The 202,743-nt window shown below is 39.5% G+C and carries 179 protein-coding genes, 7 tRNA genes, 1 other RNA gene and 14 pseudogenes; 87 read left to right on the forward strand and 114 right to left on the reverse strand.

Features of this window, described 5'->3' with window-relative positions; translation table 11 throughout:
- Both QT76_RS01055 and QT76_RS01060 read right to left on the reverse strand, forming a co-directional pair.
- The coding region (locus tag QT76_RS01055) for a CAAX amino protease (RefSeq protein ID WP_033616227.1) at positions 1-755 on the reverse strand (755 nt) is incomplete at its 3' end.
- Between the two features lie 86 nt (positions 756-841).
- The gene (locus tag QT76_RS01060; protein ID WP_033616228.1) at positions 842-3,292 is read right to left on the reverse strand and encodes a type I restriction-modification system subunit M; all 2,451 of its coding nucleotides are present in this window, start codon (positions 3,290-3,292) and stop codon (positions 842-844) included.
- Positions 3,293-3,360: 68 nt separating this feature from the next.
- Between QT76_RS01060 and QT76_RS01065 the strand changes: the two genes are divergently transcribed.
- Both QT76_RS01065 and QT76_RS01070 read left to right on the forward strand, forming a co-directional pair.
- Positions 3,361-6,324, forward strand: a complete 2,964-nt coding sequence (locus tag QT76_RS01065) for a type I restriction endonuclease subunit R (protein WP_033616229.1) — start codon at positions 3,361-3,363, stop codon at positions 6,322-6,324.
- Complete coding sequence (locus tag QT76_RS01070; protein WP_033616230.1) at positions 6,324-7,031, forward strand: YgjP family zinc-dependent metalloprotease; 708 nt, start codon at positions 6,324-6,326, stop codon at positions 7,029-7,031. The genes QT76_RS01065 and QT76_RS01070 overlap by 1 nt, the downstream gene beginning before the upstream one ends.
- A 90-nt stretch (positions 7,032-7,121) precedes the next feature.
- Here QT76_RS01070 and QT76_RS01075 read toward each other — a convergent pair whose 3' ends face one another.
- Entirely contained in the window at positions 7,122-9,647 is a 2,526-nt protein-coding gene (locus QT76_RS01075) for a TonB-dependent receptor family protein (protein WP_033616231.1), read from the reverse strand.
- Positions 9,648-10,165: 518 nt separating this feature from the next.
- A complete protein-coding gene (gene rocF / locus QT76_RS01080; RefSeq protein WP_033616234.1) occupies positions 10,166-11,134 on the reverse strand; it encodes an arginase in 969 nt (322 codons plus the stop codon).
- 204 nt (positions 11,135-11,338) lie between these two features.
- On the opposite strand from rocF, the gene QT76_RS01085 reads away from it, so the two are divergent.
- Both QT76_RS01085 and QT76_RS01090 read left to right on the forward strand, forming a co-directional pair.
- Positions 11,339-12,481, forward strand: a complete 1,143-nt coding sequence (locus QT76_RS01085; RefSeq protein ID WP_033616235.1) for an alanine dehydrogenase — start codon at positions 11,339-11,341, stop codon at positions 12,479-12,481.
- Positions 12,482-12,598: 117 nt separating this feature from the next.
- Positions 12,599-14,326, forward strand: a complete 1,728-nt coding sequence (locus QT76_RS01090) for a DUF262 domain-containing protein (protein WP_033616236.1) — start codon at positions 12,599-12,601, stop codon at positions 14,324-14,326.
- A gap of 10 nt (positions 14,327-14,336) precedes the next feature.
- Here the strand turns inward: QT76_RS01090 and QT76_RS01095 are convergent, their stop codons facing one another.
- The gene (locus QT76_RS01095; protein WP_033616238.1) at positions 14,337-15,065 is read right to left on the reverse strand and encodes an outer membrane protein; all 729 of its coding nucleotides are present in this window, start codon (positions 15,063-15,065) and stop codon (positions 14,337-14,339) included.
- A gap of 153 nt (positions 15,066-15,218) precedes the next feature.
- On the opposite strand from QT76_RS01095, the gene QT76_RS01100 reads away from it, so the two are divergent.
- From QT76_RS01100 to hcpG, 5 genes are all read left to right on the forward strand, one after another.
- Positions 15,219-16,103, forward strand: coding sequence for an NAD(+)/NADH kinase (locus QT76_RS01100; RefSeq protein WP_162971620.1), 885 nt, complete (start codon positions 15,219-15,221; stop codon positions 16,101-16,103).
- A 20-nt stretch (positions 16,104-16,123) separates the two neighbouring features.
- The gene (locus tag QT76_RS01105) at positions 16,124-17,698 is read left to right on the forward strand and encodes a DNA repair protein RecN (protein WP_033616239.1); all 1,575 of its coding nucleotides are present in this window, start codon (positions 16,124-16,126) and stop codon (positions 17,696-17,698) included.
- Positions 17,695-19,002, forward strand: a complete 1,308-nt coding sequence (locus QT76_RS01110) for an NFACT family protein (RefSeq protein ID WP_033616240.1) — start codon at positions 17,695-17,697, stop codon at positions 19,000-19,002. Before QT76_RS01105 ends, QT76_RS01110 begins: the two co-directional genes overlap by 4 nt.
- A gap of 19 nt (positions 19,003-19,021) precedes the next feature.
- A complete protein-coding gene (locus QT76_RS01115; protein WP_000539101.1) occupies positions 19,022-19,318 on the forward strand; it encodes a hypothetical protein in 297 nt (98 codons plus the stop codon).
- A gap of 137 nt (positions 19,319-19,455) precedes the next feature.
- Positions 19,456-20,433 (forward strand): Sel1-like repeat protein HcpG, encoded by a 978-nt coding sequence (hcpG, locus tag QT76_RS01120; RefSeq protein WP_033616241.1) that lies wholly within the window; start codon positions 19,456-19,458, stop codon positions 20,431-20,433.
- Positions 20,434-20,472: 39 nt separating this feature from the next.
- Here hcpG and QT76_RS01125 read toward each other — a convergent pair whose 3' ends face one another.
- Positions 20,473-21,336, reverse strand: a complete 864-nt coding sequence (locus QT76_RS01125) for a 3'-5' exonuclease (RefSeq protein WP_033616243.1) — start codon at positions 21,334-21,336, stop codon at positions 20,473-20,475.
- Positions 21,314-21,967, reverse strand: a complete 654-nt coding sequence (gene rpe / locus QT76_RS01130; protein WP_033616244.1) for a ribulose-phosphate 3-epimerase — start codon at positions 21,965-21,967, stop codon at positions 21,314-21,316. Before rpe ends, QT76_RS01125 begins: the two co-directional genes overlap by 23 nt.
- Positions 21,968-22,037: 70 nt before the next feature.
- Between rpe and QT76_RS01135 the strand changes: the two genes are divergently transcribed.
- Genes QT76_RS01135 through QT76_RS01150 form a run of 4 tightly spaced genes read left to right on the forward strand, consistent with a single transcriptional unit; the run spans position 22,038 to position 24,746 of the window.
- Positions 22,038-22,910 carry a class 1 fructose-bisphosphatase gene (locus tag QT76_RS01135; RefSeq protein ID WP_033616247.1) on the forward strand — a complete coding sequence of 291 codons (873 nt, stop codon included), beginning with the start codon at positions 22,038-22,040 and terminating at the stop codon, positions 22,908-22,910.
- Positions 22,910-23,113, forward strand: coding sequence for a hypothetical protein (locus QT76_RS01140; RefSeq protein WP_001912263.1), 204 nt, complete (start codon positions 22,910-22,912; stop codon positions 23,111-23,113). The genes QT76_RS01135 and QT76_RS01140 overlap by 1 nt, the downstream gene beginning before the upstream one ends.
- Before the next feature lie 12 nt (positions 23,114-23,125).
- Positions 23,126-24,022 carry a type II methylase gene (locus tag QT76_RS08320; RefSeq protein ID WP_033616248.1) on the forward strand — a complete coding sequence of 299 codons (897 nt, stop codon included), beginning with the start codon at positions 23,126-23,128 and terminating at the stop codon, positions 24,020-24,022.
- On the forward strand, positions 24,015-24,746 hold the full coding sequence (locus QT76_RS01150) for a hypothetical protein (RefSeq protein WP_033616249.1): 732 nt from the start codon (positions 24,015-24,017) through the stop codon (positions 24,744-24,746). The genes QT76_RS08320 and QT76_RS01150 overlap by 8 nt, the downstream gene beginning before the upstream one ends.
- Positions 24,747-24,865: 119 nt before the next feature.
- Here QT76_RS01150 and QT76_RS01155 read toward each other — a convergent pair whose 3' ends face one another.
- The 16 genes from QT76_RS01155 to QT76_RS01230 form a co-directional block, all read right to left on the reverse strand.
- Positions 24,866-25,723 carry a cytochrome c1 gene (locus tag QT76_RS01155; protein ID WP_033616251.1) on the reverse strand — a complete coding sequence of 286 codons (858 nt, stop codon included), beginning with the start codon at positions 25,721-25,723 and terminating at the stop codon, positions 24,866-24,868.
- Complete coding sequence (locus tag QT76_RS01160; RefSeq protein WP_033616252.1) at positions 25,720-26,958, reverse strand: cytochrome b; 1,239 nt, start codon at positions 26,956-26,958, stop codon at positions 25,720-25,722. Before QT76_RS01160 ends, QT76_RS01155 begins: the two co-directional genes overlap by 4 nt.
- Before the next feature lie 10 nt (positions 26,959-26,968).
- Positions 26,969-27,472 carry a ubiquinol-cytochrome c reductase iron-sulfur subunit gene (locus QT76_RS01165; protein WP_000763654.1) on the reverse strand — a complete coding sequence of 168 codons (504 nt, stop codon included), beginning with the start codon at positions 27,470-27,472 and terminating at the stop codon, positions 26,969-26,971.
- Between the two features lie 123 nt (positions 27,473-27,595).
- On the reverse strand, positions 27,596-30,595 hold the full coding sequence (mfd, locus tag QT76_RS01170; RefSeq protein WP_033616253.1) for a transcription-repair coupling factor: 3,000 nt from the start codon (positions 30,593-30,595) through the stop codon (positions 27,596-27,598).
- 3 nt (positions 30,596-30,598) lie between these two features.
- Positions 30,599-30,901, reverse strand: a complete 303-nt coding sequence (locus QT76_RS01175) for a polymer-forming cytoskeletal protein (protein WP_000557865.1) — start codon at positions 30,899-30,901, stop codon at positions 30,599-30,601.
- A gap of 26 nt (positions 30,902-30,927) precedes the next feature.
- Positions 30,928-31,863: a peptidoglycan DD-metalloendopeptidase Csd1 gene (gene csd1, locus QT76_RS01180; RefSeq protein WP_033616255.1), complete on the reverse strand. Its 936-nt coding sequence runs from the start codon at positions 31,861-31,863 to the stop codon at positions 30,928-30,930.
- A gap of 8 nt (positions 31,864-31,871) precedes the next feature.
- Entirely contained in the window at positions 31,872-32,798 is a 927-nt protein-coding gene (gene csd2, locus QT76_RS01185) for a M23B family cell shape-determining DD-metalloendopeptidase Csd2 (RefSeq protein WP_033616256.1), read from the reverse strand.
- Positions 32,798-33,973 (reverse strand): bifunctional folylpolyglutamate synthase/dihydrofolate synthase, encoded by a 1,176-nt coding sequence (locus QT76_RS01190; protein WP_033616257.1) that lies wholly within the window; start codon positions 33,971-33,973, stop codon positions 32,798-32,800. The genes csd2 and QT76_RS01190 overlap by 1 nt, the downstream gene beginning before the upstream one ends.
- Complete coding sequence (lptE, locus tag QT76_RS01195; RefSeq protein ID WP_050578739.1) at positions 33,963-34,508, reverse strand: LPS assembly lipoprotein LptE; 546 nt, start codon at positions 34,506-34,508, stop codon at positions 33,963-33,965. Before lptE ends, QT76_RS01190 begins: the two co-directional genes overlap by 11 nt.
- Entirely contained in the window at positions 34,471-36,891 is a 2,421-nt protein-coding gene (leuS, locus tag QT76_RS01200; RefSeq protein WP_033616258.1) for a leucine--tRNA ligase, read from the reverse strand. The genes lptE and leuS overlap by 38 nt, the downstream gene beginning before the upstream one ends.
- A gap of 10 nt (positions 36,892-36,901) precedes the next feature.
- The gene (locus QT76_RS01205; protein ID WP_000383778.1) at positions 36,902-37,240 is read right to left on the reverse strand and encodes a DUF6394 family protein; all 339 of its coding nucleotides are present in this window, start codon (positions 37,238-37,240) and stop codon (positions 36,902-36,904) included.
- 9 nt (positions 37,241-37,249) lie between these two features.
- Positions 37,250-38,221 carry a protein translocase subunit SecF gene (gene secF / locus QT76_RS01210; RefSeq protein WP_033616259.1) on the reverse strand — a complete coding sequence of 324 codons (972 nt, stop codon included), beginning with the start codon at positions 38,219-38,221 and terminating at the stop codon, positions 37,250-37,252.
- 8 nt (positions 38,222-38,229) lie between these two features.
- A complete protein-coding gene (gene secD / locus QT76_RS01215) occupies positions 38,230-39,807 on the reverse strand; it encodes a protein translocase subunit SecD (RefSeq protein WP_033616260.1) in 1,578 nt (525 codons plus the stop codon).
- Positions 39,804-40,187, reverse strand: coding sequence for a preprotein translocase subunit YajC (yajC, locus tag QT76_RS01220; RefSeq protein WP_033616261.1), 384 nt, complete (start codon positions 40,185-40,187; stop codon positions 39,804-39,806). The genes secD and yajC overlap by 4 nt, the downstream gene beginning before the upstream one ends.
- Positions 40,188-40,234: 47 nt before the next feature.
- Positions 40,235-41,551 (reverse strand): sodium/proton antiporter NhaA, encoded by a 1,317-nt coding sequence (nhaA, locus tag QT76_RS01225; RefSeq protein ID WP_033616262.1) that lies wholly within the window; start codon positions 41,549-41,551, stop codon positions 40,235-40,237.
- Positions 41,552-41,574: 23 nt separating this feature from the next.
- The gene (locus QT76_RS01230) at positions 41,575-44,415 is read right to left on the reverse strand and encodes a RecB-like helicase (protein WP_033616263.1); all 2,841 of its coding nucleotides are present in this window, start codon (positions 44,413-44,415) and stop codon (positions 41,575-41,577) included.
- 251 nt (positions 44,416-44,666) lie between these two features.
- Here QT76_RS01230 and rpsB point away from each other — a divergent pair, with 251 nt between their 5' ends.
- Together rpsB and tsf are read left to right on the forward strand one after the other, a co-directional pair.
- A complete protein-coding gene (rpsB, locus tag QT76_RS01235) occupies positions 44,667-45,461 on the forward strand; it encodes a 30S ribosomal protein S2 (RefSeq protein WP_000258276.1) in 795 nt (264 codons plus the stop codon).
- Complete coding sequence (gene tsf, locus QT76_RS01240) at positions 45,461-46,528, forward strand: translation elongation factor Ts (protein WP_033616264.1); 1,068 nt, start codon at positions 45,461-45,463, stop codon at positions 46,526-46,528. Before rpsB ends, tsf begins: the two co-directional genes overlap by 1 nt.
- 55 nt (positions 46,529-46,583) lie before the next feature.
- On the opposite strand, the pseudogene QT76_RS08745 reads toward tsf, so the two are convergent.
- The 6 genes and pseudogenes from QT76_RS08745 to flgB all read right to left on the reverse strand — a co-directional run.
- Positions 46,584-46,649 (reverse strand): annotated as a pseudogene (locus QT76_RS08745) (AAA family ATPase); the annotation flags it as partial.
- Between the two features lie 326 nt (positions 46,650-46,975).
- On the reverse strand, positions 46,976-48,823 hold the full coding sequence (locus tag QT76_RS01245) for a peptidoglycan D,D-transpeptidase FtsI family protein (RefSeq protein ID WP_033616265.1): 1,848 nt from the start codon (positions 48,821-48,823) through the stop codon (positions 46,976-46,978).
- Between the two features lie 6 nt (positions 48,824-48,829).
- The gene (locus QT76_RS08325) at positions 48,830-48,955 is read right to left on the reverse strand and encodes a transcriptional regulator (protein ID WP_080242385.1); all 126 of its coding nucleotides are present in this window, start codon (positions 48,953-48,955) and stop codon (positions 48,830-48,832) included.
- 23 nt (positions 48,956-48,978) lie between these two features.
- Complete coding sequence (gene fliE, locus QT76_RS01250) at positions 48,979-49,308, reverse strand: flagellar hook-basal body complex protein FliE (RefSeq protein WP_001147916.1); 330 nt, start codon at positions 49,306-49,308, stop codon at positions 48,979-48,981.
- A gap of 127 nt (positions 49,309-49,435) precedes the next feature.
- Positions 49,436-49,921, reverse strand: a complete 486-nt coding sequence (flgC, locus tag QT76_RS01255; RefSeq protein WP_000480093.1) for a flagellar basal body rod protein FlgC — start codon at positions 49,919-49,921, stop codon at positions 49,436-49,438.
- A 12-nt stretch (positions 49,922-49,933) separates the two neighbouring features.
- Positions 49,934-50,440, reverse strand: coding sequence for a flagellar basal body rod protein FlgB (gene flgB / locus QT76_RS01260; RefSeq protein WP_162971622.1), 507 nt, complete (start codon positions 50,438-50,440; stop codon positions 49,934-49,936).
- Positions 50,441-50,572: 132 nt separating this feature from the next.
- On the opposite strand from flgB, the gene QT76_RS01265 reads away from it, so the two are divergent.
- Positions 50,573-51,739, forward strand: coding sequence for an FtsW/RodA/SpoVE family cell cycle protein (locus tag QT76_RS01265; RefSeq protein ID WP_033616266.1), 1,167 nt, complete (start codon positions 50,573-50,575; stop codon positions 51,737-51,739).
- 24 nt (positions 51,740-51,763) lie between these two features.
- Here QT76_RS01265 and QT76_RS01270 read toward each other — a convergent pair whose 3' ends face one another.
- Entirely contained in the window at positions 51,764-52,771 is a 1,008-nt protein-coding gene (locus tag QT76_RS01270) for an ABC transporter substrate-binding protein (RefSeq protein ID WP_033616267.1), read from the reverse strand.
- A gap of 199 nt (positions 52,772-52,970) precedes the next feature.
- Positions 52,971-53,972, reverse strand: coding sequence for an ABC transporter substrate-binding protein (locus tag QT76_RS01275; RefSeq protein WP_033616268.1), 1,002 nt, complete (start codon positions 53,970-53,972; stop codon positions 52,971-52,973).
- 239 nt (positions 53,973-54,211) lie between these two features.
- On the opposite strand from QT76_RS01275, the gene QT76_RS01280 reads away from it, so the two are divergent.
- Positions 54,212-54,808, forward strand: a complete 597-nt coding sequence (locus QT76_RS01280) for a peroxiredoxin (RefSeq protein ID WP_000961662.1) — start codon at positions 54,212-54,214, stop codon at positions 54,806-54,808.
- Between the two features lie 145 nt (positions 54,809-54,953).
- Positions 54,954-55,769, forward strand: coding sequence for a MetQ/NlpA family ABC transporter substrate-binding protein (locus QT76_RS01285; RefSeq protein WP_033616269.1), 816 nt, complete (start codon positions 54,954-54,956; stop codon positions 55,767-55,769).
- 481 nt (positions 55,770-56,250) lie between these two features.
- On the opposite strand, the gene mrdA is transcribed toward QT76_RS01285, so the two are convergent.
- From mrdA to QT76_RS01330, 9 genes are all read right to left on the reverse strand, one after another.
- Positions 56,251-58,017 (reverse strand): penicillin-binding protein 2, encoded by a 1,767-nt coding sequence (mrdA, locus tag QT76_RS01290; protein WP_033616270.1) that lies wholly within the window; start codon positions 58,015-58,017, stop codon positions 56,251-56,253.
- The gene (locus tag QT76_RS01295) at positions 57,998-58,441 is read right to left on the reverse strand and encodes a hypothetical protein (RefSeq protein WP_033616271.1); all 444 of its coding nucleotides are present in this window, start codon (positions 58,439-58,441) and stop codon (positions 57,998-58,000) included. The genes mrdA and QT76_RS01295 overlap by 20 nt, the downstream gene beginning before the upstream one ends.
- Before the next feature lie 12 nt (positions 58,442-58,453).
- A complete protein-coding gene (gene yihA / locus QT76_RS01300; protein ID WP_033616272.1) occupies positions 58,454-59,080 on the reverse strand; it encodes a ribosome biogenesis GTP-binding protein YihA/YsxC in 627 nt (208 codons plus the stop codon).
- Positions 59,077-59,628, reverse strand: coding sequence for a lipopolysaccharide transport periplasmic protein LptA (gene lptA / locus QT76_RS01305; RefSeq protein ID WP_033616273.1), 552 nt, complete (start codon positions 59,626-59,628; stop codon positions 59,077-59,079). Before lptA ends, yihA begins: the two co-directional genes overlap by 4 nt.
- Positions 59,628-60,221 carry a hypothetical protein gene (locus tag QT76_RS01310; RefSeq protein WP_000831024.1) on the reverse strand — a complete coding sequence of 198 codons (594 nt, stop codon included), beginning with the start codon at positions 60,219-60,221 and terminating at the stop codon, positions 59,628-59,630. Before QT76_RS01310 ends, lptA begins: the two co-directional genes overlap by 1 nt.
- Positions 60,196-60,690 carry a KdsC family phosphatase gene (locus tag QT76_RS01315; RefSeq protein ID WP_033616274.1) on the reverse strand — a complete coding sequence of 165 codons (495 nt, stop codon included), beginning with the start codon at positions 60,688-60,690 and terminating at the stop codon, positions 60,196-60,198. Before QT76_RS01315 ends, QT76_RS01310 begins: the two co-directional genes overlap by 26 nt.
- Positions 60,687-61,631, reverse strand: coding sequence for a septal ring lytic transglycosylase RlpA family protein (locus QT76_RS01320; protein ID WP_000521855.1), 945 nt, complete (start codon positions 61,629-61,631; stop codon positions 60,687-60,689). Before QT76_RS01320 ends, QT76_RS01315 begins: the two co-directional genes overlap by 4 nt.
- Positions 61,631-62,749 (reverse strand): lytic transglycosylase domain-containing protein, encoded by a 1,119-nt coding sequence (locus QT76_RS01325; protein ID WP_033616275.1) that lies wholly within the window; start codon positions 62,747-62,749, stop codon positions 61,631-61,633. The genes QT76_RS01320 and QT76_RS01325 overlap by 1 nt, the downstream gene beginning before the upstream one ends.
- 83 nt (positions 62,750-62,832) lie before the next feature.
- Positions 62,833-63,597: a TatD family hydrolase gene (locus QT76_RS01330; RefSeq protein WP_033616276.1), complete on the reverse strand. Its 765-nt coding sequence runs from the start codon at positions 63,595-63,597 to the stop codon at positions 62,833-62,835.
- A gap of 74 nt (positions 63,598-63,671) precedes the next feature.
- Here QT76_RS01330 and ribE point away from each other — a divergent pair, with 74 nt between their 5' ends.
- The 4 genes from ribE to QT76_RS01350 are packed head-to-tail and all read left to right on the forward strand — an operon-like array spanning position 63,672 to position 66,219.
- On the forward strand, positions 63,672-64,292 hold the full coding sequence (ribE, locus tag QT76_RS01335) for a riboflavin synthase (RefSeq protein ID WP_033616277.1): 621 nt from the start codon (positions 63,672-63,674) through the stop codon (positions 64,290-64,292).
- Positions 64,293-64,565: a FlhB-like flagellar biosynthesis protein gene (locus QT76_RS01340; protein WP_001044054.1), complete on the forward strand. Its 273-nt coding sequence runs from the start codon at positions 64,293-64,295 to the stop codon at positions 64,563-64,565.
- 21 nt (positions 64,566-64,586) lie between these two features.
- Positions 64,587-65,570 carry a methionine ABC transporter ATP-binding protein gene (locus QT76_RS01345; protein ID WP_033616278.1) on the forward strand — a complete coding sequence of 328 codons (984 nt, stop codon included), beginning with the start codon at positions 64,587-64,589 and terminating at the stop codon, positions 65,568-65,570.
- A 1-nt stretch (position 65,571) separates the two neighbouring features.
- Positions 65,572-66,219: a methionine ABC transporter permease gene (locus tag QT76_RS01350; RefSeq protein ID WP_033616279.1), complete on the forward strand. Its 648-nt coding sequence runs from the start codon at positions 65,572-65,574 to the stop codon at positions 66,217-66,219.
- A 31-nt stretch (positions 66,220-66,250) separates the two neighbouring features.
- Here QT76_RS01350 and QT76_RS01355 read toward each other — a convergent pair whose 3' ends face one another.
- From QT76_RS01355 to wecA, 4 genes are read right to left on the reverse strand one after another with little or no spacing between them, the layout of a single operon-like run.
- Positions 66,251-67,369, reverse strand: coding sequence for a glycosyltransferase family 8 protein (locus tag QT76_RS01355; RefSeq protein WP_033616280.1), 1,119 nt, complete (start codon positions 67,367-67,369; stop codon positions 66,251-66,253).
- 48 nt (positions 67,370-67,417) lie between these two features.
- The gene (locus tag QT76_RS01360; RefSeq protein WP_033616281.1) at positions 67,418-67,846 is read right to left on the reverse strand and encodes a hypothetical protein; all 429 of its coding nucleotides are present in this window, start codon (positions 67,844-67,846) and stop codon (positions 67,418-67,420) included.
- A gap of 9 nt (positions 67,847-67,855) precedes the next feature.
- Complete coding sequence (lpxF, locus tag QT76_RS01365; protein WP_033616282.1) at positions 67,856-68,452, reverse strand: lipid A 4'-phosphatase; 597 nt, start codon at positions 68,450-68,452, stop codon at positions 67,856-67,858.
- A complete protein-coding gene (gene wecA / locus QT76_RS01370; protein ID WP_033616283.1) occupies positions 68,452-69,459 on the reverse strand; it encodes an undecaprenylphosphate N-acetylglucosaminyl transferase WecA in 1,008 nt (335 codons plus the stop codon). Before wecA ends, lpxF begins: the two co-directional genes overlap by 1 nt.
- A 140-nt stretch (positions 69,460-69,599) precedes the next feature.
- Here wecA and pdxJ point away from each other — a divergent pair, with 140 nt between their 5' ends.
- From pdxJ to flgG, 4 genes are all read left to right on the forward strand, one after another.
- Positions 69,600-70,388 (forward strand): pyridoxine 5'-phosphate synthase, encoded by a 789-nt coding sequence (gene pdxJ, locus QT76_RS01375; RefSeq protein ID WP_033616284.1) that lies wholly within the window; start codon positions 69,600-69,602, stop codon positions 70,386-70,388.
- Between the two features lies 1 nt (position 70,389).
- Positions 70,390-71,313, forward strand: coding sequence for a 4-hydroxythreonine-4-phosphate dehydrogenase (gene pdxA / locus QT76_RS01380; RefSeq protein ID WP_033616285.1), 924 nt, complete (start codon positions 70,390-70,392; stop codon positions 71,311-71,313).
- A 63-nt stretch (positions 71,314-71,376) separates the two neighbouring features.
- Complete coding sequence (tsaD, locus tag QT76_RS01385; protein ID WP_033616286.1) at positions 71,377-72,399, forward strand: tRNA (adenosine(37)-N6)-threonylcarbamoyltransferase complex transferase subunit TsaD; 1,023 nt, start codon at positions 71,377-71,379, stop codon at positions 72,397-72,399.
- 180 nt (positions 72,400-72,579) lie between these two features.
- Positions 72,580-73,368 (forward strand): flagellar basal-body rod protein FlgG, encoded by a 789-nt coding sequence (gene flgG, locus QT76_RS01390; RefSeq protein WP_000946437.1) that lies wholly within the window; start codon positions 72,580-72,582, stop codon positions 73,366-73,368.
- Between the two features lie 98 nt (positions 73,369-73,466).
- Here flgG and QT76_RS08495 read toward each other — a convergent pair.
- From QT76_RS08495 to QT76_RS01430, 8 genes and pseudogenes are all read right to left on the reverse strand, one after another.
- Positions 73,467-74,346: pseudogene (locus tag QT76_RS08495) on the reverse strand (YaaW family protein).
- A gap of 368 nt (positions 74,347-74,714) precedes the next feature.
- Positions 74,715-74,855 (reverse strand): hypothetical protein, encoded by a 141-nt coding sequence (locus QT76_RS08330; RefSeq protein ID WP_000071308.1) that lies wholly within the window; start codon positions 74,853-74,855, stop codon positions 74,715-74,717.
- Positions 74,856-74,938: 83 nt separating this feature from the next.
- Entirely contained in the window at positions 74,939-75,700 is a 762-nt protein-coding gene (locus QT76_RS01405) for a YaaW family protein (protein WP_000323697.1), read from the reverse strand.
- Positions 75,701-75,959: 259 nt separating this feature from the next.
- A complete protein-coding gene (locus QT76_RS01410; RefSeq protein ID WP_195741857.1) occupies positions 75,960-76,679 on the reverse strand; it encodes a YaaW family protein in 720 nt (239 codons plus the stop codon).
- Positions 76,680-76,809: 130 nt separating this feature from the next.
- On the reverse strand, positions 76,810-77,226 hold the full coding sequence (gene nusB / locus QT76_RS01415; protein ID WP_000235739.1) for a transcription antitermination factor NusB: 417 nt from the start codon (positions 77,224-77,226) through the stop codon (positions 76,810-76,812).
- 1 nt (position 77,227) lies between these two features.
- A complete protein-coding gene (ribH, locus tag QT76_RS01420; protein ID WP_033616288.1) occupies positions 77,228-77,698 on the reverse strand; it encodes a 6,7-dimethyl-8-ribityllumazine synthase in 471 nt (156 codons plus the stop codon).
- Positions 77,699-77,707: 9 nt separating this feature from the next.
- Positions 77,708-78,538 carry a 3-deoxy-8-phosphooctulonate synthase gene (kdsA, locus tag QT76_RS01425; protein ID WP_033616289.1) on the reverse strand — a complete coding sequence of 277 codons (831 nt, stop codon included), beginning with the start codon at positions 78,536-78,538 and terminating at the stop codon, positions 77,708-77,710.
- Positions 78,525-79,190: a carbonic anhydrase gene (locus QT76_RS01430; protein ID WP_033616290.1), complete on the reverse strand. Its 666-nt coding sequence runs from the start codon at positions 79,188-79,190 to the stop codon at positions 78,525-78,527. Before QT76_RS01430 ends, kdsA begins: the two co-directional genes overlap by 14 nt.
- Before the next feature lie 121 nt (positions 79,191-79,311).
- Between QT76_RS01430 and pyrF the strand changes: the two genes are divergently transcribed.
- Both pyrF and panC read left to right on the forward strand, forming a co-directional pair.
- Complete coding sequence (gene pyrF / locus QT76_RS01435; protein WP_033616291.1) at positions 79,312-79,995, forward strand: orotidine-5'-phosphate decarboxylase; 684 nt, start codon at positions 79,312-79,314, stop codon at positions 79,993-79,995.
- Positions 79,996-80,826: a pantoate--beta-alanine ligase gene (gene panC / locus QT76_RS01440; RefSeq protein WP_033616292.1), complete on the forward strand. Its 831-nt coding sequence runs from the start codon at positions 79,996-79,998 to the stop codon at positions 80,824-80,826.
- A gap of 13 nt (positions 80,827-80,839) precedes the next feature.
- Here the strand turns inward: panC and QT76_RS01445 are convergent.
- The 9 genes and pseudogenes from QT76_RS01445 to groES form a co-directional block, all read right to left on the reverse strand.
- A tRNA-Glu gene (locus tag QT76_RS01445) sits at positions 80,840-80,915 on the reverse strand.
- A 59-nt stretch (positions 80,916-80,974) separates the two neighbouring features.
- Positions 80,975-81,051 (reverse strand) — tRNA-Asp (locus tag QT76_RS01450).
- A gap of 50 nt (positions 81,052-81,101) precedes the next feature.
- Positions 81,102-81,177: transfer RNA gene (locus QT76_RS01455), tRNA-Val, on the reverse strand.
- 42 nt (positions 81,178-81,219) lie between these two features.
- Positions 81,220-81,294, reverse strand: a tRNA-Glu gene (locus tag QT76_RS01460).
- Positions 81,295-81,306: 12 nt separating this feature from the next.
- A tRNA-Lys gene (locus QT76_RS01465) sits at positions 81,307-81,382 on the reverse strand.
- Positions 81,383-81,563 (reverse strand): annotated as a pseudogene (locus QT76_RS08635) (hypothetical protein).
- 328 nt (positions 81,564-81,891) lie between these two features.
- Positions 81,892-83,908: pseudogene (hopZ, locus tag QT76_RS01480) on the reverse strand (Hop family adhesin HopZ).
- A gap of 331 nt (positions 83,909-84,239) precedes the next feature.
- A complete protein-coding gene (gene groL / locus QT76_RS01485; RefSeq protein ID WP_001040280.1) occupies positions 84,240-85,880 on the reverse strand; it encodes a chaperonin GroEL in 1,641 nt (546 codons plus the stop codon).
- Positions 85,881-85,906: 26 nt separating this feature from the next.
- Positions 85,907-86,263: a co-chaperone GroES gene (groES, locus tag QT76_RS01490; RefSeq protein WP_000671934.1), complete on the reverse strand. Its 357-nt coding sequence runs from the start codon at positions 86,261-86,263 to the stop codon at positions 85,907-85,909.
- A gap of 286 nt (positions 86,264-86,549) precedes the next feature.
- Between groES and dnaG the strand changes: the two genes are divergently transcribed.
- The 6 genes from dnaG to QT76_RS01520 all read left to right on the forward strand — a co-directional run bounded on the left by dnaG (position 86,550) and on the right by QT76_RS01520 (position 93,247).
- The gene (dnaG, locus tag QT76_RS01495) at positions 86,550-88,229 is read left to right on the forward strand and encodes a DNA primase (protein WP_033616295.1); all 1,680 of its coding nucleotides are present in this window, start codon (positions 86,550-86,552) and stop codon (positions 88,227-88,229) included.
- A complete protein-coding gene (locus tag QT76_RS01500) occupies positions 88,226-89,278 on the forward strand; it encodes an MnmA/TRMU family protein (protein ID WP_033616297.1) in 1,053 nt (350 codons plus the stop codon). Before dnaG ends, QT76_RS01500 begins: the two co-directional genes overlap by 4 nt.
- 87 nt (positions 89,279-89,365) lie before the next feature.
- On the forward strand, positions 89,366-90,193 hold the full coding sequence (locus tag QT76_RS01505; protein WP_033616298.1) for a DUF5718 family protein: 828 nt from the start codon (positions 89,366-89,368) through the stop codon (positions 90,191-90,193).
- Positions 90,194-90,337: 144 nt separating this feature from the next.
- On the forward strand, positions 90,338-90,619 hold the full coding sequence (locus QT76_RS01510; RefSeq protein ID WP_001272690.1) for a TrbC/VirB2 family protein: 282 nt from the start codon (positions 90,338-90,340) through the stop codon (positions 90,617-90,619).
- Positions 90,619-90,882, forward strand: coding sequence for a hypothetical protein (locus QT76_RS01515; RefSeq protein WP_000584956.1), 264 nt, complete (start codon positions 90,619-90,621; stop codon positions 90,880-90,882). The genes QT76_RS01510 and QT76_RS01515 overlap by 1 nt, the downstream gene beginning before the upstream one ends.
- Position 90,883: 1 nt before the next feature.
- The gene (locus QT76_RS01520; protein ID WP_033616299.1) at positions 90,884-93,247 is read left to right on the forward strand and encodes a VirB4 family type IV secretion/conjugal transfer ATPase; all 2,364 of its coding nucleotides are present in this window, start codon (positions 90,884-90,886) and stop codon (positions 93,245-93,247) included.
- Between the two features lie 30 nt (positions 93,248-93,277).
- Here the strand turns inward: QT76_RS01520 and ffs are convergent.
- Positions 93,278-93,375: signal recognition particle sRNA small type (gene ffs / locus QT76_RS07920), an RNA gene on the reverse strand.
- A gap of 173 nt (positions 93,376-93,548) precedes the next feature.
- Between ffs and QT76_RS01525 the strand changes: the two genes are divergently transcribed.
- From QT76_RS01525 to nspC, 3 genes are all read left to right on the forward strand, one after another.
- Positions 93,549-94,889, forward strand: a complete 1,341-nt coding sequence (locus QT76_RS01525; RefSeq protein ID WP_033616300.1) for a COG3014 family protein — start codon at positions 93,549-93,551, stop codon at positions 94,887-94,889.
- A 106-nt stretch (positions 94,890-94,995) separates the two neighbouring features.
- A complete protein-coding gene (gene cheV1, locus QT76_RS01530; RefSeq protein WP_033616301.1) occupies positions 94,996-95,961 on the forward strand; it encodes a chemotaxis protein CheV1 in 966 nt (321 codons plus the stop codon).
- A complete protein-coding gene (gene nspC, locus QT76_RS01535) occupies positions 95,958-97,175 on the forward strand; it encodes a carboxynorspermidine decarboxylase (RefSeq protein WP_033616302.1) in 1,218 nt (405 codons plus the stop codon). Before cheV1 ends, nspC begins: the two co-directional genes overlap by 4 nt.
- Positions 97,176-97,184: 9 nt before the next feature.
- Here the strand turns inward: nspC and lpxE are convergent, their stop codons facing one another.
- The 4 genes from lpxE to QT76_RS01565 form a co-directional block, all read right to left on the reverse strand.
- A complete protein-coding gene (gene lpxE, locus QT76_RS01540; protein WP_229303877.1) occupies positions 97,185-97,718 on the reverse strand; it encodes a lipid A 1-phosphatase LpxE in 534 nt (177 codons plus the stop codon).
- Positions 97,719-97,767: 49 nt separating this feature from the next.
- The gene (eptA, locus tag QT76_RS01545; protein ID WP_033616305.1) at positions 97,768-99,339 is read right to left on the reverse strand and encodes a phosphoethanolamine--lipid A transferase EptA; all 1,572 of its coding nucleotides are present in this window, start codon (positions 99,337-99,339) and stop codon (positions 97,768-97,770) included.
- A 609-nt stretch (positions 99,340-99,948) separates the two neighbouring features.
- Positions 99,949-102,060: a SabA family sialic acid-binding adhesin gene (locus tag QT76_RS01560; RefSeq protein ID WP_033616306.1), complete on the reverse strand. Its 2,112-nt coding sequence runs from the start codon at positions 102,058-102,060 to the stop codon at positions 99,949-99,951.
- A 445-nt stretch (positions 102,061-102,505) separates the two neighbouring features.
- Positions 102,506-103,786 carry a citrate synthase gene (locus tag QT76_RS01565; protein ID WP_033616307.1) on the reverse strand — a complete coding sequence of 427 codons (1,281 nt, stop codon included), beginning with the start codon at positions 103,784-103,786 and terminating at the stop codon, positions 102,506-102,508.
- 197 nt (positions 103,787-103,983) lie between these two features.
- Between QT76_RS01565 and icd the strand changes: the two genes are divergently transcribed.
- Both icd and QT76_RS01575 read left to right on the forward strand, forming a co-directional pair.
- Positions 103,984-105,261, forward strand: coding sequence for an isocitrate dehydrogenase (NADP(+)) (gene icd, locus QT76_RS01570; protein ID WP_000323973.1), 1,278 nt, complete (start codon positions 103,984-103,986; stop codon positions 105,259-105,261).
- A gap of 72 nt (positions 105,262-105,333) precedes the next feature.
- Positions 105,334-105,861: a DUF1523 family protein gene (locus tag QT76_RS01575; protein WP_033616308.1), complete on the forward strand. Its 528-nt coding sequence runs from the start codon at positions 105,334-105,336 to the stop codon at positions 105,859-105,861.
- Here QT76_RS01575 and bioD read toward each other — a convergent pair.
- Together bioD and QT76_RS01585 are read right to left on the reverse strand one after the other, a co-directional pair.
- Positions 105,838-106,494, reverse strand: a complete 657-nt coding sequence (gene bioD / locus QT76_RS01580; protein ID WP_033616309.1) for a dethiobiotin synthase — start codon at positions 106,492-106,494, stop codon at positions 105,838-105,840. The two genes, QT76_RS01575 and bioD, sit on opposite strands and share 24 nt — an antisense overlap.
- A 3-nt stretch (positions 106,495-106,497) precedes the next feature.
- Positions 106,498-108,210, reverse strand: coding sequence for a hypothetical protein (locus QT76_RS01585; RefSeq protein ID WP_033616385.1), 1,713 nt, complete (start codon positions 108,208-108,210; stop codon positions 106,498-106,500).
- Between the two features lie 106 nt (positions 108,211-108,316).
- Between QT76_RS01585 and QT76_RS01590 the strand changes: the two genes are divergently transcribed.
- The 14 genes and pseudogenes from QT76_RS01590 to QT76_RS01655 all read left to right on the forward strand — a co-directional run bounded on the left by QT76_RS01590 (position 108,317) and on the right by QT76_RS01655 (position 120,553).
- Positions 108,317-108,730, forward strand: a complete 414-nt coding sequence (locus QT76_RS01590; protein ID WP_001023012.1) for a universal stress protein — start codon at positions 108,317-108,319, stop codon at positions 108,728-108,730.
- Positions 108,731-108,744: 14 nt separating this feature from the next.
- The gene (locus tag QT76_RS01595) at positions 108,745-109,020 is read left to right on the forward strand and encodes an ATP-dependent Clp protease adaptor ClpS (RefSeq protein WP_000784903.1); all 276 of its coding nucleotides are present in this window, start codon (positions 108,745-108,747) and stop codon (positions 109,018-109,020) included.
- Positions 109,020-111,245: an AAA family ATPase gene (locus QT76_RS01600; protein ID WP_033616310.1), complete on the forward strand. Its 2,226-nt coding sequence runs from the start codon at positions 109,020-109,022 to the stop codon at positions 111,243-111,245. Before QT76_RS01595 ends, QT76_RS01600 begins: the two co-directional genes overlap by 1 nt.
- Complete coding sequence (gene panD / locus QT76_RS01605; RefSeq protein ID WP_033616311.1) at positions 111,235-111,588, forward strand: aspartate 1-decarboxylase; 354 nt, start codon at positions 111,235-111,237, stop codon at positions 111,586-111,588. The genes QT76_RS01600 and panD overlap by 11 nt, the downstream gene beginning before the upstream one ends.
- A gap of 2 nt (positions 111,589-111,590) precedes the next feature.
- Positions 111,591-111,893, forward strand: a complete 303-nt coding sequence (locus QT76_RS01610) for a YbaB/EbfC family nucleoid-associated protein (RefSeq protein ID WP_000347926.1) — start codon at positions 111,591-111,593, stop codon at positions 111,891-111,893.
- The gene (locus tag QT76_RS01615; RefSeq protein WP_033616312.1) at positions 111,893-112,888 is read left to right on the forward strand and encodes a PDZ domain-containing protein; all 996 of its coding nucleotides are present in this window, start codon (positions 111,893-111,895) and stop codon (positions 112,886-112,888) included. The genes QT76_RS01610 and QT76_RS01615 overlap by 1 nt, the downstream gene beginning before the upstream one ends.
- 7 nt (positions 112,889-112,895) lie before the next feature.
- Positions 112,896-113,952: pseudogene (locus QT76_RS01620) on the forward strand (type IV secretion system protein).
- A gap of 15 nt (positions 113,953-113,967) precedes the next feature.
- Positions 113,968-114,081 (forward strand): hypothetical protein, encoded by a 114-nt coding sequence (locus QT76_RS01625; RefSeq protein ID WP_001217877.1) that lies wholly within the window; start codon positions 113,968-113,970, stop codon positions 114,079-114,081.
- A complete protein-coding gene (locus QT76_RS01630) occupies positions 114,078-114,821 on the forward strand; it encodes a VirB8 family type IV secretion system protein (protein ID WP_033616313.1) in 744 nt (247 codons plus the stop codon). The genes QT76_RS01625 and QT76_RS01630 overlap by 4 nt, the downstream gene beginning before the upstream one ends.
- A complete protein-coding gene (locus QT76_RS01635; protein WP_033616314.1) occupies positions 114,821-115,831 on the forward strand; it encodes a TrbG/VirB9 family P-type conjugative transfer protein in 1,011 nt (336 codons plus the stop codon). The genes QT76_RS01630 and QT76_RS01635 overlap by 1 nt, the downstream gene beginning before the upstream one ends.
- A complete protein-coding gene (locus tag QT76_RS01640) occupies positions 115,824-116,960 on the forward strand; it encodes a DNA type IV secretion system protein ComB10 (protein ID WP_033616315.1) in 1,137 nt (378 codons plus the stop codon). The genes QT76_RS01635 and QT76_RS01640 overlap by 8 nt, the downstream gene beginning before the upstream one ends.
- A 69-nt stretch (positions 116,961-117,029) precedes the next feature.
- The gene (locus tag QT76_RS01645; protein WP_033616316.1) at positions 117,030-118,442 is read left to right on the forward strand and encodes a mannose-1-phosphate guanylyltransferase/mannose-6-phosphate isomerase; all 1,413 of its coding nucleotides are present in this window, start codon (positions 117,030-117,032) and stop codon (positions 118,440-118,442) included.
- Between the two features lie 40 nt (positions 118,443-118,482).
- Positions 118,483-119,628, forward strand: a complete 1,146-nt coding sequence (gene gmd / locus QT76_RS01650; protein ID WP_033616317.1) for a GDP-mannose 4,6-dehydratase — start codon at positions 118,483-118,485, stop codon at positions 119,626-119,628.
- Complete coding sequence (locus QT76_RS01655) at positions 119,621-120,553, forward strand: GDP-L-fucose synthase family protein (RefSeq protein WP_033616318.1); 933 nt, start codon at positions 119,621-119,623, stop codon at positions 120,551-120,553. The genes gmd and QT76_RS01655 overlap by 8 nt, the downstream gene beginning before the upstream one ends.
- Positions 120,554-120,864: 311 nt before the next feature.
- Here the strand turns inward: QT76_RS01655 and hypE are convergent, their stop codons facing one another.
- From hypE to QT76_RS01690, 7 genes are read right to left on the reverse strand one after another with little or no spacing between them, the layout of a single operon-like run.
- Positions 120,865-121,863, reverse strand: a complete 999-nt coding sequence (gene hypE, locus QT76_RS01660; RefSeq protein ID WP_033616319.1) for a hydrogenase expression/formation protein HypE — start codon at positions 121,861-121,863, stop codon at positions 120,865-120,867.
- Between the two features lie 2 nt (positions 121,864-121,865).
- Positions 121,866-124,118 carry a carbamoyltransferase HypF gene (hypF, locus tag QT76_RS01665; protein ID WP_033616320.1) on the reverse strand — a complete coding sequence of 751 codons (2,253 nt, stop codon included), beginning with the start codon at positions 124,116-124,118 and terminating at the stop codon, positions 121,866-121,868.
- Positions 124,115-125,107 (reverse strand): agmatine deiminase family protein, encoded by a 993-nt coding sequence (locus tag QT76_RS01670; protein ID WP_033616321.1) that lies wholly within the window; start codon positions 125,105-125,107, stop codon positions 124,115-124,117. The genes hypF and QT76_RS01670 overlap by 4 nt, the downstream gene beginning before the upstream one ends.
- A gap of 51 nt (positions 125,108-125,158) precedes the next feature.
- Positions 125,159-125,857: a DNA-methyltransferase gene (locus tag QT76_RS01675; RefSeq protein ID WP_033616322.1), complete on the reverse strand. Its 699-nt coding sequence runs from the start codon at positions 125,855-125,857 to the stop codon at positions 125,159-125,161.
- Complete coding sequence (locus QT76_RS01680; protein WP_033616323.1) at positions 125,854-127,299, reverse strand: DNA cytosine methyltransferase; 1,446 nt, start codon at positions 127,297-127,299, stop codon at positions 125,854-125,856. Before QT76_RS01680 ends, QT76_RS01675 begins: the two co-directional genes overlap by 4 nt.
- 35 nt (positions 127,300-127,334) lie before the next feature.
- Positions 127,335-128,825, reverse strand: coding sequence for a sodium/proline symporter PutP (putP, locus tag QT76_RS01685; RefSeq protein ID WP_033616324.1), 1,491 nt, complete (start codon positions 128,823-128,825; stop codon positions 127,335-127,337).
- Between the two features lie 26 nt (positions 128,826-128,851).
- Positions 128,852-132,409 (reverse strand): bifunctional proline dehydrogenase/L-glutamate gamma-semialdehyde dehydrogenase, encoded by a 3,558-nt coding sequence (locus QT76_RS01690; RefSeq protein ID WP_033616326.1) that lies wholly within the window; start codon positions 132,407-132,409, stop codon positions 128,852-128,854.
- 319 nt (positions 132,410-132,728) lie between these two features.
- Between QT76_RS01690 and QT76_RS01695 the strand changes: the two genes are divergently transcribed.
- From QT76_RS01695 to QT76_RS01740, 11 genes and pseudogenes are all read left to right on the forward strand, one after another.
- Complete coding sequence (locus QT76_RS01695) at positions 132,729-132,938, forward strand: hypothetical protein (RefSeq protein ID WP_000848998.1); 210 nt, start codon at positions 132,729-132,731, stop codon at positions 132,936-132,938.
- Between the two features lie 311 nt (positions 132,939-133,249).
- Positions 133,250-134,059 carry a hypothetical protein gene (locus QT76_RS01700; RefSeq protein WP_080242392.1) on the forward strand — a complete coding sequence of 270 codons (810 nt, stop codon included), beginning with the start codon at positions 133,250-133,252 and terminating at the stop codon, positions 134,057-134,059.
- A complete protein-coding gene (locus QT76_RS01705; protein ID WP_033616329.1) occupies positions 134,060-134,701 on the forward strand; it encodes a hypothetical protein in 642 nt (213 codons plus the stop codon).
- A gap of 34 nt (positions 134,702-134,735) precedes the next feature.
- Complete coding sequence (locus QT76_RS01710; protein WP_033616331.1) at positions 134,736-137,156, forward strand: acetate and sugar kinases/Hsc70/actin family protein; 2,421 nt, start codon at positions 134,736-134,738, stop codon at positions 137,154-137,156.
- Positions 137,153-137,721: pseudogene (locus tag QT76_RS01715) on the forward strand (hypothetical protein). Before QT76_RS01710 ends, QT76_RS01715 begins: the two are co-directional and overlap by 4 nt.
- Before the next feature lie 15 nt (positions 137,722-137,736).
- Positions 137,737-137,997 carry an ESAT-6/WXG100 family protein gene (locus tag QT76_RS01720; protein ID WP_033616332.1) on the forward strand — a complete coding sequence of 87 codons (261 nt, stop codon included), beginning with the start codon at positions 137,737-137,739 and terminating at the stop codon, positions 137,995-137,997.
- Between the two features lie 9 nt (positions 137,998-138,006).
- Entirely contained in the window at positions 138,007-139,233 is a 1,227-nt protein-coding gene (locus QT76_RS01725; RefSeq protein ID WP_411326918.1) for a 5-amino-6-(5-phosphoribosylamino)uracil reductase, read from the forward strand.
- A complete protein-coding gene (locus tag QT76_RS08700; RefSeq protein ID WP_411326919.1) occupies positions 139,191-139,487 on the forward strand; it encodes an HNH endonuclease in 297 nt (98 codons plus the stop codon). The genes QT76_RS01725 and QT76_RS08700 overlap by 43 nt, the downstream gene beginning before the upstream one ends.
- Entirely contained in the window at positions 139,457-139,882 is a 426-nt protein-coding gene (locus QT76_RS01730; protein ID WP_033616333.1) for an SMI1/KNR4 family protein, read from the forward strand. Before QT76_RS08700 ends, QT76_RS01730 begins: the two co-directional genes overlap by 31 nt.
- 1 nt (position 139,883) lies before the next feature.
- Positions 139,884-140,240: a hypothetical protein gene (locus QT76_RS01735; RefSeq protein ID WP_033616334.1), complete on the forward strand. Its 357-nt coding sequence runs from the start codon at positions 139,884-139,886 to the stop codon at positions 140,238-140,240.
- Positions 140,233-142,662 carry an FtsK/SpoIIIE domain-containing protein gene (locus tag QT76_RS01740; RefSeq protein ID WP_033616335.1) on the forward strand — a complete coding sequence of 810 codons (2,430 nt, stop codon included), beginning with the start codon at positions 140,233-140,235 and terminating at the stop codon, positions 142,660-142,662. The genes QT76_RS01735 and QT76_RS01740 overlap by 8 nt, the downstream gene beginning before the upstream one ends.
- A 77-nt stretch (positions 142,663-142,739) precedes the next feature.
- On the opposite strand, the gene QT76_RS01745 is transcribed toward QT76_RS01740, so the two are convergent.
- The 10 genes from QT76_RS01745 to glmM form a co-directional block, all read right to left on the reverse strand.
- A complete protein-coding gene (locus QT76_RS01745; protein ID WP_033616336.1) occupies positions 142,740-143,537 on the reverse strand; it encodes an urease accessory protein UreD in 798 nt (265 codons plus the stop codon).
- A complete protein-coding gene (gene ureG, locus QT76_RS01750; RefSeq protein WP_000238762.1) occupies positions 143,537-144,136 on the reverse strand; it encodes an urease accessory protein UreG in 600 nt (199 codons plus the stop codon). Before ureG ends, QT76_RS01745 begins: the two co-directional genes overlap by 1 nt.
- 28 nt (positions 144,137-144,164) lie before the next feature.
- Complete coding sequence (locus QT76_RS01755) at positions 144,165-144,929, reverse strand: urease accessory protein UreF (RefSeq protein ID WP_050578744.1); 765 nt, start codon at positions 144,927-144,929, stop codon at positions 144,165-144,167.
- Between the two features lie 27 nt (positions 144,930-144,956).
- Positions 144,957-145,469, reverse strand: a complete 513-nt coding sequence (gene ureE / locus QT76_RS01760) for an urease accessory protein UreE (protein WP_000583100.1) — start codon at positions 145,467-145,469, stop codon at positions 144,957-144,959.
- A gap of 1 nt (position 145,470) precedes the next feature.
- A complete protein-coding gene (gene ureI / locus QT76_RS01765) occupies positions 145,471-146,058 on the reverse strand; it encodes an acid-activated urea channel protein UreI (protein ID WP_000901267.1) in 588 nt (195 codons plus the stop codon).
- Between the two features lie 193 nt (positions 146,059-146,251).
- Positions 146,252-147,961 (reverse strand): urease subunit beta, encoded by a 1,710-nt coding sequence (ureB, locus tag QT76_RS01770; protein ID WP_033616337.1) that lies wholly within the window; start codon positions 147,959-147,961, stop codon positions 146,252-146,254.
- A 3-nt stretch (positions 147,962-147,964) separates the two neighbouring features.
- The gene (gene ureA, locus QT76_RS01775; protein ID WP_000779233.1) at positions 147,965-148,681 is read right to left on the reverse strand and encodes an urease subunit alpha; all 717 of its coding nucleotides are present in this window, start codon (positions 148,679-148,681) and stop codon (positions 147,965-147,967) included.
- A gap of 249 nt (positions 148,682-148,930) precedes the next feature.
- Positions 148,931-149,006: transfer RNA gene (locus QT76_RS01780), tRNA-Val, on the reverse strand.
- A gap of 18 nt (positions 149,007-149,024) precedes the next feature.
- Positions 149,025-149,498 carry a signal peptidase II gene (lspA, locus tag QT76_RS01785; protein ID WP_033616338.1) on the reverse strand — a complete coding sequence of 158 codons (474 nt, stop codon included), beginning with the start codon at positions 149,496-149,498 and terminating at the stop codon, positions 149,025-149,027.
- Complete coding sequence (gene glmM / locus QT76_RS01790) at positions 149,492-150,829, reverse strand: phosphoglucosamine mutase (protein WP_033616339.1); 1,338 nt, start codon at positions 150,827-150,829, stop codon at positions 149,492-149,494. The genes lspA and glmM overlap by 7 nt, the downstream gene beginning before the upstream one ends.
- A gap of 89 nt (positions 150,830-150,918) precedes the next feature.
- Between glmM and rpsT the strand changes: the two genes are divergently transcribed.
- The 6 genes from rpsT to QT76_RS08595 all read left to right on the forward strand — a co-directional run bounded on the left by rpsT (position 150,919) and on the right by QT76_RS08595 (position 156,709).
- Positions 150,919-151,188, forward strand: a complete 270-nt coding sequence (gene rpsT / locus QT76_RS01795; RefSeq protein WP_001273632.1) for a 30S ribosomal protein S20 — start codon at positions 150,919-150,921, stop codon at positions 151,186-151,188.
- 125 nt (positions 151,189-151,313) lie between these two features.
- Positions 151,314-152,372, forward strand: coding sequence for a peptide chain release factor 1 (gene prfA / locus QT76_RS01800; RefSeq protein WP_033616340.1), 1,059 nt, complete (start codon positions 151,314-151,316; stop codon positions 152,370-152,372).
- A gap of 431 nt (positions 152,373-152,803) precedes the next feature.
- A complete protein-coding gene (locus QT76_RS01805) occupies positions 152,804-153,061 on the forward strand; it encodes a hypothetical protein (protein WP_033616341.1) in 258 nt (85 codons plus the stop codon).
- 10 nt (positions 153,062-153,071) lie between these two features.
- Positions 153,072-154,475 carry an outer membrane protein gene (locus QT76_RS01810; protein ID WP_033616342.1) on the forward strand — a complete coding sequence of 468 codons (1,404 nt, stop codon included), beginning with the start codon at positions 153,072-153,074 and terminating at the stop codon, positions 154,473-154,475.
- A gap of 246 nt (positions 154,476-154,721) precedes the next feature.
- Positions 154,722-156,482: a hypothetical protein gene (locus QT76_RS01815; RefSeq protein WP_033616343.1), complete on the forward strand. Its 1,761-nt coding sequence runs from the start codon at positions 154,722-154,724 to the stop codon at positions 156,480-156,482.
- Positions 156,483-156,583: 101 nt separating this feature from the next.
- Entirely contained in the window at positions 156,584-156,709 is a 126-nt protein-coding gene (locus QT76_RS08595; protein ID WP_001875994.1) for a hypothetical protein, read from the forward strand.
- Positions 156,710-156,883: 174 nt separating this feature from the next.
- On the opposite strand, the gene tlpC is transcribed toward QT76_RS08595, so the two are convergent.
- The 9 genes and pseudogenes from tlpC to fabD all read right to left on the reverse strand — a co-directional run bounded on the left by tlpC (position 156,884) and on the right by fabD (position 167,085).
- Complete coding sequence (tlpC, locus tag QT76_RS01820; RefSeq protein WP_033616344.1) at positions 156,884-158,905, reverse strand: methyl-accepting chemotaxis protein TlpC; 2,022 nt, start codon at positions 158,903-158,905, stop codon at positions 156,884-156,886.
- A 149-nt stretch (positions 158,906-159,054) separates the two neighbouring features.
- Positions 159,055-159,444, reverse strand: a complete 390-nt coding sequence (gene rpsI, locus QT76_RS01825) for a 30S ribosomal protein S9 (RefSeq protein WP_001227269.1) — start codon at positions 159,442-159,444, stop codon at positions 159,055-159,057.
- Positions 159,441-159,866, reverse strand: a complete 426-nt coding sequence (gene rplM, locus QT76_RS01830) for a 50S ribosomal protein L13 (RefSeq protein ID WP_000167675.1) — start codon at positions 159,864-159,866, stop codon at positions 159,441-159,443. Before rplM ends, rpsI begins: the two co-directional genes overlap by 4 nt.
- Positions 159,867-160,219: 353 nt before the next feature.
- Positions 160,220-160,408, reverse strand: coding sequence for a DUF5408 family protein (locus tag QT76_RS01835; protein ID WP_001178798.1), 189 nt, complete (start codon positions 160,406-160,408; stop codon positions 160,220-160,222).
- A 6-nt stretch (positions 160,409-160,414) separates the two neighbouring features.
- Complete coding sequence (locus QT76_RS01840; RefSeq protein WP_033616345.1) at positions 160,415-161,767, reverse strand: FAD-dependent oxidoreductase; 1,353 nt, start codon at positions 161,765-161,767, stop codon at positions 160,415-160,417.
- Between the two features lie 53 nt (positions 161,768-161,820).
- Positions 161,821-163,193: pseudogene (locus tag QT76_RS01845) on the reverse strand (SH3 domain-containing C40 family peptidase).
- Positions 163,194-163,212: 19 nt separating this feature from the next.
- A complete protein-coding gene (gene rpoD / locus QT76_RS01850; RefSeq protein ID WP_195741858.1) occupies positions 163,213-165,282 on the reverse strand; it encodes an RNA polymerase sigma factor RpoD in 2,070 nt (689 codons plus the stop codon).
- Positions 165,283-165,449: 167 nt separating this feature from the next.
- A complete protein-coding gene (locus QT76_RS01855) occupies positions 165,450-166,145 on the reverse strand; it encodes a 5'-methylthioadenosine/adenosylhomocysteine nucleosidase (RefSeq protein WP_033616347.1) in 696 nt (231 codons plus the stop codon).
- A 10-nt stretch (positions 166,146-166,155) separates the two neighbouring features.
- The gene (gene fabD, locus QT76_RS01860) at positions 166,156-167,085 is read right to left on the reverse strand and encodes an ACP S-malonyltransferase (protein WP_033616348.1); all 930 of its coding nucleotides are present in this window, start codon (positions 167,083-167,085) and stop codon (positions 166,156-166,158) included.
- 130 nt (positions 167,086-167,215) lie between these two features.
- Here fabD and QT76_RS01865 point away from each other — a divergent pair.
- From QT76_RS01865 to QT76_RS01875, 3 genes are all read left to right on the forward strand, one after another.
- A tRNA-Ser gene (locus QT76_RS01865) sits at positions 167,216-167,307 on the forward strand.
- A gap of 206 nt (positions 167,308-167,513) precedes the next feature.
- A complete protein-coding gene (locus QT76_RS01870) occupies positions 167,514-168,347 on the forward strand; it encodes a type II restriction endonuclease (protein ID WP_033616349.1) in 834 nt (277 codons plus the stop codon).
- Positions 168,341-169,195: a DNA-methyltransferase gene (locus QT76_RS01875; RefSeq protein ID WP_033616350.1), complete on the forward strand. Its 855-nt coding sequence runs from the start codon at positions 168,341-168,343 to the stop codon at positions 169,193-169,195. The genes QT76_RS01870 and QT76_RS01875 overlap by 7 nt, the downstream gene beginning before the upstream one ends.
- On the opposite strand, the gene futC1 is transcribed toward QT76_RS01875, so the two are convergent.
- From futC1 to QT76_RS01890, 3 genes are all read right to left on the reverse strand, one after another.
- A complete protein-coding gene (gene futC1 / locus QT76_RS01880; RefSeq protein ID WP_033616387.1) occupies positions 169,192-169,632 on the reverse strand; it encodes an alpha-(1,2)-fucosyltransferase FutC1 in 441 nt (146 codons plus the stop codon). The genes QT76_RS01875 and futC1 overlap by 4 nt on opposite strands.
- Positions 169,633-169,667: 35 nt before the next feature.
- On the reverse strand, positions 169,668-170,087 hold the full coding sequence (locus QT76_RS01885; protein WP_033616351.1) for an O-fucosyltransferase family protein: 420 nt from the start codon (positions 170,085-170,087) through the stop codon (positions 169,668-169,670).
- Between the two features lie 99 nt (positions 170,088-170,186).
- A complete protein-coding gene (locus QT76_RS01890; protein ID WP_001125843.1) occupies positions 170,187-170,717 on the reverse strand; it encodes a hypothetical protein in 531 nt (176 codons plus the stop codon).
- A gap of 72 nt (positions 170,718-170,789) precedes the next feature.
- Here QT76_RS01890 and QT76_RS01895 point away from each other — a divergent pair, with 72 nt between their 5' ends.
- Positions 170,790-171,734: a D-2-hydroxyacid dehydrogenase gene (locus QT76_RS01895; protein WP_033616352.1), complete on the forward strand. Its 945-nt coding sequence runs from the start codon at positions 170,790-170,792 to the stop codon at positions 171,732-171,734.
- A 17-nt stretch (positions 171,735-171,751) separates the two neighbouring features.
- On the opposite strand, the gene QT76_RS08335 is transcribed toward QT76_RS01895, so the two are convergent.
- The 3 genes from QT76_RS08335 to thrC form a co-directional block, all read right to left on the reverse strand.
- Positions 171,752-171,889, reverse strand: a complete 138-nt coding sequence (locus tag QT76_RS08335; RefSeq protein ID WP_162971626.1) for a hypothetical protein — start codon at positions 171,887-171,889, stop codon at positions 171,752-171,754.
- Positions 171,890-172,109: 220 nt separating this feature from the next.
- Entirely contained in the window at positions 172,110-172,823 is a 714-nt protein-coding gene (locus QT76_RS01900) for a hypothetical protein (RefSeq protein WP_033616353.1), read from the reverse strand.
- Positions 172,824-172,927: 104 nt separating this feature from the next.
- Positions 172,928-174,382: a threonine synthase gene (thrC, locus tag QT76_RS01905; protein ID WP_033616354.1), complete on the reverse strand. Its 1,455-nt coding sequence runs from the start codon at positions 174,380-174,382 to the stop codon at positions 172,928-172,930.
- Positions 174,383-174,583: 201 nt separating this feature from the next.
- Between thrC and QT76_RS01910 the strand changes: the two genes are divergently transcribed.
- The 3 genes from QT76_RS01910 to QT76_RS01920 all read left to right on the forward strand — a co-directional run bounded on the left by QT76_RS01910 (position 174,584) and on the right by QT76_RS01920 (position 178,689).
- Entirely contained in the window at positions 174,584-176,611 is a 2,028-nt protein-coding gene (locus QT76_RS01910; protein ID WP_033616355.1) for a methyl-accepting chemotaxis protein, read from the forward strand.
- A complete protein-coding gene (locus QT76_RS01915) occupies positions 176,611-177,717 on the forward strand; it encodes an epoxyqueuosine reductase QueH (protein ID WP_033616356.1) in 1,107 nt (368 codons plus the stop codon). The genes QT76_RS01910 and QT76_RS01915 overlap by 1 nt, the downstream gene beginning before the upstream one ends.
- A gap of 210 nt (positions 177,718-177,927) precedes the next feature.
- Entirely contained in the window at positions 177,928-178,689 is a 762-nt protein-coding gene (locus QT76_RS01920) for an outer membrane beta-barrel protein (RefSeq protein ID WP_033616357.1), read from the forward strand.
- On the opposite strand, the gene QT76_RS01925 is transcribed toward QT76_RS01920, so the two are convergent.
- From QT76_RS01925 to QT76_RS01950, 6 genes are all read right to left on the reverse strand, one after another.
- Positions 178,686-179,450, reverse strand: a complete 765-nt coding sequence (locus tag QT76_RS01925; protein ID WP_033616358.1) for a glycosyltransferase family 2 protein — start codon at positions 179,448-179,450, stop codon at positions 178,686-178,688. The genes QT76_RS01920 and QT76_RS01925 overlap by 4 nt on opposite strands.
- Before the next feature lie 31 nt (positions 179,451-179,481).
- A complete protein-coding gene (gene tlpB / locus QT76_RS01930; RefSeq protein ID WP_033616359.1) occupies positions 179,482-181,179 on the reverse strand; it encodes a methyl-accepting chemotaxis protein TlpB in 1,698 nt (565 codons plus the stop codon).
- Positions 181,180-181,387: 208 nt separating this feature from the next.
- Positions 181,388-183,088, reverse strand: a complete 1,701-nt coding sequence (locus QT76_RS01935) for a bifunctional metallophosphatase/5'-nucleotidase (protein ID WP_324286861.1) — start codon at positions 183,086-183,088, stop codon at positions 181,388-181,390.
- Between the two features lie 185 nt (positions 183,089-183,273).
- Positions 183,274-183,732 carry an S-ribosylhomocysteine lyase gene (locus QT76_RS01940; RefSeq protein WP_033616361.1) on the reverse strand — a complete coding sequence of 153 codons (459 nt, stop codon included), beginning with the start codon at positions 183,730-183,732 and terminating at the stop codon, positions 183,274-183,276.
- A gap of 39 nt (positions 183,733-183,771) precedes the next feature.
- Positions 183,772-184,914 (reverse strand): cystathionine gamma-synthase, encoded by a 1,143-nt coding sequence (locus QT76_RS01945; RefSeq protein ID WP_033616362.1) that lies wholly within the window; start codon positions 184,912-184,914, stop codon positions 183,772-183,774.
- Positions 184,915-184,940: 26 nt separating this feature from the next.
- On the reverse strand, positions 184,941-185,858 hold the full coding sequence (locus QT76_RS01950; protein WP_033616363.1) for an O-acetylserine-dependent cystathionine beta-synthase: 918 nt from the start codon (positions 185,856-185,858) through the stop codon (positions 184,941-184,943).
- A gap of 118 nt (positions 185,859-185,976) precedes the next feature.
- On the opposite strand from QT76_RS01950, the gene QT76_RS01955 reads away from it, so the two are divergent.
- Positions 185,977-186,573: a hypothetical protein gene (locus QT76_RS01955; RefSeq protein WP_033616364.1), complete on the forward strand. Its 597-nt coding sequence runs from the start codon at positions 185,977-185,979 to the stop codon at positions 186,571-186,573.
- Positions 186,574-186,814: 241 nt separating this feature from the next.
- Here QT76_RS01955 and dnaK read toward each other — a convergent pair whose 3' ends face one another.
- The 3 genes and pseudogenes from dnaK to QT76_RS01970 all read right to left on the reverse strand — a co-directional run bounded on the left by dnaK (position 186,815) and on the right by QT76_RS01970 (position 190,114).
- Entirely contained in the window at positions 186,815-188,677 is a 1,863-nt protein-coding gene (gene dnaK, locus QT76_RS01960; RefSeq protein WP_033616365.1) for a molecular chaperone DnaK, read from the reverse strand.
- A 30-nt stretch (positions 188,678-188,707) separates the two neighbouring features.
- Positions 188,708-189,283, reverse strand: coding sequence for a nucleotide exchange factor GrpE (gene grpE, locus QT76_RS01965; RefSeq protein ID WP_033616366.1), 576 nt, complete (start codon positions 189,281-189,283; stop codon positions 188,708-188,710).
- Positions 189,283-190,114, reverse strand: a pseudogene (locus QT76_RS01970) (HrcA family transcriptional regulator). The gene grpE and the pseudogene QT76_RS01970 overlap by 1 nt, the downstream one beginning before the upstream one ends.
- Positions 190,115-190,324: 210 nt before the next feature.
- Between QT76_RS01970 and QT76_RS01975 the strand changes: the two are divergent.
- Entirely contained in the window at positions 190,325-190,963 is a 639-nt protein-coding gene (locus tag QT76_RS01975) for a class II aldolase and adducin N-terminal domain-containing protein (protein ID WP_033616368.1), read from the forward strand.
- Between the two features lie 20 nt (positions 190,964-190,983).
- The gene (locus QT76_RS01980; RefSeq protein WP_033616369.1) at positions 190,984-191,280 is read left to right on the forward strand and encodes a hypothetical protein; all 297 of its coding nucleotides are present in this window, start codon (positions 190,984-190,986) and stop codon (positions 191,278-191,280) included.
- 25 nt (positions 191,281-191,305) lie between these two features.
- On the opposite strand, the gene QT76_RS01985 is transcribed toward QT76_RS01980, so the two are convergent.
- A complete protein-coding gene (locus QT76_RS01985) occupies positions 191,306-193,189 on the reverse strand; it encodes a motility associated factor glycosyltransferase family protein (RefSeq protein WP_033616370.1) in 1,884 nt (627 codons plus the stop codon).
- Positions 193,190-193,249: 60 nt separating this feature from the next.
- On the reverse strand, positions 193,250-194,794 hold the full coding sequence (locus tag QT76_RS01990; protein WP_033616371.1) for a flagellin B: 1,545 nt from the start codon (positions 194,792-194,794) through the stop codon (positions 193,250-193,252).
- A gap of 166 nt (positions 194,795-194,960) precedes the next feature.
- Here QT76_RS01990 and topA point away from each other — a divergent pair, with 166 nt between their 5' ends.
- Both topA and QT76_RS02000 read left to right on the forward strand, forming a co-directional pair.
- Positions 194,961-197,171 carry a type I DNA topoisomerase gene (gene topA, locus QT76_RS01995; protein ID WP_033616372.1) on the forward strand — a complete coding sequence of 737 codons (2,211 nt, stop codon included), beginning with the start codon at positions 194,961-194,963 and terminating at the stop codon, positions 197,169-197,171.
- Entirely contained in the window at positions 197,164-198,090 is a 927-nt protein-coding gene (locus QT76_RS02000) for a radical SAM protein (protein ID WP_033616374.1), read from the forward strand. Before topA ends, QT76_RS02000 begins: the two co-directional genes overlap by 8 nt.
- A 137-nt stretch (positions 198,091-198,227) precedes the next feature.
- Here the strand turns inward: QT76_RS02000 and QT76_RS07930 are convergent.
- Positions 198,228-198,446, reverse strand: a pseudogene (locus QT76_RS07930) (DUF874 family protein); the annotation flags it as partial.
- Here QT76_RS07930 and QT76_RS02005 point away from each other — a divergent pair.
- Together QT76_RS02005 and QT76_RS02010 are read left to right on the forward strand one after the other, a co-directional pair.
- Positions 198,443-198,871 (forward strand): annotated as a pseudogene (locus QT76_RS02005) (hypothetical protein); the annotation flags it as partial. The pseudogenes QT76_RS07930 and QT76_RS02005 overlap by 4 nt on opposite strands.
- The gene (locus QT76_RS02010; protein ID WP_033616375.1) at positions 198,872-200,620 is read left to right on the forward strand and encodes a type IV secretory system conjugative DNA transfer family protein; all 1,749 of its coding nucleotides are present in this window, start codon (positions 198,872-198,874) and stop codon (positions 200,618-200,620) included.
- Positions 200,621-200,862: 242 nt separating this feature from the next.
- On the opposite strand, the pseudogene QT76_RS07935 reads toward QT76_RS02010, so the two are convergent.
- Positions 200,863-201,145, reverse strand: a pseudogene (locus QT76_RS07935) (type II toxin-antitoxin system RelE/ParE family toxin).
- Positions 201,138-201,452, reverse strand: coding sequence for a hypothetical protein (locus QT76_RS02020; RefSeq protein WP_000065294.1), 315 nt, complete (start codon positions 201,450-201,452; stop codon positions 201,138-201,140). Before QT76_RS02020 ends, QT76_RS07935 begins: the two are co-directional and overlap by 8 nt.
- 296 nt (positions 201,453-201,748) lie before the next feature.
- Between QT76_RS02020 and QT76_RS02025 the strand changes: the two are divergent.
- The 3 pseudogenes from QT76_RS02025 to QT76_RS02035 form a co-directional block, all read left to right on the forward strand.
- Positions 201,749-201,931, forward strand: a pseudogene (locus tag QT76_RS02025) (relaxase/mobilization nuclease domain-containing protein); the annotation flags it as partial.
- Positions 201,916-202,449 (forward strand): annotated as a pseudogene (locus QT76_RS02030) (hypothetical protein); the annotation flags it as partial. The pseudogenes QT76_RS02025 and QT76_RS02030, both read left to right, overlap by 16 nt.
- Positions 202,449-202,743 (forward strand): annotated as a pseudogene (locus QT76_RS02035) (hypothetical protein); the annotation flags it as partial. The pseudogenes QT76_RS02030 and QT76_RS02035, both read left to right, overlap by 1 nt.

Below are 202,743 nucleotides of genomic sequence, written 5' to 3' on the forward strand. Positions count from 1 at the left end.
TGAATGGTTTTAAAAAAGATAACACGCTCTATTTTTAGGGTGTTATCAAAAGCGTTTTTAGGGTTAAAATCCAGCCTTAATAGTAAAATCTCAATGTTTTTAACTAGCGAACTTGTTTTGATTTTAGAAGGGTTGTTGTGGAATAAGTCATTCCTGGCTTTTCGTATCAAGCTGAAAGCCTTTAAAAAATGATCCCAAGTGCCATAGATTGGCAAGACATGTTCGTTGTGTGTTTTGCGGTCTGCGAATAAGAGTTTAAAATCGCTCCAATACATTTTAATAATGGTTTCTAAAGCGCCAAGAGTGAATAAATTTAAAATTTGAAAGCCATTGTATCCTTTTAGACTTTCTAAATGGTGGGTGTTTTTTAAGCGTTCAATCTTATGGTTAAGCTTTTTAGATAAAAACCAATCGTCAATATCCTTGCTGCTGCGTTTTTGAGCCAAAATAACCGCCATTTTAGAGCGCAAAGCCGTTTCAAAAAAATGTATCCATAAAAAAAGCATGTGGTGCGTTTTAATCCGTTTGTTGTAAAAATGCATTAAAAAATCAAAAAGGTTATTGATTTCATTTTCTTTATTGGGGTATTTTTGTAACACGATACCCAATTCCTTACTAGCGCCTATGAGATAGTCATAGTGTAACACGCTAATAGATTTTTTTAATTGATCTAAACCCTTATTTTTGAAAGCAAGGGGGTTTTTTAGGGCTAGATGCTTTAAAATACGATGAAAAATTTCATTTTCAAGTTCCATTAAATTTCCTGTGCTATAATCTCTTCTAGTTTGGAGGTCTCATAGCGAGGATACGCTAGTCAAAAGGCACTCCAAACTTTTTAATATCAAACGACAATCCCCAAATCTTTCAAATGCTCTAAAACTTTTGATTCGCTCTCTTTGACTCCTTTGTCTAGTTCTAACAAGCTGTTAGAGTAAGTTTGAATGATTTCATTAAGGGCGCTAGTCAAAGCGTTGATGCGTTTTAAAATCTTGTTTTCTAGGGCGTTTTTTAGGCTGTTAAGCCATTTGTCTTTGATGATGAGATCCTTAATTTCATTGATTTCAAGGTTTTTATACTGGTGGAACGCTTTTAATTCCAGCTCCTCATAAGCTTTATTTTTCATTTTTAGCGCCTTGTTTTTAGCCTCTAGCAACTCTAAAGCGGTTTTTAGGATTTGTTTATCTTCTAAATCGGTGGCGTTTTTTAGCTCTTTTTTCAAAACGCTTTCATTGATTTTCAACTCATAAAAAAGCCCCTCTTCGTTAGAATGCTCTTCTATAAATTCATCTAAAAGGGCCTCTTTTTCATTAAGGGCGTTTTCTAATCCTTCTAATTCTTTTGTTTCTTTTTCAAAAAAGCGTTGTTTGATCAAGTTTTTAGGGATTAGATCGCTTTTATAGTAGGTTTTTTGAACGATAAAATCCGGCTCCTCTAAATAATTGGCTTTTTTGTTTTTGTCTTTTAGGGGGGTTAATTTCCTTAATTCTTTAGCGCTTTCAAAGCCATTGAATGAAAGAAGGAACCAATCGTCTTGCAAGACTTCGTTGTAGTAATCTTTGAAGAGCTGATACACGCCGTATTTGTCTAAAATTCCCACTTTTTCAAATTCGTATAAAACCTTTGAACAAACGCTCTCTATGAGGGTTTTTGGGTTAAAACCTGGCTCTAAATGGTTAAAAGTTTCAAATAGATTCAATCGGTCAAAAGCGCTCAAAACAGAAGCGTGGAAGGTTTGGAATTCTGAGCTTTGGGTGATTAATTCTTTAATGTTTTCGCATTCTGTTTTTAAAGCGTAATAACCCTCTTTATCGCTCTTTTTAAAAAGCGTGTTTTTAAGCTCTTTAAACACTTGAAAATAAGGGTCGTAGGCTTCAATCTCGTTTTTGGGCAAATAACTGGCCTTGTGGCTGTTGATTAAAGCGAACAAGTCTTTTTCCAATTCTTGCTTGGCGGCAATGTAGCGCGGGATATTCAAGTTATAGTCGTTAGCGCTGATTTCTTCTAGGCTCACCATTTTGGAATAATAAGGGATTTCTTTGTAAGCGTTAAAAGTGTCTATCATTTTTTGGACATCTTGATCCCTTAAGCGGTTTTTATTGCCGTCTTTTTTAAAATCCTTGCTCGCATCGATCACAAAAACGCCCTTTCTGGCATGCGCGTTTTCTTTGTCTAAAACGATCACGCATGCAGGAATGGAAGTGCCATAAAAAAGATTAGGGGCTAGGCCTATCACGCCTTTAATATAGCCTTTTAGTAAAAGATTTTTTCTAATTGCACCCTCAGCGTTCCCCCTAAATAGCACCCCATGAGGCAAAATCACTGCCCCTTTGCCTGTGTTTTTTAAGGATTTGATGATGTGGAGCAAAAAAGCGAAATCGCCATTTTTTTCAGGGGGCGTGCCGTCTTCAAAACGGTTGAAGCTATCGTTAATGACTTGCTTGCTTTTAGGGTCTATGCTTAGCCCATCAGTCCAGTTTTTCAAGCTAAAAGGAGGGTTAGCCACGACATAGTCAAAGGTTTGGAGCATGCCATTTTTAATAAAAAGGGGGTTAGAAAGGGTGCTAGAACCCCCTTTAGCAATATCAGCATCAGCGCTATGGTGTAAAATCATATTCATTCTACAAAGGGCTGTGGTGGAAATGTCTTTTTCTTGACCATAGATAGTTAACCCTTTTTCACCGGCCAAACTAGAAGCTTTTAATAATAACGAACCGCTCCCGCAAGTGGGATCGTAGATGCTTTTATCCTGTCTGGTGTTTTCATCAATGCCAAGCAAAAGGGACAATAAAAGCGAAACTTCGCTAGGGGTGTAAAACTGCCCTTTGGATTTACCGGACTCGCTAGCAAAATGGCGCATTAAATATTCGTAAGCGTCGCCCAATAAATCATCGTCTAAAGCCCCATGCGCGCCCAAACTTAAATCGGCAAAGATTTTAACCAAATTAGAAAGGGTGTCCATCATCGCCTTACCCTCTCCTAGCTTAGTGTTATCGTTAAAATCCACGCTGTCAATCACGCCCTTTAAATCGTTTCGCTCTGCGATCTTGGCGATGATTTTATTGAGCTTGTCGCCTATTTCCTTATCGCCCTCTAAAGCGAGGATGTCTTCATAAAAACACCCTTGTGGCACTTCTATTTCGCTATCCATATTGTTTTTGGCTTTATCGCTGATGTATTTTAAAAAAAGCAGGTTCAAAACATAGTTTTTATACTCGCTTGCATCCATTCCGCCCCTTAAGCTATCCGCCCCAGCCCATAAAGAGCTATACAATTCGCTTTTTTTGATCGCCATTTAACCGCCCTATTTTGTTTTTAGGATTATAATATAAAGCGGTAAAAAGCGTTCTTAAGGGGTTTATGATGAAAACAGAAAGAGAAGTTCAAAATCAAGTCATAGAAACTTTTAAAGCAATGGGCTATGCGTATTTAGGGGATTTAACAAAGAGCGATAATGAAAACATCAATAAAGAAAGCCTAAAAGCATGGCTAATTAAAAATCAAAAAATCAGTGATGAAAGGTGGCATAAAATTGAGCAGAAAATCCATAACGCTTTAAAAAACGATTTATACGAAGCGAATCAAACATTTTACGAGCTTTTAATTTATGGCGTGAAAACTAAAATAAGCCAGAATGAAAACACTCAAACGACTTATCTCATTGATTGGAAAGACATTTCTCAAAATGAATTTAGCGTGGCTGAAGAAGTGAGCGTTAAAGGGCCAAACATGAAGCGGCCGGACATCGTGCTTTATGTTAATGGGATCGCTTTAGGGGTGCTAGAATTGAAAAAATCTAGCGTGAGCGTGGAAAGCGGTATCAGGCAAAATTTAGACAACCAAAAGAAGGAATTTATTAGAGATTTTTTTAAAACGATCCAGTTGGTTATGGCGGGCAATGAAAGTCAAGGGTTAAGATATGGCGTCATAGAAACTAAAGAAAAATACTACCTTCCTTGGAAAGAAGAGGGCGTTCAAAAAAATTTGTTTGAGACGATTGAATGCTTTTTAAAAAAAGAAAGGTTTTTAGAATTTATCCATGATTTTTTGATTTTTGATAAGGGGCAAAAGAAATGCGCCAGATTCCACCAGTATTTTGCAATTAAAAAAACGCAAGAATTTATCAAAAGAAAAGAAGGGGGGATTATCTGGCACACGCAAGGCAGCGGTAAGAGCTTGACTATGGTGTGGCTTGCTAGATGGCTAAGAAGAAATATCCAACAAGCAAGGATTTTAATCGTTACGGACAGGAGGGAATTAGACGCTCAAATTCAAGGCGTGTTTAAGGGAATAGGCAAGAATCTTTATCGCGCAGACAGCAAGAAGGATTTGTTGAGCGTGCTGTTTGAAAATAAGGAATTTTTGGTTAGCTCGATTGTCCATAAATTTGATGACAACGACTTAAAACAACCTGTTTTAAAGGAATGGGTTGTTTTAGTGGATGAATGCCACAGAACCCAAGGCGGTAAATTGCATAAAGCCATGAAAAGCTTGCTCCCTAATGCGATTTTTATCGCCTTTAGCGGCACGCCTTTATTGAAGCAAGAGAAAAAGACAAGCCAGGAAGTGTTTGGGAATTATATCCATTGCTATAAATTTAATGAAGCCGTTAGCGATAGGGTGGTGTTAGATTTAAACTATGAAGCCAGAAGCGTGAATCAATATGTCAGCGACCCTGTAAAGCTAGACGAATATTTTGAATTGAAAACCCAAGGCTTGAATGAGGCGGCTAAAACAGAGCTTAAAAAGAAATGGGTTAATTTGCAAAAGGTTTTTTCCACTAAAGACAGATTAGCTCGCATTGTGCAAGATATTGTATTGGATATGGCAAAACTCCCACGATTAAGGAGTGAAAAGGGGAATGCCATGCTGGTGGCTGAAAGCGTGTATAACGCATGCCGGTATTTTGAACTCTTTTTAGAAACAGAATTAAAGGATAAGGTGGCTGTGATCACAAGCTATGAACCCAATATCGCCGATCTTAAAGATTGCGGGAGTAATGAGAGCGAAGAGAGTTACAAATACCGTGCTTATTGTAAAATGCTGCAAAACTTTTTTAATGAAAAAGATGAGAAAAAAGCCCTTAATAAAATTAAAGAGTTTGAAGAAAAAGTTAAAGAGCGTTTTATTAATGAGCCTAATAGAATGAAACTATTGATCGTGGTGGATAAGCTATTGACCGGCTTTGATGCGCCAAGCCTCACTTATTTATACATGGATAAGAAAATGCAAGATCATGGGCTTTTTCAAGCGGTGTGCAGGGTGAATAGACTAGATAGCGAAGATAAGGATTTTGGCTGTATCATAGACTATAAGGATTTGTTTGATAGCTTACAAGAAGCGCACAGCGATTACACCAATAAAGCGTTTGAAAACTATGAAAGAGAAGACATTCAAGGGCTTATCTCTGACAAATCCCAAAAGATTAAGAAAAAATTAGAAGAAACTAGAGATCAGTTAAAATCGCTTTGTGAAAGCGTGAAAGAGCCAAAAGATGAAATGGATTATATCGCTTATTTTTGCGGGAACGATTTAGAAAAAAACGCTCAAAAAAGGCGGTTGTTTTACCAGCTTGTTGGCGCGTTTTTAAGAATGTTTGTGGAATTGAATAACTTAGAAAAGCCCATTCATTCTAAAGAAGAGACGCAACAAATCAAACAAGAAGCGGAATTTTACAGGCATTTACAAAAGGTGGTTGGCTTGAGTAGTGGGGATAGCGTGGATTTAAAAAGCTATAGCGAAGACATGCGCCGGATCTTAGACGCTTACATTAAAACCACGGATAGCGAGGTGTTATTCCAAATAGAAGATCAAGGGCTGTGCGAAGTTTTAGCCCAAATGGATATTGATGATTTCAATAAGGCGTTATCTCAAGTATTTAAAAATGAAAGCTCTATGGCAGAAAGCATCGCTAACAACACTAAAAAACGCATTATAGAAAAAGAAGCGAGCGATCCTAAGTATTACGAAAAATTATCTTCGCTTTTAAACGATTTGATTCTCCAGTTTAGAGAAAAGAAATTAACCTATTTAGAATACTTGCAACAAATCCACGACTTAGCCAAAAAAGTTATTGATAAAGAAGATAGAAATTACCCTAAAAAGATCAACACTAACGCTTTAAAAACCCTCTATGATAATTTAGATGAAAATGAAGCCTTAGCCCTAAAAATAGACGCATGCATAAGGGATAATAAAAAAGATGGTTGGGTGGGGCATAATCAAAAAGAAAAAAACCTTAAAATCGCTTTAAGAAAAATCATAAACGATGAGATTTTGCTAGAAAACGTCTTTAATTTAGCCAAACACATAAAGGAGTATCACTAATGAACGCTTATTGTTTGACTTTAAATAATACCAACATCGCTATAGAAAAAAAGGATATTAAGCATTTACACATTAGCGTTTGCCCGCCTGATGGCTCTGTGCATGTGTCTTGCCCTCTAGCTCTAAATGATGAGAGCCTTAGGCTTTCTTTGATTAAAAGACTCCCTTGGATAAAAGAACAGCAACAAAATTTTTTAAACCAAAACAGACAGAGCCAAAGGGAAATGCTAGAGAGAGAAAGCCATTATCTTTTTGGGAAACGCTATTTGTTAAGGATTGAACACACTATAAAAAAACACTTCGTCCTCCAAAGCCCTAAATATTTAATCTTGCATGTCCAGAAAAAAACAAGCTCAGAAAACCGCTTAAAAGTGTTAGAAAACTACTATAGACAAGTTTTAAGAGAAAAAATACAAACCTATATCAACCAATACGAAAAGATTTTAAACGAGAGCATACAAAGCTTTAAGATCCAAAAAATGAAACGGATATGGGGGAGTTGCAATATTGCTAAACGCACCTTACTTTTTAATTTGGAATTGGCTAAAGCGCCTAGAAAGGGCATTGAATATGTGGTTGTGCATGAATTATTGCATTTAAAAGCGCGCCACCATAACGAATATTTTAGGGATTTGCTGAGTTTGTATTTGCCTAATTGGCAAAGGGCTAAGGCCAGCCTCAAAGAAACTTATTTGGAGCGTTCTTAAATAAAGATTTCATCATTTCAATAAAACCGCTAAGCGGCTAATTTGAGCGGCTCATCATAGCACAATAACCCCCCCCCTTTTTTAAAGCCTTTAGAAAGTGTAGTTCAAATACGCTGTAACCGATCTTCCAGGTGCGGGTTGCAAGCCTGCAGGGCTAGAGCCAATCCCTGTAAAATAATACTTCATGTTGAAGATGTTATTGATTTGCAAGCTTCCTGTAACTCTGTGTCGTCCGTTTTCCCAGAAAATTTGGCTCACTTGGATATTCCACACCCAATACCAAGGCAAGAGCCCTTCATGCTGGGTCATACACCAAGCTTCGCATTGATAACCGCTATTAAGAACGCTTTCATAGTTGTTCCCCCCACTATAATATTGCATCCCATAATAACCTCCTGCTGCGCTGTTGCTAATCCCGCTATAAGCGCGGCTGTAAAAATAGCTAGAAATACCAATGGTGGTTTTACGCCAATTGTAGCGAGCGTCAAAAATGAACTGGAAAGGGCTTACAAAAGGGAAATGCTTGTTATAGCTAGTCCCTTTTAGCACATCCCCGTTCAAGTCTGTTAAGGGGCCATGGCTAGTTACACGAGTGTCAATGTAGTTGAAAGCGGCATGGAATTGCAACCCTCTAATAGGCCTGTAATACAATTCCAGCTCCACGCCTTGAGAATAGCCATTAATGGGGCGCACATTACCTTTCATGGGCCCGCTCGTATAGACTGAATACTGCCCGGTGGCAAAATCGCGTGCCCAAATCCTAAAGTAGTCCGCATTGAAGCTGAATTTATCTTTATAGGTGTAGCGCGCTCCTGCTTCCACCGTGTCAAAGTGTTGGGTGAAATACTCCGCTCCTCCATAGCTCAAAACGTCTAATTGAGGCGGGACGAAAGAGCGTTGGTAGTTAAAGTAAGTAAGCACATTGTGATCGCCTTGCACAGGGATAAAGCCAATGTTGGTTGAGGGCATCCAATTGTTCATGTGCTTGATTTTTCTTAAATCCTTCTCAGGGATTTGCATCCAGTTAGCCGCATTTTCGTTGTTGTATTGCACAAAAGCGTAGCGCAAACCAGGCACGATGAAAAAGCGCCCGTCCCAAGCTTCAATGCGATCGCTCAAATAAACTGCTGTGTAATTGTTACGCCAGTTATTCCAGTTTCTATAAACGCCATGCTTGATGTGGGGTTTCCAACCGCTCATCACATTAGCGCCCTCACACAAGAATCCTGCCCCCTCACCGCTCGTTTTGGTGGTGCATTCATTGGTGTTTAAGTATTGGCGCTGTAAAAAAGTGGTGGTCATGAAACGCAAGCCCATGATAAAGGTTTGCTTGACTTTCCCGGTATTGACGATCAGATTCACTTTAGGCTCAAAAGCGTTGTTAATGGAGCGCACAGGGTTTTCTACTTCTGCCCAACCATTGTAGTTAGTGGCATAATAAGGCACAGCCAAGTTATACCCTGCCGGAAGTCCTGCCGCCCTGCATGCCGCTTCGCTAAAGCAAGTAACCATGTTAGCGCTATTGTAGCTAGAGCTCACTTGAAAGTCCCTAGTCATCAACTGCCCATAGTAGGTGAAGCTAAAAGTCCCGCCCACTCTGTCTAAATCCCCGAAGCGGTTTTCATACACAGCCCCAAAGCGTTGTGAGCGCCCGCCTTTTTGGTTTAAGGGGCGCAAATTAGCGAAGCGGTTTATTTTGTAATCTTGCTCGCTGAGTGATCCCGGTTGGGCGATAGCAAAATCGTAGTATTGGTAATAGGCTTTAATCCCATTGCTTTCATTGATGTCATAGACCCCATCTAGCCAATAGTTTGAAATATTAGAGGGGCTATTGTCCCTAAAGCCTTGTCCTCTAACCCAGTTAGCTTGCGCTTGGATACCCACATGCTTATTGATCATCCCTCCACTCCTCACATAAGTGTTATAGAGAAGGTTATTGCCTAAAGACTTAATAAAAGAAGGATCACCGGTTTTATCAGGGGGAGCGGCAAACCCAGCGTTTCTAGCCTTAGCCCAATAAGTGATCCTTTCAGCCGCTTGGTTTTCCCATTGAGTAGGGATAGGCTTAGTGATGATATTGACAATACCCCCATAAGTGTTAGGCCCATACTGCACGCTGCCTCCACCCTTAATCACGTCAATGCGATCAATGGCTTGAAAGGTAACAGGGAAAATGTCTAGCTCAATGTGAGCGTAGGGGGCCATATAGACAGGAATACCATTGACTAACATCAGCGTCGCATCGCTATGCCCTGAACCCCCAGCTCCAAAGCCACGGATTTGGATAGTGGGCATAGCCCCCACACCTGTCGCATTCCTAATTTGCAGACCGGGGACATTCTGTAAAGCTTCTTCAATGCTTTGGTTAGCTTGTTGGGTGAGCGCTTTGTTAGAGATCACCGTGCGACTTCCTGTGTATTTTTTCACTTCTTCATCTTGCCAACTCTTAGGCGCAGTAATCCCGCTATAACCCAAATTGACCTGCCCAGAATAATCGGATCTATCCTTTTTCCCGGCAGTAGAAACCTTGCCCAAAGTGTAGTCTTTTTCCTTAGCAAACAAAGACTCTTGGCAAATCAAGCTGGCAGTTAAAGCCAACAGAACTTTTTTATGCAACGCAAACTCCTTGTATTTTGGATTAAAAAATGGTTTAAATTTTTCAAGTAAAATCACACTGATAACGAACGCCTATTAAGTAATAAAAACAAAAAAACTTAATAATGCACGGAATTTTATCATAAAAATTCTTAAAATTTTATTAATCCCATGAAAATCTTTTTTTTTTTTTGATTTCGCTTAGTTTTAGTAGAAAATACCCATTTTTGACACACAGATAGCTTGCATGCGTTCTCAAAACGCACAAGACATTTTTTGACGCTCAAAGTGGTTTAATTTTCCATCTAAACACTGCCCCTTATAGAACAAAACATAAGCTGATAATCTAGGCCTAAGCTTTAAATGATCTCAAAAGCGTTTGCCCTAAATTATTACTTTTTTATGTTTGTGTATATTATAATTTTTAGTCTTAAAATTCTTGATCAAAAGCATTTTACTCTCATTCTTTCTTAGCACCTCTTGTTGTTGGTTTCATTTTTCAACTTTTTCAACTTCCTATCGCTTTATTTGAAAAGCGATCAGTAACTCATTGCAAAAGATCGCCTCTCATCTTTAATTTTACAGCGATTGATGATGAGATCTAAGATCTCTAAAACCTGCTTTTCTTCTTCGTTATTGTGTTTGACGCTCACCGTGGGGTTGTATTCGGTTACCTCAAGCGCTCCTAATCGGTCTTTAAAATTTTCTAAAAGCAAGCCCAGTAATTGCTTTAATTCATCAAAACTCAACCCGTTATTTTCACGCACGCCGGTAGAGGTGAAAAGCTTGCCATCCATAATGTCTAAATCCAAGCTAAGGTAAATAATATCCACCGCTTTTAACAATTCTTTGGTTTTTTGAACCACTTCTTGCATGTTTTCTCTTATCGCGCCCACGCTAAATAAAGGGATTTGTAATTCCTTAATCACATCTCTTTCGCTCTGTTCGGTGCTTCTTACCCCAAAATACACCAAACATTTAGGATCAATTTCTAACCCTCCCTTTTCTAGCCCCAAAGAGCAAAGCTTTTGCCATGCCTTTTCTTCGCTCTCGCTCATGCGATTAAACCCGCTATGGATACGATTTAAAACCATGCCTAAAGGCATGCCGTGGATGTGCTTTGTATCGCTGTCATAAGCCGTGTGGATATCCGCATGCGCGTCTAAATACAAAATCCCTATTTTTTTGTCTTTATGAACGCTCCTAAAGGCTTGGAAAATCCCAAACATGTTCGCATGCTCTGAGCTTAAAATCAAAGGGAATTCTTTTTTCTCAAACACTTCTTTCATGCAAGGGATCAGATTTTCTTTACAAAAAAGGTAGTAATCTTCAAAATTCTTAGCGTATCTAAACTCTTTATAAAGCACGCACCGCTCTTGAATGATCGTTTGCATGCCTTTAATCACATCGCCATGCGTCGCACTTAAAGCCTCTCTCAAACGCCTAACCCCTTTATCGGTGCCTCTTTTTGACGCTCCTAACTCCGCTTCTAATCCTACTAAAATCATTTTATAACTCCTTTAAACCCCCTCTAATGATCTCTATTCTAAACCAAAATTAACAACCAATTATTAATTAAGAAAATGAATAATAAATAGAACAATTTCATTGTGTAAAAGAGTAAAACCATTCAAATTTTTGACAGAAAAACACTCAAATAGTCTTATTGAGCGAATATAATCATAACTGACACTACTATTTAAAGGATTAACATGACTATTGGGCTAGTCAAAGAAAGCATGGATTTGGAATCTCGAGTGGCTTTAGTACCTGATGATGTGGCGCTAATCACGCAAAAGGGCGTGGGGGTTTTAGTGGAAAATAATGCCGGCGCTAATAGCGGTTATAGTAACGAAGCGTATGAGAGCGTGGGGGCTAAAATCGTGGATTCTAAAACGGCGTGGGGGCAGGATTTGGTGGTCAAATGCAAAGAGCCTTTAGAGCATGAATACCCTTTGTTGAAAGAAAAAGCCACGTTGTTTAGTTATTTGGATCTAGCGTATCAAAAAAGCTTGTGCGAAATGTTTATAGATAAAAAAATCACTTCCATTTGCACTGAAACCATTGCTGGGCCTAAAAACGACTACCCTATTTTAGCACCTATGAGCGTGGTGGCTGGGAGGTTGGCCGCGCATTTAGTCCAGCATTATTTATTGGCTTTAGAGCATGTTAAAGGGTTTATGGGTAAGGGGGTCATGCTAGGGGGGTTATCGGGTGCACAAAGGGCTAAAATTGTCGTAGTTGGAGGCGGTGTGGTTGGCATGGAGAGTGCAAAAGTCTTAAGCCAAATGGGGGCTAAAGTAACGATTTTAGAATTAGACTACGCTAAATTGCAAAACCACCCCTATTATCATTTGTATGATTTAGAAGTTTTAAGCGTGAATGAAGCCAATATCATTCAAGCCTTAAATGGAGCGGTGGGGCTAGTGGGAGCGGTGTTAGTTACAGCGAGCCAAACCCCTAAAGTGATCTTAAGAAGGCATTTAAAACGCATGCAAAAACAAGGGGTAGTCATTGATGTGGCTTGTGATTTAGGGGGGTGCATAGAGACCATACACCAGACAAGCCATTCTAACCCGGTGTATGTGGAAGAGGATTTGTTGCATTATGGCGTGCCGAACATGCCAGGGATTGCCGCTAAAACAAGCTCTGTGGCTTATAGCCATGCGAGCGTGCCGTATTTGTTGTATTATTTAGAGCATGGCTTGAAGGGTTTTTTAAAAGCCAACACTAAGATCGTGGCGAACACGCTTGGAGGCTTGAGCGCTTATAACGGCTATATCACCCAAGAAGGCATCGCTAAAGCGTTCAATCTGGCGTTCAAATCGCCTTTAGAGATTTTAAAGGAGCTTTGAAGCGAGCTTTAAAAAGAGCATGGCGATAAACCATGCGTCTTAATGTGTAGAAATATTTCAAAAAAAAAAAACACTTTTTAATGTTATAATCTACCCCAAACAATATAAGGGGTTTTTATGGCAAACGAAAGCATTAAAGGCGAAGCTCATCAATTAGGAGATATTTTAGCTACAGAATTTAAGGCTTATTACCAAATCCCTATCTACCAACGCCCTTATCAATGGACAGAAAAAAACTGCGAAAAGCTTTTAGACGATTTGTTTTTTAATTATGAAGATGACAGAGAAAGCGATTATTTTTGCGGCTCATTAGTATTAGTCAAATCCGATCCCAATTCCAAAACCGAAACCTATGATATTGTAGATGGCCAGCAACGCTTAAGCACTTTCATTCTGCTCGCAAAAGTTTTAGCCACTCTCTATTCTGAGCGTTTAACCGAAGAGAGCAAAGACTATTTGCAAGAAAGCTTGATTACTAAGTATGGGAAAAAAGATCGGTTGAATTTTAACGCTATGGGGTTTAATTCTAAAAAAGATTTTCAATACGCTTTAACTTCTTTCAATGATGCCCCTATAAGCAACACTAAGAACAATTACTTAAAAAATGCGATTTGTTTAAAAAACTATCTTAGGAAAAAAGAGATTGAAGACATTAACGATTTCATTGAGTGGCTGTATTTTAAGGTCGTCTTTATCACCATCACTTGCCCTGATGCAGACAAGGCGTTAAGGATTTTTAATGTTTTAAACGCTAGGGGTTTGCCTTTGAATGCGACAGATATTTTTAAGGGGGAATTGTTAAAAAAACTCACCGAAGAAAAAGAACAAGAAGAGCTTGCGACCCGTTGGGAGAATTTGTATCAAAAATACTTGGATAATGGTTTCGACATGGAGACATTGTTCAGTCAATATTTGGTATATCTTGAATCAAAAACTTCTAAAGAAAAAATGGAAAAAAGACTCGTTACTTGGTTTAAAAATCTTAATAAAACCCCCTTAGAGTACCTTAAGGGCGTAGAGGATTTTTACAACGCTTATTGTAAGGTATTGGAAATGCAAGACCGCCATGCCTACTTGCTCTCGTATAAAGACGATGATTATTTGCGCGTTATTTTGTGCACTAGCATATTGCACCATTATAGCGATCAAGATATAAAGGCTTTAAAGGAGTTGCTAGTCAAGTTTTATTACCAAGATTGGGTTGCAGGGCAGGCAAAAACCACACGCAGCCAAACTTGTTGCAACATCATTAATGCCCTAAAAGAAAAGAAAAGCGTAAGATACATCGCTTCTATTGTTGTAAAAAAATATTTAGATGATAAAAATATCACGCAACGCTTTAGGGACAACCTACAAGACAGCAGATTGTATGAAAAATTCTACTTCGCTGGTAAATCTGGTAAAAGAAATTCATGGGTCAAGCCCATTCTTATTTTAGTCAATTACTTCATGAGCGATGACGCCAACCCTACCTATATTAAAATGGATGACGATTTGCATGTTGAACGCATTTTGCCCCAAAACCCCGATCCTTCAAGCCAATGGGTGAAAGACTTTAGCGAAGAAGAAAGAGAGTTATACACGCATTCTTTAGCCAACCTCACGCTTTTAGGGGGCAAGAAAAACACCAAAGCTTTAAGCCAAGCTTTAAACCAAGATTTCAAAGAGAAAAAAGAAATCTATATGGGGAAAACTATCATGCTAGACAATAAGAAAACTTTCAGGGTGATGACTTGTTATAAGATGACCATAGATGTTGCACAATACACAGAATGGACGCCCAAAAGCTTAGAAAAAAGAAAAGAAGAGTTGATTCAAATCATTGAGAGCGTTCTAACGCTCTAGGGAAGCGCCCCTAGAAAGTGAACACGTAATTCACATACCATGAATACACGCGCCTAAACCCTATATCCAAATTTTTTGCAGTGATGTAGGGGTTTTTCTTTAGCATGGGGAATTTCACGCCAGCTTCAATGCTAGAATGCTTTAAGATCCTCAAGCGAGCCCCCACATTGAATAAAAATTGGAAAGAAGTGGCTTTTTTGCTCACCAAAGCTTGCTCCACTAAAATGCCCTCAAAGCTTGGCGTCGCCATAAGCCATGAATTACCGGCTAATTGCACCCCACCAAAAGCCCCCAAACTCATGATGCCGTTATTAATGACATTGACCATCACATCCATAGCCCCTCCATAAGTGAGCATGTTTGGCTCAAAGGTTTTGGGATCGGCGAGACTCGTTAAACGATTGATTTCTTGTTTCCCAAGAATTCGACCCGCCAATTGCGCCGCTTCGCTGTTATAGTTAGGGTTTTTAAGCCTAATAGAATTAGCGTGGGCGTAGTCAAAAAACCCATAAAGGCGTAAGCCAAAGTATTTCCCAAAGAAAAACTGATACCCTAAAAGCGCATCAAAGCCCTTGATGGTAGCATTAGCGACTTGTTTGTGAGAATTAATATCCGCATGCATTTGGGCTTGTCCTTGCAAATAACCAGCCCCTAAAAAAACGCCATTACCATCCATGCCAGATACCGCATTCATAGAGATAATAAGGGCTAACAAAGATTGAGAAAAAAATTTTTTCATGGATAATTCCTTAACATAGTGCTTAATTCTTAAAAAGAATACCCAAAAAACAATTAAAAAAGTTTAAAAAATGAAACATTGATCAAAATAAAAACTTTTAAGAGTTTCACATAAGATGATAAAAAAGCAATTAAAACCCCCTTTTTTAAAATTTTGTTTCAAGCTTTAAGCTACAATATACGCATGAAAGATTCACTTCAAACTATCGGCGTGTTTGTGCGGCCCACTCATCATCAAAACGCTCTTTTTAAAGAGCTAGAGCAGGCTAAAGAATGGGTTTTAAAGCTTTTAGAAGATGAGGGGTTTGAAAGCTTTATGATTGATAGCCTTGATGGAGCAAAAGATGAACGATTGATAGAAAAAGCTTACGCGTTTTTATGTTTAGGGGGCGATGGCACGATTTTAGGTGCCTTAAGAATGACGCATGCTTACAACAAGCCATGTTTTGGGGTTAGAATTGGGAATTTAGGGTTTTTGAGTGCGGTTGAATTGAACGGCTTGAAAGATTTCTTACAAGATCTTAAGCAAGATAGAATCAAATTGGAAGAGCATCTGGCTTTAGAGGGCCGTATTGGAAAAACCTCTTTTTATGCGATCAATGAAATCGTGATCGCTAAAAAAAAGGCTTTAGGGGTTTTAGACATCAAAGCTTATGCAGGCCATACGCCCTTTAACACCTATAAAGGCGATGGGCTTATCATTGCCACACCCTTAGGCTCAACCGCTTATAATTTGAGTGCTCATGGGCCGATTGTGCATGCCTTAAGCCAAAGCTATATTTTAACGCCCTTGTGCGATTTTTCTTTAACGCAACGCCCTTTAGTGTTAGGGGCGGAATTTTGCTTGAGTTTTTGCGCTCATGAGGACGCTCTTGTGGTTATTGATGGGCAAGCCACCTACGATTTGAAAGCCAACCAACCCCTATACATTCAAAAAAGCCCCACCACCACCAAGCTCTTACAAAAAAATTCAAGGGATTATTTTAAAGTGCTTAAAGAAAAGCTATTATGGGGGGAAAGCCCTAGCAAAAAAAGATAAAAAATAAAAGGGTAAAAAACATGCGAGATTTCAATAACGCTCAAATCACACGCTTAAAAGTGCGTCAAAACGCTGTTTTTGAAAAGCTGGATTTGGAGTTTAAAGACGGCTTGAGCGCGATTAGTGGGGCTAGTGGGGTGGGCAAAAGCGTCCTTATTGCGAGCCTTTTAGGGGCGTTTGGGCTTAAAGAGAGCAACGCTTCAAACATTGAAGTGGAATTGATCGCGCCTTTTTTAGACACGGAAGAATACGGCATTTTTAGAGAAGATGAGCATGAACCCTTAGTCATCAGCGTGATTAAAAAAGAAAAAACGCGCTATTTTTTAAACCAAACAAGCCTGTCTAAAAACACGCTCAAAGCGTTATTAAAGGGGCTTATTAAACGCCTATCCAACGATAGATTCAGCCAGAATGAACTCAACGATATTTTAATGCTCTCCTTACTAGATGGCTATATCCAAAATAAAAATAAGGCGTTTAGCCCCCTTTTAGACGCGCTTGAAGAAAAATTCACCCATTTAGAGAAGCTAGAAAAAGAAAGGCGATCGTTAGAGGATAAAAAGCGTTTTCAAAAGGATTTAGAGGAGCGTTTGAATTTTGAAAAAATGAAATTAGAGAGGCTGGATTTAAAAGAAGACGAATACGAACGCCTTTTGGAGCAAAAAAAATTGCTTTCTAGTAAGGAGAAATTGAACGACAAGATCGCCCTGGCGTTAGACGTGCTAGAAAATACCCACAAAATCACGCATGCTTTAGAGAGCGTGGGCCATAGCGCTGAATTTTTAAAAAGCGCTTTATTAGAGGCAGGCGCTTTGTTAGAAAAAGAGCAGGCTAAATTAGAAGAGTGCGAACATTTGGATATTGAAAAGGTGTTAGAAAAACTTGGCATGCTAAGCGGGATCATTAAGGATTACGGGAGCATTGCGCATGCTAAAGAACGCTTAGGGCATGTTAAAAACGAACTGCATAACTTAAAAGAGATTGACCATCATTGCGAAACTTACCACAAAGAAATAGAGCGATTGAAAGCCGAATGCTTGAAATTGTGCGAAGAAATAGGCGGCTTTAGAAAAGAGTATTTAGCCGGTTTTAACGCTCTTTTAAGCGTTAAGGCTAAAGATTTGCTCCTAAAAAGCCCTAGTTTGGTTTTAGAAGAAGCCCCCATGAGCGAAAAAGGTGCTCAAAAACTCGTTTTAAATTTGCAAAATTCCCAATTAGAAACCTTAAGCTCTGGGGAATACAGCCGTTTGAGGCTGGCGTTCATGCTTTTAGAAATGGAATTTTTAAAGGATTTTAAAGGCGTGTTGGTGTTAGATGAGATGGATTCCAACTTGAGCGGTGAAGAGAGTTTGGCGGTCTCTAAAGCCCTTGAAACCTTGAGCAGCCATTCGCAAATCTTTGCCATTTCGCACCAAGTCCATATCCCAGCCGTTGCTAAAAACCATATTTTGGTGTTTAAAGAAAACCACAAAAGCCTTGCAAAAACCCTTAATAACGAAGAGAGGGTTTTAGAAATCGCGCGCATGATAGGGGGGAGCGAAAATATTGAGAGTGCGATTTCTTTTGCTAAAGAAAAATTAAAGGCGCAAGAATGAAATTTTTTCTTTTAAAGAAATTCAGCGAATTTTTAAATGCTCAAACGCATTTCAACCTCAAACGCTTGAACGCGTCTGGTTTTTTATTAGAAACTTTTTCTAAAGAAAAACACGCCTTTGTTGTGGATTTGAATGCGCCTTATATCGGTTTGTCCAAAAAACCCCCAGAGAGCGTTTTAAAAAACACTTTAGCGTTAGATTTTTGTTTGAATAAATTCACTAAAAACGCCAAAATTTTACAAGCAAACGTCATTGATAACGATCGGATTTTAGAAATCACAGGCGCTAAAGATTTAGCTTATAAGAGTGAAACTTTTATTTTGCGTTTAGAAATGATCCCTAAAAAAGCCAATCTCATGATTTTAGATCAAGAAAAATGTGTGATAGAGGCCTTTCGTTTTAATGACAGGGTCGCTAAAAACGATATTTTAGGGGCATTGCCTCCTAATACATACGAGCATCAAGAAGAGGATTTGGATTTTAAGGATTTATTAGAAATATTAGAAAAAGATTTTTTATTTTACCAACACAAAGAATTGGAACACAAAAAAAATCAAATCATCAAGCGATTAAACGCCCAAAAAGAACGCTTGAAAGAAAAATTAGAAAAACTAGAAGATCCTAAAAATTTACAGCTAGAAGCGAAAGAATTGCAAACTCAAGCCTCATTGTTGCTCACTTACCAGCATTTAATCCATAAGCATGAAAGTCGCGTGGTTTTAAAGGATTTTGAAGATAAGGAGTGTGCGATTGAAATTGATAAGAGCATGCCCTTAAACGCTTTTATCAACAAAAAATTCACTCTCAGCAAAAAAAAGAAACAAAAATCGCAATTCTTGTATTTAGAAGAAGAGAATCTAAAAGAAAAAATCGCTTTTAAAGAAAATCAAATCAACTATGTTAAAGGAGCGCAAGAAGAAAGCGTTTTAGAAATGTTTATGCCCTTTAAAAATTCTAAAATCAAACGCCCGATGAATGGGTATGAAGTGCTGTATTATAAGGATTTTAAAATCGGTTTAGGGAAAAACCAAAAAGAAAATATCAAGCTCTTACAAGACGCAAGGGCGAATGATTTGTGGATGCATGTGCGAGATATTCCTGGATCGCATTTGATCGTTTTTTGCCAAAAGAATACGCCCAAAGATGAGATCATTATGGAATTAGCCAAAATGTTGATTAAAATGCAAAAAGATGCGTTTAATAGTTACGAAATTGACTACACGCAACGAAAATTTGTCAAAATCATCAAAGGAGCTAATGTCATTTACTCAAAATACCGAACTATTAGTCTAAAGGACACTTAAACATTCTAAGGAGGTTAGCATGGGTGTTTCAGCTTTAGGCAATGTAACTTATATCAACCAAAACGCTCCTTTAAATTCTGCTATCCAACAGGGTGCAAGAAGTGATATGCTGGATTTAGCGCAAAGCTTTCAAAGTAAGCTTGAATTAGCCCAAGAGACAAGAGCGTTAGAAAACATGCAAGCTATTAGCGATAAGGACCCTAAAGAAGGCTCCAAAAACCGCTATCCAAACAGCCGAAGGGCTAAGGCGTTTGGCTTGGAAGAAGAAGAAATTGAATTGTGGCATGAAGAACATTTGCTGGATATTGTGGGGTAGGGTGTCGCAAATAACCCCTATCCTTTCATGAGTTTAAAATAAAATAATCAAGTCCCCATTTTTTAAATGTTAAAAGATTTTAGCTATCAATATCAATCACAATAGAATCTTATATTTTTAACAAAAGGGAATGCGTCATGTCAAGGGGTGTCAAAAAAGCGGTTTTTAGGGTTTTGTGTTTGGGAGCGTTGTGTTTAGGGGGGTTAATGGCAGAGCCAAACCCTAAAGAGCTTATATTTTCAGGTATCACTATTTACACGGATAAAGATTTCACTAGGGCTAAGGAATACTTTGAAAAAGCTTGTAGATTAAACGATGCTGATGGTTGTGCGATCTTAAGAGAGGCTTATTCTAAAGTCATCCTAAAAGGAAGTGCAAGGGAAAGCATTGAAAAAGCTCTTGAACACACCGCTACTGCTAAAGCTTGCAAATCAAACGATGCTGAAAAATGCAAGGACTTAGCAGAGTTTTATTTTAATGCAAACGATCTTAAAAATGCTTTAGAATATTACTCTAAATCTTGTAAGTTAAATAATGTTGAAGGGTGTATGCTGTCAGCAACTTTTTATAACGATATGATAAAGGGTTTGAAAAAAGATAAAAAAGATCTAGAATATTATTCTAAAGCTTGCGAGTTAAACTATGGCGATGGCTGTGCGATTTTAGGGGATATTTATCATAATGGTGAAGGCGTAACACAAAATTTTAAAAAAGCTTTCAAATATTACTCTAAAGCTTGCGAGTTGAATAATGGTGAAGGGTGTTCTAAATTAGGAGGGGATTATTTTCTTGGTGAAAGCGTAACGCAAGATCTTAAAAAAGCTTTTGGATATTACTCTAAAGCTTGCGAATTAAACGAAGCTCTAACATGCACGCTTGTAGGAGAGTTTTATCGTGATGGTGAAGGCGTAACAAAGGATCTTAAAAAAGCTTTTGAATATTCTGCCAAAGCTTGTGAATTGAACGATGCTAAAGGGTGTTACGCTCTAGCAGCGTTTTATAATGAGGGTAAAGGCGTAGCAAAGGATGAAAAGCAAACGACAGAAAACCTTGAAAAGAGTTGCAAGCTAGGATTAAAAGAAGCATGCGACATTCTCAAAGAACAAAAACAATAAAATCCTAGCCCTAACCAAGCCCCATTAAACAGCGTTCGTTTAACTGGTTGCTTTTATGATATTTAACAAACCCTTTGTCCTTTCAAAAAGAGAAAATGGCGGTGGAGTCTCTTGGTATTTGGATCTTGGGGGTCTTTTGATGAGAGTGTTAGCGCATTTGGAAAAATCAATCAAATCCATTGTTGTTTTGATGTAACTAGGCAAGTTTAACAGGCATATTTCAAAGAGTTTATAGCTCGCTAAAGCGTCTGCGTAGGCTCTATGGCTGACTTCTATACCAAACCCTAAAAGCTCTTTTAAAAAGCTCAAAGAATAACGCATGGACAAAATGGCTCGTTTGGATAAATCCAAAGTGCAAAGCTTTAAATTCAATAAGGGGCAATGCAATTTTTCTACAAAATAACGCCCTAAAAAGTTGTAATCAAAATTAGCGTTGTGGGCCACAAACACGCTATTGCCTAAAAAAAGCCTCAATTCTTGCAAAGCTTCATGCGCGCTTGGGGCGTTTAGGGTGTCTTCATAAGTGATGCCTGTAAGATCAGAAATATAATCAGGCACGCTTTTGACTTTCACAAGGGTTTCAAAACGATTAATGATTTTCCCACCGCTCACTTGCACGGCCCCGATTTCTAAAATCTCATGCTTTATGGGGCAAGATCCGGTGGTCTCTAGATCAATAAAGGAAAAAACTTCATCTTTAAGGGGGGTTTTAAGGTTTTTGAGCGTGATTAAATTTTCGCTTGTTTCTATGAAATTAAGCCCGCACGCTTTTAAATATTCCAAATTGATTTCATCATAGATAAGGCGAGAGAGCGACTTTTCTAGCATGCCCAAGCTTAAATCCTGGTTTTTTAAGCGAGCGATTAGGGCTTGAATATCTTTATGCAAGAGGTTTATTGACATTCTGTAAGCCTTCAATAGCCAGCTTACGATCTTTAGATTTAAAAATATAACTTCCTGAAACCACGACATCCACACCCGCTTGTTGGAGTTCAAAGATATTTTGATCATTCACGCCCCCATCCACTTCTAAAAGACAGCTAGGGTTGTAGCGCTTGATCATTTCTTTGACTTTCAAGCATTTTTCTAGCACCAAATCTAAGAACTTCTGCCCGCCAAAGCCCGGATTCACGCTCATTAAAAGCACTAACCCCACGCTTTCTAGCAAGTATTTAATACTTTCTTCATGCGTGTGTGGGTTTAACACTATTCCTGGCGTGATGCCTAAACTCTTAATGAGTTGCAACACCCTGTGGGGGTGCTTTTCATTTTCTGCATGAATGCTGATGATTTGCGGGTTTAAAGGAGCGAACAATCCCACAAAAAAGCTCGCGTTTTCTACCATTAAATGCACGTCTAAAGGCACTTTGCTTATTTGGGTAACATTCTCTAAAACCACAGGCCCCATCGTTAAATTAGGCACATAATGCCCATCCATCACATCCACATGCAAAAAATCAGCGTTACTCACGCTCTCTATCTCTTTGGCTAAATGCATAAAATCAGCGCTCAAAAGGCTCGGAGCTACTTTCAAAATACTTCCCTATTTCCAATGTTTTCAAGTAAAATATTAGCATCTTTAATCAAATCATAAAAGGGTTTTTATGGATTACAAACATTTTAAATGCAAGCATGCAAACATCGTTATAGAAATCATCAGTCTTTTAGAAAAAGGGGTTAAAAAAGCCCAAGAGATTTTAGAAAAGCCAGACGCTGGGAGTTACACTAAATTAGAAAACAGCAGCGGGGATACGCCTATTAAAGCGGATTTAGCCCTAGACAAATTTTTAGAAGAAAATTTTTTGAGTTTAGAAAACATCAAAAGCGTTTTTAGCGAAGAAAAAGAAACGCCTGTTACTAAAGAAAACGGCTCTTATCTGATCGCTTATGACCCACTAGACGGGAGTTCAGTCATGGAGGCGAATTTCTTAGTAGGCACGATTATAGGGGTTTATGAAAAGGATTATAAGGCGCAAAATTTAGTTGCAAGCCTTTATGTGGTTTTTGGGCATAAAATTGAATTAGTGGTGGCTTTAGACAAGGTTTATCGTTACGCTTTTTATCAAAACAAGTTCCATTTTATAGAAACCATCGTTTTAGAAAATAAGGGTAAAATCATCGCTAGCGGAGGCAATCAAAAGGATTTTTCTTTGGGCTTAAAAAAGGCTTTAGAAGGGTTTTTTGCAGAAAATTACCGCTTACGATACTCAGGATCTATGGTGGCTGATGTCCATCATGTGTTGGTTAAAAAGGGCGGAATGTTTTCCTACCCGCAAAAGAAATTGCGAAAGCTTTTTGAAGTCTTTCCTTTGGCCTTGATGGTTGAAAAAGCTAAAGGGGAAGCGTTTTATTTTGATAAGGGGGTTAAAAAGCGTTTGCTAGAGCAAAGCGTGGAAAGCTACCATGAAAAAAGCGAATGCTATTTAGCCAGCCAGCATGAAGCTCAGATTTTAGAAAAATATTTAAAGGGAGAATGATGCAAAATAGCGCTAAAAAATTAGAATATGAAGAGCGTTTCAATGACGCTCTTTTGAAATTACAAGCATGCCAAGAAGAAAAGCAAGTAACGAGTTGTTTGAAATGCGAAAAGGTTTTGAATTGCAAGATCCGCAACAGCTATGTGGATGCGGCTTATGAGAGCATGAGTTTGGGCGAAGCGGGTGGGTTTGATTTCAACTAAAATGGGATTAAAATGGCTAGTAATGCTACCTTGCAAAAGAATTTAGACGCTTTTTACACCCACCCCAAAATCGCACGATTTTGCTTGGATTTACTAAAAGATCTCATCATTCAAAATCTAGGGCTAGACTTAAACGCATTCCATTTTTTAGAGCCAAGTGCAGGGAGTGGGAGCTTTGTTGATGCATTAAAAGAATTAGGGATTGCTGATTGCATCGCCCTTGATATTGCCCCTAAAGCTCAAGGCATTCAAAAAAAAGATTATCTGTTGGAATTGATTGAGTTTGATAAAAAGCGTGTCATTGTTGGCAACCCTCCTTTTGGGCATAGAGGGAAATTAGCCCTAGATTTTTTAAACAAATCTTTAAACGAAGCACCTATTACAGCGTTTATTTTGCCCAATTTATTCAAACGCTATTCTATTCAAAAACACATTGATAAGCGTGCAAAATTGGTTTTAAACGCTGATTTAGAGAAAAACGCTTTTATTTTTAATGAACGGCCCTATGATGTGAAATGCGTTTTTCAAATCTATATGCATAAAAATATCGCCCTAAATCTTAAAGACGAACGCATCATTGCACCCCCTAAAATCCGCCATAGTGACTTTATTACTTACATTCATAACAACACACCACACACCCTAAAATATTTCAACAAAGAAAAATACCAATGGGATTTTGCGGTGGTGAGACAAGGCTTTTATGATTATAACGAAAAGATCACCAATGCAAATTTACTGATTAAAAACCGACAATATTTTTTCATCAAAGCCCATTCTAAAGAAGCTTTAAGGATTATCCATAAAATTGATTTTAACAAACTCGCTCATAAAAACACGCAAGTTTTAGGGTTTTCTACTTATGATTTTGTGGAAGAATATTGCAAATTAAAAGAAATGCATGCTTGAAAAAGTGTTCCAAGAAATTACCAATAAGAGAAAGCTTTTTGCAAGTTCTAACACAGGAGAGCAGTTTGAAAACCAATTTAGGAATGAATTAAAAAAACACTTTAGCGAAATCAACGGCGATTTAACAGAAAGATTAAGCCATATTGAAGAAAAGCCTAATAAAGAAATCAAAACCACTTTTAACCAACTCAAAAAGCAAGTTTTAGAAAAAAATCACCCACACACCCTTAAAAACCCTTTTTCAAACCTTACAAGCCATTTTTTATACCAGCCTTTTGGCTCACAAAATTACCCTGATTTTTTGGTTTTTATTTTTGATTATGTGGTGGGGATTGAAATCAAGTTTTCTAAAAACGATAAGGGTGAAAAAAACCTTCAAACTTCTCGCCCCATGTGGAATTCAAACCTGCCTAAACCCAATGCGATTTATGTGTATGGAGTCGCTAATGCAGACATCACTTTTTTTAAAGGCTCAGATATTTTGAGCTATGAAACCAGAGAAGTCTTGCTCAAGTATTTTGATACTTTAGATAAAGATGAAGAGAGTTTGAAAAGTGCCTTAAAGGATTTAGAAAATCCTTTTGGGTTTGCCCCCTACATCAGAAAAGCTTATGAGCATAAAAAGGAATTTTCTAACCACCACCAGATTGAAAGCTTCTTTTCGCCTAACCACATTTTAAGAGAACAAAATGTCTTAAAATTTTTGAAAACACTCACTCATTAGCATATTTGCGTTCATTTATCTATTTCTTGTAGAATACGAGCTTATTTTTAGCGTAAAGAAATTGATGATTAGTCTCATAGAAAAAGCCCCTTACATGCTCTCCCCCCCTTTTTTTTAATTCAATGCACTTCGCTCCAAACTTTTCTTTTCCATGCATAAGCCAAGAACGACAACACCGCAAAGAAAATCATGATTTTGATCCCTAAGGTATTCCTTTCATGTTTTTTCCTATCGCCCGCTTTTTCCAAATATGCGATGACTTGTTTTTGAGCTTTTTCACTCAACCCCACTCTAGGCATAGCCGTGCCAGGCAAAAGCTTTTGCGGATCGTTGATGAAAACATTCAAGCCATGTTCGCCCTTAGCCCTAATCATCATGGACAAATCAGGTGCATGAGAGCCTAAATAATTGGCTAAATCTTTAGGATCGCTAAAGGCCTTATCTTTAGCATAATCCAGGCTATGGCACCTTTGACAGCTTTGGGCAAACACTTCCTTATCGCTCAAATTTTTAGGCAAAATAGAAGTGAGATACGCTACAATATCGCTCAAATCTTGATTGCTAAATTGAGAAAACGCCGGCATAGGATAGGGCCTTTCATCGTTGAATTTATGGCTCAACTTCGCCGTTTTCACGGGGTCTTTGATGAAGTGGGCTAAGAAATTCGCGTTCAAAACCCCCGCCACATGGCTTAAATCCGGTGGCACGACCCCAAAAGAGTTGCTCGCGCTAAGGCTGTCCATAGGGGCTGGAATGTTTTGGGATTTAATGCCATGGCAAGCGGTGCAATTTTCGGCTACAAGCTGTTTGCCTTTATTAGCGTCGCCATTTTTTAAATCCATCGGCTCTAAATCCTTGAAAGCAAAATCCGCCGGAGCGACTTTAGGGTGCATCACCGAATGCGCATAAGGCTCAACCCCATAATAAATCACGCCTATCACCACAATAAGGATGATTAAAATCTTAAATTCTTTCATCTAACACCCCCTTGTTTCTTGCTCTCAGCGATAGTGATAATGGGCAATACCACAAAGAAAAGGGCTAAAAAAGTGATTGAACCCGCTAAGCCAATGTATTTACCGATCCCAAGCGGAGGCAATTTACCATAGATCGTTAAAACAATCATATCAATGATTAAAAGCCAAAACCACACCATAAACGCTGGCCGTTTGTGCGCGGGAGCGACCACAGGGCTTCTGTCCAAAAAGGGCAGTAAAAAGAAAATCACTTGCGCTACGCCAAAGGCCATTAGCCCTAAATCAGCACTAAAGAAAAAGCCTCTTAAGACTTCATAGCTCCACAAGAAATACCATTCAGGGTAAATGTGAGGCGGCGTTTTAAGGCTATTAGCCCTTTCAAAGTTGATAGGATCCATCGCAAAATCATAGTGGTAACACACCAAGTAAAAGAAAAAGACCATGAACGCGCAAACCACAAAAATATCTTTAGACAAGAATACCGGCCAAAAAGGAATGACTTTGGATTCTTTTTTCTTGCCTTCAATGAATTTCTTTTCTTCTAATTCAAAGTCAATCTCTTCGCCTTCTTGGTTATTGACATGCGGGATGCGTAAAGAATAAAAATGCACCCCAACAAGTAGAATGATCGCAATGGGCAGTAAAAACACATGGAGCATGAAAAAGCGCGTTAAAGTGGAATCCGCCACGACATAATTGCCCCTAATCCACTCCACCACATCAGCCCCAATAAAAGGAATGCCTCCAAATAAATTGGTGATAACCGCTGCGGCCCAATAACTCATCTGCCCCCAAGGCAGCATATACCCGCTAAAGGCTTCCGCGCTAAAGACCACAAACAAAACCATCCCGCTAATCCAAATCATCTCACGACCCTTTTTGTAAGAGCCATAATAGATGCCAACAAACATGTGGATATAAATGATGACAAAAATCATGCTCGCTGCCGTGGCATGCATGTGGCGCCAAAGCCAGCCATAAGCCACTTCTTGCATGATGGTGAAATTCACGCTATCAAACGCCATTTTCGCATCAGGCTTGTAATACATGAGCAAGAAAATCCCTGAGACCACAAGCACGCCAAAAAGGGTCAATAAAATCACCCCCATCGCCCATAAAAAATTGATGTTTTTAGGGATCCAATATTCTGTCATTAGCACTTTAACAAGCTTGTTAGTGCCAAGACGCATGTCTAGCCATTCGCCCAAATTCTTCGCCTTTTTTATCTCTGCCATGGAATTCTCCTTACGCTTTAGCCATCATTTTCTTGTATTCAGCCCCGGCTTCACCAAAAGTGATTTTAGTGCCTTCAATTTTAAAAGGCGGGATATCAAAAGGGCGCGGAGGGGGAGTGCCGGCAATATTCACGCCATCAGAAGTGAAACGCCCCCCATGGCATGGGCATAAAAAGCCTTTTTCTTCATCTTGATAAGTGGGGATACACCCTAAATGCGTGCAAATTTGAATGGCTGTGGTAAAAACGCTCTCGCCAACTTTAAAATCGCGCTTTTCATTAAAGCCCTCTTTTTTAGAACGCTTGAGGATATAGACCGGTTTCCCACGCCATTCCACGGTGGAGAACTGCCCTTCTTGCATGTTCGCCACATCTATGGTTGTAAAACCAGCTGAAACAACGCTTGGGAGCGGATCCCAAGTCTTTTTCATCGCTACCAGACTCGCTATGGCCCCTATAGCTGTAACACTAGCAAGGCTCATTCCTAAAAAATCACGCCTTTGAATATCTGCCATGATTAAAAACTCCTTAATGATAATTACCTTTTAACGACTAAAGGCCTAGCAAATCCCTATTTTACAACAAACTCTCTTAATAATTTTTTTAAAATAACAAATTGAGGCTAAAATCACACGCTTTTAACGCCGTTTTAAAGAAATTTGAGCGCGCAAATGTTTCAAAAGGGTTTCTAAAATATCGTTATCGTCTTTGCTTGGGGCTTTCAGGCTTTCTTTCTTTTCATCGCTATAAGTAAGGGTGATGTTTTGATTGAAATTAGAAAGTTTAAGGATGCCAAGCTGGTTGGCTAAGATTTTAAGCGTAATGATTTGCAAAAATTGAGCGCTCAAATCGTCTATTTTTCCAAACCTGTCTTCTATTTCTTCATGGATTTGCCCCACCTCATCTACATTTTCACACAAACTCAAACGGCGATACAAATCCAATCTCAAACTATCGCTTGCAATGAGTTCAGGGTTTAAAAAAGCGCTCACGCCAAGTTGGATTTCTACGCTTTTTTCAAGCCTTTTCTTCCCCCCACTCAATTCATAAATCGCGTCTTCAAGCATGCGCGTATAGAGTGCATAACCGATATTTTTAATATGCCCGCTCTGATCTTGCCCGAGCAAATTCCCGCCCCCCCTGATTTCTAAATCATGATAGGCGATACTCTCCCCACTGCCCAAATACGAATTTTTTTCTAAAGCGAGCAAGCGTTTTAAAGCCTGTTCATTCAAACTTTTTTGATCTTCTATGAGAAAATAGCAAAAGCCTTCTTTTTTGCCTCTCCCCACACGCCCTCTTAATTGGTGCAAATCAGCCAGCCCAAAATTCTGTGCATTATCTATAATAATCGTGTTAGCGTTAGGCAAATGAATCCCTGATTCCACAATAGAAGTGCATAATAAAACCTGATAGTTCCCCTTAGCAAACTCTAGCATGATTTCTTCGCTCTTATTAGCGTTAATCTGGGAATGCAAAATAGCGATTTTGAGTTTAGGGATTAAACCTTCTAGCTTGGTTTTGACTTTTGAAATGCTAGCGATGTGGTTATGGATGTAAAAAATTTGCCCGTTACGGCGTAATTCCCTATAAATAATCTCTTTTAAGAGTTCGTCATTCTTTTCTTTCAAAAAAGTGCGGCTGGGCTTTCTGTCTGTGGGTGGGGTTTTTAAAGAGCTAATGCCTTTAATTTGAGAGAGCGCCATGTTTAGAGTGCGCGGGATAGGCGTAGCGGACATGCTTAAAAAATGCACGCTTTTGCTCAATTCTTTTAAAGCTTCTTTTTGTTTCACGCCAAATTTATGCTCTTCATCCACCACCACTAAGCCCAAGTTTTTGAATTTCGCGCCTAAAATCGCATGCGTGCCTACAAGAACATCAACTTGCCCTAATTCCACCGCTTTTAAAAGCTTGTTTTTTTCGCTCGCATACCGATCCAAACGAGCCACTTTAACGCCAAAATTTTCAAAACGCGCCCTTAAAGTCTCAAAATGCTGGTGCGCTAATAAAGTAGTAGGCACAACTAGCGTGCTTTGAAAGCCGTTCAAAAACGCGCAAAAAATCGCATGCATCGCCACTTCTGTTTTCCCAAAACCCACATCCCCACTCAAAAGTCTATCCATCACCCTGTGAGAGCTTAAATCCTTTGAAATTTCAGCGATGGCTTTTTCTTGATCGCTGGTGTATTCAAACCCCGCATGCGATTTAAAGACTTCCAACTCCGCTAAATGCACATCCATCCTTTTACCCAGGATCAAATTGCGTTCAGCCGCTAGTTCAATGATCTTGCTTGCAATCTCTAAAAGCTTAGTCCTGACTTTAGCTTTTAATTTGAGAAAGCTCCCCTTCCCTAGCCGGTCTTTAGTCGGCACGCTATCGCTTTGCGCCACATAACGAGCGATTAGATGCAAATTTTCTACCGGCAATAGCAGTTTGTCTTCGCCCAAATAAGCGATCTCTAAAAAATCCCTCTTGCTCCCTAAAACGCTATGCTGGACTAATTGAGAAAACACGCCCACCCCATAATCATCATGCACCACCCACTCGCCCGCATTCAATTCGTTCAAAGCGAGCTTGGATTTTTGGCGTTTTTTCTTCCTTTCAAAAGAATTGAGCGAGATAAAAATTTCATCAGGGGTTTTAAAATTCAACACAAAAGGGGCGATGACGCATTGAATGTGGCTTCTTTCAAGTGCGCCTAAGGCATTGTCTAAAATCGTTTTATTGGGGGCTAGGAGCGTGATTTTACGATTTGAATGCAAAGCGATAAAACTTTCCATTGCACGCGCATGGATTTCTAAATCTTCATAGCCTTGATGGGTTTCTAAGGTTTTTAAAGGTTTGAAACGCTCACAATCCAATTCGTTCAAGCTCGCTAATTCTTGAATTTCTTCTAAAGCTTTGGGGCTTATGATGCTTTTATAAACGCTTAACAAGTCTTGCGCTTTTTCTTCTAAAAACCACAAACCAAAACTGGTTAAATCTTTAGAAAAGCTATTTAAGGGGCTTTGTTCCACTTTTGTTTTTAGATCCTTATAAGATGATTCGTCCAAACTAAAAAGCGTGGGGGGGATTTCAATTTCTAACAAATCTTCTTTGAGGCTCATTTGAGTGGTGGGATCCAATTCCTTAATGCTCTCACACTCCGTGTCAAAAAAACTCAAGCGATACGCTTTAGAATTGGGTGCATAAATATCCACAATATCCCCCCTAAAGCTCGCTTCGCCTTCCACTTCCACCAAGTCTAAAATTTCATAGCCATAATAAAAGAGCTTGTCTTTCAAATCCTTAAGGTTATATTTTTCTAAAAGAGTGATTTTAAAGCTCTCTAAAAGTTCTTTTTTGGGTAAAGGGTGTAATAACGCGCTAATAGGGGCAATGATGATAGTTTCTTGCTTGTTTTCTAAGGCTTGATAAAACTCCCTCAAACCCCCTAAAAGCTGTAAAAATTCTTCAAAAAACGAACGCAAATCGTCGTTTTTTTTAGCCCTAAACTTCGGGAAAAGAACGGCTTTAATATGTGGCTTAAAATAGTTTATGACTTCTTTAGCGAGCTTGGATTCTTTAAAATCCTTACAAGCGAGTATTTGATAATCAAAGCCTTTGTTTAAGGCTCTATAAAGACTAGATTGGATCATTCCCTATTTATTTTCAATTTTCTTTTCTTGCTCATTGATTAACAACGCCCCCCCTTGAATATTCTTAGGGCGGGTTTCCCCAATCAAAATCCCCTTCCTTTCCACCACAAGCTCTTGGCTAGAGATCTTACCATCCAAGCGCCCTAAAGGCATGATTTCTACCACTTCCGCTTCCACCGTGCCAGTGAACTTGCCATTGACCACTAATTTATTAGCAAAAATCTCACCCACTACCGAGCCGGTTTGCCCGATCACCACCGTGCTTTTAGAATGCACCACCCCTTCTAATTCGCCATCTACGTGCAAATGGTAATCTAAATGAAGCTCACCCTTTATTTTTGTGCCTTGAGCGACGATAGTCGCTGGTCCTGTTTTTGCATTAGCCGATTTATTATTGTTATCAAAGATTGCCATCTGATGCTCCTTTCTTTATTGAAAACTTCTTCAAAATTTTTCATGTTCCATTTGGTGAAACTCATGGGATTTATGGGTTGATCTAAGAAGCGCACTTCATAATGCAAATGCGGCCCTGTGCTCATTCCTGTGTTACCACTATACCCAATCAACTGCCCTTTTTTGACAAATTCGCCCGTTTTTACGACAATTTTATTCAAATGGGCGTAGTAGGTTTTAAAACCAAAAGGGTGGAAAACTTTAATCAAATTCCCATACCCCCCATTCCACCCCTTACTCGCTAACCCCACTACCCCGCTCGCGCTCGCATACACAGGGGTGTTAATAGCGGTGCTTAGATCAAGGCCGGTATGGTTGTGCAAGATGTGTAAAATAGGGTGGATTCTTTTATTGAAGGCGGCTGAAACGCGCCGATACGACTCTAGCGGGTAGTCGTTAGGGATAAGGCGCATGATAAAGCTTTTTTGAAGCCCAGTAATCCCAGCGACATCTAAGCGGCTTGATAAATCCCCCTCTTCTTTTTCTTCAGGCCTATTCACCCCCACCACTTCTTCTAGATCGTTGATGCGCTCCCCTGAGAGTTGCAAATCGTCTAAAAACTCATCCATTTGCAAAGAAAGCTTTTCGTTAGTTTCTTTTTTTTTCTCAAATTCTTTAGTGATTAGGGCATGCTGATGGTCAATGTTTCTAATTTCTTGATTCAAAACCAATAATGAAATCCCCAAAAACAACAAAGAACCTATGACGCTCAAAAGCGCATACAAGCCAATTTGACGGAATAGGATATGCACATTAATGTAACGACTCCCTTTAGAGTCTGTAATCATTACAATCAAACGCCTGTCTAAAAACACCAAAATCCTTACTGGCTTATTAAAGCGTCTTTATCCACATGCTCTTGGAGCTGGACAATATCTTCTAAAACCCAAAACAAATTCTTCCATTCAATAAATTTATTTTCTTCTAAAGCGCTTTGGAAATGCTCCAAATCCCATGCTAGAAATTTCTCTGCGTCTAAAATTTTACCCAAAAACCGCACTTCATAATGCAATTTTTCGCCCCCGCTATTCCCGCTCTTCCCGCTATAGCCAATCAATTGCCCTTTTTGGATAAAGCTTTTAGGCTGCACATTGACATGATCTAAATGCGTGTAAATGGAACTAAACCCAAACGCATGCTCAATGCGCACCAAGTTCCCATACCCCACATTAGAATTGGTCTTCACAAAATCCACAATCCCATCAGCGCTCGCATACACAGGCGTGTTTAATGGCGTGATAAAATCAATCCCGGATTCAACGCCCTTAATTTTTTTAATGGGGTGGTTCCTTTCTTTGGTGGGTTTGATCGCGCTATAAGTTTTTAGGGGCATGCCATTAGGAATGAGCATGAGCGCTAAATGTTTTTGAGCCAAATTCAAATTTTCTAAATCCACTTCATCATAAAGATGCACGCCCCCATTAGCCCCTCTTTTGATTTCAATCAAGGATTCCAACCCACGAATCTTTTGCCCCACAATAAAAAGCTCTTCTCGCTTGTTTTTAATCTCTTTTGTCAAAGTGTAATTTTTTTGATACAAATCCCTAAAATCCCTTAAAACCGCATTCCTCTCGCTTGTCATCGTATCCATTTTAGCGATTAAAAATTTTAAAAACCCTACGCCAAGCCCCACGATCAATAAAAGAATGATAACAGAAATGATGAGGTTGCGTTTTAAATTTTTAGAAAATTTGAGCTGTTTAGAGCCTGATTCATCAATGATGGTGATCACAAGCTGGTTTTGCGGCATCAATCCCTCTTCTTTTGATAGCGTTCATAAAAAGCGTTGGCTACCAGAAATGAGCCATACACCAAATAATTTTCATTTTCTTCCACATCTTCAAACAAAGCGTGTTCTAACCCTAAAGTTTCTAAAATCCCTTTAAGTTTTTCTAATTGGATAATTCTTTCATTATGCAATTCTAAAATCAAAACCTTTTTAACCACAGGCTTTAAAATTTCTAGCACCAAAAAAGCGTCTTTATCTTGATAGCAATTATAAATCAAAACGATTGGAGCGTTAAAAACGCGCTTGATTTCTTCTTTTAAGGCTTTGGCGCTATGGGGGTTATGCCCCACATCTATTAAGATATTAGGGCTTAAAAGCTCGCAACGGCCGATTAAATTTAGGGGTTTTAGGTTTTTTAAAACTTCTTGTTTATTGCATGGCAATAGCGTTTCAAACGCTTTTAGAGCCACTTCTAAATTCATCGCTAAAAAATGGGCTAAATGGTGGCGTTCAATATAGGCTTTCACTTCTTGTGAAATCTCGTTTTGAACCACAATCAATTGCGCATGTTTGTCTTTGGCGATCTTTTGAGCGATATTTAAAACCAATTCTTGTTGGGGAGCGATGATACTAAGAGGGCCCATCGCTTTTAATTTGGTAGTCGCAATGCTTTCTAAACTATCCCCTAAAAATTCCTTATGATCGTAATCAATGGGGGTGAAAACGCTTAGGGTTTTTTCTAAAGCGTTCGTGCTGTCAAACTCCCCCCCAAGCCCCGCTTCTAAAACCAAATAATCGCAATCTTTAGCGAGCATGACGGCTAGTAAGGTGGCGTATTCAAAATACGAGCAAGCGTTGCTGAAAGCGTGCGATTGCAATTGCTGGTGTGCGTTTTCTAAAACGCTTTCTTCAACAACAGAACCATTCAAAAAAAAGCGCTCCCTAAATTCAAAAACATGAGGGGAGGTGAAATGCAACACCTTAAAATTTTGATCGGCTAACAAAAGGGTTAAAAACCGCCCTGTGCTGCCCTTACCATTAGTCCCTACCACATGAATGACTTTGGCTTGAATCTCAAAAAAAGCGTTTTTAAAATCTTTATAAATTTGAATGAAACGGCTAGGGTCAAATTTATGGTATTCCTTAGGCTTTGTTTCTAAAAACGCCTTTAATCCATTCAAAGAGCTATTTTTCATTATTGAACTTCCCCTCATAAGCGATTTGAGCCACAAATTTAGTCAAAGTTTGTTCCACAGCCTGATTGATAGCGTAATAGCGGTTCTGGTAGGTGTTAAGGGGGTCTTGCAAATTCACGGCGTAATTGTAATACCCGCTATTTTGAAAAGTCTTTTGTGTGCCTCTTTTATTATCATAGGTGTAATTCACAGACACGGTTGCGCGATAGAAAGTCGTAAAACCTTCTTTATTTTGCGTGATGCTCGTATCGGTTACATTCGTGATTTCTATAATAATAATGGAATCCGCATCCTTTTCACTCGCTAGGCGGTTTTGGAAGCGTTGCACGACTAAACGATTCATCAAGTCTTTAAACTCTACGGAGTTTTCAGGGTTAGGCAAATTCACAATGAGTTTCACATATACGCTATCGCCTAAAGCGTTTTGAGCGTAAGCCGCAATGGGCTTATACCCACAGCCCTTGAACAAAAACAATAAAATAAAAAAAGTAAAGCCCTCATGCGATAACAAAATTAACAAGCTTATTAGGCACATAAATTTCTTTTTTAACGCTCGCCTTTTCTAAATATTTCTCTAATTCTTTTTTAGCCAAAACAATAATCTCTTCTTTGCTGGCGTTAATATTGACTTTCAATTCCGCGCGCCTTTTGCCATTAATGGTAAGCCCTAAAGTCATAAAGTCTTCCATCAAAGCGTCTTCATCGATCGCTATAGGCTTAAAATTCTCTCTTTTAAAAAGCCTCTCGCTCAACTCCCATGCGGTGTGTGGGATAATAGGCTCTAAAATTTGCAACAACACAAAATAACCTTCGCATAAAATTTGCTCATTATTTTGTGCACTCAAAGCGTTTAAAGCTTCCATGCAACTTGCGATCAAAGTGTTAAACGCGTAAGCGCTTTCAGCCTTATTGAAAATTTCATGCGATTTTTTTAACGCTTCATAGACTTTTTTACGAGCTAGTTTTTGCGCTTCATTCAGGCTCACTCCTTTAAATTCAGGCTTGGAAGTGGTAGGGGTAATGGCGTTCGCTTTATCGTATAAGCGCTTGATAAACCGGTGCGCCCCCTCTAAAGCGCTGTCATTCCATTCCAATTCTTTAGCCGGTGGGGCAGCAAAAAGGATAAAAAGCCTTGCGGCATCAGCCCCGTATTTTTTAAGTATCTCTTTAGGGCTAACGACATTGCCTTTAGATTTGCTCATCTTAGCGCCATCTTTTAAGACCATGCCTTGGGTGATAAGTTGTTTAAAAGGCTCATCTAAATGAAGATAGCCCAAATCCCTTAAAGCCTTAGTGAAAAAGCGCGCGTATAACAAGTGCAAAATCGCATGTTCAATGCCGCCAATATAAGTGTCCACCGGCATGAAATACTTCAAGTAATTTTGATCAAACGCTTGATTTTCACGCTGATTTTTGGGCGTGGTGTAGCGCAAGAAATACCAACTAGACTGGATGAAAGTATCCATGGTGTCTGTTTCTCTTAAAGCGTTTTTATGGCATTTAGGGCATTGAGCGAATTTCCAACTCGCATGCTTTTCTAACGGATTGCCCTCCCCATCAATCACAATGTCTTCAGGTAAAGTTACCGGCAGTTGGGTTTCAGGCACAATCCCGCAATTGTTGCAATGAATCATAGGAATGGGCGCTCCCCAATACCTTTGACGGCTCACTCCCCAATCTTGCAAGCGGTAGTTGATCACCCTTTTACCGAGGTTTTCTTTTTCAAAATAAGCGATGATTTGTTCTCTGGCCACTGAGCTAGAAAGATCGCTCCACTCCCCGCTATTTTTTAAAACCTCTTCTTTGGTGTGGGGCAAATTTTGAAGGCTTTGAGTGATCACTTTAATAGGGATACGATAAAGATTAGCGAATTCAAAATCCCTTTCATCGCAGGCTGGCACGCCCATTAACGCCCCAGAACCATAATTAGCTAGGGCGAAATTAGCCACCCAAACAGGGATTTTTTGCTTCGTTAAAGGGTGGATAGCATAAACGCCTAAAAACACCCCTTTTTTCTCTAAGGCTCTTTCTCTTTGAGTCGTGTTTAAAATCGCTTTAATCATCTTTGAATCTTCTTGGCTCACTTGCTTAATGGCATGCTCTACTAAAGGGTGTTCTGGGGCGATGGCGATGTAAGTTACGCCATAAATGGTATCCGCTCTTGTGGTAAAAACTTCAATTTCTTGAATGCCGTTGCAAGCTTTCAAGCACTCATCAGCGATTTTAAAACCAAATTGCAACCCGCTAGATTTCCCTATCCAGTTTTTTTGCATGGTTAGGACTTGAGAAGGCCAATGATTTTCTAAAGTCTCTAAGTCTTTTAACAATTCTTCAGCGTAATTTGTGATCTTCAAATAATATTGATAGAGTTCTTTTTGAATGACTTCTGTGTCGCAACGCCAACACCTCCCATCAATGACTTGCTCATTAGCTAAAACGGTTTTGTCGTTAGGGCACCAATTGAGCATGGCTTTCTTGCGATAAATTAGCCCCTTTTCCCACAAGTCAATGAAAAATTGCTGTTCAAATTTCGTGTAATCCGGATCTGAAGTGGCAAATTCCCTGTTTTTAGAAAAAGAAAACCCTAAAGCTTCAAACTCTTTTTGCATGGCTTCAATGTTTTCATAAGTCCAGGTTTTAGGGTGGATACCATGCTTAATGGCCGCATTTTCCGCAGGCATCCCAAAAGAATCAAACCCCATAGGGTGTAACACATTATAATGGTGCAAACGATAATAACGCGCCAAAGCATCGCCAATAGTGTAGTTGCGCACATGCCCCATGTGGATTTCCCCACTAGGATAAGGCAACATGCTCAAAATGTACTTTTTAGGGAGGTTAAAATCGTCTTTAGGCTCAAAACTCTCATTTTTCCACCAAAATTCTTGCCATTTTTTTTCTATATTGATAAAATCCATCAACTACCCCTTAATCCGTTTCGCTCGTTACAACGCTTTCAATCAACAAAAAGATGAGGCTGAAAGCGTTGCTAATCAACGCCCCGATCATGAGCATGTAAGCGGTAACCAAATTATTTAAAATCTGTAAAAACACAAACGCCGGTATGAGGTGCAACACGGTAGCTAAAGAGCTGGCCAACAGCTCTGAAGCGAAACGCTTGATCACCCCAATTTTAAGCGTAACAGAAATAAGATTTAAAGCTAACGCTACAAACAACACCACCGTATTAGGCTCATACAAAAACCCTGCAATGGTGGTTAAAGAAATAAGGCTGAACAGCACATGAACGACCCGACCCCAATCCATAGAAACTCCTTAAACTTGACCGCCCTCATACAAGCGGCGCATTTTTTCTTTCTCTTGAGCTTTTTTGATTTTTCTAGCCTCATTCTCATAATATTTACCCATATCAAAACCTAACAATAACGCTACTTTAGGGGCGATGAAAATAGAGCTGTAAGTCCCTACAATCGTGCCTATTAGCATGGGCAATGAAAAGCCAATGATGATCTTACTCCCAAACACGCACAAAATCAACACCACAAAAAACACGGTTAAAGAAGTTAAAAGCGTGCGCGTGAGCGTGCTGGAAATGGCTTCATCAATGGCTTGAATGGCGTTTTTGGTTTTTTGAGAGAGCATTTCTTCTCTGATCCGATCAAAAATAATGATCGTATCATTAATGGAATACCCAATCAAAGTGAGTAAAGCCGCAATCACTTCCAAATTCATATCAATCTTAAAAACAATCACTGAGCTTGCCACTAAAATCACATCATGCACAAGTGCAATAACGCTCGCTAAAGCAAAACGCCATTCATAGCGGAAACTCACATAAACCATGATCGCCATTAGGGCTAAAATCAGCGACAAAATGCCCTTTTCTTTCAACTCGTTCCCCACTCTAGGCCCCACGGTGTCAAATTTACGGATTTCAAAATCGCCGCTGGGTTTTAAAATGTTAGCCACGATAGCGTTCAAGTCTTCATTTTCAGCCGTTTCCACAAAAGGGAATTTGATTAAAATCTCTTCTTTAGAGCCAAATTCGCTCACTTGCACGCCTTTAAAGCGAGCTTCTTTTTCAAACAGATCGCGCACTTCTTTAACGGGGGCGTTTTGAGCGTAACGCACTTGCACCAAACTCCCCCCCGCAAAATCAATCCCTAAAGAAAACCCTTTAAAAAACAAAAGCCCCAACGCTAGAAGAACTAAGATCGCTGAAACAACCACCCCGTAATTGGAATAACGCATGAAGCTTAAGATTCTAGTTTGTTTGAATAATTCCATAAAACCTCCTAAGCTCTTTTATTCACGCCAAACCAAAAATAAAGGCTTTTTGTTTGGGTGAGTTTAGGTAAAAGGGCTTGATAAATCCCTTGCGTACCTACAATAGCGGTGATGATAGAGGCTAAAATCCCAATGCCTGTGGTGAGAGCAAAGCCTTTAATCGCTCCTGTGCCATAAGCGTATAATAACACTGAAGCGATCAAGGAAGTGATATTGGAATCAAAAATCGCTCTACTCGCATTGATATAGCCTAAATGGATCGCTTTAGCGATGCCCTCATTCTCTCTTAAGACTTCTCTAATGCGCTCATTGATAATGATATTAGCATCCACGGCAATCCCCACGGTTAAAACAATCCCCGCCATTCCCGGTAAAGTCAGCGTCGCTCCAAAAATCGCCATGACCGCCACGATCAAAAAAAGATTGACCACTAACGCCAAACAAGCGATTACCCCAGCCATGGAGTAATAAAGCGCCATAAAGCCCATCACTAAAATAAAACCCCCAACTAGAGCGATAATGGAAGTTTTAATGCTGTCTTTCCCTAAACTCGGGCCTATAATCCTTTTTTCTAAAACCTGAATGGGCGCGCTCATCGCCCCACTCCTTAAAGCGATCGCTAGATCGCTCGCTTGAGCCACGCTAAAATTCCCGCTAATTTGCCCGCTCCCTCCGCCAATACGCTCTCTGATCACTGGGGCTGAATAAACCTTATTGTCTAAAACGATCGCCATGCGTTTGCCCACATTCGCGCCTGAGAAATCCCCAAAAATCTTAGCCCCTTGCGCATCCAGCGTGAAGCTCACCACCGGCTGGTTGTTTTGGTCATACACCACTTTCGCATCTGTAAGCATTTCGCCATCTAAAATGGGGATCGCTTTGAGCAAGATTTTACCCCCCATTTCCACATCAGACAACAACACGCTGCCTAATTTTTGAGCCTCTAAATCCGTCATTTTCATCGCATCTTTATTGTGTTCTTCATCCACTGCCATCATCTGCAAATGAGCGGATCTTGAAATCAAATCTTTAGCGCGCCGTTCTTCTTCTAAAGTTTTAATGCCGGGCAATTGCACCGAAATTTCTTCTCGGCCTTGTTGGATAACTACAGGCTCTGCCAAACCAAATTGATCCAAGCGGTTACGGATGATCCCTATCACTTGCAAGATCGTGTTTTTACGCAATTCTTCTTGCTCTAAAGGGGTGAGCTTCACGCTATAAAACCCCGCTTCTTTTTTGATTTCAAACTGGCTATGACCTTGCAATTCCAATAAAAGCGCGTCTAATTTTTTCACTTCATCTTCATCTAAAAGCTCAAAACTGATCCCTTCTAGGCTGGATTTAATGTCTTTAAGCAAGATATTTTGCTTTTTAGCGTTGTATTCTAAAGCGGACGCCAGGCTTAAATACTTGTTTTTTAAAGCTTCATCGGTTTGTACCCCTAAAAGCATGTTCAACCCCCCCCTTAAATCCAAACCTAAAGTGATTTTAGGGCCTTTAGTTTCTAGCAAAGAAGGCACAGAAAACCCTACCCCTAAAAGAAGCGCGCAAATAAAAACGATTAAACGAGCGTTAAAAAGTTTCATTCAGTTGTTATTTGGCGTTGTTTCAAAGTCTTAGTGCCGGATAATCTTGCCGAAATTTCTTCTCTGCCTTGCTGAATGACTATAGGCTCTGCCAAACCAAATTGATCCAATTCGTCTAATTTGAACGCTACATAGTTTTTAGAAAGTTTAGCGGTGGTGTCATCATTGAGTTTCACGCTAAAAAAATTCGCTTCCGCTTTAAGCACCTCAACGATGAACCCTCCTTGAGTGACAATTTTATCGCCCTTAGTCAAGCCCTCTATCATTTCTTTGTGCTTTTTTTGTTGCTGGCGTTGCGGGCGAACAATCAAAAAATAAAAAATAAGAAACAACACCACAAGGGGTAAAAGCGTTGTTAGAATGTCTTTAATTTGTCCCATTTAATTTCCTTAAAAGATGTTTTAATCTCAAATTATAGCATTTTTAGCTATTTCTTTAAAGCTGCTCTTTTATCTAGCGCGAATAAATACAAAGCCCCTATGATCCCAGAAATCAAAGATCCGAGTAAAATCGCAATTTTTGCCACTTCCATAGCGTCCTTATGCTCGCTAGTGAAAGCCAGATTAGAAATAAACATAGACATGGTAAAGCCAATCCCTGCTAAAAGCCCAGCCCCTAAAATATGCCACCAGCTGATGCCTTTAGGGCGTGCGGTGATTTTAAGCTTTTCGCTTATAAAAGTGATTAAGAAAATCCCTAAAGGCTTGCCCAAACAAAGCCCTAAAATAACCCCAAAAAGCACCTTATCCACTTCTAAATTGATGCTAGAATCAACGCTCACCCCAGCGTTTGCAAACGCAAATAAGGGCATGATGAAATACCCGCTGATGGGGGCTAGAAAATGCTCCAACCTTTCTAAAGGGCTTTGTAAAGCGCTCGCTTTTTCTTCAATGGAATGCAAGATTTCTTGCTGCTCTTTGGTCAAAAGCACTCCTGAACTCGTTTCTGCGTATCGTTTGCCTAATTCCAAAAGCTCTACATTTTTAGAATCTTTAGGGATTTTCACCGGTATCATAAAAGCTAGAACCACTGCAGCGATTGTCGCATGGATACCGCTTTGATGCACGCAAAACCAAAGCAACACCCCTAAAAGCAAGTAAAGGATAAGCGAGCGGATATTCAAGCGGTTTAACACCGCTAAAATAAGAACCACCCCTAAAGCCCCTAAAAGCCATGCGAATTTTAAATTCGTGGTATAAAAGAGCGCGATCACCACAATAGCCCCTAAGTCATCAGCCACCGCTAGAGTGATTAAAAAAACCTTTAAGGCGGTTGGCACCCTCTTGCCTAAAAGCATGATCACGCCCAAAGCGAACGCAATATCCGTCGCCATAGGGATCCCAAAACCATGCTGAGAGGGCGTATCAGCGTTAAGGAAAAAATAAATCAATCCTGGAGCTATCATGCCCCCAAGAGCCGCAATCACAGGGAAAGAAGCTTTTTTGAAACTGGATAACTCCCCAAACAACAATTCTCGCTTGATTTCTAAACCTATCATTAAAAAAAATAACGCCATTAAGACATCATCAATCCAGTTGTGCAAACTAAAGCCGATGAAAAAATCCCCTATTTGAAACCCAAAAGGGGTGTGCCATAGCGCAAAATAACTTTCTTTTAAAAACGAATTGGCCACCACCATTGCTAAAACAGCGTTCAAAAAGAGGAAAATCCCTCCAAAAGACTCGCTTTTAATGAAGTTCTTAAGCGTCAAACTGAGCGCGTTTTCTGTTTTTTTGAGATTCATAGACAACCTTAAAATTTTTAATTTCAGACCCATAATTTTTCAAGCAGTCTTTTATGAGCGTAAATAATGCCCGCTTGTATCTTAAAATGGGGGGCTTGAGTTTTTAAAAACGCAGCGTAATGAGACACTTGAGCCTTATGGCTTTGTTGGTAATTTTGAGAGCTTTTATAATCTAAAACATACAAATTTTGCCCCCTATCCCACAATAAAACATCAATCCTAGACACAACCCCTTCAAATAAAAAAGCCACTTCACCCCTTAAGGCATGATTTTTAAAAAGAGTTTGTATTTCCATATCATTTTCAAAAAGCTCTAAACTTTCTTCTAACGCTTGATAATCCAAACCATAAAAACCATGATGGTAGTTTAAATATTCTAAAACGCTTTTTTTAGGAATATTATAAGCGTATTGGTATTCTAATCCCTTGTGCAAGGCGATACCAAAATTGATCGCTTCCTGGTCGTTATTCTTTTCATAATCGCTATCTGGCTCTTCTTCTATCTCTTGGACTTGCTCGCCATAGGCATGGGGTTTGATGAGAGTGCTTGTAATTAAAGGCTCTTTTTGTGGAGAAATAACCGGCATAATTTCCCCCTCTTCTAAAGGCGCAAGATCCAATTGTTCGCGCATTGTTTTGTTTTTGCTTTCTTTTTTGCTTTCTTTTTTGTCTTTAGCCACGACAATCAGCCCTAACTCAGCCCTAGTGAATGCGACATAATACACATTAATTTCTTCGTGATCTTTGGCCGCTTCTTCTTTGTCTAAAGCCCTGGCGTAATCTTTATCCACGACCTCACGATTTTTCATTCTGTAATAAAGGCGAAGAAGCTCTGCGCCGTCATATTCTTCAAGGAGTTGATTGGAATGGCTTGAATTAGGCTTGCCCAAGCGTTCGCACACAATCACATAAGGGAATTGCATGCCTTTAGATTTGTGAATGGTCATGATCTGAGCGCCTTTTGAATGGGAAGAAGCGATCGATTTAGCCTCTAATTTTTCTAAAAATCCATCGGCGTCTTCGCACCCAACCGCTAATTCCAAACAGCTTTGTGCAGGCTCTCCATAAAGCTCAAACCATTCCATCACCTTCCACACAAAGCCTGCCACGCTCTCTTTTTTAGGGTTAAAACCAGCTAAAGCGATCACATCATCATGCAAGTATCCAGCGAGTTTTAAAACGCTGTGCTTATAAAAGGGCTTGTAAGGTTCTTCCGCTAGAGCGTATTCTAAAGCGTTCTTAATGATTTTAGACTCTACAAATTGAGACAATTTTGCGCTAGATTCCGTGCTTGGGCAAATTTCGCTCAAACGCTCTTGCAAATAATTTTTGATTTCTAAAGCGTCGTCATTAGTGGCGCATAAAATGGTAATATCTTTAGGCTCAATACGATGCTCTAAAAGGTTTTTAGCTTCTTGTAAGACCCGATCTAATAACAATTCTCTTTCATCAGCCACTAAAGAGACTTTAACATAGCCCTCTGTAACATGTTTATTTTGAGAAGTTTTAGGGTATTTTTGCTCCAAATAAGCGGTGGGGGAATTTTGATAAGCCTTTTTAAAAATGGTGTTCACATAATTAATGATTAAAGGCGCACTGCGGTGGTTGAATTCCAAATTATCGTGGTAAAAATCCTTAGAAACGCTTTCAAACAAAGAACTAAAACTCCCCCTAAAGGCATAAATGCTCTGCTTGACATCGCCCACAAAAAACACGCTCCTGTGCCATTTTGCTTGCCCTATCCCGGCTTTAATCTCATCAATAAAAGGGGCTAAAATCTTATAATCGTTCAAGCTCGTGTCTTGAAATTCATCAATCAAAATGTGCGCGATCTTGCTGTCCAACCTGAAATAAAAAAACTCCGCCGGCATTTCTTCATAACCATTCAATAAGACATGGACCTTATCTTTAATCGCATCAAAATCTAAGGCTTGGATTTTAGAAGTGGCGTTATCATAAAGTTGGATGAATTTAGGGAATTTTTTAAATATTGCGGTTTCTTTGGCTTCATAATAGCGTTTTAAATCGTTTTCAATCTCTTCGCATTCGCTCTCTAAAGTGGGGATTTCACTTTTAAGTTTTTTGAAAGATTGATATTCGCTCTTTTTTTTAAGCCAGGTTAAAGAGCTGTTTAAAAATCCCCTAAAACTATCGCATTTAATGGCTGTTTTAGCCCTATCTGACGCTGTTTCTATGCTTTGAATTTGTTCGTTTAAGCTCCTTAGTTTTTCTAAAAAACCCTTTTCATCAAATGCAGGCTCTTTTTTATTAGGATCAAATAAATAGAGCTTGTTTTTTAAAAAACGCAACCGCTCTAAAATAGAATCGCTTGTGTAACTATCATAACTTAAGCATTGAGCGATAAAAACGCTCAATTCTTCAAGCTGTTCGCCATTTAAAGCGCTCAAAAAACCCTCATTAAGCTGTTGTTGGTGCGCTTTGGTGTCTTCATTGACTTCAAAATTCGCGCTCAACCCCACAAACCAGCAAAATTTCCTTAAAATGCTTTGAAAAAACGCATCAATGGTGCTGATTCTGATTTCGGCGTTTAAAAAGCGTTGGTAGATTTTTTGAGCGCTATTTCGCACCAAATCAGGGTCTAAATGGTATTTTTCTTCTAATTCTTTTAGGATATTTTGGGATTTTTCTTTTTCATTTTCAAGGTTTTCTTGTTGCAAAATTTTTAAATAGTCTAAAATGCGTTCTTTCATTTCGGCGGTGGCTTTTTTAGTGAAAGTGAGCGTTAAAATCTTGCTAGGATTAGCCCCCTTAAACAATAGGGCCAAAAACCGCACGCTCAAAGCGAAAGTCTTCCCGCTCCCTGCTGAAGCCTTTAAAGCCATGCATTGTCTTTTTGTATCCATTAAAGCTATCCTAAAATTCTATTTTGTTTTTATTATAGCCTAAAAGCCTTTTTTTACTTAAGCTAAAAAACCTTAATCTTTTGCTATAATCATAGGGTTTTGTCGTTTTTCTATCATTTTATAGGAATCAAAGGCAAAGACAGCGTCAAATTCACACATGCTAATCCTTGTATTTAGGTGTTCTTAAGAAATTTAAGAATCAAATGAGCATGGAGGAAGAGAACCAAAATAACTTTAAGGAGAATATTCTCATGGTAACCATGAAAGATTTATTAGAATGCGGTGTGCATTTTGGACACCAAACAAGGCGTTGGAACCCTAAAACCAAAAAATTCATTTTTGGCGTTAGGAAAAATATCCATATTATTGATTTGCAAAAAACCTTGCGCTATTTTAGATACACTTATAATATCGTGCGCGATGCGAGCGCTCAAGGCAAGAGCATCATGTTTGTAGGCACTAAAAAACAAGCCAATGAGACTTTGAAAGAATTTGCTGAAAGCATTCAAGTCCCTTATGTCAATTACCGCTGGCTTGGTGGCATGCTGACTAATTTTAGCACCATTAGAAAATCGGTGAGAAAATTAGAAATCATTGAAGAAATGGAAAATAGCGGTCAAATTGATCTATTGACTAAAAAAGAAAAGCTCATGATTTTAAGGAAAAAAGAAAAGCTGGACAAGTATCTTGGCGGGGTGCGCCACATGAAAAAAATCCCTGATATGATTTTTGTGATTGATGTGGCTAAAGAAAAAATCGCTGTCGCTGAAGCAAGGAAACTCCATATCCCTATCGTGGCTCCCTTAGACACTAACTGCGACCCTGATTTAGTGGATTACCCCATTCCTGGAAATGACGATGCGATCCGCTCTATTAGGCTATTTTGTAAAGAAATGAGCGAAGCGATTTTAGAGGGGCGAGAACTCATGCAAGAAGAAATCGTCCATGCGGATGAAAATAGCGAAGAGATAGAGTTCGTGAGCAATGAAGAAAAAGAAGAAATGCTCGCTGAAATCCAAAAAGAAATCACTCAAGGAGCCGAATAATGTCAGGAATTAGCGCTCAATTAGTCAAAAAATTAAGGGACTTAACCGATGCGGGCATGATGGATTGCAAAAAAGCCCTTGTGGAAGTGGCTGGGGATTTGCAAAAGGCCATTGATTTCTTGCGCGAAAAAGGCTTGAGTAAAGCCGCTAAAAAAGCCGATAGGATCGCTGCTGAGGGCGTGGTCGCTTTAGAAGTAGCGCCTGATTTTAAAAGCGCAATGATGGTAGAAATCAATAGCGAAACGGATTTTGTGGCTAAAAATGAGGGCTTTAAGGAATTGGTGAAAAAAACTTTAGAAACGATCAAAGCCCATAATATTCACACCCCAGAAGAGTTGCTTAAAAGCCCGTTAGACAACAAGCCTTTTGAAGAATATTTGCACTCTCAAATCGCTGTGATTGGTGAAAACATTTTAGTGAGAAAAATCGCTCATTTAAAAGCCCTTAGCTCTCATATTGTCAATGGTTATGCGCATTCTAACGCCAGAGTGGGCGTGCTAATCGGTATAAAATACAATAATGAGAAAAACGCTCCAAAAGTGGTGGAACTAGCCCGAAACATCGCTATGCATGCTGCAGCGATGAAACCTCAAGTATTAGATTGCAAAGACTTTAGCCTTGATTTTGTCAAAAAAGAAACTTTAGCCTTGATCGCTGAAATTGAAAAAGACAATGAAGAGGCTAAACGATTGGGCAAACCTTTGAAAAACATCCCCACTTTTGGGAGCCGCATTGAATTGAGCGATGAAGTTTTAGCCCATCAAAAAAAGGCTTTTGAAAACGAACTAAAAGAGCAAGGCAAGCCTGAAAAAATCTGGGATAAAATCGTTCCTGGAAAAATGGAAAGGTTTATCGCTGATAACACCCTTATTGATCAACGCCTAACCCTTTTAGGGCAATTCTATGTCATGGACGATAAAAAAACTATCGCTCAAGTGGTTGCTGATTGTTCCAAAGAATTAAACGATGATTTAAAAATCACTGAGTATGTGCGTTTTGAATTAGGCGAAGGCATTGAGAAAAAGGCAGAGAATTTCGCTGAAGAAGTGGCTTTGCAAATGAAGTGAGATTTTAGCAAACAACCTTTAAAGGTTGTTTCTTCTAACCTTTCAACTTTCTTTATTTAAAATTTTCCATTTTAAAGTGCTTAAAATTTTTGTAATTTTCAATCTCTATGCTTTTAATCATTTAAATTCGCCTTTTAGTTAGCTTGAATTGATGCCACTAGACATCGGTATAATTGCTCTAATTTTACATTATTTTGATTAAATTTTGAACGCTCACCTGTTGTAAACCTTGCGTTTAAATTATAATAGCAAGCTAATCCGCATTCTTTTTGATTTAAGGGTTAGTTTTGATTGTCTTTCTAGGGATCATGCAAATCTCATTTTATTTAATTGGGATCAATCTAACTTAAACAGATTTTTTCTAATCTGTCCTCTAAATTTGGCCTTAATGCCACAGAGCCGGCAAACTTAAGACTCCTTTTTGGAGTTTGGGTTAAAAAGAGCCTTTTATTTTATTTTAAAGCGGTTTTTCTCCAACGCGTTTTGAATCGCAATAGAGGGCGATAGATAATTGTAACGCACTAAAATTTCGGTGATTTCTTTAAAAATAGGGGCTGCAATCTTGCTAGCGTAATATTCTTCCTTGCCATGCGAGCCTAAGATAACCACGCCGATAGTAAAAACCTGCCTTTCATCTTCAGCGAACCCAAAAAAAGAGCTGTTGTAGGACTCTGCACTATAACTCCCGTTTTTAGCAACCCTAGCCGTGCCGGTTTTGCCCCCTATGTATAGCCCTTCAAATTGAGCGTTTTTGCCTGTGCCGTAACGCACCACTTTGATTAAGGTTTCTTTCATTTTCCTAGCGCTTTTGGGGCTAATGACTTGAAAAGTGGGTTTGGGGCTAGGGATGTAAATATCGCCATTAGGGGCGGTTTCTCGTTGCACTAAATAAGGGGTAGTCAATTTGCCTTCATTAGAAAACACCGCATAAGCCCTTAAAAGTTGCAAAAAAGTTGCGTTCAACCCATAGCCATAAGAGACGCTCCCCTTTAACACTTCACGCTTGAAAGCGGACAAAGGAGGGATCTTTCCTGTGGCTTCTAAGGATAAATCAATGCCCGTTTTTTGAGAAAATCCATAGCCTAAAAGCCCGTTATAGAAATCCTCCGGGTTGAGATTTTTGCTGATTTTTATCATGCCCACATTGCTAGATTGGATCAAAATGTCTTCCACAACGGCTTTTTTACTAGGAATAAAGTCGTCTTTAATGGTGTATTTTCCTAATTGGTAATAGCCATGGTTTAAATCAATGCGTTCTTTGGGGTTGATCAAATTCTTATCCAACAGCAAGGAATAAACAATGGGTTTGATCGTGCTGCCTGGTTCAAAAACCTTTTCGGCAACGCTCAAATTCAAGCTTTCATAATCGCTGGTTTTAATCGCATTAGGATTGAAGCGCTTGCTTGAAGCCAGCGATAAGATTTCCCCGCTTTTAGGGTTAATGATACCCACTAGGATTTCTTTAGCCTTGAGTTTGTCTTTAGTTTTATCTAATAGGGTTTCAATTTCTCTTTGGAGCTTTAAAGGAACGCTCAAATACACCTCATAGCCATCAAGCCGTTCAACCTCTGTGTAAGAGTGGTTTTGGATAAAGTTAAAACTCACATCTCTTTTGCCTGTTTTTATGCCATTTTGTTGGGCTTTAAGCAAATGATCTTGAGATTTTTCAACGCCTTTTTTACCGGTAGTTAAAGTGAGCTTGTCTTCTTCTTGTTTTTGCACATAGCCAATGATTGGCTCTAGGCTATTTTGATAAGGGTAATGCCTAGAAACGCCGCTCACTTCAATGTTTAGCCCTTGTTTTTGCCACACTTTATCGTGTGCGTCTTTGAAATTTTGAAAAACCCCAAAGGCTAAAAATTTCTTATTCAAGTCTCTAATATTAGCGGCCATATTGGGCGTGAGATCATAGGCTAGAATAATATAACCTTTCGTATTGATGGCGTCTTTTAAGGACTTTTTAGGGATATTGCTATAAATAGAAAGGAAATCAATGAAAAAATCTTCTTTATCCGGGTTTAAAAACCTTGTATCAAAGCCCAATTTGAAAAGGGTTTGCGAAGTGGCCAGGCTGTAGTTGTCTTGACTATAGATAGTCCCCCTAGTAGCGGTGTCTTGTTTGATCATCACCAAAGTGGGCATGTTGGCTTGCGCAAAAAAAGCTTTTTTAAAAGCGACCATCAAAAAAATAAAAAAAAGCAACAAAAAGATTAGTGCCGTAACCACACCCTTGTCTCTTTGGATTTTTAGGAATTGCTCTGGGTTGAAGTAAGGATCAATATTCTTATTATCCATAAGCGCTTACTTGAAAATGGCGTGGCGTTGGATTCTCACAACGCATGGGAGTGCGAATTTTTGATGGTAAAATCTATTAAAATGGGGTGCAATAATAACAAACCCTCTCTTTAAAAAAGACCAAGCGATCATTTAAAGAGACGCCACTTAAGAGACTAGATCTGCGTTCTCAAAAGCTCTTTATAAGCACTGATCGCTTTGTTACGCACTTCAAGCATGAGTTTCATGCTCGTTTCGGCCTTCCCTATGGCGATAGCCGCTTGGTGCAAGTCCTTGATCTGCCCTGTCGCCATGTCGGCTAAGGCTTTATCAGATTGCTCTTGAGTGTTGTTAAGCTCGTTGATGGATTGTTTCAAGAGTTTAGAAAACTCCCCACCTTTTTGTTCTTTAAAGGCGTTACCCGATTCTTCTCTTTTAGTCCTGTTGTCCGTGTTAAGCTCAGAGAAAGGACTCAATAAGCTTTTATCATTGTGTATGGCTTGCATAGAACCTCCTTAAGCTCTTTTTTAAAAATTTAACTCTATTAAATATCTTATTCATTTCTGTATTCTACTGATCTTTGGCTAATACTACCTAAATTTCCTTATACTACCATAAATTGTTGAAAATCATTCATGTTTGTAACATGCCAATCGCGTTTTGCGCCATGTTTTTAGCGCTTTGAAAGGCTGCAACATTGGCCTGATAGGCTCTAGTCGCTTCCACTAAATCCGCCATTTCAACCACCGCATTCACATTGGGGTAAGCCACATAGCCTTGAGCGTTAGCGTCAGGGTGGCTGGGATCGTATTTCATCAACGGCTCGCTATCATCGCGCACAATCTTATCCACCACCACGCTTGTAATGGGGATTAAGGGATTGTCATCGCCTTCATCTAAGGGGTCTTCATAGGGGGTAATTTGATTGTTTTGGGCGATTTTTTGGTTTAAAATCTCATTGAAATCAAAAGCCTTAAACACCGCTTCTTGCCTCCTATAAGGGCCTCCTTCGCTCGTGCGCGTGGTGTTAGCGTTGGCGATATTAGAAGAAATCAAATTAGCCCTTAAGCGTTGGGCGGACAAACCATAACCGCTAATATCAAAAGAAGATAAAAACATGCTTTCCCTTAACTATAAATTCTTACTGGAATCAATGGCGTAATTGATCACGCCTCGATACTTTTTTAAGGCTGAACTCAAGGCTAAATACATGGTAGAGTTCTTGCCCATTTCACTCGTTTCTATGTCTAAATCCACGCTGTTGCCATCATTTTTAGCCAAATGCCCATCTCTAAAAAAAAGGCTTGCTCCATCTTTAGTGCTATTTTCAAAGTCTAAATGCCTAGGGTTAGTGTGGGCTAAAGGCAAAACTTTACTGGATTGGTTTTCAAAAATTTCCGCTTTTTTCTCCGCCAAAACGCTTTCAAAATCCAAATCCTTTGGCCTGTAAAAGGGGGTATCCACATTAGCGATATTAGAAGCGATCATATCCTGACGCAAAGACCGATAATCCAACGCCTTATAAGCTAGATCAAACGCTTTAGAAAAATCCATCAAAACCCCTTTTTTAAACCCTTGCAAATTAATAACATGCAAAAAGCATTCCAAAATCGGCTCGCTTTTTTCTCGCTTTTTCATTAAAGAATGCGATCAATTTCAAAGCATGCTTTAAGCTTGAGCGATAAGACAATTCAGAGACATTATAGTGTAAAATATCCCTAAAATACCTTAAAATAACGCCTATTCAAAAACCAAAATAAGGAAATCCTAATGACCACAGACAGAAACCTGTTTTTTTGCGCTTCGCTATTGATTTTTTTAGGGGTATTGATGAGCTATTCGCTCTCAACTTACACCACAGTGGTGCTGTATCATTATGGGGAATTCCATTTTTTTATACGACAGCTTGTGAGCGCGATCATGGGCATTATTATCATGTGGGGGTTGTCTAGAGTTGATCCTAGCAAGTGGTTTAGCCGTTTGGGGTTTTTTCTCCTTTTTATCCCACCATTACTCATTATTGGCATGTTTTTTTTGCCAGAAAGCCTTTCTAGCAGTGCAGGGGGGGCGAAGCGATGGATTCGTTTGGGGTTTTTCTCTCTAGCGCCTTTGGAGTTTTTAAAGATTGGTTTTACCTTTTTCCTTGCGTGGAGTTTGTCTCGCACCTTTGTGGCAAAAGAAAAGGCTAATGTCAAAGAAGAACTCATCACTTTTGTGCCTTATTCGTTTGTGTTTGTGGCCTTAGCGATTGGGGTGGGGATTTTGCAAAACGATTTGGGGCAGATTGTTCTTTTGGGGGCGGTTTTAGCGGTGTTATTGGTCTTTTCTGGGGGGAGTGCGCATTTGTTTGGCTTGATTATTTCAGGGGCGTTTGCGATTAGCGTTTTAGCGATTGTTACAAGCGAGCATAGGATTTTGCGCCTGAAATTGTGGTGGTCTAATTTGCAAAATTCGCTTTTCACGCTCTTGCCGGATAAATTAGCGAACGCTCTTAGAATAAGCGACTTGCCCGAATCCTATCAAGTCTTTCATGCGGGCAATGCCATGCATAATGGGGGGTTGTTTGGGCAAGGGCTTGGGCTTGGGCAAATCAAGCTTGGGTTTTTGAGCGAAGTGCATACGGACATGGTCTTAGCTGGGATCGCCGAAGAATGGGGGTTTTTGGGGCTATGCGTTTGTTTTATTTTGTTTTCTGTTTTGATTGTTTTGATTTTTAGGATCGCTAACCGCTTGAAAGAGCCAAAATATTCGCTATTTTGCGTGGGCGTGGTGCTGCTTATTAGTTTTTCTTTGGTGATCAACGCTTTTGGGGTGGGTGGGATTCTTCCGGTTAAAGGTCTAGCGGTGCCGTTTTTGAGCTATGGAGGGAGTTCGCTTTTAGCGAATTGTATCGCTATAGGGCTTGTTCTAAGCCTAGCGCGATACACGAAGGGCTAAAAAATATCAGCCCTTTTTTAAAAATTAATGCCATAAGAATGGCTCAACCTCTGCATCATTCAAATCAAAAACCACTTTATAGTAGTCCTTAACAATCGCATTGATATCCACGCCCTTAAACGCTTCAGGGTGGGCTTTTAAAGCGATAAAAAGACTAATGAGCGGGGCTCTAGGACCGCCAATATCCATTGTGGGGAGCTTATAGACTTGCTTGTTTTTGATAGCTTTGATAGTGGAAAACTTGGGGTTGTTCAACACGTCTTCAGGCGTGAGTGGGCTTACCCACCAAATGAAAATGATTTCAGGGTTTTCTTTAACGATTTTTTCCACGCTAATGTCAGCACGCCCAAACTTAACGTATTTCAAGCCAAAATTGTCTATGCCCCCTTTTTCTAAAATGTCTGAGCTAATGGCTTGATGGCCACTGATCTTATTGGCCTTGTGGAAAAGTTCCACGCCCTTTTTCTTTTTAACATTTTTCAAACGCTCAGCAATGAAATCCAAAGTTTCTTGCATTTTGGCGAATTTTTTAGAAGCGTCAATTTCTAAGACCGTAGCTTGAGCTTGCATGGCCTGCATGGCCTCTGCAATCGTTGTCTCTTGAAAAGAAAGAAATGATATACCAAATTTTTTCGCATGCTCTACCGCTTTAGGGTTGCCCACAAAGGTTACCACAAGATCAGGGCTAAGTTTTTTTAAAAGCTCTACATTTAGCGCGGCTGTATGATCAGTGCTCATGTGTTTGACTCGTTTAAGATCTTCGCCTTTGAGAGTGGCTTTAACAATGTCATCTTTAAAAGCGTAATCCGAAACGCCTACAACCCTATTCCAAACATTAAGCATGGCAGGCACTTCTACATAACTCCCTATATAGGCTATTTTAGAAACGGGAAGCTTTATCGTTTGATCCCCAAAATAATCTTTGACTTTAACCTCTTGCACTGAAGCGTTGCACACATTCAATAATAATGAAGCGACAAGCGCACCTAAAGAATAAGAAATGAAGGCTTTTTTAAAGCGAGTAACTAACATAACGATCCTTTTTGTATGATTTATAAAGCGATTATAACACCATTAAGAAAATAACAATAGTAAAAATGAAACTATTTTTCATAAAATCTTAAAAGTTAAAGATAAGATAAAAATTAGGGAAGAAAATTTTAGCTACAAGGCTTGTTTTAAGCCTAGCGCGATACACAAAGGGCTAAAAATACTAGCCCCTTTTTAAAAATTAATGCCATAAAAAGGGTTCAATTTCTGCATCATTCAAATCAAAAACCACTTTATAGTAGTCCTTAACAATCGCATTGATATCCACGCCCTTAAAGGCTTCAGGGTGGGCTTTTAAAGCGATAAAAAGGCTAATGAGTGGGGCTCTAGGACCGCCAATATCCATTGTGGGGAGTTTATAAACTTGCTTGTTTTTGATGGCCTTAATAGTAGTAAATTTAGGGTTGTTTAACATGTCTTCAGGGCTAAGTGGGCTTATCCACCAAATAAAGATAATCTCAGGGTTTTCTTTAACGATTTTTTCCACGCTAATGTCAGCACGCCCAAATTTGACGTATTTCAAGCCAAAATTGTCTATACCCCCTTTTTCTAAAATATCTGAATCAAGGGCTTGATGGCCGCTAATCTTATTGGCCTTATGGAAAAGCTCCACCCCTTTTTTCTTTTTAACGCCTTTCAAACGCTCAGCAATGAAATCCAAAGTTTCTTGCATTTTGGCCAATTTTTTAGAAGCGTCAACTTCTAAGGCTTTAGCTTGAGCGTCAATATCTTCCATGACTTCTGCAATGGTTTTTTCTTGGAAAGAAAGGAATGATATACCAAATTTTTTCGCATGCTCTACCGCTTTAGGGTTGCCCACAAAGGTTACCACAAGATCAGGGCCAAGCTTTTTTAAAAGCTCCACATTCAACGCCGCCACATGATCACTGCTCATGGATTTAATGCGTTTAGGATCTTTGAGAGTGGCTTTAACAATATCAGATTTAAAAGCGTAATCCGAAATGCCTACAACCCTATCCCAAGTATTGAACATGGCAGGCACTTCTGCAAAGCTGCCCAAGTAGATTATTTTAGAAACAGGAAGCTTTATGGTTTGCTCCCCAAAATAATCCTTGACTTTGACTTCTTGATTAGAAGCGTTAGCCACGCCTAATAAAAATGAAACAATGAGTGCCCCTAAAGAATAAGAGATTAAAGCTTTTTTAAGGCGAGCGATTAGCATAACAATTCCTTTCGTATGATTTATGAAGCGATTATAACACTATTCAAGGAAATACAAGCAGTAAAAATGAAACTATTTTTCACAAAATCTTAAAATTTAAAAGGAAATATCTTTTCATTAACTTTTTAAGAATATACTCCACTATGTTTCCGCTGATTGAGTGGAAAGCATAATAAAATTAAATCTATTCAGGTTTAATTTTGATCCAACAAAATTTTAAAACACTTAAGGAGTTGTATATGTTAGTTACAAAACTTGCCCCCGATTTTAAAGCGCCTGCCGTTTTAGGAAACAACGAGGTTGATGAACACTTTGAGCTTTCTAAAAATTTAGGCAAGAGCGGTGCGATTCTTTTCTTTTGGCCAAAAGATTTTACTTTTGTATGCCCTACAGAAATCATTGCGTTTGACAAAAGAGTGAAAGACTTCCAAGAAAAAGGCTTTAATGTGATTGGCGTGTCTATTGACAGCGAACAAGTGCATTTTGCATGGAAAAACACCCCTGTAGAAAAAGGCGGTATTGGTCAAGTAACTTTCCCTATGGTGGCTGATATTACTAAGAGCATTTCTAGAGACTATGATGTGCTGTTTGAAGAAGCGATCGCTTTGAGAGGAGCTTTTTTGATTGACAAAAACATGAAAGTAAGACACGCAGTGATCAATGACTTGCCATTGGGTAGGAATGCCGATGAAATGCTTCGCATGGTAGACGCTCTCTTGCACTTTGAAGAACATGGTGAAGTATGCCCAGCAGGCTGGAGAAAAGGCGATAAAGGTATGAAAGCTACCCATAAAGGCGTTGCAGAATATCTTAAAGAAAATTCCATTAACCTTTAATGGTTCAATTTGCTGTTTGATCAAGAGAAACTTCGTTTTTCTTGATTGAACCCTTTTCTTTTTATTCTTTGCCAGTTTCTAAAATTTTCGTATCGTTTTATCTTTTTATCATTTTTGAATTAATTTTGTTAATAAAGGGGTTTTTATGAATGCATTCAAGCGTGTTATTAGTGTGGGAATAATTGCTCTAGGTTTGTTTAACCTTTTGGACGCCAAACACCACAAAGAAAAAAAAGAAGACCACAAAATCACTCGTGAGCTTAAAGTGGGTGCTAACCCTGTGCCGCATGCACAAATCTTGCAATCAGTCGTGGACGATTTGAAAGAGAAAGGGATCAAATTAGTGATCGTGTCTTTTACGGATTATGTGTTGCCTAATTTAGCGCTCAATGACGGCTCTTTAGACGCGAATTACTTCCAGCACCGCCCTTATTTGGATCGGTTTAATTTGGACAGAAAAATGCATCTTGTTGGTTTGGCCAATATCCATGTGGAGCCTTTAAGATTCTATTCTCAAAAAATCACAGACATTAAAAACCTTAAAAAAGGCTCAGTGATTGCTGTACCAAATGATCCGGCCAATCAAGGCAGGGCGTTGATTTTACTCCATAAACAAGGCCTTATCGCTCTTAAAGATCCAAGCAATCTATACGCTACGGAGTTTGATATTGTCAAAAACCCTTACAACATCAAAATCAAGCCTTTAGAAGCCGCATTATTGCCTAAAGTTTTAGGGGATGTGGATGGGGCCATCATAACAGGGAATTACGCCTTGCAAGCGAAACTCACCGGAGCCTTATTTTCAGAAGACAAGGACTCGCCTTATGCCAATCTAATAGCCGCTCGTGAGGATAATGCACAAGATGAAGCCATAAAAGCGTTGATTGAAGCTTTGCAGAGTGAAAAGACCAGGAAATTTATTTTGGATACCTATAAGGGAGCGATTATCCCGGCTTTTTAAGCCATTTGGATAAAATCCATCTTTATGATGAATGGAGGGGGGTGCTTTATAGGTGCTAATCAAAAGTTCTTTTCTCATTGAGCATTAAAAACGCTAAAAGTCTTTTTAAAATAAAACTATAAAAGAGCTTGTGCTAATCAAGTGGCAATTTCTTAAAAGCGTTATTTCTTAAAGGGGGGAATAGTGCAAAATAACCCCTTATCCTTTTAAGAAAATAATGATAAAATCTAAAACGATGAAGCAAAATAACAAAATATTAAACAAGGCTTTAGCTGTCACAGTATGCGATTAGAATAAAGCCAAACATACAGCAAGCCTAAAACTCATTAAAGTTTTACGCTTTTAGAGTGTTCTTTAATGAAGACCAGTTTTAAACCACCCATTAGAATGAGTTATAGAGCGGTGGAATGAGTTGGAAACAGGTTGGCTAATGGTCTTTAGCGTTTAAAAGGTTGCGTTTTTGAAAAGATTTAGAATTTTATTAAAGATAGCCAAGCTCATAGAGTTTATTGCTCATTTTCACTAACAAGCCCCCTAGTTTTGACCCCCCTTCCCCATGCTCTACTAAAATAGTGATAGCGTATTTGGGTTTTTCATAAGGCAAGAATGCCGTAATCCACGCATGGGATCGATGGAAATATTCCATATCCTTTTCTTTCATGCGGTTGACGATGTTTTGAGCGATTTCCACGACTTGCGCGGTGCCGGTTTTACACGCTAAAGTAACCTTAGAACCCCTTGTGGAATGATAAGCGGTGCCGTCTTTATGGTTACACACTTCATACATGCCCACTCTCAAGGCTTGGAGCTTCTTTTTTTGAAAACTATTTAGGGGGTCTTTGAGCGGTTGTTTGTTATTGATAGCAAAATGAGGCGTCGCCAGTTTGCCTGTCGCAATGAGTCCCGTATAGGCTAGCACTTGTAAGGGCGTGGCTAAAAAAGAGCCTTGCCCAATAGCGGTAATGAGCGTGTCCCCAACGCGCCAATCTTGATTGAAGCGTTTGAGTTTCCACAAATTATCCGGCACAATCCCCACAAATTCATTCGGCAAATCAACGCCCGTTTTTTCCCCAAAGCCCACTTCCCTTAAAGTTTTAGAGAGTTTTTCTATAGAGATTTCAAGCCCAAACTTATAAAAATACACATCCACGGACTCCCTAATGGCTTTATACAAATTGGAATTGCCATGCCCTGTTTTTTTCCAATCCCTGAATTTGCGCTTGCCCACTTCAATAAAAGGGGGGGTGGGGATAGTGGTGTTTTCTGTGATATGAAGGTTTTCTAAAAAGCTTAACCCCACGCCCATTTTAACTACAGATCCCGGCGGATACAAGGCGTTAGCGAAGCGGTTTAATAAGGGGTTATAAATATCATCTTGAAGTTTTTGCCATTTGTCTTGACTGATCCCGCCTACAAAATCGTTCAAATTGTATTCAGGGTAACTTCCTGCAACGAGCAATTCCCCATTTTCTGCGTTCATCACTAAAATCGCCCCCCTTTTATTTTCAAAGAGCTTGTCCGCTTCTTTTTGCAAGCGTTTGTCTAAACTCAATTGCAAGTGGTTGTTGGTGCTTGGCGGCACTACTTCTAAAGTGGCTAATTCTTGATTGAGCGCATTGACACGCATGATTTTATAGCCCACCTTGCCTTGTAAAAGCTTGTTGTATTCTTTTTCAATGCCGGTTTTGCCCACAATCTGGCTGTATTGATTCTCTTCATCGTCTTTTAAATCTTGCAAGCTTGCCACCCCCACATAGCCTAAAACATGCGAAGCTAAAGCGTTATTAGGGTAGTAGCGCTTGTCTAAAGGCAGCACAAAAATGCCTTGAGTTTGGATGAGTTTGGCATAAAGAGGTTGCATGGCGATATAAGGAATGAAGCCAACCACTTTAATGAGATTATGGTTATAAAGCGAATTTTCTTTTTGGTAATTGTTTAAAAGCGTTTCTTTAGAAAAGTTAGGGAAAAACTTTTGGATCATTTCAATTTTTTCTAAAAGCTCTTTTTGTCTAAGCCTACTAGGCAAAAACACGCCAAACACCAATTCGTTAGTGGCTAAAAACTCATCATTTCTGTCTGTAATATCGCCCCTTGTAGGGACTAGAAATTCTTTTTTGGTCATGTTGCGTTCGGCCAGTTTTTCATAGTATTCTTGATTTTTAACGCTTAAAATAAATAAATTTAAAACCAATAACCCCCAAAACCCTATAAAAACAAAGAGCAAAAGCTTATAGCGAAGATTTTTCATACAAACCCCACAAAGCGCTCTCTATTAAAGCAAAAAGAGCGAGAAAGCCGAGTATTTTCAAACTCAAGGACACCGAAAAAAAGTGCGATAAATAAAGGTAATAAACCAAAAAAACATGCAAAGTTTTGAATAAAAAGCCGTCATTAAAAAACTTTAAAGAGTTTTTATAGACGATTTGATGGTAGATTAAAAACAATAAAGCCAAAACGCCTAAAGTCTTTAAATGCATGCTCTCAAACCAAAACAAACAACCAAACACGCTCAGGCTTGGCAGAAAATGGTCGTATTTTTTCACATAAAACAAGAATAAAAACCCAATCATAGGGGGTAAAAAAGGCATTAAGTCTCTCAAAAGGCTATAAAAATAAAAACAAAAGATCCCTAAACATAAGAAAAAAAAGGAATCTTGTTTTAAAGAGAGCATGGTTTTTGCGGCTTATAAGGGGTTAGTGAGCAAGTATTTCAAAAGGGTTTGGCGCACTATTTCAAGGGTTGGGTATTTTGAAGAAAGAGCGTTAAAATGGGTGGTATTGATTAAAAAAGGTTTAGGAGCGTTTAAAAAAAGGCGGTGTTGCTCGTTTTTATTCAACTTGTCAAACTTCGTAAAAAGAGAAAGGTAGGCTTGATCGGGCCTTAAAAGGGCTTGAATGTTTTCTTTAGCGTTTTTATCAATTTCTAAATCCAAATGGCGTGCATCCACTAAATGGATAAAAAGCTTGATTGAAGTCCTAACGCTCAACAATTCCCATAAAAACCCCTCCCATTCTTTTTTCAAGCTTTTAGAAACTTTAGCGTAGCCAAACCCGGGCAAATCAATCACATTAAAGGTTGTTATTAAAGCGTTTTCTTTATCTTCCCAAGTGGTGGAAAAAAAATTCGCTAAGCGGGTTTTTCCCGGCGTTGCTGAGCTTTTGGCGAGATTTTTCCCTAACAAGGTATTAATAAACGAGCTTTTACCTACATTGCTGCGCCCTAAAATCACCATCTCAGAAGTCAAGCTCGCAGGGCATTGAAAAAGTTGGCTTGAAGAAGTGAGAAAATGAGCGTCTTTAATGGCGATCATGGTTTTTCGCCTTTCTTCTTCAATTTGGCCTTACGATTTTCTTCATTAATATCTTCCATATCAAACACAAACTTAGCGGGCCGTTTCGCGCTCCCCAACACATCAGCATAGCCTTTAGTTTTGTTTAAAATGATTTCATCACCGGTGATGACATTAGATTTCCCCACTTCTTTAACCACCGCATTTTGCAATAATTTGTATTCCCCATTCAACGCATTATAAATGAGCTTGTCAGCGCTCCCACTGATTTCACGATTGTCCTCTGTAAAGATGTTAAAATGCGTGTTCCCTGTGGCTTCATAGCGCTCTGGCTTTCGTTTATCGTTTAAAAACACGCTCACTTTATCCGCAAACAACCGGTCTTTACCTTTTTTGATCTGCACATTGCCTTGAATAACAGCAGTTTTGGTTTTGTCGTTCGCTACAAATTGGTTGCCAGTAATCTCTAAAAGCTCTCTTTCTTTTTTCAAACCTTTATTGTCTGTTTTTTGAGCGTCCATCACGCTTAAAATACCAAAACAACACACCAAAAAACACCACCAACGCATTAAAAACCTCCTTTGAAAGTGGGGAATTTTTTCTTTTCTTTCTGGCTTTGTTTGATTTCATCTAAGAATAAATGCGCTTGAATGCTTTGAGCTTCAATAACGGCTAAAGCATGCGAATAAGAAATGTCAAGCCCTTCAATCTTGCTATCTTTTGAAGTGAGGATGAAACGGCCCTTGCCTTTAAAATTTTGCTCCTTGTGGTTATAAATCCCTGTTTCACTCCAAAAACTAGAATCGTCGCTTCTTTTATAAGTAACCCCATTAGGGAAGAAATACAAATCCTGCTGCCGCTTGGCTTTAGGGGATTCAACGCTTTCAATGGTGTCTTCATCATAGCGCTTGATTTTGGAATCAAAAAAGATTTCGTAATCATCGTATTGTAAAGCTTTTTTACCCTCTATGGAAAGATCAAGGATTTTATCGTTGATTTGAAACGCTTTAAAATTTTCTAATTCAATTTTAGGGATATTTTCTTTAGAGACCACGCTAGTGGGTTGGGAACGCAAAAAGAAAAAAACTAACCCTATCGTGATGAAAGACAAAACCACAAAAAAGTTTAAAACGCTATTAGAGGTAAAGCTTGAGCGCTTCATCTTGCAAGCCTTCTAATGTTAAAAGATAATCAATCGCTTCCCTAACAGCCCCCTTGCCCCCTGAATTTTGCAACACTTTATAGGCCTTGCTTTTAAGCAAGGGGTGCGCATCAAAAGGAGCGAAACTCCAAGCGCATGCCTTAAACATGCCTAAATCGTTATAATCATCGCCTACGCATGCGATTTCTTGTGCATTTAATTGCAAGTCTTTTTTGAGCTGCTCCACAACCACGCTTTTATTTTCAACGCCCATAAAAACAAACTGAACGCCCAAACTCTCCATGCGTTTTTTCACCATGATTGAAGTTCTTCCTGTAATGATAGCGATTTTTTTGCCTAATTTTTGCCATAGCGTCATGCCAAGCCCGTCTTTAACATTGAAAGCCTTGAATTCGTGAAAATTTTCATCAAAATACAACGATCCGTCTGTGAGCGTGCCATCCACATCTAAAAGCAATAACTTAATCATTCTCTCGTTAAAACCGCATTCTGGTTATATTTTTTCATAAAATCCCTAGCCTCTTCTTCGCTTTGAAACCCTTGAACTAAAACTTTATACAAATCGTCTTTAAAAGCAACCTTGACGCTGTAATTCTTATTCTCTGCTTGCAATTTATCCGCTAAAGTTTGAGCGCCTATTTGGTTTCTAAAAGCCCCCATTTGCAAAGAAAATTTCCCTCCGCTCACGCTTTTTTCGCTCTCGCCGACTTTAAATTCCTTGTGTAAGATCTTTGAAGAGCTGGCGTTAAAGGATTGTTCGTATTGCGTGGAGATAACCCCACCAAAGCCCAAAACAATAAGACGCACGCTGGCCGTGCCTTTTTTAACCATGTCAATATCCCTAGCGGCCGCATTAGACAAATCAATGATGCGATCGCTCACAAAAGGCCCTCTATCATTAATGCGCACAATGGTGCTTAAGTTATTATCAACATTGATGACTTTCACCACGGTGTTCATGGGTAAAGTCTTGTGCGCGGCGGTGTGGGCATACATGTTGTAAATTTCCCCATTACTGGTTTTTTTGGCATGGAAATTGGGGCCATACCAGCTCGCAATGCCATCAAATTTTTCGCCTAAATCCACTTTAGTGGGGTAATACCACTTGCCCCCCACTTGATAAGGGCGCATGGTGGCTCTTTGGATCGCGCTAGAATCGCGCATGCCGTTATCTAGGGGTTGTTTTGTATTGCTATCTTGCGAATCGGAGTGGTGTTTGAAATGGCGTTCAAAAAAATTGCGCTTATAGGTGGCTTTTTTGGTTGTCGGGTCATAGTCTTTAGCGTTTTCATAAGCGCGCAAGCTTTCATGCTTATAAGACAAATTCTTTATTCCCTCTTTTTTAACCGCACAAGCGCTAATCAAAAAAATAACGCCTAAAAAACAAACTTTTTTTAACGCCAAACCCATTAAAATTCCCTTGTAGCGATCAATTTCTTATTGGTAGGAATGATTAAGCGCTGGTGGATAAAAATATTAGAATCTTTGAGGTTATTGGCTAATTGGATACTGGAAATACTGACTTGATAGCGTTTAGCGATAGAAGATAAGGTTTCTTTAGGCAAGACCACATGGGTGATGAAAGGGTTTTTAGGATTAGCTTGAGCGTTTTTATTTTGTTTGAGTTGGCGTTGTTTGAAAAGGGCGAGTTTTTCATAAGGGATATAAACGGTGTAAGTGGGGTCTTTAGAGGGCAGAATGTTATAGCGGAATTGGTGGTTGTAAGATTTTAAGGTTTCCAAACTCAAGTTTAAATTCTTAGCCACCTGGACTAATGAAGTGTGCCTTTTAAACGGAACGCCCACCAAGCTCACCCTCGCCCCACGATTGAGCAGATATTCTTTATCTTTGAGGTTATCTAGGCTGTTGAATTTCAACGCCAGGCTTAGAATGGAACGGATATACTCTCGTGTTTCTTTAGGGAGGTATTTCTTATCTTCATCCAACAAAATCTTAATGTCTGAAGTGCCGGCGGCTTTAATAGCGTTCTGAACCTTGCGTAAGCCGTAATTATACGCCATAGCGACCAAATACCACTCCCCGGTTTGCTTATAGAGCCGTTTCAAATAAGCGATCGCTGCTTGAGTGCTTTTAATGGGGTCTCTTCTTTCATCAATGTAATGATTGACTTTAAGCCCTAATTCTTTAGCCGTGCTTGGCATGAATTGCCAAATCCCTACCGCTTTTTTCCTGCTATAAGCCCTTGATGAAAATTTAGACTCGGCCATGGCTAAAAACAAAAATTCTTGTGGCACGCTCGCTTCTATGAGCATGTTTTTAATGATGGGGATGAACTGGTAATTCACATCAAATCTTTTGACTAACTTTTTCCATTCCTCTTCTTTATTCATTTTTTTTAAAGCGTTGGGCATCTGGGATAAAAAGCTCGCATTAACCCCAAAGGCCTCTAGCGCTTTGGTGTCAATATTAGATTCAAAAGCCATTTTCGCATGGCCTAAAGAAGCCAATAAAAGGGTAACAAAAAAAACCAACCATTTTTGACTAAAACACTTCATTCTTTTTGACATCATATCCTAATAATTAATCTAGCTTTTAAAATAGCTTTGATTATAGCTAAACTTGAATAACGCTTTCTAACACAGCCTTATTTTTAGGGGAAGTTAAAGAGCGTTTGAGCGTTATGCGTGCTTAAAGAAGCGAGCTCTTCAGTCTCTATGTTGATGATTTCGGCAATTTTTTGAGCGATTAAAGGGATATAAGTAGGGCTATTCCTGGTGCCTCTAAAAGGGTGTGGGGTCAAATAAGGCGAATCCGTTTCTAAAAGAAGCCTGTTTTTAGGGATTTTAGGGAGGATCTCTACCAGTCTTTTAGCGTTTTTAAAAGTGCTAACCCCTCCTATCCCGTAATAAAAACGATCGCTTAGTTCCAAAAGCATGCCATCAGCGTTAAAGCAATGCAACACCCCAAAAGCCTTAGGATAGCTTTTTAAAAGATTCAAACTATCAAAACTCGCCTCTCTGATGTGGATAATCAAGGGTTTGTTGTGTTGGATAGAAAACTCAATCTGTTTGGTAAAAATTTCTTTTTGCTTGCTTTTATAGCTCTCTCTCTCATTCAATTCAGGCAAGCGGTAGTAATCCAGTCCGCATTCGCCTATCGCCACGCATTTTTGATGCCCAACAAACTTTTCAAACAGGCTTTCATCAAAGCTTTCCACATCATAAGGGTGAGCGCCTATGGCAAAAAACACGCCTTCAAATTTTTCGCTAATTTCTATTGCTCTATTCAAATCTTTCATGTCCGCGCCCGGAATCACGCATTGAGTAACGCCTTTTTCTAGGCTTTCTTTTAACACTTCTTCTAAATCGTTTTCATAGTCCTTGTGATCCAAATGGCAATGCGTATCAATAAACATGCTTCTATCCTATGGTTTTATTTAATATGTTACAATACTTAAGCATTCTAACATAAGGAGAATAACAATCAATTATGTTTAGCGGGTTAATCCATAAAATAGCTAAAGTGAAAAGTTTCCACAACAATATTTTAAGCATAGAGAGCGATCTCAATCCCAAGCTTGGCGATAGCATTGCGATTAATGGGGCATGTTTGACCGCCATAGAAAGTTCAAAAACGCATTTTAGCGTGGAATTGAGCCAAAAAACCCAAAACAGCGTAGCGTTAGAAAATTACAAGGATTTAGTCCATATTGAGCCAGCTCTAAAAGCCGATGCGAGTTTGGATGGGCATTTTGTGCAAGGGCATATTGACGCTATCGGGGTCATTGAAAAAATCATTCAGCATTCTAATCAAGTGGATTTTTTCATCAGCGCTTCTAAAGAAACGCTTTTATTGTGCGTTGAGCAAGGCTCTATCGCCATTGATGGGGTGAGTTTGACTTTAAGCAAGGTAGAAGAAAAAGGGTTTTGGCTAACGATTATCCCTTACACTTTAGAAAACACCCTTTTTAAGACTTATAAACTCAAACGGCGCGTGAATATTGAAACGGACATGTTAGTCCGCAGCGTTGCGTCTATTTTGAAAAAAACAAAAGGGTTTGAAAAAAATTTCTCTTGGAATGATGCGGATTCTTTGACTTTAGGGTATTAGATGAATAAAACCATAAAAGCCGCCGCTCTAGCCTATAACATGGGACAAGATCATGCCCCAAAAGTGATCGCAAGCGGGGTGGGCGAAGTGGCTAAAAGGATCATTCAAAAAGCAAAAGAATACGATATAGCGCTCTTTTCTAACCCCATGCTAGTGGATTCGCTTTTAAAGGTGGAATTAGATTGCACGATACCTGAAGAATTGTATGAAAGCGTGGTGCAAGTGTTTTTATGGCTCAATAGCGTGGAAAATAACGCGCAAATGTCCAAGTGATCGGGATGTAAAGTTAAAACGATGGTAGTAGAATTAAAAAACATTGAAAAGATTTATGAAAACGGGTTTCATGCTCTAAAAGGCGTGAATTTGGAATTGAAAAAAGGCGATATTTTGGGCGTGATAGGCTATTCAGGGGCGGGAAAATCCACGCTCATTCGCTTAATCAATTGTTTAGAGCGCCCCAGTTCTGGCGAAGTGTTAGTCAATGGGGTCAATCTGTTAAACTTAAAGCCTAAAGAATTGCAAAAAGCGCGCCAGAAAATAGGCATGATTTTCCAGCATTTCAATTTATTGAGCGCTAAAAACGTGTTTGAAAATATCGCTTTCGCTCTAGAAATCGCCCGATGGGAAAAAACTAAGATTAAATCCAGGGTGCATGAATTGTTGGAATTAGTGGGGCTAGAAGATAAAATGCATTTTTATCCTAAACAGCTAAGCGGCGGGCAAAAACAACGAGTGGCGATCGCTAGGAGTTTAGCGAATTGCCCTGATTTGTTGCTTTGCGATGAAGCCACATCCGCGCTGGATTCTAAAACCACGCATTCTATTTTAACGCTTTTAAGCGGCATTCAAAAAAAGCTTAATTTGAGCATCGTTTTCATCACGCATGAGATTGAAGTGGTTAAAGAATTGTGCAATCAAATGTGTGTGATCAGCAGCGGCGAAATCGTGGAAAGAGGCTTAGTGGAAGAAATTTTTGCTAACCCTAAACATGCCGTTACTAAAGAATTGCTTGGCATCAAAAACGAGCATGGGGATCAAAAATCGCAAGATATTTATCGCATCGTGTTTTTAGGGGAGCATTTAGACGAGCCGATCATTTCTAATTTGATCAGGCGTTTTAAAATAGACGTGAGCATCATTTCAGGCAATATTGAAGAGCTTACGACTAAAGATATAGGGTATTTAGTGGTGCGGTTTTTAGGCAGTGTTGCAGAGACTCAAAGGGCTTTAGAGTATTTAAACGCTTTAGGCTTACAAGTGGAAAAATTAAAGGATTAAAATGATTTCTCAAATGCTCATTCAAGCCACGCTAGAAACGCTTTATATGGTGTTTGTGGCGAGCTTTTTGGCGGTTGTTTTTGGCTTGCCTTTGGGGGTTTTATTGTTAGTGAGTAAAAAAGGGCATTTGTTAAACAAACCCCTTTTGCATAAAATTTTAGACACTTCTATCAACATGACTCGCTCTTTCCCTTTTATCATTTTGATTATTTTGCTCCTGCCTTTATCGCGCCTTTTGATTGGCACGAGCATTGGCTCTAGCGCGAGCATTATCCCGCTAGCCATTTCAGCCATCCCTTTTGTCGCAAAGCTTTTTGAAAATTCTTTAATGGAAGTAGAGCATGGCAAGATTGAAACCACTTTAAGTTTGGGAGCGTCTCATTTGGAAGTCATTAAAATGATGCTTTTAGAGAGCCTGCCCTCTTTAGTGAACAATATCACCATCACCTTAATTTCTTTAATAGGCTATTCGGCTATGGCGGGAGCGTTAGGGGCTGGGGGCTTGGGGGATTTAGCCATTAGGATTGGCTATCAAAGTTATAGGGGCGATGTGCTTTTTTATGCGGTGGTCGTGATTATTGTTTTGGTGCAAATCATTCAAAGCGTGGGGGATTATGTGGTGAAACGCTTGAGAAAGCATAAGTATTAGGGATTTGGTTTCGCCTTGTGATTCCAACAAATTAGAACTTTTTTTGAAAAAATTTTTTTTGAAAGAAAGTTTTTATCGGTTTAGACCATCGTTCTTTGATCACTAAATTATAGTAATGAGATGCAAAAACCTTAATGGAGCGTATGCTCACTTCATAAAGACGCTTATCTTGAGAAAAATAATGGATTTTTTGAGCAATATCTTGGTATTCTACGCGTTTTTTTTGCATTTCTAGAGTGAAGTCTTTCCAAAATGGAGTGTGTGCAAGCATTTCTAACCACAGGTGGTATTGATTCCCTAAAGGGAACTCCCAAGGTTTGCCACTGTAGATTCCAAGAGTATCTTTATCAGATTCATAGTGCATGATAATAGGGTTTGAAAGAATGTCTTGAATTTGAGAGATCTCATAGGGGATTTGCTGGCGATAGATAAATTCATTGGGTTTGTCTTGGTGGATGATTTTAAAGCAAATGGGCAAGGAAGCTTTATGTCTCAAATCATCAAGTTCTTCTTGATAATAATAAGGCAAAACACAATAATGTAAGGGAAGTTCTCTAATATAGGCATGCAAATGGTGTATTAATGTAGGTTCTTTAAAATATGGACGCATTACTTGAATTTTAAATTTTTCTAAGACCTGTTGGGTAAAAGAGTGCTCTCGCATGTAATCCAAATTGCAAAACCAAAACCCCTCTGTAACTGATTGTGATACTAAACTTATCACACCACTCAAATGAAAAGATTCGCTTGTGTCTAAAGCGATAAAATCATCAGCGAAAGCTCTGCAAAAGACCACATCCACATCAGACCAAATCATTTTGCTGTATTGGGGGAATAAACTAGGGAGAAAGTATTTAACCAAAATCATTCTAGAATAGCGATTAACCCATGTGCTATCCGTGATGGTGGGCAAAGAATCAAGAGTGGCACTAATATCTTGGCATTTTAAAGTGGCAAAATGTTTGAAAGGCTTGATAGTTTCTTGGAGCCTGTTTAAATCATCTTCATTCAAACCGCTATAGAATACATAGATACTAAAAATTATTCTTTCAACTGCACGATGGGCATCAAGCAGTGAGTAAAGGGCAACAGCCCCTGTTTTTAGGTAGTTTTTATCAAAGGCAAAGGCAATAGGGATTTCATGTTGCATCAATTTTCCTTGGAGATTTTGTGAAAATAAACTATATCATAGCTTATGTTAGTTTTTATTGATAAATTTATCCATCTGTTTTTCTAAGTCTATGATTTGCGTTATCGCTCCTTCTAAAATTTCAAAATTTTGAGCGTTTTTTGGGGCAATGCATGCAAGCTTGTTGGAAGTTTTTTCTAACGATTGGAGGTTTTTAAGCAAGGTTTTTAAAACTTCTACGCTTTTAAAATCCTTCTCAAAATAGTCATCAAATTGCTGTTCTGTTTGAGACAAGTTCTCTAAAAAAGCGCTTTGAAGGCGTATTTGGGTGCGATCATGCCCGGTTTCTATGCAGGTTTTATAAGCTTGATGGATCGTAGTCAAAACTTCTTGGGCTTTCAAAAAAGCCTTTGAAAACTCAACGATGATTTCATAATGTTCGCCTTCCGCTCTTAAAAACCCTAAAAAGAGCGCAATGAGCAATAATTTTTTTAGCACTTTATCCCTTTACCATTGATAAGAAAAGCTCACCCCATAGCGGCTACTGCCCTTAAAATCGCTAGAAATTTCAGGATAGAGCATCCATTGCTTGGGTTTGTAGCGTGAAGTGAATAAATAAGCAAACCCCCATGCGATAAGGCTGCCGATCGTAACTTGCAAGATCGTGTGTTGTCTTGCCACCACTCTGCTAGCGTCAGTGAGGATTGCAAGAGCGATCACAGGAAGAGCCGGCTTCCACCCATAGCGGTAATACACAAACCCAGCCGCGCTAAACACCCCCCCAGCATGCCCGCTTGGCATGCCTCTCCAAGAATTACAGCACGGGCGTTTAGCAAATCCCACTCTAGCCCCATCTTTATGGGCGTTATTAAAAGCTCCTTTAAGGCCATAAATCACTCCTTGAGTAACCAATGTGCCGACCGCTAATTCCCCTAAACCTCTATAATCGCGCATCGCCAAACTGACCGTGCCTACAAAAATAGGCAAAAACCTAAGCACATCGCCAATCTCTTCTAAAATGTATGCCCCCTCATTGATCGGCTCACTCCTTAAAGGATAGACCCATAAGAGCAGGATCAAAAAAAGACTTTTGAGCTTTTTCATTAAAACGCTCGCTTTTCTAAAGTGCAAACTTGCCTGTTCAAATAAGCATAGCCCATTAAATAGCATGCGATAAAGACTAAGCCAATAATAATGAGCGCATGAGCGTTTAAGCGAAAAAAGACGCTGATTAAAATAAAAGGCAGGTTGCACAGAACAAGGATAAACGCGCATAAAGGGTTAGGGTAATTGAAAGAGCGTTGTTGCAAGAATTTAAATAAAAGGGTGTGCAAATGCAAATTATCTGGCATGGTGGCTTTCTGGCGTTTTATTTTGCGCCTAAGGATACTAAAAAGCACCTCTATGACTGGATAAAGCATTAAATTGAGCCCAAAAAACACGCTGATTTTTTGCTCTAAACTCAAATGTAAAAGGGAAATCCCGCACACCAAACCCAAAAAATACGCCCCCCCATCGCCTAAAAAAATCTTTCCTAAAGGGAAATTTAACACCATAAACCCAAGCACCATGTAAGCTAATAGGCACGCCAAACTGCTAGGCTCTATATAATGGATGACTAAAAGAGTAATCGCGCAAATCCCTGATGCAAGCCCGTTAAACCCATCAATAATATTAATAGCGTTACTGATACCCACCAGCATAAAAACAGCGAATAAAAAAGCGATAAAATAAGGCAAGCTAAAAAGGGGCGAAAAATCGCTCACCACTAAAGGCGTTGATGAGATGATGCAAACAACCCCTACGGCTTGTAAAATAAGGCGTATTTTGGGGCTTAATGAAAGGTTAATGTCTTCTAAAAAACCGCTTAAAAAGACTAACAACAAACCCAAAAAAACAAAAAACCCCTTAAAAGGCGTCTCAAAAGACTCAAAAAGATAAGCTAACACAAAAGAAAGAAAGATCCCAAGCCCCCCGGCTCGTGGGGTTCTTGCATGATGAAAGCCTTGTATTTTATTAGCGTTATCCACAAAGAGCATGGATTTTTTAGACCACAAAATAATCAAAGAGCAAATAAATAAACTGGTTAAAAAATATAGCACCCACAACACTTTTTATTGGATTTAATTGGCATTTTGTTTTGGGTATTATAGCATTTTACAAGATAGCTTGATGATAAAATCTTATAGGTGTAAGAGGCGGGTTTTATGTTACAATTCCAAAAATCATTATTATAAAATAAAGGATAGTCATGCGTTTTGGATTGAATATTGATCACATTGTGACTTTAAGAGAGATAAGAAAGACTTATGAGCCTGAGATTTTAGAGGCTCTGTTCATCGCTAAAAACACCCATAAAGTGGATTTAATCACCATCCATTTGAGGGAAGACAGACGGCACATTCAAAATGAAGATGTTTTGAAGTTGCTTGAAATAAGCCCCTTGCCTATTAATATTGAATGCTCTATTAATGCTGAAATCACTGATTTTTTATGCTCTTTGAAAAATAAGCCCAGTAAAGTTACGATCGTGCCTGAAAACAGAAATGAGGTTACGACAGAGGGGGGATTGGATTGCTCATTAAAGGGTTTAGAAGAGGTGATTAGAGCGTATCATAATAAGGGCATTGAAGTGTCTTTGTTTATTGATCCTTTAAAAGACGCTCTGTATTTTGCAAGGGAGCATCAAGTCAAGCAAGTGGAGTTCCACACTGGGGTGTATGCGAATTTGCACAACGCTTTATATTCTAACGCTAACAATCAAATCCATGCCATTAGCGCGCTCAAAGACAAAAGCCCCAAAGAATTGAAAGAAGAATTGCATAACGCCTTTTTGGAATTAAGGAGAATGAGCAAAGAAGCGTTTTTTATGGGTATTGTGGTGTGCGCTGGGCATGGGTTGAATTATTCTAACGTGAAAGAATTGTTAAAAATCCCCTCTTTAAGAGAGCTTAATATCGGGCATAGCGTGATTTCAAAAGCGGTTTTAGTGGGCTTAGAAAAAGCGATTTTAGAAATGGCGCAACTTATTAAGCGATAAAATGGCTAAAAAGAAAATTGCGATCAGCTGTGGGGACATTCAAGGCGTAGGCTTAGAACTGATTCTAAAAAGCCATAAGGAAGTGAGCGTGCTTTGTGAGCCGTTGTATCTCATTGATGGCGAACTTTTAGAGCGGGCCAATCAATTGCTTGCTAACGCTTATGAAACTGAAACGCTTAATGCGCTCGCTATTGATGCCCCCTTACCCTTATTAAACTCTAGCACGATAGGCAAAGTCAGCGCTCAAAGCGGGGCGTATAGTTTTGAGAGTTTTAAAAAGGCTTGCGAGTTAGCGGATGATAAAGAAGTGGATGGCATTTGCACTTTGCCTATCAACAAACTCGCATGGCAACAAGCTCAAATCCCTTTTGTGGGGCATACCGATTTTTTAAAACAACGCTATAAAGACCATCAAATCATCATGATGCTTGGGTGTTCTAAACTCTTTGTGGGGCTATTTAGCGACCATGTGCCTTTAAGCACGGTTTCTCAACTCATTCAAGTAAAAGCGTTAGTTAAGTTTTTATTAGCGTTTCAAAAAAGCACTCAAGCCAAAATCGTTCAAGTGTGTGGTTTTAACCCCCATGCGGGCGAAGAGGGCTTGTTTGGAAAAGAAGATGAAAAGATTTTAAAAGCCATTCAAAAGAGCAACCAAACGCTGGGCTTTGAATGCTTTTTAGGGCCATTGCCCGCTGATAGCGCTTTTGCCCCCAATAAACGAAAAATAACCCCCTTTTATGTGAGCATGAGCCATGATGTGGGGCTAGCCCCTTTAAAAGCGCTCTATTTTGATGAAAGCATTAATGTGAGTTTGAACGCCCCCATTTTACGCGCTTCCACTGACCACGGCACGGCGTTTGACATTGCTTATCAAAACAAAGCGAACAACAAAAGTTATTTGAACGCGATCAAATATTTGGCTTAAAGATTTTAAAATACAAGCCAACAAGGTATAATTCAAGCAAAAACACCGCCCAAAGATAAAGACATGATTTTAAGCATTGAAAGTTCTTGCGATGACAGCTCTTTAGCCCTTACAAGAATAGAGGACGCCAAACTCATCGCTCATTTTAAAATCTCTCAAGAAAAGCACCACAGCTCTTATGGGGGCGTTGTGCCTGAGCTTGCATCGCGTTTGCATGCTGAGAATTTGCCGCTTTTATTAGAACGCATTAAAATAAGCTTGAATAAGGATTTTTCCAAAATTAAAGCCATCGCTATCACGAATCAGCCAGGTTTGAGCGTTACTTTAATAGAGGGTTTGATGATGGCAAAAGCCTTGAGTTTGTCTTTGAATTTGCCCTTGATTTTAGAAGATCATTTGAGAGGGCATGTGTATTCGCTATTCATCAATGAAAAACAAACCTGCATGCCTTTAAGCGTGCTCTTAGTCTCTGGGGGGCATTCTTTGATTTTAGAGGCTAGAGATTATGAAGACATCAAAATCGTTGCCACGAGTTTAGACGATAGCTTTGGGGAGAGTTTTGATAAGGTTTCCAAAATGCTTGATTTAGGCTATCCAGGAGGTCCCATAGTGGAAAAATTAGCCCTTGATTATGCGCACCAAAACGAGCCTTTAATGTTCCCTGTCCCTTTAAAAAACAGCCCGAATCTGGCTTTTAGTTTTTCAGGTTTAAAAAATGCGGTGCGTTTGGAGGTTGAAAAAAACGCCCCTAATTTGAATGATGAGGTAAAACAAAAGATTAGCTATCATTTTCAAAGCGCAGCGATTGAGCATTTAATCCAGCAGACTAAACGCTATTTTAAAACCAAACGCCCTAAAATTTTTGGTATTGTGGGGGGAGCGAGCCAAAATTTAGCATTAAGAAAGGCGTTTGAAAATTTGTGCGTTGAGTTTGATTGCAAGCTTGTTTTAGCCCCTTTAGAATTTTGCAGCGACAATGCCGCCATGATAGGGCGATCAAGCCTAGAGGCTTATCAAAAAAAGCGCTTTGTCCCTTTAGAAAAGGCTAACATTTCGCCAAGAACGCTGTTAAAAAGTTTTGAGTGAATGGATACAAAAAGAAAGTGCATGATAAAACGCCCTAAAATTTATCAATAGCGTCAAGTATCGGTTATTTTGAGGCAAGAGCTTAAAAAAGAGGGTGTTAAAAAAGAGCGTTTTTAGTCAAATTTAATCTTATTTTTGTTATAATTCTAGGTTGTTAAGTTTTAGTTTAAAGGTAAAATCATGCTCCGCTCTCTCTATAGCGCCACTTCAGGGATGCTCGCCCAACAAACGCACATTGACACCACTTCAAACAATATCGCCAATGTCAATACCACTGGGTTTAAAAAATCTCGTGCGGATTTTAACGACTTGTTTTACCAAGCGATGCAATACGCCGGCACCAACACAAGCAACACGACTTTATCGCCAGATGGCATGGAAGTGGGCTTAGGCGTGCGCCCTAGCGCGATCACTAAAATGTTTTCGCAAGGCAGCCCTAAAGAAACGGAAAACAATTTAGATGTCGCCATTACGGGTAAAGGCTTTTTTCAAGTCCAATTGCCTGATGGCACCACCGCTTATACAAGAAGCGGGAATTTCAAGCTAGACGAGCAGGGCAATCTTGTAACGAGCGAGGGCTATCTCCTCATCCCTCAAATCACTTTGCCTGAAGACACCACGCAAGTAAATATCGGTGTGGATGGCACGGTGAGCGTGACTCAAGGCTTGCAAACGACTTCTAATGTGATCGGGCAAATCACTTTGGCTAATTTTGTCAACCCGGCGGGGCTTCATTCTATGGGGGATAATTTGTTTTCCATCACCAACGCTAGCGGTGATGCGATTGTGGGCAACCCGGATTCTCAAGGCTTAGGCAAGTTAAGGCAAGGCTTTTTGGAGCTTAGTAATGTGAGATTGGTAGAAGAAATGACCGATCTAATCACCGCTCAAAGGGCTTATGAAGCCAATTCTAAAAGCATTCAAACCGCTGACGCCATGCTCCAGACGGTCAATTCTCTCAAACGCTAAAAGGGGATTTTACTCTCCTTAACGCTCTTTAACCTCCGCTCCCTTGTTGTTTTTGTGCTTGGGGTGGTTTTGTGTTTTGGAGCGGTTGTTGCCATTCTTTAATTGTTGTGGCTAGGGTTTTTAAGGTTTTCAACACCGCTTTTTGGGTTATTGCTTGGGTCATTGCTTGAATGGTGTTTTCCTTTGATGAAAAAAACAGCTAAAACAGCTAGACCAATAAGAAAAGTAATAGCTAGATACCACATTTTCTTAGTTTTATTTGCTTCTTGTTCCGCTTTCAATTTTTTGCGTAAGGCGGCGATCAAAACGCATGCAGGCACGGTTACCCTATAAGCCGGCCCTGCAAGATTGACGCTCACTAACGTGCCTGTAATGACCCAACCAATAGGGCCAGCTAAAATGCCTAGAGTTTTTTTAAGCGCGACTTTACCCACCACAGATGATAAACCATGCCCTAGAGTTTTTTTACCATTGCATCTGCAACAGATACAGCCAACGCATAAGAATGAGAGCCACCCGCTTTAAACAGCGTTAAAACAGATGCGATTAGGACTTGTTTGTTCTCACCAATCACTTTATCAATATTTGTCATGCCCAATTCATGGCCGAGTTCTTTATCTCTCTCCCACTCATTTTTTCTAAACTATCTTTCAAAAGTTTAGAAAGCATGTTTTTCTCAATCAAAGAGGTTGGAGATTCTTCATGGTAATTAACCTTTAAATGATCGCACGCATCGCACAAAATCTCTTTGTATAAGACCCCTTCGTTTCTAAAAAAATTAATAAAAGTATTGCCCCCATAACACTGCAATTCTTCAGCAATCTTTGTGGGGTATTTGGCGTAATCGCTACCATACCTTTTGTATTCTATTGAATCTGTCAATTCTTCATTCATTCTTAGTGTGCCATCTTCATCATAGACAAGCGTATCAAACAAATCTTTCAAATCGCTAGAGCTTAATCGCTTTAAAAATGCCAAGTCGCTATTTGTATGCCATGCAATCCCTTTAATTTTATTTCTACCACTCGCTCAAATCCCACCAATCCCCTCTTTTTAGTGATTAGTGATTGTAGTTATCATTTTTTAAAATCATGTTTAACGCCCTAAAAGGCTCAAGCACGCCCGCTAACTGTGCATGAATATTGCGTTACAAATGCTAATGGGCTTTATTGATTTTACAACCAAAGAATAATAATAATTAAAATATTTTGATACGCTTACATTTTGGATAAGATAGATCCGATTTGAAAGTAGGAAACTATTGATTTTCTTTAGGTAAGGCTAATTTAATGAAACGCTGTTTTGATTTTTGGCACAAGAAACCCCCTCCTTTAACCCTCTAACCCTTACTTTTTATCGTTTTTATGTTCGTGGTTAGCGTTGCATTGATTAGCTTGGTTTTGGCTATTTTTTTGACAACTTTCGTTGTTTTGGTTTTTAGCATCACCTTTTTGATTGTGGTTTTGATTATTGCAACTGTTACTCATTGTGTCTCCCTTAAATTAAAATAAAAACTAGATGCGTTTTCGCATCTAGTTTTCCATTCTATACCTTTTTCCCTAAAAAAAGCTTAAACGGATTCTATTTGCAATGACTTCTTATCTTCACTAGCTTGCTGTGTTTTTAGGCGTAAAGTGGCGACCACAATGCATGCCGGTATGGTTACCCTATAAGCCGGCCCTGCAATATCAATCGCTGTCCATACGCCTGTAATGATCCAGCCAACAGGGCCTGTTAAAAAGCTCAGAGTTCTTGTAAGCACCTGATTGCCCGCAAGCGATAAACCACGCCCTAGAATGGTTTTTGCGACCGCATTCGCAACAATGACAGCTAATTGATAAGATTTAAAGCCCCCCATTTTAAACAGCGTTAAAGTCGCCGCGCTTAAAGCTTGTCTGTTTAAATTGTCAGTGTTTTTTATGGACAATTCATCGCACATTTCTTTCACTTCTTCATCGTCCATTTCTTCTAAACTCCTTTCTAAGATTTTAGAAAGCATGTTTTGTTCAATTAAAGTCGTTTCAGTTTTCTTGTTGTAATTGACCTTCAATTTATCGCACACATCGCATAGGATCTCTTTGTATAAGACTCCTTCGCCCTTAATGAAGCTCGCAAAACTATTGCTCCCATAGTATTGCAACTCTTCAGCGATTCTTTCTGCGTATTTAGCGTAATCATCGCCATGCCTTTTGTATTCTATGGAGCTGGTCAGTTTTTCATTGTGTCTTTTTTCGCCGTCTTTACCAAAAACAAGCACCTCAAACAAATCCAATAAATCACTAGATTCCAGTTGCTTTAAAAATTCCAAGTCTCTATCATATTTGTATGCCATATTATTCCTTTATATTGTTTTATCACTTATTAAAAACAAACGACCTTTCGCACCCCATCGCTGTTTTTCTAAAGTGGTTACTGATTTTAATATCATTTGTCTAAAACTATACTTAATATTTTAAAAAGGCTAAAAGCCCAACGCTCTTAGTTCTATAAATTGCTTTAAGGCATCAATTCTTTTAAACGCTAAAAATAAAACCCAGACATTTTATAGCATCTAGGTTTATATTGTATTTTTAAAAAAGGTTTAAAAAGAGTTAAAGAAGATTTTTAATTTCGTTTGCTTGTGCTTTTAGGCGTAAAGTGGTAACCAAAATGCATGCCGGTATGGTTACCCTATAAGCCGGTCCTGCAATATCAATCGCTGTCCATACACCTGTAATGATCCAGCCAACAGGACCCGTTAAAATGCTTAGCCCTCTTGTAAGAGCGACATTTGCCCCTAGAGACAACCCTCTTTGAAAAATCGCCTTTATCACGGCATTCGCAACAATGACAGCTAATTGATAAGATTTAAAGCCCCCCATTTTAAACAGCGTTAAAGCAGCTGTGCTTAGGGCTTGTCTGTTTAAATTGTCAGTGTTTTTTATGGACAATTCATCGCACATTTCTTTCACTTCTTCATCGTCCATTTCTTCTAAACTCCTTTCTAAGATTTTAGAAAGCATGTTTTGTTCAATTAAAGTCGTTTCAGTTTTCTTGTTGTAATTGACCTTTAATTTATTGCACACTTCACACAAAATTTCTCTGTATAAAACCCCTGTACCTCTCAACGCGCTCGCAAAGCTATTAGCCCCATAATGCTGCAATTCTTCAGCGATCCTTTCTGCATATTTAGCGTAATCATGGCCATGTCTTTTGTATTCTTCTGAAAGCGTTAATCCTTCAGTAAATCTTTTTTCGCCATCTTTGTCATAGACAAGCACATCAAACAAATCTTTCAAATCATTAGAGCTTAATCGCTTTAAAAATTCCAAGTCGCTATTTGTATGCCATATTCTTCCTTTAATTTGATTTCTACCGCTCGCTCAAGTCCCACCAACCCCTTCTTTAGTGAAGTGATTAGTGATTAGTGCATTATTTTTTAAATTTAAGCATAAAACGCCCTCAATTCAAGGGTTTTTGAGCGAGCTTTTTGCTCAAAGAATCCAAGATAGCGTTTAAAAATTTAGGGGTGTTAGGCTCAGCGTAGAGTTTGCCAAGCTCTATGCATTCATTGATGATGATGGGGTTTTGCGTGGGCGTGAAGCCAATTTCATACGCTCCTAAGCGTAAAATCGCCTTTTCCATGCTCCCTAATCGCTTGAAATCCCAGTCTTTCAAATGCGGTTCGATGAGAGCGTCAATTTCATTGATTTTTTCTAACACGCCATTAAAAAGGCTTAAAGCGAAAGCGAGCTGGTTGTTTTTAATCTTTTTTTCTTCTAGCATGCTAGAAGCGATTTTTTTAATTTCTTCATTACCGCTCTCAAACGCATACAACAATTCAACCACAGCCCCCCTGGCTTGAGTTCGTGTCGCCATTTTAACCCTTGAGAGTTTGGCACAAGCTCAATAATTCAATGAGAGTGCTCATCGCTTCAAAGCCCTTATTGCCGGCCTTACTGCCCGCTCTTTCAATCGCTTGTTCAATATTGTCCGTGGTCAGCACGCCAAAGCTTACCGGCATGCTGTATTTGAGCATCGTGTTGGCAATGCCCTTAGTCGCTTCCGCGCTCACGTAGTCAAAATGCGGAGTCCCCCCTCTAATAATGGCTCCTAAAACGCACACGCCATCGTATTTTCCGCTCCCTAACAACCTCTCTAAAATAAAAGGCAGTTCATAAGCCCCAGGCACTAGCACGAGATCTAACAGCTTTTCATCGCCCCCATGCCTTTTAAAGCAATCCATCGCCCCTTCTTTTAATCTGTCTGTGATGATATGGTTGAAGCGCGAGGTTAAAATAGCGACTCTTTCATTCCCTTGTAATTGCAATTTCCCTTCTATGATTCGCATGAAATTCCTTTAGAATAAATTTTGGATTTTTAACATGTCGGTTACTAAGTGTTCTAGCTCATCAGGTTTGAGCATGTTCGCCCCATCGCTTAGGGCGTTTTTAGGATCAATGTGCGTTTCAGCGAATAACCCATCAATCCCCACCGCCGCCGCCGCTCTGGCTAAAATAGGGGCAAAAGAGCTGTCTCCTGAACTTTTCCCATTCGCTCCCCCTGGCATTTGCACGCTATGGGTAGCGTCAAAAATCACCGGGGCAAACTCTCGCATGATTTTTAAAGAGCGCATATCCACTACTAAATTCCCATACCCAAAGCTGCTCCCCCTTTCACACAGCCACACGCCATTTTTCAACGCCGTTTCATAAGTGGGGCTTTGAATGCTTTTATCCCTCGTTTTAAGGGCTTTTAAGACAGAATATTGCATGTCTTTTGGGTTCATGAATTGCCCTTTTTTGATATTGACAATAGCGTTAGTTTGGCTCACTGCTACAATCAGATCCGTTTGGCGGCACAAAAACGCCGGGATTTGTAAAATATCCGCTACTTTGGCTGCCACGCTTGCTTGATAGCTCTCATGCACATCGGTTAAAATCTTATAGCCAAATTCCTCTTTGATAATTTGTAACATTTCTAGGCCTTTTTCTAAACCAGGCCCTCTGTAACTCTCCAAACTCGTGCGGTTAGCCTTATCAAAACTCGCTTTAAAATAAAAATCCAATCGCTCGTTGCTGGCTAGGGGTTGTAATTTAGTAGCGATACTTCTTAGATTTTCTAAACTCTCAATGACGCATGGGCCAGCGATTAAAACGGGTTTGGGGGTTTTTGTTTCAGGGGTTTTCATGACTTATCCTTTGTTTAATGGTTTCTTCAATCGGCTCAAAAAAATGGCTTTCAAAATTATAATTATAAATCCTGCCTGTTTCTATGATATAGTGCCAACCAAAAATTTTCAATTCGTTATCCATCACTCTTTCTTGAATGAAATCATAGCTTAAGAGGTTGTTGAGTTGCAAGCGCACGTTCAAACGCTCTGTAAGCCATGAACGCTTGGCGGAATGGTTGCTGAATTGCGGGTGGTTTTTTAATTCTTCTTTAATAGGCTCTAAGAATTGTATCCAATCTGCAATGTAAGGGGTTTTAGCTTTGGTGGTTTCATCATTAATTAAATGAACGCTCCCGCAAGCCCCACAATCGCTATGCCTGCAAACAATTAAATTGTGAACGCCCACATGCACAATAGCGTATTCAACGCTCGCAATAGTAGAAAGGGATTCTTTATAGCTTGTTTTAGGGGGGATCACATTGCCCATGTTGCGGATCACATACAATTCGCCCGGTTTGGTGCCTGTGATTAAATTAGGCACGACTCGTGAATCCACGCAAGAAATGAACAAAGTGTGGGGCTTTTGCTTAGTCTTTAAACTCTCATAAAGCTCTTTAAGCTCTTCATATTCATTCTCTTGAAACTCTAACGCTCCTAAAAACGCTTTCACTCTTTAACCCTTAAATCTCATTTTTTTAAACTTGGTTTTCATTTTAAAACGCTTATCATAGCTAAAATTCTTGCATTTCTTTTTGTTATAATGGCGTTATTTTACACTTTAAAGGGCTTTCATGCAATTATGTGTCGCATTGGATTTAGAAAAAAAAGAGGACAATCTTTCTTTATTGCAAGAATTGAAAGGCTTAGATTTATGGGCTAAGGTGGGGCTTAGATCTTTTATAAGAGACGGGGCTGTTTTTTTAGATGAAATCAGAAAGATTGATGGGAATTTTAAGATTTTTTTGGATTTGAAGCTCTATGATATTCCTTATACGATGGCAAATGCCGCGCTAGAATGCGCGAAATTAGAAATTGATATGCTCACCGTGCATTTAAGTAGCGCTAAAAGCGCGCTAACCATTTTAATGCAACGCCTAAACGCTCTTAAAAAACGCCCCTTAATCATGGGCGTGAGCGCTTTAACCAGCTTTAGCGAAGAAGAATTTTTGAGCGTGTATAACGCCCCTTTAAAAACTCAAGCGATTAAATTGAGCGCTATGGGCAAAGAGAGCGGGATTGATGGGGTGGTGTGTTCGGTGTTTGAAAGTTTAGCGATCAAAGAGAATTTGGGTAAGGACTTTTTGACTTTAACCCCTGGCATAAGGCTGGATAAAAGCGATAAAGAAGATCAAGAAAGGGTGGCGAACGCTAAAGAAGCTAAACAAAATTTAAGCGATTTTATCGTGGTGGGCCGCCCCATTTATCAAGCTAAAGAGCCTAGAGAAGTGGTTTTAGAGCTTTTAAAGGATTGTTAAATGCGGGTGTTAGAAACGATTGCTGCTTTAAGAGAATGTCGTAAAAGTTTGAAAGAAAGCGTGGGGTTTGTGCCGACTATGGGGGCTTTACACAAAGGGCATCAAAGCTTGATAGAAAGGAGTTTGAAAGAAAATTCCCACACGATTGTAAGCATTTTTGTCAACCCCACGCAATTTGGGGCTAACGAGGATTTTAGCGCTTACCCGCGCCCTTTGGAAAAGGATTTGGCTTTGTGTGAAAAATTAGGCGTTAATGCGGTGTTTGTGCCTAAAATTGGCGAAATGTATCCCTATGAAGCAGAGCAACGCCTAAAACTCCATGCCCCTACATTTTTATCCCACTCTTTAGAGGGAGCTATGCGTCATGGGCATTTTGATGGGGTTGTTCAGGTCGTGTTAAGATTGTTCCATCTTACTAACCCTACTAGAGCGTATTTTGGCAAAAAGGACGCCCAACAGCTTTTAATCATTGAGCATTTAGTCCAAGATTTGCTTTTAGACATTGAAATAGCGCCATGCGAGATCGTGCGCGATGATGATAATTTGGCTTTAAGCTCTAGGAATGTGTATTTGAATGCCACAGAAAGAAAACAAGCCCTAGCCATTCCAAAAGCTTTAGAAAAAATCCAGCAAGCCATAGATAGGGGCGAAAAAGCGTGCGAAAAGCTGAAAAAACTAGGGCTTGAAATTTTAGAAAATTTAGAAGTGGATTATTTGGAATTTTGCAACCACAAGCTAGAGCCTTTAACAACCATAGAGCTAACTAACACGCTCATTTTAGTGGCGGCTCGTGTGGGTAAAACCAGGCTTTTAGATAATTTATGGGTGTAGTTTGGAATTTTTGTGGCGACCCTTGAAAGATTTGAACTTCCGTTTCCACCGTGAAAGGGTGGTATCCTTGGCCACTAGATGAAAGGGTCATTTTTAACGATTAACTATTATATGAAAAAGCGTAGGAAATGATTTTAAAAGCGTTTGGTGGCGGAGCGGACGGGACTCGAACCCGCGACCCCCTGCGTGACAGGCAGATATTCTAACCAGCTGAACTACCGCTCCCTATCCAAACCCCATAGCCTAAAAACGCATGCTTGAAGCTAAGTCAAAAATGGTGGTCGCTATAAGACTCGAACTTATGACATCTACCTTGTAAGGGTAGCGCTCTACCAACTGAGCTAAGCGACCACAATATTGAGATAAAATCCAACTAAATCTGTATTAAAAGAGTGGTGACTCCTAGGGGATTTGAACCCCTGTAACCACCGTGAAAGGGTGGTATCCTAACCACTAGATGAAGGAGCCACTACGCTCAAATGGTGACCCGTGTTGGATTTGAACCAACGGCCCATTCCTTAAAAGGGAATTGCTCTACCAGCTGAGCTAACGGGTCTCACAAAAAGATAATGATACAATTTTTTTTAACGCTTGTCAAGAATAATCAAAAAGAATTGAAAAATACCGCTCTTTTTATAGAAATTAGAAATAAACGCTCTTAAAACGGCATAACAGCTTTTTGCTTGAATAAAAACTTGGTTGCGCTTTAATGCTATAAGGATAATAATAGACACCATGCGTTTTTGTTATTGGTTAGGTTTTTGGGGTTTTAAAAAAGCTTTGTTTTTATCAAGAGCTAACAAATCTTATTAGGATTTAATGCTTTTTTGTTTAAAAAATTTCATTGTTAAAAAATGGGGTTTTGTTTTATCGTTTTTAATCTTATTTTGTTGTAAAACGCATTTTCTTAAAGTTCTTAAAGTTCTTAAAGTTTTATTTTATTTTCTTAAAGGGATAGGGGTGAATTTTACGCTTGACCCCCCAAAAAGAGGGTTCAAAAAAAAAGAAAGTTCAAAACAAACCCCCCAAAAAGAGGGTTCAAAAAGGGAGTTTCACAAAGAGTTTTTAATAAGCAAACACGTAATTCAAATACACGCTATAAAGCCTGCGGTATTGGAGTTGAGTGCCTAGCAAAGAATAGTAATTCGTGTTGATCGTGGGGATCTTCACGCCTAATTCCACGCCATGCTGCGCCGCATGATCGCTCGCTTTCTTTTTGTTTTTAGCCAGATTCATTCTCAAGCCCAGATTGAATAAAAACTGGAAATTCGCCACATTCATTTTAGCACTATAGAAATTATTGAAGGTCGCTAAATTCACGTATTGGGAATTCAGCCATGAAGTTCCGGCTAAGGCGATACCCCCAAACACCCCAAAAGAAATCTTGCTGTTTTTGGTGGTTTTATCGTTGATGAAGTTATAGAGGACATCTGTCCCTACCCCATAAGTGAACACATCAGAGGCGGAGTTGAAAAAGCTGGATTTGATATAGGCATGGTTGTAATCAAAAAAGCCGTAATACCTTAACCCCCACCTTCTTTTTTCACCAAAGAATTGCTTATAGCCCACTTGCACGCCGATCCCATTCATGGCACCATTGTTGGTTTGAGAGCTGATTAAGCCAATGCGTCTGAAAGGGTTATGCCCTAATTCTTGCGTGGCGCTTAATAATTGCGAATAAGCGTTTTTGGTTGACTCGATAAACGGCCTGTAAGCCCCCGGGGTTATTAGGGTTAGTGGATTGGCTTATCAAATTTTTAAGGAATGGGGAATTGGGCGTGTTTGAAGCGGTCGTGGTGATGCTGTTATAAGTGTTGTTTAAAGTGCTAAGGCTGCCTCTAAAATCAAGTATCGTGCGCGCCAACAACTCGGCTTGCTTGATTTGCTCGGCTTGAGAGCCAAAATGCGCAAGGCTGTTGTTTAAAGCGGTGATCGTCTCTTCCACATACGCACAACCGGCCCCCCAAGTGTTGTTAGTAACCCCAGCATTAGGCAATGTCCCACCCCCATTTCTGCAAGCTGCCAGGTAGTCTGTAGTGAATTTTGCAGGGATAGCGCTGAGATTGGTTTTGATTTGATCGGCTAGTTCAAGCATCTTAGCTTGCGCTTGCGCGTGGTTGAGCATGTTTTGAGCGAAAGCCCTGTCAGAAGAAGTGTAAGGGTTGAAATCTTGCGGCGCGTTTTGATTGCTTTGCTGGTTAGTATTAAGGCTTTGAGCTTGCGCGACGATTTCTTGGGCGTTTTTGATCATGCTAGTAACAGCGCTAAATTCGGTGGCAAAAACTTGACACACATTCCCTGTCGTATTTAACCCCCACGGTGCACCCCCATTTGAATGTGAAGCGGTATTTACCCATGGGCAGTTTGTAGTAAGGACGCTTATCATTTTACTAGCTTCTTGCAAAAGAGTTTGGGCGTTATTGGTAATAGTAGTAGTAGTAGTTTCCTTACTACTTTGCCCATTAGTTTGCGTTGTTATGTTTATAGTTACCTGTTTTCCTGCACCATCCAAAACAGGAAACCCATTGTCGTCTTTTAAGGCTTGTTGGATAGCTTGATAAGCGTTATTGAGCATCTTAAAATTATCTATGGATAAAGGACCGCTAACTCCGTTGTTATAACCGGTTAAATTACAATTAATAGAACTTGAGTTATGTCCTGGTTGACCCTCAAAGGTTACGCTTGCTTGCCCACTGTTACCAGGACCGCATTGGACATTATAGGCGATGACATTCCACAGCCCCACTGCGGCATTCAACGCCAAATACACCGCTTGATACGCGGGGGAATTGGTTTTTTCGCCAGTCAACCCTTGCGTGTTGGCTTTTAAATTATCGATCGCAGCATTGATTTCTGAAGGGCTGCTCGCGTTCGTTACCGCCCGATTGAGATCGTTAAAATTGTTTAAAAGGTTGCTCAAATTCTCATAAGTGTCTGAGAGCTTTTTCAATTCGCCGGTGTTTTTCACCATTTGAGCGGCTTCACCGATTTGATAGCCCGCGCTGATAAAAAAGCCGTTGTCTTCAGCGTTTAAAAGCGATGAAGCGAGAGAGAGAGAGAGAGTTAAAAAGGTTTTTTTCATGAATATCCTTTGAAATTAAATTGAGTGATTGGAATTTTATACATTAAGAACATATTAATGTATTTGAGATGATTGTAGCATAAAATTCGTTTTTTTTTTTTGTCATTTGGAGAAAATTTAGAATTTTTGCACTTTTTGCGCTTTTGTTTGGGTGGTAAAGAGTTTTTAGATTTTGTTTTAATGGAACGCTAATGATAAAAGCTTAACAGAGATTTTTTGTGGCGCGTTTTTAAAAGCGAGCGGTTTTATCAAAGCACCCCCCCAAAAAAGGATTTTAGAAAGGGGGGGTTTTAGAAGAGGGTTTTTAAAGGCGGGTTATTGGAAAGCGGGCTTACATCATGCCGCCCATGCCACCCATTCCGCCCATGCCACCCATATCAGGCATTGCTGGGGTTGCTTTTTCTTCTTTGATTTCATGCACGGTGGCTTCTGTGGTTAAAAGCAGGCTTGAAACCGAAACCGCATTTTGTAAAGCGATCCTTTCTACTTTTAAGGGGTCAATAATGCCTTCTTTAAACATGTCCACATACTTGCCATTGCTAGCGTTAAAACCAAAATGCCCTTCGTGTTTTTCTACTTCATTCACGACCACGCCGCCATCATAACCAGCGTTGATAGCGATTTGAGCTAATGGGGCTTTAATGGCGCGCATGATGATTTCATAGCCCACTTTTTCATCATCGTGTAAATTCAAATGCACTTTTTGAGCCGCGCGAATGAGAGCCGCACCGCCGCCAATCACAATGCCTTCTTCAACCGCCGCTTTAGTCGCGCTTAACGCGTCATCCACCCGGTCTTTTTTCTCTTTCATTTCCACTTCACTCGCAGCGCCCACTTTAATCACAGCCACACCGCCAGAGAGTTTAGCCAACCTTTCTTGCAATTTTTCTTTGTCATAATCGCTTGTCGTGCTTGCAATTTGGGTTTTGATTTGCGCGACTCTGTCTTTAACATCATCGCTATGGCCTTTGCCATCTACGATCGTGGTGTTGTCTTTGTCAATCACAATCCTTCCGGCTTTGCCTAAAAACTCCACTTCAGCGTTTTCTAGACTCAAGCCCAATTCTTCGCTAATGACTTGACCGCCGGTTAAAATAGCGATGTCTTTGAGCATTTCTTTTCTTCTGTCCCCAAAGCCTGGAGCTTTAACCGCTGCGATATTCAACACGCCTCTTAATTTATTCACCACTAGAGTCGTTAAAGCTTCGCCCTCAATGTCTTCAGCGATGATTAAAAGCGGTTTGCCTTCTTTCATGGTTTTTTCCAATAGCGGGAGAATGTCTTTCATGCTAGAGATTTTTTTATCCGTTAAAAGGATGTAAGCGTTATCCAATTGAGCGGTCATTTTCTCAGCGTTGGTTACAAAGTAAGGGGAGAGATAGCCTCTATCAAATTGCATGCCCTCTACGACATCTAATTCGTCTTCAATGCCCTTAGCTTCTTCAACGGTGATCACGCCGTCTTTGCCCACTTTTTCCATAGCGTCAGCGATGAGTTTCCCAATATTGTGATCGGAGTTTGCAGAAATGGTCGCTACTTGGGTGATTTCTTCTTTACCGCCTACTTTTTTGCTCGCTTTTTTAAGCTCATTAATGATCGCTTCAGCGGCTTTATCCATGCCTCGTTTCACTTCAATGGGGTTAGCCCCAGCCGTGATATTCCTCAAACCTTCTTTAAAAATGCTATAAGCTAGCACGGTCGCGGTGGTCGTGCCATCGCCGGCAGCATCAGCGGTTTTGCTCGCTACTTCTTTAACGAGTTGAGCGCCCATGTTAGCCACGGGGCAACTTAATTCAATCTCTTTAGCCACGCTCACGCCGTCTTTAGTGATGCTTGGAGCGCCATAGCTTTTTTGGATCAACACATTCCTGCCTCTTGGCCCCATGGTAACTTTAACAGCGTCATGGAGTTGTCTCACGCCTTCAAATAGAAGGTTTCTTGCACTATCTGAAAATTTAATTTCTTTTGCCATTTTGTATCCTTAAATAATAATGTTTTTTAGTGTTTTTTGTGATCATGACAGCAAGCTTCATGCTCTTTAGCATGCTTATGGTCATGATTACCTGTATGACAACAAGAGCCTGAGCCCACAATACCTAGAATGTCTTCTAATTCTAGCACCATGTATTCAGTGCCGTCTAAAACGATTTCTGCGCCTTTGTATTTGCCAAAAGCGATCACATCGCCTTCTTTAACGCATTTGCAACCCTCACTGATTTTATGGCTAACCGCTTTGACTACGCCCATCAAAGGCTTTTCTTTAGCGTTATCAGGGATGATGATGCCTGAACTGGTTTTGTTCTCTTCTTCAAGTCTTTCTACTAAGACCCTTTCTCCTAATGGCTGAAACTTCATATTAGTTCTCCTAAGTTTTGATAAATAAAATAGAAATTTAGCGCTTATTGTTCTTAAGCGACACAACTATAGCGCATTTTTAGGGATAAGTCAAGCCATAAAAACAAAGATAAGATTATAACTATAAGGATTATTAAGTCTATTTGTATCAAGTTTCATTAGTTTAAAAATGTAAGGATTAAAAAAAGGAGGCGTTATTGGCAAACCTTTTTAAGATTTTATTTATTGAGTATAATTCATTCAAACAGCTTAAAACAAGAAAGCACGATGAAAGAAAGCATGAAAAATGATTCTTAAAAGTTCCATTGATCGTCTTTTGCAAACGATAGACATTGTAGAAGTCATTAGCTCTTATGTGGATTTAAGAAAATCAGGTTCTAATTACATGGCTTGTTGCCCTTTCCATGAGGAAAGGAGCGCGAGTTTTAGCGTCAATCAAATTAAAGGGTTTTACCATTGCTTTGGGTGTGGGGCGAGCGGGGATAGCATTCAATTTGTGATGGAGTTTGAAAAGCTTTCGTTTGTGGAAGCGCTTGAAAAATTAGCCCGCCGATTCAATGTGGCTTTAGAACACGATAAAGGCGTTTATTACGATCACAAAGAAGATTACCACCTTTTAGAAATGGTGAGTTCGTTGTATCAAGAAGAGCTTTTTAACGCCCCGTTTTTTTTAGATTATTTGCAAAAAAGAGGGCTTAATTTAGAGAGTATCAAAGCGTTTAAATTAGGCTTATGCACAAACAGGATTTATCATGGCATTGAAAATAAAAATTTGAATAAGGACAAGCTCCTTGAATTAGGCGTGTTAGGCAAAAACGATAACGATCAGAAAACCTATTTACGCTTTTTAGATCGCATCATGTTCCCTATTTATAACCCTAGCGCTCAAGTGGTGGGTTTTGGAGGGCGCACTTTAAAAGAAAAAGCAGCCAAGTATATCAATTCGCCCCAAAATAAGCTTTTTGATAAATCCAGTTTGCTCTATGGCTATCATTTGGCTAAAGAAAGCATTTACAAACAAAAACAAGTCATTGTAACCGAGGGGTATTTGGATGTGATTTTATTGCACCAAGCGGGTTTTAAAAACGCCATAGCCACGCTTGGGACGGCTCTAACGCCATCGCATTTGCCCTTGCTTAAAAAAGGCGATCCAGAAATTCTTTTGAGCTATGATGGGGATAAGGCAGGGAGGAATGCGGCGTATAAAGCGAGCTTGATGTTAGCTAAAGAGCAAAGAAAAGGGGGGGTGATTCTATTTGAAAACAACCTAGACCCAGCGGATATGATCGCTAATAACCAGATTGGAACCTTGAAAGATTGGTTATCGCACCCCATAGCTTTTATTGAATTTGTTTTAAGGCGCATGGCAGATTCCTATCTTTTAGACGATCCTTTAGAAAAAGATAAGGCTCTTAAAGAAATGTTAGGGTTTTTAAAAAACTTTTCCTTGCTTTTACAAAGCGAATACAAGCCCTTAATCGCTTCTCTTTTGCAAGTGCCTTTGCATGTTTTAGGGATTAGAGAGCGAGTCTCTTTTCAGCCTTTTTACCCCAAAACAGAAAAACCTAATCTTGCTCAAAAGTTTGTTAATGCTTCTAACACACTCAGTTTGGAATTTTTAGAAAAATTAGTGATCCGCTATCTTTTAGAAGACAGAAGCTTGTTGGATTTAGCGGTGGGTTATATCCATAGTGGGGTATTCTTGCATAAAAAACAAGAATTTGACGCTTTGTGTCAAGAAAAATTAGACGACCCTAAATTAGTTGCGTTATTATTAGATGCGAATTTACCCCTAAAAAAAGGGGGGTTTGAAAAGGAATTGCGTTTGTTGATTTTGCGCTATTTTGAGCGGCAACTCAAAGAAATCCCTAAAAGTTCGCTCCCTTTTAGCGAAAAAATGATCTTTTTAAAAAAGGCTCGCCAGGCCATTATGAAATTAAAACAAGGAGAATTAGTCGCCATATGAAAAAGATTAAAGCTTTAGCCCTATTCAGTGGGGGGTTGGATAGTTTGTTGTCTATGAAATTGCTCATTGATCAAGGCATTGAAGTAACCGCTTTGCACTTTAATATAGGGTTTGGAGGGAATAAAGATAAAAGAGAGTATTTTGAAAACGCCACTGCGCAAATCGGGGCTAAGCTCCTAGTGTGCGATATTAGAGAGCAGTTTTTTAACGATGTGTTGTTCAAGCCCAAATACGGCTATGGGAAATATTTCAACCCTTGCATTGATTGCCATGCCAACATGTTTAGGAACGCTTTTTATAAAATGCTTGAATTGGATGCGGATTTTGTTTTGAGTGGGGAAGTGCTAGGGCAACGCCCTAAATCCCAAAGGAAAGAAGCGCTCAATCAGGTGAGAAAATTAGTCAGAGAAGTGGGCGAAGAGGCGCGTTTTGATCCCGTTTTAGACCGAACGCAAGCAAGCGGTGAAAAACCGCAATTTTTAGACGAATTGCTCTTAAGGCCCATGAGCGCTAAACTCTTAGAGCCTACTTTTATGGAAAAAAAGGGTTTTGTTGATAGAGAAAAGCTTTTAGATGTGAGTGGTAGGGGGCGTGCTAGGCAATTGCAAATGATCAAAGATTATGGCTTGAAATATTATGAAAAGCCAGGTGGGGGGTGCTTGCTTACGGATATTCAAGTGAGTAATAAGATTAAGAATTTGAAAGAATACAGAGAAATGGTGTTTGAAGATAGTGCGATTGTCAAAAACGGGCGTTATTTTGTCCTACCCCATAACGCTCGCTTGGTGGTGGCAAGGAATGAAGAAGAAAACCATAAGCTAGACATCCAACACCCCTTAATGGATAAGATTGAATTATTAAGCTGTAAAGGCCCTTTGAGTTTGGTGGATAAAAACGCCAGCAAAGAAGATAAAGAATTGGCCGGTCGTATCGCTTTAGGCTATGCTAAGACTTTAAAAAATCAAGCTTACCTCATTCAAATAGGGAATGAAAAGTGCGAGCTTTACCCTTTGGATAAAGAGAGCGCTAGAGAGTATTTGTTCGCTTAAAAGGGAGTTTTTGAGAATTTTAGGGGTTTTCTTTTATGCTATAATGAAAAAAGCTCTAATCATTAAGCTATTTGCTAGGAGGTTTGCATGCAAGAGTTTTTAGGTTTTGGTGTGGTGGGGAATTTTGCAGGGCATTTGGAGCAAGCAGGAGAGAGTCATAGTTTTATTAATATGAAAAGCGAAGAAAAGGACGCCCCCAAGGGGTTGTTCCCTTTTTATATCCCGTATGAGAATTGCTATCTGGGGCGTTGTTGCATTAATAACCATAAGATTATTTTGCCTAGTGATTTGAATTTGAAAGTGCAAGCAGAGCCAGAAATCGCTTTAGAATGCGATGTTAAATACGATGAAAAACATTTGGTAACCAAGCTTGTGCCTAATTTTTTCATGGCGTTTAATGACGCTTCTGTGCGTAATCTAGACGCCGCAAAACTCTCTCAAAAAAAGAATTTTTCACCAGCTTCTAAAGGCATAGGGCAGAAATTGCCCATTGACAGGTTTGTTTATGGGGGGGTGTGCAATAATTTTTCTATCGCGTCTTTTTTGAAATACGATAATGTTTGGCACGTTTATGGGGAAAACAGCAAATTGCTCAAATACGAGTTTTTTTATCAAAAGCTCTTAGATTGGATTAAAGACAGATTGAACCACCAACAAGATGGCGATTCTTTAGAGGCTTTAAGGCCTTTTTTAGAACGCCATAACTTCCCTACTAAAATGATTTTTGCGATCGGGGCTACCCCTTATATGCCTTTTGCGCAAGAGCATTTTTTACAAAAAGGCGATGAGGTGGTGATTGTTGCTTACAACCATTTGCAATATAGTTTTGAAAAGATTCAAAACCTCTTAGAAGAGGACGCCCTACAAGCCAAAGAACACACTAATCTTTCTTATGTCTATCAAATCGTAGAATAGTAAGGCTTTTTTCTCTTTAGCTTTGCTTTTTTACCCTTTTAAAGATAAAACCACCCCTTTTGACCCCCTTTTAGAGGATTTTTATGGTTTTTTTGAGATAATAAAGCCTTATAAAGTTAATTAAAATTAAACAAAAGGGTTGTGATGTCCGCTCATTTTTTAAAAATCGTTTTTTTAGTAGGCATGTGCGTTTCAAGTTTGTTCGCTGAAGGTTTAGAAGGTTTTTTTAACGCCCTAGAAGCCCAGCTCAAAAGCCCCATCGCTAAGGGGATTTTAATGGTGATTTTCATAGGGATCGCTATTTATGTGTGGAGGAATTTAGACCGGTGGAAAGAGATTTTATTCACGATCCTTGGCGTGGTGTTTGGGATTTTTTTATTCTTTAAGGCCCCGAGTTTAGCGAATTGGTTTATGGGAATTTTTTAATGATTATCCTCTCAGCGAGCGTGAAGAATTTGCGTGAAATTTCGGTTAAAGAAAAATTTTTATGGCTGAACGCTAAATCTTATTTGATTTCTGTTTTTGCGCCTTTTATTTTGCTCCCTTGGATTGATTTATTGAGCGCTTTTTTATTGTATTTAGGGTTTTTAGCGCTCTTTAGCGTGCTGGAATTTTTTGATGAAGACATTGCGGATATTATTGTGGCTAAAAGCAAAATAAAGACTAAAACCAAATGTTATAGAGCGTAGGATGTTAGAAAAGCTTTTAGGCGCTATCAAACAAAGAGTTTCAAACTATTTTTTAGGGGTTTTGCCTAAAAGCTATTCTATGAGCGAAGAAAACAACATTTTAGGCTTGTATGATGAGCATTTTTTACTCACTAAAAACGAAAACTTAGTGGGCATCCTCCGTTTAGAAGGAGTTAGCTACACCCATTTAAGCACAGAGCAATTGCAAGATCTTTTCACCGAGCGCCAAATGGCGTTGGATTCTTTAGAAAAGGTCGTGGCGCGCCTGGTGGTTAAAAGGCGTAAAATTGATTATAAACAAAACATTCAATCTGATTCTCAATACTTGCAAGCGATCTTGAATCAATTTGAAAATAAAGAAGTGTATGAGAATCAGTATTTTTTAGTTTTAGAAAGCACTCACTCTTTACAAGGTGTTTTGGAGCATAAGAAAAAATCTCTCATGCATGCCAATAAGGAAAATTTTAAGGATATTCTCTCTTATAAAGTGCATTTTTTGCAAGAAATTTTAAAAAGCCTAGAAATCCAGCTCAAAAACTACGCCCCCAAACTCTTAAACTCCAAAGAGGTTTTGAATTTTTATGCAGAATACATTAATGGGTTTGATCTCCCTTTAAAACCCCTAGTAGGGGGGTATTTGAGCGATAGCTATATCGCTAGCTCTATCACTTTTGAAAAAGATTATTTCATTCAAGAAAGTTTTAACCAAAAAACCTACAACCGCTTGATTGGCATTAAAGCTTATGAGAGCGAAAGGATCACTTCTATAGCGGTGGGAGCGCTTTTATACCAAGAGACTCCACTAGATATTATCTTTTCTATAGAGCCTATGAGCGCGCATAAAACGCTGAGTTTTTTAAAAGAGAGAGCCAAGTTTAGCATGTCTAATCTCGTTAAAAACGAGCTGCTAGAATACCAAGAATTAGTCAAAACCAAACGCCTATCCATGCAAAAATTCGCCCTAAACATTCTTATCAAAGCCCCCAGTTTAGAGGATTTAGACGCTCAAACAAGCTTAGTTTTAGGGCTTTTATTTAAAGAAAACTTAGTGGGCGTTATAGAAACTTTTGGCTTGAAAGGGGGGTATTTTTCCTTTTTCCCTGAACGCATCCATTTAAACCACCGCTTGCGCTTTTTAACCTCTAAAGCCCTAGCGTGTTTGATGGTGTTTGAAAGGCAAAATTTAGGCTTTAAGGCTAATTCATGGGGGAATAGCCCTTTGAGCGTGTTTAAAAATTTGGATTATTCCCCTTTTTTATTCAATTTCCACAACCAAGAAGTGAGCCACAACAACGCTAAAGAAATCGCCAGAGTGAATGGGCATACTTTAATCATAGGGGCTACCGGGAGCGGTAAAAGCACGCTGATTAGCTTTTTAATGATGAGCGCTTTGAAATACCAAAACATGCGCCTTTTAGCTTTTGACAGGATGCAAGGGCTGTATTCTTTCACCAAATTTTTTAAAGGGCATTACCATGACGGCCAATCTTTTAGCATCAACCCCTTTTGTTTAGAGCCTAATTTGCAGAATTTGGAATTTTTGCAATCCTTTTTTTTGAGCATGTTTGATCTTGCCCCTTCAAGGGATAAAGAAGCTTTAGAAGACATGAATGCAATTTCTGGCGCGATTAAGAGCCTTTATGAGACCTTATACCCTAAAGCCTTTAGTTTGCTAGACTTTAAAGAAACGCTTAAAAGAACCTCATCTAACCAACTAAGCTTAAGCTTGGAGCCGTATTTGAATAACCCTCTTTTTAACGCTTTGAATGACGCATTCAATTCCAACGCTTTTTTAAATGTAATCAACTTAGACGCTATCACCCAAAACCCTAAAGATTTGGGGCTTTTAGCCTATTACTTGTTTTATAAAATCTTAGAAGAATCCAGGAAAAACGATAGCGGTTTTTTGGTTTTTTTAGACGAGTTTAAATCCTATGTGGAAAACGATTTATTGAACACTAAAATCAACGCTTTAATCACGCAAGCCAGGAAAGCTAATGGCGTGGTGGTGTTGGCCTTGCAAGACATTTACCAACTCAGCGGGGTCAAAAACGCCCATAGTTTTTTAAGCAACATGGGGACTCTTATTTTGTATCCGCAAAAAAACGCTAGGGAGTTGAAACACAACTTCAATGTGCCTTTGAGCGAGACTGAAATTTCTTTTTTAGAAAACACGCCTTTGTATGCCAGGCAGGTTTTAGTCAAAAATCTGGGTAATGGGAGTTCCAACATGATTGATGTGAGTTTGGAGGGCTTGGGGCGTTATTTGAAAATCTTTAATTCAGATTCTAGTCATGTGAATAAAGTGAAAGCGTTACAAAAAGACCACCCTACAGAGTGGCGTGAGAAACTTTTGAAGAGTTAGTTTTAAAAAGTTAATATTATTTTGAAGCACTCCTATTCAGATGGCTAAGGCACACAAGAAATTAGGGGACTCTGCTGTATTCCTACCCTGAAGCGTTACCCTAAAATCCTATTGCATAGGTCTAAATAAGAGCTTAGGGATCATTTTAACCATAGAAAGCTTATGTTTTCATTAAAAATGTTATGATACGCTCAAATAGTCAAGCAAAAAAATGTCAATTAAAAGGGTTAGATTGAAAATATTCGTTCTGTTGATGTCGGTAATTTTAGGAATATCATTAACAGGTTGCATAGGCTATCGTATGGACTTAGAACATTTTAACACGCTCTATTATGAAGAAAGCCCTAAACAAGCTTATGAATATTCTAAACAATTCACTAAGAAAAAAAAGAACGCTCTTTTATGGGACTTGCAAAACGGCTTGAGCGCTTTATACGCAAGGGATTATAAGACTTCTTTAGGGGTATTGGATCAAGCCGAGCAACGCTTTGATAAAACCCAAAGCGCTTTCACAAGAGGGGCTGGTTATGTGGGCGCTACCATGATTAATGATAACGTGCGTGCTTATGGGGGGAATATTTATGAGGGCGTTTTAATCAATTATTACAAAGCGATAGACTACATGCTTTTAAACGATAGCGCGAAAGCTAGGGTGCAATTCAACCGCGCGAATGAACGCCAGCGCAGGGCTAAAGAATTTTATTATGAGGAAGTGCAAAAAGCCATTAAAGAGATCGATTCTAGCAAAAAGCACAATATTAATATGGAACGCTCTAGGGTAGAAGTGAGCGAGATTTTAAACAACACCTATTCTAATTTAGACAAATACGAAGCTTATCAAGGCTTGCTTAACCCGGCGGTTTCGTATCTTTCAGGGTTGTTTTACGCTTTAAATGGGGATAAGAATAAGGGGTTAGGCTATCTTAATGAAGCCTATGGGATCAGTCAAAGCCCTTTTGTAGCCCAAGACTTGGTTTTTTTCAAAAACCCTAACAGGAGCCATTTCACTTGGATCATCATTGAAGATGGTAAAGAGCCGCAAAAAAGTGAATTTAAAATTGATGTGCCTATTTTTATGATCGATTCGGTTTATAACGTGAGTATAGCCTTGCCCAAGCTAGAAAAAGGGGAAGCGTTTTATCAAAATTTCACTCTCAAAGATGGAGAAAAAGTAACGCCCTTTGACACTTTAGCCTCAATAGATGCGGTGGTCGCTAGCGAGTTTAGGAAGCAATTGCCCTATATTATCACTAGAGCCATTTTATCGGCTACTTTTAAGGTGGGCATGCAAGCGGTAGCGAACTATTATTTAGGGTTTGTTGGAGGGCTAGTAACTTCGTTGTATTCAGGTGTGAGCACCTTTGCAGACACCAGAAACACGAGCATTTTTGCCCATAAAATCTATCTTATGCGTATCAAAAACAAAGCTTTTGAAAATTATGAAGTTCGAGCTGATTCCATTGACGCTTTTTCGTTTTCCTTAAAGCCTTGTAAAAGATCGCTTGAAAACCCTAAAGTCATTGACGCTAGGGAATTGCTTTCTGGGTTTGTAACAGCCCCACAAGTCTTTTGCTCTAACCGCCATAATATTTTATATGTGCGCAGCTTTAAAAACGGGTTTGTTTTGAGTCATTTAAAATGATTCCAAAACCCCCCAAAGAATTTTTTAGTTTTTAAGTGTCGTTGGCATTAAACACAAACACGATATAATTATAAAACGATACGAAAACCTAAATTAAGGGGAAGTCATGGCTGATAGTTTAGCGGGCATTGATCAAGTTACGAGTTTGCATAAAAATAACGAGTTGCAATTGTTGTGTTTCAGGCTGGGTAAAAACAAGGATTTGTATGCGGTCAATGTCTTTAAGATCCGTGAAGTGGTGAAATACCATGGCAATCTCACTATCATCAGCCACGAAAACAATTCGCTCGTTGAGGGCTTGATCATTATAAGAGAGCTCACCATTCCTTTGATTGATATGAAAAAATGGTTTTATTATGACAGCCAAAACAAGAGCAAGGATTTACGCCCTTATAGGATAGAAAAAGAAAAAGGCGAAGACGATATTGTTATGATTTGTGAGTTTTCTCGCTGGACCATAGGGGTTAGGATCTATGAAGCGGATAGGATTTTGAGCAAGAAATGGACTGAAATGGAGCAAAGCGCTGGGTTAGGGGGATCTGCAGGCAATAACAAACTCGTGAGCCGCACGCGCTATTTTGACGGGCGCTTGGTGCAAGTGGTGGATATTGAAAAAATGCTTATAGATGTGTTCCCTTGGATTGAAGATGAAAAACACAGCGATTTAGAGACGCTTTCTAAAATCCATTCTAACCAATGCGTTTTGCTCGCTGATGACTCCCCAAGCGTTTTAAAAACCATGCAAATGATTTTAGACAAGCTGGGCGTCAAGCATATAGATTTTATCAATGGTAAAACCTTATTAGAGCATTTATTCAACCCCACAACCGATGTGAGTAATATTGGCCTTATCATCACCGATTTAGAAATGCCAGAAGCGAGCGGTTTTGAAGTGATCAAACAGGTTAAAAACGATCCTTTGACTTCAAAAATCCCTATCGTGGTCAATTCTTCTATGAGCGGCAGCTCTAATGAAGACATGGCCAGGAGCTTGAAGGCCGATGATTTCATCTCCAAGTCTAACCCCAAAGACATCCAGCGAGTGGTTAAGCAATTTTTGGAATTAGCATGAAAAAATACAGCGTTATCCCCACCCCTTGCTATGTGCTAGAGAGCGAACGCTTAGAAAAAAACGCTAAGATTTTAGAAATCGTGCGCCAACAAAGCGGGGCAAAGGTTTTGCTCGCTTTAAAGGGGTATGCGTTTTGGCGTGAGTTTGGGATTTTGAGGCAAAAATTGAACGGGTGTTGCGCGAGCGGTCTTTATGAGGCTAAGCTCGCTTTTGAAGAATTTGGGGGGCGAGAGAGCCACAAAGAAATTTGCGTTTATAGCCCGGCTTTCAAAGAGGCTGAAATGAGCGCGATTTTACCCCTAGCGACAAGCATTATTTTCAACTCTTTTCACCAATACGCCACCTATAAAGACAGGATTTTAGACAAAAACAAGCAATTAGAAAACTTGGGCTTAAGCCCTATTAAAATGGGTTTAAGAATAAACCCTCTTTATAGCGAAGTAACCCCAGCGATCTATAACCCATGCTCTAAAATGAGCCGGTTAGGGATTACGCCTAGCGGATTTGAAAAGGGGGTGAAAGAGCATGGCTTAGAGGGGGTGAGTGGGTTGCATTTCCATACGCATTGCGAGCAAAACGCCGACGCTTTGTGCCGGACTTTAGAGCATGTAGAAAGGCATTTCAAGCCTTATTTAGAAAACATGGCGTGGGTGAATTTTGGTGGGGGGCATCATATCACTAGGAGCGATTATGATGTGAATTTACTCATCCAAACGATTAAGGATTTTAAAGAGCGTTATCATGATATAGAAGTGGTTTTAGAGCCTGGGGAAGCCATAGGGTGGCAATGCGGGTTTTTAATCGCAAGCGTGATAGACATCGTTCAAAACGATCAAGAAATTGCGATTTTAGACGCTTCTTTTAGCGCTCACATGCCCGATTGCTTAGAAATGCCTTATCGCCCTAGTATCCTTAAAATTTCCATAGAAAACGATGAAGAAATTATTGAAGTTGAAAAGGGCGAAAATCAAGGGGCGTTTTCTTATTTTTTAGGCGGCCCTACTTGTTTAGCGGGGGATTTTATGGGGAGCTTTAGCTTTGATACGCCTTTAAAAAGGGGCGATAAAATCGTGTTTCAAGACATGCTCCATTATACGATTGTCAAAAACAACTCGTTTAACGGCGTGCCGCTCCCAAGCCTGGCTAAACTGGATCAACAAGGGTTTAAAATCCTTAAAAACTTTTCTTATGAAGATTATAAAAACAGAAATTAAGGTTTTTGATTAAGGCTTTTTGGGGCTTGTAAAAAGGCTTACGCACAACATTCCAACGCCAAGCCCGGCCAACACCGCACCAATGGTGTGCATGTCTAAATAAATGCGAGCGAGCATGGTTAAAGGGACTAGGGGTAAGAGCCAAAAGTATTTTTTAAAAGAATAGCGGCGCATTAAAAACGCCACCGCCAAACCCACCATAGACGAATGCCCGCTTGGCATGTTGAAATTACCTCCATAAGGGCGCTCGCCCAAACGCTGATCGTTGATCGTTACATGGTTTAAGGCTCTTTTAGCAGTGTGCGTGAGAAAAGTTGTAGCGATAGAAGCGTTAGCGACTTGAAAAAGCCCTATCGCATCTCTTTGAATTAAAGGAATCGCCACAGATAAAATCGTAGGGATAAAGCGCACATAATGCTCGGTGAGATGAAACACTAAAGGCACGCTAGGCTGTTTAGGGACTTTAGGGAAGGGCGCAAAAATGCCTGATAAAATCAAGCCCAAACTGAGCGCTAACAAAGTTTTAGAAAAGCTTTTCGGCAGGCTTTCACAAAATTTTTGTTTAAATAAGAATTTTTTCATGCGTGTTATTTTACTCTTTTTTGTGTTTGAGCAGATCTAAAGAAGGGCGATAAACAGCGCTAGGGTTTTTAAAATCTTCAAACACCCCTAAAACGCTATGGAAAATCACATTTTGATTAATGGGGGTTTGGGTTTGGATAATGGAATGCTTTTCTTTAAAATAATCATTGGCATAAAGAATAAAGGGGATCTCGTATTGCTCTTTGGGGGCGATGCTTTTAGGAATGCCATGCAAATAGAACGCTTCTTCGCCCAAACTTTCGCCATGATCGCTTAAATAAATCATTAAAGCGGGCTGCTTGGCTTTTTCAAGCATGCTAATGATTTTGTCTAACAGATAGTCGTTGTAAAAAATGGTGTTGTCATAGGCGTTAATCAGGCTTTCTTTGGAGCAAGAAGACAGATCAGCACTTGAGCAATAGGGTTTAAACACCCTAAAATTTAAAGGCACTTTGTTGTCATAGTTTGGGCCATGCGAGCCGGCAAGGTGCAAGATGAGTAAGACGTTTTCGTTAGAGTGTTCTTTTAAAAGGTCAGGCAAATTATAGAGTAAGGATTCATCATAAGGAGCGATCGCTTCGCAATTGGGGCATTTTTGAATCAATTCGTAGTTTTTACGATAGCTGGTAACCTTAACGTTCTTTTCGCCGTCATTCGCGCTATACCAAAAGACTTTGATACCGGCTTTAGTCAAGTAAGTGGGCAAGTTTTCATAAACGCCCAAGCTGTTTTTAAAAGAAGAATCTAAAATGCATTCCAAACTCGCTGTCGTGTAAGTGGTGCAAGAAGTGGCGTTAAAAAGAGTGAGTTCGTGATTTTCTAAGCGTTTGCTTAATCTTGGGGTGGTGGGTTTTTGATAGCCATAAAGGGCGTAATTATGTTTCCTAGCGCTTTCGCCAATGACTAGCACCACAAACGAATGAGAATGGTTGGGCGAAAAGAGAGGGAGCGGCTTGATAGTGGGGGCGAAAAATTTGAGAGCGCTCACTCTAAAAGCGTTCACACTATAAGCGAAGGGCAAAATTAAGCCCCCTATGAATTTCGCATGCTTATCAAACCACAGCCAATTTTTAGCGTTAGCTAAAGCGCTAGCGATAAAAATAAACACTAACGCCAAGATCGCTAAAAAGGGCGCTTTTTTAGAAGAATTTTTAAGAGGGATTTTATAAATGATATAGCCGGGTAACACCCCAAAAACAACGATAAAAACGAATAATTTAACGCTCAAAAAGCCTAAAACTTCATGCGTGTTGGTGTTTAAGACATTACCCATCATGCTCTTATTTAAAAACACCTTATAAGCGCTAATGAAATAGAAAGCGATGGAATTGAGCCAACTAAAAACAACCGCGCTTAAGCGCATTAAAGAAGCAGAGATCAAGCCTAACGCCAAAAAAAGAGCACCATTAACGCAAAAAAGCACCACAACCATCATGGCGATAAAACTAACCTGGTTGCTTTCTTTATAAACATAAGCGAACAAAGGGAAATGGTATAAAACGCCAAAAATAAGGCTATAAAGCAAACCGGCTTGCAGACAACTCAGGGGTTTTAAAAACTTCAGATGGAATAATGATGCCAAACACGCCCCTTAAGATCAATCAATCTTAGGATTATATCGTAGGTATGGGGATTTTATGGTTTATTTTAAAGTGGAAAGCACTTTTTTTAGGGTGGTTGCATTTAAGAGCTTTAAAGCGCGTTTGTTGTAGGATTTCATCACGCCCCATAGTTAGGATATGGGGCAAATCCAAATAAGGAGCATGCCATGAAGCGTAAAAGTGGCAAACGCTCTTGGAAACTATTATACCTTGAAATTTCTTTTTCTTGGTTTAAGGTAGTGTTTTTGATGAAACGCTAATTTCTAAGAGCGTTCCCCTAAGCCTAAAAAGCTTAGGGGTTTCCTTTTTGATCGGGTTTGTCCTTGACTTTTGGGGCGTTTTTTGGTTAGTGGAACGCGCGAACGCTAAAGATGTTTGGGGTTTCTTGCTTGGGTGGTTTAAAATGATCGCTTGAATAACGCTAATTTTTATTTAGATTGTAAAAAACGCCTTTGAGTATTTTTTGTGATTAACGCTTGAAGTCAAAAAACTTTGTTTGGTGGAAAAAATTAAAAAAAGCTAAAAGAAAAGTCAGTTAAAAGAAGTGGATTAAACCCCCTAAAAAGAGGGTTTAAAAAGGGGTTTAGCTTTTAGTAAGCAAACACATAGTTGAGATACACGCTATAAAGCCTTCTGTATTGCAAGGTAGTGCCTAGCAAAGAATAGTAATTCGTGTTGATCGTGGGGATCTTCACGCCTAATTCCATGCCATGTTGAGCGCTGTGTTCACTGCCTCTTTTCTTATTCCTGGCGAGGTTGGTCCTTAAGCCCAGATTGAATAAGAATTGGAAATTCGCCGTGTTGATTTTAGCTTTATAGTAATTGTTCACATTCGCTAAATTCACATACTGAGAATTAAGCCATGAAGTGCCAGCTAACGCAATACCGCCAAACGCGCCAAAAGAAATTTTATTGTGTTTAGTGGCTTTATCGTTGATGAAATTCACTAACAAATCGCTCCCCACGCCATAAGTCCACACATCAGAAGAGGCGTTGAAAAATTGGGATTTATTATAGGTGTGGTTGTAATCCACAAAGCCATAATACCTTAAGCCCCACCATTTCTTTTCCCCAAAAAATTGCTTGTAGCCCGCTTGAAAGCCGATCCCATTCATCGCGCCGTTGTTGGTGGTAGAAGCGGCGATTAGACCAGCGCGTCTGAAAGGGTTACTGCCGAGCTCTTGACTCCTGGATTGCACTTGAGAGTGGATGTTGGAGTCAATGTAGTAGTTATCTTGTATGCCTTGCGGGCTATAAGGGTTGTTTTTTTTGCTCACCACATTTTGCAAAGATTGAGCGTCAGGCAATCTTGAGACAGCGGCCGTGATGCTGTCATAATGTTCCCCTAGCTTTTGGTATTGGCCGCTGAAATTCGCTAAAGTGTAGGCGAGATCTCGTGCATGGTTGATTCGATCAGCTTGGTTGCCAAAATGAGCGAGACTGTCTTTTAAGGCCGTTACGCTTTGTTCCACATACGCGCAACCGGCTCCCCAAGTGTTAGAAGTAACCGTGCCGGATGGCGTGCCACGGAGGTTGCCATCGCTACCCTTTTCATGGCATACCCCTAAAGAGTCTTTCACAAAGGCTGCAGGGATTCTTTCAAAGTCTTTCACCACTTGTTGGGCGCGGTTTAAAATCTCCGCTTGCGCTTTGGCGTTAGCGAGCATGCTTTGAGCGAAAGTTGCGTCCTTGTAGGGGTTGAATGTTTTTCCAGCGTCCAGGTTGATTTGGTTTTGCGCGTTTGCGGTAACGATTTTGGATTGCTCTACGGCTATTGCAGCGTTTTTGATCATGTCTTGAATCGCGCTGATTTCGTTTTTAAAAGATCCGCACGCTGTCCCATCGCCGCCTATATCTTTCCAATAATTTTTACCGCCATTGCTCAACCATGGGCATGCCTCATTAAGGGTGGTTAAAATCGTGCTGGCTTGTTTTAAAAGCTCTTGAGCGTTGTTGGAGACTTTGATGTCCTCTTTAGTTTCTTTATATTCCCCATTGACCCACTTGATTGAAACAAATTGCCCGTTAGTCCATGGGAATTTCCATCTTTCTCCTGGCTGGACAGTATCGTTTTTCTTCCCTTTAATTTCAAAAGCGAGTTCTTTGGTGTCGCTTAAAGCGGGAATATCTTTCCCACTGCTCCCAAAAGCCTTTTGAATGATCTGGTAAGCTCTATTGATTTTTGCGTAGTTTTCAGTGGATATACCGCTCCACTTTCCTGGTTCATAAAACGAATCGCAAGTAATGGTAGTCCCCCCATTTGCTGGCACATTTTCAAAGGTTTGAACGCCCCCATTTTTATCTTTGTTACTACCAGGACCACAAACGCTGATCGAATAGCTCATCACTTGCCACAACCCCGCTGCTGCATTCAAGCTCAAAAGCACCGCTTGATACGCCGGGGAGTTGGTTTTGTCATTGATTAAATTCTTCGCGCTCGCATTCAAATTAGTCCTTGTGTTATTGATAGCGACAGGGTCTGCGGATTGCTTGATGAGAGTGTTTAGGACGCTATAGCTCGTTAAAAGATTGTTCAACCTTTCATAGCTGTCTGAAAGATCTTGAATGCCTTTGGTGTTTTTCACCATTTGGGTGGATTCACCGATTTGATAACCCACACTGACAAAAAAGCCGTTGTCTTCAGCGCTTAAAGCGGAAACTAAAAGCGAACCTAAGGTTAATGACAGAAATTTTTTCTTCATGTTTTCTCCTTTTTCCTTTAAAATAAGATTGAAATCGTTGGTGAGTCTTGCAGAAATGTGTCTTTAAGTAAAGCCATACCGCAAGCTTTCGTTAATATAGTATAAATTGATGGGATTTTGTCATTAATGGGTGGTTTTGCCCTTTCAAAAAAAAAAAAAAGGTTTTTGTGTTGTTTCTAAACAAATATTAAACCAATAAAGGTCATTTTAAAAGGAATGAGATTGTTTGAATAGGGGTAGCTATAAAAAAGGGGGGTTAATTTTATTTTAAAGCTTATTTTCTTAAGGGGATAAGGGGTATTTGAAATCATTCTCCCTACAACCCCCTTAAATATCCCCCTAAGAAGAGCGCTTTTTAATCAAATTATCGCTTGACTAGCGTCAAGCTTTTCTTATTAGCGCTTGTGCAAGCTTTTTACTAAAAACGCTAAAGCATTTTGAGATTTTATTTCCCTACATAGACTTGTCTTGGGCGCGTGATCCTGGCTTGCGGGCTTTTGATATGCTCTAAAAGTTGCGCACACCAACCCACGGTCCTACCAATGACAAAAACCGGCGTGAAAAAACGCACCGGGATTTTTAAAGCCCTTAAAATGGTGCCGGAGTAAAAATCCACATTAGGGTAGAGATTCCTTTCAATGAAATACTCGTCTTTTAGGGCGATTTCTTCCACTTTTGCAGCGATTTCGCTCAAGCGTTCGTCCATTTTAACGCCTTTTTTATGCAGTTCGTCTTTTAAGCCTTTTAAGATTTTAGCGCGCGGATCGTAGCTTTTATACACCCTATGCCCAAAGCCCATGAGTTTGAAGCTGTCGTTTTTGTCTTTCACTCGCGCGATGTATTTATCCACATTTTTCACATCGCCGATTTCTTCTAATTGTAAAAGCACTTTTTCATTCGCTCCGCCATGCAAATGCCCCCACAAAGCGCTAATACCCGCGCTAATGGCGGCATAAGGATGCACGCCGGTGCTAGCGACATTCCTTACCGTGGTAGAAGAGGCATTTTGCCCATGGTCAGCGTGTAGGGTTAGGATTTTATCAAAGGCCTCCACTTCTAGGGGCGTGATTTCTACTTCGCCTTGAGTGGTGTGTTTTAAGCGGCTATAAGGATACCCTCTCAGCATAAAAAGGATATTTTCCACATAAGAGCGTGCGATGTCCGGGTAAATAATGGGCGCTCCCACTTCATTGCGATAGCAAATAGCCGCAAGCGTGGGGATTTTAGCGACAATCCTTCTGGCCATAGTCTGGTAATCTTCTTCAGTGTGCATGTTTTGGTGCGTGGAATAAAGGGTGGATAAAATAGACACACCGCTAGAGAGTTTCGCCATAGGGTGGGCGTTGCTAGGGAAAGCTGAAAACATGTTGAGTAAGCTCTCATGCACAAAGCTTCTGTGGCGTAGTTCTAGTTCAAATTCCAAGCTTTCATCTTGATTTTTGGGTAATTCCCCTGTGAGAAGCAATTTGCACACATCTACATATTTGTATTTGGCGACTAAATCCTCTATTCTATGCCCTCTGTAATACAATTCGCCTTTTTTGCCGTTGATATAGCTGATCTTAGATTGGCACCCAGCGGTAGAAGAATACCCTGGATCGTAAGAAAAAAACCCAGTCGTTTCAAAAAGCTTGGAAAAATCCACCGCTTTAGGTCCACGGGTGCATTCAATCGTCTCAAATTCATAGCGTTCATTATTTTCATTATTGATTAAAGTGACAGACATTTGACTTCCTTAAGTTTTTAGAATGATAGCATTCAATTATAAGCCAAAAAATTAAATATTTTTTTAAAAACATTTCGTTTTTTCAAGTTATTTCCAACCGCTACTTTTAAACACGCATTCAAAAAAAAGATTTTTAGGGGTTATATAGTATTTTTGCGCTAGTATAGTTACTCAAATTTTATAAAAAGGATTGAGAGATGGCTTACAACCCTAAAATTTTACAAAAGCCTAAAGAGGGCGAAGAAATTACGATTAAAGACAACAAATTGCATGTGCCAAACCACCCCATTATCCCTTTCATTGAGGGCGATGGCATTGGATCGGATATTACCCCTGCGATGATTAAAGTCGTGGATAGTGCGGTTCAAAAAGCGTATAAGGGCGAGAAAAAAATCGCATGGTATGAGGTGTTTGTGGGCGAAAAATGCTATCAAAAATTCAAAGATCATAAAGAATTAAGCCCCGAAGAGCAATGGCTCTTACCGGACACTATTGAAGCGATTAACCATTATAAAGTCTCTATTAAAGGGCCTTTGACCACGCCTATTGGTGAGGGGTTTAGATCTTTGAATGTAGCGTTACGCCAAAAAATGGACTTGTATGTGTGCTTGAGACCGGTAAGGTGGTATGGGAGTCCTAGCCCAGTTAAAGAACCACAAAAAGTGGATATGGTGATTTTTAGAGAAAATTCTGAAGACATTTATGCGGGCATTGAATGGCAAGAAGGCAGCGCGGAAGCGAAAAAACTCATCCATTTTTTACAAAATGAATTAAAGGTTAAAAAAATCCGCTTCCCTGAAAGCAGCGGCGTAGGGATAAAACCCATTAGTAAGGAAGGCACAGAGAGGCTGGTTAGGAAAGCGATTGAATACGCTATTGATAACGACAAGCCAAGCGTAACTTTTGTGCATAAAGGTAATATCATGAAATACACCGAAGGGGCGTTCATGAAATGGGGCTATGCGCTCGCTCAAAAAGAATTTAACGCTCAAGTCATTGATAAAGGCCCATGGTGTTCTTTGAAAAACCCTAAAACCGGTAAAGAAATCATCATTAAAGACATGATCGCTGACGCGTTCTTGCAACAAATTCTCTTACGCCCTAGCGAATACAGCGTCATTGCGACCATGAATTTGAACGGGGATTATATCTCTGATGCGTTAGCGGCGATGGTGGGGGGCATTGGTATCGCTCCTGGGGCTAATCTCAATGACACGGTGGGCATGTTTGAAGCCACCCATGGCACCGCTCCTAAATACGCTGGGCTGGATAAAGTCAATCCGGGGTCTATTATTTTGAGTGCAGAAATGATGTTAAGGCATATGGGTTGGGTGGAAGCGGCTGATTTGATCGTCTCTGCTATGGAAAAAGCGATTAAGAGCAAGAAAGTCACTTATGATTTCGCTCGTTTGATGGATGGGGCTAAAGAAGTGAAATGCTCTGAATTCGCTAGCGTGATGATTGAAAACATGTGAAAGAGCGTTTTTTAAGCTTTTAAATGGTGTTTGAATGCGATTGTTAGGCTAATACTATCATAAGGAATGAAGTTGATAAAATTTGTGCGTAATGTGGTTTTGTTCATTTTAACGGCGATCTTTTTAGCGCTCATGCTTTTAGTGAGCTATTGCATGCCCCATTATAGCGTGGCTGTTATTAGTGGGGTGGAAGTCAAAAGAATGAATGAAAATGAAAACACGCCCAATAATAAGGAAGTAAAAACCCTCGCTAGAGATGTCTATTTTGTGCAAACTTACGACCCTAAGGATCAAAAAAGCGTGACCGTCTATCGTAACGAAGACACGCGCTTTGGCTTCCCTTTTTATTTTAAGTTTAATTCAGCTGATATTTCAGCCCTCGCTCAAAGTTTAGTCAACCAGCAAGTGGAAGTGCAATACTATGGCTGGCGGATCAATTTGTTTAACATGTTCCCTAATGTGATTTTTTTAAAGCCCTTAAAAGAGAGTGCTGAGATGTCAAAACCCATTTTTAGTTGGATTTTATACGCCTTGCTGTTAGGGGGCTTTTTTATCAGCGTGCGTTCTGTTTGCACTTTATTTAAGGGCAAAGCTCATTAATTCTTTCAGGCTTTGTTGGAAAATCACAATGGGGTTATTGGAGCGTGTATTAAAAAGCTCAATATAGGGCAAACTGATGCTGTGAAAAGCGGTGTTATTTTCCCTCAAATTGATAGCGATTTTATAGTCTAGTTGGTGGGATTTCAATAAAAAGTCATTCAGCAAACAATCATTAATCAAGCCCAAATTATCATGGCTAATCAAAAGCATTTTGGCTTTTAATTTTAGGGCCAAATCCAGCATGTTTTCTTCTAAAGTGATAGGCACGCATAACCCCCCAGCCCCTTCAACGATGACTAAATCGTAAGTTTTGGTGAAATTTTGGAGGCGTTGGATTAAATGATCTATATCAATGGAGGCGTTTGGATCTTCTTCTTGTTGGGCGATGAGGGGGGCTGAAGCTTTATGATAACGATAGAATGAAATGTCTTTTAAGGTTAAAGAGCGATCTAAAAGGCGGTTATCTTGCAAGAATAGATGCACATCGCTAGAGTGGTTAATGGCGTCATTAACGCCTGTTTCAATGGGCTTTAATAAAATCGTTTTAACGCCACAAGCGTTGCAATATTTTGCTAATAGCCTAGCGCATGTGGTTTTTCCGGCATTCGTGTTAGTCGCGCTGATAAAGAGCATGGTTTAACTTTTAAAATGGTAAGCGCCATCAAAGATTTGAGCTGTCAATACATTTTTAATTTGTGGTAGCTTCACATTCTTTAGTGCTTCTCTTGGGACTTCAACCACTAATTCCTCAAACGCTTGGTCGTTTAAAGGGTTATCAATATCAAAAATGAAACTTAAGATATTGTGGAGTGAGTTATAGGTAACTTTGTCAATTAACGCATAAGTTAGTCTAACGCCCTCTGCTTGCTCTATGGCGGTAACAATACTCTTGGATAGTCTAGGACTGATATTGTTGAGTTGTGTCGCTAAATCTGTCGGCGATATAAAACAATAACCCGCATCGGTGTCTATGGTGTTAGCAAGCACTTTAGCAATCAATGTCCTACTCACTTTTTTACCTTTTAGCATAGCGTTGGCAAGGTTATTGACTTTAATGTTGTGGTTATAGCTTGCTTTAAAACTCTTACTTTTAGCGCATCTTTGTAAATCCAGTCTTTTAATCGCTTGTAGCTCGTATTGTTGGACTTTGTCCATATCAAAAGTGCGACCAGGATAATTTCGTTCCGCTCCTAAACTACCATAAATAGAAGTTTTAATGTGGTGTTCAATGTAGGCTTTACAAGGAATGTTAAACCCCTCAATGTCTTTAGGCATTACCATTGCTTTTAATTTTGTCGTAGAAAGCTCCTCAAAGCTAACGCCATAATTTTCCATATTTTTCTTTTCAAAGAATGTATAGACTTTATTGTGTAAGCGTGTGAGAGATTGGGTTAAAGGGATAGTGAATGTGATGTCAGTGAATTTCTCCCACACATCGCCAAAGTCATTAGGTAAAGCGCTCACCAATTCCACCTTATCAGTCTTGGCGTTGTCGCAATAACAAATCGCCGCTTGATTGAATAGTCTCGCTAACAACAATAAATAGCTCGCTAAATCAAATGTGCTACTAGGTTCGTTTGCGAATACGAAAAAGCTAGTCTCTTTATCAGGCAAAAGGTCGTTTTCTAGGTTTTCTTTCCAATAACCAATCACTTGAATATAACCTAAAAAGTGTCGCTTACTATCCAATAGTGATTTTAGCTGTCGTGTCCTTTTCATATTGTCTTTTTGAGTGTATCGGTATTTTTTGACAAATTTATCGCTAGACATAAAGTCTTTCATTGTGGTTTCACTTTTAGGATTTAAGAATTTATTAACAAAAGACTTACCTAATGCTGTGGACATTTTGAGAGCGATAGTCCTATACTCTCTCAAAAAGGCGTCAGCAAGATAAGAAGCGTCTATGGGGTTAGGGTCGTCATTCCAATTTTTAGCTACTTTGTCTAATTGAGATGCCTTATAACCGCTCTTATAAGCTTCAACTAGTTTTTCTCGTTCCTTTTCAGTAAAGTCTTTAATAAAAGCGTCTTTAAAAGGTCTAAACGCCGAGATAGTCCCAAAAGGTAGTCCGCTTTTGATTTTATTGACAATGCTATTAAGATTAGCGCTCTCAATTGTAGAGCCTTTAATAGTCTCTGTGTTTTGTTCTCTTTTAAGTCGTGAGACTTCCCTACCATAAGCGTCTAAAGTTTCGCTTAAAGATAAGTTGTCTTTTATCTTTACTCTAGGTTTATTTTGTCTAGCTAATTTCCTGTCCGCTAACGCTTTATCAATAGATGCTGTCAAAGATAAAGAATTGTTTCTTTGTGGTTCATCAACCAATTCTAAAAAATCGTAATTCAATAGCATTTCATGCCTTTTTTGAGCCATATTATAGCGCTTTATCCTTGAGCTTTCAGCGGTAATTAGGGTTTATCTTGGTATAATATCAAAACTCCATTTAAGGTTGGTTCTTATGAATATTTTATTTGGGATTAGCGACACGCAAGAATGCTATAACGCTATTAAATTCGCTGTCAAATTAGCCCATTCGCTTAAAGAGGTCCGTTTTACCCTATTGCATGTGAGCATGGAAGTGTTTATTTATAGCGAAAGCGGGATGATGGATTATGGCCAAACAGAAGCCTTAGAAGAAGAAAAAGCTAAGGCTTTGTTAAAACAATTTGAAGAGGCTTTCAAAAAAGAAAATATAGAGTGCGAGAGCGTTCTAAAAAGCGGTGATTTGATTGATGTGGTCTTGGATATGGCAAAGGATTATGATTTGTTATTGATTGGGGCGAGCGAATCCAATTTGTTGTATCGTTTGTTCATTTCGCACCAAAATAGCTTGGTTGAACAATCCAGTATCCCTGTTGTGATCGCCAAGTAGCATGGATAAGCGGCATGAAAATGTATAACATACCCACCCCCACCATGGCGCAAGTGATCATGGTTGATGACCCCATTACGACAGCGGAATTTGTCATCTCTGCTTTGAGGGATTTTTTTGACAAGTCTTTAGAAGAGGCCAAAGCCCTCACATCAAGCATCCATCGTGATGGCTGTGGGGTTTGTGGCGTCTATCCTTATGATATTGCCAGGCATAGGGCAGCATGGGTTAGGGATAAAGCCAGAGAGCTAGATCTCCCTTTAAAATTATTGGTAGAAGAGATAAAATAATGGCTAAATTCAATCAAGATCTCAATGAAGTTCTAAACCAAGCTTTAAATTTAGCACTAGATCTTAACCACGCCCTTTGCACCACAGAGCATGTGCTATTGGTCATTTTAGAGCATGAGAGCGGGGAAAAGATTATTGGTGCTTTAGAAAGAGATGACTATGATAAATTAAAACAAATCCTTAAAGACTATTTGTTGCAATATGTGCCTTTAAAGAGTGATCCAGCCAAAATGCCTGCTAGGAGTTTTGTGCTATTAAGAATGCTTAAAAGAATGTATGCGAGTTGTTTTGAGAGCGTGGGCGTGGAAGAATTGCTTATTTTAATGCTGGATCACCCCGATTGTTACGCTTCAAAACTCATGGATAGTTTTGGCATCGCTCGTTTGTATTCTAATCCTGCTTTATTGGATTTGGATAACCATGGCATTCCTAATGACATTAATGATAATGAAGAAGCGCCCAAAAACACTCCCCTAAAAAAATACGCTAAAAATTTGAGCGCTTTAGCCCAAGACAACGCTTTAGATCCAGTCATTGGCAGAGAAGAAGAGATTTTAAGAGTGATAGAAATTTTAGGGCGTAGAAAAAAGAATAACCCGCTTTTAATTGGCGAAGCGGGCGTAGGGAAAACCTCCATCGCTGAAGCTTTGGCTTTAAAAATCGCTCAAAAAGAAGTGCCGGAGTTTTTGCAAGAATATGAAGTCTATTCTTTGGATTTAGCTTTAATGGTGGCTGGGGCGAAATACAGAGGGGATTTTGAAAAACGCTTGAAAAAAACGCTCAAAGAAATCCAACAAAACGGCCACATCATTTTATTCATTGATGAAATCCACACCCTTTTAGGCGCAGGGAGCAGTAACGCTGGGAGCTTGGATGCGGCGAATATATTAAAACCGGTTTTAACGGATGGGGGCTTGAAATGTTTAGGAGCGACCACTTTTGAAGAATACCGTAGCGTGTTTGAAAAAGACAAGGCTTTTAATAGGCGTTTTTCAGTCATAAAAGTTGAAGAGCCTTCTAAAGAAGCGTGTTACTTGATTTTAAAAAAGATCGCTCCCCTTTATGAAGAACACCACCAGGTGCGTTATGATGAGAGCGTGTTTAAGGCATGCGTGGATTTAACGAGTGATTACATGCATGATAAATTCTTGCCGGATAAGGCGATTGAATTATTAGATGAGGTGGGATCGAGGAAAAAAATCAACCCCAAAAAGGGCAAAAGAATCGGCGTTGATGACGTGAAAGAAACGCTCGCTCTCAAGCTTAAAATCCCTAAAATGCGTTTGAGCAGCGATAAAAAAGCCCTTTTAAGGAACTTGGAAAAATCGCTTAAAAATAAGATTTTTGCCCAAGCAGAAGCGATCAGTCTTGTCAGCAATGCGATTAAAATCCAGTATTGCGGGCTTTCTGCAAAAAATAAGCCTGTGGGGAGCTTTTTATTCGTGGGGCCTAGTGGGGTGGGGAAAACAGAATTGGCTAAAGAATTGGCCTTGAATTTGAACTTGCATTTTGAACGCTTTGACATGAGCGAATACAAAGAAGCCCATAGCGTGGCAAAACTCATCGGGAGTCCTAGCGGTTATGTGGGGTTTGAGCAAGGGGGGCTGTTAGTGAATGCGATTAAAAAGCACCCGCATTGTTTGCTGCTTTTAGATGAAATAGAAAAAGCCCATTCTAATGTGTATGATTTGTTGTTGCAAGTGATGGATAACGCCACTTTGAGCGATAATTTAGGCAATCAGGCGAGTTTTAAGCATGTGATTTTGATTATGACTTCAAATGTGGGGAGTAAGGATAAGGACACGCTAGGGTTTTTTAGCGCTAAAAACACCAAGTATGATAGAGCCGTTAAAGAGCTTTTGACCCCTGAATTACGCTCTAGGATTGATGCGATCGTGCCGTTTAACGCGCTCAGTTTGGAGGATTTTGAACGCATTGTTTCTGTGGAATTAGACAAATTAAAAGCCCTAGCGCTAGAGCAAGACATAGCCTTAAAATTCCATAAAGAAGTTGTGAAATTCATCGCACAAAAAAGCTATCAAACGACTTTAGGAGCGAGAGAAATTAAAAAAATCATTCATAATGAAATCAAAACTAAATTAAGCGATATACTACTCTTGCAATCGCTTAAAAAACCTTGTAAGATCGCTTGCTTGCTAGAAAAAAACCAATTGGTTCTAAAAGAAATCAAGCGCGCGCAAAAGGTGAAAGAAAATGACTTTTGAAATGCTTTATAGTAAAATCCATAGGGCGACTATCACAGACGCTAATCTCAATTATGTGGGTTCGATCACCATAGATGAGGATTTAGCCAAGCTCGCTAAACTCAGAGAGGGCATGAAAGTGGAAATCGTGGATGTCAATAACGGCGAACGCTTCAACACCTATGTGATTTTAGGGAAAAAAAGGGGCGAAATTTGCGTCAATGGTGCAGCAGCCAGAAAAGTAGTCATAGGCGATGTGGTGATCATTTTAGCTTATGCGAACATGAATGAAGATGAAATCAACGCGCACAAGCCATGCATTGTATTAGTCAATGAAAAGAATGAAATTTTAGAAAAGGGTTAGAGATGGATTTTAGTCAATTGGGCGGGTTAAGCGGGTTGTTAGACGGCATGAAAAAAGAGTTTTCCCAACTAGAAGAAAAGAATAAAGACACGATCCACACTTCCAAAAGCGGTGGGGGAATGGTGAGCGTGAGTTTTAATGGGTTGGGGGAGTTGGTGGATTTGCAAATTGATGACAGCCTGTTGGAAGATAAAGAAGCGATGCAAATCTATTTGATGAGTGCTTTGAATGACGGGTATAAAGCCGTAGAAGAAAACCGAAAGAATTTAGCCTTTAACATGCTGGGGAATTTTGCTAAATTGTGATGTTTCACAAAGCCTTTATCGTTCTATGGTTTTTTTTGAATGGCTTAGGGGCTTATGATTTCAAGCATTGTCAGGCGTTTTTTAAAAAAGCGAGCCTTCAAAAAGGGGGCGTGGCTTTAAAAGAATTGCCTAAAGGCGTGTATTTGTATTACTCTAAAACTTACCCTAAACACGCCAAAGTCATCAAATCCGATCCTTTTATAGGGTTGTATTTGTTACAAGGCGCGCCAAGCGAGTATGTTTATACGTTAAGGGATTTAGACAAAGACGCCCTTATAAGGCCAATGGCTAGCATAGGGGATAAAGAAGCCCTAGAAGTGCGGTTGCTTTTCAAGCAAAAAGGCTATGATCGCTACGCTCAAATTTCGCAAAAGACTCAAAAAAATGGCGTTATCAGCAATATTTGCTATCAAATGTTAGGGCTAGGGGTAGGGGGGAATGGCTTTATAGAAACGAAATTTATCAAGCGCTTTTTAAACCAAAAAGAGCCTTATTATGGGGATATTGGGGTGCGTTTAGAAGAACATCATAAGCGTTTAGTGGCAGCGCAATTTGATCCCTTTTTCCCTAAAAACCCTTTTTTAAAAAACGATGAAATCCTAGCGATCAATGATTACAAGATCCGCTCGTTAGCGGAGTTTGAATGGGTGGTGAGCAATCTTTCATACCAAAGCCTTGCCAAAGTGAAAATCAAACGAAACCATCAAATCAAAGAAGTAACGCTCAAAGTCAATAAACGCTATGGGGGGTTTTTGCTCAAAGACACTTTTTTAGAGCGCTATGGCATCGCTTTAGACGAGCGTTTTACTATCACTAAAATAGGCGCTCATTTACCCAAAGGCTTGGATTTTTTAAAGCTTGGGGATAGGATTTTATGGGTGAATCATAAAAGCGTTTCATTCAACCCTAAGGCTTTAAGAGAAGCGTTAAGCGCGCCTAAAATTGAATTATTAGTCTGGCGTAAAGGCTTTGAATTTTACATTAAAGTCCGTTGAAACATTGATGAAAAATGACGCTTATGAAATCATCCTTTCTTGGTTTATCACGCCTCTCACGGCGATTTTAGGGCGTTTCGCTGAATTTTTCCTCTACACCTTGCATGCGCAATTGGTGTTTAATAGCGTGGTCGCTTTAGCGTTCATGCTCTTTGCTTATAGGAGTTTGAAAGAACAGAATTTTTTCAGCGCTAGCGCGCTTTTAGAAGCGTTATGGTTTGTGGGGTTTTTTGCGCTGTTTAACTACGCTTTGAAAAACCCTTCGCGCTTTTATGAATTGTTTCAAAACGCTATCTTTATTGTGCCTAACATGATCGCGCAAAGCCTTTCTCAAAGCTTGAGTAACTTTTCTAACCACGCGCTTTCTTTAGATTTTATTTTTAATCATGGTTTTTATGCCCTTAGTTTTATCAGCGATTTGAACCATAATGAAATATCTGTGTGGCTTTTTTTAAGCATTTTGCAAGCGCTTTTTTTGAGCGTGCTGTTTGCGATCATCATTTTAGTGTATTTGGAAGCGCATGTGTGGTGCTCTTTAGGGGCGCTGTTTTTAGCGTTTGGGTTTTTCAAAACCTGGAGGAGCGTTGTAATTATGTGCCTAAAAAAATGCTTCGCTCTTGGGTTTTACAAGCCTTTTTTGTTGTTGGTTGGGTTTTTGAACGTGTCGGTTACTAAGGCCTTAATGGACGCTAGCATGCAAGAAAAACAAGACTTAAGCCTTTTATTGGTGGTGGCGTTATTTTTGTGTTGCGTTTTTATCATAGGCGTGCCTTTTTTCATCAACGCTTTATTTAGGGTGCAAAACAGCCTCAAAGAAACTTACAAACTCGCCACCAATTTGAGCGCTAACCTCACTCAAAGCACTTTGCAATCTTTACAATATACCACAATCTCGCCCGCTCCTTCTCATATTTCCTCTTCTGCAAGTCAAAGCGTTTCTAAAGAAAAAGAAACGCATTCCCCCACATTTAAGGTAGAAACCACTCAATTAGATGTAAAAATCCCAGATTTCAAGCAAAAAAAAGGTTAAAAAGGATACAATAAATACAAAAAATGAAATTTAAATAAATGGGAATTTAATGAGAATTTTTTTTGTTATCATGGGACTTGTGTTGTTTGGTTGCACCAGTAAGGTGCATGAGATGAAGAAAAGCCCTTGCACCTTGTATGAAAACAGGTTAAATCTCGCATGAGAGAAAAGCCTTTCAACAGCGAGCAATTGATCTATTTAGAAGAGCTTTTAAGCCACCAAGAAAAGCATTTAGAAAACAAGCTTTCTGGTTTTTCGGTGAATGATTTGGACATGCAAAGCGTGTTTCGGCTGGAAAGGAACCGCTTGAAAATCGCTTACAGGCTTTTAGGTTTGATGAGCTTTATCGCGCTTGTCTTAGCGATCGTTTTAATCAGTATCCTGCCCTTACAAAAAACCGAACACCATTTCGTGGATTTTTTAAACCAGGACAAGCATTACGCCATTATCCAAAGAGCGGATAAAAGCATTTCCAGTAATGAAGCGTTGGCTCGTTCGCTCATTGGGGCGTATGTGTTAAACCGAGAGAGCATTAATCGCATTGACGATAAGTCCCGCTATGAACTGGTGCGCTTGCAAAGCAGCTCTAAAGTGTGGCAACGCTTTGAAGATTTGATCAAAGCCCAAAACAGCATTTACGCGCAAAGCCATTTGGAAAGAGAAGTCCATATCGTCAATATTGCGATCTATCAGCAAGACAATAACCCCATTGCGAGCGTGTCCATTGCGGCTAAACTAACGAACGAAAACAAGCTGGTGTATGAAAAGCGTTATAAAATCGTATTGAGCTATTTGTTTGACACCCCGGATTTTGATTACGCTTCCATGCCTAAAAACCCTACCGGCTTTAAAATCACCCGTTACAGCATCACTGAAATCGCGCCGACTAACAGGGGCGATTGATGCGTAAGGTTTTATGGATTCTCATGGGCTTTTTGTTGACTTTTAGCGCTTTAAAAGCCGATGATTTTTTAGAAGAAGCGAACGAAACAGCCCCGGCGCATTTAAACCACCCCATGCAGGATTTAAACGCCATTCAAGGGAGCTTTTTTGACAAAAACCGCTCCAAAATGTCCAACACTTTGAACATTGACTATTTTCAAGGGCAAACTTATAAAATCCGCTTGCGTTATGCGATGGCGACCTTATTGTTTTTTTCAAAACCCATTAGCGATTTTGTTTTAGGGGATAAGGTGGGTTTTGATGCGAAAATATTAGAAAGTAACGATCGTATTTTGCTTATCAAGCCTTTACAAATTGGCGTGGATTCTAATATCAGCGTGATTGATAGTGAAGGTAAGATTTTTTCTTTCTATGTGTTTTCTACCACTTTCACCAGCTCCAAACACCCTAATTTGCAGGTTTTCATAGAAGATAAAAATTATTATTCTAACGCTTTTTTGAAGCCCCAAAAAGAAAATAAAGAAAATAAAGAAAATAAAGAAAATAAAGAAAATAAAGAAAATACCCTTGAAAACGCTCCCACAAACAACAAACCCTTAAAAGAAGAAAAAGAAAAAACCAAAGAAAAAGAAGAAGAGACTATAACTATTGGCGATAACACCAATGCGATGAAAATCGTTAAAAAAGACATTCAAAAAGGCTATAAGGCTCTAAAAAGCTCTCAAAGGAAATGGTATTGTTTAGGGATTTGTTCTAAAAAATCCAAACTCTCCTTAATGCCTGAAGAAATTTTTAACGACAAGCAATTCACTTATTTCAAATTTGACAAAAGATTAGCGCTCTCTAAATTCCCGGTGATTTATAAGGTCGTTGATGGCTATGATAACCCGGTGAATACTAGGATTGTGGGCGATTACATTATCGCTGAAGACGTTTCTACTAAATGGACTTTAAGGCTGGGCAAGGACTATTTGTGCATCCGTTTTGTCAAAAAGGCTAAAGATGAATAAGTGGCTTAAGGGGGCGGTTGTTTTTGTGGGGGGTTTTGCAACGATTACAACAATTTCTTTAGTCTATCATCAAAAGCCAAAAGCCCCCTTAAATAACCAGCCTAGCCTTTTAAATGACGATGAGGTGAAATACCCCTTACAAGACTACACCTTCACTCAAAACCCACAGCCAACCAACACGGAAAGCTCCAAAGACGCTACCATCAAAGCCTTACAAGAACAGCTAAAAGCCGCTTTAAAAGCCCTAAACTCCAAAGAAATGAATTATTCCAAAGAAGAAACTTTTACTAACCCTCCCATGGATTTAAAAACAAACACAACCCCCCCTAAAAAAGATTTTTCTTTAAAGCAATTAGATTTATTAGCCGCTCGCATCACCCCTTTCAAACAAGGCCCTAAAAATTACGAAGAAAACCTAATTTTCCCCATGGATAACCCTAATGGCATTGATGGTTTCACTAACCTTAAAGAAAAAGACATCGCCACCAATGAAAACAAGCTTTTACGCACCATTACAGCTGACAAAATGATACCCGCCTTTTTGATCACGCCCATTTCTAGCCAGATCGCTGGTAAAGTGATTGCGCAAGTGGAAAGCGATATTTTCGCTCACATGGGCAAGGCCGTCTTAATCCCCAAAGGTTCTAAAGTCATAGGCTATTACAGCAATAATAACAAAATGGGCGAATACCGCTTGGATATTGTATGGAGTCGAATCATCACTCCCCATGGCATCAATATCATGCTCACTAACGCTAAGGGGGCGGACATTAAAGGCTATAACGGCTTGGTGGGGGAATTGATTGAAAGGAATTTCCAACGCTATGGCGTGCCGTTACTGCTTTCTACGCTCACTAACGGCCTATTGATTGGGATCACTTCGGCTTTAAACAACAGAGGCAATAAAGAAGGAGTCACCAATTTCTTTGGGGATTATCTTTTAATGCAATTGATGAGGCAAAGCGGTATGGGGATCAATCAAGTGGTCAATCAAATTTTAAGAGACAAGAGCAAAATCGCTCCTATTGTGGTGATTAGAGAGGGGAGTAGGGTTTTCATTTCGCCCAATACTGACATCTTTTTCCCTATACCCAGAGAGAATGAAGTCATCGCTGAGTTTTTGAAGTGACTTAAAAATGCCCAATTAAAAACGCTATAATAACCCTAAAAAACAAAAGAGAGCCTGACAAGAAAATGCATGAAAATTAAAAATATCTTACTGAGTGGGGGGAGTGGCAAACGCTTATGGCCTTTAAGTCGTAGCTTATACCCTAAGCAATTTTTAAAGCTTTTTGACCATAAAAGCTTGTTTGAATTGAGTTTTAAAAGAAACGCTTCCTTAGTAGATGAAACGCTCATTGTGTGCAATGAAAAACATTATTTTTTAGCCCTAGAAGAGATAAAGAATGAAATCAAAAACAAAAGCGTGGGTTTTTTATTAGAGAGCTTGAGTAAAAACACCGCTAACGCCATTGCTTTGAGCGCTTTAATGAGCGAGAGGGAAGATTTACTCATCGTTACGCCAAGCGATCATCTGATTAAAGACCTTCAAGCGTATGAAAATGCGATAAAAAAAGCGATTAATTTAGCCCAAAAAGGTTTTTTAGTCACTTTTGGGGTGAGTATTGACAAGCCCAACACGGAGTTTGGGTATATTGAAAGCCCTAATGGTTTAGATGTGAAGCGATTCATTGAAAAGCCAAGCCTAGAAAAAGCGATAGAGTTCCAAAAAAGCGGGGGGTTTTATTTCAATAGCGGCATGTTTGTTTTCCAAGCGGGCGTTTTTTTAGACGAACTAAAAAAGCATGCCCCTACTATTTTAAAGGGGTGTGAAAGAGCGTTTGAATCGTTAGAAAATGCGTATTTTTTTGAACAAAAGATCGCTCGTTTGAGTGAAAAAAGCATGCAAGATTTAGAAGACGTGAGTATTGATATAGCCTTAATGCAGCAAAGCCACAAAATCAAAATGGTAGGATTGAACGCCAAATGGAGCGATTTAGGGAATTTTAACGCCCTTTTTGAAGAAGCGGCTCACAAGTCTAAAGAAAATGTCAGCCTGAATCAAACGCCTGTTTTTGCCAAAGAGAGCACAAATAATTTAGTGTTTTCTCATAAAGTGAGCGCTCTTTTAGGGGTTGAGGATTTAGCGATCATTGACACTAAAGACGCTCTTTTAGTCGCTCATAAAGACAAGGCTAAAGATTTAAAGGCTTTAGTGAGTGAGATAGAAACGCATAACCAGGAATTGTTGCAAACGCACACTAAAGTCTATCGCCCTTGGGGGAGCTATGAAGTCTTGCATGAGAGCGGTTGCTACAAGGTTAAGATTTTAGAAGTCAAACCAAACGTTAGGCTTTCTTTGCAAAAGCATTTCCACAGGAGCGAACACTGGGTGGTGATTAGCGGGATGGCGAGCGTGGAATTGGATCACCAATCGTTTGAATTGCAAGCTAATGAGTCCACTTATATCCCTAAAAACACCCTACACCGCCTGGCTAATTATGGCAAAATCCCTTTGATTATCATAGAGGTCCAAGTGGGCGAGTATGTCGGCGAAGACGATATTGTAAGGGTTGATGACGATTTTAACAGACAGAATCAAAACGCCTAATGAAAAGATTTAATAAATAAAATTCAATAAAGGAACAATAATGAAGGAAAAAATCGCTTTAATCACCGGGGTTACCGGGCAAGACGGGAGCTATTTGGCCGAATACTTGCTGAATTTGGGTTATGAAGTGCATGGGTTAAAAAGGCGCTCTTCTAGCATCAACACTTCTAGGATCGATCATTTGTATGAGGATTTGCACAGCGAACACAAAAGGCGTTTTTTCTTGCATTATGGGGATATGACCGATAGCTCTAACCTCATCCATTTGATCGCTACCACTAAGCCCACAGAGATTTATAATTTAGCCGCGCAAAGCCATGTGAAAGTCTCTTTTGAAACCCCAGAATACACCGCTAACGCTGATGGTATTGGCACGCTTAGGATTTTAGAGGCCATGCGGATTTTGGGCTTAGAAAAGAAAACGCGCTTTTATCAAGCCAGCACGAGCGAATTGTATGGCGAAGTCTTAGAAACCCCGCAAAATGAAAACACCCCCTTTAACCCACGAAGCCCCTATGCGGTCGCTAAAATGTATGCCTTTTACATCACTAAAAATTACAGAGAAGCTTATAATTTGTTTGCGGTTAATGGCATCCTTTTTAACCATGAGAGCAGGGTAAGGGGCGAAACTTTTGTAACCCGTAAAATCATACGAGCCGCTAGCGCGATAGCGTATAACTTAACGGATTGCTTGTATTTAGGGAATTTAGACGCTAAAAGAGATTGGGGGCATGCCAAAGATTACGTGAAAATGATGCATTTAATGCTCCAAGCGCCCATCCCACAAGATTATGTGATCGCTACAGGAAAGACCACAAGCGTGCGCGATTTTGTGAAAATGAGCTTTGAATTTATCGGTATTGGTTTAGAATTTCAAAATACAGGGATTAAAGAAATCGGTTTGATTAAAAGCGTTGATGAAAAAAGAGCGGACGCTTTACAATTAAACTTAAGCCATTTAAAAGCAGGCCAAATCGTGGTGCGTATAGATGAGCGTTATTTCAGGCCTACTGAAGTGGATTTGCTCTTAGGCGATCCCACTAAGGCAGAAAAAGAGTTGGGTTGGGTTAGGGAATACGATTTAAAAGAGTTGGTTAAGGACATGTTAGAATACGATTTAAAAGAATGCCAGAAAAACCTTTACTTGCAAGATGGGGGCTATACTTTAAGGAATTTTTATGAATGAGATTATTTTAATCACCGGCGCTTATGGCATGGTGGGGCAGAACACGGCGTTGTATTTTAAAAAAAACAAGCCTGATGTTACTTTACTCACCCCTAAAAAGAGCGAATTGTATTTGTTGGATAAAGACAACGTTCAAACTTATTTGAAAGAATACAAGCCTACAGGCATTATCCATTGCGCCGGGAGAGTGGGGGGTATTGTGGCGAACATGAACGATCTTTCAACTTACATGGTTGAGAATTTATTGATGGGCTTGTACCTCTTTTCTAGCGCTTTAGATTCGGGCGTGAAAAAAGCCATTAATCTGGCGAGCTCTTGCGCTTATCCTAAATACGCCCCTAACCCTTTAAAAGAGAGCGATTTATTGAACGGCTCTTTAGAGCCAACGAATGAAGGCTACGCTTTAGCCAAACTTTCTGTGATGAAGTATTGCGAATACGTGAGTGCTGAAAAGGGCGTTTTTTATAAAACTTTAGTGCCTTGCAACCTTTATGGCGAGTTTGACAAGTTTGAAGAAAAGATAGCGCACATGATACCAGGGCTTATTGCTAGGATGCACACCGCTAAATTAAAAAATGAAAAAAATTTTGCGATGTGGGGCGATGGCACGGCCAGAAGAGAGTATCTAAACGCTAAAGATTTAGCCAGATTCATTTCTCTAGCTTATGAGAATATCGCTTCAATCCCTAGCGTGATGAATGTCGGATCTGGCGTGGATTACAGCATTGAAGAGTATTATGAAATGGTCGCTCAGGTTTTAGACTATAAGGGCGTGTTTGTTAAGGATTTATCCAAACCAGTGGGCATGCAGCAAAAGCTTATGGATATTTCCAAACAAAAGGCTTTAAAATGGGAATTAGAAATCCCTTTAGAGCAGGGCATTAAAGAAGCTTATGAGTATTATTTGAAGCTTTTAGAGGTTTGAAATAAAATCAAGGCTTTTATAGAGCTATAAAAACGCTTTGCTATTAAGCGTTGGACTAGCGATTTTACGATATTGTGATTACATTCGCTTCAAACAAACTTGAGCCATTAAAAGGGGTTTGGTCGCTTCGCTCTCAATCTCAAACGCTTTTTTATCATCAATATCAAGCCCACTTTTTTTTGTAACACCCACCATAAAACCCTTTTGTTGTAAGTTTTCTCAAATAGATTGAGTATAGTAGACTTAGCTTAGGCGATCTCTAAAAAATTTTTAGAGGGCAAAGGCGTAGGGTTTTAAAAAGCGCTTTAGCTTTAACAAATCCTAGGCAACAATTCGCCCTCTGGCACCTCTAAAATCCTTTCAAAACCCCATGCGTTCTTTAAAACCACGCTAGGATAAGGGTTTTCAAACACTTTGCCAATCACACAAGCGTTTTTCGCTTTCTCGTTACTTTTTAAAATTTCTAAGGCTTTAGGGGCGTCCTTTTGATTGAGTGCTAAAACAAATACCCCCTCATTGGCTAGCGTATAGGGTTCTAGCCCTAAAATCTCACAAATCCCTTTAGTTTCTTCTTTTAAGGGGATTTTTTCTTCTTCTATGACGATTTTCACTCTAGAGCTGTTCGCCCATTCGTTCAGCACGCTCGCTAACCCGCCTCTAGTCGCATCTCTTAAGGCATCAATTTTGAGATCGCTTAAAAATAGGGGTTTCAATAAGGGATAGAGCAGTTGGCAATCGCTTTCTAGATTCGTTTTAAGCTTGATTTCATTACGCATCGCAAACAAGCTTGCCCCATGATTGGCGATAGTGTCGCTTATAATAATGGCTTGCCCTTGTTGTAAATGGCGCGAAGAAATCCCTGGCTTGATGATTTTACCAATACAAGTTGTGTTGATAAAAAGCTTATCCACGCTCCCCTTTGGCACGACTTTAGTGTCTAGGGAGAGGAGTTTTAAGTTGGCTTTAAACAATTCTTTTTGTATGGATTGTAAAATTTGTTTTAAAAGAGGGATTTCTAAGCCTTCTTCTAAAATAAAACCCATATTCAAATACAAAGGTTCGCCCCCTTGCACGCTCACGTCATTCGCGCTCCCGCAAACGCAAAGCTTGCCTATATCGCCCCCATTAAAAATTAAGGGCGTGATGACAAAACTATCCGTGCTTACGCAATATTCCCCACTAGCTTTAAATTTAGGGGCGTCTTCATCAAATGCAACAATAAATTCTTTTAAATAGGGCATAAAGATCTGCTCAATTAAAGCGTTTGTTTCTTTCCCTCCGTTCCCGCATGCTAGAGTCACGCTATCCATTTTTATCCTTTTTTAATGATTGTAGGGTTGAAATACGCCATTAAGGCTTGACCGACAGGGATACTGCTGTCATTAGGGGGGAAATGCTTGTGGAAAAAATACTGCCTCTTTAGCCCCCTCAATCGTTGGGCCAATTGTTCGCACAACAATTGGTTACAAAACACGCCCCCACTGCACACCACGACATGCTCTTTAAAGGGTGCAATCAAAGCGGTAATGATTTCTACTAGGCTGTTAAAAAATTTCTTAGCGATGCGTTTGGGTTCTAAAACGCCCAAATCCTTTTCAAACGCTTGATAAAATGCTTTCAAACCCACCACGCTGTTTTTGATTTCAAAAGGGTAAAAGGCGATCTCATCGCTTTGTAGGGCTAGATTTTCTAAAACCTGCCCGCTCTCGGCTTCAAAACTGATCGTTCCCACTAAATCCAAACTAAACGCTACTATATCAAACAAACGCCCTATGGAGTTGGTGGCTATGCTTTGAATTTTTTTGTCATGCATTTGTTGGAAAATTTCTAATTCGTCTTCTTTAAAATGCTTTTGAACACGCCTTAAAAGTTTGTTGAGTTGGTGTTTTAAAGCGATTTCTAAAACCAAGCGTTTAGGCTCTTTGATCGCTTTTTGCCCCCCTAAAAGCCAAAATTCTTCAAATCTAGCCACTTCTTCAATGCGTTCCAAATCCCCCACAAAACACTCCGCCCCATAAATCTTATTTTCGTAAGCCCCACTCCCGTCCCAAACAATACCTATAAAGGGGTGATTTAAATGCGGATCTTGTAACAATGCGTCTAAGATACTCGCTAAAAAGTGGGCATGGTGGTGCTGGACTTGCAATAAGGGCATATTAAAATCAAAAGCCATTTGAGTGGTGGTGTAGTTTTGATGCTTATCGCAAGCTAAGAGCGTGGGCTTGAAATCATAGGTTTTTAAGAAAAAATTCAGGGTTTCTTTAAAGTGTTTTTCATTTTCTAAAACGCTCAAATCCCCACAAAAAGGCGAGAGTAAAAGAACAGAAGTCCCGCTATCCAATAAGCTAAAATGCCCTTTTTGTTGTGCTCCAAGCGCTAAAATCTTTTTTGGCGAACCATTAGAGCGTTTGGGCAAAGTGAGGTAAAGGGGGGCAAACCCCCTAGCCAAACGCATGGGGCGAATGGCATTATCCATGTGCTGCACGATACTATCATCAATCCTGTGGATGATGGCGCGATTGTGCGTGAGCTTAAAATCAAAAATAAAATGAAGCGAATCGATCTCTTTTTCATCGCTCGCTAAAGGGAGGGAGCTGAAATTCGCGCTCGTGAATACAATAGGGAAATCCAATAAATCTAGTAATAAAGCATGCAAAGGGGTATAGGGCAAGATAACGCCATAAAAGGGGGAGTTTTTGGCGATATTGGGGGCTAATTGGATGTCAGGTTTTTTACGCGCTAAAAGAATGGGGGCGCTTGTAGAATTCAAGCTCTCGCATTCTAACGCGTTCAAAAACGCATGCTGTTTGGCTGATTCTAAGTCTTTAAACATGAGCGCGAAAGGCTTTAAGGGGCGGTTTTTTAAAAGCCGTAATCTTTCTATGGTTTGAAAATTCCTCGCATCGCACAAGAGAGCAAAGCCCCCCAAACCTTTAAGAGCGATGATTTTACCCTTTTGAATGTCTTTAGCGCATTCTAAAAGAGCGTCATCATTTTTGAATCGCTTGTAATTGAGCGCGATACCGCACTTTTTGCAGCTGATGCCTTGAATGTGGAAGCGCTTATTGGTAGGGTCTTGATAAATAGAAGCACAAAATTCACAGAGTTTGAAAGGTTTTAAGGCGGAGTTTTCTCTGTCATAAGGTAAGGCGTTTAAAAGGCTGTATCTCGCCCCGCACTTTGCGCAAGAATTGAAAGCGTAATGAAAATAGGGGGAGTTTTTATCTCTAATTTCGCGCAAGCAATCCTCGCACACGCCTAAATCTTTAGGGATTTGACTGAGCAAATTTAAAGGGCGGTTCTTGCTTTCTAAAATCCTAAAATCATTGAAATGAAGCGCCTTATCATAAGGGCTAATAATGATTTTTTCCACCAACGCTAAGGGGGGCAATCCTTTTTTTAGGGCGTTTAAAAAAGACTCTGTTTTGTGAGCGGGTAAGATGATCTCTAAAGCCGCTTGGGTGTTACGCACAAAGCCTACAAGCCCTAATTTTTGAGCTAGGGTATAAATAAAAGGGCGCATGCCCACGCCTTGAACCACGCCAAAAAGCGTGATTTTATTCAATAAAGTTGCATCGTTACACAATGCAAACTCCCATGCTGTTTGATTAAGGTATTGCAATCAACCCCTACCACTTCTAAGGGCGTGTGTTGTCTTAAGGTTTCTAAAATGAGCGCGTCTTTAGGGTCGTTGTAAGTGGGGACGATGAGAGCGTTATTGCACAATAAAAAATTCACATAAGTTGCCGGTAAGCGTTGTTGGTTTTCATCAAAAATGGCTTTGGGGATTTCTAGGGGGATGAGTTTATAAGGCGTGCCGTCTAGTTTTTTAAAGGTTTTTAATTCTTCTTGCATTTTTTTTAAGGCTGTATAGTGCTCATCGTTTTCATCTTTGCATGCGCTATAAACAATGGTGTCTTTATCTAAAAAACGAGCGAGCGTGTCGGTATGGCTATCGGTATCATCGCCTTTGAGATAGCCATAAGAATACCACAGCACTTGTTTAGCCCCTAATTCTTTTTTAAGCATGTTTTCTATTCCATTTTGATTCAAATGGGGGTTACGATTTTTTTCTAGCAGGCATTGGGTGTTGGTTAAAACACTCCCAGCCCCATCGCTTTCTATGCTCCCGCCCTCTAAAACATAGGGCATTGTTTTTAAAGGGTGTTTTAAAAACCCTAAATGTTTGAGCTTGAAATTCACTAAATTATCTAAATTGGACGGGTATTTTAACCCCCAGCCATTAAAGCCAAAATCCAAGCACTCTAAAACGCCCTGATTTTCAATACTGATCGCTCCAAAATCCCTAGCCCATGTGTCGTTAGTGTCAACCTTTGCGATTTCTACACCAGATAAGTTTTTAAGCATCTCATAGCCGATAGTGTCGTTAGTATGGACGCACACTAACACTTTAGCGTGTTTGGCTATGGTTTGAATGATGTTTAAAAAGCTCTCTCTGGCTTCTTTGATGCAATACGCCCAGTCGCCAAACTCATGGGGGAACGCCATTAAAATCGCTTGGATTTTTTCAAACTCCGCTAACATTCTTTTCATTAAAAATATCCTTTTAAATAACTATAACACAATCTCATTCAAATAGCGTTTTTAAAACAGATTCAAACGCTTTTGTGCGGTTTGAAAATATTCTTTTTCTGATTCTATACCGATAAATTTTCGTTCTAAATTTTTGCACGCTAAACCGGTGGTGCCGCTCCCCATGAAAGGATCTAGCACGATGTCATTAGGGTTTGTGTGGATGGAAATGATTTTTTCCATTAAGGCTAGGCTTTTTTGCGTGGGGTGTTTGGTCTTTTCAAGCCCGCTCACCACAGGGCTTTTTAAGATCAAGGGCCGTAAATATTTTTCATTTTTGGGTTTGTTAAACACCCATTTAGCTTTCTTTTTAACCGCCCACAGGGCAAATTCCGTGTCTTGGACATAGCGCCGGTGGATGTTTCTTGGCATGGGATTAGTTTTAATCCATTGGATGAAGTCTTTGACTACAAAGCCGTTTTCTTCTAAAAAATCAGCGATATAGCTTATAAACCTGTAAGAGCAAAAAATCACCATGCAGCCGTTTGGATTGATTAAGGGGGCGTAGCGCTTGATCCATTCTAAAAGCTTGAAATTTTTATCCCATTCCCCAAAATCTATGCCTTGTCTTTTAGCGCTCTTTAGGGTGGAAAAATTGTTTTTAACCGAAATGTTATAAGGAGGGTCCGTGATGATCGCATCCACTTTTAAATTTTGCTGGTAAAAATCTTTGATGATTTCAAAAGCGTCAGCGTGATAAATTTGTATCATTTTCTTAAGTTTTTTAAAATCGCTTTGCCTAAAGCTAGGGCTAGAAGAGGAGGCACAGCGTTACCGATTTGCTTGCAAACGCTCGTTTTATTGCCATAAAAGATATAATTATCGCTAAAACTTTGTATCCTGGCGGCTTCTCTGGGTGTGATAGAGCGGTGCAATTTGGGGTGGGAGTTGGTGCCATTGCTGGGAGTGTCAAAGCGTGTGTCTATGGTGGGACTGATTTTATTCCAATTTAAGCGCCCCCATGTGCTTTTGAATTGCTGTTTGCCATGCAAGTTTTTAGGCAAGCATTCTTTGCCTTGTTCTTTGTTAATGAGCTTTAATTTCTCTAAAGCGGCTTGCGAGTGGTTGGTGGCTTGATGGTTGTATAATTTAGGGCTATCTTTTCGCATCAAAGCCTGATAGCTTGATTGGATGGGGTTTAAATAATCGCTCTCAAACGCCCCCTCATTAGAACAAAGATAAGCCAAATCGCTTATGGCATCTTGAACGCTCACGCTTTGAGAAGGCTCTAAAAGATTGAAATCAAAACTAAAACGACTAGCCCCTACAATAAAAGCCCTCTCTCTGTTTTGAGGCACGCCATAATCTGAAACATTTAAGACAATCTTATTACCGACAATTCTATGAGGCTTTTTGTTTAATTCTGTATTCTCAAACGCGCTTTGTCCTTCTTTTAAATCCTTAATCCATTCTTGCATATGCTTTGGATAAGTTCTAAAACTATGATAAAAATCTGCACTATCATACTCGCCCCAAGCAAGTGGTTTTAATGAGCCTATCACTTCTTTTAAGGTTTTTTCTTGTTTGAAATCAGGAAAAAATTCTAACGCGCTTATAAAATCTTTAAACTCTTTACAAACCCCTATCACTAAAGTTCTTGTTCGGCTTGAATTAGCTCCAAAATTTTTAAAATTGATTACCTCATCATAGAGCATATAATCACCACTCAAATTTTGCTCTATCATAGATCCTATTTCTAGCAAATTGTCATTTTTGTCTATACAACCTGTTTTATAAAAACTAGGGACATTTTCTAAAATAAAAAATCTGGGTTTGATTTGTTTGATCAAATCAATGCTTTCAACCACTAAAGAATTCCGTTTGATTTCATCGTTTTTCTTTTTATGATTGGCTACGCTCATGCCTTGACAAGGTGGGGTTGCTACCACTAAATCAACCCTATCATTACCAAATTTTTTAGAATAAAATCCAATTTGCTTTAAAATTTTTTCTTTTGTTTCTGGCTTTTTAATGTCCCCACTAATGTAGCTTTCATCTAATTTGCATTTACGATTGATCCTTTGGATATTCAAGCGTTTTTCTAAAATTTCATTGGTAGCAACGCATTCAAACCCCTCTTCTAAAAGCCCATAGCACCCCACTCCTGCCCCAGAAAATAAAGAAACATAGGTTAAAGTTTTATCCAAAAGCATAGGGGCTTTAAAAGACCAAACAAGATTTATTCATCTTAACGTTTCAAGCTCTCAATTTCTTTAAGCATGGTTTCAAAAGCCTCTTTAGTGCCTGCTCGCACGCTAGAAAACAAACTAAACACCACAATAGCTACGCTCGCTACAATAAAGCCCGGAACGATTTCATAAATATCCAAAAAGCTTTTGCCAAATTTATCGTATAAAATCACCGTGCTAGCCCCAGAGAGCATGCCAGCAATCGCGCCAATGCGTGTCATTCTTGACCAAAAAAGCGAGAATAAAATCACAGATCCAAAACTTGCGCCAAAACCAGCCCATGCGTAACTCACGATGCTAAGGATGCTGGCGTTTCTATCCGTTGAAATGAAAAAAGCGATGCAAGCCACCCCTAAAACCGAAAGCCTAGAAATAACCATCACTAATTTTTGCGGAGCATCTTTATTGAAAATCGTCGCATAGAAATCTTCAGCAATAGTAGAAGAGCTTACAAGCAGTTGCGAACTGGCTGTGCTCATCACCGCCGCTAAAATCGCACTCAACAAAATGCCTGTGATCCAAGGGTTAAAGAGCAATTGACTCATCACAATGAAAATCTTTTCAGGGTCTTCCAAGCTCAAATCAAATTTATGCACATACGCAACGCCTAAAAGCCCCATAACGCATGCCCCAATCAAAGAAACAACCATCCAAGAAATCCCAATAGTGGTCGCTTTAGGCACATCTTTAATGGAGCGGATAGACATGAAGCGCACTAAAATATGGGGTTGCCCAAAATAGCCTAACCCCCAAGCAAGGCTTGAAATAATAGCGACTACGCTAGAGCCTTGCAAGAAAGAAAGGTTTTCAGGCTTGATCTCTCTAATGATTTTAATCCCCTCTCCAATCCCTCCAAGATGGATTATCATAACGATCGGCACCACGATTAAAGCGCTCATCATCAAAAGCCCTTGAATCAAATCCGTCCAGCACACCGCCTTATACCCCCCTAAAAAGGTGTAAGAAACAATGATTAGCGTGCCAATGCTTAAAGCGTAGTTGTATTGAATGCCAAAGGTCGCTTCAAAGAGTTTAGCCCCACTCACTAGCCCTGAAGAAATGTAAAAAATAAAAAAGATTAAAATCACAAAAGCTGAAATCAAGCGCAAGATGTGTTTGTCATCGCTAAAGCGCGTTTCAAAATAATCTGAAATGGTAATAGAATTAGCGATCACGCTCGTATAAATGCGTAAGCGCTTAGCCACAAAAACCCAGTTAATAAGCGCTCCCAAACTCAATCCTATGGCGATGTGTGAATTGATAAGCCCCCCCACATATAAAGCTCCAGGTAATCCCATTAAAAGCCACCCGCTCATGTCACTCGCTCCCGCGCTCAAAGCGCTAATCACAGGCCCCATAGAACGATCGCCTAAGAAATAATCTTCAGTCGTTTCATTTTGTTTGTAAAAATAAAAACCAATATAGAGCATTAACAGCGAATAAACGACAAACATCGTAACAATAGGGGTGCTTAAAACAACATGTCCCATTTTGATCTCCTTATTTAATACAATATTTATTTTTCAGCACAACATGAATTGCGGCAAGTGGGTTGCCTTAAAACCCTTGAGCCTAAATTCCCGTAACGATGATACGAAATGCTAACCGATCGCTCTAAGTGGTAATACAGCAATTCAAAACGCCCGTTCAAGCAGGGTTTAGTCGTGGCTAAAACCATCCCTAAAGCACTCGCTTGTTCGTGCAATAAATCCAAATCGCTTTTTAAATAACGGATACGATTGAAAGCATGCAATTTTTCGCTAAATTTTTGCAAGCTTTCATAAACGATAGGGGCGTTTGCTCGGAGCGTTTTTAAGCATTCTAAAAAAAAGGTTAAATCCTTGTTCGTTCGCTCGTTTTCTATGCTGAGCGTTAAAGGGATTTGAGAAACTAAACACGCTAAAGCCACGCCTAACATATCGCTTAAGGTGTCCTTTTCGGTGATGCGATAGCCCACGCTTTTAACCTTAGTGTAGGAAAAGAGATTGTCTTCGCCTCTGATTTTGACATAGTCTTTAGCTTGGCTGAATTCATGCTTGTAATGATAAGCGTAGCTCTTCGCCATAAAAATCGCGCGCTTCAACTCATGCGTGTGTTCGTCATAGCCTTTTTGAGTTAAGTTTTCTAAGGCTTCGCTTAAGGGATTTTTTAGGGTGCGTTCATCTTCTTCTTCTTGGTGGATATTCACAAATTGCGTGATATAGTTAAAAATACCTACCTTCCTCCCAAACCCCACAGCGGATTTTTTAACCCCCCCAAAAGGCTGGCGCAAAACGATCGCTCCTGTGGTGGGCTTGTTGATATAGATATTACCGGCTTCAATGCGTTCTAAATAATATTCCCACTCCCTTTCGTCCAAAGACTCTAACGCGCTAGTCAGCCCGTAACCGGTAGAATTGACTATCTCTATCGCTTCGTTTAAATCTTGCGCTTTCATCACGGATAAAATGGGCGTAAAAAGCTCAGTTTGGTGCGTGAAATCGCCTTTTTTAGTGCCGTATTTGATACTTGGCTTCATCAAATAGGGGTTATCATTGACAAAACTTGCCGGGATTTCGTAATTTTCATAGCTTTTCAATTCATCTATGGCTTTGATGACCTTTTCATTAGGCTTGTCCGCTAGAGCACCAATTTTGTTTTTGAAATCAAAAGGATCGCCCACGCTAAGGCTTAGAGTCGCATCTATCAAAGTCTTTTTGAAATTCTCATCTTCATAGACTTCTTTTTCCAACACTAAAAGCGAAGTGGCGGAGCATTTTTGCCCTGAATTGCTAAAAGCTGAATGGATAACATTCTTAATCGCCTGATCCCTGTCTGCCATTTTGCTCACAATGGTGGCGTTTTTACCGCCCGTTTCAGCGCTCAAGGCTAAAGTGGGGTTAGCTTTTAACATTTTATAAGCGGTGTCTTCGCCCCCGGTTAAAATGGCAAACTGGATGTTTTCATCTTTTAAAAGGTGTTCGCTAATATCGCTCCCTTTAGAGGGCAAGTAAATGAGCGCATCTCTTGGCACGCCCGCATCCCAAAAGCACTCACAAAGCTTATAGCCGGTTACGCTAGACAAACTTGAGGGCTTGTAAATCACCCGATTGCCCGCGGCTAGGGGGGCAGCGATAGTGCCTACAGAAATGCCCACAGGGAAATTCCATGGGGCAATGACCACACCCACGCCTTTGGGGGTGAATTGCGTTTTTGTGTTTTGCTCTTGTAACACCCTTAAGCTGTAAGGGTAAAACTCTAAAAAGTCAATGGCTTCGCTCACTTCAGCGTCCGTTTCAGCGAAAGTCTTACCCACTTCTAAAGCGGAAATCCCTACTAAATCGCCCCTTCTTTCTCTAAAAAGCTGGGCGGTTTGACTCAATAAAGCATGGATTTCTGTGAAGCTTTTTTGACTGAAATGACTCTTATCGCTTTTAGCCACTTCTAGGGCTTTTAAAATCGCTTCTTTATCCGCTAAATGCACGCTGGCGATTTTTTTATGATGGATTTTATCAAAGACTTCTAAAGGGGTTAAATTAGGATCTTCAAATCTCCCATCTATTTCTGGGTAAAGCTCTAAAATAGGAGCGTTATGCATTTTCTCGCGCACTTTTTTAGCCCATTCTCGGTTGGCTTTTAAGATAAAATCGGTATCGCTTTCGTTTTTAAAGGAGTGGTTTGGGTAGGTGGTATGCCCGGTTTGCTTGGCGTTTCTATCTTGAGTCCTGTGGGTAGCGTTGTCTAAAGTGGCGATTCTTTTAAGGCTGTTTAAAAAGCGTTGTTCTTGGTCTTTCCATTCGCTCGTGCCTACTTTGAGATTGAAGAAAGCTTTCATGAAATTATCGCTTGAGGTGTTTTCATCTAACCTCCTCACCAAGTAAGCGATCGCATTGTTAAAATGCGCTTCATCGCACACCGGCGCATAAAGAATGAGCTTGTGCATCTCTTTTAATTCCTGGCTCGCTTGCAAGCTCATGCCCTCTAGCATTTCAAAGCTAAAATGCTCCAACACAACAGGGTCATTAAGGGCATGGATGCGCGTATAGACATAAGCGATTTCAAAAATATTATGGCTCGCTGCACCAATATGAATGTATTTATAATTATCGCCCTCTAAAACAAAATCCAGCATTTTATTGTAATTAGAATCGGTGTCTTGCTTACTAGAAAATGTGGGTAACGCCCAGTCTTTCATAGAAGCGATAGTCTCTTCGCTCTCCATGTTCGCTCCCTTAACAAAGCGGATTTTAATGGGCTTTAACCCTTTTAAAACCCTTTCTTTAGAAAAAGCATGCAGTTTTTTTAAATATTCATAAGAATCAGGGATATAAGCTTGCAGCACAATTCCGGCGTTCAAATCAAATTTAGCGATGGATTCCATAAAAGACTCCACCGTGAGCTCTAAATCCCTAAATTCCTCCATGTCTAAATTGATGAATTTAGGCATGCCTTGTTTTTTTTCTTCTTCTAAAGCTAAAGCGTAAAGAGCGTCTAATCGTTTGACAATCTCTTTTTTAGAGTATTCAAAATCAAGGATATTGATTTGAGAAAAAATCGTCGTGATTTTAATGGAAATGTATTGGATATAGTTGGATTTTAGGGCTTGAGAGTATTTTTCAAAACGTGCATTAGCTTCTTCTTCGCCTAAAACTTCCTCGCCGATAAAATTCACGTTCAAAACGATTTTTTCATTTTTTCTTTTTAAAATCCGCTCTCTTAATTTATTCTCTTCTTGATCCAAGACCATTGCTTTCGTGTCGCTTCTGATTTTATTGACAAAGAAAGGCACGCTCATATCAGGCAGCATTTTCCCAAAGCTTAAAAACCCCATTAAAAGCACTTTTTCAAACGAGGAAAAAATCTCACGGCTTTTGTATTTGTCTAAAACATGCTCAATCATTTCAAAGCGGGCTTTATTGTCCAAACACCTAAAACTCCGATCCATAAGCTCTATGAGCATGACTTTGTTTTCAGGGTTGTTTAAAAGCTTTTGCATTTTAGAGTGGAACGCTTTTTCCTGCTCGCTCAAATGGCTACTGATACTATCTTGCAGTTTTTTAGCTAATTCTAATGAATCGTCAATGATTTTTTGCATGAGCTTACCTTTTACTTAAGAATTTGGCTTGATTGTAGCATGTTTTAAGCGGGTGGCTTTAATCTCATTTATTGGTAATGTTTTTTAATTTTAAATTTTGTTCTAGTGGTAATTAATTCTCATTCTAACCTTTTTGAGTTTATCACGCATTTTTACACAATGATAAGAATTTGAGTGATAATTTGTATTGTTTTTAGCTTCATTTACTTTTCGTTTAATAATAAATTATAACATTCGCATCGTGTAATTTAAAACCATTGAATGAAACGATTTTGAATTAAACGGATTGACAAAAATTTTACAAAACAAAGGATATAAAATGAAAACAATTAAAAATGGTATTATGATCGGCACACTCGGTGCGTTGTTATTGAGCGGTTGCTCTAGCTTTGATGCTCAGCGTTTCGCTTGTCTCCCTAAAGACCATTCTTCAAAAGACGCTTCTACCAAAAAAGAAGCGCAATACATGCCTAAGGGCTTTTTTGACCCTTATTCTTCTAACTTAAACCACTGGGATTCTACATTCTAGGGGTTTGTTAGAGGGGGCGAAAAAAGGGGGGGAAATAAATCTCATTTTAAGTTTTCTCAAATTACAATAACAATCTTTTTAACACTGATATAATATAAAAGGAGATATTCTTATGAGTGGCACTCATATTGCAGAAAATACGAATAATGAGAAAATAGAAAAACCAAAATATTTCAAATCCCACTGCTTCCACCCCCCCCAATGATAATGAAGAGCTTTTAAAACTTGTTAGAGATCTTACAGATCGCCTTAAAAAATTAGAAGATCTTAAATTAGAAGACTTTGAACCCCTTAGAAAACCCTCTCATCTTATAGGCTCTTTCTTTTCGCTTGGAAAATCTTCTAACGACACCCAAGAAAACTCAAAAGACGCTCAAAAAAAAGAGGAAGAGCTTAAAAAAGTCCAAGAAGTCCAAGAAGAAAACGCCAAACTAAATAGAGATAAAACAGATCTAACTAGAGAAAGAGACAATCTAACCAATCAGCTTAATGCATCACAAAAGCAAGTGCAAGTGTTAGAACAATCTCAACAAGTTTTAAAAAATGAAAACGCCGATCTGACTAGCAAAAACGCCGAGCTGAATAACAAGATCACCGGGTTATCCACAGAAAAAGATAATCTAACTAAAGACAAAGAAAACCTAACCACAGCGCTATCAACAGCAAAAAGCCAAGCCGAACAAACGAGCCAAAAACTAAACGAGCTAGAGCAAAAACACGCTCCATACCAAAAATTAGAAAAACTCTATGAAGTCTTTTTGGAAGTCAAAGATCGCTTGAATTTTAATTTTGTAGCAACCACTCACAGCGCAATGGATTTGATCGCATCTGTTCTTAGCGATAGCAAATACTATGTAGAAAGCCTTTATAACAAAGCGAGCCAAGAATTAAGCGATAAGAGGAGCGATAAGGGCGAGAAATTAGCTGAATTGTTTGATTTGCTTTTTGAATATATTAAGGATAGTAAATTTGAGCGTTTGAAAGAGCCAAGCGCTTATGACTATTCTTGCAAAACGCTATACCTAGAGCAAAACTCTTCTCAAAAGATACGAAGAGTGGTCTTAAGAGGCTATAAGCACAATGATAAAGTGTATCACACTATCGTGGATATGGGATCATAAATGGGAACGCTCATTGAAAAATGGTTTGGCTTCTCTCAAATCAGAGAAGAATTAGAAGCCCGCATTGGTGAGTTAGAAGATGAAAACGCCGAATTATTCACAACAAAAGAAAAGCTAACCAAAAAAAACACCGAGCTAACCCACAAAAACACCGATCTGACTAACAAAAATAAAACGCTAACCACCGAAAATGACAAGCTCAACCACCAAGTTATCGCGCTCAATAAAGAGCAGGGCAGCCTCAAACAAGAGCGAGCGAAATTGCAAGATGCGCATGGGTTTTTAGAAAAACGATGCACCAATTTAGAAAAAGAAAACCAACGCCTAACCGACAGGCTCAAACAATTAGAAAGCGCTCAAAAAAATTTAGAAAACACTAACAACCAATTACGGCAGTCTTTAGAAAACTCTAACGCCCAATTAGCGCAAGCTAAAGAAAAAATAGCCACAGAAAAAACCGAGCTGGAGCGAGAAATCGCGCGCTTGAAGAGTTTAGAGGGTATGGAAGCCAAAAGCGATCTGGACTTACACAACAGGCGTTTAGCGAGTGCAAACCAGGATTTAAAACGCCAAAACAGAAAATTAGAAGAAGAGAACATGGTGCTCAAAGAGAGGGTTGATGGCTTGAAAGAGCAACCCTAAAAACAACCAAAACCATAATTAAAGGAGAAATATCATGGTAACACCCTTACAGAGTTTAAGGTTGCCTCTTGGCCACCCGTTAGTAGAAAAATTGTGCGAGCTGTCTTTAAACAATAAAGTCGCATTCAATGAAAAAAGTGGAGTCAGTTACAAAGAAGAAGTGTCAAAAGAAGATCGAACTAAGTTTGAACAAGCGCTGTGGGTGCTTCATGCGATCGTTAATAATGAGACTTCTTTAAGGTATCTTTCTGATGAAAATCAAAAATTCCTAGAGGATTTAGCGCAAGCTAAAAAGATCGCTAATGAGCAAATAGAAAAAACCTTAGAGATCGTTTCTGATAGCGATGTGTATGTGGATTTTGAAAAATTTAAAGAGTTAATGCTCAAGGTGGATAGTGTAGCGGTAGGCCTTAAGAGCTATAGCCAAAGCCAATTGCTTGATTTAAATGGAGGGCATTGGGATTTAGAGGCGCCTAGCGCGCCTAAAGAAAGTGTAACCTTTAGGTTTGATAATTTAGACAGCAACAACAAAGAAATGAACTTCTATGCGCGCTCAAGCTTGAAGGATTTAAACAAGGGCGTTGTCGCTATTGACTTTGGGACTAAAAGCACAACTGCAGCCTATATGGATAAGACGGGAACATACCGCTTGCTCTCTATTGGCTGGGATGTAGATATAGAGAGTTTGGAAAAGTATGAAAACCCCACGATAGTGGAGTTCAGAAATAAAGAAAAGTTTCTTAAAGATTACAACGCTTTAGACCACCGCCCTTTCACAGAAAAGAACGATATAGAAGTGGTGCATGAAGCCCAAAAGAACGCTGCAGGCGTTAAAGGGAATGATTTGTATCGGTTTTTTTCTAAATTGAAGCAATGGGCTGGAGCGGATGAAAAACAGAATTTTAGGGATCTAATAGAGGATTTTTCTTTAGAGAGCTTCACTGATTGCACGGGTTTTAACCCCATAGAAATCTATGCTTACTACATTGGCCGTTGCATCAACAACATGCACAATGGCGTGTTTTTGAAATACTTTTTATCCTATCCCGTCAAGTATGAAAATCATCAGGCTGAAAAAATCAGAGAGAGTTTTGAAAGAGGCTTGAAAAAATCCTTACCCCGGCATGTTTTTGACGATGAAAAAACGGCTAAAATGTTCAAAGTGGAATTGAGAGCGAGCGAGCCTTGCGCGTATGCCATTAGCACTTTAAAAAGCTACGGGTTTTTTAAATCAGAGAAGTTAGACAAGCCAATTTATTACGGGGTGTTTGATTTTGGGGGCGGGACGACAGATTTTGACTTTGGTAAATGGGAAAAAAGCGCTAGCCCCAAATTCCTTTACAAAATGACGCATTTTAGTAGCGGAGGGGATAAATATTTAGGCGGTGAAAATTTATTGGAATTGTTGGCTTGGGAAGTGTATGCCAAAAATTTCCAAGAGCTGAAAGCAAAAGACGTTGTCATCGCTAAGCCCAACTATGACAGGATCGATACGCAACGCTTTGGATCGTTTATGCAAAACTCTAGAGAAGCGCGCTTGAATTTGCAAACGATCGCTTCTAATTTGCGCCCTTTTTTAGAAAATTTAGACGCCAATATTATAGAAGCGATAGAAGAAAATGAAAACTTTGAGATAGAGGGTTTTGAAGAGGATCTTAAAGCCATGCTGTTTGATAGGAATGGGGTAGAAACAGACTGCGATCTCCAAGTTGATTGCAAAGAGCTTTTAAACCTTCTAAAGGGCAAGATAGACGAAGGCGTTGCCAACTTCTTTGCCGGATTTTCTAAAGTGATGGCTGAAAACATTGATGATCAATGTCGGGCGTTTCACATTTTCTTAGGCGGGAATGCGAGCCGGTCGGTTCTAATCAAACAAGCGTTTGAAAACGCCAAAGAAAAGCAGCTCAAAGATTACCAGCAAAAGACTTCTAAAAATGATTTTAAATTCATCATTTATGAGCCGCTAGGCACAGAAGCCTCAGACAAACAGATTTTAGAGCTTACAGGAGAAGACGTTTCTAACATGCCCGCTTATTTGAAGCCCACTTGCAAAACCGGGGTGGCTTTTGGGCTTTTAGAGAGCAGGGACAAGGCTAAAGGGATTGAAATGCCCTCTATAAGCTCCAACCCTGTGTTTAAATACGATTTGGGCATTGAGATAGAGGGGAAATTCCACGCTAAAATCCATAGGGATTCTTTAAAGCCTAATGAATACCAGATTTTCCAAACTAAAGAGGAATGGGGAGGCTTTGATGAGCTAGAGATACGCTACAGCGATAAAGCCCTAGCCAACACTAACACTCTAAACATTCAAGACACGCAAATGATTTCCATAGCGTTAGAAGAGGTTGAAGAAGTGGACGTGAAGGTGTGTTGCGTGGATTCCCAAAGCATTAAAGTGGGGCTGTTTAAAGACGGCCAATTAATCTATGAAAGCGAGGTAGAAAAATTATGATGACTAAGAACGCTTACGCGTTTGTCGTGATTAAAAAAGTATTATGGTGTTTAAATGCGCCAAAGATAAGGGGCTAATCAATATCACTGAAGGCTTTGTGCCTTTAAAAGAGGATTTTTTGAGAAGTTTTAAAGAGCGTTGCAACGTGGATTTTTTAGAAAATTTAGACCTTTTGTTTTTGTATGACTACCAGTTTCCAAGCGAGGTTTTTTCCTTGTGTAAAGATTTGAAAAATTCCATTTGGGACAGAAAGCTTGTGGTGGAACTGGTGGAGGCTTTGGAGAATTTTAAGGGCTTGAATTTGTCTCTTAAGATAGAAGACAGGCATTCTAATAGCCTAGGTAATGGTGCTCAAAAATTGCTCACCAACGCCGATTTGGGGAGCAACCATAAAACAATCGTGATAGACAGCATGAAAACATACCACCAAAGCCAGCAAGAAAAATACAAAAGAGAAAGAGGCGAAACGCTAGAGATTCGCCCCACAACACCCCCTAGCTATGGGGGTGGGAGCATTAGGATCAGCGGCGATAAAAAGCCTGATTCTAATGAAGAAAATTTTTAAAAGAAAGGACAACCGATGAGTAGAGTGCAAATGGATACCGAAGAGGTCAGAGAATTTGTAGGGCATTTAGAACGCTTTAAAGAGTTGCTAAACGAGGAAGTGAATAGCTTGAGCGGCCATTTCCATAACTTGGATTCATGGCAAGACGCTAGGAGGGATAAATTTAGCGAGGTGCTGGATAACTTGAAAAGCACTTTCAATGAATTTGATGAAGCCGCGCAAGAGCAAATCGCATGGCTTAAAGAGAGGATTAGGGTTTTAGAAGAGGATTATTAAGGATAATTTATGGCTGAATGGAAAACGGACACAGAAGAAGTCAAAGAGGTTGTTAGAAGATGCAGGGATTTTAAAGAATCCCTACAAGAAAAAAGGTGTGGTGGTTTTATCAAAGACCTTGATAGTTACGCGCTAAAAATCATAGTGGAGCGCAGAAAAATTGAAATGCAATTGGAAAAAGCCATAGGAAAATTAAACGCAGCCAGAAAGAAGCGAAGGGGCCTTTGGGGATTTTTTGGGGAGTTTGTGAGAGATTTTTGTAATGCGGTAGGGTCGGTTATCCCTCCTGTTAAATTATGCGCTGAACTTTGTGAAAAGGGCTTAAACCTTATGGAAGACAATATAGAAAAATGGGAACACAATGTAAGGTTATTAGAACGAATGCTTGAAATCTACGCCACTCAAGTCAAAGCGAGCGCGGAGCTTGTGAATCAAGCTTGGGAGGACGTTAAAAAGAGGTTGCACTTTTATACTGATAAACACCAGGAATTTATCAGGCGTTTGAAACAAGCGAGCGATGCGATAGATAACGAATACAATATCGCGACCCCAGAAATTTTAAAAGAGCGCGATTTTGAAAGCCACACGATTGTTTATAGCCCTAAAAAAAGTGTTTTTGATGAGCGATTGAAGGATTTGAGGGAAAATTTTAGTGCTTCTTTATACGCTGATTTGAAAGACAAGATCAACGCTTTTTCTCATAGGGAACGCGCTAAAGCCTCTAAAGAGCGAGAGTTGGAAAATTTAGAGGATTTGATGGGCGCATCTTCTTATGATGAAAACCCTAACGATGAACTGGATCGCTTGGCAATCTCTAAAGAGCGAGAATTTGAAAAGAGTTTAGAGGATTTGATGCCAAGCGTTTTAAGCGTGCCTTCTTATAACGAAAGCTTGACTCTAGCCAAAAAGCGTTGCGTTAAAAATTGTAAGAAAGCTTTAGAAGGTTTTACAGAAAAAATCAAAGAAGCCCCCAACGATTCAAACGCTATCAATGAAGCCTTTGATAGCTTAGAAAGAGAGTTAGAAATAGCTACGGAAAGTTTGAGTCAAAAAATCGATCCCGTTTTAGAACGCAATGAAGATTATACGCAAAAAGCGTTGGAGTATAGGGAGTTTTTAGAAAGCCGTAAAGAGGACTTTATTGTAGATGAAAAAACCCCTATCCGGAAGAAGTCAGCTTTAATGAGTGGCGTTTGGCGGAATTTGATAGCGTTTTTAGCGCCATTGTGCCTTTAGAAGATTTAAATAAAACCGCATGCGCTCACCATGCCCTAAAGGCTTTACAAGCCGCGCTTAAAGACAACGATTTGGGCTTTGATGCGGCAGAGTTGGAACAGATCGCAAAAGGATTCATCCCTAGGGGTTATTTATGGCATTTTGACGCGAATGTTTTAGGGAATGTGGCGTTGGTGAGAGAAGAGTTATTATTAGGCGTGAAACACACGAAAGGATATTCACTATGGACAGAATTTCTACAGAAACAGAATTGAATTGGGAATTTGTAGAGCCGCTCAATAAAAATGCGTTGAGCGATCTAGAAGAGCGGTTGGAAATAGGCTTTAGCGATGCGTTTAAGGACTTTATCAAACGATCAAACTATGGTTTTAGCCAATTGCGTTATTTCATGGTGGGCAATGAATCCTACATGTTCAAACATGTTTTGAATTTCAATTTAGAGGGCAAAGGTTTATTCACTGATTTCATGCAAAGCTTAAAAGAATGGTTAGAGCCTGAAGAAATCGTATTCGCTAATGACGGGTATGGGGGGTATTATCTTTGGAATACCACCACTGATGTGGTGCTGTTTTTAGACACCGATAATGGCTCAAAAAAAGCACTATTAAATCTTAAAATGTTTTTAAAAAAACTGGAATCAAGGGGTTAAAATGTTTTCTCATAAAATTTTTTTGGAGGGTTGCACCAATGAGTTAAGAAGGATTTGCGACTATTTCGTAGAAGAGGCCATGCAAGATGATTTAGGGCAGAAACTCAAAAGTGAGATGCTAGAGGAGATGTTAAAAATCGTGCATGACTTAGAAAATTTAGAGCAAGACACTCAATGCCAAAGAAGAAAAATCAACGAGCAAATTGAAGAAGCCAAGCGTTTGGAGAAGCAAGTTGATATGCAAGATCGCCACTCACAAAGCGAAATTGATAGGCTTATGCGTGAAGCCAAAGAGCATGAAAGAGAAGCTAAGAGGCGCTATGATGAATATTTAAAATCTAAGGATAAAAATGATTGATGCGGGTAATTTATTAAAAGAACTGGACGATGCCTTAGATAAAGTTATCGCTAAAAAAGAGCCAGAGAGCTTTCTCAAGCCGATCGTCTCGCGAATAGAGGACTATCAAAAGAGTATCAGGCAAGTTCAAGCGCAATTCATAGACGCGCCAAAGTTCAATGAAGAGGGCGCTTACCCACAATTTTTGAGCTGTGGTTTGTTGCAAGTTAGGGGCAAAAATGGCGCTAACATGGAATTTTTATTGCCTAAAGTTTATCCTTTCCCCCCTAAAAGCTTGTATATAGAGCATGAAAAAGACGGGCAGTTTTTAAGAGAAATGCTCATGCGCTTACTCTCCAGCGCGCCTTTAGTGCAATTGGAAGTGATCTTGGTTGATGCGTTGAGTTTGGGGGGCATTTTCAATCTGGCCAGAAGGCTTTTAGATAAAGACAATGACTTTATTTACCAGCAAAGGATTTTAACCGAAAGCAAGGAAATAGAAGAAGCCCTAAAGCATTTGTATGAATATTTAAAGGTTAATTTGCAAGAAAAATTGGCCGGTTATAAAGATTTTGCGCATTATAATGAAGAAAAAGAAGACCGCTTGCCTTTAAAAGCGCTTTTTTTAAGCGGGGTAGATGCTTTAAGTCAAAACGCGCTTTATTATTTGGAAAAAATCATGCGTTTTGGATCTAAGAATGGGGTTTTGAGCTTTGTCAATTTGGAGAGCGAAAAAAACAATCAATCCGCAGAAGATTTGAAACGCTATGCGGAGTTTTTTAAAGACAGGACAAGTTTTGAACGCTTGAAATACCTTAATGTGGAAGTCATCAACGATCATGGTATCCAATCCCAGCACATGCAAGACTTCGCCGATAAAATTAAAGCGTATTACGAGAAAAAGAAAGCAGTTAAAAGGGAGTTGAAAGAATTACAAAAAGACGAAAAATTTTGGACTGAAAGCTCTCAGTATGAAGTGAGCGTGCCGGTGGGGTGGGATATTAACCATAAGGAAGTGTGTTTTGAAATCGGTAACGAACAAAACCACACGCTCATTTGCGGGCGCAGCGGGAGCGGGAAATCCAATTTCTTGCATGTGTTGATCCAAAATCTGGCTTTCTACTACGCGCCCAATGAAGTCCAACTCTTTTTGTTAGACTATAAAGAGGGGGTGGAATTTAACGCATACACAAATCCGAGTCCTTTAGAGCATGCGAGGTTGGTGAGCGTGGCGAGTTCAGTCTCTTATGGCATCACTTTCTTGAAATGGCTTTGTGATGAAATGCAAAAAAGAGCCGATCGGTTCAAGCAATTCAACGTGAAAGATTTGAGCGATTACCGCAAGCATGAAAAAATGCCCAGATTGATCGTTGTGATTGATGAATTTCAGGTGCTTTTTAACAGCTCCAGTAAAGAAACAGGTGCAGTGAATAGGTATTTAACCGATTTGCTTAAAAAGGGCCGCAGCTATGGGGTGCATTTAGTTTTAGCCACTCAAACCATGCGCGGCACTGACATTAATCCAAGCTTTAAGGCTCAAATCGCTAACCGCATCGCTTTGCCTATGGATGCAGAAGACAGCAGTAGTGTTTTGGGCGATGATGCGGCTTGTGAGATTCAAAAACCAGAAGGCATTTTCAACAACAACGGGGGGCATAGAAAATACCACACCAAGATGAGTATCCCTAAAGCCCCTGATGATTTCAAATCTTTTCTCACAAAAATACACGCTGAATTTAACCAAAGAAATCTCGCGCCCATAGATCGTAAAATCTATAATGGCGAGACACCTTTAAAAATGCCCAACACCCTTAAGGCTAATGAAATGCGTTTGCATCTGGGCAAAACAGTGGATTATGAGCAAGAGGACCTGATAGTGGAGTTTGAAAGTAACGAATCGCATTTGTTGGTGGTGAGTCAAAATTTACAGGATCGTATCGCTTTAATGAAACTCTTATTCCAAAACATTAAGAGCGCGAACAAAGAATTAGTTTTTTGCAATAAAGAAAAACGCTTGATAAGGTTTTTTGATGTGCAAAAAGAATACGGCATCACGCCTGTAGAAAATATTTTAAGCGTTTTAGACACCGCTATGAATCCTAACAGCGTACTTGTGATAGACAATCTCAACGAAGCGAAAGAATTGCACGACAAAGTAGGGGCGGAAAAGTTAAAATCGTTTTTAGAAAAAGCCACAGACAACGAGCAGTATTGCATCATCTTTGCGCATGACTACAAACAAATTAAAACTAATTACCATTTTGACAAGTTAAAAGATTTGTTAAACAACCACTTCAAGCAATGCCTGGCCTTTAAGTGCAATGGGGAAAACTTGAATGCTATCAAAAGCGATTTACCTTTACCAAGCGAACTCAACGCGCTATTTGTAGAGCTTTCCAAAGACAGCCACACTGAATTCAGGCCTTTCAGCTTACAAGGTTAAAAAAGAGAGTTAAAAAAGAGAGTTAAAAAAGAGAGGGGTTAAAAAGACTAAAGGGATTTAATCTTTTTAAAGCGCTTTCAAACCTTTTGCGTGGTGGTTTGCGTAACCAAGCGAGCGATTTTTTCTCTTAAATGCAACAAGGGTTCTGAGCCTTTCGCTAAAGCTTTTAGGCATAAATGAGAACTAGCGATTTCACTCACTGCTCCATCCACTCCTTCGCTCTCTTCAATCAATCCTCGCGCACCAGACAGCTCTATGGGGCAATTGACAAGCACCAGATTCAAATAATGCGTATAGCCATCAAACATGCACATGTTATTCATGTCGGTGGTTTTGGGATCTAAAATCGTATTATCATAATAGATGGGTTTCTCATCTTGTAAAATAGCGATTTTGGTGTGCAAGCGGTTGAATTGGAACAACTCATTGCGCGCCACTCGCCCAGCGACAATGATTTCACTATAAAGCAATTGAGAGCTAGAGCGTAAAGAAATCGTGGTGTTGCCCTTAAAATGCGCGTTTTCAAAGGGGATTAACGGGAAAGGCGCAAAGTCTAAAAAAGCGTTTTCCCCCACAACGATATGCATGTCTCTGCTGGCAAACCCGTCTTCAGTGTTATGGATTTTTTCAAAGGATTGCGAAGTGATCCTTAGCTTGCAATTTGGACCGATGCTTAATTGCACATCTTGTGCATCGCCTTTCATTAAGCCAGGGCTTACCGCTAAAAGCATGATTTCAGCCAAATCGTCTTTAGGGTAAAAGGGCGCCATGAGCTTAAAGGGGGGCGTGAAAAAATTGTCTTCAATCACGCACCGCCCATCAGCCCCTATTTTGGTTTTTAACCTGAGCTTGGATTCTTGAGCGTAAGTGTTCATCAATCTTCCAATAAAGCGTTGCGCTTAATCCATGCGATCACATCATCTAGGCCTTCTTTAGCGCGGATATTCGTAAAAATAAAGGGCTTTTCGCCGCGCATTTTTTTAGAATCCCTTTCCATGACTTTCAAGTCCGCTCCCACATAGGGGGCTAAGTCAATTTTATTGATGACAAGCAAGTCTGAGCGCGTGATTCCTGGACCGCCTTTCCTAGGGATTTTATCGCCCTCAGCCACATCAATCACAAAAATCGTAAAGTCCGCTAGCTCTGGGTTGAAAGTCGCTGAAAGGTTATCGCCTCCGCTTTCAATCAAAAGCAATTCCAAATTAGGGAAACGGCCATGCATTTCTTCTACGGCTTCTAAATTCATAGAAGCGTCTTCTCTAATAGCGGTGTGCGGACAGCCCCCGGTTTCTACTCCAATGATCCTCTCTCGTGGCATCACCGAATTTTTACACATAAACTCCGCGTCTTCTTTAGTGTAAATATCATTAGTGATAACCGCCATGTCATAATCTTTTGACATGTGGCGCGTTAAAGCTTCAATCAAGGCGGTTTTACCGCTTCCTACAGGACCACAAACTCCAATTTTTACCATAAAATTCCTTTCAATTTGAGATTAAAATTCAAGACATATAAAGGCGCGAGTATAAACTCTCATGCTGCATCGCCTTAATGTCGTTTTGAACGCTTGCCGCACACAGGTGGCTTTCGTCTAGTTCTAGGGTTTTTTCTATGAGCTGGTTGAAAGGGCTTTGCAAGCTCAATAAGATTTTTTGCCCGTCGTTTTGAGATAGTGGGACGCTTTTAACGCAGTTGATCACCATGTTAGAAGTTTGTGCATAAAGATAATGCCTTAAAGCCTTTTTCAATTCAATGTTCAAACTCGCCGCAAAAACGCCATAGCTAGTGGCATGGGTGGGATCTTTTGTTTGTTGAGCGTAAGCGTTAAAAAATGCACCCATGTCTAATTCGTTCATGGCTTGTAGGGTTTTAATGAAACGATTGCCTAGCTTTTGATTGGCTAATCGTAATTCCATGGGGCTTGTGGATAGCCTAATCATTTCTTCAACCCCTAAAATTTTTTTTAAATCTTGTTGGAGGGTGCTTTCATAGGTGAGTTTCAAACTCAGCATTTCCGTGTAAAGGAACTGGCTAGAGAGATTGGCTTTTAAATATTTTAAAGCACTTTCTTTATCAGTAACCTTTTTTTGCTGGATGTAAGTTTCTAGCCCAAAAGAATGCGTGTAAGATCCAATAGGGAACACCGCATCATTGACTTGCAGAATCAGAAATTCATTATCCACATGAGCATTGTTGTCTGTCTTTGGGGTTTTTGGGGGCGTACCCACGCTTTTTTTAGTGCTTTTCACGCTCTTTCCTTTATCCATTCTGTTATTTTTCTATTTCTTTTCTATTTATTTCATGACCACTTTAAAATCGCTCGCTAGTGAGACCTTAAAATTAGGCTCACTATGGGGCATGCTCACGGTTAAGCGTTCTTTGGAATCCAGTTTTGAACTTAAAACACGATTTTGAACCCCTAGCTTTTCTAATAACGCTAGCGTGGGCTTTTCAAATGGTGTTTTAAATTCAAATTGAGACTCGCCATAGTATAAAGCCGCATGGCGGTTTCCTATTTCATAGCATATTTTTGCTACTTCTGCCACGCTCTTGGCTTGGATGTGAATGACTTCAGAATCCAAGATATTAACGGCGATAATTTCCTTCTCTTCTTTAAATAAAATATCCCCTTGAGAGAGACCCAACTTGGGAGCGTCTTTAAGGCGTATGGCTATGTCTTTGCCTTGCCTGGTTTTAAAACGAGCGATTTTTTTCCTCGTTTCAAACCATTCCAAATCCACATAATCCACGCTGAAATCCAAGGGGTTTAAATCCCTTAGATTGCCAACTAAACGCTCTATGATCATCTCACACCCAGTGTTGGATAAAGAGTAACCAAGCAGGGATCCAAGCGGTTAAAATACCCTCAATGATAGCAAGCCATGGAGTGAATTTCCCTAAAGGGATTTTCAAGATGTTTTCAATGAAAGCAGTAAGCCACAAAACACCCCAAGCCAACCATATGATTGCCCACCAATCGCCTTCAGTGATGCCTAACACTTTGTGGTCATCAAGCATATCGCTATAGTGGGATAAAATCGCAGCAGGAACAGTGTTGATCGCTACGAATAAGCTATACCAAGAATAAGGCCTCCAATCCAAACCAAAAGTGTGGTTGATAGCCGCATACAAGTAGGTAAAACCAAACAATAACCCAGTCGCTGGCCCATAGAAACTAGTCAAATGGTGCGATACTTGAGCAATATCTTCGGCACCTTCTACAGGGGCTGTAGGGTGGAGTGCGGAATAAGTGATGACCACCACATTACAAACAATGGAAAGCCCACCCACAAAAAAGTTCATCACCGCAGTGCTTTTAGGATCGACTTTGGTTAATCCGCAAATCCCGTTGCTGATTAAAACAATCCCAACATATAACAATACAAGTCCTAGCATTGCCTTTTCCTTCCAAACAAAAATTTTTACAACAAACGCACCTTACGAATAACTTTTGTTGCTTGAGCTAATCATAAAGAAAAATAGTAAATTGACAAAAAATAAAAACAAAAAAAAGCCCCCAATTTTTTGATAAACAAAAAATCAGAGAGCTAAAAACTAAGGATTTAAGGAGCGTTGCTCCTAAAAAATCCTAGAAAATGCTAAAGAGTTGCGCCAAGCTCACTTTATTGGCTGGTTTAGAAGTTACTTCTTTGCCATCCACGAACACATGGTAAGTTTCAGGATTGACTTCAATGTGAGCGGTAGTGTCGTTGAATTGCATGTCTTTTTTGGTGATGTTTCTGCAATTTTTTACCGGCAACACTTGTCTTTCAAGCCCTAATTCTTCTTTAATGCCTTTGTCATAAGCCGCTTGGGACACAAAAGTGATGTTTGCATCGTATTTAGCTTTACCATGGTGAGCGAACATTTCTCTGTAATAAACCGGTTGTGGGGTAGGGATAGAAGCGTTCGCATCGCCCATTTGACTTAACGCAATGAATCCGCCTTTGATGATCATGTTGGGTTTCACGCCAAAGAATGCTGGACTCCACAATACCAAGTCAGCCACTTTGCCCACTTCTACAGAACCTACATACTCGCTAATCCCATGAGCGATCGCTGGGTTAATGGTGTATTTAGACAAGTAGCGTTTGATCCTAAAATTGTCGTTATCGCCTTTTTCTTCTTTCAAGCGGCCAAATTCTTTTTTGTTTTTGTCAGCTGTTTGCCAAGTCCTAGTGATGACTTCACCCACACGACCCATCGCTTGAGAGTCAGAACTGGTGATGGAGAAAATCCCCATGTCATGCAAAGTGTCTTCAGCCGCAATAGTTTGAGGGCGGATCCTTGAATCAGCGAACTGAACATCTTCTTTAATGCTTTTATCCAAGTGGTGGCACACCATAAGCATGTCCATGTGTTCGGCTTCTGTATTCACGGTGAAAGGGATAGTGGGGTTAGTGGAAGCGGGTAGAATGTTGTGTTCACCGGCCACTTTAATAATATCAGGAGCGTGTCCGCCGCCAGCACCTTCAGTGTGGAAAGTGTGCATAGTGCGCCCAGCAATAGCTGCCATAGTGTCTTCTACACAACCAGCTTCATTCAAAGTGTCTGTGTGGATAGCGACTTGCACATCGTATTTGTCCGCAACATCTAACGCATGATTGATTGCAGAAGGAGTGGTGCCCCAGTCTTCGTGGATTTTAAAGCCAATCGCACCGGCTTCAATTTGATCCGCTAAGCTCGCATCGTTAGAAGCGTTACCTTTAGCTAAGAAACCTAAGTTCATAGAATATTCTTCAGCCGCTCTGAGCATCCATTTTAAATTTCTTCTACCTGGAGTGATAGTAGTCGCATTAGTGCCATCAGCAGGACCAGTTCCGCCACCAATCATGGTTGTTACACCGCTTGCAAAAGCTGTAGGGATTTGTTGGGGTGAAATGAAGTGGATGTGTGTATCAATACCACCAGCAGTTACGATCAAACCTTCACCGGCTAAGGCTTCAGTAGCAGGACCCACGCTAAGATTGTTTTTAACGCCATCTTGCATGTCTTTGTTACCGCCTTTACCAATGCCAGCGATTTTGCCGTCTTTAATACCAATATCCGCTTTATAAATACCGGTGTAATCCACGACTAAAGCGTTAGTGATGATTAGATCTAGTTCTTCTTTGCTAGGGTTGTTAGATTGGCTCATGCCTTCTCTTAGGGTTTTACCGCCACCGAATTTAAGCTCTTCGCCATAAATGGTGTAGTCATGTTCTACTTCAGCGATCAAGTCTGTATCGCCCAATCTCACTTTATCGCCTGTAGTAGGGCCATACATAGAAACATATTCTTTTCTGCTAATCTTTTTCATTTCTTACTCCTTAATTGTTTTTACATAGTTGTCATCGCTTTTAGCGCCATGAAAACCACGCTCTTTAGCTCTGTGTAAAGCAATTTTTTTGCTTTCGTTGTCTGCTTGCCTATCAACCAATGCGTTAAATCCAAAGATTCTCCTGTTACCGCCAATGTCAATCAATTCTACGGATTTTTCTTCGCCAGGCTCAAACCTTACCGCTGTCCCGCTCGCAATGTCTAAGCGTTTACCGAAAGTTTTTTCTCTGTCAAAGTCTAGGCATCTATTCACTTCAAAGAAATGGAAGTGTGAGCCGATTTGAACCGGTCTGTCGCCAACATTTTTAACTTTCACGCTAACGGCTTTTTTGCCTTCGTTGATAGTGATGTCTTCATTTTTTAAGAACAACTCACCAGGAACTAATTTACCATTGGCCTCAATAGGGGTATGCACGGTTACGAGTTTGGTCCCATCAGGAAACATCGCTTCAATACCCACTTCATGAATCATGCTCGCCACACCATCCATCACATCATCCGGTTTTAAAAGAGTGCGCCCTTCTTGCATCAATTCAGCCGCAGTCTTTTTACCAGCTCTCGCTTCTTCCATAATATGGGCACTAATCAAAGCTACTGCTTCCACATAGTTAAGCTTAATGCCTTTTTCTTTGCGTTTCCTAGCTAATTCTCCAGCGTAGTGGAGCATCAACTTATCTAACTCTTTTGGGGTGAGTTTCATCTCATTCTCCTATTCTTAAAGTGTTTTTCCTTGAAGACATAACGCAATCAAGGTTGGAGTAATTGTAGCAATGTTTTGATTTACTAAGATTAACAGAAGCGTTCATTAACTAATTATTATTTAAAATAAATTAGTGTTATATTTTTGAAGCGCTATAAAAGCGTTATTAGAAGCGCGTTTAATACCCCTTTAGAATTTATAAAAATCAAAAACTCGCAAAAAAAATGAGAATTAAAATTGGAGTGATAATGGTGGCCACGACTGGACTTGAACCAGCGGCCACTACCATGTCAAGGTAGTGCTCTACCAACTGAGCTACGCGACCTTTATTTAAAAAGGGCAATTATGCCTTAATTTTGTTTTGTTTTTGCTTAAAAAAGAATTGTCTTAACAATAAAACGCCCACGCCCACATCTATCATGGCATCAGCGAAATTAAAAATGGCAAAATCAAACCCATAATGATAATACACATAATCCACCACGCCCCCATGCACAAACCGGTCTAAAACATTAGAGACCCCAGCGCCAAACACCATGCCAAACTCTATGGCATGGCTTTTAAAAAGCTCCTTTTGGCGCATTAAAAAGATAAAAAGCCCTAAAATCAAAAGGATTTGCAAGTATTTCAAACCCCCCTCTAAAAAACTGAGCAAGGAAAACGCCACGCCTTTATTGAACACTAAAACAATATCTACCATCAAACTTTCATAGCGAAACCCCTCTAAAATAGCGTATTTAATCGCTTGATCTGCACCAAAAATAAGGAAAAAAACCCCCATAAAAACCAACAGGCTTTGTTGGGTGGTGTTTAGCACAAATGCCCTTCAAAAAACTCTTTTAATTCTTGCATTTTGGATTCTAAAAGTTTTTCGTCTTTAGCTTCTAAAAGGATTCGCAATTTGTTTTCAGTGCCGCTATAACGGATCAAATGGCGGATTTCTAGTTGGTCTAATTCTTTTAAAAGAGCGCTATAACCTTTCAGGCTTTCTAAAGGAGGCTTTTTTTGGACATTCAAATTCGCTAGGCTTTGGGGGTATAATTCAAAGGGGTTTAACGCAACAGAGCTCACTTGCTTACTTTCTAACACAAGCGCACTCACTTGCAAAGCGCACACCAAGCCATCGCCGGTTTTAGCGTAATCGCTAAAAATAATATGCCCGCTTTGTTCGCCTCCAAAATTGGCTTTATTTAATTGCATGCATTCGCTCACAAACTTATCCCCAATCGCGCAATGCTTCAATTCTAAATCTTGGGATTTTAAGTATTCTTTAAGGGCTAAATTGCTCATGTTTGTGGCGACAATTGCTTGAGAAGAAAGGGCGTTTTTAGATTTTTGATAAACCCCTAACACCCCTAAAAGCTTGTCCCCATGCACGATATTCCCTAAATTATCCACCACCACTAGCCTATCGGCATCGCCATCAAAAGCAAAGCCCAGATCCGCGCGGTATTTTTTCACTTCATGGCTCAATTGGTTAGGGTGTAAAGCCCCGCATTGCTCATTAATGTTACACCCATTAGGCTCATCATTAATCACTAACACATCAGCCCCAAGCTCGCTAAAAACGACTGGAGCCACCTTATAAGCCGCGCCATTAGCGGTATCTAGCACGATCCTTAAACTCTGTAAATTCAAATGTTTGGGGAAAGAGTGTTTTAAATGCACGATATAGCGCCCTATGACATCGTCTATCCTTTTAGCGCTACCGACGCTCTCGCCCACTTTATAACTGGAATGCAGTAATCCTTCATCATGAAAGATTTCTTCAATCGCTTTTTCTTCTTCTTCTTTAAGCTTATAGCCATAAGAATTGAAAAATTTAATGCCGTTGTCTTCAAAAGGGTTGTGGCTCGCGCTTATCATAATACCCGCATCGCAGCGCATGTCTTCGGTTAAAAACGCGATCGCAGGGGTAGGCATAGGCCCTATTTGGATCACATTATAGCCTATGGAAGTGAGAGCGCTCACTAAAGCGTTTTCTACCATGTAGCCGCTTTTTCTGGTGTCTTTACCGATTAAAATTTTATTCGTTTGAGAATGTTTTTTAAAATACAATCCGGCAGCAATGCCTAAACGCATCACAAACATGGGGGTGAGTTTCACCCCTGCTTTACCCCTCACGCCATCAGTCCCAAAAATTTTCATCGTTATAAAATACCTTTTAAACTATTTTTAATCAATTTTTAGATAGAATTATGCCAAATTTTACATTACAAAGGGATTAAAACAAGGCTATGGCAAATCATAAGTCCGCAGAAAAGCGAATCAGACAAACCATTAAAAGAACCGAACGCAACAGGTTCTATAAAACTAAAGTTAAAAATATCATTAAGGCCGTGCGTGAAGCCGTTGCTGTCAATGATGTAGCAAAAGCTCAAGAGCGTTTGAAAATCGCTAATAAAGAGTTGCATAAATTTGTTAGCAAAGGGATTTTAAAGAAAAACACTGCTTCTAGGAAAGTCTCAAGGCTTAACGCTTCAGTGAAAAAAATCGCTCTCGCTTAGTTTTAGGGCGTTTTTGACTTCTTTAGCTCAGTAACGGGTTTTTATTATTGAGCTTCTTTTTAAGTTTTGCGTTTTTTAGATTGTTGCGTCTTTTTATATATCTTTTTATTGATAGGTAGTCTCGCATGTCTATTTTAGCCGAAAAGCTTTCTTCCATTCTCAAACGATACGACGAACTCACAGCCTTACTCTCTAGCACTGAAGTGGTTAGCGACATTAAAAAACTCACCGAATTGAGCAAAGAGCAAAGCTCCATTGAAGAAATCTCTGTAGCGAGTAAGGAGTATTTGAGCGTTTTAGAGAATATCAGAGAAAATAAAGAGCTTTTAGAAGACAAGGAATTGAGCGAACTGGCTAAAGAAGAGTTAAAAATTTTAGAAATCCAAAAAAGCGAGTTAGAAACTGCCATTAAGCAACTCCTTATTCCTAAAGATCCTAATGACGATAAAAACATTTATTTAGAGTTAAGGGCCGGCACAGGGGGCGATGAAGCGGGCATTTTTGTAGGGGATTTGTTTAAGGCGTATTGCCGTTATGCGGATTTGAAAAAGTGGAAAGTAGAGATAGTAAGCTCTAGCGAAAACAGCGTAGGGGGCTATAAAGAAATCATCGTTTTGATTAAGGGCAAGGGCGTGTATTCAAGGCTCAAATTTGAAGCAGGCACGCATCGAGTCCAAAGAGTCCCCGAGACAGAATCTCAAGGACGCATCCACACTTCCGCTATCACGGTAGCGATCATGCCTGAAGTGGATGATGTGGAAGTTACCCTCAACCCTAGCGATTTAAAGATTGAAGTGTTTCGCGCTGGCGGGCATGGGGGGCAATGCGTCAATACTACAGACTCTGCGGTGCGCATCACGCATCTCCCCACCAATATCAGCGTGAGCATGCAAGATGAAAAATCCCAGCATAAAAACAAGGATAAAGCCCTAAAAATCTTAAAAGCGCGTCTTTATGAAAAACAAATTGAAGAGCAACAGCTCGCTAATGCCAAAGACCGAAAGGAGCAAGTGGGTAGTGGGGACAGGAGCGAAAGGATCCGCACCTACAATTACCCGCAAAACCGCTTGAGCGAGCATAGAATCAATTTAACTCTGTATAGTTTAGAAGAAATCATGCTTTCAGGGAATTTAGATGAAGTGATCAACCCTTTAATCGCTCATGCTCAAAGCCAGTTTGAATAAGACCATTACTAAAACGATAAAACAAAGCGATAAAACACCCAAGCCTTTTTTAATTGATATTATTATAGCCTTATCACGATAGCCACCCGCTACGACCAAAAACCCTAAAAGCTCTAAATTTTCGCCCCACACAAAAACAGCGCAAGAGCTTCAATAAAATATAGTTAAATATAATTTTAAATTCTTTATATATATTTTTATATATAAATACATTTTTAAAAAATAAAACGATTTATTTAACCTATTCTTAACGAAAAATTCACTTTTTTGTGATATAACTCCAAAGCTTACTATAAGAGCGGATTGTATTCTGTGGAAGCGAATGTATGAGGACAACTCTCAAATTTTGATAGCTCCCTATATTTTTGCGCCATAGCATGAATGCAATAAAAAAAGAAATCCTTAGGATTTCTCACATTAAGGAGTTTTAAATGAAAAAAGTTTTTTTAGGTATGGCATTAGCCTTTAGTGTGTCTATGGCAGAAAAAAGCGGTGCGTTTTTAGGAGGGGGGTTTCAATATTCTAATTTAGAAAACCAAAACACCACCCGCACCTCAGGCGCTAACAATAACACCCCGATAGACACTTCAATGTTTGGCAGCAATCAAACAGCTCCAGCCCAAGAAACGCAAAGCGCTTCTAAACCGGACACTAAAGTCAATCCAAGCGCAAGCTGGATGAAAAAATAAGAAAGAAGTTATGAAAAAGTCATTCAAAAAATTAGGCTTTGTCTCTTTGGCGGCTAGTGGCGTGCTTTTAGGGAGCATGAACGCTACCGATTTACAAACCTACGCAGCATTGCAAAAACCATCTCATGTTTTTGGTAATTATGCTGAAAAGGATAAGGGAAAAGAAAAGGATAGTAAAAAAGAAGATAATAAATCACAACTCTCCACCGGTCCTATACAAGGCGGTGGCAAAGACAGCGGTTTTGCACAAGGTAGCGGTAGCACACCAACCCCACCAGCTAAAAAAGATGAAACAAGTGGCACACCAAGCGCTAGTAGCGTGGCAAGCCAGCTAGTTAAAGACACCACTACGGTTAATAATCTTAAGAGCGTGAGCGTGAGTGGTATGAACACCACTTTAAGTGGGGTAGAAACCATGTCTCAACAGAGCGCAGCGATTGGCAACCTTTTGAATAGCAGCACCGATTTAAGCAGTGTGATTTCCAACGCTCAAGGGCTAAGCAGTGCGTTTAGCGCATTAGAAAGTGCTCAAAACACTTTAAAAGGCTATTTAGATTCTTCTAGCGCGACGATTGGGCAATTGACAAACGGATCTAATGCGGTTGTGGGCGCGTTAGATAAAGCTATCAATCAAGTGGATATGGCTTTGTCCGATCTTGCTACGGCTGATACGCAAAAAACGCAAGCCGTTACGCTTGCGACTACCGGTAGTGGCACAACGACAACAGATGCCATCAATTTCTTAAGCGCGCTAAAAAACAATCTAATGGCTCAAAAAGACGCTTTTATGAATGTGTATAAAAACATTCAAACCGCTGTCGCTCAAGCCCAAGCAACCTACACGCTAAGAGTGATCAACACCAATAATTACGGGCAAATGTATGGGGTAGATGCGATGGCAGGGTATAAGTGGTTCTTTGGCAAAACCAAACGCTTTGGCTTTAGATCTTATGGATACTACAGCTATAACCATGCGAATTTAAGCTTTGTGGGGAGCCAGCTTGGAATCATGGAGGGTGCGTCTCAAGTGAATAACTTCACTTATGGCGTGGGCTTTGATGCGCTCTATAACTTCTATGAAAATAAAGAGGGCTATAACACAGCAGGGTTGTTCGTGGGCTTTGGATTAGGAGGGGATTCGTTTATCGTTCAAGGAGAGAGCTACTTGAAATCTCAAATGCACATTTGCAACAACACGGCAGGCTGTTCAGCGAGCATGAACACAAGCTATTTCCAAATGCCTGTGGAATTTGGTTTTAGGAGCAATTTTTCTAAACACAGCGGGATTGAAGTGGGCTTTAAATTGCCTTTATTTACCAACCAATTCTATAAAGAAAGGGGTGTAGATGGATCAGTAGATGTGTTCTATAAAAGGAACTTCTCTATCTATTTCAACTACATGATCAACTTCTAAGCCTTTCTCTTCTTTCCAATAGAGGGTTTTCTCTCTGTTGGTTTCTTTTTTCTTTTTTTGCGGTGTTTGTTTTGTTGGGGGTTAGGTTTTTGTTTAGAGAGAGGGTTTTTTAAAACTAAAGAAGCGCTTAAAACAGAACCTTTTGTTTTTTAGGTTTTATTTTTTACTTTGGCTTGTTTTCAAAAGTCATTTTGATTTCTAAAAATAGTCTATAATGCTCGCAAGAGATATTTTTTAAGGTTATCAATGAAAGCTATAAAAATACTTTTTATAATGACACTCAGTTTAAACGCTATCAGCGTGAATAGGGCGTTGTTTGATTTAAAAGATTCGCAATTAAAAGGGGAATTAACGCCAAAAATAGTGGATTTTGGGGGTTATAAAAGCAGCACCAAAGAGTGGGGAGCTACGGCTTTAAACTATATCAATGCGGCTAATGGCGATGCGAAAAAATTCAGCGCTCTAGTGGAAAAAATGCGCTTTAACTCCGGTATATTGGGGAATTTAAGAGCGCATGTGCGTTTGAGGCAGGCCCTAAAATTGCAAAAGAATTTGAAATATTGCCTTAAAATCATCGCTAGGGATTCTTTTTATAGTTACCGCACCGGTATTTATATCCCCTTAGGCATTTCTTTAAAAGATCAAAAAACGGCTCAAAAAATGCTCGCTGATTTGAGCGTGGTAGGGGCGTATCTTAAAAAACAACAAGAGAATGAAAAGGCTCAAAGCCCTTATTACAGAAACAACAACTATTACAACTCTTATTATAGCCCTTATTACGGCATGTATGGCATGTATGGAATGGGCATGTATGGTATGGGCATGTATGATTTTTATGACTTTTATGATGGCATGTATGGGTTCTACCCCAACATGTTTTTCATGATGCAAGTTCAAGATTACTTGATGTTAGAAAATTACATGTATGCGCTCGATCAAGAAGAGATTTTAGACCATGACGCTTCTACTGACCAACTTGATACGCCTACTGATGATGACAGAGACGATAAGGACGATAAATCCTTACAGCAGGCAAATCTCATGAGCTTTTATCGTGATCCCAAATTCAGCAAAGGCATTCAAACCAACCGCTTGAATAGCGCTTTAGTCAATTTAGACAACAGCCGCATGCTCAAAGATAATTCGCTTTTCCACACCAAAGCCATGCCCACTAAAAGCGTGGATGCGATAACTTCTCAAGCCAAAGAGCTTAACCATTTAGTGGGGCAAATCAAAGAAATGAAGCAAGATGGGGCGAGCCCTAATAAGATTGATTCAGTTATCAATAAAGCTATGGAAGTGAGAGACAAGCTAGACAATAACTTGAACCAACTAGACAACGACTTAAAAGATCAAAAAGGGCTTTCAAGCGAGCAACAAGCCCAAGTGGATAAAGCCCTAGACAGCGTGCAACAATTAAGCCATAGCAGCGATGTGGTGGGGAATTATTTAGACGGGAGTTTGAAAATTGATGGCGATGATAGAGACGATTTGAATGATGCGATGAGTAACCCTATGCAACAACCTATACAACAAACGCCTATTAACAACATGGACAACACCCATGCAAATGACAGCAAAGATCAAGGGAGTAACGCGCTCATAAACCCTAATAACGCCACCAACGATGATCACAACGATGATCACATGGACACTAACACCACTGACACCGGCAACGCAAACGACACCCCCACTGATGATAAAGATGCTAGCGGCAACAATACCGGCGATATGAACAACACCGATACCGGCAATACGGACACCGGCAATACGGATACCGGTAACACTGATGATATGAGCAACATGAACAACGGCAACGATGATGCGGGTAACGCTAATGACGACATGAGCAACGGCAACGACATGGGCGATGACATGAACAACGCGAACGATATGAACGACGACATGGGTAATGGCAACGATGACATGGGCGATATGGGGGACATGAACGACGATATGGGTGGCGATATGGGAGACATGGGGGATATGGGCGATATGGGGAATTGAGATTAACCCCAATATCAAAGAGTGATAGCCAAAACTTTAAGGAATATTTTTATTTATAGTAAAAATGATTCCTTTAAGGTAATAGGGGGGGATATTTTGCGATGAATACCCCTTTAACCCCCAACCAACTCCCCTTAAGAACGCTTTTTAAAATCCAACCAAAGCTTTTTATCATCAAACTAGCGCAAAAAACTCCGTCCTTTAGGGTGCAAGATGTAAGCGCTTAGGCTATATTCAAGCTAACAAAATACCTCTAGTCTTTTTAGGCTAGAAAATGTCCATGCAGGCTTTAAAGAGCCTTTTATATTAGCGTTCGTTAGGGTGCTTTAGTTAAAAAAACCCCTTGCTTTAGAAAAAGGGGGCGGTTCCACATTTTAGACGCTCAAAATTAAAAGCAGAAATCAAAATTTCTTCTTGCTCACATCTTCTAAAATATCTTGGGAGATCCCATCAATTTTAGTGCTGGCTTGTAAAGAATAATTAGCGATAGTCAAATTATCCTGCACATCTTGTTGCAAAGCGTTAATGGAGTTGTGGATGTTTTCTACGCCCTTATTTTGCATTTTAATAGACTCAGCGTTATCGGCGATGCTTTGAACTAAAATATTAATATTGGCTTCAATCTCGCTGAGGGATTTTTGCGTCCTTTCAGCGAGCTTCCTCACTTCATCAGCCACCACCGCAAAGCCTCTGCCATGCTCGCCGGCTCTTGCGGCTTCAATAGCGGCGTTTAGGGCTAATAAATTCGTTTGATCAGCGATGTCTCTAATCATATCCACCACGCTTTTAATGTCTTCGCCTTGAGAGATCATCTCTTGGCTTTTAGAATCAATTGTTGTAATAACATTAGTGATTTCTTCTAAGGATTGGGTGGTGTTTTTCAGGCTTCTTTCTTGCTTGTGGGCGGTTTTGGTCAAATTATCCACGCAAGTTTTTAAATCTTTGGATTCATGATTGAGCGCGTTCGCAAACCCTAAAGAAGCTTTAAGCATGCTAGAAATTTCCTGCCCTAAAGTGTTGAGCGCTTTTTCCATGTTGGCTTTAGGGTTTTGGATGTGGTGGGTGAAATCCAGGTTTTTATAATGCTCTAGGGCGTTATTTAGGGATTCAATATTGGCACCAATTTGGTTACGAAAATACTGGATAATGCTATTAATCGTGTTTCTTAAAGCTTGCAAATCTTTATTTTTAGGCACGCATGCGATTTCTTGCGTGAAATCCCCACTTTCCACAAAATTAGCCACTTCAATGCTGTTTTGAATGGCTTTATTATCGGCTTGAATGTTTTCTTGGGTTTTAAGGATATTTTCATTAATGGAAGCTTGCATTTGCCCGATTTCATCATAAGCGCTTGGGGGCGTTAGGCTTATGGCATGGTTATTTTTGGGGTTATTGAGCAAGTTGAAAAAATCATTTAGGGTGTTATTGACCCTACTGATGCGTTTTGTTATGAGGCTAGAAACGATGATAAAGACTAAAAAGGCTAACACCAGCACGCCTAAAATCAAAGTGGTGATAATAATGAATTTGGTGTTTGTCGCTTCTTTAAAGACTAAAGATTTATTGACATATTTCCCAATCGCCCAACGCCAATGATTGCCGTTATTCCCTTTTTCTTCAAAAAAATCAAAGGGCTGTATGGCTAAAAAGGTTTCTGTATTCCCGCTCAATGAATGGTAGCTCAAAGTGCCCGCTTCGTTTTTGTCATAATACTCCACAGCTTTAGCGACTCTTCTATCCGGATTGATAGCACTTAAAATCTTATCTTGGATCTCACGATTAGGGTTGATTAAAAGCCTGCCATCTTTCCCCATTAAAAAGGTGTTGCTCTTTTTTTGGCCTATTACATCGGTATAAAAAGTGTCAATGTTTAAAAAGAAATTCAGCACGCCTATCACATTTTGATTTTTATCCTTTAAAGGGAGGGTAATATCCATGCCATAGATTTTATCGCCATTAACCTCTTTATAATAGGGATCTGAACGGGTTATACTTTTGAGCGAATGGATTTGATTGATCATGCTCTCATTGAGTGTGGTATTAGGGTAGGCGATTTTTGAATCCATGTTCATGGCAGTGATAATTCGTTCATTATTATTCGTATAAATTGCGCTAACCAATAACACATGAGGGTTTGCCAGCAAAAACTCAGAGAGCATGCGCCTTTTTAGGGTGTCGTTGATAGCACTATTTTCATCGCTTAAAAATTTTTCAAGGGTATTAGCGCCAATAAAAATGCGTTTAATGATGCCTTGAATTTTAAAACTGACTAACTGAGCCTTTTTTTGCAACAATTCTGTGGCTTGGCTTTGCAACACGCTTTCAACCTTGTAGCTGATAATAACGCCCATAACAGCGCTAATGACAATAACGACCGCACACACCATCATGACGATTTTAGAACCAATTCTTGTAGATTTCATTCCCTTTGCCCTTTTAAAACGAATTGATAGAGAACGATTATTATACATTATTTTGAAATTTTAATAAAATAAGAGAGAAAAAAAGCAGAAAATAAAAGAGAGCCAAAGCCCTCCAAAGCTCCCCCAAAGAAGAGCTAAAGAAATAAAAATTACCTTTTGGAGAATTGCGGGCTTCTTCTGGCCTTTCTTTTACCATATTTTTTGCGTTCAACCACTCTTGAATCCCTAGTGAGCAAGCCCTTAGGTTTTAAAATGGCTCTAAAAGCAATATCATAAGCGTTCAAAGCTTTAGAAATGCCATGCCTTAAGGCTTCTGCTTGCGCTGAGTAGCCCCCACCAAAAACCACCGCTTTAATATCCACAGATTGCTCTTGTTTGGTTAAAAGCAAGGGCTGCATGACTTTCATTTTAATGGCTTCATGCCCGCCTAACCACTGATTCAGGCTTTGTTCATTGATACTCAATTCGCCTTTACCCGGAGTGAGCCACACTTTAGCGATAGCGGTTTTTCTTTTACCGGTAGCATAGATTTTTCTCATTTAGCGTCCTTTTTGCTAGTTTGTGCGGTGTGAGGGTGCTTATCATCACGATAAACTTTGAGTTTTTTGATCATCGCTTTCCCTAATTTCGTTTTAGGGAGCATGCCCCTAACGGCTAAGTGGTAGAGCTTTTCAGGGGTTTTTTCTAGCATTTCTTGGAGAGTCTTGCTCTTAGTACTGCCAAAATAGCCTGAATGGGTAAAATACTCTTTATCCTCTAATTTCATGCCTGAAAATTTAACCTTATTAGCGTTGATAACCACCACAAAATCCCCACAATCCACATTAGGGGTGTAAAAAGGGCGGTGTTTGCCTCTTAAAAGCACAGCGATTTCAGTGATCAAGCGGCCAAAAACTTTGTCTTTAGCGTCTAAAACGACCCAATCACGAACGATGTCATTGACTTTAGCAGTCTTTGTCATAAGAATCCTTTGATAAAATTAAAGCACTCATTATAAGGAAATAAGCTTAAATACTGCTGAATTTAAGGAAAGTTTAAAGTTTAAAAATAAGGTTTTTTAAAAAAATTGTTTGATTGCTTTTGATTTTATGGTAAAACTCATTTCTTAAGTAAAACCCATTTTCTTAAGGGGATAGGGAGGTATTTTACAATAACTCTCCCCCTACAACCCCAACTAAAAACCCCCTAACCCCAAAAGACTGCTTTTAAAGAGACTATCACTTGCTTTTCGCAAGCTCTTTTATTGTATTTATTTTAAAAAAATGCCTTTGAGCTTTTTTAATTTTGTTACTCATGCTTAATAGGCCAAAGCCTTTATTTTTGCCCTTGATTAAGCCTTTCTTCTATCTTTTTGATTTGTTGGCTCATTTTAGCGCTCGCGTTGATTTGATTGATGAGCATGTAAAGGTTTATCATCATCAAAAGCACCACCACAATCCCTAAAAAAAACACGATTTGAACGGCTTTTTTAGCGATTTCTCGGGCTTCTTGTTCGTTTTGCATGCGTTTTTAATTTTCCAATTCTTCTGGGGATAAATCTTTATAAAAGCGTTCTAATTCAAAGCTCTCGCCCAAATACGCAGCGATTTCTTGGGAATCCACAAGGGCGTTTTGCAAGCAACTCGTCGCGCCTGGAGAAGGAGTCATGTTAAAAGTGATGCCTTTATGGGTGCAAATCTTTTTTTCGCCTAATTCCAGTTTTCGCTTGGTTCTGTCTAAAACTTGCGGGCGCACTTCGCCAAAACCATGAGCGTATTCTAAATCTTCTAGGCTAAGAGAGGGGATGATTTTTTGAGCGTCTTTTAAAAATTTCCTTTTACCGATAATGGGCAATTCAAAAACCATGTTTTTAAACACATAATTACGGATTTCTTTATCGCTCATCAAATCAAACGCGATTTTAAACACATCTTTATTCAAATCCATTTTCAACAATTCCAAGCTAATGCCCTTGAACCAGCATTTGTTGCGCTCTAATTTAGGCATCGTTAAAGCGGTAGGCCCGATTCGTGTTTTTCCTTTAATGACGGCATCAGGGTCGCCATGCACGGCTGCAAAAGGGAGTTTGGGGTTTTGAACGGTATAAACCTTGCCCCTTAATAAATCCGGCACAAAATAAAAGCTACCCGCCACAGGCAAGCACCCTAAATCCAAGCCATAGCCCATGCTCTGAGCCAAAGGCAAAGCGTAAGAGCCGGCATTGACTAGCACGAATTTAGCATACACTTCTTCAGCGTCTTCTGAAATTACGGCGTAAGTGTCGTTGCGTTTTTCAATCTTTTTCACTTTGAAATTCAAAAACACCTGGTTGTTAGGCTTTAATTTTAGGGCTTCTTCAACGAAGTTTTCACTCAACTTCGCAAAATTCATGGTGCTCCAATCCTTCCTATACCCATGCCCGATAATGTTTTCATGCCTGTCTATCCCATTAGCCCCTAAAATCACATTAGGCTCTAATTCTTTAATCTTTTGCTTGTCAAATTCTTCTAGCCCCACAAAGATTTCTTTAAAGGATTCGTAGCGTTTTTTCATGAACTCGCATTCTTCATCGCCCACGCCTATAGCCATTTTCTGGGTTTCAAAAATCACTTCATTTTGCAAGCCTTTATTCAAAGCGTATTGCCTAGTCTTATAAGCGCTCAAACGCACTTTTTTAGCTTTTTCGGGAGTGTAATTTGTTTCAATAGAGCCATCATGAATAGTTTGTGAATTAGCCTTAGCGCTAGAGCTGATTTGAGCTAATTTAGAGCATTTTTCCACGATAGCCACGCGTTTTAAAGAGCTGTATTCGCTCAAAGTATAAAAGGTCGCGCACCCTGAAACCCCACCTCCAATAATAACGGCATCAAATTCCATACTCATTGTCTTTCTCCAAATGTTTTAAATTGATAAATCGTAATCATAATATAAGAAAATCAATTCGTATTCAAAGGGCTTGAAGTTTTATTGACAAAATCTTTCAAATCGCTCATTCCAAGCACCCTGTCAATCAATAATTTCTTTTTAGAAAACGCCCCATTATGTTCTTCGGCTAACCATAATGAAGTGATCACCACGCCCCCTATTTTATGGCTCAAGGTTTTAAAATGCTTTTGGGTTTGCACCGACCAAATGCTGTGAGCGACTATCGCTTGATGGTTGTATGTGCCTAAATAGAGCATGATATGCCCTTTTAAATAGATGAGCGTTCCAAAAGGCGTGGCGTTTTTAAGGATGTAATCTTCTTTTTCTTTAGCTTTCATGGAGCTTAAATCCACATAATTGTTCGCGTAACGGCTTTGCGCGTAGGAATTTCTGGGGAGCAAAATACCAAAATTAGCGAAACTATCCCTAGTGAAAGCCGAGCAATCCCTATTACCTAATAGCCCCCCCCAACCGTATTTTTGCCCTAGCATGGTGTCTATAAAATACGCCATGTTCTCGCTGTTAAAAGCCTTAGGGAAAACAAAAAAATCCTTTTCATCTAAGATCACGCTTTGTAAAGTTGCATAGCCCTTAGCGTCTCTCAAAAAACCATAGGCTTTCAATTCTTTTTTTGGGGTTTTTGAGATGCGTTTTGACCTTGGGGGATGAGAGCGAACAATTCGCCCACTCTGGCGTTGGTGTAAAAATCCCCATAGTCTGTATAAAGGGGGATTTTATCTTTTATAGGCATGACATAATCTTTAAGATGGGTTAAAAGCTCTATGTCTTTATCATGCATGTAGGCTAAATCGCTAACTTTGATCCAACCATAAACAAAACTGCTTTGAATGTGGGCGTAAGTTTTATCCGTGTTAAAATGCGTGATCAAAACCGGCGTGCCTTGAAAAATCAGCGAATTTTGATACCTGTCAAAAGGATAGCCTTTTGGAGAAAGGTAATAAGGTTTGTTAGTAGGCACAGCCCTCACATCGCTATCTCGCACCACAACGGCCTTAATTTTAACGCTTGGGTAATGCTCAATATCCATGCTTTTAATAAGCTCGTCATTGAAAGCTTTTGCGTTGGGTTTTAGATCTTCGCCATAACCGGTGGATTTATTCATCTCTTTGAGGATCCAAAACACTTCTTTTTTATTGCTTTTGATTTTCGCATCTAGCCATGGGGAATACCACGCTTTGAGGTAGCTCTCTTTCAGGTTTTCTCTTAACGCTTGGGGGTCAATGCTTTGGTTATTATGACTGCCATTTTGAGAGCTTGCAAGATAGCTTGAAGCCTCTTGGGGCAAGGATAAATCTTTGAGCGTGAAATCCTTTTTCATGCAACCCACAAACAAAAACAAGAAAACTACAAGAAAATAACGCATGCTTTAGAGAACCTTAACATCAAATGCGCAAATAGTTTCTTAAAATGCGCCCGTATTGCGGGCTTCTCAATTTTTTGATCGCAGAGCTTTCAATCTGGCGCACCCTTTCTCTAGTAACATTCAATTCCTTGCCAATTTCTTCTAAAGTTCGATCGCTTTCATCGTCTAAAAGCCCAAAACGCATGCGGATCACCGCTTTTTCTCGCTCATTCAACTGATCCAAAACGCTTTCAATCTGGGCTTTTAAATCTTCTCGCATGATGTGATCAATGGAACTAACGATATTTTTATCTTCCACGAAATCCCCAAATTTGCCATCATCATCATTGCCGACTGGGGTTTCCAAACTGATAGGCTCTTTAGTAACCTTAATCACATTCTTCACTTTATCTAACGAAAGCCCCACTTCTTCAGCCACCACTTCTAAATCAGGCTCTTTGCCGGTTTCTTGAATGTGTTTGCGCATGACTTTGTTGATGCGATTAATCGTGTCAATCATGTGAATGGGGATGCGGATAGTGCGGGCTTGATCGGCTATGGCTCTGCTGATGGCTTGCTTGATCCACCAGGTCGCATAGGTAGAAAACTTGAAGCCCTTTTCATGTTCAAACTTATCCACCGCCTTCATCAAGCCGATATTGCCCTCTTGAATCAAATCCAAGAAGGGTAAGCCTCTGCTCGTGAATCGTTTAGCGATGCTCACCACTAATCTTAAATTGGATTTAGCCATTTTGTCTTTAGCGCGATCGGAAATCAATTTCCCTCTTTTGATTTGCTCTAAAATTTCTTTTAGCTTGTTAGGGGCTAAATCAAAGCCTTCTTCGCTCGCTTCTTTAGTCAAAAAGAGTTTTTTGAGATCCATATACACGCTCACCATGGTCGCTTCTGGCACTTGAGCGATAATATCTTCTTTAGTCATGTTAGTGATATTAGCGAGGATTTTTTTATGGTTAGCGATGAGAGTGTCATTGAATAAGGGCAATTTGTATTCCAAGCGTTTCAACTCTTTTTCAAACCCATCGCCGCTTTTTAAAGTGGTCTCCATCGTTTTGACTAATTCATTAATCAGTTTGCTGGTAGGCTCTAAATCATAGAGTCTGTCTTTGAGTATTTGGCGTTTGTAAGCTAGGGTCAATGAACGCACTAACTCGTCTTCTTTTTCATCTACAGGGGCTTCAAGGGCTTTGAGCCATTCTTTTTTAGCCTTATCTAGGGCTTTAAAGCTTTCTTGAACCTTTTCTACGCGCTTCTTGTCTTTTTCGGAAACGACTTTTTTCCTTTCTTCGTTTTCTTCATATTCTTCGCTGTCGTCATCTTTTTTAGAATCGCTCACGCTATTTTCATCGTCATCATCAAAGCTCCTGAAAAGCTCTTTAACCCTTCGTTCACGATTGATTAAAGCGTCTTTATACGCATAAATAAAATCAATCAAATACGGCACCGAGCAAATCGCGTCTAAAATAATGTCTTCGCCCAAGCGGATTTGCTTGCTCAATTCAATCTCTTCATCTTTGCTTAAAAGTTTTATATCCCCCATTTCACGCAAATACATGCGCACCGGGCTATCGCTTCTGCTCCACTCTAAAAAATCCTTTTCTTTCAAAAAGTCATAGCCATCTTCTAATTCTTCATCTAAAACTTTTTGCTTTTCTTCGGTGTTTTTAATCTTGTCAATCGCATTGAGTTTTTTAGCGTATTCTGAAGAGCTGACTAATTTCTTTTGGTATTTTTGGCACAATTCTTTGATTTTCTTGACTTGGGCTAGAGTGGGGACTTTTGCGCTGATTTGAATGATAGACTCATAAGAAACGCAATCGCTTAAGGAATTAGCGAACAATTCTTCTAACGCTTCATTAAAACTAAGCTTTTTAACAGGAATAGGTTCTTTCGCTTTAGCTTCTTTGATTTTGCTTTCTTTGGTTTTGGCTTCTTTAATTTTGCTCTCTTTGGCTTTATTGTTTTCCTTAGTTTTATTTTCTTGTGCGACTTCTTGTGTGGCTTCTGCTTTGGCTTCCTGTTTAGCTCTTTTGGGGGCTTTTTCTTCGTTAGCTTTCTTTTTCATTGGACACTCCATAAAATAAGAACCCATGCTTTCAATCAAAAGCTAGATCCATAAGATAAGATACACCTAATCCTTTGTTATTTTACTAAAAAATAGCTTAAATTCTAATTATAAAATGAGTTTAAAATAAAATTTAAAACCCCCATTTTTTAAAAAATAGGGTTTTAATTGTTTGCGTTTAATAAAAACAAACCTTAAAGCTTATCCACCATGCTTTTTAAGAATTTCGCTGAAGTTTGAGCGCTTTTTTCTAAAAACGCATCAAAGCTCATGCCAGCTTCCTCATCAGCGTTATCGCTAATACTCCTTAACACGCAGCATGGCACGCCAAATTTTTGGCACACAAACGCCACGCTCGCCCCCTCCATTTCCACCGCGCTCGCTTTAAACTCGCTAACTAAAAATTCTTTCCTTTCTTTGCTATGCACAAACTGATCGCCTGATGCGATGATGCCTTCTTTGAGCGCGATATGTTGCTCATTAGCGACTTTTTTAGCCAAAGCGTTCAAACTTTCGCTCGTTTCAATAAAAATCGCGCTTTCGGGGATAAACCCTAAAGGGTGATCAAACGCGCTCAAATCCACATCATGCTGGACTAATTGAGTAGCCACTAACAAATCATTGATTTTTAAATCTTTAACCAAGCTTCCAGCCACCCCACTAAAAAGCACCTTTTGAACGCCAAACGCTAAAATCATGCTCGTTGTGGTTAAAGTGGAATGCACCTTGCCAATCTTGCTATAAGCGACAATGATTTCTTTATCATTATAAACGCCTTTATGGAAAACATTCCCCCCTAAAGGGATCTCTTCAAAACCCACGCCAAACAATTCTAAAATAGGGGTTATTTCTTCTCTCATCGCCCCCAAAATGCCAATTTTTTGCACCATTTTCTCCCCATCACACGTATTCTTCTAAAAATTCAATGGCTTCATCAAGCCCTTTATTATCCCCCACGCTTATGGTAGGCTTGTTGCTTAAGCGCTTGTTAAGCCCCTTTAACACGCTCCCACAGCCTAATTCAAAAAAGACATCCACTCGGTCGTTATTAGATTTCACGCAGTCTTGATAACGCACCGGCTGAGTGAGTTGCAAGCTCAATAATTCAACGGCTTTCGCTTTGTTATGATACGCTTCATTAGTCGCATTGGAGATGATTTCAAAATGGAATTTATCTTTCAGGCTTTTTTCTAGCAATTCCTGGAATTTAAAAATCATAGGCTCTAAAAAAGGGCAATGGCTCGCCACGCTCATTTCTAAAAAAACCACTCTTTTAGCCCCCATTTCCTTTAAAGTCGGCTCTAGGGCTTTCAAATCGTCTTTAACCCCGGCTAAAACCACTTGCATGCCGCCATTGAAATTCGTGCACCACACGTTTTTGGTTCTTTGACACAAGCTTAAAAGGCTTTCTTCAGAAACGCCCAAAACGACCATCATGGATGCATCTTTATTCAGGCACGCTTCTTGCATCATTTTGCCTCTTTGATGCGTGAGTTTAAGGGCTTTTTCAAAATCTAACGCCCCGCTCAAAGACACCGCGCTCACTTCGCCGAGCGAATGCCCTAAAGCGAAAACGGGTTTTAACCCCCCATTTGCTTGCTTGTTGAGTAACTGATAAGCGATATAGCTCACTAGATAAATAGCAGGCTGGGTGTAAGCGCTCTCTTTTAAAAGATCGTTTTCTTCAAAAAGCGTTTTTTTCATATCCACTTTAAGCGCGTTAGAAGCCCTTTCAAACAATTCTTTAGCTAGGGTGTGGCTCTCATAGAACGATTTCCCCATTCCTATACACTGCGAGCCTTGCCCTGGAAATAATAGCGCGTATTGCATGGTTATCCTTTAAATTTTATTAATCCATAATTTAAAATTGTAATATAAAAGCCCTTAGTTTTGTTTAGAAACCATTAAAATTTAAGGTTTATTTTAACTTATTTTTACTATAATTCTACTTTGTGAATGAGGACAGGTGGGTGAGTTGGCTGAAACCACATCCCTGCTAAGGATGCGTAGCCGTCAAGGTTACCGAGGGTTCGAATCCCTCCCTGTCCGCCAGCCTTTTTGCCTTTAAAAACTTTTTGTTTAGAATGTATTAACGAGAGACATATAGTTTCTAAGCATTCCTTTTACGACACTCCTTTTACAGATTTTACAAATACAAAATTTAGGTTGGGTGAAGAGAGACACCCAGCCTAAACCCTATAAGGGTTGTAAAGCACAAAAAATATATAATTAAAGAAAGACATTAAAGCGGAGCAAAAATGAAAAACCATCTGCCTTTTGATACTTTTTTAGAAAGCCTTAAGACAAGCAATCGAACTTTAGATTTTTTCACCGATTGGCAAAAGTGCCTCAAAAATAAAAATGAAATAAGTATCGCTTTAAACCACTTGAATTTTTTACTTGGGAAAGATACAAAAGAACTTAAAAATTGCATTAAAACACTTTTTAAAGAATACCCCAAAGCTTTTAATGTTTTAAATATTCTCATTGCTGTGAGGGATAAAGATGATATAGTGCGTGATGCTAATGGTAATTTTTATCCCTTATATTCTTATTTTGAAGATGGTGAAAAAGTTTATGAGTTTATTTGTCAAACGGGGTTGGAGCAAATTTTTTGCAACAGAAACATTAAAGATTTAAATGATTTTGTTTTTGGTGTAGAAGTGGGGCTTGATAGCAATGCAAGAAAAAATCGCAGTGGAAAGGCTATGGAAAATCATCTTAGCGGTCTTTTTGTCCAAGCCCAATTAAATTTTAAAGAACAAGTAGATATTAGAGAATTTGAGGATTTATGCCAAGCTTTTGGAAATGATATTAAAAAATTTGATTTTGTTGTTTGTGGTAAAGATAAAACTTATTTTATAGAAGCTAATTTTTATACCATTAGTGGGAGTAAGCTTAATGAAGTCGCAAGATCCTATCAAGACTTAGCTTTAAAATTTGAAGCATTCCCCAATTACGAATTTATTTGGATAACCGATGGCACAGGTTGGCTGGACGCTAAAAGCAAACTCCAAGAAGCTTACAAATCTGTGGAGATCTACAATTTGAGCAATGTAAATGATTTTATATCAAAGGTGCAAAAATGGTAATCGCGCATTCTAATGAAATCGCACGCCCCATATTCACAAGCCAAGACCAGCTTTTCACCCTTTATCAAGGGGATTGCAATGAGGTTTTGCCCCAATTTGAAAATGCTTTTGATTTGATTTTTGCCGATCCGCCTTATTTCCTTTCTAATGACGGCTTAAGCATACAGAGCGGTAAAATCGTGAGCGTCAATAAAGGCGATTGGGATAAAGAAAATGGGATTAACGATATTGATGAGTTTAATTACCAGTGGATCAACAACGCCAAAAAGGCTTTAAAAAATACAGGGAGTCTTTTAATCAGCGGGACTTACCACAATATCTTTTCTTTGGGGCGCATTTTACAAAAATTGGATTTTAAGATCTTAAACCTCATCACTTGGCAAAAAACCAACCCTCCTCCCAATTTCAGCTGCCGTTATTTGACGCATTCAGCTGAGCAAATCATTTGGGCGAGAAAAAGCCACAAACACAAGCATGTTTTTAACTATGAGGTTTTAAAAAAGATCAATAACGATAAACAAATGCGTGATGTGTGGAATTTCCCAGCGATCGCTCCTTGGGAAAAAGTTAATGGCAAGCACCCCACTCAAAAACCTCTCGCGTTGTTGGTGCGCTTGCTTTTAATGGCGAGCGATGAAAATTCCCTCATTGGCGATCCTTTTAGTGGGAGCTCCACCACAGGCATTGCGGCCAATCTTTTGAAAAGGGAATTTATCGGCATAGAAAAAGAAAGCGAATTTATCAAAATATCCATGAACAGAAAATTAGAATTAGACGCTCGCTATCAAGAGATACGATCTAAAATCAAAGATTTAAATCTTATAAGCCCCTTTTTTAAGCCGCTTTAAGCGTTATACTTTTGGGATTTTACCTCAAAATGGGATTCTATTTTCACCCATTCCTTACAAAGGATATTTTCATGCCCAAAAAGCCAGTGTTTGGGGCCAATAATGATTTTTTCTGGATTTTTTATCAAATAAGCCGCCCACCAGCTATAAGTGCTATTAGCGATAATGCCATGCTGACAAGATTGCATGAGCAGCATGTCCCAATACGCCTCTTCTTCTTTATCCCTAGTGGTCATGTCCATAAAAGGGTAGCCAAGATCAAGATTTTGCGTGAATTTTAAGTCTTCGCAAAACACAAAAAGCTCCATGTTTGGCACGCGCTTTGCCATATACTCAAGCGCCTTTTTTTGATAATCAATACCAATCTGACAGCCAATCCCCACATAATCCCCTCTTCTTATATGCACAAACACGCTGTTTTTAGCGGCTAAAATCAAAGCAAGCTTGCGGTGGTATTCTTCCTCTTTTTTTATTATTTCCATTTTCGGGGGGGGGGTAGGGTGAAGGTTTGTTTGATTAAAGGGGATATAGCATCAAAATATCGTGGATCTTGGAAATAGCCAAAAAAATAAGTCAAGCGGCTTGGCTTTAATAATTTAGGCTCGTATTCAAAAACGATTTCTTTGCTCACCCTATCAAACCCCATGCATTTGAGCGCGTCTCTTACTAGCTTGGGGAGGTGTTGCATTTTAGCTATAGCGATTTCTTTTTCACTCGCATAGGGCAAATCAATAGGGAAAAGCTCTAATTGCATTTTCCTATTGCTCCAATCAAAAGAAGTAGTATCCAATAGCACAGGCGTATTAGAGTGTTTTTGCAAACTTTTAGCGAAAGCGTATTGAAACATTTGATTCCCAAGCCCCCCGCAAATTTGCACCACCTTAAAAGCCATTCAATCCCTTTATATTGTCAAATAAAACGCTCATTTTAGCTCATTTTAAAGCCCTTTTTCAATAAAAGCCTAAAAAACGGGGCAAGTAACGCTTTCAAATCATTTGAATTTTTTATTTGAAAAAGACGCGTATGAGGGTTCTAGCAAGCGTTCTTGGTATTCTAAAAGAATCCTGTCTTCGCTATTGAGCGAGTAGGCTTCATCGTATTTGCGCTTGATGATGCCCTTTAAAATGGTGTGCTGGACTTGGTATTTATCTTCTTTAAGCATTTCATCTACTAAAGCGTAAAGCTGAATGTCTTGAATGAGTAAATCTGAAATTTTAACGCTCTCTTTATCAAACAATTCTTCATTAGTGCAATATTCATTCACTAAAATAAGCACTCGGTTATACACATCCGATGCGATTTTAGCGTTTAGGGTTCTATAAATGTAATCTTTGATTTTTTTGAGTTGCTCTTCTAAATCTTCACTGGCCTTGCTCGCTAAGGCTAGAATGCTTAAAATTTGAACTAGAGTCATCATTTTATGACTTAAAGAGCGGGTGCGCCATTTAATGAGAAGACGCATGAAATAAGACATTTTGACAGAAAGGCTACAAGGGAGGGTGTTTTTCTTGGGTTTTGGCATGCTCAGTTTCTTTTAAAAAAGGATTTTGTGGTTTAATTATATAATTTTAAAATTAAATCTAGGAGTAAAGAGATGAAAACATTCAAAAAAGGCGTGGTCTTAGACGCTAAAAGCGTAGGGTTAAAAGCGCTAGAAGTTTTAAAAGAAGTAGCGGATTTTGATTTTTATGAGGTTACTTCGCCCAGTCAAATCGTTGAACGATCAATTGAAGCTGAAATAATGGTGTTGAATAAAGTCGTTATCACCCAAGAGGTTTTAAGCCAATTGCCTAAACTCAAACTCATTTGCATCACCGCTACAGGCACGGATAATGTGGATATAAAAAGCGCGAAAGCTTTAGGCATAGAAGTCAAAAATGTGAGTGCTTATTCTACAGAATCTGTAGCCCAGCACACTTTAGCGTGCACGTTGTCTTTGTTGGGGAGGATCAATGATTACGATCGTTATTGCAAAAGCGGGGAATATAGTCAAAGCGATATTTTTACGCACATTAGCGGTATGAAAATGGGGCTTATTAAAGGGGGTCAATGGGGGGTTATTGGTTTAGGCGCAATCGGTAAAAGAGTCGCCAAGCTCGCCCAAGCTTTCGGGGCAAAGGTGGTGTATTATTCCCCTAAAGATAAAAAAGAAGAGTATGAGCGCTTGAGTTTAGAGGAATTGCTTAAAACAAGTGATATTATCAGCATTCATGCCCCCTTAAATGAAAGCACGCGCGATTTAATCGCTCTCAAAGAATTGCAAAGCCTAAAAGATGGGGCGATTTTAATCAATGTGGGGCGTGGGGGCATTGTGAATGAAAAGGATTTGGCTTTAACTTTAGAAACCAAAGATTTGTATTACGCGAGCGATGTGTTTGTGAAAGAGCCTTTTGAAAAAGATCATGCGTTTTTGAACCCAAAGATCCAAAATAAATTGCTTTTAACCCCCCATATCGCATGGGCGTATAGCGACAGCTTGAAAACCTTAGTAGAAAAAACCAAAGAAAATATCCAGGATTTTTTAGCTTCTCAAAAATAAACGCAAAAAAAAGGGGTTTAATTGTTGGGTTTTTTCCCCACTTTTCCCCCCTTTTGCCATAAAGTGAAACCGCCCCTTTCTAAAGAAAGGAGCTTCCTAACTAAAGCATTCCATTGAATGCTAACACGAAAGGCTTTGTTCTTTAAAGTCTGCATGGATATTTCCTACCCCAAAAAGACTAGAGATATTTTAACCTATTTTAGCTTTAAATATAGCCTAATGGCTATGCACTTACATCTTGTGCCCTAAAGGACGGAGTTTTTCGTGCTAGTGGGATAAAATCTAAAAAATGGGGTAAGGTTCAATCGTTTTTAACCCAATTAAGAAAAAACCTTTGGGTGGATTGGTCCAAAGGCTTTTATTAAATGGGGATGATTACATCTTAGAAATATCAATTTTAAAGGTGTGGATTTCATCTTCTAAAAAGACTTTAATCACCACCACGCCCGGGGTTTTAAGGTTTTTGGTATCCACTACCACAAACCCTCCTTTAGCCTTATTTTCAACATTAAGGGTATTGTTTTTAAGGTAGTTGATCGCTAGGATTTTCAAAGCCTGGCGGCTTTCTTGCATGACTTCTTGTTCTTCCACATCGTCCATCATCATCATGCCAAAGCCTGGCCCATACATGCCCATTCCCCCATACATCATGCCGTTATACGCTAAAAATCCCCCTTGCCCGTAATAAAACATGGGTGGGGTGATCATGTTAACATTATCAATAGGGGTGGTCGGCACGGCAATATTGAAGCTTTGCAAAATGCCCTCAAAATCAAAACTGGATTTCATCACCTGTCTTAGGCTTAAAACTTGTAGGTTTGTTTGGTTGATAGACACTGAAATGGCCTTACGACTAAACACCACAGGATTTCCCTCTAAAACTTGCGCCGCTACATACAGCACCAAGGGGGATTCGTTCAAGCCTTTTAACTTGCTTTGAGCGATTTCTAGTTGGACTTTAGATTTGGCTTGCGTGGAAGTCATCACTTGAATCCCATTATTATAGGATGTAACATGTTCAGGCGTGATCTTGTAGCTTGCGCAAGCGCTCATCAGTAAGGCTACCGCTACTAAAACGATTTTTCTCATTAAAATCCCTTTCATTAAAGTTTAATCTCCGTTTAGAATTTTCTTATTATAGTGTAGTTTGACTTAAAATTGACACTTTATTAGGCATAATGGCTTAAAAAAGATTAATGAATGCTTTCTAACCACAAAAGAATAGAAGATTTGATCTCATTGAGCTTTAAAACTTCTTGGTGCTTGATCTCTCTTTCAAACAAATCATCAAGGCGCTTGCTATCCGGAGTGTTGTAGTTGTTTTTTAGCGCTTCTAGGGCGGTTTTATCGTCTTTTTTTTGCTCGTTTAGGGCTAAAAGGGTGGTGCTGGGGAATTTTTCATAAGAAGCGGTGGAAGAAACAAGGGTTTTTTCGTTGGTTTTTAAGCTGGCGTTTAAGGCGGTGGCGGTGTGGGGGTCAATCAAGTATTGGTGCTCTGCATAAACTTCTTGAATTGTTTTCAAGCAATCCCCGTCTAAACAGCTCGCGCAAGAAAAATGCTCTTGTAAAAGGGCTAATTCTTTAGGTTTTAATTCATAAAATTTCTCTTCTTCTAAAGCTTGCATCAATTCCAGCGTGCGTTCAAACCCAAAAAGATCAAAAAGCACCCTTTCCACATTGGAGCTTTTTAAAATATCCATAGCCGGAGAGAAAGTTTGTTTCAATGAGCGCTTGGTTAAATCGTAACGGCCTGTTTCTATAAACTCCCTTAAAACATCATTGCTATTGGTTACCACCTTGATTTTAGCGATATTTAAGCCCATTTTTTTAGCATAAAACGCCCCTAATGCATTCCCAAAATTACCGCTCGGTATGGCTAGGGTGATTTTTTCTTTAGAATTGATCGCACCTTTTTTATACAACTCTAAAAAGCCCCAAATGTGATAGACAACTTGAAAAGCGATGCGCCCAAAATTCACGGAATTAGCCACGCTCAATTTTAATTGGTGCGTTTTTAGAGCTTCGTTAAAATCATCGTCTTTTAAAAGGTTTTTGAGCGCGTTTTGCGCATCATCAAAATCCCCGCTGATCCCAAACACTTTTAAATTGCTAGCGTTTTGGGTAACCATTTGGAGTTTTTGGACTAAACTTGTGCCGTCTTTGGGATATAAACACACCACAAAAACATTAGGCATGTTCGCCAAACTTTCCAAAGTCGCAGGGCCGGTATCCCCGCTTGTAGAAACGAGCATCAAATACTTTTCATTTTTTCCTACCGCTAGGTTAGAAAACAAGCTCGCTAAAGGCTGCAATGCCATGTCTTTAAACGCTAGGCTAGGCCCATGGTAGAGCTCTTGGACAAAAAGTCTTTCATTGAGTGCAAAAATAGGGGCTGGATTTTTAGGGTTATCAAAATTTTCATAGCGTTTTAAAGCGTCTGCCAATAAACCTTTAGAAACTTCTAAACCCAATCGTTCAAACACGCATTCTACTAGCTCGTTATAGCTCAGATTCAAACAATCTTGCCATTCTAATGTTTCAAAACGCTCTAAAGTGTAAAGCCCGCCTTTAGGGGCGTTAGGGTTTAGTATCGCTTCAATAAAATCAATCTTTCTTTCTTTCAAAGAGCGCGTAGGGACAAAAGGCATCATTCTTCCTTACCATAATTTTTAGCCATAGCATACCCTAAAAGAACGAATGCAAGCTTAAAATGGTTTTTTAAGGGGAATGAATAACGATCTCTTTGATCGGTTTAATTTTTAATTTATTATTATAAGACTATAATTGAGCCTAAATTTTTGTCAAAAAGATATTGGCAAAGAGATATTTCATCATAATGGGGTTGTGTTTTGTCTAAAGGTTTGAGTATCGGTAATAAAATCATAGTGTGGGTGGCGTTGATTGTGATCGTGTGCGTGAGCATTTTAGGGGTGTCCTTAAACAGCAGGGTGAAAGAGATTTTAAAAGAAAACGCTTTGCATTCCATGCAAGATAGCTTGCATTTTAAGGTTAAGGAAGTCCAAGGGGTTTTGGAAAACACTTATACGAGCATGGATATTGTCAAAAAAATGCTCCCTAAAGACACCAAGAAAGAAATCAAAATCCACTTGTTAAAAAACTTCATTTTAGCCAATTCGCATGTCGCTGGGGCGGGCATCTTTTTTAAAGACCGAGACGATTTAAAGTTAACGCTTTTAAGGGATAATGATGCGATCAAGCTAATGGAAAATCAAACATTAGGGAATAACCCTTTAATGCAAAAAGTGATGAAAACTAAAGAAACCGCTAAAAGCTTGCCTTATTACAGGAAAATGCCTGATGGCAAGGAAGTCTATGGGGTTGATATTCTTTCACCTTTATTGAATGAAAACACGCAAGAAGTGGTGGGGGCTTTGAATATTTTCCTTTCCATTGACAGCTTCAGTAATGAAATCACTAAAAACAGGAGCGATTTGTTTTTAATTGGCATCAAGGGTAAAGTGCTTTTGAGCGCGAATAAGAGTTTGCAAGACAGGTCCATCACCGAAATTTATAAAAGCGTGCCTAAAGCCGTTAACGAAGTGATGGCGATTTTAGAAAATGGCTCTAAAGCGACTTTAGAATACTTAGATCCTTTCAGCCATAAGGAAAATTTTTTAGCCGTTGAAACCTTTAAAATGCTAGGCAAAAATACAACCGGGGATAATTTGAATTGGATGATCGCTTTAATCATTGAAAAAGATAAGGTCTATGAGCAAGTGGGATCGGTGCGTTTTGTGGTGGTGATAGCGAGCGCGATCATGGTGTTAGCTTTAATCGTAGCGATCACCCTCTTAATGCGAGCGATTGTGAGCAATCGTTTAGAAATCGTTTCTAGCACCTTGTCTCATTTCTTTAAATTGTTGAACAATCAAGCCCATTCTAGCGATATTAAATTGGTTGAAGCCAAGTCTAATGATGAACTAGGGCGCATGCAAACAGCGATCAATAAAAATATCTTGCAAACCCAAAAAATCATGCAAGAAGACAGGCAAGCCGTCCAAGACACCATTAAAGTGGTTTCAGATGTGAAAGCAGGGAATTTTGCAGTGCGCATCAACGCTGAACCCGCAAGCCCTGATTTAAAAGAACTAAGGGACGCTTTAAATGGGATCATGGATTATTTGCAAGAAAGCGTAGGCACTCACATGCCAAGCATTTTTAAAATCTTTGAAAGCTATTCTGGTTTGGATTTTAGAGGGCGGATCCAAAATGCTTCGGGTAGGGTGGAATTGGTTACCAACGCTTTAGGGCAAGAAATCCAAAAAATGCTAGAAACTTCGTCTAATTTTGCCAAAGATTTAGCGAACGACAGCGCGAATTTGAAAGAATGCGTGCAGAATTTAGAAAAGGCTTCAAATTCCCAACACAAAAGCTTGATGGAAACTTCCAAAACGATAGAAAACATCACCACTTCCATTCAAGGCGTGAGCTCTCAAAGTGAAGCCATGATTGAGCAAGGGCAAGACATTAAAAGCATTGTAGAAATCATTAGAGATATTGCCGATCAAACGAATTTACTAGCCCTAAACGCCGCTATTGAAGCCGCAAGAGCCGGCGAGCATGGGAGAGGTTTTGCAGTGGTGGCTGATGAGGTGCGAAAGCTCGCTGAAAGGACGCAAAAATCGCTCAGTGAGATTGAAGCCAACATTAATATTTTAGTTCAAAGCATTTCAGACACGAGCGAGAGCATTAAAAACCAGGTTAAAGAAGTAGAAGAGATCAACGCTTCTATTGAAGCCTTAAGATCGGTTACTGAGGGCAATCTAAAAATCGCTAGCGACTCTTTAGAAATCAGTCAAGAAATTGACAAAGTCTCTAACGATATTTTAGAAGACGTGAATAAAAAGCAGTTTTAATGCTCATTCATATTTGCTGCTCGGTGGATAACCTTTATTTTTTAAAAAAAGCCAAAGAGGCTTTTGCGGGTGAAAAAATTATAGGGTTTTTTTATAACCCCAATATCCACCCTTATAGCGAATATTTGTTGCGTTTAGAAGATGTGAAGCGCACTTGCGAGATGCTAGAAATTGAACTGATTGAAGGCGATTATGAATTAGAAAAGTTTTTAGATAAAGCTAAAGGTAAGGAATTGTTAGGGGAAAAAAGCGAACGCTGTTTTGAATGCTTTGATTTGCGCTTAGAAGCGAGCGCTTTAAAAGCCTTTGAGTTGGGGGAAGAAAAATTCACCACCACCTTACTCACAAGCCCTAAAAAAGACCCTAACCAGCTCATCGCTAAAGGGCAACACATCGCGCAAAGGCACAATTTGGAATTTATCGTGTTTAAAAACGATAATTTTGAACATTTTAAAAGCGAGTTGGATTTAAATTTGCAAGCTTTGGCGAGAGAAAACGAGCTTTACAGGCAAAATTATTGCGGTTGTCAATTCGCTTTAAAAATCCAAAAAGAATCCCAAAACAGAAGCCCCTTTGAACTTTACTCGCCCCTAAAACGCCAGATTTTACCCGCAAGCATTGAAGAGAGGACGCAAGTTTTTAGGGAATTAGAAACAGCTAAAAAAAATAACGACAAGCCTTTTTTAGCCCAAAAAACGATTGCAACTTACCGCTTATTGAATGGAGGCGTATGGCTTTCTAAAAATTCAAACCCCTTGAATTGCTACATTTTAGCGCGCTCTAAAAGTAAGGCTAGAGTGAGGATCAATGATCTGAGATGGGTTTTTTCCCAACGCTTAAAAGTGGTGGTGGGCTATAGTCAAAGAGATGAAACTTTGTTTTTAACTTTAGAAAGCCTTAATATACTCATGGCAAAACGCTACGACAATTTAAAGGATCTCAACCTCAACCCCTTAAGTTATGAAGAAGAGTTGTTTTTAAGGGCGTTAGTGAGCGGGAGCGAGAGCCTTAACCCTATCATCGTGCTAGAAGAATGCATAGAAAAAACCCTTTTTGTAGAAATCAAAAGCGTGTTTCAAGAAGAAAAGGTGTTTTATTTGCTGTAAGCTAAACTTTAATTAGGCGATAAATTCTTGTAATGAAAAATGATTAAAGTTGGCTTTAGTTATCCATGCTTGATGGGAACAAAACCTCAATAAATTGTATTTTAAAATATAGCGTTGCGTGTAAGTAGGGGTTATAGTAAAAACATGCAAGTAATTTAAAGTTAATTTAAGATAATTAGGCACAATACATTAAAAAAATTAAGGTTGTATTTGAAAACTCTGTTTGTTGTTTATCTCTTTTTATCGTTGAACCCACTCTTTTTAGAAGCTAATGAAATCACTTGGTCTAAATTCTTGGAAAACTTTAAAAACAAGAATGATGACGACAAACCTAGACCCCTAATTGTTGATAAAAACAATGAAAAACAGAAAACCCTAGACAAAAACCAGCAAATTTTAAAAAGGGCTTTAGAAAAAAGCCTTAAATTCTTTTTCATTTTTGGATACAACTATTCGCAAGCCACTTTTTCAACTTCTAATCAAAGCTTGACTTTTGTAGCCAATAGCATAGGGTTTAACACCGCTACCGGTTTAGAGCATTTTTTAAGAAACCACCCTAAAGTCGGTTTTAGAATCTTTAGCGTCTATAACTATTTCCATTCTGTTTCGCTCTCTCAGCCCCAAATCCTAATGGTGCAAAATTATGGGGGCGCGTTAGATTTTTCTTGGATTTTTGTAGATAAAAATATTTATCGTTTTAGGAGTTATTTGGGTATCGCTTTAGAACAAGGGGTGTTGTTAGTGGATACGATTAAAACCGGTGCGATCACAACCATCATTCCCAGAACCAAAAAAACCTTTTTCCAAGCCCCTTTGCGTTTTGGTTTTATCGTGGATTTTATCGGCTATTTGTCCTTGCAGTTAGGGATTGAAATGCCTTTAGTGAGGAATGTTTTTTACACCTACAACAACCATCAAGAAAGATTCAAGCCACGATTTAACGCTAATCTTTCTTTAATCGTTTCGTTTTAGCCCCCTTTTCCCCTTTTAAATAGGCCCATGATTTTCCTAGGGTATTTTAAAAGCATGGAAAAAACATTCGTTTGAATGCCGTTTTCTTTACATGCTCTTATGTTTTCTTTATTCCTTAATAAAAGGCTTTTAAACCCATTCGTGCTAACCCCACCGGTGCGCATCACCACTAACACTTCTTTCAAATAAGAAAAGCTTATTTTTTGCACCACAAACAAGCGGATGATCATCTCAAAATCCGCTGAAATCTTATAATCGGTTTTGTATAAGCCGTAGCGTTCATGAATGGCTTTTTTAACAAAGAGCGTGGGGTGTGCTGGCACCACGCCATAAAGCAAGGTTTTAGGGCTAAACTCTCCGCTTTCATAATAACGGACCACTTTTTCTAAACGATCCGGTTTGACAAAAACTAGATCCGCATACACGCTATCGCAATTTTTGTTTTCAAACTCATGCACCACTTTTTCTATTACAAACTCATCTTTGTAAAAATCATCGCTATTCAATAAAGCGATAATATCCCCACTGGAGCGCCTTATGCCCTTATTCATAGCGTCATAAATGCCCTTATCTTTTTCACTCACCACGCAAGCGATTTTGTCCCTGTATTTTTGAATGATTTCTAAAGTGCTATCCGTGCTAGATCCGTCTATAATAATGTATTCAATGTTTTTATAAGTTTGATGAAGCACGGAAAGAATGGTGTCTTCAATGGTTTTTTCGCTATTAAAACACGCCGTGATCACAGAAACTTTTAACAATCCAACCCTTTTTTGATAAACTCCCCCCTGATTAAGTTTTAAACAAATTCACCTGTTTGTCTAAATTCATGGTCGTTCCACTCACATGCGTAGCGATGTTTAAAATATCTGAAGAATCCGCTAAAGTCTTAGAAGCCACTTTTTCCACTTCTGCAAAATCGCTTACCATAGCTTCAATTTGGTGTCCGGATTTGGCGTAATCGTCCATGCTTTGATTGCTGTCTGACACGACTGAGCTTAAATTAGAACTCATTTTTTCGTAAGTTTCTTGCACGCTTTTACTCATATCGCTCAAGCGTTCCATTTTTTGCGAATTGAGATTCATTTGCGAACTCACATCATTGATTTCTTGGACAATCACCATGATAGTGGAATTGATTTCGGCTAAAGACTTTTGAGTGCGCCCAGCTAAATTCCTAACTTCATCAGTCACCACCGCAAAGCCTCTGCCATGCTCGCCGGCCCTTGCGGCTTCAATAGCGGCATTTAGGGCTAATAGATTCGTCTGATCGGCAATATCATTGATAATATCCAAAATGGATTTGACATCATCAGCGTTACGGCTTAGCTGCTCCACTTTACTAGAGAGTTCCTCTTCAGTGTGCGCACTCTCTGTGATTTGAGAAAATAAATCCCCGATCGCATCCTTGCTCTCTTTGACAAGCCCTTGCGTTTCAATCAAACGCTTCCTTAACCCTTGAGACTGCTCTATAGAAGTATTCATCATGCTCGCTACATCAGTGGCTTTATTTTTTACGGAATTTAGGGTGGTTGAGGAATCTTTCATGCTCTTTTGGGTTTCTTGCGCGATTTGGACCAATTTATCCATTGAAGTTTTATTGGAAGTGGAAATCCCTTTAATCTCTTCCATAATCAAGCGGGCGTTTTCCACAAACAAATTGACCCCACGGCCCACTTGCGAGATTTCATCGTTGCGATCACCCACATCAATTTTGACCCTCAAATCCTTATCCCCATGGCTAAAAGCGTTGATTTTAAGGACCAGTTCATCAATGCGTTTCACGATCCTTAATTTAGCGTATATGAGCGTCAAAACCACTAACGCTATCGTCGCTGTCAGTATCCAAAGGAATAATTTTGTGGTGTTTTCACTGAAAACCTTACCCACGCCTTCTGTGATCGCTTGATTTTCGGTGTTAATGTCAGTGTAATAGGAAGTCGCTGCGATCACCATTTGAGACACCTCATCATAATGCGAGTAGGCGAATTTTTTCTCCGGCACGCCCCCATCGTATTTAGGCATTTTATAATAAGTGTAGCCTCCCCCTTTTTTAGCCGCCTCCAAATACCCCCTAACATAATACACCCCATCAACGCTTTGCAAACCAAGCCCTGATTGGCCCACGGTTTTAGGATTGACCGGATCAAACAGCACCACCCCGTTTTTATCCACCACCACCATATAAATCATGCCCTTATCGTCGTTGATGAGTTTGAAATAATCCAACGCCATTTTTCTTGCAGTAGCATTGTCAAAATTTTTGTAATACCCATGAATGCCCTGTTCAAGAAGCTCCGTCATGTAAGCGAGCGTTTTTTCACGCTTTTTGTATTGCCCGGTTTCTAAATGCTCCATGAGTTGCGCTAACACATCTTTTTGCATGACCTTCACAAAACCAATAAAAAGCCCCCCTAAACCCAAAAGAGCGGCTAACACAACCAGCATGATACGAGTCCCTAACGAAGCAAACATTGAAGAAAACATCATTTATCTCCTAATAAATCATTTTTAAGTCAAACCCTAATTTGAGAGTTTAGCCTCCAAATGTACCCCCCCCCCCCGAAAAATGAGAAGAGACACAAAATAAAATTAAAACCCGGTTGTTTGAAAACGAAACAAAGAACAAACAAGCCAAAATTATAGAACACCCTTTTTTAAGTTAGGCTTAAAAACAAAATAATAAAAATAAAAAATCTTATTTCACTTCACTCTCTTTAATAGATTTGACATTCAAAGTCCTCCCATCTTTTGAAGTGGGGATTTTGATGCTCCCCTCTTTTAATTTTTCTGCCAATCTTTCCAACAACGGGTTTTTAAAATCGTAGTGGATGATTTCCCAGTTATGTTCCAGTTCAGGGGTTACTTTTGCGCCTTTTTTTTCAGTGATGTATTTAATAATCAAATCTCGTATTTGCCCGTTATCTTGCAGTTCATCGTAAGAATCATAATACCTATCAGCGTTTGTAACCAGCTTTAAAGTCGTGGATAATGTCCCAAATCGGTAATTGTTGATCGCTAATTTGTATGTTGCTTTAGGGTCAATGGGTTTGTTGTTAATCATAGGATTAACGATTCTTTGCCCGGCAGGTTTGGTAACATCAACTTGGTATTTCACGCCAGAAAACATATCAAAATTATAGCCGCGAATGTTTTCATTAAAACTGATTGTCAAATCCCCTGGTTGCAACTGATTGTAAAATCGGTATGACCATTCCATGTATTTCAACAGGTTTTCACCCGTTATACGCACTCCAATGAGCGTATTAGCGAACTTGTAAATATAGGCGACATCTTTTCTTTTGAAAGGCCCTTTTTTCAAATTCGCCCCAAAATTGAACAAGGCTGCCGCTGAAACATCGGCTTTGGCGTAATATTTTTGGACTTTATTGATCAATTCTATCACCGGTGTTTCTTGCAAGGCGGCGGTTGGCATCGTAGTGATTTTTTCTTCTCCTGTGATAAAATCAGGCCTGTCAATAAAGGTTTTTGTAACTTCGCCAACCACTTCATTAGCGTATTCTTTTGATTTTTTATCCACGTATTCGTATTTTTTCGCTAATTCTTCATCTTCTGGAATATCTTTAGTGGGTAAATTTTCAGTCGTTACGATTTTTTTCTTCGTCTTAGTGTCAAACACCACCACGCCCTTTGCCAGATAAGCCCCATACGCTCCAGGCTCAATGGTATGCACTTTCCCTACTTTGGTGTTATAAACCGCATGCTCATGCCCGGCAAAAATGATGTCAAATTGCGGGAATTTTTTCGCTAAATCCGGTATCCCATCGCCACCTTTCTCATCTTCTCGCCCCAAATGAAAAGCGCCAATCAAAATATCATACTTCCCTTTCAGCTCTTTCAAGGTCTTTTTCAACGCTTCTTCAGCGTCCAAAAACTTCAAGCCTGCAAAATGTTCAGGCGTAGCGGCCTCCCAAGTTGGGATGTGCGGCACCACATACCCCACAACTGCCACCCTCACGCCATCAATTTTTTTAATCATATAAGGCTTCACAAACGGCTTATTGTCCGCAATTTTGATAATATTCGCGTTCACGACACCGCCATTAAATCCCTTAATATTTTTCTCTAAAAAATCTTTACTGAAATTAAACTCGTGATTGCCAAGCACACGAACATCAAATTTCAAATCGTTTTCGGCTCTAACTAGCGGGTGGATAGGCTCATCGTTAAACAACTCCGCGCTATTACCCTGCAACAAATCCCCGCTGTCAATCAAAACCACATTTTTATTCTCAGCCCTCTGTTTTTTGATTAAAGTCGCAATCCTTGTCAAGCCGTTATTGGGTTTTTGTTCACCAACCGCATAATCATACGAAAAAAGCCGCCCATGAATGTCTGAAGTTTCTAAAAACACTATTTTGACTTCTTTTGCAGATATTGAAAGTGTTAGCGTTAAAAAGATGACCAAAATCCATTTTCTCATTGAAATCCTTCCATAAAAAGAGATTCATAACATTAATTTTTACATAATATTAACACTGATACGATGGTTTTTGATTGGCATTTAACGCTTATGGGCAAAATGGGTAAGGGGGTAGGGGAATAAAATCATTCCCCCATTCATCAAACCCCCACTTCAGACCATTCAGCGCGTTTGTCTAAAAAAGCGCGCGCTAAATTCTGTGCGCCCTCTAAAGTGTGGTTAGCCGCCCAACCGCATTGCTTTTCATTGCTAGCAGGCACTTCTTTAGCTTTCAACACATCTTGCATCGTCTTTTCTAAAACCTCTAAAATCTCTGTGTAATTGTCATGGTTTAACACCGTGAGATAAAACCCCGTTTGGCAACCCATAGGCGACCAATCCACGACATAATTGGCATGGTTGCGGATAATTTCAGCGACTAAATGCTCTAAAGAGTGTAGGCTTGGCATGTCCATGTGATCCTTATTGGGCTGCTTGAAGCGCACATCGTATTTGACAATCACATCCCCATTAGCACCCTTTTTGCGATCAGCGATACGCACATAAGGGGCTTTGACTTTGGTGTGATCCAAATTAAAACTCTCTACATTCATTTTCATGTTTTTAACTCCTTTAGTTTATAGATTATAATAAAAACTTTAGCTTATTTTAGCGAACGCTTGCTCTAAATCTTCTAACAAATCCTGTTCATGCTCAATCCCCACAGACAAACGCACCAAACCATCTCTAATCCCTGCAGCTTCTCGTTGCGCTTTAGGGATACACGCATGGGTCATAAATGCCGGAATCCCTACCAAGCTTTCCACCCCGCCCAAACTCTCGCCTAAAATGAATAATTTAAGGCTTTCTACAAAAAGAGCCGCCTCGCTGTCGTTTTTGAGAGTGAAAGAGAGCATCCCGCTAAAGCCACGCATTTGGGCTTTGGCTAGCTCGTAATTAGGGTGAGTGGGCAAACCCGGGTAATAAACCTTTTCTACTTTAGGGTGTTTTTCTAAAAACTCAGCCACGCAAAGAGCGTTTTTTTGATGGGCTTGCATGCGTAATCCTAGCGTTTTAATCCCTCTTTGCAACAGCCAGCTGTCTTGAGGGCCTAAAACCCCACCGATAGCGTTTTGGAAAAAAGCGATCTCTTGGGCTAGCGCTTCATTATTGGTGGTTACAAGCCCAGCGACCACATCGCTATGCCCGCCTAAGTATTTTGTGCCGCTATGCACCACAATGTCCGCTCCCAAAAGAAGCGGGTTTTGGCAATAGGGGGTGGCAAAGGTGTTATCCACGATAGTGAGCAAGCCATGATCTTTAGCGACACTAGCGCATTGTGCTAAATCCGTGATTTTAAGCAAGGGGTTACTAGGGGTTTCTAAATAAAGGGCTTTGGTGTTTTGCTTGATAGCCTTTTTGATTTGTGATAGATCGCTAGTGTCTATAATGGTGCAAGAAAGCCCGTTTTTGACAAGCACTTTATTAAACAAACGGAAAGTCCCCCCATAAACATCATCGCCCAATAACACATGATCGCCTGATTGCAAGAGAGAAAAAACGGCGTGGATCCCAGCTAATCCAGAGGCAAAAGCAAACCCCTTAACCCCCCCTTCTAAATCGGCGATGAGTTCTTCTAAAGCAAAGCGTGTGGGGTTGCCTGAGCGAGAGTATTCATAGCCCTTGTGGCGGCCTATGGCGTCTTGGCGGTAGGTGGAAGTTTGATAAATAGGCACGCTCACCGCCCCTGTTGTGGCGTCCTCACTAATACCCCCATGGATTAATTTGGTTTGCATGCGCATGGTTTTTCCTTTTTTTATTGAATTTTTTATGAATAAATACCTTTAGAAAGATAACGATCGGCAACATCCGGGAAAATGGTTAAAACCTGGCTGCCTTCGGGGAGGCGTTGCACCTCTTTTAATGCAGCTGCAAAAGCTGCCCCGCTAGAGCTCCCCACTAATAAGCCGTTTTTCTTGGCCAACTTCCTAGTGTAGCTAAAACCCTCTTTATCTGAAATCGTTTCAAAGCCATCAATATCCAAGTTTGCAAAAAAAGGAGGGATGAACTCCACGCCAATGCCCTCAATTTCATGAGGCCCAGGCTCTCCCCCATTCAAAATAGAACCCTCCGGCTCCACCCCAATCAAGCGGATATTAGGAATGCGTTCTTTCAAATATCTAGCTGTGCCCGCAAAAGTGCCACCGCTCCCTATCCCGGCTACAAAGCTCGTAAGGTTTGTGCCTAATTCTTGGAAAATCTCAGGGGCTAGGGTGTGGTAGTAAGTGGCAGGATTATCAGGGTTTTCAAATTGCAAGGGCAAATAGCTATCAGGGATACTTTCGGCTAGCTCTTTACTTTTTTTAATGGCACCAGAAATCCCCTCGCTAGTAGGCGTGTTGATTACTTTAGCCCCCAAAGCTCTCATGATTTGCTGTTTTTCTATGCTGAATTTTTCCGGGACAACAAAGATGGTTTTGAGATGGTGCTTGAGTGCCACTAAGGCTAGAGCGATGCCGGTATTGCCTGCGGTAGGCTCAATGATGGTTGTTTTAGAAGTGATTTTGCCCGTTTTAAACCCTTCTTCTATAAGGTATTGGCCTAAGCGATCTTTAACGCTCCCTCCTGGGTTTAGATGCTCCAGTTTGGCGTAAATGGCGGAATTTACGGGAATGGGGTAATCCTTGTTAGTGAATTTAAAAACGGGAGTGCGGCCTATGGCGTCTTGCATTGTGGTGATAATCATCATTCCTCCTAATAATAAAGATAACGATAACTCAATTTTTGCGATTATGCCTAAACTCGTTAAATGGAATAAATTTAGGATAAAATGTTGGCTTATTAAGATGCATTAAGGAGCTGATATGAAAAAAATAGAATGGAATGAAGAGCAAAGAAAAGCGTTTCAAGACTTGTTAAGAGAGTTTGCAGCGTTAATAGACGCTAAAGCACAAGAAGGGAGACAAACAGGCAAAACCCCAACGAACCCAAAATACGCTTCATACCAAAGAGGGCTGAACAAGTTTTTAGCACCATGGGGTTATGCGTGTAAAATCAGTCCTGGCAGCCATGGGCGTTTATCCTATAAGCCATCCATCGCCTTTTGCCGTCAGGATATTTTAGGGGAAGGGTTTGTCAATGGTGAGAAACCAACCCCAACAAAAGGTTTTTATATTTGGTTTGCTTACTATTGGTGCGAGCACTATCGCGAGCACGAGAATGTAAAAAAGTTTGATCTTTGCATAGGTCGATCCATAGAGGAGGATGGGGAAAAAGAGTGTCAAAAATGCCCAGCGTATGATAAAATCATTGATCCTGATGGAGACGCTTATTATCAAGAGAGTTATGACGATTTAGAAGCCGATCTTGAAAACATTACCGACTATTTTTTACACCTTGTTAATGAATTTAATCAAATCCCCACTGCGCATTTTGAATTAGAGCCTAGCGCAAGCCATTAAAACACCCCCCCATACCAAAAAGAACTCTCTCATAAGGGATTTTCCTAAAATCCCACCAACGCTTTTTAAAATAAGTCTTAAAAAGCTATCGCTTGATTACAATCAAGTTTTGATATTTGGATTAAAAAAACGCTTTGAGTGTTTTTTAGATTTTGTAATCAATATCCCATTGATGAAAATGAGAAAAGCAAGCGGATTTTGATTAAAACCGCCCGCTTGAAAGAAGTTTTTAAAAGCGTTTTTACTCCACTTCCGCATCAATCACATCATCGTCTTTTTTCTTGGGCTGCTCGGCGTTGTTTTTATTCGCCATGGCTTCGCCTAGTTTTTGAGCCGCTTGCGCTAACGCTTTGGTTTTGTCTTCAAGCTCCGCTTTAGTAGCGTTATCGTTTTTGATGCAATCTTTAAGGGCGTTAATGGCGTTTTGGATCTCGTTAGCGTCGTTTTCGTTCAAATTCGCCTTATGCTCATCAAGGCTCTTTTGGGTTTGGTGCGCCAAACTATCGGCATGGTTTCTCGCTTCAATCACTTCTTTTTTCCTAGCGTCTTCTTCTTTGTGCAATTCAGCGTCTTTAACCATTTTTTCAATTTCGCTATCAGACAACCCGCTAGAGCCAGAAATTTTAATCTCTTGGCTTTTGCCGGTATTTTTATCTTGCGCTGACACGGTTAAAATCCCGTTAGCGTCAATATCAAAGGTTACTTCAATTTGCGGCACGCCTCTTGGAGCGGGAGCGATGCCTTGCAAATCAAATTTACCCAACGATTTATTATCCCTTGCCAATTCCCTTTCACCCTGTAAAACCATAATGGACACAGCGGGCTGGTTGTCTTCAGCGGTTGAGAACACTTGAGATTTTTTCGCCGGAATGGTCGTGCCTCTATCAATCACTTTAGTCATCACGCCCCCTAAAGTTTCAATCCCAAGGCTTAAAGGCGTAACGTCTAATAAAAGCACATCTTTCACATCGCCTTTTAACACGCCCCCTTGAATGCTTGCGCCCACCGCTACGACTTCATCAGGATTGACGCTTTTATTCAACTCTTTATTAATAAACGCTTTCACCCTTTCTTGGACTTTAGGGATACGAGTGGAGCCTCCCACCATCACCACTTCTGAAATCTCATTTTTGGTTAGCCCTGCGTCTTTGATCACGCTTTCAATTTTAGAAATCGTTTCTTCCAGGAGATCTTCTGTCAGGCTTTCAAATTTAGCCCTAGTGAGTTTTTTAACCAAGTGCTTAGGCCCGGTAGCGTCCGCTGTGATAAAGGGCAAATTGATTTCAGTCTCCATCGCAGAGCTCAGTTCTTTTTTAGCGTTTTCAGCCGCTTCTTTTAGGCGTTGCAACGCCATCACATCGTTTTTAATTTCAATGCCCGTTTCGCTTTTAAACTCACTCGCTAAGAAATCAATCACACGATTGTCAAAATCATCGCCCCCTAAAAACGCATCGCCCCCTGTGGCTAAAACTTCCACGACATTATCGCCTGTTTCTAAAACGGTAACATCAAAAGTCCCCCCACCCAAATCATAAACCATGATTTTTTCGCTCTCTTTTTTATCCAAGCCGTAAGCTAACGCCGCGCTTGTAGGCTCATTGATGATCCTTAAAACATTAAGCCCTGCAATCGTGCCGGCTTCTTTAGTCGCTTTCCTTTGGCTGTCGTTAAAATAAGCCGGAACCGTGATCACCGCTTCAGTAACGCTCTCGCCCAAATAACTTTCAGCGTCTTCTTTGAGCTTCATTAAAATTTTGGCTGAAATCTCTTGAGGGGTATAAACTTTACCCGAAATCTCAATCGCGCAAGCCCCATTCCTATCCACAATCTTATAAGGCAAGCGTTTTTCAGCTTCTTTAGCCTTATCTTCATTAAACATCAAGCCCATGATTCTTTTAATAGAATAAATGGTTTTTTCTGGATTGGTTACCGCTTGTCTTTTGGCACTCTCGCCCACTAAAATCTCGCCCTTATCCGTAAAGGCTACAATAGAAGGAGTGGTGTTTTTACCCTCTTTATTAGCAATAATCTTTGCTTCATTGCCTTCATACACCGCCATTGCGGAGTTGGTTGTCCCTAAATCAATTCCAATAACTTTTCCCATGCGTTATCCTTTCTTATTAAAATAAATGTTTTAATCGTTTTTAGCAATGCTCACCATTGCCGGCCTCAAAACCCTACCCTTATACTTGTAACCCTGTTGCAAAACTTGCACGATTTTCCCGTTTTCTTTTTCTTCGCTTTTGACTTGCATGATCGCATTGTGGAAATTGGGATCAAATTCTTCTAAACATTCAATCCCTTCAATGCCATGCCTTGCCAAAACTTCATGCAACTTTTCCATCGTAAGCTCCAAGCCTTTGGTTAAAGCGCTCTCTTTATTTTCTTCTGCAGCACTCTTATGAGCCCCAAGAAGCGCATCAATCACTGGCAATAGATCCAATGCGATCTTTTCATACGCATACTCTAACGCCATGCTCTTGTCTCTTTCTAAGCGCTTTTTCACGTTTTCAAAATCCGCATGCACTCTTAAGTATTTTTCGTGCATTTCTTTATACTTAAGCTCAAAATCTTCCTTGATCTCGCCTTCTTTTTCGCCCGCTTCTTGCTTTTCTTCACCTTGTTGTTCTTTGCAAGCGCAAGCCTTTTGATAAGACTCTGGCTCTTTTGGGCTTAAATGATCGTGTTCTTGGTTGTGTTCATCTTTCATTATTCCTCCTTAGAAATCGTTTGAAAAAACCCTTCATAATCGCATTCCAATTTCCCCACGCAAAGCAGTTGCATCCGTTTGTTTTGAAATTCTACAGGGCGTGTTACTAGCATGCAATCAGGCTCTATAAAATGCAAACCCTTACTCAAACGCTCCAAAACCTTACCCCCTAAAATGTCAAAAAATAAAGGGCTGTTTAAAAGCGTTTTTAACCCCATCAGATTAAAGCGTGTGATTTGCGCACTGGAATACTCCAAACGCTCTAATTGTCTGGCCAAACTCAACGCATTGACAGAAGCAGCGATTGAACGCACTTCTTTAACGCTTTTGCCCACAAGCTCCAATAAAAACTTCTCCATTTTAACGCTGTAACCCAGCGCGCAAGAAAACGCCAAAAAATCCAAAATCAAAAAGCGTTTTTCGCATTCAATGACTCTTTCCAAACGCTCCAAACTGGGTTTTTTTAACAGCGTGAAAAGCCCAAAATTTTCACTCGCGCTTTTTAAGCGTTTTTCATTCACCTTTAAAACTTCAAAGCGCAACGACTTGTGCCAATAGTTTTCAAACGCCTTAAAAGTGGGCAATCTAGCGCCACTAGAATGGGCTTGATAGAGCATGCCTTCTTTAGAAAGGATTTGAAAATAATTCCTGATCGTCGCGCAAGATATTTTCAAGTTTGCCAACTCTTTCAAGCGTTTAGAGCTAATGGGTTCTAAAATCTGCAGATAGGTTTTAACAAACGCATCTAACAAACTCTCTTTTTTATTCAAATCAGAACCTACTTTAAATTCTTCTTAACATCATTATTTGAAAAATCTCGTCAATCACCATTCTTGATGAAAGAACCCTCGCATTATAGCACAAAAAGTTAATAATCTATCACTTGTTTTAAAAAAGTGATAAAAATTACCCGATTTTTCTTTAAAGTTTAGTCTGTATCACTAAATTTATTTACTAGAATTAAATTAGGATTTTTTATAGAGTTGATTTAATTTAGATCTGTTGGGCAACTAATACCTTTTATTAAAAAAACTTGTTATCATGTTAAACATGAACACACACACAAGAGGCATTGACAGCAATCTGATTTATTCGCTCCAAAGCATTTCATTATCCATGTTTAGAAAGGGTTTTTTTGGGCTTTATCAAGGCTCCATTTCGGCGCGCATTGGTGCAAATCAATTTGTGATCAATAAAAGAAACGCTGTTTTTGATCAACTGAATGAAAACACCTTACTGGTCTTGCATGACAAAATAGATTACCGCTGGAAAGAAGCGAGCCTGGATTCGCCCATTCATGCGAGCGTGTATCGGGAGTTTTTGGACGCTAAATTCATCGCTTACGCGCGCCCTCCTTATAGTTTGGCGTATTCCTTGCGCCACAACCGGTTGCTCCCTAGGGATTATTTAGGGTATCGTTCTTTGGGCGAAGAAGTAACGATTTTTAACCCCAAAGACTATGACAGCTGGCAAGAAAGAGCGGATACAGAAATCTTACGCCAATTACAAGAGAGCAAAAAATATTTTGTTTTCATTAAGGGGTGTGGGATTTTTGCCTACCACAGAGAGCTTTCTAAACTCATGGAAGTTTTTGATTTGATTGAAAACTCATGCAAGGTTTTACGATTGGGCGATTTAATGGATTATTGCTATAATGATGATCCACGATTGAGCGTGTAAAAAGCTAAAAAGGATAAAACATGACCATCAACACCCATTACACTCCTAATTTCACGCAGCTCCAAACCTTGAACAATATCAATAATGATGCAACCATAAAGGACAGGAATCAAGCAGAGCAGGATTTACAACAAAGCAATGTTCAAGATGGTTTCAGCCAAGATAATGCGCCAAACGCCCCTGATTTTGACAGACTACAAGCTTTAAACGCTATCAATAACGACAGCGAGATTAAAGATAGATCCCAAGTTGAGAAAAACCTTGTTGATGGCGAAAATATCCCTGAAATTTATTCCAGCCTAGACACATACGCTTAAAGACACTACGCTTAAAAGGGGGGTTTTACCACTCTTTTAAAGCCATTTTGATCGCTTCTATCACGCAATCAATCCCACCCGCTAAACTAAAAAGCCAGTATTTGTGCACGTAAATGTATTCCAATTGCTTAGCCCTTAATTCGTCTTCATTACTCGTTTTTTTACACACGATTTCAGCGATGTGCAATTCCTGGTGGAAGATGTAAGATTGTATCGCATCCATAAAATACGAATTGAATTGCTTGTCGTCAAAAAGCTCTTTAATGTTATCAATTTCAGCGCTCAAATTTTCTAATTCCTTAAAATCCAACTCTTCTAATTTTTTTTCTTCATGAAGCTTTTCCACTTTTTCTAAAAATTCTGCCACCTTTAAAAACACTTCTTCAACTTGAGTTTTTTTCTCATTGGCGTATTTGATGATCTCTTCGCATTTTTGTTTAGCGATCTTTAAATTTTTAGCCTGTTCTGATTGAGTGGGATAAATAAGATTGATAGGAGGCTTTGGCTTGGATTTGTCTATTTTTTCGCACACTTCTTTAAAGGGCATTTCTTTAGTCCCTTTAATCCTAGCCCCCCCTTCAGTAGCGTTAATGACTTCTAGTTTATAGGGCGTATTAAAAATATCTTTTTCAAAAAATTCTAAGAAAAGTTTCCACACTAAAGTGGTTTCTACTTCCCCATTACCCCCATATTTTTCTATAAAAATCTTGTCTTTATCTTTTTTAGGCTTGATCTCTCTATCGCCATAAATCGCCCCACTAGCGTGGCTGTTGCCGCTTTGTGAAAAGCTCAAATCTTGCCCGATAAACACGCACCTTTTGAAACGAGAATGCACCACTAATTCATACGCCATGTTCGCTGCACTCATGCCTATGCCCACATAACCATACTGGTGCAAATCAAAAAGGTTGGTATAACCAAAGGGGCGGAAACTGAATTGCTTAACCCCCTTTTTAATCGCTTGAATCAATCGTTTATGCACAATGGAAGTCAAAGCAAAAATAACGCCTTCTTGAAAATCTAAGGGGGTTTCTTCGTAAAATTTCGCCGTCAAATCCACCCTTTCTAAAGACAGCACAATATCAGGCTTGATACCGGCTTTAGCCAAAATAGGGAAAGAAGCGTCTATGCAAAAAAGCGTGGCGTAAGGAGCGATTTCTTTTAAAAGGGGGAGTTGCTTATTTAAACTGGGCCCGGTTGAAACAATGATAGCGGTGTCTCTGTTTTTTAAAGCGTTCACAAAATCCACTAAACTAGGGCTTTTGATGACTTCAGGCAAATTAGCGGCATGCTGTTTGATGCCTATGAGCGCGTCTTTAGCGTCATTGCCTACGCTAATAGCGCCATGCTCTAAAGCGCGCGTGAAATGCTGGTTGATTTCTATCATTTGATGGGAGTATCGTTCATAATAAGCGTTAAAAAGTTTTAAATCATACATTCTTGCGTATAAACGAGATTTTTTATCCATATCAAACAACGAAGCGATTATGTTGTAATTGCAAAAACTTGCATGCAATAAAATCAAACGATTTTCTAAAATCTCCGTGGAAAAATCCAAGAGGTTCAGCACAATGAAAATAATTTCTATTTCAGGCTCAATAACCACCAAGCGTTTTAAATTTTCATTGCCCAAAAGCAAGCGATAAAACACCCCATTACCCAAGCCAAAATAATACAAATAAGGATAAAGCATGTAAATTTCGCTATTTTTGTATAGCTCTAAGCTTGAATCTAGCGGGCTTTTTTCAAATAAGGGCGTGTTTGTTTCTTTATCTAAGAGGTTGAAATTCGCGCTATCATTCCCTAAAAACACTTCGTATTTTTTGTTTTCTTTAATAGCTTTGAGCTTTGCGAATAAGAGAGGGTCTTTTTTGAAAAGAGCTTGTAAGTTTTTTTGATAAATATCCATTATTTTAACTTATAAAAATAACTGATAAAAAAGGCTAACGCCCCTTTGGATCAAGGGCTGTTATTGTAAAAGCCTTAAGACATTCTGTTGCACCGCATTCGCTTGCGCCATAGCAAAACTCCCGCTTTGCGCCAAAATATTGTATTTAGAAAAGTTCGCGCTCTCTTCAGCAAAATCCACATCTCTGATTTGAGATTCAGCCGCTTTAACATTCACCTGGGTTACAGAAATATTATTAATGGTTGTAACCAATTCCATTTGCACCGAACCCATATCAGATCGGATCTTGTCTAATTGCGTACGTGCAGAATCCGCCATATCCATCACAATCATCGCCCCTTTAAGGCTTGTTACCCCAGCCCCTATACCTTGAGAATTGGTCTCTGCTTGTGCACCATTAGCGTTCGCTCCAGCTGCTGAAGCCACATTCGCATCAAAAATACCCCTAACCGCTCTCAAATTCACGGTGTATTCTGCCACCCCTTGAGCGGAATGAAAGCCCACATGGCTAAAATTCACACCGCTTACAATGATGTCTCTAGCGTCGGTCCTGGTCAAGGTTAAGCGCCCAATAACCGCATGCTGTGTCCCAGAAATCCCCGCAAAATTCCCTCCCCCAAAAACCTGACCGCTCGCGCTCGCTGCATGCACTGAAATCGCGCGCCCATCAATGGAGTGCAAATTAATGCGCCCTTGAATATCCATGCTCGCTTCCACACCGGTCCTGTCTTTGACGGAGTTGATCGCATTAGTCAATCTGCCATCAGCGTCGTTTTTATGCACATCATTCACGGTTCCAATTTCTACGCCATTAATGGTGAGCTCCCTCACGGTTCCTGATTGCACCGGTGTGCCGCCGGTGGCCATGACATTATAAGACGCCCTAACGCCTAGAGTGTTAGAAAAGCGATTGATGATCTCGCTTAACGCCCCAATCCCTGTGCCAGCGCTTGTGGAAATGCGCACGGTTTCAATCTTATAATCATTCACGCCATTGACTTGTTTGAAATTCAAACCCACTTCAGTCAAGTTTTGCGCCGCCGCGCTAGCGAGCATGCCTTCACCGCTAAAAGAGGAAGTTTCCATGCGCACATGCCCAATTTTATCCGAACTCGTTGAGCCAATAGAAGCCTTAACCGTGGTGTTAGAATACGCACCAATTTGAAATTCTTTGTTAGAAAAACTTCCTGAAAGCATTTGTTGGCCGTTAAAGCTTGTGGTGTTAGCGATATTGTCTAGTTCTTCTAACAACCTTTGAATATCGCTCTGGAGCGCTCTTCGGCTTTCTAAAGTTTGCCCGTCTTGAGCGGCTTGAACGGCTTTGGTTTTAATGGTGTCTAAGATTTTGATTTGCTCATCCATCGCTTTATCTGCGGTTTGAACCATACCAATAGCGTCATTAGCGTTGCGAATCGCCTGGCCTAAATTCGCGCTTTGACTCCTTAAGCTATCAGCGATCGCCATCCCACTAGAATCATCAGCGGATTTATTGATCCTAAGCCCTGAGCTTAACTTTTCAAGCGAGCTTGAAAGGTCTCTGTTGTTTTGAACCCCTACCGCATGAGAAGTTAAAGCGGCGATATTGGTATTTATCCTAAAACTCATGTTTGCATCCTTTGCATAGATATTTGCTGTTAATCAAGCAAAGGGTGTTCCAACTCTTTGATTTTTAGCGCCGTTATAGAATTTTATGGTTTAATGAATCGTTTAGTCAAAATTCTATGCTACAATCATTCATTAATAGGTATAAACATTTTATTAAAGGCGTTCAATGAAGCACCTTATTATCGTAGAATCCCCCGCAAAAGCCAAAACCATTAAAAATTTTTTGGATAAAAATTACGAAGTCATCGCCTCTAAAGGGCATGTCAGGGATTTATCCAAATTCGCTTTAGGCATTAAGATTGATGAAACCGGCTTCACTCCTAATTATGTCGTGGATAAAGACCACAAAGAGCTTGTCAAACAGATCATAGAGCTTTCTAAAAAGGCATCTATTACTTATATCGCTACCGATGAAGACAGAGAAGGGGAGGCGATAGGCTATCATGTGGCATGTTTGATTGGAGGGAAATTGGAGAGCTATCCTAGGATTGTTTTTCATGAGATCACGCAAAATGCGATTTTAAACGCTCTAAAAACCCCACGACAAATTGACATGTCTAAGGTCAATGCCCAACAAGCCAGGCGTTTTTTAGATCGGATCGTGGGTTTCAAGCTCAGCTCGTTGATTTCATCTAAGATCACTAAAGGCTTGAGCGCTGGGCGGGTGCAAAGCGCGGCTTTAAAGCTTGTGATTGATAAAGAGAGGGAAATCAAAGCCTTTAAGCCTTTAACCTACTTCACGCTAGACGCTTTGTTTGAACCGCATTTAGAAGCGCAACTCATCAGCTATAAGGGCAACAAACTCAAAGCCCAAGAACTCATTGATGAAAAAAAAGCCCATGAGATTAAAAACGAATTGGAAAAAGAAAGCTACACTATCTCTAGTATCGTTAAAAAATCTAAAAAATCCCCCACACCGCCCCCTTTCATGACTTCCACTTTACAGCAAAGCGCTTCCAGCCTTTTAGGCTTTTCGCCCATAAAAACCATGAGTATCGCTCAAAAATTATATGAAGGCGTAGCCACCCCGCAAGGCGTTATGGGCGTGATCACTTACATGAGGACTGATAGCTTGAATATCGCTAAAGAGGCTTTAGAAGAAGCGAGGGCTAAGATTTTAAAAGACTATGGCAAAGACTACCTACCCCCTAAAGCCAAAGTCTATTCCAGCAAGAATAAAAACGCCCAAGAAGCCCATGAAGCGATCAGGCCCACTTCCATTATTTTAGAGCCAAACGCCTTAAAAGATTACCTTAAGCCTGAAGAATTAAAGCTCTATACTTTAATTTACAAACGCTTTTTAGCTTCTCAAATGCAAGATGCTCTTTTTGAAAGCCAAAGCGTGGTTGTGGCTTGCGAAAAAGGCGAGTTTAAAGCTAGTGGGAGAAAACTCCTTTTTGATGGCTATTATAAAATTTTAGGCAATGACGATAAGGACAAATTGCTCCCCAATTTGAAAGAAAATGATCCCATTAAATTAGAAAAACTAGAGAGCAATGCCCATGTTACAGAACCTCCAGCACGCTATTCAGAAGCGAGCTTGATCAAAGTTTTAGAAAGTTTAGGCATAGGCAGGCCCAGCACCTACGCCCCAACGATTTCCCTTTTACAAAACAGAGACTACATCAAGGTAGAAAAAAAGCAAATCAGCGCTTTAGAGAGCGCGTTTAAAGTGATAGAAATTTTAGAAAAGCATTTTGAAGAAATCGTGGATTCCAAATTCAGCGCTTCTTTAGAAGAAGAACTGGACAATATCGCTCAAAATAAAGCCGACTACCAGCAAGTTTTAAAGGACTTTTACTACCCTTTTATGGATAAAATTGAAGCTGGGAAAAAGAATATCATCTCTCAAAAAGTGCATGAAAAAACCGGCCAATCATGCCCTAAATGCGGGGGGGAATTAGTCAAAAAGAATAGCCGTTATGGGGAGTTTATCGCTTGTAACAATTACCCTAAATGCAAATACATCAAACAAACTGAAAACGCTAATGATGGAGCCAATCAAGAATTGTGCGAAAAATGCGGAGGGGAAATGGTGCAAAAATTCAGCAGAAACGGGGCGTTTTTGGCTTGTAACAACTACCCTGAATGCAAAAACACCAAATCGTTAAAAAACACCCCTAACGCAAAAGAAACAATAGAAGGCGTGAAATGCCCAGAATGCGGGGGGGATATTGCCTTAAAAAGGAGCAGGAAAGGCTCGTTTTATGGCTGTAACAACTACCCTAAATGCAATTTTTTATCCAACCATAAGCCCATCAACAAGCGTTGCGAGAAATGCCATTATTTGATGAGTGAAAGAATCTATCGCAAAAAAAAGGCGCATGAATGCATCAAATGCAAAGAGCGCGTGTTTTTAGAGGAAGAGAATGGCTAAAGAAAATCCGCCTGTCGTTTTTGGGCCTGTTTTATCCAGGCGTTTTGGGAAGTCTTTGGGCGTGGATTTATCGCCCTCTAAAAAACAATGCAATTACAATTGCATTTATTGCGAGTTGGGTAAAGCCAAGCCCATTGAACGCATGGAAGAAGTGATCAAAGTGGAAACCTTGATTAACGCCATTCAAAACGCCCTAAACAACCTTGCTACCCCCATTGATGTTTTAACCATTACCGCTAATGGCGAACCCACTCTATACCCTCATTTATTAGAGCTTATCCAAAGCATCAAGCCTTTTTTAAAAGGCGTTAAAACTTTGATTTTAAGCAATGGCTCACTCTTTTATGAGTCAAAAGTCCAACAAGCCTTGAAGGAATTTGACATCGTTAAATTTTCTTTAGACGCTATTGATTTGAAAGCCTTTGAAAGAGTGGATAAGCCTTATTCCAAAGACATTAACAAGATTTTAGAGGGGATTTTGCGCTTTTCTCAAATCTATCAAGGGCAACTGGTGGCTGAAGTGCTGTTAATTAAGGGCGTGAATGATAGCGCGAATAATTTAAAGCTCATCGCTGAATTTTTAAAACAAATCAATATAGCCAGAGTGGATTTAAGCACCATAGACAGGCCCTCAAGCTTTAAAGCCCCTAAATTAAGCGAAGATGAATTATTGAAATGTTCTTTGTTTTTTGAAGGGCTTTGCGTGAGTTTGCCTAAACGATCCACTGCTCAAGCTAAAAAATTGATTTCTTGCGGTATAGACGAATTGCTCGCTTTAATTTCCAGACGCCCTTTAAGCGCAGAAGAAGCCCCCCTAATTCTAGATTCTAACGCTTTTAAGCATTTAGAAACTTTATTAAACCATAAGCAAATTACGATTAAGAAAGTCGGCTCTTTGGAGTTTTATTGTGCGCTTTAACCTCCATTTGTTAGTTTTACCTTATTTTAGGGATAGTTTAAGCTTTTAAAAAGGTTCTCTTTTATTGTCAAATAACGCCACCATAAAAAATGTTTTCAAAAGCCGACAGATAATTAAAAACTTAATGTTTTTAATCGCTACACCCTTTTACTATAACCATAACCCGCTTTTTCTACTTTTTTTTCAGTATTAGCAACTACTTTTATTTCTTTATTAACATCAGCAAATATTTTTTGAACGAACAAAAGGCTTTGAGAGGTTGAAAGGTGGGCTTGTGAGTCTGGTTTTAAACTCCTCATTTCAAGCATTTTAGCTTGAGCTTTAGAGCGTATTTTTAAATTTTCTTTTTGCCATTCTTAATCTACATAATTTTTCCCATTTTAAATTTGAGATTTATTTTTCATTCTTTTGTGCGTTATTACCGCTATTTTTGACAGCCTACTTATTTTTTAATGGACGCAATATGGATAGTCATGGCAAGGCGGTTTGGGCTGAAATGAAAGATATTATTAAATACGAATACAATATTTTTAATATTTTTAAAGGCTTGTTCTTAATTTTGTTTTTACCTCTAATGCTTGTTGTCTCTAGCTTTACGCTATTGCCTGTTTTTATAGGGTGTATATTTTATAAAGTTTATCAATTTGCCAAGAAAAGACCCAAGGTTTTCTTTACGATCTTATCTTTTTTAGTAGTGATTTGTGTCTTAATCTTTATGTTTAGGGGATTTTTAAGTGTAAAACTAACGCTATTTATGAAATATCTAAAAGGATTATTTTAAATGAGAGAAAAATTCAAAACATTAAAAGATAAATTTAAGGATAAAGCCAGCAATTTATTCCATAAGCTTAATAGCATTCAAAAAGATTATTACGCTAAAACTCTTCCTAAGGCTTGCAAAGATGTCTTTACGCTAGGTTCTTCTAAAAGTTATCCTATGACTTTAAATTTTAACAAAGGTTTTTGTTTGGGGCTATATAAAGGTTTAAATTCGCTTAAGCCTACTTATTATGATGCTCCACTTTCTACTTTAATTATCGCTCCTCCTAGAAGTGGTAAAACCGCAGCTGTGGCTGTGCCTAATCTTTTAAATGTGCCTAGCTCTTGTGTGGTGTTAGATATTAAAGGGGAGTTGTTTGATTTAACGGCTGGTTATAGACAACAAGTTCTAAAAAATAAAATTTTTGTATTTGATCCCTTAGGAAATGATAACACGCTTAAATTCAATCCGTTTGATAAACGCATTGTAGAAAAATTAGATTTTAACAGAAAGCGAAGGCTTGTAGATGAAGTGGGTAATACTATTTTTGCTGAAGATGGGGCAAATAAAGACCCTCATTGGACACAGCAAGCTAAAAATTTATTTGTCTTTTACGCTCTTTATGATTTGTGTGTGCATAACACTAGCACCTTTTTTGAAATTGCAAGCGCTCCTATAAAAAATTATGTCCCCTTAATCAATCCACAAAGCCGATTTTATACTGAATTATATGAATGCCAAAGTAGCGATAATGGTTTTGTTAAAGAGAATGGGCGTTATATGGCTAAAGTAGAAAATGGTGTTAAAAAAATGAAACCTAATGTCAATGTGGAATTGCTATGGTATAAACAAGTAGCTGAACAAGTCTATACTGACCCAGAAAATCCTAAAAATTATGATGGCTCTGTGAATCATTTAGAAAAAGACGATCAAGGCAATATTATAATGAAAGAGGGTATGTTAGATCCTATTATTAGAAACGAAGCGAACAAATGGGCTAAGGCGAATGATAAAGAGTTTGCGAGCATTAAATCAGTTTATAGCCGTTTTATGCAAGTCTTTACAAGCTATCAAGTTAAAAGCGCTACAGATAGCATGAGTTTTGAATACGAGGATTTAAGGGCTGATAATATTTCACTCTATATTAAAATCGCTCAAACAGATATTGACACGCTCGCACCGCTTATCCGTATCCTTTTGGAAAGTATTGCTAAAAATCTTTTATTGAAAGAGAGTAAGAAATTTGAAGAAAGGGTTTATCTTTTTTTAGATGAATTTGTGCGTTTTGGTAAATTGCCTTTTTTATTAGAAATGCCCGCATTAAGTAGGAGCTATGGTGTGGTTTTAATTTTTATCACGCAATCCAACGCTCTTATTGAAAAATATTACGGCAAAGAAGATGCAAGAATTGTTAATAGCACCGTGGCTTACAAAGTAATTTTCAAAATGGATGATTTAGAATATGCTAAACAAGTGAGCGAAGAAATCGGTAAGATGACTAGAAAAACACGAAGCCACTCTACAGAAAAAGGACAACTCATTACCGGAGGGACTTCTAGTATAGGTAAAGAGGCGTGGGATTTATTGAGCGCGCAAGATATTATGAATATTGATAAAGATGAAGTGATCGTTTTAGTAAGCGGTCATAAGGCTAAACCCTTAAAATTAAAAGCGAATTATTATTTCAAAAACAAAAAATTACTCTCTCGTATTAACTGGGAAGTCAAGCCCAATGAAGAAGTGTTTGATGCGTTAAAAAAGTTTGTATGAGTATTTTTTAATTGCTTTTTAAAAATCGCTTTCTGCAACTTTTTATCCTTGTTGTTAAAAGGAATGCGTTGATTTATAGCGCAGACTTGCATGAGTAAGATTTAAAATAAAGATTAACATTTTTGTAGTGTGGCTTAGCACAACTTATTTTTAGAAATTAGCATGTTTTATTTTAAAGTTAGCGCGATTTAAATTAAAAATTAGCGCGGATTGTTGTTATAGATAATTTTTTTAGCGTTTGATCACTTTTTAAATAGCTCGCTATGAGTGTCTAGACGCAATAAAACAAGTTCGTTTTCTTGTTTTTTGATTTCATAAATCAATAACAAGTTTGGCTTGACATGGCATTCTCTCAGCCCTTTAAGATTGTCGCTCAAGGCGTGGTCGCAATATTTTTGTTGGAGTGGTTTTTGTTCTTTTAAGCAATCAACAACGCTTGTAACATCGCTTTCTGTAATACGCCAAGACTAAGATATGCTTATTAAAGTCTTTAAGAAAATCTTTCTTAGTTCTGACTTTAAGCATTATGCCTTTCTCTTTCTTGTTTCGCTATTTGCAAAAAATCATTGAAGTCTCCAAACGAAACATCGTATTCTGGGTCATCTTTTGAAGCGATCGTATTTAACAAACTTGGTGTGGGTTCTTTTTCTTGAGAATGTTTTTGGGCTAAAACTTGTCTGATCATTTGTTCTTGCAATTCACACTCTTGGATTTTTTTTATCGCCTTATTTTTATCCCCTTCTGCCTTAAGCAATTGTTTTTCAATGGAGTTTAAGAAATTGTGCAGTTGCTTTTCATTGTATTGCGAGTAATCTGTAATAATATTTGACATATTGAACTCCTTTTTAATAAGAGATTGTTAGTAAAAGATTATAGCCCAAATTCTTGTAAAAAATTGGTTTGAAAAGAGTGAATTGAAAGTTTTAAAATAAGTTTTTTTTGATTAAGTTTGATTTAAGAATATCTTAAAAGCGCGTGTTTTAGCCACCTGTAAGGTCAAATTGACTTCAATTTTTACGGAATTGAAGTGTTATCCTGCACTTTAAAAAGGGGGGATAATGATGTTAGAATAAGGGCTAAGAAAGTTAAAACAAGCGAAAGTTTTTGGGAGAATAAAATTACAATAAAATGGCGTTAGAAAAAAGTTATAGTAAGGACTTTGAAAGCGATGAGCTTTTTGATTATGAGATCATCAAGCCCCAAAAGACGCTTAAGATACAATACACTTATGCTAAACGCTACTATAAAGAAGTAGAAAAGTTTGCTAAAAATTTAACCCAACTCACACAAGAAGAATCTATGCGAAAGAAGGGTATTGCTCTAAACAAAATATTGATGGTAAGGATTATTGTTTTAGTAATACGCTTGAAATTGAGCGATTGATAAACACTTTTGAGAAAGACAATAGCTCATATATAGAAAGGCTTAAAGGAGCAACAAATCAAGAAACTAAAGCAAAAGTCTATGCAGACTTTAAACAAAAATTTGAAATGTTAAACACGCAAATTCTACTCAATATTGCTAATAACCTAAACTTTATGAATCAAACCCTATCTCTTATGGCAAGTGCCTATTCAGACACTTATTATAAACAACAAAATATCATTATGCCATCATTTTTAAACCCTCCTGAAAGCGTTAAAAAAGAGTTTTTAGAAATAAATAAAAAGACAAGTCAAGCTTTTAGGGCAAATTTAAATAAATTTGGACTACCCACTTCACAATTGCCTGATGTTGAAAAATCTTTTATGATGACACAAGGTGGGAATATAGCAACAGAAAAGTTTGAACAAATGAAAAACAATATTACACAAGGATGGGATGAATAATGCCTTATTTGGTTTGGGGTGGTATTTCTCTTGCTATTGGTATTATTTCTTATTTCATACCAGCTGATAATCTCAATGTGGCTACTGATGGGCTTTATAGTAGTATTATAGGCGTATTTCAAAATTTCACCAATGAATTTAAAGACAAATACAACAATATTGCAAAAACAATCGCACCTGCTATGGTTTCTATAGGAACAATACTTATTTTTACATATTCTGTAAAAAAAATACAAAAATAATGAATTTTTTTGAAATAAAAACTTTCACGCAATTTGCTTTTTTTCTTGCTCT

This window comes from Helicobacter pylori SA37A, assembly GCF_000476015.1.
Classification (GTDB): domain Bacteria; phylum Campylobacterota; class Campylobacteria; order Campylobacterales; family Helicobacteraceae; genus Helicobacter; species Helicobacter pylori_DB.

Excerpts from the sequence above, each read along its gene's own strand:
- mrdA (WP_033616270.1), bottom strand. The coding sequence starts at position 58,017 with ATGAAAAATCTTCGCTATAAGCTTTTGCTCTTTGTTTTTATAGGGTTT.
- QT76_RS01885 (WP_033616351.1), bottom strand. The coding sequence starts at position 170,087 with ATGGCTTTTAAGGTGGTGCAAATTTGCGGGGGGCTTGGGAATCAAATG.
- QT76_RS01510 (WP_001272690.1), top strand. The coding sequence starts at position 90,338 with ATGTCCGCTCATTTTTTAAAAATCGTTTTTTTAGTAGGCATGTGCGTT.
- nhaA (WP_033616262.1), bottom strand. The coding sequence starts at position 41,551 with ATGAATCTCAAAAAAACAGAAAACGCGCTCAGTTTGACGCTTAAGAAC.
- icd (WP_000323973.1), top strand. The coding sequence starts at position 103,984 with ATGGCTTACAACCCTAAAATTTTACAAAAGCCTAAAGAGGGCGAAGAA.
- bioD (WP_033616309.1), bottom strand. The coding sequence starts at position 106,494 with ATGCTCTTTATCAGCGCGACTAACACGAATGCCGGAAAAACCACATGC.
- QT76_RS01520 (WP_033616299.1), top strand. The coding sequence starts at position 90,884 with ATGTTAGAAAAGCTTTTAGGCGCTATCAAACAAAGAGTTTCAAACTAT.
- ureB (WP_033616337.1), bottom strand. The coding sequence starts at position 147,961 with ATGAAAAAGATTAGCAGAAAAGAATATGTTTCTATGTATGGCCCTACT.
- QT76_RS01160 (WP_033616252.1), bottom strand. The coding sequence starts at position 26,958 with ATGGCAGAGATAAAAAAGGCGAAGAATTTGGGCGAATGGCTAGACATG.
- QT76_RS02010 (WP_033616375.1), top strand. The coding sequence starts at position 198,872 with ATGAGAGAAAAATTCAAAACATTAAAAGATAAATTTAAGGATAAAGCC.
- QT76_RS01315 (WP_033616274.1), bottom strand. The coding sequence starts at position 60,690 with ATGATTAAGTTATTGCTTTTAGATGTGGATGGCACGCTCACAGACGGA.
- flgG (WP_000946437.1), top strand. The coding sequence starts at position 72,580 with ATGCTCCGCTCTCTCTATAGCGCCACTTCAGGGATGCTCGCCCAACAA.
- QT76_RS01725 (WP_411326918.1), top strand. The coding sequence starts at position 138,007 with ATGGCTGAATGGAAAACGGACACAGAAGAAGTCAAAGAGGTTGTTAGA.
- QT76_RS01705 (WP_033616329.1), top strand. The coding sequence starts at position 134,060 with ATGGGAACGCTCATTGAAAAATGGTTTGGCTTCTCTCAAATCAGAGAA.
- QT76_RS01890 (WP_001125843.1), bottom strand. The coding sequence starts at position 170,717 with ATGCCAAAACCCAAGAAAAACACCCTCCCTTGTAGCCTTTCTGTCAAA.
- glmM (WP_033616339.1), bottom strand. The coding sequence starts at position 150,829 with ATGAAAATTTTTGGGACTGATGGCGTGAGGGGTAAAGCAGGGGTGAAA.
- QT76_RS01330 (WP_033616276.1), bottom strand. The coding sequence starts at position 63,597 with ATGTTTATTGATACGCATTGCCATTTGGATCACAAGGACTATGAAAAC.
- QT76_RS01140 (WP_001912263.1), top strand. The coding sequence starts at position 22,910 with ATGCAAAATAGCGCTAAAAAATTAGAATATGAAGAGCGTTTCAATGAC.
- QT76_RS01690 (WP_033616326.1), bottom strand. The coding sequence starts at position 132,409 with ATGCAAAAAATCATTGACGATTCATTAGAATTAGCTAAAAAACTGCAA.
- ureA (WP_000779233.1), bottom strand. The coding sequence starts at position 148,681 with ATGAAACTCACCCCAAAAGAGTTAGATAAGTTGATGCTCCACTACGCT.
- QT76_RS01245 (WP_033616265.1), bottom strand. The coding sequence starts at position 48,823 with ATGGATAATAAGAATATTGATCCTTACTTCAACCCAGAGCAATTCCTA.
- QT76_RS01585 (WP_033616385.1), bottom strand. The coding sequence starts at position 108,210 with ATGCTATTGAATTACGATTTTTTAGAATTGGTTGATGAACCACAAAGA.
- ribH (WP_033616288.1), bottom strand. The coding sequence starts at position 77,698 with ATGCGAATCATAGAAGGGAAATTGCAATTACAAGGGAATGAAAGAGTC.
- grpE (WP_033616366.1), bottom strand. The coding sequence starts at position 189,283 with ATGAAAGATGAACACAACCAAGAACACGATCATTTAAGCCCAAAAGAG.
- rpoD (WP_195741858.1), bottom strand. The coding sequence starts at position 165,282 with ATGGGTTCTTATTTTATGGAGTGTCCAATGAAAAAGAAAGCTAACGAA.
- lptE (WP_050578739.1), bottom strand. The coding sequence starts at position 34,508 with ATGTGCCTAATAAGCTTGTTAATTTTGTTATCGCATGAGGGCTTTACT.
- QT76_RS01670 (WP_033616321.1), bottom strand. The coding sequence starts at position 125,107 with ATGAAAAGAATGTTAGCGGAGTTTGAAAAAATCCAAGCGATTTTAATG.
- QT76_RS01070 (WP_033616230.1), top strand. The coding sequence starts at position 6,324 with ATGAACGCTTATTGTTTGACTTTAAATAATACCAACATCGCTATAGAA.
- QT76_RS08325 (WP_080242385.1), bottom strand. The coding sequence starts at position 48,955 with ATGATCGCTTGGTCTTTTTTAAAGAGAGGGTTTGTTATTATTGCACCC.
- QT76_RS01345 (WP_033616278.1), top strand. The coding sequence starts at position 64,587 with ATGGTAGTAGAATTAAAAAACATTGAAAAGATTTATGAAAACGGGTTT.
- QT76_RS01095 (WP_033616238.1), bottom strand. The coding sequence starts at position 15,065 with ATGAAAAAATTTTTTTCTCAATCTTTGTTAGCCCTTATTATCTCTATG.
- thrC (WP_033616354.1), bottom strand. The coding sequence starts at position 174,382 with ATGCCTTTTGTCCCTACGCGCTCTTTGAAAGAAAGAAAGATTGATTTT.
- QT76_RS08335 (WP_162971626.1), bottom strand. The coding sequence starts at position 171,889 with ATGCAGACTTTAAAGAACAAAGCCTTTCGTGTTAGCATTCAATGGAAT.
- QT76_RS01680 (WP_033616323.1), bottom strand. The coding sequence starts at position 127,299 with ATGCTTTTGGATAAAACTTTAACCTATGTTTCTTTATTTTCTGGGGCA.
- QT76_RS01285 (WP_033616269.1), top strand. The coding sequence starts at position 54,954 with ATGAATGCATTCAAGCGTGTTATTAGTGTGGGAATAATTGCTCTAGGT.
- fabD (WP_033616348.1), bottom strand. The coding sequence starts at position 167,085 with ATGCAATACGCGCTATTATTTCCAGGGCAAGGCTCGCAGTGTATAGGA.
- pyrF (WP_033616291.1), top strand. The coding sequence starts at position 79,312 with ATGCAATTATGTGTCGCATTGGATTTAGAAAAAAAAGAGGACAATCTT.
- QT76_RS01325 (WP_033616275.1), bottom strand. The coding sequence starts at position 62,749 with ATGTCAAAAAGAATGAAGTGTTTTAGTCAAAAATGGTTGGTTTTTTTT.
- groES (WP_000671934.1), bottom strand. The coding sequence starts at position 86,263 with ATGAAGTTTCAGCCATTAGGAGAAAGGGTCTTAGTAGAAAGACTTGAA.
- QT76_RS01615 (WP_033616312.1), top strand. The coding sequence starts at position 111,893 with ATGTTTCACAAAGCCTTTATCGTTCTATGGTTTTTTTTGAATGGCTTA.
- kdsA (WP_033616289.1), bottom strand. The coding sequence starts at position 78,538 with ATGAAAACCCCTGAAACAAAAACCCCCAAACCCGTTTTAATCGCTGGC.
- pdxA (WP_033616285.1), top strand. The coding sequence starts at position 70,390 with ATGGCTAAAAAGAAAATTGCGATCAGCTGTGGGGACATTCAAGGCGTA.
- QT76_RS02000 (WP_033616374.1), top strand. The coding sequence starts at position 197,164 with ATGGCTAAAGAAAATCCGCCTGTCGTTTTTGGGCCTGTTTTATCCAGG.
- QT76_RS01735 (WP_033616334.1), top strand. The coding sequence starts at position 139,884 with ATGTTTTCTCATAAAATTTTTTTGGAGGGTTGCACCAATGAGTTAAGA.
- QT76_RS01085 (WP_033616235.1), top strand. The coding sequence starts at position 11,339 with ATGACTATTGGGCTAGTCAAAGAAAGCATGGATTTGGAATCTCGAGTG.
- leuS (WP_033616258.1), bottom strand. The coding sequence starts at position 36,891 with ATGGATTTTATCAATATAGAAAAAAAATGGCAAGAATTTTGGTGGAAA.
- QT76_RS01320 (WP_000521855.1), bottom strand. The coding sequence starts at position 61,631 with ATGGGTTTGGCGTTAAAAAAAGTTTGTTTTTTAGGCGTTATTTTTTTG.
- QT76_RS01165 (WP_000763654.1), bottom strand. The coding sequence starts at position 27,472 with ATGGCAGATATTCAAAGGCGTGATTTTTTAGGAATGAGCCTTGCTAGT.
- QT76_RS01505 (WP_033616298.1), top strand. The coding sequence starts at position 89,366 with ATGCAAGAGTTTTTAGGTTTTGGTGTGGTGGGGAATTTTGCAGGGCAT.
- QT76_RS08330 (WP_000071308.1), bottom strand. The coding sequence starts at position 74,855 with ATGAGTAACAGTTGCAATAATCAAAACCACAATCAAAAAGGTGATGCT.
- QT76_RS01900 (WP_033616353.1), bottom strand. The coding sequence starts at position 172,823 with ATGAGAAAAATCGTTTTAGTAGCGGTAGCCTTACTGATGAGCGCTTGC.
- QT76_RS01105 (WP_033616239.1), top strand. The coding sequence starts at position 16,124 with ATGCGAGATTTCAATAACGCTCAAATCACACGCTTAAAAGTGCGTCAA.
- ribE (WP_033616277.1), top strand. The coding sequence starts at position 63,672 with ATGTTTAGCGGGTTAATCCATAAAATAGCTAAAGTGAAAAGTTTCCAC.
- yajC (WP_033616261.1), bottom strand. The coding sequence starts at position 40,187 with ATGGGACAAATTAAAGACATTCTAACAACGCTTTTACCCCTTGTGGTG.
- QT76_RS01205 (WP_000383778.1), bottom strand. The coding sequence starts at position 37,240 with ATGGATTGGGGTCGGGTCGTTCATGTGCTGTTCAGCCTTATTTCTTTA.
- QT76_RS01155 (WP_033616251.1), bottom strand. The coding sequence starts at position 25,723 with ATGAAAGAATTTAAGATTTTAATCATCCTTATTGTGGTGATAGGCGTG.
- QT76_RS01655 (WP_033616318.1), top strand. The coding sequence starts at position 119,621 with ATGAATGAGATTATTTTAATCACCGGCGCTTATGGCATGGTGGGGCAG.
- QT76_RS08320 (WP_033616248.1), top strand. The coding sequence starts at position 23,126 with ATGGCTAGTAATGCTACCTTGCAAAAGAATTTAGACGCTTTTTACACC.
- QT76_RS01740 (WP_033616335.1), top strand. The coding sequence starts at position 140,233 with ATGATTGATGCGGGTAATTTATTAAAAGAACTGGACGATGCCTTAGAT.
- QT76_RS01350 (WP_033616279.1), top strand. The coding sequence starts at position 65,572 with ATGATTTCTCAAATGCTCATTCAAGCCACGCTAGAAACGCTTTATATG.
- QT76_RS01980 (WP_033616369.1), top strand. The coding sequence starts at position 190,984 with ATGACCATCAACACCCATTACACTCCTAATTTCACGCAGCTCCAAACC.
- flgC (WP_000480093.1), bottom strand. The coding sequence starts at position 49,921 with ATGTTTTTATCTTCTTTTGATATTAGCGGTTATGGTTTGTCCGCCCAA.
- rplM (WP_000167675.1), bottom strand. The coding sequence starts at position 159,866 with ATGACAAAGACTGCTAAAGTCAATGACATCGTTCGTGATTGGGTCGTT.
- panC (WP_033616292.1), top strand. The coding sequence starts at position 79,996 with ATGCGGGTGTTAGAAACGATTGCTGCTTTAAGAGAATGTCGTAAAAGT.
- QT76_RS01625 (WP_001217877.1), top strand. The coding sequence starts at position 113,968 with ATGAGAATTTTTTTTGTTATCATGGGACTTGTGTTGTTTGGTTGCACC.
- nusB (WP_000235739.1), bottom strand. The coding sequence starts at position 77,226 with ATGGCGACACGAACTCAAGCCAGGGGGGCTGTGGTTGAATTGTTGTAT.
- QT76_RS01190 (WP_033616257.1), bottom strand. The coding sequence starts at position 33,973 with ATGAAAAATAGCTCTTTGAATGGATTAAAGGCGTTTTTAGAAACAAAG.
- QT76_RS01805 (WP_033616341.1), top strand. The coding sequence starts at position 152,804 with ATGAAAAAAGTTTTTTTAGGTATGGCATTAGCCTTTAGTGTGTCTATG.
- QT76_RS01270 (WP_033616267.1), bottom strand. The coding sequence starts at position 52,771 with ATGTTAGTTACTCGCTTTAAAAAAGCCTTCATTTCTTATTCTTTAGGT.
- QT76_RS01560 (WP_033616306.1), bottom strand. The coding sequence starts at position 102,060 with ATGAAGAAAAAATTTCTGTCATTAACCTTAGGTTCGCTTTTAGTTTCC.
- QT76_RS01945 (WP_033616362.1), bottom strand. The coding sequence starts at position 184,914 with ATGCGCATGCAAACCAAATTAATCCATGGGGGTATTAGTGAGGACGCC.
- QT76_RS08595 (WP_001875994.1), top strand. The coding sequence starts at position 156,584 with ATGAATACCCCTTTAACCCCCAACCAACTCCCCTTAAGAACGCTTTTT.
- QT76_RS01755 (WP_050578744.1), bottom strand. The coding sequence starts at position 144,929 with ATGGATAAAGGAAAGAGCGTGAAAAGCACTAAAAAAAGCGTGGGTACG.
- QT76_RS01635 (WP_033616314.1), top strand. The coding sequence starts at position 114,821 with ATGCGTAAGGTTTTATGGATTCTCATGGGCTTTTTGTTGACTTTTAGC.
- QT76_RS01955 (WP_033616364.1), top strand. The coding sequence starts at position 185,977 with ATGAAAAAAATAGAATGGAATGAAGAGCAAAGAAAAGCGTTTCAAGAC.
- tsaD (WP_033616286.1), top strand. The coding sequence starts at position 71,377 with ATGATTTTAAGCATTGAAAGTTCTTGCGATGACAGCTCTTTAGCCCTT.
- QT76_RS01295 (WP_033616271.1), bottom strand. The coding sequence starts at position 58,441 with ATGCTCTCTTTAAAACAAGATTCCTTTTTTTTCTTATGTTTAGGGATC.
- QT76_RS01355 (WP_033616280.1), bottom strand. The coding sequence starts at position 67,369 with ATGCAACATGAAATCCCTATTGCCTTTGCCTTTGATAAAAACTACCTA.
- QT76_RS01595 (WP_000784903.1), top strand. The coding sequence starts at position 108,745 with ATGAAAATGTATAACATACCCACCCCCACCATGGCGCAAGTGATCATG.
- QT76_RS01835 (WP_001178798.1), bottom strand. The coding sequence starts at position 160,408 with ATGCAAAACGAACAAGAAGCCCGAGAAATCGCTAAAAAAGCCGTTCAA.
- QT76_RS01720 (WP_033616332.1), top strand. The coding sequence starts at position 137,737 with ATGAGTAGAGTGCAAATGGATACCGAAGAGGTCAGAGAATTTGTAGGG.
- gmd (WP_033616317.1), top strand. The coding sequence starts at position 118,483 with ATGAAGGAAAAAATCGCTTTAATCACCGGGGTTACCGGGCAAGACGGG.
- prfA (WP_033616340.1), top strand. The coding sequence starts at position 151,314 with ATGTCTATTTTAGCCGAAAAGCTTTCTTCCATTCTCAAACGATACGAC.
- QT76_RS01915 (WP_033616356.1), top strand. The coding sequence starts at position 176,611 with ATGCTCATTCATATTTGCTGCTCGGTGGATAACCTTTATTTTTTAAAA.
- QT76_RS01150 (WP_033616249.1), top strand. The coding sequence starts at position 24,015 with ATGCTTGAAAAAGTGTTCCAAGAAATTACCAATAAGAGAAAGCTTTTT.
- QT76_RS01275 (WP_033616268.1), bottom strand. The coding sequence starts at position 53,972 with ATGCTAATCGCTCGCCTTAAAAAAGCTTTAATCTCTTATTCTTTAGGG.
- QT76_RS01950 (WP_033616363.1), bottom strand. The coding sequence starts at position 185,858 with ATGATTATCACCACAATGCAAGACGCCATAGGCCGCACTCCCGTTTTT.
- QT76_RS01875 (WP_033616350.1), top strand. The coding sequence starts at position 168,341 with ATGGTAATCGCGCATTCTAATGAAATCGCACGCCCCATATTCACAAGC.
- QT76_RS01870 (WP_033616349.1), top strand. The coding sequence starts at position 167,514 with ATGAAAAACCATCTGCCTTTTGATACTTTTTTAGAAAGCCTTAAGACA.
- QT76_RS01640 (WP_033616315.1), top strand. The coding sequence starts at position 115,824 with ATGAATAAGTGGCTTAAGGGGGCGGTTGTTTTTGTGGGGGGTTTTGCA.
- rpsB (WP_000258276.1), top strand. The coding sequence starts at position 44,667 with ATGGTAACCATGAAAGATTTATTAGAATGCGGTGTGCATTTTGGACAC.
- panD (WP_033616311.1), top strand. The coding sequence starts at position 111,235 with ATGACTTTTGAAATGCTTTATAGTAAAATCCATAGGGCGACTATCACA.
- secF (WP_033616259.1), bottom strand. The coding sequence starts at position 38,221 with ATGGAATTATTCAAACAAACTAGAATCTTAAGCTTCATGCGTTATTCC.
- groL (WP_001040280.1), bottom strand. The coding sequence starts at position 85,880 with ATGGCAAAAGAAATTAAATTTTCAGATAGTGCAAGAAACCTTCTATTT.
- QT76_RS02020 (WP_000065294.1), bottom strand. The coding sequence starts at position 201,452 with ATGTCAAATATTATTACAGATTACTCGCAATACAATGAAAAGCAACTG.
- lptA (WP_033616273.1), bottom strand. The coding sequence starts at position 59,628 with ATGCGTTGGTGGTGTTTTTTGGTGTGTTGTTTTGGTATTTTAAGCGTG.
- QT76_RS01405 (WP_000323697.1), bottom strand. The coding sequence starts at position 75,700 with ATGGCATACAAATATGATAGAGACTTGGAATTTTTAAAGCAACTGGAA.
- cheV1 (WP_033616301.1), top strand. The coding sequence starts at position 94,996 with ATGGCTGATAGTTTAGCGGGCATTGATCAAGTTACGAGTTTGCATAAA.
- nspC (WP_033616302.1), top strand. The coding sequence starts at position 95,958 with ATGAAAAAATACAGCGTTATCCCCACCCCTTGCTATGTGCTAGAGAGC.
- QT76_RS01815 (WP_033616343.1), top strand. The coding sequence starts at position 154,722 with ATGAAAGCTATAAAAATACTTTTTATAATGACACTCAGTTTAAACGCT.
- yihA (WP_033616272.1), bottom strand. The coding sequence starts at position 59,080 with ATGATCGCCATTAAAGACGCTCATTTTCTCACTTCTTCAAGCCAACTT.
- tlpC (WP_033616344.1), bottom strand. The coding sequence starts at position 158,905 with ATGAAATCTACAAGAATTGGTTCTAAAATCGTCATGATGGTGTGTGCG.
- QT76_RS01125 (WP_033616243.1), bottom strand. The coding sequence starts at position 21,336 with ATGTCAATAAACCTCTTGCATAAAGATATTCAAGCCCTAATCGCTCGC.
- rocF (WP_033616234.1), bottom strand. The coding sequence starts at position 11,134 with ATGATTTTAGTAGGATTAGAAGCGGAGTTAGGAGCGTCAAAAAGAGGC.
- rpsI (WP_001227269.1), bottom strand. The coding sequence starts at position 159,444 with ATGAGAAAAATCTATGCTACCGGTAAAAGAAAAACCGCTATCGCTAAA.
- QT76_RS01695 (WP_000848998.1), top strand. The coding sequence starts at position 132,729 with ATGAAAACAATTAAAAATGGTATTATGATCGGCACACTCGGTGCGTTG.
- QT76_RS01115 (WP_000539101.1), top strand. The coding sequence starts at position 19,022 with ATGGGTGTTTCAGCTTTAGGCAATGTAACTTATATCAACCAAAACGCT.
- QT76_RS01500 (WP_033616297.1), top strand. The coding sequence starts at position 88,226 with ATGAAAAAGATTAAAGCTTTAGCCCTATTCAGTGGGGGGTTGGATAGT.
- QT76_RS01710 (WP_033616331.1), top strand. The coding sequence starts at position 134,736 with ATGGTAACACCCTTACAGAGTTTAAGGTTGCCTCTTGGCCACCCGTTA.
- QT76_RS01110 (WP_033616240.1), top strand. The coding sequence starts at position 17,695 with ATGAAATTTTTTCTTTTAAAGAAATTCAGCGAATTTTTAAATGCTCAA.
- flgB (WP_162971622.1), bottom strand. The coding sequence starts at position 50,440 with ATGAAAAAGCGAGAAAAAAGCGAGCCGATTTTGGAATGCTTTTTGCAT.
- QT76_RS01590 (WP_001023012.1), top strand. The coding sequence starts at position 108,317 with ATGAATATTTTATTTGGGATTAGCGACACGCAAGAATGCTATAACGCT.
- QT76_RS01675 (WP_033616322.1), bottom strand. The coding sequence starts at position 125,857 with ATGATACAAATTTATCACGCTGACGCTTTTGAAATCATCAAAGATTTT.
- QT76_RS01525 (WP_033616300.1), top strand. The coding sequence starts at position 93,549 with ATGGACTTAGAACATTTTAACACGCTCTATTATGAAGAAAGCCCTAAA.
- QT76_RS01135 (WP_033616247.1), top strand. The coding sequence starts at position 22,038 with ATGGATTACAAACATTTTAAATGCAAGCATGCAAACATCGTTATAGAA.
- dnaG (WP_033616295.1), top strand. The coding sequence starts at position 86,550 with ATGATTCTTAAAAGTTCCATTGATCGTCTTTTGCAAACGATAGACATT.
- hypE (WP_033616319.1), bottom strand. The coding sequence starts at position 121,863 with ATGGATAGCGTGACTCTAGCATGCGGGAACGGAGGGAAAGAAACAAAC.
- QT76_RS01600 (WP_033616310.1), top strand. The coding sequence starts at position 109,020 with ATGGCTAAATTCAATCAAGATCTCAATGAAGTTCTAAACCAAGCTTTA.
- QT76_RS01280 (WP_000961662.1), top strand. The coding sequence starts at position 54,212 with ATGTTAGTTACAAAACTTGCCCCCGATTTTAAAGCGCCTGCCGTTTTA.
- QT76_RS01985 (WP_033616370.1), bottom strand. The coding sequence starts at position 193,189 with ATGGATATTTATCAAAAAAACTTACAAGCTCTTTTCAAAAAAGACCCT.
- tlpB (WP_033616359.1), bottom strand. The coding sequence starts at position 181,179 with ATGATGTTTTCTTCAATGTTTGCTTCGTTAGGGACTCGTATCATGCTG.
- QT76_RS01940 (WP_033616361.1), bottom strand. The coding sequence starts at position 183,732 with ATGAAAATGAATGTAGAGAGTTTTAATTTGGATCACACCAAAGTCAAA.
- QT76_RS01645 (WP_033616316.1), top strand. The coding sequence starts at position 117,030 with ATGAAAATTAAAAATATCTTACTGAGTGGGGGGAGTGGCAAACGCTTA.
- ureI (WP_000901267.1), bottom strand. The coding sequence starts at position 146,058 with ATGCTAGGACTTGTATTGTTATATGTTGGGATTGTTTTAATCAGCAAC.
- QT76_RS01230 (WP_033616263.1), bottom strand. The coding sequence starts at position 44,415 with ATGGATACAAAAAGACAATGCATGGCTTTAAAGGCTTCAGCAGGGAGC.
- csd2 (WP_033616256.1), bottom strand. The coding sequence starts at position 32,798 with ATGCCGCAAAACCAGCTTGTGATCACCATCATTGATGAATCAGGCTCT.
- QT76_RS01895 (WP_033616352.1), top strand. The coding sequence starts at position 170,790 with ATGAAAACATTCAAAAAAGGCGTGGTCTTAGACGCTAAAAGCGTAGGG.
- QT76_RS01515 (WP_000584956.1), top strand. The coding sequence starts at position 90,619 with ATGATTATCCTCTCAGCGAGCGTGAAGAATTTGCGTGAAATTTCGGTT.
- QT76_RS01975 (WP_033616368.1), top strand. The coding sequence starts at position 190,325 with ATGTTAAACATGAACACACACACAAGAGGCATTGACAGCAATCTGATT.
- QT76_RS01340 (WP_001044054.1), top strand. The coding sequence starts at position 64,293 with ATGAATAAAACCATAAAAGCCGCCGCTCTAGCCTATAACATGGGACAA.
- ureG (WP_000238762.1), bottom strand. The coding sequence starts at position 144,136 with ATGGTAAAAATTGGAGTTTGTGGTCCTGTAGGAAGCGGTAAAACCGCC.
- QT76_RS01745 (WP_033616336.1), bottom strand. The coding sequence starts at position 143,537 with ATGAACACTTACGCTCAAGAATCCAAGCTCAGGTTAAAAACCAAAATA.
- QT76_RS01090 (WP_033616236.1), top strand. The coding sequence starts at position 12,599 with ATGGCAAACGAAAGCATTAAAGGCGAAGCTCATCAATTAGGAGATATT.
- fliE (WP_001147916.1), bottom strand. The coding sequence starts at position 49,308 with ATGCAAGCCATACACAATGATAAAAGCTTATTGAGTCCTTTCTCTGAG.
- QT76_RS01565 (WP_033616307.1), bottom strand. The coding sequence starts at position 103,786 with ATGTCTGTCACTTTAATCAATAATGAAAATAATGAACGCTATGAATTT.
- rpsT (WP_001273632.1), top strand. The coding sequence starts at position 150,919 with ATGGCAAATCATAAGTCCGCAGAAAAGCGAATCAGACAAACCATTAAA.
- QT76_RS01855 (WP_033616347.1), bottom strand. The coding sequence starts at position 166,145 with ATGGTGCAAAAAATTGGCATTTTGGGGGCGATGAGAGAAGAAATAACC.
- ureE (WP_000583100.1), bottom strand. The coding sequence starts at position 145,469 with ATGATCATAGAGCGTTTAGTTGGCAATCTAAGGGATTTAAACCCCTTG.
- tsf (WP_033616264.1), top strand. The coding sequence starts at position 45,461 with ATGTCAGGAATTAGCGCTCAATTAGTCAAAAAATTAAGGGACTTAACC.
- lpxF (WP_033616282.1), bottom strand. The coding sequence starts at position 68,452 with ATGAAAAAGCTCAAAAGTCTTTTTTTGATCCTGCTCTTATGGGTCTAT.
- QT76_RS01840 (WP_033616345.1), bottom strand. The coding sequence starts at position 161,767 with ATGAGTATGGAATTTGATGCCGTTATTATTGGAGGTGGGGTTTCAGGG.
- QT76_RS01810 (WP_033616342.1), top strand. The coding sequence starts at position 153,072 with ATGAAAAAGTCATTCAAAAAATTAGGCTTTGTCTCTTTGGCGGCTAGT.
- topA (WP_033616372.1), top strand. The coding sequence starts at position 194,961 with ATGAAGCACCTTATTATCGTAGAATCCCCCGCAAAAGCCAAAACCATT.
- QT76_RS01065 (WP_033616229.1), top strand. The coding sequence starts at position 3,361 with ATGAAAACAGAAAGAGAAGTTCAAAATCAAGTCATAGAAACTTTTAAA.
- dnaK (WP_033616365.1), bottom strand. The coding sequence starts at position 188,677 with ATGGGAAAAGTTATTGGAATTGATTTAGGGACAACCAACTCCGCAATG.
- hcpG (WP_033616241.1), top strand. The coding sequence starts at position 19,456 with ATGTCAAGGGGTGTCAAAAAAGCGGTTTTTAGGGTTTTGTGTTTGGGA.
- putP (WP_033616324.1), bottom strand. The coding sequence starts at position 128,825 with ATGGGACATGTTGTTTTAAGCACCCCTATTGTTACGATGTTTGTCGTT.
- secD (WP_033616260.1), bottom strand. The coding sequence starts at position 39,807 with ATGAAACTTTTTAACGCTCGTTTAATCGTTTTTATTTGCGCGCTTCTT.
- QT76_RS01610 (WP_000347926.1), top strand. The coding sequence starts at position 111,591 with ATGGATTTTAGTCAATTGGGCGGGTTAAGCGGGTTGTTAGACGGCATG.
- QT76_RS01990 (WP_033616371.1), bottom strand. The coding sequence starts at position 194,794 with ATGAGTTTTAGGATAAATACCAATATCGCCGCTTTAACTTCTCATGCG.
- QT76_RS01060 (WP_033616228.1), bottom strand. The coding sequence starts at position 3,292 with ATGGCGATCAAAAAAAGCGAATTGTATAGCTCTTTATGGGCTGGGGCG.
- QT76_RS01630 (WP_033616313.1), top strand. The coding sequence starts at position 114,078 with ATGAGAGAAAAGCCTTTCAACAGCGAGCAATTGATCTATTTAGAAGAG.
- QT76_RS01730 (WP_033616333.1), top strand. The coding sequence starts at position 139,457 with ATGGACAGAATTTCTACAGAAACAGAATTGAATTGGGAATTTGTAGAG.
- mfd (WP_033616253.1), bottom strand. The coding sequence starts at position 30,595 with ATGATCCAATCTAGTCTTTATAGAGCCTTAAACAAAGGCTTTGATTAT.
- QT76_RS01310 (WP_000831024.1), bottom strand. The coding sequence starts at position 60,221 with ATGAAGCGCTCAAGCTTTACCTCTAATAGCGTTTTAAACTTTTTTGTG.
- QT76_RS01265 (WP_033616266.1), top strand. The coding sequence starts at position 50,573 with ATGACCACAGACAGAAACCTGTTTTTTTGCGCTTCGCTATTGATTTTT.
- pdxJ (WP_033616284.1), top strand. The coding sequence starts at position 69,600 with ATGCGTTTTGGATTGAATATTGATCACATTGTGACTTTAAGAGAGATA.